This is a genomic window from Bacteroidales bacterium, from assembly GCA_016709865.1.
Lineage (GTDB): Bacteria > Bacteroidota > Bacteroidia > Bacteroidales > VadinHA17 > LD21.
Window position 1 is genome coordinate 1,038,089 of record JADJLX010000005.1, and the last position, 230,686, is coordinate 1,268,774.

A 230,686-nucleotide genomic window follows, 5' to 3' on the forward strand; every position below is an offset into this window, starting at 1 on the left:
ATTAAAAGTAAAACCTGGCTGAATAAGTTCAGCCTGAGCAGCTGAGTAAATCTTAAGAAAATCATGAGGGAAACTGGAAGCAAATAATGTATTCGAACTGTTACTGTTTCCCTCATAACTATATAATGCAGTTGCAAAAATATTATGAAGTCCAAATTCTCTGTTATATGAGAAAATATTTTCAAGAACTGTATTATTATATAGAGAGCGATCTGTATCTGCACTTCCGAGAGCACCTAAACCAGAAGCAGTATTTCTACCCCTGTAGGTATTACTATCGGTAAAACGTAATCTTATTCCTGAATTGATCCTGTAACTCAACCCTTTAATAAAAGGAAAATCGATAAGAACAAAATTATTAGTAAGAATCTGATAGGACTTATCGATATTATCATATAATAATCCCTGCAAAGGATTGGAGACTGTTAAATCTTCAGGCCATGGATACACTGTTAAATCACCATTTTCATCATATGGAGTACTTAATGGATTTGTCCATAGGAGACCTGACATACTCGGACCCGACCCACTTCTGTCATCAAAGGAAAACTGAGTCCTGGTACCAATAGTCAACCAGTCTTTTATCTTTGTATCAACATTAACTCTGCTTGTAATACGCTTATAATCATCATTCACAGCTATCCCCTTTACATCCAGCAAACTACCTGCGATGTAGAATTTTGTATTCTGAAATCCACCTGAAGCAGAAAGATTATGTTGTTGACTTGCCCCCTTACGTAATCCAAGATCTAACCAGTTTACACCTTTCCCTGCATCAAAAACGGCCTGCTCTGACAATGATATCTGGCCCGGAAAACGTGCCTGCTTAAAATTATAGAATTCTTCCCCTGTCATTATTTCCGGCAATTCAGAAAACTTCTGAACAGAATAATAACCATCATATGTAAGTGTAGTTTTTCCGACTGTTCCACTTTTAGTAGTTATTAATATTACTCCATTTGAACCTCTTGATCCATAAATAGCGGCTGCCGATGCATCTTTTAAAATTTCAATCGACTGAACATCATTAGTGCTTATATCTCTAATCTGACCTCCATATGGAATACCATCAACAATAATTAGGGGACTATTGTCAGCAAGAATTGAGTTTCTACCCCTGATCATAATAACTTCACTTGGAGCAGCACCGGCAGATGACTGCTGGATCATGATTCCCGGAACTGATCCCTGAATTGCCTGAGCAATATTTATATTAGGTACATTTTCAAGTCTACCTTTTGGCAGAGAAGTTACTGTACCAGTAATATCGCTCTTCTTCTGTGTACCATATCCAACAACTACAACTTCTTCAAGGGTTGTAACATCGAGCTCCAGGCTGATATCTATTTTTGATCTTCCCGATACCAGCACTTCCTGAGATGAATAACCAATAAATGAGAATAGTAATGTAGCATCGGGTGCAGGCGCACTAATAGAGTAATTACCATTTATATCCGAATTTACTCCTATAGTTGTCCCTTTAAGAACGATACTGACACCTATAAGGCCCTCGCCTGTAGATGCATCAGTAACTTTACCTGTTATTATCTGCTGAGGGACCTCTTCCTTCAACATAATAACAATCAGGTTATTGTCCATTAATTTGTAATCAAACTCAGTTGATTTAAAAAGCTCATCAAGAACCTTATCAATATTTGCGTCTTCAACTTGAATATCAACAAGATTATCGATCGACTTCAGATCATCGTTATAGAAAAATCGATAATTAGTCTCCTTTTCAAGAATTCCCAGGATCTCTTTTACAGATTTACCCTTTTCTTTCAGGGAAATCTGCCCAAATCCAGTTGCTGAAAGATTCAGTGTGAATATCAGCATAAGAATAATTGTCAGTTTCATAAATAAGAGGATTTTGTACATTCTCCGATGTGGAGAACAAGAAAACAATAAATTTTTCATAATTTTGAAAGGTTAGGTTTTGGTTAACATGATTGACCATTGTTCGCGCATTTCGGCCATGATTGTTATCAACTCTGACTTAATTTCGGGAAAGACAGCTGCAAACTGTTTTTCCCTTTTTTTTAAAATATCTGCATAGGCTAATGATTTTTTAATTTAGTATTTGAAATTCTTAATTACCATTATCTAAGATGCTTGGAGTAATCATTCAATTGTTCTGTATCTGAACTCATATAAACAGTTTTGCCTTTCAGCGAATACTCAATTGGAGCAGTAAGTTTTATCACATTTAGCACTTGTTCGAGAGTCTCATCCATAAGGACTCCGGTAAATCGATACTTCTTTATCTTTTCATCACTAAAAACAATAGAAACATCATATTTCCTCTGAAGTTCAATACACAGATTATCAAGACTTTCACCTCTGATAACCAGTCTTCCTTTTGTCCAGGCAACTACCTGACTTACATCAACTTTAGGTGATATTAATATATTTTCATATAGAGTCCTTACAGGCTTGGCATCCAGCGAATCCAGATTTCTAATCTTTTCAAGATTAAAGCTTTCAGTTTCCTTAATATATATTGCTTTTTGGTTTGGTATAAGATCTATAAACTGGCTCTTGTCATCCACATTTAATAGCTGTGAGATTTCTACTTTTCCTTCGATAAGAGTTGTTTCAATTATGCTCTCATCATCATATGCCTTTATATTAAACTCGGTGCCAACAGCTTTTACATTAATATCACCCGCATTCACATTCAAAGGGATATCCAGGTTTTTAGCAACCTTAAATAATGCCTCCCCTACCAGAACAAGGTCTCTGTTGGTAACATTAAAATTACTGCTGTATCTAATCGAACTTCCGGCATTCAGAATTACTTTAGTACTGTCAGGAAGAAGAATCTCAGAATTAGAGCCATAAGGAGCTTTTATTTCAGAAAAGCTGATTACACTAACTATATCAGTAGATTTATTAACCTGAGTTCGGGAGTATAGACTGCCGAGAAAAAAAGCAGCGGCAGATATAGCTGCAATAGTAAGTGTATTTATAATTTTCCGCCTGAGTTTAATTTCCTTTCCTGAACTCAAACTCTTTTCCCGGGGACGATTTTTCTGTTCTATCTCGTTCAGTATACTATTATAAATACGATCAAAATCCTGACTGTTCCCGGAATCTGAATAGTCTTCATTGAATTCAGTCAGTTGTTTGTAAAGGATTTCCTTTATTAATCTTTCATTATCTGGTGATTGTATTAAATCATAGAACTGAAGCTTTTCTTCTGCTGTTGAATTCCCATCGAGAATCTTCTTTAAAAGACTATCAAGATCAGTATTAGTTTTCACAGTTTAAAAAATTACTATTTCAACTAATACATTTCAAAGGAGCTAAATACTCACAGAAATTATAAATATTTTTAAATTAATTTTATGTTATCATCTCAACACGCAGATTATAAAGAACTTACACTATGCACTTATTTCCGGTTTAAGATGTTCTCTCAATATTTTAGTTGCTCTGTATAACTGGTTTTCAACAGTCCGTACAGACAGATCTAATTTTTGAGCAATTTCTTCATTTGATAATCCATCAAAACGACTGAAATTCATGATTTTCTGTTGCTGGGCAGGAAGACTTGAAATTATTCTATCAATTTTTTTTTCAAGTTCTGTTGAATATATCTGCTCATAAGTCTGGTTTGCAGTTTTTTCCGGCTGCAGCAATTCATGATTTACATATCTGAGATGAACTGCCCTTTTTTTAAAAATATTATAAATATGGTTAATTGTAGCTTTATAGAGAAAACTTTTCACAGATAGTCTCTCATCAAGGTTTCTGCGATTCTCCCAAAGGCTAACAAAAACTATCTGAACTGTTTCCTCTGCATCAACAGAATCATCAAGGTACTTTAATGAAAAAAGATAAAGTTTGTTCTTATACTTGTTATACAACTTCTCAAAAGCCTCAAGACTTCCATTCCTTAACCTGAATGTCAGGATGCTGTCAACAATTGTATCAGTGCTCAAAATAGTCAGAATTAGTAGTGAAACTTAGGTATAAAAAAGCTGACAAAAAAATTCAATTTCGCAATTAACATTATTTAACTTCTGATATTATAAAGACAACTACTTTTGCTTTCTTAAAACTAACAACAAACATAATTATGCCGCATTTTAATGATAAATATGATAAAAAAGTGAATTACAGGCTGTTTCATATTACCCTAATTCTTATAGTTATTATTCTTTTTCATAACCAATATGAAATATCTGCACAGATCTCAAATCTGTCTGACAAAACCATCGAAATTGACTCCGTGGTAATCAGGGCAAAAAAGGAAACAAGGAATCTGATGAAAAGACCTTATACCGAGCCCAATTCAATATTCCCGTCGATAAGTAAATTAACTTTTGCTGAGATAAAAAGGCAGGGAGCAACCAACCTTGTTGAGGCTATGAATTACATCCCGGGCGGACTCATTGAAACGCGGGGAAGGCAGGTGAAACAGTTCTTTTCGGTAAGAGGACAGAAATATCCTTATCCCGATTATGCCATCGATGGTGTATGGCAAAAGGAATTTGAGGAACTGCCATATTTCTTCTCTACCTCCGATATAGAGGAAATAGAGGTAGTAAGATCAAGTGCGGCTCTTTTAACAGGATTATCGGGAATGGCCGGACTTATAAATGTTAAGACAAGGGAATACAATAAGATGGAGACAAACATAGAAATGGAATATGGCTCCTACAATTCATTGCATACTCACTTGTCAAATGGCAGCAAAATCGGAAATCTCTCTTACTCAGCAGGAATAGGCTATGATAAAAGTGATGGTCCCACTGGTTCTCATTCAAAAGAAAATATGGCTGATCTGTTTACCCAGGTTAAGTGGCAGCCTTCTGAAAAACTTTCAGTTAAAGCAAACCTTTTCTATCTGAACGGAAAAAGAGAACTGCGAATCGCTGAATTACCTGCTGATAAAAGGTACCGTGATATGATCCAGAATTTCAACCCGGTGCAGGCTGTCCTTACGAACTTAAAAACTGTTTATTCACCAAATGAAAAGCTCTCTTCTGAACTTCAGATATTCTATTCTTACCGCAATCCGACCTTCAACGATGAGGTCAAACTTACATCTTCCAATGAGAAGGATTCGGAATATGGTTTTAACTTCATCCAGTCAGTTGCTGTTACTAATTTTAATATTATCCGCTTTGGCGCTCTTTACAATCACTGGATTGCTCCAAACGGCAAGAGATTCTATACAGGCAAACGCTGTGATACTGAGACATTTTCAGCAGTTCTTGTAGATGAACAACGGATTGGCCGGGTAACTCTTGATGCAGGAGTACGTCTCACCAGAACCTATATGAATGACTACGGGGCATTCAATATTGAAGGAGATGGTGCAGCATTTAAGAATGTAACTTCCATTCAGGACCAGTGGGAACCTGCGATAATTCAGGGTAGTCTTGGCGCGTCTTACCGCATTAACAATCTGCTTTCTGCATATTTCAACTCTGCTGCCGGACAGGTAAAACCGCGACAGGGCTCCCTTACAACCGAACTGAATGTCCCATTGAATGAGCTCAGGTATAAATTTGATCTGGGAATTGTGAGAACAATCGGAATAAATGGCAAGGTTTCCGCCACTGCCTTCGGAGTAGTTCAGAATGATGCAATTGCCTTAAGCGGAGACACTTATCTTGATGCAGCAACTAATATCAGAAGGGAATTGTATGTAAACCGCGACCAGGAACAATATGGAATTGAGTTGGAAATATTGTCACCTGAAGTTTACAGAATGTTTGAACCATTTCTGAACTTAACAATCATGAAATCAGCTTTGATAGAGTCAGGAACCAGGGTGACAAACAAGGAGAATCCGGTATTGATTTCAAGCGGAGGCATATATTTCAAAAAGAAAAATATCGATATCAATCTTCTGGGAAAGTATATTTCGAAATTTGAGAATGACAGGTTTGCTGCACCTGCAGACGGCCCTCAGCCTCTCGGTGATTTCTTCACTGCTGATATAAACGGAGGATATACATTTAAAGGCAAGATACCTGTAAGAGTGTATCTTAAGGTTAAGAATATATCCGACAAAAGATATTCAACAGTAATTGGATATCCCGATTTTGGCAGGATGATTTACGGGGGGATTCAGATAAAATTTGGATAAATCAGGTACGGGGTACGAGGTGTGAGGTGTGCGTCGTGCGTCGTGCGTCGTGAGTCGTGAGTCGTGAGTCGTGAGTCGTTAGTCGTTAGTCCTGTGCCCGTTTTGCGTTTAGCTTCTTATTAACATTATATGTAAGCCAGGCACACCCTGAACCAATAATGGCCCCTGCGAGTACATCAGAGGGATAGTGAACACCCAGATGCATTCTTGAATTTCCTACTGTACCAGCCCATGCATAGGAAGGTGCAATTACGTACCATTTAGGATAGGTCAGGCTCAATGATGTGGCAGTAGCAAATGCACTGGAAGTATGACCTGAAGGGAAAGACGGGCTGCCTGCCCCTGATTTTTTAGTGATATCAGGATATGTTACAAAAGGTCTGTCACGTCCAATTGAGTATTTTAAAGCAGTCGTAACTACCTCATTAACAGCAATTGCTGCTGCTATGGTACATGTATTTTTTAATAATTGTTTATCATCATTAATAAGGCCTAATGTTCCCATTGCAACAGGTGCGGCTATAACAATATATGCATTTGAATTTGAAGCAAAACGGAAAAACCTGTCAGACGGCAAAGACTCGGATGAATTGACTGAACGTAATAATCTGATATCAGCACTCTGGGAGAAGAGTCTGGCTTCAAATAAAATTAATATAATGATGAATACAGTTTTATTGATTCGCATCAATTATAAGTCATTATTCTTCCCGTTCAGCAAATGTGAATTTACTTTCTCATAAATCTGTTTAAACCAATAGGTATAATTATCAGGGTTGGCAAGAATATCTTTATGCAGATCAGCATAGGTAATCTTTTTCCAGGCGTCTACCTCAGTTGTATTAATCACGGGATCGTTGTCGGAGATACCGATAAAGACATGATCCAACTCGTATTCAGTAAGTTCATTATCAAGCTTTTCCTTATAAATAAAACTAAACAGCCTTTTTAATTTGCATGTGATTCCCATCTCCTCAACAAGTCTGGCTGTGGCTGATTCCATATCTGATTCTCCGGGGGCTGGATGGGTACAACAGGTGTTGGTCCATAATCCTTTTGAATGATACTTATCCATTGCTCTTTTCTGGAGTATCCATTCTTCCTTTGAATTGATAATAAACACCGATACTGCTCTGTGTAAAAGCGCTTTCCTGTGAACCTCCATCTTCTCCATAAAACCTGAAGGCTCATCATTTTCGTTTACCAGTATTACCAGATTCTCTCTCATAAATTCTTATTTCAAAAGTTTCTCAATGTCTTTAGTAAGTTTCTCAGGCACTGTGGTCGGTGAAAACCTTTTAACCGGAATTCCATTTTTGTCGATTAGAAACTTTGCAAAGTTCCATTTTATTTTTTTACCGAAAGTCCCTGGTAACTTGTCTTTCAGATATTTATAAATAGGGTGTGCTCCTTCGCCGTTAACATCAATTTTTGAGAACATCTGAAACGATACTCCATAGTTTATAAGACACCCTTCCGAAATCTCCTTTTCTGTACCCGGCTCCTGATTTCCAAACTGGTTACAGGGGAAACCAAGTATCACCAGTCCCTGGTCCTTATATTTCTGGTTGAGGTTCTCAAGTCCCTCATATTGAGGAGTCAGTCCGCATTTACTCGCAGTGTTTACCACCAGAACCACCTTTCCTCTGTACGATTCCATACTTATGTCTTTTCCCTGAAGCGACCTGGCGGTAAACTGATAAAAGTTATTTTCCATTATTAAAATGCCTTCCCTATTTTAGTTTGCTCTTGATCTCTGCAAGCATAAAAACAATATCAAGATCATCATTGTTCATTATCTTGGTCGAAATCGCTCTAATTGCTCCGTATCGCTTAGCTGTTTTGAAGTCATCTTTGACGGTTTGAGGAAGATTACTCTGATTAAGTACAGGTTCAGCCTTGTCGCCAAAGTAGAATGTTATCCTGAACGAATCGGCATGAATGGCACCCCAAAATAGGGTTTTCTTTTTCTGAACCATCTTAAAGAGCCACTGATTTCCATCTTTATAGTAATTCCAGCTTCCTGATGATTCTTTATATCTGACTGAGATCTCCGACAGAAGCTTTTTCCAAAGCGGCATCTTCTCTTTAAGAACAGAGGAAAGAACATTATCATCAACTTCAACGGATTTATCAGATAAAACCAATTTTTCGATTTCTTCCATATCAGATAAATTTAAAGCCCTCAAAGTTACAGAATAATGTGATTCTGTGAATCAAATAACAACCTGGCTTTATCCCAAAACACAGATAATCATATAAAATTTATACTTTTATGTTAAGATAAACGGAACCAATGGGCGATAAAAAAATAATTAAAGATCTGTGCAGCAGATATCCTCAGCTTAATTCAGTTTCATCAGCAATTGAGGAAGCAGCTGAGTCATTAATAAAGTGCTATTCATCAGAGGGGAAATTACTTGTATGCGGAAATGGAGGAAGCAGTTCCGATTCTGATCATCTTGTCGGAGAACTTATGAAAAGCTTCGAATTAAAGAGGGCAATAAAAAGCAATATTGCTGAGAATCTTATCCAAGTATCACCAGAGAGAGGAGAGTTTCTCGCACAGAAACTTGAAGGAGGACTTCCGGCAATCTCACTTTCTTCTCAAACTGCGCTGACAACTGCGGTCTCGAACGACATTGATGCCAGCCTGATATTTGCTCAGCAGATAATTGGTTATGGTACTGCCGGAGACATCCTTATAGCAATAAGCACATCGGGTAATTCACAAAATGTTATTGATGCATGCATCACTGCAAGAGCTCTGAATATGAAAGTGATTGGTCTTACCGGAATTGCAGGAGGTAAAATGAAACAATATTGCGATATCCTGATTAATGTACCGGAAAAACGAACAGCATATATACAGGAGCTCCATCTACCTGTAATACACACACTTTGTAATATAATTGAGAATCATTTTTACAATAACCATATTAAATAAAGGATGAAGTCTGAAACTCTATCTGAGATCCTCAAAAAGATTAAATCAGTCAAAATCGCAGTTGTCGGAGATTTTTGTCTCGATGCTTACTGGTTTGTTGATGAGTCAAAAAGTGAAATTTCGATTGAGACTGGTCAGGCTACGCGACCTGTCAGCATCCAGAAATATTCTCCCGGAGGAGCAGGTAATGTGACAAATAATCTTGCGGCTCTCGGTATAAAAGATATCCGTGCCTTTGGTGTTATAGGGAAAGATCCGTTTGGTCCTGAGATGGTTAAGGTTATGAAAAATGCCGGTATCAATACCAATAATCTGCTGATTCAGGATGAGAATTGGGCAACTCATGTTTACATCAAACCGTATGTTGGAGATAAGGAACAGAGCCGTATTGACTTCGGAAACCATAACGTGCTTTCAGAAGATACTGCAGACAGACTGATTACCAGACTTGAAAAAGCTGTTAAGGAAGTAGATATTATTATTATCAATCAACAGGTACTTTCCGGAATTCATACTCCATATTTCAGGAAGAAGCTGGTTGAAGCAGTCAGCCATTTTCCCGACAGAATATTTATTGCCGACAGCAGAAATTATAACGATTTATATACGGGTACATATCGCAAAATGAATGATACCGAAGCTCTTCTGCAATGCGGAGTTAAGAAAGGACCTGACGAAACCATCCCATATTCTGAGACCCTGAATGCGGCTAAAACACTTTTCGACAGATATGAAAAACCTCTCTTTATTACAAGAGGAAGCAGAGGATCGCTTGTGGTTAATGAAAAAGGGATAACTCAGATTCCCGGACTGATGATAATCTCAAAAGTTGACACCGTAGGTGCCGGAGACAGCTTTCTTGCAGGTGCTGCTGCAACCCTGGCCGCTGATTACAAAATGGATACAGCTGCTGAAATAGGATCATATGTTGCAGGGGTAACTGTGCAGAAACTGTTTCAGACCGGAACTGCTACACCTGATGAAGTTATGGCAATCGGTAATGACCCTGATTATATATATGAACCTGAACTGGCAGAGGACATAAGGCAGGCGAATTTATTGAAAGACTCTGAATTTGAGATCATTAACTCCTGGCCAAAAAACCTTAATATCAGGCATGTAATTTTTGACCACGACGGAACTATCTCAACACTGAGGGAAGGTTGGGAGAAGATCATGGCACCAATGATGATCAAAGCTATCCTTGGTAATCAATTCCTTAATGCAGAAAAATCACTTTATACCAAAGTTGAATCAAGAGTAACTGAACTTATTGACAAAACAACAGGCATTCAGACACTTATGCAAATGAAACTCCTGACAGATGTGATAAGGGAGTTCGGATGCGTGCCTGAGGATCAGATACTTAATGAATATGGCTATAAAGAGATTTATAATAAAGAGATCCTCCAACTTGTAAAAGAACGTGAAGGTAAACTGATGCGATCAGAGCTTTTGGTAGAAGATTTCACAATGAAAAATATAGTCCCATTTCTTACAAGGCTTCACGCTGCCGGCATAAAACTATATCTCGCCAGCGGTACAGATGCAGAAGATGTAAGAGAAGAAGCTGCAGCTCTTGGTTATGCACATCTGTTTGAAGACAGGATCTTCGGGGCTGTTGGTGACCTGAACAAGGAAGCAAAGAAAATAGTCCTCGAAAATATACTGGACCTTATAGGAGAATCAGCCAGGGGCGAAATTGCCACGTTTGGTGACGGACCGGTGGAGATCAGAGAGACACGCAAAAGAGGCGGAATTACGATTGGTGTTGCAAGTGACGAAAAGAAACGTTTTGGACTCAATGCTGTGAAACGCACCAGGCTTATTAAAGCAGGTGCTGATATTATCATTCCTGATTTTACTCAATCAGAGAAATTGCTTAAGCTGCTTAATATCATATAAATGACATATTCAAAACTCAACAGGGATCTGCTTCATTTCAGGAAACTTACTGAACGTAAAAACAGGATCAGTATCGAAAATGACCATATTCCGGTCACTCAGAAACCCTTAAACCTTTCCGGTTCTGATAAAAACCTTATTAAAAAGAGTATTGAAAGGATCAAAGCTGCAAGAGCAAATAATAAACCCGTGATGCTCACATTCGGGGCCCATACTATCAAAAATGGAATGGCTCCGGTACTGAACGCCCTGATTAAGGAAGGATGGGTAACCCATCTGGCAACCAATGGCGCCGGAATAATACACGACTGGGAGTTTGCATATCATGGCAAATCAAGCGAGGATGTACGGGAGAATATTGAAAAGGGAGAATTTGGAATATGGTATGAAACAGGATTCTATATAAATCTCGCACTTATTACCGGAGCCTTCCAGGGATTAGGTTACGGGGAATCAGTGGGGAAGATGATTTCGCAGGAAGGTTTGCTGATTCCGGATGTGGAAAGCCTTAAAAAAGAGGCGATAGAAAATATTGACAAAGATCCCGATAAATCTGCAGCAGTCATTGATCTGACAGGCGTAATTCAAAAATTTAACCTGAAGCCCGGCTTCATGATGATCCCTCATCCATTCAAAAAATATTCTGTCCAGGCATGTGCCTATGAAGAAAAAGTACCATTCACAGGACATCCGATGTTCGGACAGGATATAATTTATACTCATCCCATGAATAACGGTGCTGCAATAGGAAGAACTGCATCTGCAGACTTCCTCTGCTTTGCCGAAAGCGTCAGCAGAATTGACGGTGGAGTTTATCTTTCACTTGGTTCAGCTGTTATGTCACCTATGATATTTGAGAAGTCTCTTTCGATGGCTCAGAACATTGAAATTCAGCATAAAAGACATATTGATCACCATTTTATTCTTGTTGTGGATTTAGCAGAATCAAACTGGGACTGGCATAAAAACGGGGAACCGCCAGTCGATAACCCTGCCTATTATCTCAGATACTGTAAAACATTTCATCGCATGGGCGGCGAGATGCATTACCTCACGGCAGATAACAGGGATTTTCTACTTGAGCTTTACCAGGGACTTACTTCAGCCAGATTATAACCAGAAGGGTAATGACAGAGAATACCAGAAGATGTAATCTCCAGTCTTTTAATCCTTCGAAACGGGCAATCCTGGCAGAATAATCTATCGTTGTCTTTTCAAGCTTTTCCGCAGATGTCTTTTCCGTAAATGCTGAAACTGCAAAAAGGACAATAGTTATAAAGATCTCTGCCCATAATCCTCTGTACCCAAAATTGAGTGTAAGCTTATGATGCAGAAAAGGGAATATTGCTTTCCCGGCTTCAGGTCCGATTAACTGATCTACAACGAATATCGTCGCTATTATGACCCCAACAATAACAGAGACTGTTGCGGCTTTAAGGGTTACCTTTTTACTTATTATTCCAAACAGAATTGCAGGAAAGATTGGTATAACAAGGTAAGCAGAGATGGTTTGCAGGTATTTATACAGTCCTTCTTCGTTCTTATAAACCATATAAGCAGCTCCTATGCCCAGTATCGTAATAGCAATGATTGCAATACGGCCAAACTGCACCTGTTTCTTTTCAGGAAAGTCCGGACGGAACTCAACAATAAAATCGCGTACAACAAGAGTTGAGACTGAGTTCAGTACTCCTATCAATGAAGTTATAAGTGCAGCAAGCAATGAAGCCATAATCAACCCTTTCAATCCTGCAGGAAGAAGTCTGTCGAGCAGCAATACAAAGGTTTGTTTTGTTGCATCACCCTGTAATTCACCAGGATACAAAGCGAAAGCTATTACTCCGGGAAGCGCAAATATAAACACAGGCAATAACTTCAGAAGGACTGCAAACATGCTTCCCCACCTGGCATTCTTAAGATCAGGAGCAGCAAGAACACGCTGGACATTTACCTGATCCATGCCCCAGTAGAACACCCCTGCATAAAAAGCTGTCGCGAGAATCCCCCAAAAAGGATATGCAGGATCATCATAAGGCTTAGCTACCGACATCATCTGAGGCACTTTATCCATTAGTCCGCTGAATCCTCCGACTTTATCAAGTCCGATAAACAGCATAATAGTAGCACCACCAATCATAATGATGGTCTGGATAGCATCAGTATAGGCTACTGCTGTAAAGCCGCCTATTATCGTGAAAACTGCAACTATTAGTCCTATATAAAGTATTGTTGTCATGATGTTCCATCCAAGAATGCTGTTCAGCACCAGTGCCCCTGCGAAAAGGGTGAAAGCCAGTTTTGTCATAATACTGATTACCAGCATCAGTCCTGAAAAGAATGTGCGCGCCCTTCTGTTATATCTGATCTCAAGAAATTCCGGAATCGTGAAGATCTTGTTTTTCATGTAATATGGAAAAAGAATGGCACAGGCGATACCGAGTGTTATTGGAGTAGTGAGTTCAACAAATCCTGCAGAAAGACCATAACGGTATGAATCGCCTGATAAGCCTACGAGGTGCTCAGCTCCGATATTAGTAGCAAAAAGAGAAGCCCCGATTATCGGCCACTTTATCGATCTGCCTCCCAGGAAAAAACTTGAACTGTCCCTGCCGGCTTTCTTGCGCCATGCCATATACATACCATAGGAAAGGCTGCCGATCATTACTACAGACAGCACGAACCAGTCAAGAAATGTAAGGGATAAGTTCATTAGTGTTTATGATTTAACTTTAACTCACTCCAAACTCTAGTTCACTCTAAACTCTTTATCAATAGTTCCAATCTCCGGATACTCTGCACCATTGCCCTGACAGTATGATAATTGATTTTCCATGAGTGCCCCATATGTGTCCAGATTGGTTCACCCCGGCGCGTCAGTAACGGGAACCATTCCCCTACTCCTTTGTTTACAAATTTGTCCATCACAAAACGATGAACGTTTTTATATGCCTCCCAGTAGTTATCATTTTTAGTGATTATACATGCATCAAGAAGACCGATAAGTACCTCTGCCTGCTGCCAGAATTCTTTTTCACGGTCGTATACTCCGCCTGAATGCGGACCCTCAACATATACTCCGCCGAATTCAGTATCTATGCCATTATCAACAGTATGATCATAGATTATCTTAAACGTTTCATTGTATTCTTTATAATCTTTTTTCAGTACATCGAGTGCATGAAGCAGAAGCCAGGCAAATTCGGCATTATGACCATAGCAGGTGTTATCTGTCTCATTTGTTTTATGACCCTCTGCTGAAAACCTGTCCCATCCCCAGATTATGTCGAATTTGATCTGTGGTGCTATGGACCAGTCCTTAAAGAACTGAGGTATACCAGTCTTGTAGACCGGATGAATGATGCGATATAAAAGTATATCAATAACTTCCAGCAGCTTACGGCGATGAACATCGAGTCCGGTGCACTCGTACAGAGCTGTGAATGCTTCCATCAGGTGCATATGCACATCTAGTGTCTTCCTGTCTCCTCCCTGACTTCCGGGTCCACGCAGAGTCCAGTCGCGCTGGAACATCTCCCAGTAACCACCGTACATTGAATCAACACAGTATTTCTGTAATAGGTCAAATACCTTCCCGGCATATTCGATTCCTCGTTTATCGCCGGTTGCCAGAGTATACTCACTAAGGCAGTAGATTGCAAAACTCTGGCCATAAATTATCTTCTGATCAATCTTAACATTTCCTTTTCTGTCCATCATCCAGAAGAAACCGCCATAAGTATTATCCCACATTTTATTGATCATGAAATCAACCCCATGCCTGGCAAGTTCTGCGAGTTTACCACCGCCGTACCCGGCTCTGTGTGCGGAGGAGAGAGTGTAAATACAGCGTGTCTGGGCAATAAGTGACTTCTCATCCTCACCCGAATCGTTCCCTTTGATATCGAAGTGAGTAATAAATCCTCCATTAACCTCATCCTTCATCCTGGCAGTCCAGAAGGGTAATAATTCAGTTGTAAGATGATTAAATGCCTCGTCTCTGTACTTAATCAGTTCTTCCTTTTTCATTGCAAAAAAGATTAGTGTTAGTAAATTAACAGTAATAAGGAAATTACTTAATAAAATACTCTGCAAGCTGCTTGCCTGTAACATCCTTAACTACAGCGCGAATCTCTTTCTCATCAGCTGCAACTTCAACAAAAGAATTATTCGAATTGACAAGGAGAGGATAATTAAAACCTGATTTCCCGCTCTCATAAAATGTATTACGATGTGTATGGGCAGATATCATCAGATTTACCCCTGCAGACTGAAGTAAAGGACCAAAATTATCTGAGAGATATTTCATTCCGTTATTCTGTTTTTCCTCCTTTACAATTGGCATATGAATAATTACAATCCTCTTTTTAGCATTCCTGAATGCATCACTCTTAACTTCCATTTTAAGCCATTCGAGCTCTTCCGCTCTGTATGAATCATAATCGGCCAGACCAAAATAGTTCTTGTTGTTATCGGGTTTGTCTTCTCCGCAGTCAAGTACAGTAAAATGTACAGGTCCTCGGTCGAATCCATAATAAAACTTACCATTCTTATAATCAAAATAATTTTTGACCTCCCTGGCTTTATAGCCACGGGTTTCATGATTCCCTCTTACATAATAAAATGGTTTCTCTGATGCAAAATAAGTAACAGCTGAATCGAGGAATCCCGAGAAGAGCTCGTCTGTTGATTGCAGGAAATCAACCATATCGCCGTTAAAAAAACAGAGATCTTTTTCGGCCACACTTCCCTTTCTGAAGTAAGAAGACATTTTCGCTGAATTATTGTGAACATCATTCACAACCAGAAAATTCACTTTATCAGATCTTAAAGCAGGAGTGGTGAATGACACCGCCTTTCTTACGAGAGTATCGCCGTAATATACTTTATAAGCCTGATATTTCATTATCTGAACCGAATGAACGCTGTATTTATAAATAGTACCCGGATCGAGACCATCAACTCTCACCTTATGCAATGTGCCTCCTCCATCAACGATACCGTCGTGGCTGTTTCGCACAAACCTTATTTTTCCATCAGGGCCAGTAATATTTACACCCGGCACTGCTTGTTTATTTGTAGTCCAGAGAATTGTAACCCCGGTGGCATCGAGATTCTGAAGCCACGGACCATGAGTAACCGTAAGATTTTCATTATCAATAACCTGGGATAATAATGCATTTTGCAGAACGAATGCTAATAGTATCAGAAAGCTGACTTTTTTCATAAGGGATTATTTTGAAACGACTGATCCTGAGAAACCGCTTTGGAATTTTCTTCCATAAGTGAAGTCACACTGGCAAACCTCCATGTTTTGAGCAGTATCTTTCCAAACACAAGTAACTGGGAAACAAGGAAAAGTAAAAGTGTTTGTCCGCCGGTAAGTGGCTGCCATCCGGATATCAGAAAGAATACTGAAAGAATATATAATACCTGGACGGACAGAATCATAAGCATCATTGGGAGAGATGACCAGAACCGCTTGAATGTCTCACTGAATCCGAAACCCAGTGCACTGAAACATGCAGATTTATCATTTGATGCCTGCCAGGCCCTTGCATAATCAATTACCAGAAGTAAAACGCCCATCACGGTAATAGTCAGCAGAACTGCTGCTGATACAATAATTAAGGTAACTTTAGTTGAAATGTTATTACCTGATGCGACAATAATCAGAGGTAATGCGATTGTTATACCTGTAACGAAATTTATTATTACCCTCACAATCAAAGTAATAATCAGATAAGATCCGAAGTGTCTGGCAGAACTTCTGAAAAACTCCTGAAAGGTGCGGCGTTCGACTCCACTTCTTACAGAATTGAATAATCCTCCGGCAAAAAATATATTGACCAGAAATCCGATAATCAGCAACAGAAAGAGACCGGCAGAAAAGAATGAAAGAACTACTTTTAATGAAGAACCGAGTTCCGACAAAACAGCCGGGTCAAATCCATCCATTAACTTTTCTGTTATCATACTTTTACCAAGAGCTGACTTCAGGGCACCCCTGAGAGGAATGGCTAAAACCGAAACCAATATCAGAGAGAATAACCAGGTTATAAGTACACCCTTCCACGATTTTACAGAAACAATAATTCCGTTATATAGCGATCTGAAAATTTTCATATGATACTATTTATAATGAGCTGATGCTGATCAGGAACTGTATAAAAGTCATTAGTTTACTTGTAATTCTCCTCACAGGCACCCGGTCTGGTGCATCTGTCATTGAATTATTAATAAAATTGACATCCATGGCAATCTTGTATTCAGGATCAATTTTTACCCATTCGATTGAAGTTGTTCCTGTATAGGTAAAATCTTTATATCTGGCTTTTCCATCCCATTTTTCAATCACTTCAGTGCTGTCGCTAAAATGAACCAGGACCTCAACCGGCAACATAATTTCACCGATTCTTTCGATCATTACCACAGACTGATATAAAGAATCTCTGACTGAGGATACATTTTTAAGGGTATCATTACCATATGTCCTTCCCGATAGTTTCATAATTCTGTTGCTGGAAAATCCTGAAACCTTGTAGTCACAAATGCCCGTTCCATACATAGTCTGGTCAAAAAACCAGTTCATATCTGTGCCGAATTTATCACCATGGCGTTTTGTAACAACCTCATTGACAACGCTAATAAAATCTTTTCCTGATGGGTGTTTGAATGCCCACTTTCTGTAATACTCCCTGAAAATCTCATCAATGGTCTCCTCTCCAACTATTCCCATTAAGGTGTGCATCCATGTAGCAGCCTTGTTATACGACATAAAACCATATGTTCCATGGGGATAGTTCCATGAAAATTCATTATTACTTATTACCTGCCTGGCTCCAGAGGCAACATAGGGTGTCCTTGACATTGAAGCATCAGAAAACTTAAGATATGGCAGATCAACCATCCCGGTGTTCTTACCATAATAATGATCCATAATCCTTGTTTCCCAGAAAGTATTGATTCCCTCATCTAACCATGGCTCCTCAAACTCATTGCTTGCAAGTATACCCATGAAATAGCCGTGCCCGAATTCGTGAATTGTTACCATCTCAGGCATATGGACTGAGGCAGGCATAATGAAAGATGAAGTTGATGTAAATAAAGTTGTGTATTCCATTCCGCCGGCACCGGAACCTTTTGTTGGCGGATCAACAAATGTCAGGTGGGGATATGGAAAAGGTCCTATTCTCTCTTCCATGTATTCCAGGGCATTCTTAACAGCCTTAAACTGGCGGTCAGCCTGATTCACCCTGAATTTTGGAAGAAGCAGCGTTATCTTAATGTGTTTCCATTCATCAGTGAAAACAGCATAACCCGGCCAGGCTGTCCATGCAAAATCAACAAGATCTTCAGCACGGAAAACAAGGGTCTTCAGGTCTGCATCTGCATCCGATTCTTTCATCAGCATACCGCCTGCTCCTACAACATATTCCTTTGGAAGTGTTATTGTCACATCATAAACACTATGATTGGAATAGAATTCTGAGTGTGCATGGAACTGGTGACAATTCCAGCCTCCCTTAACAGCAAATCTCATTCCTGCAGGCTCGTAGACACCAAACTTCGGAAACCACTGGGCTACAAAAAAATAGTCGTCCTTTGCACCGGTTCGGATTATGTTTGATGGCAGCTTCGATTTGAAGCTGATATTCAGGAATACTGTATCTCCGGGTTTTGCCGGTTGCGGGAGGTTTATTTTAAGTACTGTTTTATCATCAGGGTTGCCATCGTCGGGTGATATGAACTCCATAGCTGAATTAAGGTCTCTCCCGCTTTTATCAGATATTGTAATTATATCGATCCAGCCATAGTCCGACTCACTGGTTGCCGGAAACCTGCTACCACCTTTAAAAAAGGTAGAGCTGCTGCTGCTGAATGCATTAAGGTACATATGCATCTGTACGTCAGGAACAATATCAGTCGATTTGTTGACCCAGTATGTAACCATATCACCATTGACAATCTTTCCGGTTACATCAAGCTTTGCATCAATCTTATAATATGTCTGGCGTGAACTAAGCGGTTCCTTAAAAATAACCTGGGATCTTGCCGAAGAAGACACATATATCATGAAGGCAATCAGGAAAAGCACTTTTTTCATATAACTTCAGTGTAAGAAAAAAAATTAACCGCAGAGGGCCGCTGAGCTAATAACTGAGAACCGCAGAGGAAAATACAATGGTATAAATCTCTGCGGCTCTCCGATCATTTCTATAATTAAACCATTGATAATGGAAACTCTGTGTAACTCTGCGGTAAAAAAAAGTTATTTGGCAGGTGCTGGATTTTTAGTAAGAGTAAGAGGCACTTCACCTTCTGAATAAACGGCTTTTCCTACCAGCTTTGCATCTGCATCACCTTTTAATGACACCTTAATATCCTGACCTTCAAGAAATATTGAGAATGAAACAGTATCGTTTTCAACTTTAACATTCTTTCCGCTGAACTTATACTCACTGCCTGCAAATGACATTGTAGCAGTATGTTTATTTTCTGCCAGGCCAATAACAATTGTACCTGAAGTATATCCTTCAGGTGCATAAGGAGCATCAAATTTCCATGTGCCGACGGGATCTATTTTTTTTGTAGTCTGACCCGATGATACTGTTATTACTGCAAATAAAAACATTAATAAAATGGTAGCCTTTTTCATATAAAACGATTTAAGTTGTTAATAAACAATTTTAAGTTTTTAAATATACCCAAAAATTGTTTTCAATCAAATTTATTAACAACCGCCTGCTGCTTTCTTCTTCTTTGGTGCAGATTTTACTACCGGTTTTGCGGATGCAGTATTCTGATCCTGAGCAGACTGAACAACGCCTCCCCCTCCGAGAGCCTGTCCGGCACTTTTGCGAAAATCATATTTCGCAAACTCCTCATCTGAACTGGTGGATGCCGGTTTTTGCGGATTCATAATTGCATCGAACCAGTAATTAAGGCCGCCCTCAAGTACGAAGTTATTATTATAACCAAGCTGTCTGGTAATCATCCATGCTTCATTGGCAGTTAAAGTACCGTTTGAATAGAAGATATTCATTTTTACATCCTGATCAAGAATATCAGTATACTGGTCAGAAAGAAGGTCGGTTACAGGAATATTAATAGCCCCCGGCAGACTGTATTTCTCATACTCATCCTGACTTCTGACATCGATCAGTCTCAGTGAAGGATCTTTTTTAACTATCATATCTGCTACAGCATCTGGTGTAACATACTGTGTACGTGTATTCACTTCACTAAGAAGCTCTTCTGCAGTAAGTTTATATGGTTTTGTCGTGTTCTGAGGTACAGCTGCAATAATCAGACCCATCGGAATAACAAATAATGCAAGTAATGTACGTGGTTTCATGTATATAAATTTTAAGTTTTGTATTCTTATTGAGAATTTCGGATTTCGGATTTCGGATTTCGGATTTCGGATTTCGGAAAAACTTAATCTTAATTCCGCAATCCACAATCCGCAATCCGCAATTATTCTAGTACTCGGCTCTAGGGAATTTCTTTTCAGCCCATTCTGCAACCCAGAACATCCCCAGAGCAACAATTATTAAAAGGAATGCGAATACTCCGTCGGTGAGGCCAAGTGTCTCGCTGACTTTCGGTGAACCGAGGAATTTTGCCATATACATTCCGTCCCACAAGTCATATCCGATTCCGAAAATAAATACACCGATAAATAGTCCTCCGATAAATACGAGAGCGTCTATTTTGCCTATAGATGCTCCGCAGAAACTTGTTCCGGGGCAGTAACCTCCAATTATGAATCCTGCACCCATAATCATCCCACCCACAATTGCAGATGTAAGATATGTTGGGTTAACATAAACCAGATCCATATCTATCCATCCGAAGAGGCTGAAAAAGAGTAATCCAAGCATTGCAGTTATTGCAGCCGTAAAGAAAACCTTCAGTACAACTGTGTCATAACCGTAGAATACGCCTGCAAGTTTCCTGCTTGAGGAAAACCCGCTCTGTTCAAGAATAAATCCAAATCCGATTCCGATAATAAAAGCCAGGAAAAGATTGGTATTCTCTGATATTAATTCGTTGATTGCTAATGGTCCCATTATTTTATGTTGTTTAATTGTCTATAATAAATATATTGCTGGGTGCTGGGTGCTGGGGGGTTTTGCCCCGTGCTCTGCGCCCCTTGCCCTACGCCTTTTCATATCCAATTCTTCCTGAAGAAATATGCAAAAGCGTAAGCTGTTCCGAAGATTGCCATCATTGTAACAAATCCTCCGAGTGATAGTACTGCCATTCCGCTTAATGCAGATCCGCTTGTACAGCCTCTTCCAAGCTGAGAGCCAAATCCGAATAACACTCCGCCTCCAAGGGCAAGAAGAAGTCTTTTTCGGGAGGTGATTCCGGGAGAATGCTCAACCTTCAGTTTCAGTCTGCCGGCAAAGGCTCCGGAAAGAAATCCGCCTACAAGAACACCCATCATCTCAAAAACAAGCCATGTTTTCATAGGGTTTCCGGCATGAGACTCTCTGAATTCCTGAAGGAAACCAGATTTTTCTGCAGATGACGGAGAAACTGTTACCATTGCAGTTACAACAGTGCTTTTTATAGCGCCGCTGGCCCCCAGTCCGCGACCGGCAACAAAATTCGCTGCCAGAAGTACAATTCCGAGTAATACACCTCCCAGATATGGGTTGATATAACTTCTCACCTTACGTTCTTTCGATTTTGCCATAATATTTGCTTATTTCATTATTTTTTGCTGTAGAGACGCGATGCATCGCGTCTCTACTCCTATGTTATTATTGTTAGTACAGCCACCTGCTCACCTGTCCTGCATAGACTATAATAAATCGCAACATCAGACTTCCAAAGATCACCAGCACTGCAGGTATCACAACCGGGATATGAAATTTTCCAAGTTCCATTATCTCAAGCAATGCCGGGATAAGCATTCCAAGAATAACTACAAAGATCCAGAATGACATTGTGTACTGACCTCCCAGGAAAAGCTGTGCAGCCTCGATCTGTACCTGTGTGCTTGCCAGAAATCCCATGAACATATGAATAATAAGGAACAACTCTATTCCTATCAACACAAGGTCAATCCTGGCAAATTGTTTTCGTTCCTTGCTGTCTTTCGATAACACAAGTGTGGCTGCAGCACCAGCTGATAGTCCTGATGCCAGGAAAAGTGGTCCCAGAATTGAAGTATTCCACAATGGTCTTGCGTTAAATGCTGACAGCAGGATACCCGTATATATACCAAGTATAATAGCATAAATGAGCATCACCCATGCGAGAGCTTTTTTATATTTATTGAAAAATGCCTCAAGGTCATAAAGCCATTTGTATTTCCAGTCCCAGTTTGGGAAAATATCTTTAATATGCAGTGCGCACCATACAAACGATACCGGTGTAATTACCATTAGTGTCCATGCGCCCCATGACATTGGTGACTGCAATTTGATATTCGTATAAAGCTGCCAGAAAAACAGTTTATGGCGGAGATCAATAAATAGAGCCAGTAAACCAATAACGAGAAGAAATGGTGCAATAAAAGGAGTTATGCGTACAGCAGTTTTGTAATCGTTTTCCCTTCCCCGAATGAAATAGAGAGCAGCAATTGCCAGTATACCGGCTGCCATTCCTCCAAGGAAAAGATAAAGTGAGATCTGCCAGTGCCATATATGCAGATGAGGATCAATCATTTGATTCATCCTGCCGCTGACAATTAATTCTTCTTCCATAATATGCTGAATATTAATATTCTAAATCAGAAAATACAATTGAGGATCAGTTCCTGCTTCAGGAATAAGTGTCTTTGATTTTCTCTTCTTAAGTACTACAGATACCTCACTGTTGGGATCGTGAAGATCGCCGAAATAGAGGCATTTTGTAGGACAAACAGCAACACATGCCGGGGACAGACCATTTTTTATCCTGTGAATACAGAAAGTGCACTTATCAACATAACCATCAGGATGTGGATAACGTGCATCGTAGGGACAGGAAGCCATGCAGGCACCGCAGCCGATACATTCGTTGTGAGTTACTAATACAATTCCGCCATCAACAATATGACTGGCCCCGGTTGGGCAACATCTTACACATGGTGCGTTAACACACTGATTACATCTTTCAGACCTCAATTCCATTTCAAGCTGAGGATAGGTTCCGTTAGTTACCTCCACAATCCAGTCGCGGCAGAAACCTATAGGTACATTATTCTCTGTCTGACAAGCTACAACACAGTCGCTGCATCCAACGCATTTACGGGTATCTACTGCCATTGCATATCTCATGAGACTACCTCCTGTTCTGTTTTTTCAGTTACAAATGTTACAAAATTGGATCTCATTCCTGTTCCTCCCATAAGCGGATCTACAAGTACTTTTGTTATCATTTGGGTATCACTTACTCCTCGCCCAAAGCATCTTTGCATCTGTTTCTGGGCATGACCAAACCCATGAACTATATATACAGAATCCCAGCGGATCCGTTCGGTAACCCTTACTTTTACCTGAAAATCAGACATTACATTGTCCTGATTTTTTAACCATATATACTGATCTGTCTTTAAACCCCACTCTTTAGCGACTTTGGGATTAATCCAGACACTGTTTTCATCCATCAGGTCGGTAAGATTCGGGTTATTGGCTGTGCGGCTGAATGTATGCATAGGGGCACGTCCGTAAATAAGACGATAGTATCCATCAGCAGGTTCATCATGTGCAACATATCTGGGAAGCGGATCAAACCCGGCTCCTTCAAAATAGGCGGAGTACAATTCAATTTTGCCTGAATCGGTAAAAAATTCAACATCTTCATTTTCAGCAAAATAAAGATCATCTGCCTCTCTCTCGAATATCTTAACTCCGATTTTTTGCATCTCATCTAGTGAAGTCCCGGCTTTCTTCAACTGCCAGTCAAGAAGATCTTCCTGCTTTTCGAAAGGAAAATAACTAACAAGTCCGAGTTTTTTGGAAAGCTCCCTGGCAATCCAGTAATCTGATCTGGTGTCATTTAAAGGTTCTGTTGCGGGCATCCTGAGTGCCAGTGATGGTTTTCTGTGCGGCCCGGCCCTGAGTGCATCATATCTTTCAAGATAAGTACATTCAGGAAGAACCACATCGGCCCAGCCTGTTATCTCCATTGGCATTGTATCAATAGCAACTATGAGATCAAGGTTTTGGATTGCTTTCAGAGTGTTTGCCGTATTGGGTATAGTTGAGATAAGGTTTGTGCCGTTCACTATCCATCCTTTGATCTGATATTCAGGCTTGTTCTCGGGAATTGAAGCATCTATCAATGCGTTGGAAACAGGTAAACTTGCTATAGGATACTTTCCGGGAAATGCATCAAGCCATGTTTTGGCAGGTGCTTTAAACGCAGGAATCGGGTAAGAAGCAAGCTCAAATTTTGCCGGTCTGTAGAAACCACCCCTTCTGCCCCATGAGCCAAGCAAAGCATTAAGAATAGCAACTGCCCTTATTCTCTGGGTATCATCGCCATACCAGGTAACATGTCTTCCCGGATGAACGATCACAGCAGGCGATGCATCAGCCATTTCTTTGGCTGCCTTTCTTATCAATTCAGGATTTATTGTTGTTATGCCATAGGCCCATTCAGGCGTAAAATCTTTTACATGCTCCTTTAACTTATCAAATCCGGAACAATACTTCTCTACATATTTCTTATCGTAGAAATCATTATAGATAATCTCATGTATCCAGGAGAGAAGCAAAGCCATATCAGTTGATGGCTTTATTGGCAGCCAGAATTTAGATTTTGCTGCCGCTGTTGAAAACCGGGGATCAACTGTAATTATTGTTGCACCTTTATCAATAGCATCAGACATTTCCTGCACCTGTCCGTTATGCATATTCTCCCCTATGTGAGAACCAATGAGTACCAGACATTTAGTATCGCGGATATCAGTAATCTCAGGTGAATACACCTCTTCGCCAAAAGTAGCTGTAAATGCTTCATCCCTCGGTCCGCGGCACTGAGCATAAGATGGTTCAGCTATGTTTGCCGATCCGAATGCTTTTAATAAAGTACTTAAATAAGCCGAGCCCGATCCATGAGTAAAAAGAGCCATACTCTCCGGTCCGTATTTTGCTGAGACTTCCTTCATCTTAACCGATACCAGTTCAAGTGCTTCGTCCCATGATGCTTCGCGGAAAACCTGTTTTCCCCTCTCCTCAACTCTTATAAGAGGAGTCTTGAGACGGGATTCATCATAATACATCCCAACGCCGCCGGTACCTCTCGGACAAAAACGGCCATTGCAGTTCGGGTCTTCATCATTGCCAATTATTTTCCAGATCTTCCCCTCAGATGTTTTATAAACCCAACCTGCACACTTCCAGAAACATACTTCACAATAAGTAGGAGTACGTTTAAGATCTACCACAAGCTTCTTCACTTCTTCAGGAGAAGAGAGCGATTTGATAACTTTGTATGCTGCAGTTCCGGCTACAAGAACACCGGCACCCATGGCTGTAATTCTGATAAAATCTCTTCTGCTTGTCATTGATTAAGTATAATAACGTCACAAACTTATGAAAAAAAGAGCGACCTTCTATTCATATATTTAGATAAATAAATGTGTTGATATTTTAAGCCGGCAAAAACCTACTGTTAATTAATTAACAGTCTGATAAATATAGTTAATTTAGAATCTGTTTAAATTATATTACCAGCAATTTGAAGCCCAGTAAGTTTACCAATTTCTGACCCGGACAATATATTTTATGGGCAATTGGCCAGACTTTTGAAAGGCAGCGATCCTGTTCCTCCTTAATAATGACAGCAAGTTCATCCAGTTCTGGAGGATTTGCAGTGTATTCATATCTGTAATCCAGTTCTTTTAAGAGCTGAGTAAGATCATTGTATTTTCCGAGGTACCGGGCCAGACTTTCAAGGCTCTTTTCAAGACTCTTGACAGAAGGCACATTAAGTGGTCTGAAAAACCAGAGCTGATAGAGAAAATCCTTAGAACTCTTCCTCAGTTCGTGAATTTTAGATGGCTTATGATAATTACGACAGATAAGGTAGTCATTCACAACACGGTTATATGTTACCTCCAGTTCCTTCAGAAGCAGCTGTGCGTTGAGATTGGTAATAGGTTCAAACCGGAAATGATATCCTGTTTTTTTCAGAATTTCAAGAATAGTGTCAATTTTGATTTTTTCTTCATTTGTCACAAAGACAGCTTCCTCGGGCTTCTTAAGGAGAGTATTTATTTTTTCATTACCCCTTAGTTTTATGAATATATCCGGGTGTTTCTTTTTAAGCTCTTTAAGGGTCTTTCGGACTACTGCTGTATTTCTCCATGAACTCATGATCCTTCCTACTTCACGTAATGCCATCATCTCTCTGTCGGCAAATTCGCGATCTATCTGAGGCATCGTTACCCTCAATGCTGCTCTGGCTTTCTTCATCAGTACCCTTACATCATGAACAGCCTCTTCATCGGGATATTCCGATGACTTTAATATTGTCTCCGCTTCATTAATGTACCCTGTCAATGCAGGTTTAATATCTTTCAGCTTAATAAAATCAGATTCCATGATTCAATTATCACTATAACAATTAATTACTAAAGGTATTAAAATTACTAAAATTGTAACAATTAATTATTTTAAACATAACATTTAAAAAGCTAATTTTGCTGATATCGGAACTTAAAGCTTTAAAAATGGGTAAAATAACAAGGGGTCAGAGAATAGGTATACTAACAGCCGGCGGCGATTGTCCGGGAATAAACGCTGCAATACGCGGTGTTGGAAAAACAGCCATAGTGAAATACGGGATGAAGCTGGTTGGAATCAGCGACGGCTTTTCAGGTATGATTCATAAAGAATACCGCGATCTTACGGAGCACGATCTTTCAGGCATACTGACAGTTGGCGGAACAATACTGGGGACTTCAAGAGAGAAACCATTCAAGAGCAGCGGCAAAGGCAAGAATGAGATAAGCAAGCCTGTATTAATAAAGGAACATTACGAGCAGATGGGTCTCGACTGCCTGGTCTGTATCGGAGGCAACGGAACAATAAAGACGGCTAACCTCTTGTCGCAGGAAGGTTTAAACGTCATCGGAATTCCAAAAACAATTGATAATGATGTCTGGGGAACCGATCTTACCTTCGGATTCGATTCAGCTGTAAATATAGCTACAGAAGCAATAGACCGCCTTCACTCTACCGCTAACTCCCATAAGAGAATTATGATTATTGAGGTAATGGGACACAATGCCGGATGGATAGCTCTCTATTCAGGTATTGCAGGGGGCGGCGACGTAATACTTATTCCTGAAATAGAATATAAGGAAGAGAAGATTGCTGAGTATCTGCTCCATCGTGTTGAAGAGAATAAACCCTATTCAATCGTCGTCGTGGCAGAAGGTATAAAAAGCGCAATTAAAGATAGCTGTTCATCTGCGCAATCGCTGAGCAAAAGAATAAATGCTATTACAGGACTGGAAACCAGGGAGACAGTACTTGGTTATATTCAGAGAGGCGGAACACCCTCGCCAATGGACAGAGTGCTTGCAACAAGGTATGGCACGGCGGCTGCTGACCTGATTGCCGAACGTGATTTTGGAAAGATGGTAGCACTAAAAAATAACAGGATCGAATCAGTTCCTCTCTCTGAGGTATCCGGAAAATTAAAACTTGTTGCTCCAAACGATCCTATGGTAATCCAGGCTCAGAATATGGGAACAAGTTTCGGTATATGATTGTTTATCTGATATGAAGAAGTTGATTTTTGTACGGCACGGAAGAGCAGAAGATCCCTCTTCAGATTTTTCTGACTTTCAAAGATCGCTGACCCCAAAAGGAAAAAGCATTGCTAAACTGATGGCGAAGAAGCTCTCGGAAGAAGAAGATAATCCGGGAATTCTGGTAACAAGTACTGCTTTCAGAGCACTTGAAACAGCAATTATCTTCGGCGAAGTGCTGGGAATTAAACCTGAGAAGATAGTTCCTGATACAAACATCTATTATAAAATGAGTTTCAATTATCTTATGGATCTTCTTTCCAGGACAGAAAACGAGACTGATACTATTATCCTGTTTGGGCACAATCCCTCATTTTCAGAATTACCTGACAGTCTCAGCAAAGAAGGTTGCGATTTTATGCCAAAATGCGGTATCGCCGGAATCTCATTCAACATTAAAAATTGGTCAGAAATAAAGCTGGGTACCGGTAAACTGGAATATTTTCTTAAACCTGAAAAAGTATTATGAACAAAACATACATCCCCAAGGAGTTAAGCTGGCTTGCATTTAATGAACGTGTATTGCAGGAGGCTGAGAATAAAGATATTCCGCTTATAGAACGGTTTAAATTCATGGGTATTTATTCGAATAACCTCGATGAATACTTCAGGGTCAGAGTAGCCACGCTCAGGAGAATTTCAATGTTCGGCCCAAAATCAAAAAATATTTTAGGATATAATCCGAAGGCAACCCTGAAGAAAATACATGAAACAGTCCTTGCACAGAATACTAAATTTGAGAAGAACTATACAAAACTTCTGAAAGAACTTGAAAGTCATAAGATCTTTATTATCAATGAAAAACAGTTAAATCAGGAACAATCTGAATTTGTACAGAAATATTTTATAAAAGAAGTAAGAACACGGCTCATGCCTTATCTTATAGAGAAAGACTCTGCGCTGCCTAACCTTACTGATGATGCCATTTATCTGGCAGTTTACCTTGTAAAAAAGGAGACTCAGAAGAAAAGATATGCACTTCTAGAAATTCCTACTGACATACTTCCCCGTTTTATTGTACTTCCTGATAAGAGTGAAGAAAAATACATAATATTTCTCGACGATATAATCAGGTTTGGTCTTAAGGACATTTTCTTCATTTTTGATTTTGATGAGATCTCTGCATATACTATAAAACTCACAAAGGATGCTGAGCTTGAAATAACAGACGATATTTCTGAGAGCTATATTGATAAAATTTCCCGGAGTCTTGAACAACGCAAAAAAGGATCACCTGTTCGTTTCATTTACGACAGATGCCTCCCGCCCGATCTGCTCAAAATAATCACCCATAAACTGAATTTCGGTCCCGATGATGTTGTGATCCCCAGCAACAGGTATCACAACTTCAAGGACTTTATGAAATTCCCGAAACTGGGACATAAGAAGTTTTATTACGAGAACCTTATTCCTATACCGCACCGCGATCTGCAGCATGGAAAAAGTATTCTTTCTGCTGTAAAGAAGAAGGACATTATGCTCTTTTTCCCGTATCATCCTTTTGATCAGTTTATTGACCTTCTTAGAGAAGCATCTATCGACCCTAATGTTACCTCAATTCAGATTACTCTTTACCGACTTGCACGCAACTCAAGTGTAATAAATGCATTGCTTAATGCCGTAAGGAACGGTAAGAAGGTTACAACAGTTGTTGAACTTCAGGCCAGGTTCGATGAGGAGGCCAATATTCTCTGGGGAAACAAGCTTCTGGCAGAGGGTGTGAAAGTAATTTATGGGGTACCCGGACTAAAAGTACACTCAAAGTTATGTCTCATAACCAGGGTTAAGAATGATGTTACCGAGCGCTATGCAGCTGTGGGTACCGGAAACTTCAATGAGGATACTGCAAGGGTTTATACCGATCATCTTCTACTGACTGTGAATAAGAAAATCACAAATGAAGTTTATAAGGCCTTTAATTTCTTCAGTGTCAACTACAAAAAAGATAATTTCTACCATCTTGTGCTCTCTCCCTTTTTCCTGAGAAACAAAATAATTTCTCTTATTGAGAATGAGATTAAGAATGCAAAGGAAGGGAAGAAAGCATACATATACCTCAAGCTGAACAACTTAACTGACACAGAAATCATAACTTATCTGTATGAGGCAAGTAATGCCGGTGTAAAAATAAGACTGATTATCAGGGGGATGCTGTCGCTGGTACCAGGCATCAAGAAAACAAGTGAGAACATAAAAGCTATTGGTATAGTTGACAGGTTCCTGGAACACTCCCGATTTCTCATTTTTGCAAATGGAGGGGTAGAACAGATTTACATCTCTTCTGCTGACCTGATGCCAAGAAACCTTGACCACAGGATTGAAGTCACATGCCCGGTTTTCGATAAGAATATAAGGGCTGAAATCAGGGAGATCTTTAACATTCAGTGGAGTGATAATGTAAAAGCCAGGATCTTCAACGAAACTCAGTCAAACGAATTTGTAAAGTCCGGGAAGGAAAAGATTCAGTCGCAATTAGAGGTCTATAATTACATTAAAAGAACTAACGAGAAAACACCGGAAAAGTAGAAGGCAAAATGTCGTGCTTTGTCAGCCATAGCTTCAGCGAAGGCTGACGGTCTTGCACTCGTAAGGCCCTGAAGTCTGACTATAATTAAAATAAAGACATATGAATTATATTGTATTGATAACAGGGACAGTTTTTATTATTTTATTTTCATGGTTCTTGTCAATTAAATATAAGAGGTACCATGGGATTGCGCGTTTTTTTGCCTTTGAAAGCGTTTTTATCCTTTTTATGCTTAACTACGGAGTATGGTTTGTAAACCCACTGTCGTTAAATCAGATAATCTCATGGATTTTGCTGACAATTTCTTTATATGCTGTTACAACAGGGTACCTTTTGCTCAAAAGAAAAGGAAAGCCTACAATTAATTTTGAAAATACTTCCCTGCTCGTTACATCAGGTATTTACGGGTTCATAAGGCACCCGTTATATCTGTCGGTATTTCTGCTGGGTACCGGTGTAATGATAAAAAATCCTGAACCTGTTCAACTAATCCTGGGAGCAGTCAACCTCGTTGCAGTATATATAACTGCTAAGATTGAGGAAAATGAAATGATTGCAAAATTTGGCGACGAATACCGGCAGTATATGAAAGACACAAAGATGTTTATTCCCTATATTATATGAATGACTCATCTTTTGATGTGGCATAACGGCGTTAAGGCGTAACGCCATTTTTTCAACTTCCGTTAAACAAACTCACTTTTTGATTGTTTTACATCCATAATTAAACTACATGATTATGGACAGAAGAGATGTAATTCAAAGAGTTCTATTAGGTGGTGCAGCATTAATAGTAATCCCGTCGGCGTTTACAAGTTGCGAGAAAAAAACTGAACCGGATCCCGAGCCAACACCTGGTCCCGGACCTTCAGGCAGTAAAATAACAATAGACCTGTCGCTGGCAGATTATTCTGTTTTAAATACTGCTGGGGGATCTAAAATAGTTCAGACATTGCTTATTGTTAATACAGGTACAACTTATGTAGCATTATCGAGTGTCTGCACACATGAAGGTTGTACAGTTGGTTATGTTTCAACGGCAGGAAATATACAATGCCCATGTCATGGTTCAATGTTTACAACAACAGGAAGTGTTTCAGCCGGACCTGCAACAACGCCACTCACTTCTTATCCTGTAAATAAATCCGGAAATATTCTTACAATACAATTATAAATCAAAAAGGGTTGTTTCATAAGTGAAATGAAACAACCCTTTTAAATAAGCATTTATATTTTATTTAACTGACAACCAGGCCGTTACCTTTTCTGAAGATGGTTTGTCCTTAGAATAGAGAACATCAACCAGTTTCCCGTTTTCATCGATAAGGTACTTCTGGAAATTCCATTTTACTTCCGAATCCATAACCCCGTTCTTCTCTTTTGATGTAAGCCACTTATAGAGAGGGTGCATGTCATCTCCCTTTACTGAGATCTTTTCCATCATCGGAAAAGTAACACCGTAATTTTCGGTGCAGAATTTACGTATATCTGAAGCCGTACCCGGCTCCTGATTCATAAAATTATTTGCCGGAAATCCGATAATAACCATATCGCTGCCATACTTTTCATACATCTCCTCGAGGTCTTTATACTGAGGTGTATAACCGCATTTTGAGGCAGTATTTACAACCATTACCTTCTTTCCTTTAAGAGTACTGAAGTCAAAATCGGCACCCTCAAGGGTTTTAACTTTAAAATCATAGAAACCAGACGATTGCGAGAACCCTGCCATCGTAAAGACGGATAATAAAAATAGTAAGCTTAGTTTATTTGTTTTCATAATGATTAATTTACTTTTACAAAATTAAACAATCAATGTAAGTATATGTTCAGAAAATTCTGGAAAACACTCAAGATATTTATAATAATTGCTGTTATCATAATCATATTTCCACGTTCGATACTTCCGCATAAATCGGTTGAGGAACAACAGGATAATATGGAATTTTACGTGTCTGAAAATGAAAAGGAAGGCAGATTAATTGAATTTAAAGATGATAACGAAGCTCTCAGACTGAAACTGGCTCAGCTAGAGATCATTAACAGGAGCAGAAAAAAATTCAATGCTCAGTCAGTAAAGTTGGATATTCTTGCGTCGAGGGTAGCTAACAAGATGTGCAGGGAAGCTGCTGAGAATGAATTTGTCGGTCACTGGAACATGGCTGGTGAAAAGCCATATCACAGGTATGCTTTTGCTGGAGGGCATGACCATGTTTCTGAAAACGCATTTGGCGAATGGTCTTCAGCTTATTACGAAATTACCTCTGAAAAAATCGGGGAACTGATGAGAACTGGTCATGGTTCATTTATGTCGGAAAGAGCACCAAATGACGGACATAAGAAGACAGTAATAGCGAAAGAACATAATTTTGTTGGCATCGGTTACCACCTTTCAGGGAAACAGTTCAGGTACTATGAAGAATTCATTGACAGGTATTTTGAATTTGAAAATATCCCTGAGGCAGCAGAAAGGAATGCATCCACTGATATCACAGTAAAAACTGATGGCAAGAGTTTTCTGTACTTTCTTGTTATTTACCGCGACAAGTTTCCACAGAAGCTTACGCCATCGCAGATTAATAGAAAAGGAAGCTATTCTGACTTTAGTGAAGAAGAATATCAGACGATTACAGCATGGGAACTTTCACAATACAGAAGCGGAAACACTTATAAAATACCATTGAAATTTTCAAAAGAAGGGCTCTATTATATTCAGATCTTTTCTGACAAGAAGGAATTAACTAAGCCTGCTTCTATAACTACAAGGGGGAAGACACCCTACAGTGGCATAGTAATAAGAGTAAATTAAGAGGAACTGCTTGGGATAACCGTTAATTTCCAGGATTAATTAACTACAGGGAGTGTAAAACGGAAATTGCTTCCTTTTCCGTTCTCATTTTCTGTTCTGATTCTTCCACCATGTTTTTCTACAAATTCCTTATAGATAAGTAATCCCAGTTCGGTTTTTTTTTCTTTTGCTGTTCCCGCAGAAATAATAACCTGGGCAATATCAAACAATTTAGAAATATTTTCCTTTGTCATGCCAACTCCATTATCTGAAACTGAAATAGTTATACCAGAGTTATCAGATTCAGCAGTGATTTGTACCGAACCACCTGTATTTGTAAACTTTACAGCATTACCAACAAGGTTTCGCAGTACAGTTTTAAGCATATATCCATCTGCGTAAACAATTATCCTTTCATCTACATAAGAATTAACTGTTATATTTTTTGCATCGGAGAAAGGTTTAATATTTACAAGAACATCCCTGCACAATTCTCCGAGATTCTGCTTTTTAGGGTTAAAAGGGATTGCTCCCTGCAGAGCTTTCTCCCATGTAAGGAGGTCGTCGAGCAAGTTATAAGTATTTTTTGCAGAGGTATTAATTGTATTTACATAACTCTCAATCTGATCTTTATTAAGATTCTGCAGGTTTTCCTTTAACTCTTCGGAAAAACCAATGAGATTGTTAAAAGGACTCCTTAAATCATGTGCAAGTATAGATATAAAACGGTCTTTGTCTGCATTGAGCTGGATCAGCTTCCTCTCACTTTCCAGAGCTTTAAGCCTCTCTATATTGTAGTTATCATAAACAAATCTTATTATAAAGTAGATCAGAATTGAAGAGTAAATCAAGGTTATCAGATGGTCAATCCACCTTTCAGTTTCTGAAGGAAAATTTGTAATAAGATCAGGTCTGTAGAACTGAATAAGAAATATCGAAATATTTGAAACTAAAAAAAGTAATATAACATAAATCTTCTCCCTTTCTCTTACAATCAGCAAACCAAGTATCAAAATTACCAATGCAGGCATCACATTGGAACCATTAATACCTCCATTGAAGATCCAGATTGTTGAGATTCCGATTATTGAGATACAAATTACAGGGAAATTGACGGGTTTGTATATTTTTCTGAACCTTATAAAGTAATAGAGGACAAGTACGATCAGGGATAGGAAAATAGGTACAAGAACAGCAATTGCTGACGTTGAAAGCAAAGAGTTTATTAAGGAACCGATAAGGCTGATAAGTATTCCTATAATACTTGCAGATAATACCAGCCTGTGCTCCAGGGGGAAATCTTCCTCCTCGGCAAAAATGTAACTGATTAATCCTTTAGCTTTTTTCCTTATCATTTCGATAACGCCTCATTAACTGATGTCATGTCAATCACGACCGGAAAAGACATATTTTCAGGCGATGTAATATCGATTGTTCCTGTCTGCTTTGTATTAACTGTCTGTTTAACAAAATATCCTTTCTCCGGCGAAAAATACACAATGCTGGAACCTGTAAACGGACCTTTTGTTGTAATATCCATTCCCTGTGTCTGAGTTATCATCAATCTGTCTCCTGATATTACAGAACTGATCCTGACACACCTCACTCCATTGATCTCTTCAAAGTCCTCAAATTTATTATCTGATCTGAAAGCCATTAACATAGAATTGTTCGGAGATTTGGTTTTGATTGTATCAGTTTGTGACCACGTATATCCGGGGCTTACAGAACCAGACGGTAAATCCGGGAAAAAATCAATGAATGACTGGGCAGCATTTGTTGATCCGCTCCCATCAATATTTATTAATACTTTGTCTGCTTCGGAGAGGTCTGTTTCCTTACCTTCCTGTGTAATTGACATGACGAATACTTTACCCATAGCATCTCTTAATACACCTCCTGCTGAACCCTGGGGAGAGTCAACTTTCTGATACATAGAGTCGATAGACACTTCAAGATTCATCATTTTTTCAACTAAACCTTTTGATTTTATGCTGCAACCCAGAGCTGCAGATACATTTACTTCCATAACCTGCCCCATGGCATCCAGAGTCTGCACTATCTTAGTTGTGGAAAGATATTTAACAGGTTTATCGGCTGGATAGTTATATGCCATTTTTACATTGCCTGATTGGGAAAATGCAACAGAATAAAACACAAGAGCAATAAATATAGATAAGACAATTGATTTCCTGAAAGAAGTAAAGTTTCTCATTAGCTGATTTTTTATGTTTAACAAAACATAAAGTTAATAAACAATTGAAATAAATCAATAAAGTAAAAACCCGGCGTTAACAAGATGAACTCATCTTTAAGCTTTCAACGCACATTAAAAACAAAACCCGGCACTTTCGTACCAGGCTTTTTCTTTTGTCGGGGTGGCAGGATTCGAACCTGCGACCCTCTGGTCCCAAACCATAAACGACACCTTTTTAGATTTTCTTATTTTAATTATTTATTCATTAAATGTACTGATATTCAGGTATATTGTTAATAACTATCTTTTTATTTGTTTTCCTTTGATTTTATTTAATTTGTATATTTGCAGATAGTTGTTTGCAAATACTTTGAGCATATTATTTGCAAGCCGAAAACAAAATTTAATAACTGAGACATGGAAAAATATTCACTTGACGGCGCAATTTTGTCAGTTTTTTTTGATACACGAAGAGCCAAAAATGTAGCAGAAAACGAAGAAGTAACGGAAAGGGATTTGCGTTACCCGGTGAAATACCGTATATTCTCTACTGCCGATCAGACATATTATTTTCATCCTTCAGGTATTGACTTAACAATTGATGACTGGAAGAGAATACCAACTGCCAGAAAAAAAGAACTTATTGAAACCAGAGAACTCATTCAGGCGGGTTTTGATAAGATTAAGCTCCATATAAAAGAATTGGCAAAGGGGGAAGGTTTTTCTATTGCAGGGTTAGAAAAGCGACTGAGCCGGGGACGAAAAGACAGCATCCTTACAGCCTTTTATAGTAAGATTGACGAGCTGACCAAAACAAAACAGATAGGGACGGCCTCGACTTACCAGTGTGCCATAAATAGTATAATGAAGTTCACTAATAAGGACCTGAAATTTTCTGATATTACAATTGACTGGTTAAAAAGATATGAAGCATATCTAAGAACTGAAAGAACTGAGATTACGGCTGAAGGGGAAAGTAAAACTATTAAAGCAAAAAGTATTACAACGGTTAAATTCTACATGGGTTGTATCCGGTCAATAATGAGCGAAGGGAAAGAAGATAAAATTATTTTAGAATCTCAATATCCTTTCGGAAAAGGAAAGTATGAAATAAAATCAGGGGACGGCCGGAAAATGGCCTTAACACTTGCACAGATTAAGGCAGTATTAGATTATGAATTAACAACTGACATTGAAAAACGGTCCCGAGATTTGTGGTTTTTTTCATACCTCTGTAATGGGATTAACATAAATGATTTATGCAGACTGAAGTACAAAGATATTGCCGGGGGTGAAATTCACTTTTACAGACAAAAGACAATAAGAACGACTAAAAATCAAAAAGCGATTGCAGCAACTTTAGTTCCTCAAATGATTGAGATTATAAAGAAATGGGGGTCAAAAGATAAGAAGCCTGATAGTTATATATTTCCCTTCCTTTCTTCTGGGCTTGACCCTAAAACCGAAAAAATGATTATTCAGAATTGTACCAGACTGATTAATAAAAAAATGGCAGCAATAAGCAAGGCCCTGAATTATGATAATATTTCAACTTACACGGCCCGGCACTCATACGCAACTGTATTAAAACGAAGCGGGGCTAATATTGCCTTTATTTCTGAATCTTTGGGCCATTCTGACCTCCGAACAACTGAGAACTACCTTGCATCATTCGAACAAGAGGAAAGGGCTAAAAACGCCTCTAAATTGACCGATTTCTAAAATTAAGGCCATGAATAAAGAGATTGACGACACAATTAAAAAGATAGCATTATCAATAATTCAATTTGATGCTGCCATTAAAGCCGGTGACCCTAAAGGAATAAGTGAATTCCTTAAAGTCATTCCTTCTTATGCAAGTTATTTTAAACTAAGGGTCCCCGATAAATATGAAGAAAAAATACATTTTTTGAATTTCCAAAAGGAGGTATTTAGCTTATTTACGGCCTTATTCGTTGAGGGTAGTATTTATAAAGTTGCGGAAACCTTATTCATAAAAAACGGGGATATTAAAATGCAGGGGGATATTCCTTCTATTAAGACTACCCCATTAACCCGAGAAATTGATAAAATCGGCAGGGATTTAAATATTTTAGTTTGTAAATATGATGGACCGATTACGGATATGAAAAATATCAGATGGGAAAGGAATCCATTGTACAAGCTTTCAGATGAAGAAATTCAAGAAAGAATGTCTAAAAAATCGGACGGGTCCAGAATTTTTAATGAATTTGTTTCTAAATATAAGGGTCTATATGATAAGAAAGCTGAGCCAGATATAAAGGAGAGGCTTTCTCTGCAAGAAAGTGCTTTAATTTCTGCTTATGAGGGTAAGGTAATTTTGAGAGAGGAAGGAAAAATCAATCAATTTTATAATTATTATTCCAAAAGGAGAAACAGAATAGCAATTGAGACTACCAGAAAGAAAACATACAATAAGATTGATAGAATTGAAAAAATAATTCCTCATCTATCAAAGTCAGCGCAACAAACTGCCATTGACGAAGTTAACACACTAAAATCAGCACTCGAAAAAGAGACCTTCTAAAAATAGTTACCAGTTGTAACCGGTTACAGGCTACCCCGACAAAGTAGCTTCACAGCTTAAACTTAAAATGCTGTGAAATGTCAAATCCATTCGATGTACTTGAAGCAAGACTATCTAACATAGAAAATCTATTGTTAGACATTAAACACCCTGCAAAAAGCCCCGAAGCCGTCCCGGACCGGATTACCCTTATTGAGGCTTGCGAACTTACAAATCAATCCAAAAGTCAGGTCTATAAATTAACCATGCTGAATGAGATTCCATTTCAAAAGTATGGGAAAAGACTTGTTTTTAGTCGTAAAAGTCTTTTGGCATGGATGGAAAAACGTACCATTTCCGCACCTGAAGCCGGGGACGTGATGACAGACAGGCTTGCAAAGTCTGCAAAAAAGCACCTTAAAAAGTGAGATTTTTAGCCTGTTTATGGTTCATTGACAGAGGGCTTCACAATCTGTTTAGTGTACTTATAAAGCTGTATATTAATATGTTATACATATTTAAATGAATATTAGAAAATTGTGTTTACAAAATGTTTGCAAGTTGATCTGAGTTGTTTGCAAATAAAAAATGTTAACAGTAAGGATATGAAGCAAATAACATTTTTAAGTCAAAAATCAGATGTTTGAGCTACCCGAAATAAAGAAGAAAAAAAGGCCTAAAGCACCCTATCGGAAGCCGGAAGCGGTTAAGGAACTTGAACGCATGGCCGATGCTGAAGCAATCCGATTGCATCCGACTTGCCCACATTTAGCACCCCGGACTTTCAGAGATGACAGCTCAAACTCCCTTACTCAGTGTATTGTGAAATATATCACATTGAAGGGAGGTTTTGCGTCCCGTATCAATTCAACTGGAATCTATGACCGTAAACTACATAGATACCGTCTAGGAACGCAAAAGAGAGGCCTTGCAGACGTTATGGCAACTTTCAGAGGGTTATCCCTTCACATTGAAGTAAAGGCCGGGAAAGACCGTCAATCAGAGGCACAAAAGAAAATTGAATCTGAAGTTATCAGGTCGGGAGGTTACTACTATTTAGCCCGGAATTTTACTGAGGCAAAGCAATGGATTGATAATTTATGATATTAACGACCAGCGACAAATGAGATACAAACAAATATTACCTGAGAAACTAGAGCCTAAGATTCAGGAAATTGAAAAGCACCCTCCCAAAATATCAGGATTCAGAATGTCATATTTAAAGCAAATAATATACTGGGTTTGCACCAAAAAAGAAGATAACGGATTTTCTTACCTTAATATGAAATATTTAAGAACGCAGATTCCACAGGCCGAACAATACATAAAATTTTTATTAAGTGAGGGATTGATTGAACGTACAAAGGGATATTTACCCGGAGAAAGGTCGTACGGTTACCGGATTGCCTCTGAATATGAAAGTAGGTATATTATTAAGACGGTCACAGATCAGAAACTAATTAGAAAGGTTAACGAGGCCCCCCGGAATTTTGCACGTGGTTTTAAGGTTCAAAATAAATACATAAAAGATTTTACCCTAGACCCTCAGGCGGTAACATTTGCCGAAAATACATACTCAGGGGAGTCGTATAATACTGCCATTGTTTCTATAAACATGGTAAATAATAATGAAAAATACTCTTCGATTGATGATGCCGGGGGGCGGTTCTATTCCAATTTAACAAATATGCCTTCCGGACTCAGACAGTTTGTAAGGGTAAAAAACAGATACCTAAGGGCAAACGTCGATATTAAAAACAGTCAGCCATATTTTACTATAATGATTTTGACTAATCCGGGGGGGCTTGTGAGGTTTGCAAAAAGTAAAGAATTTGCTATGATTCTAAAAAGCCTGAAAATACCTGATAATGATGATATTAAGTTATACATAAATTTAGTAACCAAAGGCCAGTTTTATGAGTACTTAATGCCATATTTTGAGGCAAAGGGGTTACCATGTAGCAGGGCTGATGTAAAAAAAGCAGTTATGATAATTCTCTTTGACCAGAACAGGAAACGAATTTCCAGAGCAAAGCGGATATTTATGAAACTGTTCCCGACGGTTCATAAAATATTTTCTATTGTCAGGGGTTCCGGTAAGGGTGAAAGGTTTCCGATTCTTTTACAGGCCATTGAGGCGCATGTAGTATTAAAGATAATTCTCCCGACTCTCAATAAGAAGCACCCGGATATAATTGCCTTTACTGTACATGATTCCTTACTCGTAACGGATAGCCCTGATATTGTGGAGACGCTAATGATTGAAGAGCTGGAAAAATTTACCGGATATAAGCCGATTCTTAAAATTGATTTTTTTTCGACCGACCACAAATTTAGTACAGATTTTAGTGATATAGAGAGGCATGAAGAGGTAAGAAGAAGAAGAGAAGAAGAGAAGAAGAAGAGAGTAGTGTACTATTATGATTCTAAAACCTCTGTAATTAATTGATTATTAATTTATTGACATGTTAATAATATGGAAAAATGGTCAAATTCTGGCCAAAAACACAACAAATCAGGCTTTCAGTTTCGTCGCTGGGGCTGTCAGTTTGGTTTGTTACTCTGGGGTTCGGCCTTGCATAGCCGGCCCCGGAGTTTTATTTAAAACTAATGTCATGGAAAACACGACATCAATTAAAGAATTATTCGACTTTTTTTATCTGAGCGAAAAGCAATTAACGGCCGGGCAAGTGCAATCTATTGATAGTGTGCAGAAGCAATTCAGACGAGATAAAACTTTGTCTGAAAAGCAGCTTGCAGCATTAAGAGAGATAGTAAAATATTTACCGGCTCAGGATACAAGGTTTTCCGGGGCTGAAATTATGTAGGCATCTGGTATGATGACAGAGGGCTGATATTGCTTTTGTAAAGTATTATATAATTGATATAAAGACATTAACAACTAATTAACTAACATTGTTAATAAGGCATTTGCAATATATTTGCAAACATTATTAATATTTACCTAACTTTACAACAAAAATATTATGGTAAAACAGATTAAAGAACGAGAGAAAAGACTAAAGATTCCGGGATTATTTTTTGACGGGGAAAACTGGGAGCCGGCTTCAAAGTATCCGGGGTTCATGGCTTACACTGATCGCTGTCTGGCTGATGTTTTAGGAACCTCAGCGATGCGAGTTTCTATGTGGAGAAATGCCGGAACTATTCCATACAAAAAAATGGGGTCATTTGCGGTTTACGACGTGAATTTGGTTATTCAGGCATTAAAAGCAGCCGGATATTCGCAGGATATAAACAAAAAAGCAAAATTATGAAAACGAAAACAGAATATTACAGACCGTCGCACACTAAGGAACCGGAGCCGTATTTTGTGAACGAAGTAACATACAAGCTATGGAATGAAATACATCAAAGCTCATTGTGTTGGTTACAAGCCATTGCGAGTGATTACAGGGGGCTTTCCTTTGGCAATATCACAGCGGCGGAACTTAGTGACTGCTTAGCCCGTAACCTTACAGCGATAAAAAGTCGGTTTAATCGCAGAATAGATGACAATATTGCAAAAATCGGAATAGATAACGATTACATTATCAATAACTTAAGAGCTGGAACCAGCGACCCTCTAGTTTTATTTGAAGAAAAGCTGATTAAAAATCTGGAAATGATCGACTTTGACAGGAAAAGTTTTCAGAGTTTAGGAAGCTATAATATTTCCGTTTCAAATTATACGATTAAGGACGGTAATATAACTTTCACAGAGGAGAATAAAAAGCGCATCAGGGAGATTTATTGTACGACTTACATTAATAGCGATGCACAGCGGCACTTTCTAAAATTAGCAGAAACGACTCTGGGGAACCTACACACGCTAAAAGCAATACTGCAAAAAAACGGGGTCGAGAATCTTTTTGGTTATGGCAACCTTTTCGAAGTTACCGCCACAATACCAGAGACAATATATTTTAATAAAGAACTTTTAAAACGTATCACTAAAATTTAAGATTATGTCAGATACAGATGTTACTCAGGAAATGATTGACAGTTTCATTAATGAGAAATTCCCGGAACAAACAGAGGAAGAAGATTTTTCAAATCCGATGACCGCGGCAAATCAGGTAAACAGGATAAAGGAAAATTACATGCGTACGCACCCCGGAATTGACACAAAGTTTAAGCGGTTACTAGCCGGAAAAGGTTTTCAATAATGGAAGAGATTGAAGAAGTACAAGAAATAGAAAAGCCCGTCAGTGCTGATGAGCTGAGCCAGTATCTAGCCGATAAGTTTGATATTCCGGGACGTATTGAGCGGAAACAAACTATCCCGGAAATGTTCGCAGAGATAAAAAAACGGTAATTATGGAAGACTCGCCAGACTTCAGAAAGAATCTAATCAGACAAAATCATTGTGTTGAGCTGATCTTAGAGGACATTCCCGGCGGTTGCATCATTCAGAGGGATGAGCTAAAAAATGGCGCTTCAGGTTTCATGCCGGAAGGTATTTTAATCAAAATTGATAGCCTTAACAAGGGTCACTTAGTTAAGACCGCAAAGATATGGTCTGACGTTTCAACTTCAGCAACGGGGGTCATGGTTTATAAAAACCATCAATTTAAAGCAGGTGATGCAATTACCAATACCGCACTCACGACAATAAGCAGAACTATTAAAGGCATTGATACTACAGCGGTCAGTTACGATCTCTTTGATATTGGTTCGGGTTTCGGTGCAAGTGGCGGAATGGGGTCAATACTGATTCAGGCGACAGCTTCGGGCGTTTCGGGTCTGGATGCAAGCTATAAGTATTCACCTGACGCAGTAGGTATTTCAGAACTCCCGGTCAATCTGGCGTTTCAAAATACTGGTTTTGGGCTGTTGGTACGTGGCCGGGTAAAAGAAAGCTTAATGCCTTACCCGGTTGACACAACTATTAAGGCCTTACTTCCTTTGATTCGGTTTGTATGATTTGTAAATAACAGAAAATAAGCAGGGAAATGGCAAAGTTTAAAGCAGGGGAAAGCGGTAATCCAGCCGGGCGGAAACCGGGCGCAATAAATAAAGTTGCAAAGCCGGTTAAGGCTCAATTAAGCAGCTTTCTTAATGAAAAACTAACAGAATTACCCGCATTATGGGACAAACTAACTGCAAGGGACAGGGTTGCGCTATTAAAAGACTTATTCCCTTATTTCCTTCCAAAACTGCAAAACATTGAGGCCCATCTAGAGTATGACAGACTTACAGATGAAGGATTAAAGCAAATTGCAACGGATATTTTAAACTCTTTACAAGATGATACAACTAACTAAGGCGACAAAAATCAGGCTCTTAAAATGCATTAAAACAGGCGTTTTTGAGGCGGAGCAATTCCCGGAGTTACAAATAGAACTCGCAAAGGTTTCTATTGAATTGATTGATAAAAGCGAAGACGTTAACCGGAAACTGTCTTCAGAGGGGAAGTTTTTAGATAAAGAGGGTTTGCATGTTTAGGAGAAATCCGGGAGTTTTAGTTTCAGGGAATTAGTAACTTTGTTAAAACTACCAGACATGAAAAGACTAATCCCGGTTCTGTTGTGCTTCTTATTGCTTTTCTCATGTAAAAAAGAGGAGGTAACGACCTATCAAGTTTTTAACAACTTAGAAGGACTTTCAGACTTCTGGATAAAGTACTTAAGTGAAAATGATCCCGAAATAGTGCCTTATCTTGACGGCACTCTTTACGAGGTCATAGTTTATTGTTACACAGGATCAGATATTGTAAGAACTGATAATATTGGTACTATTTCACGAAAAGGTGGTAAGTCAGGTATCTTAGAAGTCGAGTCAAATTACGAAAAAGTTAAAGTATCTTTTTTATTTTTTCCACCGGAATTGCCCGTCAAATTGGCTCCTGCTCTATGGAGATTTCATCTTGTTACAACCACAATTTTGGAAAAGGGTAAAAATAATATCATAACCGTTGGAAGCGGTATATTAATTACAAATTCTGCAATTAAGTAATAGAATCACTTTGCTTATCATCTGAATTGTCTGGAACTTAATCACAACTTCATATTTTACAAACATGTTGGATTGAATGAATAATGTATCATTGTTTTCAGAGAAACAGTGTAGGATGGATGATATTCATCAAAATTAACTATTCATTAACAAAAAACTTGCAAAAATATTTGGTTACTATTAAATTAGTGCCATATATTTGCAGAAGCGTCTGGAACGGGTCGCATAGCGTCTCACAGAGAGGATTTATTCTTCATCACCAGTCGCTTTTTTTATTTTATATGATTCTATAATGTATTTCTGTTACGTTGACGAATCTGGAACTTCTGATTTAACTGACAATTCCACCCATTTTGTTTTGGTTGGCATATCAATTCCTGTCTGGGAATGGAAAAAATGCGAAGGCGATATTATAAGTATTAAAGCCAAACATGATTTAGCAAACAAAGAAATTCATACAGCATGGATTCTAAGGGAATATAGAGAACAATTATTAATTCCCGGATTTAAAAGAATGTCAAACACAAGGCGAAGAAGTGAGGTTGAAACAGTAAGGAAAGCAAACCTACATGCATTGCGAACCAATCCCAAAAAGGCAAAGAGCTTAAGTCAGACTAAAAAGAATTATTTACATACTCAGGACTATATCCATTTAACCTTAGAGGAAAGACAGGCATTTATTAAAGAAATTGCTGTCACTATTGGTACGTGGAATTTCGCAAGATTATTTGCAGAATGTATTGATAAGATCAAATGGGATGAGAATAGGGCAAAACAAACTATCGACGAACAATCCTTTGAACAAATAGTCTCAAGATTTGAGAAGTATTTAAAGAATTTATCAAAAGACCGTACCGCAAATGCAAATACTATTTATGGATTAATTATTCATGATAATAGTCAATCAGTTGAGAAGAAATATACTGAGTTAATGAAACATTTTCAGGCAAATGGTACATTATGGGGAAGTGTTACAAAAATCATTGAGACTCCATTATTTGTTAGTTCTGAGCTAACAAGTATGATACAAATAGCCGATGTGTGTGCCTATTCAATAAGAAGGTACCTTGAAAAAGATGAGACTGATCTTTTTAATGAAATCTACAAAAGAGCTGATAGAAAAGATGGAGTTAAGGTAGGTATAAGGCATTACCCACCTTCAAGATGTAAATGCAAAATTTGCACTGACCATAAACGGTGATAATCATCTAAATCTTTCATTTCCCAAAAATTAATAATTATCAACACTATTGATTCAGAGTAGCGTATAGAAAAGACCTGTATGCAAATCGTATGCAAATGGGTAAAAAAAGAAGGAGCCAGACATTGTCTAACTCCTTGATTTTCACTCGTCGGGGTGGCAGGATTCGAACCTGCGACCCTCTGGTCCCAAACCAGATGCGCTAACCGGGCTGCGCTACACCCCGTTTTTGCCACCGTAGCTTTAGCAAAGGTGGGTTTTTAAGAGTCGCAAAAGTATGATTTGTTTTTCAATTTTCATAAATTATTAGATGTTATTTAAATTTAAAAAAATATTTAATTTCATGTTATTGACATATAGCGCTTTACAAATCATAGCTGAATTTACTTATGTCAGCCCTACGGGCTTTGAAGAGCTATTACCAAATTCCGGGCTACCGATATATCAGCCCTCCGGGCTTTAAAAAGAATTGGGAACCAATTACAAAGCCCGTAGGGCTGACATGTCGGTAGAAACGGATTGCCGAATGAAGATGAAGCCCATAGGGCTGACATATCGGTAGAAACGGATTGACGAATGAAGATAAATCCTGAGGGATTTTATTTTTTCAATCCAAAAACATATGATAAGCCCAGGGTTAATGATGTTTCTCTGAAATTCTGCGATGAAGCTAAATCAGATCCAACTCTGAAATCAAAACCTATAACACCTGATTTTGCCTGTGCGTCAAGTCTAAGGCAGGCAATTTGTCCAACACCGATTTGAAATCCATCTCCTGTGCTGCTGTTACTTGTTGTAATTAGTGGAAATTTGACGAAAGGACCATACATAATTTTAAAATTGTGTTTCTTACCTACAGCAAATTTCGGAAGAATACAAATCTGCATAATAAAAGATGAAAACCTATCATTATAACTATAAACTCCTGATTGATACCTCCTGACTACAGTTAGATTAGCCTCATGAGTGATATAAATAAAATTAATCTGAGGCTCAATTGAAAAATTGTCTTCACTTTTAAAATCAAGAAAAAATCCACTGCTAAATCCTGCGCTGAGTCTGTTTCCTTCCAAATCGTAATGCGAAGAACCCATCGGTGGTCCACTGGGATCTTTAATTGAATTAAGGTATGACAAATTTAATCCACCACGTATTCCTAATGATGCCTTTGTTCTTGATCTTGTACTGTCAGATACTTCTTTACAGAACATAGATCCTGAAACCGCAAAAATGAAGAATAATATAAAGGGACTACTTTTTAACAATTTACTAATATGGTATTATGTCACTGATAGCCGTATATTGAATTTTCATTTAAATATTATCAGCAGGATGCATAAAATTATACTATCAACAATTTGTAAATCAAATTTATACATTTTTAATATCAGAATCAACTTTTTTGGTTTTCCTTTTAAATCTAAATATTCTCAGGCAATCAGAACAGATCATGTCAATACATCTGCAATATATTAGAAGATCTATTACCAGACATAGATGGAGCCCGAAGGGCTGAGATATCGATAGAAGATATACTGCCAAACAAAGAAGAGACCTGTGGATTTGAAATATCGGTGGTCAATTGATCGAAGTAATGACAAAAGCCCATAGGGCTGAAATATCGGTAGAAGATATATTGTCAGACATAGAAGAAGCCCGTAGGGCTGACATATCGGTTATACAAATTGACAGATGCAGATGAAGCCAAAAGGAGCTTATCGTTAATACCAATTATAGAAATCGATGTAATTATTTTATATCTTTAATATATCTAAAAGTTAAACTATGGCAAATACTTACACCCAAATTACAATACAAGTTGTTTTCGCAGTGAAACATCGTGAATGCATTCTAAAAAAGCAGCATCGCAATGAGATTTATAAATACATAACTGGGATTCTTACTAATAAAAATCATAAACTTCTTGCAATAAATGGGGTGTCTGATCACATTCATATTCTATTTGGACTGAATCCATCTGTAGCTTTGTCAGACATTGTCAGGGATGTTAAAAACAACTCATCAAAATTTATTAATGAGAAAAAATGGATAAATGGACACTTTGAATGGCAATCTGGTTATGGTGGATTTTCATATTCTAGATCTCAGCGGCCAGATGTTATCTCATATATTGAAAATCAGGAGATACATCATAAAAAACACACATTCAGAACAGAGTATTTAGATATACTTAACACATTTGAAATTGATTTTGAAGAACAATATGTATTTGATTTTTTTGAAGTTACGGATGATGATCAATAGTTGAATATGTCAGCCCTACGGGCTTCAAAGATCAATTTCCAAATTCCGGGCTACCGAGATATCAGCCCTCTGGGCTTTAAAAAAAACTGGTAACCAATCACAAAGCCCGTAGGGCTGGAATATCGGTAGAAACAATTTGAGGAATGAAGATAAAGCCCGTAGGGCTGAAATATAGGTAGAAACGGTGTGACGAATGGAAATGAAGCCCGTAGGGCTTACATATCGGTAGAAAATTGATCGAAGCAATGACAAAAGCCCGTTGGGCTGACATATCGGTAGAAACGGATTGACGAATGAAGATGAAGCCCGTAGGGCTGACATACAGATATAGATGGATTGCCATAAATAAATACCTTTGACCCTGATTGGATTTAATCTTATATGGCATTGAATTTTTGCAGTCTGAGCAGCGGAAGCAGCGGAAACTGTTATTACATCGGTAACGATTTCCATGGTATATTAATCGATGCGGGGATATCAGCAACTTCTATTCGTAAGTTCCTGAGGAATATGAATATTCCTATGGACTCAATTATGGGTATTCTTGTAACTCACAATCACATAGACCATATTAAGGGACTGGAAGTACTAACCAGAAAGAATCACATCCCTGCTTTTACTACTCGCAAAATCTGGGATAGCATTCTGTCGCCGCATAAAAAGATATCGATCGACTGTATCCGTGAAATTCCGATGCAGGAACCATTCAATCTTGCAAATTTTTATATCGAAGCTTTTCCTGTTAACCATGATGCCCCTGAAACTATCGGATTCCAAATAAGTGCCGGAGGTAAGAAAATTACTATCGCTACTGACCTTGGACATATCTGTCAGACGTCTGCACCTTATATAAAAGATGCAAACCTGCTCGTTATTGAGTCAAATTATGACGAGCAGATGCTTGAAAATGGAAGATATCCATATTTTCTTAAAGAAAGGATACGCTCAAATAACGGACATTTAGGCAATCTCCAGACTTCATCTTTCCTGGCGGACATTTTTAATGACTCTATAAATCACATCTGCCTAGCTCATTTGAGCAAAAATAATAACACGCCGGAGAAAGCACTTGATACTCTGCATAAAACTTTTTCTCAAAGAGATATTGTAATTAAAAGTCATCAGCAGATCTCAATTCTGAACCGTAATGTTCCGAATGAAATGATCAGTCTGGATGAAGAAATGATCTGATAGAAATAATCAGGCAAGCAAAAGATCTAACCCTGCTTTTTTAAATTCGTCAACATAAGTCTTATCAAGTTCACTGTCAGTAACAACATGATGTATATCAACGTGATAACAGATATTTGTCAATTCTGTTTTTCCGAATTTGCTTGAATCTGATATTATTGTGGTGTTTGTTGATTTTTTAATAATATAACTCGAAATCTCAGCCCTGAACAGATCCCTCAAAGTAAATCCTGCTATAGAAGTATATCCGTCAATTCCAATGAACGCCTTGTCAAAGTTGATCTGATCAAGGCAAACTTTTGTGATCTTCCCGACCATACTCTCACTCTCCTGCTGATACAAGCCTCCTAGCAATATGACATTTGCAGGTTCATTTTTCCTGAATTGCCTGGCAATGAATACATTCGTTGTTATCAGGGTCACGTTTTTCTTCTTAACAAGTTCCCTGGCCAGCAGGACATTTGTCGACCCTGATTCTATTAAAACAGTCTCACCATCATTAACGAGTTCAGCAGCCTTACGGGCAATCCTAAGTTTCTTTTCATAGTTGAATCCAAGCCGGTTAGTCAGGTCCTCAGCATCTTCAAGGACTGCTCCGCCATGAACCCTTCGCAACAACCCTTCTGCCTCAAGAAAGTTAAGATCCTGCCTTATGGTAACTGATGATACATTAAGCTTTGAAGCCAGTTCATTAACCGTTGTAAGATCATTGCGGCTAAGCAGTTTCAGAATTCTATTTTGCCTTTCGTTCAGCATAATTCAAGGGCTAGTGAGGCTGCTCCTATAACTCCGGCATCCGGACCAATATCAGATACCTTTATTTCAATCGGATCGAAAATCATATCTCCTGCCAGATCATAAAAGGTCTTCCTGATCTGATCAAGATAAAAATCGCCCCAGCTAAGGAGTCCTCCTCCAAGGACAATAAGTGGCGGATTCAAAGCCTGAAAGATATTGTAAAGTCCAATCCCGAGGTATCTGCCGCTATCGAGTATTATTGCCTTCGACACCGGATCATCAATATCCAATCCGAGCTTAAGAAGTTTTCCATCAACCTTTTTATAGTCAAAACCCGGAGACAGCTGAAGAGTTGTAACCATCCCATTATCAAGCTTCTGCTTATAAAGATATGGCAGCGCCATTCCGCATGCTACTGCCATAAGGCAGCCATTATTGCCACAGGTACATTTCAGTTCACTGTCGGGCTCTATGATTGTATGACCAAATTCGCCAGCAGTGCCTGTTACTCCACGGTATAACTGTTTGTTTATTATTATTCCGGCACCTATACCGGTGCTGATTGTGAGGAAAACCATATCATTGAATCCTTTCCCGGCTCCGAACTTGTATTCCCCGTATGCCTGTGCATTTGCATCATTATCAAGGATTACCGGTACTTTAAATCCGGCTTGAACAGCATCGCGCAGAGGATAATTCTTGTATCCCTTAAGGTTTGAAGTAGTAATAATCACACCATCCCTGAAACGGATATGTCCGGCACAACCGATTCCAATCCCAAGCAGGTCAGACTCGTCCAACTTGCTTTTATTGAGTATAGTTTTGATAGTCTCCTTGATCTGATCTACCATCCCGCCTTCTGTCTTATCAACATGACCGCAATCGATACATTTATCTATTATCTCCCCTTCTGTAGTTACAAGTGCAACAGAGAGTTTGGTACCGCCAATATCAACGCCACAAAGGATTTTTTTCATAATAAGAGAGTTATAAAGATTGTTCTGTACGGGCTATAATATCGTCCTGTGTATCAGGAGACAATGTAGTAAAAAAAGCACAATAACCTGCTACCCTTACTATCAGGTCGCGGTAGTTTTCTGGATCTTTTTTGGCTGCAAGCAGAGTCTCTCTTGAAACAATATTGTACTGCACATGCCATCCTTTCAGATCTGCGAAAAACGTACGGAGCATCGATTTCAGCTTATTCTTATCTGAATCAGTGCTCAATGATGCCGGTGAAAGTTTCTGATTAAGCAGCACCCCTCCCATTATTTTTGATGTTGGCAGTTTAGATACTGATTTGAAAACAGCAGTTGGTCCAAGCATATCAGTTCCTGATGAGGGTGAGCTTCCCTCGGCAACAGGAGTATATGCTTTACGTCCGTCGGGAGTAGCCGGAACAACTGATCCGTTTGGTACATTAGCAGAAATACTGCTGGTTCCGGCGTAATACCTGCATCCTACAGGCCCTCTGTTGAAACGGGTGGTATGGTACTGATCCAGTTCATTAATGAAGTCGAGATAGGCGTCTTTAAGAAGCAGGTCAACATAATCATCGTCGTTGCCGTACTTGGGTGCATAATTCAGCAGCAAATATCGGATCTTCTCCCCTTCTTTTCCTTCAAAATCAGATTCAATCGAGTCAATAAGCTGCTGCTGAGTGATCTTCTTTTCTTCGAAAACAAGCTTCTTAATGGCTGCAAGCGAGTTGCCAAGATTAGCTATGCCTACCTGAAGACCTGATACAAAATCGTACTTCGAGCCGCCCTCTTTTATAGTTTTTCCCCTGCTTATACAGCTGTCAACAAAAGCTGAACAAAGAATATCCGGAACATGCTCCTCTATTGCTGTATCAATTGCTGCATCAATTTCTATTGTCTTGGCAGCATAGAATTTTATCTGTTTTCTCCAGGCATTCTGCACCTCTTCAAATGACTTAAAATCAACGAAATTTCCGGTTCCCTTCTGGAATGTTTTGCCGGAATATTTATCGAGTCCGTCATACATCGATGCAAGAAAAACCCTCATCATATTAAGGAAGCTCATCCCTGTGCAGCGATAACCCCATTTACCCGGGACAGCTATCTCAATGCAGCCTATTGCAGAATAATTATATGCATCATCTTTTTCAACTCCAAGCTTAATCAGTTCCGGTATCACAATTTCGTCGTTATTGAAAGCAGGCATTCCAAAACCCTTTCCGATGATATTAATGCACTCACTCAGAAATGAATCATTTATATTCTTATGAAATCTTACAGAAAGATTTGGCTGTGTAAGTTTCATTTTGCCAACCGAGCTCAGAATCAGAAAACTAAGCTCATTAACGGCATCCTTCCCGTCGGTTGTTTGTCCGCCGATAGTTACATTCTGATAAAGAGGTCCGCCTGCAGAGAAACGGGTATGCGACCACGGACGTATTTTATTGATAGTAAGAAGCTTGATCCATGTGTTTTCGAGCAATTCTGATACAAATTCATCTGAGATTTTACCTGAAAGAGAATCCTTTTTATAGAAGGGATACAGATACTGGTCGAGGCGTCCAAGTGATACGGAGTGACCGTTGCTCTCGATCTGCAGAACAAGTTGAACGAACCAAACAAGCTGCAGAGCCTGCCAGAAATTCTGAGGAGGCTGTGCTGAGATTGTTTTGCAGTTAGCTGCTATTGTCAAGAGCTCTTCCATTCTTGCATGGTTCTTTTCTGACTTACTCAGTTCAATTGCAAGTTTATGAAATCTGAGAATAAACGATTGAAAAGCTTTTATGCTGATTGTTAATGCATTATAGAAATGGTCTTTTCTTTCACCATCCGGTTCAAGTAGATTTACCTGATTGTGAAAATGTTCAATTTCATCAAGATATCCATTTAAACCTGATGAAAGAATTTTGTAAAAATCGACAGCTATATGCGCATCACCTGAAGTGAGATTACCCGTAGCCTTTATGATTGAAGCATCGTGAATATCTCGCAATTCCTGCGACATAAGTGCACGGCCTTTATCGTAGAGCACCTTACCCTTCCACCAGGCTGCTATTTCAACAAGCTCTTTTTTGTGTTCTTCTGTGATAAAAAACGCGTCTCCCGGACGTTTATCAAGTCCATCCATCTCTTCAGGCAGCCAGTCGACAGCATATTCAGGAAAAATGGGAGCAGCTCTGTGCTGCGATGACTGGTTGCCGACTATCAATTCGCCTTCATCGATGAAGATTGTCATTCCACTTAAAGTCTTCTCAAGTGCTATTGCCCTCCGGATTATTACAGGTTTGTCTGCGTTCTCCTCATAAGCTTCGGTATAAAACCGGGCTCTTTCGGTGCACACGGAAGGTTTAATCCTGAGAACTTTTTCCCTTAAAGCTGAAATTCGTTCAGATAACTCAACAGGTTTTGTGCCTTGTAACATTTTACCCTCCGATCTTTGTTACCAATCCAAATGAATTTGCATACATCTCATATTCTTTAAGAGACGTTGCATGCAACGTCTCTATACCTTTTGCATAATAATATTCCAGACCGAGCATATTATATTTTTCCTTGCCTAGATTATGAAAAGGAAGAAAATGAATCTCTTTAACTGACTTTAACGAGACAGCAAAATCAATTATCGATCTCATTTCCTGCTCCGTAAGATTGAACTCAGGAATAACAGGAACTCTGATAATAATATTTTTATGCAAGGCTGACAGCTTTTTCAGATTGGTCAGAACAAGATCTGCATCGCCTCCGGTAAATTTCCTGAATTTGTCAGGATCGGTATGTTTAAGATCAACAAGGAAAGTGTCTGTTAACGGGATACACCTCTCCAAATTTTCCCAGTTTACATGAAGACATGATTCGATGGCAACATTAATTCTCTTCTTCTTAAGTTCGTGTAACAACTGATCAAGTTCTGATCCCTGGGATAACGGTTCCCCTCCTGAAAGAGTTACGCCACCCCCGCTCTGTTCATAAAATGGAAGATCCTTCTCTATTTCAATCATCAGCTCATTTACACTTATCTCCTCTCCTGAAACAATCAAAGCCTTCGAAGCACAAACATTGCAGAACTTTTCAGGATTTTGAACTGAAGAATAGTCAATAATTAGTCCATCCTCACCGGAAGTGATTGCAGGATCACCCTGCTTCAGACAGTCACCGAAATTCTTACATAACTTTCGGTTATACATGAGGCTGGCTGAGAAAGACTGACTTTCCGGATTGCAGCACCATTTGCATGCAAGAGGACAGCCTTTGTAGAAGATCATTGTACGGATACCCTGTCCGTCGTGGGTCGAAAACCGCTGAATATTGAAGATCATGTACCAAAGATACAAATCTTCATATTAAATACAAAATAATTTCATATAAAAGCATATTATACTTCATATGAAACATAATTAAGAATTAACCACAAAGACACAAAGGTTTTTCACAAAGGGCACAAAGTGATTGATATAAAAGAAATGATCTTTGTGCTCTCTAAAGATACTTTGTGTGCTCTGTGGTTAATGGATTTCAGCTATGTTTATGCAGATCATGCCGATGCCAGTGAATCCCTGTTCGCATAGATCTTGGATACTGCATTTACGATATCATCCATATCAGCCTGGCTGCCGAGCAGCATGCTCTGGGTTATGGTAACAGCCTGATCGCAAAGCTGGTCATTGCCCGGAAGAATATTCTCCTCGCGCCACTGTTTCAGTCGCGATTCAGAGAAAAGCCTCTTATATCCCCGCGAGTTAAATGCCTCCTCCATCAGACCATCCCTGTTCTGTTTTCCATAGCCACTGCTGCAGGGGATGCCTTCTGCATTTAAGGCCCTTATGAATCTCTCTTTAGGAACATTATTAAATTCTTCCTTAATATATCTGAAAGGATACAGATGATAGACAGCCCTTGTGGCTCCCTCTGCAAGTTTGTAAGGAATTATACCGGGGATCTCTTTCAGTTTCTTATCGAGGTAAAGAGCATTAGCCAGACGGATATCATTATCTTTTTCAATACGTTTCATCTGTGACAGAAGAATCAGAGCCTGCGACTGCTGCATCCTGTAGTTTTGTCCGCGGTAGGGATAACCCGGACCAGGTTTCATTGTTCCGGTTGGACGGCCGCAATTATGATAGGCATGGCAGCGATCTATGAGTTCATCGCTGTTACCAAGAATGGCACCACCCTCACCTGCTGCCAGATGCTTTGAATTCTGGAAGCTGAAACAGCCAAGGTCACCCAGAGTGCCAGTACGTTTCCCGCGATATTCAGCCAACCAGGCCTGGCAGGCATCCTCAACAACTTTGAGGTTTCTCGCCCTGGCAACCTTATTTACACCGTCCATATCAACAGGCAGTCCGTAAATATGAACTGGTAATATTGCAACCGTGCGGTCTGTTATCCGTTCCTCTATCTTCTTCGGATTTATGAGGAATGTCTCGTGGTCAGAATCCACAAACACAGGCAGTGCCTTGTGGGCAAATATTGCATTATAGGTAGCTATAAACGTATATGGTGAAACCAAAACCTCATCGCCGGCATCAACACCGACCACATCGAGAGCAGTAATAAGGGCAGTTGTACCGCTTGCAGTTGCAAGGCAGCGTTTTGCCCCCATCAGTTCGGCATATTTCTTTTCAAACTCAGCAACAAATTCTCCATTACCACGCCACCATCTGCCTGAGCGGAACATCTCAATAATGCCCTGTTCGGCCGACATATCCCATTCGGGCCATTTCGGCCATGCACCACGATGGACCTTCTCTCCACCGTTAATTGCCAGCTTCGCCTGCTGCTGGCTGGGACCAATACTAAACGCTTTGAACGGATTGAGAATCATTGATCCAACAAAACCTGCTGATGTGGTTCTGATGATCTGGCGGCGTGAGATTTTGGGGGTTGGCATATGACGAGGAATATTGTTAATAAATCAAATATCATGAATCCTGATAATAAATGCACGATTATGAAGATACATTTTTATCGCCTTTCCAATTATCGGGATTATAGGAAATATAATCATGTATACGGCGGAATTCATCAGGTCCGGATACAATATGATCGTGAAAACGGGGTTGCCATGCGAATTGATATTTGCATTCGTGTGCAGATTTTGTAACCGCCGATTTATATGATCGCATGACCGATGATAATGAACCGTGTTTTGGGGATATTTCGGCCATGGATTCATTTTTGCCGGGTGGAATGGGAAATATTGGATTTTGATCAAACCGGGTTATTTCCAACAACCCATGAATATGATTTGGCATTACCACAAAATTGATCAATTCAATAAACGGGAAATGATCTGGTATTTCAAACCAATGATTGGATGCAATTCGCCCGATTTCGGATAAAATCATTTTGCCATTTTCAACATTTCCGAAATAACAGATCCGTTTATGGGTACAAATTGTAACAAAATATATCACCTTATTCCTGCAATTCCATTTTGGTATTCAATGATGAATGTATTGGGTATAAATAATTAAAATGCCCGTATAGCCCGTACGTGATAATTGCTAGACTTAGCTGAGCCGAATTGATATCCTCCATTGAAATTCTGACCCCAAGCGGTATTATTGGTATACTCAGTGGAACTCCAGTAAGAATAATCGAGAACCATTCCAATTACTGATTGATTTGTAAAAAGAATGTTTAACTCATCCTTGCTCGGCAAGTACCAGTCTGTATAACCATTTATAGTCACACCTCTGCACAACCTTGCTGCGATACCAGCTGTTGAACATCCAGCCATTATGTCAATGGTATTCTGCAATCCTGTACCTAGTGTTAATCCATCCGCACCAGATATTAAGGTCCCATAACAACCCCAAATTGTTCCAGAACTTTGATCACTTTGTGCAACAATTATACCATGCTTTTGTCCAGATATATACCCTGGATCGCCAGATTGTAAAATATATCCAACAATTCCACCCTGATAAGTATCACCAATGACAAGATCAGTAGTAAAACTTACATCAGTACCATATGAAGTCCCAACAGAATTTGTAGCATATGCACGAACATGATATGTAGTGCCAGGACTTAAGCTAGTTATATTACTGGAAAATAAACCTATTCCGACTCCATTGCTGGTTTTTGGATCTAAAATTGTAGGATTAACAGCTGTGCTCCAGCACACTCCTCTACTTGTAACTCCTGCTCCGCCATCACTTGTTATATTGCCCCCACTCGACGAAGTTGTTGAAGTGATTAAGGTTATAGTGGTTGTGGTTATAGTTGGATAATTTAAAGTACTAAATGATATAACATCACCGTATGATGTTCCCACAGAATTAGTGGCATAAGCACGAACGTAATATATGGTCCCTAAACTAAGCCCAGATATGCTACTTGAAAAATTGCCTGATCCTGTTCCATCAGATGTTTTATTATCTGCAATAGTTGGATTATTTAAAGTACTCCAACAAACTCCTCGATTGATTATTGAAGCTCCTCCATCATTCGAAATATTACCTCCACTTGAGGCTGATGACGTAGTTATAGAAGTAATCGATGTAGTAGTTACAGTAGGAAACCCTAATGTAACAAACATCATATCATCTCCATATGTGGTTCCTCCCGTGCTGACAGCTTTTACCCTGAAATGGTAAGTTGTCCCAAATAATAATCCAGTCAATCCTGCACTTACATTTGTAGAAATAATACCTGTTACAGGATTTGGAGTGGCAGTTGCAGTGGATCCATATGCTATTGTTGTACCATACTCAAATGTTACTATTGTGGATAGATTATTAGCATTTACAATGGCATTCAGATCTGCTGAGTTAGATGTAACAGATGTTGCCACCCCTGATACTGCATTAGGGGCTAGTGTTGTTGAAAAGCTCAACTCATTTCCATAACCAGTTCCTATTGAATTTGTTGCATATGCTCTTACATAATATGTTTGCCCAAGTGTTAATCCGGTAATCGTGCTGGCATATGTCCCTGCTACAGCTCCATCACTTGTATGATTTCCTGTTGCAACGGGACCAGAAGCTGTACCCCAACATACACCACTGGCAGTTACAGTGGCTCCGCCATTACTAGTAATATTACCACCACTTGTCGCAGTTGTTGATGTTATGTTGCTAATTGATATAGTTGTTAATATTGGAACTGCTGAAGGTGTTACTGAATTTGATGCAGCACTTGCAGGGCTAGTCCCATTTATATTTGTGGCAGTTACCGTGAAGGTATATGCAGTTCCGTTTGTAAGACCTGTTACATTTACAGGACTTACAACACCTGTTCCGAATAGACCTCCTGGATTTGCGGTAGCTTTGTACATAGTGATGGCTGAACCTCCATCACTTACAGGAGGTGTAAATGCTACCGAAGCATAAGAATCTCCGGCAGTGGCAGTTCCAATAGTTGGTGCACCGGGGATTAATGTTGGGGTAACGGAATTTGAAGGTGCGCTTGCTGCACCTGTACCATTTGCATTTGTGGCCGTAACGGTGAAGGTATAGGCTATATTTGCTAGTCCTGTCACATCTATAGGACTAGATCCTCCTGTACCTGTTATGCCACCAGGATTTGAAGTTACAGTATAACCGGTTATAAATGTTCCACCATCATCAGGTGCCGTAAATGAAATAGTAGCTTTGGCATTTCCTGAAGTTGCTGTACCGATTACGGGAGCTCCCGGAACAGTTGAAGGTGTAACTGAATTCGAGGCGGTGCTTGAGGGCCCTGTCCCAATACCATTTGTTGCCGTAACAGTAAAAGTGTAGGCAGTCCCATTTGTTAGTCCTGAAACTGTTATCGGGCTTGCCGTTCCGGTACCTGTTAAACCACCTGGATTGGAAGTAGCTGTATAACCAGTTATGGCAGATCCGCCATCGCTGGCAGGCGCAGTAAAAGCTACAGTTGCCTCTGCATTGCCTTTTGTTGCCAAACCAATTGTTGGCGCACCAGGTGCTGTTAGTGCTACCGAGTTTGTTGTAAATGTCAACTCATTCCCATAAGCAGTCCCCTTGCCATTAATAGCATATGATCTGACATAATAGGTAGTATTTGGCGCCAAACCAGTTAAAGAACTTGTAAATGTCCCTAAACCTGATCCATCGTTTGTCATCGTTGCGGTACCTGTTACGGGATTCGGGGATGTGCTCCAACAGATTCCTTTTGCCAGAATTGTACTCCCTCCATCTGAAGTGATTACTCCACCGCTGGATGCTGTTGTAGTTGTTACTGCACTGATTGCAGATGTGGTTAATGATGCGATATCAGCTGGCGTTACAAAACCCACCTGTGCTCCGTACGCAGTTCCAACACCATTAGTAGCAAATGCTCTTGCATAATAATTTGTATTGGGTGTCAGACCAGTAAGTGACATTGTAAATGTACCGATGCCTCCCGACTCAGATTTAATAATATCTCCTATTGTCGGACTTCCTATCAGATTATAACATACTCCACGGGTGGTAGTTGTTGAACCATTATCATCCAGTACTTCTCCTCCTACTTGTGCAGATGTGGCTGTTACTGTGCCAACAGCAGATGTGGTTACTTTTGGAATATCTGAGGCTGTTAAAAAACTTACCTGGTTACCATAGGTGGTTCCTGTAGAATTCGTAGCGTATGCCCTCACATAATATGTTTTACCCGGAGAAAGATTTGTAAGCTGACTGTTGAATATCCCTGTTCCAAAGTCATTGGTTGTATATGAATCTGCCAGAGTTGGATTCTGATTACGGCTCCAGCATACACCTCTTGCAGTAATTGAAGATCCGCCATCGCTTGTAATATTACCGCCACCAGTTGCTGTTGTCTGAGCTATTGAAGTTATTGCTGATGTGGTTATTACTGCAGATGATGGTGAAAGAGTTGTGAAGCTGTATTCATTCCCATATCCGGTACCTACACTATTAACAGCATAAGCCCTGACATAATATTTTGTATTTGGGGTAAGTCCGGCAATGGTACTTGCAAATGGTCCGGTACCATTACCGTCAGTTGTATGAAGCAACTCCGCAGAAGGAGAGCCGGTAGTATTCCAGCATACCCCACGAGCTGTAACTGTTGCTCCGCCGTCGCTTGTTACCTCGCCACCACTTGTGGCTGTAATGGAGGTTATATTGCCGGGAGAAACTGTTGTAACAGAAGGAAGCTGAACAGGTGGTGTATTAGTGGTAAAACTTACTTCATTTCCATAAGCAGTTCCAACGAGATTTGTCGCATAAGCACGCACATAATATTTTGTAGTTGGTGAAAGTCCTGTAATTGTACTACCAAAAGTTCCTGTTCCCGAGCCGTTTGTCGTTTTTGTATTCGAAATAGTCGGACCTGTAGCTGTGCTCCAGCATACGCCCTTTTCCAAAACGGGAGACCCTCCGTCACTTATAACATTTCCCCCACCAAGAGCACCATTAAAACTAATGCCTGCTATTATATCAGTAGTAACACTCGGAATAGATGCTGCAGTTGTTGTAAATGAAAGCTCATTGCCATAAGTCGTGCCTGCACTATTGGTTGCATAAGCCCTGACAAAGTATGTTGAGCCTGCAGTTAATCCTGAAAGTGTACTGGTAAATATCCCTGTACCTGCTGCATCTGTAGTTTTATTATTGGCTATTGTCGGAGCAGTGAAACTACCCCAACAGACTCCACGAGCTGTTACAGGGGCACCGCCATCGCTGGTTATATTTCCGCCACTAACAGCTCCGGTTAATGTTATTGAGGTAATTGCTGTAGTTGTAAGTGTTGGTGCTGATGCTGATGCAGTTGTAAAACTCTTCTCTTTTCCGAACACAGTTTCCTGACCGTCCGTCATATAAGCTTTAAAAAAATATTTGGTTCCTGCTTCAAGACCAGTAACCTGACTTGTAAAACCGGTGATACTGTTTGGTGCACCAAGAGAAGTATGATCAGTAGACGGGTTAGCTGATTTACCATAATAATGTCCATGCTGGGTTGCCCCTCCCCCGAGGTCAATTATCTGTCCGGGCAGATCAGCTGAATTTGTCAATACATTTGTTGCTTCATCAGTAGCTACCAGCATTGTTTTCTCCAGCTCTTTACATGTAGTGATCAGAATCAGGCTCAGGAATAAGCCCGACCAAAAGAATAATCGCGGGTAATTATTTTTCATGACAACCGGCATTTATGTTTTTGGTATAAACCAATATTACCTTAAAAAGAAAGTATAATAAATTGCAATTCAAGATAAAAAATTTTTATGATTGAGACAATAAAAGATTATCAAATTAATAAATGATTGCACAATCAGGTAAGTTTATAACTGAACTACATTTTGCTAAATATAGATTTCTTTTATCAGGTCTAATCTGATATGCACCTGACACTGAAACCAATCTTCTTGTTATTATTGTTTTTAACAGCAAATACTTGATTGTATTCCATATACAGATCCCAGGCTGTATTTGAATCATAACTATCTCTTGCCCAAAAAAGACCAAATTGAGTTTGAACCTGAAAAGTTCCATCAATTTGTCGAAAACCTGCAGGTAATGCAGTGAAACCAAATGAGTTTGTTCCTGTATTTCCTGCGGCCCAGTGTGTGGTACCTGCTTCTTTTAATTTTTCTCCGGCAATTGAGAGACCACCAACATAGGTAGTTAAAACCGTCCAGTCAGCATCAGTTGGTACGTGCCAGCCAAATGGACACAATTTCCCGGTATTAACTGTGAACCAATTATATAATCGTCCATAAGTATCCGAATTAGCTGGCACATTATTATAGTCACAATAAGCAGCAGTAGTCAAAGCTGACCAAACTGCATTGGAAGTTTCATTTGGAATGCTTGTATTATCGTTATATTTTGTGGTCTTAAGGTTTTCACGAAACCATAATTGTGTTCCTATTCTAATAACATTATAGATGTTACCACTAGCATCACTTGCAGTTGAAGGATCTGCTGCAATAAATGAAACTTCATTCCCATATACTGTGCCAACACTATTCGTAGCGTATGCCCTTACATAGTAGGTAACACCAAGAGATAGTCCGGTTATATTACTGCTAAATATTCCAGTACCAGTACCATTCGTGGTTTTACTACCTGCAATTGTCGGACCAGAGGTAATTCCCCAGCATACTCCACGGGCTGTAATGTCTGCTCCTCCATCTGCCAAAACATTCCCGCCGCTTGTTGCTGTTGTAGCTGTTACTGCCGAGACAGCTGTGGTTGTAACTACAGGGGCAACAGGTGCTGCAGGGAAAGCACGAATTGCGCGCACTTTTAATGTAATGTACTTATAACTATTTGGAAGAAGTCCAGTATTAAAGTCCTGGTAAATTGAAAAGCTTGAATTACTTTCGGTTGATGTCCAGTAGCTGTCAGTAAATCCACCAAGTGTTGTTCTGTTTGAGTAAATTTTGTTTAATTCATTCTCGCTAGGCAGATACCAGTCGGAATAGCCACCCAATACCAGGTCATTACAAATTCTGGCTGCAATACCGGCTGTTGGACATCCGGCAACTATATCAGTGGTGTTCTGATTTCCTGTTCCTATAAATATTCCATCAGCACCTGAGATTGAAGAACCAGAACATCCCCATTCTGCTGCAGGACTCTGGTCAGTTGGAGCAACAATCAACCCACGGGTTTGCCCAGCGACCCATCCGGGGTCGGTAGATTGGAGTATGTAAGCTAATATTCCACCCTGATAAGACTCGCCGATTGCAAGAGCAGATGTGAAACTTATCTCGTTTCCGTAACCCGTACCAGCACTGTTTGTAGCGTAAGCCCTCACATAATAGGTCTGTCCCAAAGTTAGTCCTGTTATAGAACTCACAAAAGTTCCTGTGGTGGCTCCATCTGTTGTATGACTGCCCGTGGCAACAGGCGTTGCAGTTGTGCTCCAGCATACACCACTGGCTGTTATTGCTGCACCTCCATCGCTTGTTATACTTCCTCCGCTCGCAGCAGAAGTTGATGTGATTGCTGTAATGGCAGTTGTTGAAAGTGATGGTTTGGTTGCATTGACTAATAGGGAAGCAGAAATTGTACCTGATGTATAATTGGCAGTTGCAGCCTGAGTTGCATTGATTGTAGTGGTTCCAGTTCCTGTTATTGTAACTGTACTTCCACTTATTGTTGCAACTGATGGATTACTACTTTCATATGAAAAGGTACCGCTGCTGTTGCTGGTTGGTGGTGTTAATGTAAACGATGGGTCACCAAAGTTCTTAATAATATCAGGAAAGTTAGTAATTGTTGGGGCCGGCAATAATGTAGTGAATGTCAAATCGGTACCATAGATATCAGTTCCGCATGCACTTGCCAGAACTACGAAATGGTATAATGTACCTGGTGTTAAATTAATTATGTCGACACTAACAGGCACATTGGTTGTACCATCCACAGAATATGGATTACTATTTATTGTACTGCCATAACTGGTAGATGTACCGTATTTGAAAAGAGGAATAGTGGATAAATTATTTGCATTAATTGTTCCATTTATCGTAGCTGTTGTTGTTCCAATATTAGTTGCCGCTACTGTGGTGACAGTTGGAACAATACAAAGTGTTTTAAATTGTACTTCGTTTCCATAACCAGTTCCAGCACTGTTAGTTGCATATGCTCTGACATAGTATACAGTATTGTAGGTCAATACTGTTATTGAGCTTGTGAAAGTTCCCGTTGCAGTACCATCTGTAGTATGGTTTCCAGTTGCAACCGGATTTGGTGTTGTACTCCAGCATACTCCACTGGCTGTAATAGTTGCTCCTCCGTTACTTGTTATGTTCCCTCCGCTGGAAGCAGAAGTTGAAGTAATACCTGTTACCGCAGTAGTAGTTAATGTTGGAACTACTATCGTAAGTGCATTTGTTGTGAAAGTTACCTCATTTCCATAAGCAGTACCAATAGCATTTGTAGCAAATGCCCTTATATAATATGTTGTATTGGGAGTAAGTCCGGTAAGTGATAATGAAAATACACCAATAGCCGCTGACTCGGATTTTACATTATCTGAAATAGTTGGACTGCCAATTGTGTTGTAACAGATCCCCCTTGTGGTAACCGTTGAGCCATTATTATCAAGAACTTCACCTCCTGCCTCAGCTGTTGTAGTTGTAACAGTACCTATTGCAGAAGTTGTGACTTTTGGTATATCGGAAGCTGTAAGGAAGCTTACCTGATTACCATATGTTGTGCCGGTTACATTTGTAGCATAAGCCCGAACAAAATATGTTTTACCCGGAGATAGATTTGTCAACTGACTGTTGAATATTCCTGTTCCTGTTCCATTATCTGTAAAGGAGTCAGCGAGAGTTGGGTTCTGATTCAGGCTCCAGCAAATACCCCGAACCGTGATTGCAGATCCTCCGTCGCTGGTAATATTACCGCCTCCGCTGGCTGTTGTCTGGGCAATTGATGTAATAGCAGTAGTGGTAATTACAGCAGAGGAAGCTGACAGTGTGGTAAAATTATATTCATTTCCATATGCCGTACCAACAGCATTTACAGCGTATGCCCTTACATAATATTTTGTGTTTGGAGCAAGACCTGTCATTGTACTGGCGAAAGTTCCTGTGCCGCTGCCATCAACAGTTTGATTTTCACCAAGAGTTGCACCACCTGTCCCATTCCAGCATACTCCCCGTTGTGTAATTGCTGATCCTCCATCGCTTGAAATAACTCCACCTGTTGTAGCTGATATTGAAGTAATATTAGCCGGGGAGACTGTTGTTAATGTGGGAAGTTGTACAGGCGCCTCACTTGTTGTAAAACTGACTTCACTACCATATGCGGTACCGATTAAATTTGTCGCGTAGGCCCTCACATAATATTTGGTAGTTGGAGATAGTCCCGAAATTTCACTTGCAAAACTTCCAGTACCTGATCCGTCTGTTGTTTTGGAATTTGATATTGTCGGACCTGTTGCAGTGCTCCAGCAAACACCTCTTGCCAATACAGGGGAGCCTCCGTCACTTATAATTTCTCCGCCTCCATTTGCGCTGTTATAATGAATATTGGCTATTACATATGTTGTTATAGTCGGGATAGACGCAGCTGTTGTTGTAAAAGTAAGTTCATTACCATATGTGGTACCCGCACTGTTAGTTGCATATGCCCTCACAAAATATGTTGAGCCTGCTGTTAATCCTGATAGAGTACTTGTAAATGTCCCTGTACCTGTTCCATCAACTGTTTTGTTGTTACTTGTTGTTGGACCGGTAAAACTATTCCAGCAGACTCCCTTTGCTGTTATGGGAGCACCCCCATCACTGGTTATATTACCTCCGCTTATAGCTCCGGTTAGTGTTATTGACGTTATTGCTGTAGTCGTAAGAGTTGGCGCTGAAGCATCCAATGTAGTAAATGTCTTTTCTTTACCATAAACAGTTTCCTGACCATCGGTAAGATATGCCTTAAAATAATATTTTGTTCCGGCTTCAAGGTTTGTAACCTGACTCGTAAAACCTGTCAGGCTGTTTGGTGTACCCAGGGCTGTATGATCAGCAGTGGTATTACTGGCTTTACCATAGTAATGCCCATATTGAGTGGCTCCTTCACCCAGATCAATAATCTGGCCGGGAAGATCTGCAGAATTAGTCAGGATATTTGTTGCTTCGTCAGTTGCGACAAGCATTGTTTTTTCAATCTTTTTGCAGGTGTCTGAGAGGATGAGGCATAGAAAAAGACCTGCCAAAAATAGAAATCGCAAGGATCTATTTTTCATGACAATAGCAATTAAAATTTCTATAACTGAAGGAACTTCTGTTCTACTTTAGTATAAAAATAAAATCACCTCCCTGGTCACCTACATCTTTAATCTCCCCAAATTGAGGAACCACATTACTGTTGTTTATTACAGCAATTCTCAAGCTGCTGAACAGTTGTTCTGACGAAAGATACTTCTCCTGATTATTATCAAGCCTGTCTATCATATATTTCAGAAAGGCGCTCTGATCAGGAACCTCTGTAAGTGTTCCGCTTGTCATTGCTTTACGGCTTGGCAGTTCATAAAGTTTGTTTACAGCAAGTGAGGCATCAGCAAATGCAGCACGTGTCTTTAAGATTGAACCGCCAAAACATGCATCACTTACGAGGAGCGTATGTCGTGAATGGATCTCGCGAAGATAATCGCGGAATGTACTGTTACGGAACCAGGCAAGCTTACTTTCCTTTCTGGCATCAGAAGGAAGCCAGAAACCAATTTCGGAATTGGCATCCCACACACCATGGCCGGCATAAAATATCAGAAAACTATCACTTGGTTTAACTGTTTTTGCGAAATAGTCAAGGGCTTCAACCATTTGTGCCATTGTTGCATTCTTCAGAAATTTCACATTTTCCTGATCAAATGTATATCTGCTGGTGATTGAATTGTAAAAAAGCTCAGCATCCTTAATCGGTTTATCAAGCTCATTAATAAGGGGATCCTGATAATTGCTGATACCCACAATCAGTGCATAATACTTGCCGGCACCCAATGGATTATCTTTAGCATTTGCAGATCTGAAATTAACAGGTGTCGTCTCAACAGCAGCCTGTTGAACGGGCTGCACAACAACAGGTTTTGGCTTATTGTTAATGAGAACGGATGCCTTTCCACTGCTACCTACCTGAGCACAGATAAATAATACCTGCGACAGAAAAAGAATTAAAACCAATACTGACTTTTTCATTTGATTAATTATCAGAAGTTAACTTTCAACGATAATAACGTGGCTCCCTGAATCGGGCCTCTTGACTGATCTAACGAAAGATTAACATGCTTCAGGGGCTGGTACTTATTAGGTATTGCCGCTACCCAAAAAAGATTTGCAGCCCAGATTGCCGCACCGCTCACAATCAGAACACCTGAAAGATTCTTCTGAGATTGAGCCTGATCAAGCAGATCCCTCCTTTTTGTCGGATCCTCTTCTGTTCTGTACAAATCATATGATTTTACATAACTTTGATTCACAACTAATCCACCGGCTAATGCGCCATAGGCTGCAACTCCTGCCAGCCAATATGGTTTACCTTTACTTATTTTTGACTGTCCGAGTCCGGGAACAACTGTCGACAAAAGCATCATCGAACCCTTATTAAAAGACTTAATATATTTCTCAGCCTTGACTTCAACGAGCACCTCTTCGTCAAGAAAAATTGAATCTTTATCTGGGATCCAGGTAATCTTTTTATCCTTCCCCGATTTTGTTTTACCAATATCTCCCGAAAGAGCCTTAACCCGAAGTGGCTGACCATTTTTTTTCTCCATCTCGACCCATACATAAAACTCATCAGATGCACTTTTATTGACGAAATCATAAGTGATCTGCAATTGCTTTCCGTCAAATTCAAGCTTTAATGGAGTAATCTGAAAACCCTGCGAAAATGAATAAATACTTAAGGCTAAAAATAGAAGAATCAGAGATTTTTTCTTCGTTTCCATAGACATATCTAGTTAACTAACAGGATAATACCCTATTATAATATCAAATATATGCAAAAAACCGAGAAAAAGACTAAACAATTGCTAAATATTAAAATTGAGATATCTTATTTAAAATGATTATAAAGAATAAATCCATTAACCGCAAATTCGGGTTGCTATTGGGACGCTAAGTGTTTAGATTTGAACCCTGCTCACTCCATAAGATCCCTCGCTGACGCATCGGGATGACAGACTAATCTGGGTATGAGGGGGGGGGGAAAGAAGTGGCGATTCGTTAAAGATTCCATCATGAGGCATTTACAATACGAATCGCCACTTCTTTCCCCCTCTATGCCCCCCTAATGTCCTGTCATCCCGAGCGTTTCGGCCATCGACGATTCAGCGAAGATGGCCAGCGAGGGATCCCCGGAAGTTAGCAGGATTCTTTTTCTAATAGATGCTGTTTCGCCGCACCATAAGATTCTCATCTGATATATAATCGTCATATTCTATCTGCTTGTCAATCATACCTTTTGGTCCGATCTCGATAACGCGGTTACAAACAGTCTGAATAAACTCATGGTCGTGGGACGACATCAGGATATTGCCTTTGAATTTTATCAGAGTATTATTGAATGCCTGAATTGATTCAAGGTCTAGATGGTTGGTAGGACTATCGAGAAGCATAACATTGGCATTGCGTATCATCATTCGGGCAATCATGCATCTGACTCTCTCTCCGCCAGACAGAACATTTACTTTTTTATAGATCTCTTCACCTGAGAAGAGCATTTTGCCCAGAAATCCCCTGAGGTAAAGTTCGCTGGTATCTTCCGAGTACTGAGCCAGCCAGTCGACCAATGTGATGTCCTTCTCAAAGAATTTTTCATTCTCAAGAGGCAGATAGGCCTTAACTATTGTCTGTCCCCATTCAAATGTTCCATGATCAGCTTTTTCATGACCCTTAAGTATTTCAAATAGAACAGTCATCGCCCTGGTATCTCTCGACAGAAAGGCAATCTTATCATTCTTGTTTACTGTAAAATTCAGATCTTTGAACAACAGCTTACCTTCAACACTCTTACTCAATCCTTTAACAGAAAGCACATTGTTGCCCGGTTCCCTTCCGGGAGTGAATATTATTCCGGGGTATTTCCGTGTTGAGGGCTGGATTTCTTCAATATTAAGCTTCTCAATCATCTTCTTCCTGCTTGTTGTCTGCTTCGATTTCTTGACATTCGCCCTGAAACGGGCAATAAACTCAAGAAGTTCCTTTTTCTTCTCCTCTGCTTTTTTGTTTTGGGTAAGCTGTTGTCTCAGTGCAAGCTGACTCGATTCATACCAGAATGTATAGTTGCCTGAGAACTGTTGTACTTTACTGAAATCTATATCGATAATGTGTGTACAGATTGAATCGAGGAAGTGACGGTCGTGAGATACTACCAGTACTGTATTTTCGAATTCCGAAAGGTAATTCTCAAGCCAGTTTACAGTTTCAAGATCGAGGTCATTTGTAGGTTCGTCAAGCAGAAGGTTATCAGGTTTGCCAAAAAGGGCCTGTGCAAGAAGCACCTTAACCTTCTCTTTTCCTGTAAGTTCCTTTAATAGTTTGTAATGTTGTTCTTCTTTAATACCAAGTCCGCTAAGCAGAGTGGCGGCATTGCTCTCAGCATTCCAGCCATCAAGTTCATTGAATTTTTCCTCAAGCTCAGATGCCCTTAAGCCATCCTTATCGGAGAAATCGGATTTTGCATAAAGAAGGTCTTTCTCTTTCATGATGCTCCACAACTGGGTATGTCCCATCATAACAGTATCAAGAACTACGCATTCATCAAATTCAAAATGGTCCTGTTTAAGAACTGATAACCTTTCTCCATGACCAAATGAGACATTTCCTGTTCTGGTTTCCACTCCTCCGTAGAGCATCTTAAGAAATGTGGATTTACCGGCACCATTGGCACCGATTATACCGTAACAGTTGCCCGGGGTGAATACAAGATTTACATCCTGAAACAAAATACGTTTGCCGAATTGAATACTGAGATTTGAAGCTGTGATCATTAATGCTGATTAAAATAAAGAAAGGCTGCAAAAGTAATTAAATATCAGCAGGAATAAGCCTGTTTCTCTGCTATTTCAGTGTTATTTTTATAACACCATTAGCTCCTTTAGATCCGTACATTGTTGCACCCACATCATCAACAAACTCTATGCTCTTTACATAAGTTGGATTAACATATGAAATATCAGAAGTGATCTTTTCATCAACAACATAGAGTACCTGAGGGTTTGCATCCATAGAGCGGATTTTTTTATTATAAACTGAATTGCCCTTTACGGAAACATCGTAAAGCTCGCTGCTAATAAGTTCATAGATAGTATTGTACTTTGAATAATCCTTTGCATTTCGCTGCATATAAGCATCGATTGACTTCCGGAGAACATCCTCAGTGATATGCCCGTTATTTACAGCTTCATTAAAGTTGGCAATATTGTCTTTATATGACAAGTCGGTAACAATTGTGCGTTCTTTTCCAACTCTCACCTTTCTGGTCTCAAATCCTGAGGCAGAAAACAACAATTCGTCCTTCTCCGCACATTTAAGGCTGAATCGTCCGAGAGAATCAGAGTACGTAACCTCGCCTGATTTAACAGCTGCAACTTTTACTTTATTAAGAGGGATCTGCTTAAAACAACTCACAATACCTGAAACTGTATTATTATCCTGTGATGCAGCTTCAAATGATGAAAACAGGATGACAAATACAAATCCAATCAAAGCAGGTTTTGATTTCATTTTGTGCCAATTAGATAGTAAAGGTAGGAAATAAAATCCATTAACCACAAAGGTCACAAAGGATATACACAAAGTACACAAAGGGCTGGTTATACCATTGACCCCTGCATATCCGCGAGGTGTCTAAAACCTCAATTAGTATATTCAACCTTATACTTGTTAAGTCCAACGATTTCTTCAAATGATCTGACAAAATTCATCAGGAAGAATGAGTACTGCTCTTTCTCAAAACAGGCAGCAGTTTCATCGGGAGATGCCGGAATATCTTCAAATCTTTTTTCATTATCAGATTTACTGATTTCTGACCTTGTAAAATCTATTCGTAACCCATCAACACGGTTATAGAAGTGCCAGCCTCTTTTTCTGTGAGTCTTCAGGATTTCTCCGCCAAAAACATCATGGACCAGATGCGAGATCAGGCTATCCTGATCAATTGCAGGAATTTTCAGAGTCCTGCTCTTCCTTAGTGCTTCACGCACAATTATTAAATCAAACATTGATTTATATATTAAAAACAATCGGATTTGATCACTTTTGATAAACGATAAGGATAAGACTGTTTTATCAATCCAGCTTGTCTTAAATACCAAATTTACACTATTTTAAGGGACAAAGCAAATATAATTGGTTAATGATACACCAATAAGATTCCCGGCCTTAAACACAATAATGTCAGGATTTTACGCCCTTAATCTTAAAATCGGATGTCTGATGAAATGTAATTGAAGGGAAATTTTCTTTTGCCAGCTTTAGCATCCATTCACTCTCTGCAAAGAACACAGGATTATTCTCTTTATCATAAGCAATAGCTCCCGATTTTCTCTTTATAAAAGCTTCAAGTTCTGTTTTGTTGTCTGTTGTCATCCAGCAGGCCTTAACATAGGGCAGATGAGAAAAATTGCACTTTACTCCGTACTCATGCTCAAGCCTGAACTTAATTACCTCATACTGAAGTTCTCCCACTGTTCCAATGATCTTCCTGTTGCCGGGCTGCTGTAAAAACAACTGTGCAACTCCTTCATCTGTCATCTGCCATACTCCTTTGTCGAGCTGCTTGGTTTTCATAGGATCGAGGTTCACAACTTCTCTTAATATCTCAGGCGAAAAGCTTGGAACTCCTTTAAAGTGAAGCATTTCTCCTTCAGTAAGTGTATCTCCTATCTTGAAATTACCGCTGTCGTATAATCCAACAACGTCTCCCGGAAAGGCCTCATCTACAATGCTTTTTGCATTAGCCATGAAGCTGGTAGGTGAGGAAAACCTCATCTTCTTTTCCGACCTTGTATGGAAATAGAATTTATTTCTTTCAAATCTGCCTGAGCATATCCTTAAAAATGCAATCCTGTCGCGGTGGTTGGGATCAAGATTTGCATGAATTTTAAAAACAAAACCTGTAAGCTGATCTTCATCCGGTTCCACTACACGCTCGGTTGTATGAATGGGGCCGGGACATGGAGCAATCTCCAGAAATGTTTCCAGCAGTTCAAGTACACCGAAATTATTGAGGGCACTTCCAAAGAAAAGTGGAGCAAGATAGCCTTCCCTGTAAAGTGACATGTTGAATGTCTCAAACATCGAATTCACAAGTTCAAGCTCTTCCCGCAGCTTTGTAATATTATCTTCCCCGACAAAACTTATAAGCTTGGGATCTTTGATATCATTGGTACTTATGAGGCTTTCCGAAACACTAGTCTTGTCAGGAGCAAAGATCTGCACCTCTTCCTTGAAGAGATTATAAACACCTTTAAACTGCTTGCCATGACCAATAGGCCAGGTGTACGGACAAACCGCAATTTTGAGCTCCTTTTCAAGCTCATCAACAATATCATAAGGGTGAATTCCTTCCCTGTCCATCTTGTTGATGAAGATCATTACAGGAGTATGACGCATACGGCATACTTCCATAAGCTTGCGTGTCTGCTCCTCAACACCTTTTACGGAATCCACGACAAGTATGACACTGTCAACTGCTGAAAGTGTTCTGTATGTGTCTTCTGCAAAATCCTTATGCCCGGGTGTATCGAGAATGTTAACACGTACATTATTGAAATCGAAGGCCATAACTGAGGTTGAAACTGAAATACCTCTCTGCTTCTCGATCTCCATAAAATCCGATGTGGTCGATTTCCTGATTTTATTACTCCTAACAGCTCCGGCAGTCTGAATAGCGCCGCCAAAGAGAAGCAATTTCTCTGTAAGTGTGGTCTTGCCGGCATCAGGGTGACTGATGATGGCAAAGGTCCTTCGTTTCTTTATTTCGCTCTTTAAATCCATTTTTTAACAGTGGCACAAAAGTAGTAAAAATCCATTAACCACAAAGTGTGTGCGCCCCCCATCCCCCCTAAAGGGGGGCTAACTCATACACATATATCTGATTTAAATTATGTTACGGAATTTATCCCCCTTTAGGGGGAAGTAACACCTCAGCGGGACAGGGGGCGCTAATGCTCTGCGTCCCGATGGCTATCGGGACTCTGCGGTAAAACTCATAATATACAAAACCAGAATTATCCAAATAAGTACATATATTTAACAACTAGATAAAAAGATTAAAACAGATATGAAAATAGTTTTAAAACAATTGCTCGTTGTACTTCTGTTACTGAGTCTAATCACAACAACTGGCTTTAGTCAGAAGAAAAACTCATCTCCTCCTTTCATTGTAATACAGGTTACTGATCCGCAGTTTGGAATGTATGAGGCCGACAAGGGATTCAGCAAAGAAACAGAACTTTATGAAAGAGCGGTTGATGCAATTAATAAGCTTAACCCTGATTTTGTAGTACTGACCGGCGACCTTGTCAACAAAAAAGATGATCGTGCCCAGGTTACTGAATTCAAAAGGATTACTGCAAGAATTAAGAAAGAGATACCTGTTTATTATTCCCCCGGAAACCACGACATCGGTCAACCGACAACCCAAAAAGATATCGATTCATTTATTTCAGACTATGGTCACGACAGGTTCTCATTTAAGCATAAAAAGAGTCTGATCATGGGAGTGAATTCCTGCCTCATCAAATCGAATACCCCGGTTCTGGAAGAATCTCAGTTCGAATGGCTAAAAAAAGAGCTTAATAAAGGGAAAAAGGCAAAAAACGTAATCCTCTTTACGCACTATCCTTTCTTTATTAACTCTTTTGATGAAGCAGATCAATACTTCAATATTACTGTTGAAACACGTAAAAGATATCTGGAGCTTTTTAAGGAATATGGTGTCGATGCAGTATTCGCCGGACATCTTCACAATAACGGATCGGGCAAATACGGTGATATGCAGATGATTACAACAAGTGCTGTCGGTAAGCCACTTGGGAAAGCAGATTCTGGAATAAGAGTTATTAAGGTATATCCCGATAGGGTAGAAAGTGTATATTATACACTTAATGAGATCCCTTTTCAATAAGTTTATGGACTTTCAGGTATTCACTGATTGCCGCAGAACCATACCATTCATAGTATTCAACATCAAAGATCTTCTGACTTATTGTAGGATCGGCTTTAAGAAGTTCTTTTGCTTCATCAATTGTTTTTACATTCAGAATAAAAATGCCACGGTAGGTCTTTTCGTTTTCTTCAATCGGACCTGCAATAACAAGTTTTCCCGATTCTGCCATTGCATTAATGTTCGCAAAATGTCCCTTGAAAAGATTGTCTCGTTCTGCTCCGGCTGCTAATTTGTTTGAACCTGTTTTCAGAATTGCCAGTATATATGATTTCATCCCTCTTTCGTCAGCGCCAAGCCTCTTTGCCAGAACTGAATCATAAACCTGGGTATTTGTCTGTGCAAACAGAGATGTTCCGGGAAGAATTAAACAGAATATTACTAAAAGTCTTTTTATCATTTTTTTGTGGATTTATTATTTACATACCGACTCTCATAAGTTGCAATCCATTCCTGAACAGAAATCTTTGAAGACAGCTCCCCTATTAGCTTATATGGAATCTGATCTGGTTTCTTAAATCTTATACAGCCTTTCCCCATATCAAGCTTTGTTTTTGAATGTTTAGGATATTCTTCAGTGAACCACTTTAAAAGCTTTTCATCACCATATATACCCATGTGATAGAGGGCAATAAAATTTTTTTGTGAAGCCACTGCCATAAATGGTAAAGGTACTTTCGGAGTCACATGATACCCTTTGGGATAAATGGAAAAAGGAACAATAAAACCGATCATTCCATAGCTCATCTCCTCCACAAATCCTTTCGGAAGATTGGCTTTTATTACTTTCCTGAGTTCATTTACAGTTTTCCTTCTCTCCTCCGGGATCTGATTCACATAATCATCCGGCGATTTGGCAAAGATCTGCATATCAGTAGATTTTAAGTATTACGAATAAACACTTAAATAGTCTGGTTTGTTCAGGTCTGCTATACGCTATACGCTATACGCTATACGCTCTGTGTTTTTTAACCACGGAGACACAGATTACACGGAGATTACACGGAGTAATTAATCCCTTAGTCACGTATTCCCGAAGGCGGCGCATCCTCCAAAGCTGCACCCCAGGTGTAATTCGGTTTCGGGCCCATCTCCAGAACCAACTCTCCTCCGTCCTTAATATCATCCCAGCTGAACCAGGGTTTATTCCATTCTTTGCCATTGAGCTTTGCACTTTGAATATACTTGTTCTCCCTGCTGCTCTTCTTCGCAATAACTTTGAACTTATTATTATTCTGCAGGTCAACAACCACTTCAGTAAATACCGGACTTCCAATATTAAATGCAGGAATCCCGGGTGTTACAGGATAAAATCCCATACTTGAGAATACCACAAATCCTGAAAGACCACCGCCATCCTCATCGCCCGGTATACCAAAAGGTGTATTAGGGAACCAGGTATCAAGCAGCATCCTGATACGTTTCTGTGTTTTCCACGGGGCACCGGAATAGTTGTATAAATATGGTATATGAAGACTTGGTTCATTACCCATAACAAACTGGCCAACCTGACCTGTAGCATCAGGGAATTGTCCAAGGTATGCGTACTTGCTCATTCCAAGACCTTCCATGAATAACTGATCAAGCTTTGCAGTAAATTTTTCTCTTCCGCCGAGCAGACTTATCAGGCCGGAAACATCATGCTGTACATCCCAAAGATAGGTCCAGCCGTTGTTCTCATCATAATAGTCGCGGTTTCCCATTCCCCCTGAATGCTTTACATTGAAACCTTCCACCCAGTTACCATCAGCAGTACGTGGTTCAAAAAATCCTGTTTCCTTATTGAAGAGATTCTTAAAGTTCTGAGATCTTTTCATGAAGTACTCATAATCACCTTGTTTATTAAGCGACCTGGCAAGTTGTGCCAGGCACCAGTCATCATAGCTATGAGCCAGAGTTATTGCGACTGCCTGTCTTTTTTCAAAAGAATGCACTGCAGCAACTGTTTCAGTTTCACCAATGCTGAGTGCCGGATAATACCCTTTTTCAAGATAAAATGTATCAAGTGAGCACATCGGACCATTTCTCCATGGAAGCATAGTTGCTTCCATCGCATTCTTTTTCAGGCCTTCATAAGCTTTTTCTATGTCAAAATTTCTGATCCCCTTAAACCATGCATCAGCAATAATTGCAGCGGAATGGTGACCATTCATACATGGATTATCTCCGTAAAGAATCGGAAATGAAGGCATCCAACCTCCCTGTTCATACATCCGGACATAAGATTGAATTTTCACTCCTTCCAGTTCAGGATTGATCATTGCATGCAGGGGATGTGCAGCCCTGTAAGTATCCCACATCCAGTCGTCGTTATAAAACACAGTATCATTATCATTATGTACCGCATCGTCGAAACCGCTGTAGTAGCGGCCATCCTCAGAGATATTTGTCATTCTCTCATAAGTGCGGTATAATGCTGTATAAAAGACAGTTTTCTGATCTTCAGTCCCGCCTTCTACTTCTATTTTGCCAAGTGCTTCATTCCATGCTTTCTTACCATTTGACTTTAGCGCCTCAAAATTCCATTCAGGAATCTCATTTTCAAGATTTTTCTTTGCCTGCTCTGCATCAACAAATGACACACCCATCTTAACTCCAACCTTCTCTTTCTCCTTAACATCGAATGTCAGAGCAACAGACGGACGTGATCCCTGACCACTGCTGCGGCTTGTATCAGCCGAAAAACTCTTGTCTGTTTTTAAATAAAAGTAAACCCTGATTTTATTACTGTAGATCTCAAATCCTTCCACAGTGTTATTGTCTGTCACTTTAAATGAACCGGTAGTTGTTACACCCAGCATCAGATTTTTCTTATCTTTTTTGTTCCATGCAATCTGGTAAAATGAAGACTTCTCCGCAACAGTGAACTCGAGGTTTACATCCGGATCTTCGAGCCATACTGAATAATAATACGGTGTACAGACCTCATAATCATGATCATAATAACTCTGCCATGAGCGCCTGTCGTTTGAAACATCTCCTGATGTCGGCATTAACAGCCCTGCAGTTCCATTTCTGTGTCCGCATAAAATAAAAGGAAATCCGGAGATCTTCTCAGCCTGGTACCCTCCCGGCAAACGATGAATACGCATCATGCTGTTAGGCAGATTCACAAGCGGTACAGTTGTCTCAAGCAACTGGCTGATACCTCCGATGTTTGGATTAACATAATCAACAGGATCTGAGCCTTTTTCAGAGCATGATACCAGGATTGGAAAGCAAATAACAATCAGAAAGAATAGTTTACTTTTCATATAACTTTAATATAGATTACCAACATGGTAAATTTACATTTTTACCTCAACCAAATTCTACCCAAATCTAATTTTATTGAATGAAAGATTAATTTAACTTTGATTGATTGAAAAGAAAGAATATGATTTACTTTAGGTCGTTACTATTCCCCGTTGTCTGCATATTATTGTCAGGATGTGGGCCCTCTGCAGATCAGAATAAACTCTGGAATACTGTTTCAAATTCAGATTCTTTAAAACAGATTGATGAAAGGATAAGGCTTGATTTTTCATTAAGTGAAGAGAAAGCTATTGAGGCAATTAAAGAAAGAACAGGCAAGTACTCAGATGTTGACAAATCATTCTGGGAAGAAAACGGCTGGCTTGAATGGAAGCTTATTGACGGCAAAAAGATGTATTTCAACAGGGCTGTTTCCAATCTGTTTCTGATTAAAAAATTCTATGAGGAAAAAGATAAGAGACTTCTGGAAATTGCAGCAGATCCGGAAATGGTCCTGCGGAAAAAGCACACTGAAGAAATTCTAAAGGCATCTGAAAATAACAACGATCCGGTTATACCAGTTCAGCTTAAGATAACATATACAATTACTGTACTTCCCGACGCTGTACCAGAGGGTGAAACTATACGCTGCTGGATGCCTTTTCCCAAAGAGGGACATCAGCGCCAGAAAAACCCTGTACTGTTAAATACTTCACAGAAGGATTATGTTATCGCACCAGATTCTGCAATTCACCGGACGCTGTATATGGAAAACAAAGCTTCTAAGGGAAAACCTACCATATTTGTAGCAACATTTACATATCTCTCTTCTGGTCAGTATTTTAATCTGGATAAGGAAAAAATACTTCCTTATGATAAGTCAACAGAAATCTATAAAAAGTACACTTCGGAACAGCTTCCTCACATATGTTTTACCGACAATATTAAGAGGCTAGCAGATACAATATCTTCACCTGATGATCTTCCTTCTGAAACAGTTAGAAAGATCTACTTATGGTTCAAGGAAAATATTCCATGGACTGGCGCTCTTGAATATTCCATCATGCCGAATATTCCCGAGTATGTATATCTAAACAGAAGAGGAGATTGCGGTATGCAGACATTTCTGTTCATGTCTATGCTCAGATACAAAGGTATTCCGGTGAGGTGGCAGAGCGGATGGAAGGTACCCCCTGGTGATAAGAACCTGCACGACTGGTGCGAGGTGTATTATGAGGGCGTTGGCTGGGTACCTGCCGATGTCTCTTATGACCTTCAGGCATCTGATGTCAAAGAAATTAAGGAATTCTTTGTTTCCGGAATAGATTCCTACAGGATGATTGTAAATGATGGCATTTCAGGCCTTCTTTACCCTGCCAAGAAGTTCATGCGCAGCGAACCATTTGATTTTCAGAGAGGAGAAGTTGAATGGAACGGCGGAAATCTCTATTTCGATAAGTGGGATTATAATATGAAGATTGAGTATGAAAAATAAAGGCTCAAAGGCGTAAGGGCGTAATGGCGCAAAGGCAAAATGTCATGAATAAGAATATATAATAGGCCCCCTCTGATGCATAGTCGTAAAAATAAGGTATTGGGATGAATGAGAAACTGTTTAGAAAAATTTCCCCTCCTTTTGAAGGAGGGGTGGACGGGAGTGCTGATTATCTGATATTTACGAAGTTAGATTTCCCGGCCGGGGTGGTTGATTTTAAGGGAATATCTCAAAATACTAAAAGATGAAAACAAGGATAAATAATCAACCACCCCGGCCGCAAATTAGCTTTACAAAAACAAATCATAATTTTACTGCGGCCACCCCTCCTTCAAAAGGTGGGGAAACTTATCTGTCATATATTCAACACTTTATGAAACAATTTATTTTTTTCCTTCTGTTCCCTGTTGCTGCTTCAGCACAACTGCCAATAAAATACGTTGACCCCCTCATTGGCACTGGTCCCGCACGCACGGTTAGTGCTATGAAACACAGCGAATCTGCATCAGAAGACAAGGGTCAGAATTTCCCTGCTGTGGGCAGACCGTCTGGTATGACACAATGGACACCCGAGACCAGGACAACTGAAGATAAATGCGTTTCCCCGTATTACTATAACGACAAGTATATCACCGGTTTCCGCGGCAGTCACTGGATGAGCGGAAGCTGTACCCAGGATTATGGCAGCATCACACTCATGCCTTTTACAACAGCAAAACCCGACACTCTGAGCCGTAACCCCGTTTCAAAATTCAACCATAAAAATGAGATCTCCACTCCTGCTTATTACAGCCTGCTTCTTGATAATTCCGGCACACTTGCAGAACTGACCGGATCGGTACGTTCAGGAATGATACGATTCACCTTCAATGGTAAAGCTCCCGGGTATGTTCTTATAAGAATGAACAGCGATGAGAAAGTTGGAAAAGTCTGGTTCGATGAGGAGAACAATGAGATAAGAGGATATAATCCCGTGCACAGAATATACCAGGGTAAAGGAGAGTCGGCAGGATTCAGTGGATATTTTGTTATCAGATTTGATAAACCTTTTCAATCAATTTCACAGCTTCAGACCAACCAGCAGTTAGTAGTTGGTTTTAAATCTGAGAAGGTAATTAATGTCCGTATAGGTACATCATTTACCAGCATTGAAGCTGCAGCAAACAATCTTGACAAAGAGATCCCGGGCTGGGACTTTGAAACACTCCGTAAGAAAACAGAAGATGTATGGAATCAAACTCTTGGGAAAGTCCAGGTAAAGGGAGGAAGCGAGGAGGACTTGATCAAATTCTATACTGCATTGTACCATTGCTATCAGCTTCCCCGTATAGCCAGCGATATTGATGGCAGCTACCAGGGCTTTGCTCAGGATACGCTAATACATAAGGCAGTAGGATTTGATTATTACGACGATTTCTCGATGTGGGATACCTACAGGGCATTGCACCCGCTTATGACAATCCTCGAGCCTCAGAGGACTCTCGATATGGTTAAGTCTCTTGTATTTAAAGCCAGTCAGGGCGGATGGATGCCAATCTTCCCTGCATGGTCTAACTACACTGCAGCTATGATAGGCGACCATGTAAGTACAACAATTGCAGATGCATATATGAAGGGCATTAAGGATTTTGATACTGAGACTGCCTGGAATTATATGCGCCGGAATGCGTTTGAAACACCACCTGTTGCCGACTATAAGGATGGCAAAGGCCGCAGGGCACTGCAGAGCTATTTGAAATACGGATATATACCTCTCGAAGACAGTGTGTGGGATGCATTCCACCGCAGAGAACAGGTCTCGCGGACACTTGAGTATGCTTTCGACGACTATGCCCTTTCAAGATTCGCTGAAGCTCTGGGCAAAACAGAGGATCTGAGTACTCTGAAAAAGCGCTCGGAAAACTGGAGGAATGTTTTTGACAGTCAGACAGGATTTGTCAGAGGCCGCTATGCCGACGGAAAATGGATAGAGCCATTTGACCCGTATAAAAAAGCAAGCTTCATTTGTGAAGGAACCCCGTTTCAGTATACATGGTATGTTCCGCATGATATTCCCGGACTCATTCAGGCAATGGGTGGTAATGAAAATTTCATCTCAAAGCTTAATGAGTTCTTCGATAAAGGTCACTACTGGCATGGTAATGAGACAGATCACCAGGCAGCTTACATCTTTGCAATGGCGGGCAAGCCTGAGAAAACACAGGAATGGGTAAGTAAAATCATTGCTGAAGAATATGGAACCGGTCCGGGCGGATTAAGCGGCAATGAAGATGCCGGACAAATGTCGGCATGGCTGGTATTCTCAATGATGGGTTTATATCCTGTGTGCCCTGTTTCAAATCAGTATATTATCACAACTCCATCCTTTGACGAGGTTAAGATTCTTCTACCGGGCAATAAGATCTTCCTGATTAGTTCAGTTAAGAAAGAGGCTAACAGCAAATATATCAGGGTCATAACAAAAGATGGCGGCAGGTTTAATAACTGGTTTATCACTCATGAAGAGATTGTAAAAGGAAGCAGATTCACTTTTCAATTGGATTCAAGACCCCCTGTCAGATAAATCAATGTTCCTCCTTTTATGAGCCCCTAAATCCCCTAAAGGGGACTTTCAGAACCCCCTTTAGGGGGCAGGGGGCAACACAATAAAGAGAGAAACTAACCAAGGATCAGGCTCCCAACCTGAAATACTGTGAAGGACAGCAGCCAGGCAATAGATGTTGTATAGACTACTACAAATGCAGCCCATTTCCAGCTGCCTGACTCGCGTTTTATTGCTGCTACAACACTTACACATGGGAAATATGTCAGGATGAAAAGCATAAAAGAAAAGGCAATAAGTGGAGTGAAAAGAATTTTTCCATCAGGACTTTTCTGAGTCTGTATTTTTTCCACAAGTGATGTTTTGCCTGAATCATTATCAACCTGAAAAATGACTCCCAGGGTACTTACAACAACCTCTTTAGCTGCTAAACCTGAAAGAATACTCACACTTAGCCGCCAGTCAAATCCAAGGGGCTTCATAACCGGCTCAATTGAGCGTCCGATAATTCCCATAAATGACTGGCTCTGCTTCTCACCTTTTTGTTCGAGCAGTAGTTCATTAACAGATTCTGATTTCTGCTGAACTGATAATTCGCTCTTTTCTATCCTTGAAATTTCATCTGAAAAATCTTTTGAGTGCTGAATGTTCCTGGGAAAATTACTTAATATCCAGACTATTACAGAAGCGATCAATATAACTCCGCCAATCTTTTTAAAGTATAAACCGGTTCTGAATAATACATGTTTCAGTATACTTCTGACAGTTGGCACCCTGTATGGAGGAAGCTCCATTACAAAGGGGATCTCTGCTGATTTAAAGAAGACTCTCTTTAATAACAGAGCAGAAAGAATTGCGAAAATCATCCCGAGAACATACAGAAGGAATAACACTGTACCCTGATTTTTTGCAAAGAAAGCACTGATAAACAGGATATAAACCGGCAACCTGGCACTGCACGACATGAATGGTGTAATCAGCATTGTAATCATCCTGTCGCGCTTGCTCTCGATTATCCTTGTTGCCATTATAGCAGGAACATTACATCCGAATCCCATAAAAAGCGGAATGAATGACTTGCCATGCAGGCCGATCTTATGCATAATCTTATCCATTATGAAGACTGCCCTGGCCATATAACCGGTATCTTCCATGAATGAAATAAATAGAAACAGAATAATAATATTAGGAAGGAAGACCACTATACCACCTACGCCTCCTACAATACCTTCGACAAGAAAATCTCTTACTATTCCGGGATTAAGAATACCGGTTATGAATTCTGAGAGCAAACCGGTCCCAACCTCAAGCCAGTATTTGGGATAGCCTCCAAGTTTAAATGTAGCATAGAAGGTAAGCCACATAAAAAAGACAAAAATTGGAATACCTAAATACCTGTTTGTCAAATAATTATCAATAACCTTGGTCTTTCTTAACCTCTCAACTTTATTTAATTTAAGAGTCTCTTTCAAAGCCCCTGAAATAAACCCGTATCTAAGGTCGGTGATGACAGTCTCTACAGGGTCTGAAAAAAGCTTTTCGAGTTTAAGGTATTCCTTTCTGGCTGTCTGGATTATCTCCATGGAGTTTGTGCAGCGTGTTATGCTGTTGGAGAACTCCTTATCGTTTTCAAGTAATTCAATTGCAAGGTATCGGGCTGAGACAATATTTGTGAATACACGGTTCTCTTCGATCTTTATTTTTGACTGAATTGCGCAGATTGAATTCTCTATTTCTGTTCCATAGTTAATATGGATATGCCTTACAATTGGTTCCCTGTTCTCATAGACCTCAATTATTTTGTTAAAGAGATCCTTTATGCCTTTACCTTTTGAACTGACTGTTGGTATAATCGGGACCCCGAATAATTTTCCAAGCGAAACATAATCAAGCACATCGCCCTTCTTCTCCAGTTCATCGTACATATTAAGGGCGATTACCACCTGAATGCCCATGTCGATCAGCTGTGTTGTCAGATAGAGGTTTCGTTCGAGGTTGGAAGCATCTACAATATTTACAACTATATCAGGCTTATTATCAAAGATATAATTACGCAGATAGATCTCTTCAGGAGAATAGCTTTTAAGTGAATAAGTACCTGGCAAGTCTACAATAGAGAATGTATAACCTGATTGTTTATAACGTGCCTCCTTCGAGTCTACAGTAACACCGGCATAATTGCCAACCTTCTCCTTAGAGCCGGAAGCATAATTGAAAAGAGTTGTTTTGCCAGAATTTGGATTACCGACAAGAGCAATCTGTATATGCTTGCTTTTTTCGAGCCAGCCTGTGTTCTCGTCGTCGCTGAAAAGAACACCCCGGGATGCATTCAGATCTTTCGAATTGTTTCCCCTGTCGACCTCAATGAGTTGAGCCTCGCTGTTTCTCAGCGAGATATGATAACCCATTATCATATATTCAATCGGGTCGCGAAGTGGTGCTTTCTTTATAACGGAAACCTTCTTGCCAACGACAAATCCCATTTCTGATAATCGCTGTCTGAATTGTCCCCGCCCCTTGATCTTCAGAATAATCCCCTCTTCTCCCTCAGCAAGATCGTATAGTGTAGTCATCTGATATTCTCAATACTTAAACATAACCCCGGAAAACAGTTATTGTTCAATTCATTGGTACTTGGTACTGGGTACTGGGTACTAGGTACTGGGTTCTGAGCACCCAGCACCTAGCAACTAGCACCCAGCACCCAGCAACATTTTCAGTCAACTTTCACCTTAACCACAATCTTCTTAATCATCGTATTCTCACCGATTTTTAAACCCGGTCTGTGAATATCCGATGGAAAGAAAATAAAGAAGTTTTCCTGGGTAGCCTTGAAATGCTTACTCTCTTTAACTGTCATGAATTCAACCTCTTTAGCCGGATCATAAGGCACAGTAATTGAGTCCAATGCTGAATAGGGGGCGACGCTCATCTGCTCAACACCGATTATAACATACTGAATATCAATATATTTCTTATGAGCTTCAAATTTTGCATCTTCCTCATTCTTACTCAGATACTCACTTACAGGAGCAAAAACATTGTCCCCGTCAATTTCATATCTTTTTATCTCAAGCTTTGAGAGGTCGTTAGATTTAAGGAAGGTAAATGCCTTATCCCATCTCTCCCTGTTTTTGAAATAGGAAACAGCAAATTCTTTTCTGTTTATTGAACCGTCAGGAGTAATGTTCCATCCGTTTCGCCATTCACCTTTTTCGAACCATTTATCAATTTTTTCACTGCTCCAGGTAGCAGGATCTGTTGAACTTTTACAACCGAAAATTCCAAGAAAGCCAGTTATTACCATGATTTTTATAAATATGTTTTTCATAATGAAACGGTTAATTTCAGTATTAGAATTATGAATTTCAAAACTAGACAATAATTATTTCTAATCAAATAGAAAATAATTTAAGATTAGTCTGGCAAATCAGGTGTCATTTGCTGCGCTGTCATTTGCTTCGCGTCATTTGCGCTCCGCGCGTCATTTGGCTTTGCCGTCATTCGGTTGTCATTAATTGTCATTAATTGTTCTACTATCGAGTGACTATCGAATGACTATTGAAGGACAATTGAATGACTATTGAAGGACAATTGAATGACAATTGAATGACTATTGAATGACTATCGAATGACCATTATAAATAATTCTTCACCATAGCAATCAAGACATCTTTTTTGACAGGTTTTGAAATATAATCGTCGAAGCCTGAGGCGAGGATTTTATCCCTGTCTGATTCTAATACAAATGCTGTTTGTGCGATAACCGGCAACAAAGGGTTTCTTCTTTTAAGAATAGACGTTGCCTCATATCCATCCATGAGAGGCATCTTTATATCCATTATAACCAGATCGATACTATTATTTGACTTACATATTTCAACCGCCTCACTTCCATTAACTGCGTGAATAATTTTCAGGTTTAAATGAGAAAGCAGTTCGACTATCAACCTGAAATTATTTTCTTCATCTTCGGCCACCAACACAGTCTTGTTAGCTATACTATGCGGGATAATCCTCTTGTTGTTTTCAGCTTCATCTCTAACATATCCTTCTGCCCCTTTGCAGGGTATTGTAAAAAAGAAAGTTGATCCGTTCCCGGGTTCAGAAGAAAGCCAGATACTACCTCCAAGCAGCTCAATATAAGCCTTTGATATTGAAAGTCCCAGTCCGGTACCCTCATATTGACGGGATATAGTACTCTCTACCTGATAGAATCGCTCGAATATCTTAGAGAATTGATCTCCGCTAATTCCGATCCCTGAGTCTTGAACAAAAAATTCCAAATTATTTAAGTTGACTTTATAACCCATTACAATCCTGCCGCTATTAGTAAACTTTACAGCGTTACTAAGCAAGCTGGATAATACCTGCGTTAGTTTAGCTCCATCAGTTAAAACATTTGCCTCGCTATCGTTTAAACCGTGGGAAACCAGGAATTCCAGATTCTTTTGTTCTGTACCGGGAAGGAACTGATTGTAAAGATTTCTTATAACAGAATTCAGGTTGACTATTTTAGTATTTAGCTTAAGGATCCCCGCTTCAATATTTGAAATTTCAATAATGTCAGTTACTATCGAAAGAAGGTGATTACTGCTCTTTGTAATAATATCGATGTATGATGTCTGAGAATCCTTATCCAGATCAGGTTCATTAAGCATCGATGTGAATCCTATTATGGCATTCATAGGGGTCCTTATCTCATGAGAAATGTTATGAAGAAACGCTGTCTTCAGCCTGTCGCTCTCTTCAGCTTTCTCTTTAGACTTAATTAGTTCATATTCAGCTTTTTTACGATCTGAAATATCTCTGCATACTATAATTAACGATAAAGGATTTCCTTCTTTATCCAGCAAAGGTGACGATGAGATTTCACCCCAGAACAGTGAATCATCAAACCGTCTTAATTTATATTCACGGGTTTCAGGTGCGATATTTCCCTTCATAATTTCCAAAACACGTTCCATTATAGCATTCTTAGAATCCGGTGCAAGCCATCTGAGAATAGATGTATTTGTTACATTTTCACCCGCAGGAATCCCGAAGATTTCATAGGCTTTCTTCGAACCATATGCAACATTTCCTTCAAGGTTGGTTATAATTATTCCGTCAGGTGAGATATCCACCAGCGTCCTGTAATAAGCCTCAGACTCGATTATTTTCTGTTCCATGATCTTTCGCTCGGTAATATCTATGAAGATTTCGAGCATCGCTTTTTTACCCCGGAATAAAATACCTGTATGACTTATATTGAAGATTTTATTACCCAGCACACCTTTTGATTCATAATTTTCTGTCTTGCCTATCTTAATTCCCTTAAATAACGGGCAATCAGTACACTGTCTCTTATCGTCGCGGTAAAGTTCCCAGCATTTATTTCCAATTGCTTTATTGCCAAACAATTGATGAAAGTTAGCGCTCTGAAACAAAACAGTTCCGTTCTCATCAACTATATCCATTCCAAACGGGATAGTGGTGAGTAATGAATTATTAAATTCATAACTCTCCTTTAGTGCCTTCTCAGATATATTTCTTGCCGTAACATCCTGAACCGTAGATATCATTAAGTTCTGTTCATAAAGCGGGATATTGATTGCTGTAACATATTTCAGTTCTCCGTTTCGTGTTGTAATTTCGATATCCTCCCACCTCATTTTTAATGGATCGCTGGAAGTTATATCTTTAATAGTTCTCTCGCGCATTTTCTCTCTTTGTACAGAATCTACATATACAATGTCGAAAAATTCACCTACAGATTTTAAACTACCCCTCGGAACTCCATAAATCTCCTCAAACCTGCTTCCTACGTAAACTATTGAACCATCATCTATTTTGTTAACTGCAAATCCTATTGGTGAATTCTCCAGAATTTTTTCAATGAATTCCTGTTTTTTCACTATTTCCAGTTCAGCATTCTTTCTGTCAGTAATATCCCTAAAAACACCAAATGTACCTGTAAGCAGGTTATTTTTTGAAAATTGGGGGGTTGCAGTAATAAGCAATGTTCTCTGCTCTCCGTTAGGACGGATAATATCAATCTCGTATGTGGATTTTTTATCTTTGGTTCTTTTCCGTGTCTCCCGCTTAATTACAGGTATGTATTCAGGTTTCACAAAATCCAGCAGATTGCGGTTAAGCAGGCCTCCCTTTTCCACACCCAGCATCTCCTCAGCAGCCGGATTGGCGAAAACAAACTTTTCCTCAAGATCAACAATTCCAACTCCTTCTCCCTGGTTTTCAATAAGAAGCCTGTACTTTTCCTCACTCGTTTTAAGTTTCTGCTCAGATCTTCTGCTTTGGATGGTTGTGGCGGCTAACCGTGCAAATGCAATCAAAACTTCTTTTCTGGGTGCAACGGTACCTTTTTTAAAACCGAGCATAGTAGTCCCAAAAAATTCTCCTCCAATCACGTTAGCAATCGCATAGAAACGATCGATACCTGTAACTTTTTTTATTACTTTATCCGTAATATCTGACACCTGTCCAAATGAAAGTTCTTTTAAAGAATCTGCTACAGCAAAGTATTCCCGCAGGATAAAATCAATTTTTTCCTCCGGTACAGGAATCAGAGACTCAAAATACTTCAGTCCTAAAGAATTTGATACCTTATTAATCACTTCCTGATTAGTCTCTATGTGTCTGATCTGAATAGCCTTCTTCTCGGGTAAATAGTCAAGTGAAACGACAATAAAAGCTTCAGAAAACTCTTTAATCTTTTTAGCAAGGAACTCATTGATATTATCTGTCAGCGAAAGCTGAGTGAGTTCGAAAGCAAGTGTATTGAGAAAACTAAGTTCCCTGTTCTTGGCTTCAAGTTCCTGTTCAGCTAACTTACGATTAGTAATATCGTGACCGATCCCGACTAATCCCTCACATTTACCATTTGCGTTAAACAATGGATATTGCGTAGTAGTCAGATACCTGATTTCACCGTTACTGTTAACGAACTCTTCAATTTTATCAATCTTTGGTATACCAGTCTTAACAACACTCATGCTGTCAGAATAGAAACGGTTACCAGTCTCCCCCGGATAGATTTCCAAATCTGTTTTACCAATAAGATCCTCTTCTGACTTACATCCGGTAATTTCCACGTCGGCCCTGTTAGCAATTATTTTCCTGCATTCACTGTCAAAAACATAAATGGTATCAGGAATATTATCAATAAGAGTTCTTAACAAATTGCGTTCAGACTGTAGATTTTCTTCTGTTTTTTTACGCACAGCCATCTCTTCTTTCAGGTCTTCCATGAGGTTCATAATAGCCTGCCTGTTCCTGGTTATCTTATCCAAAGAAAGAATCAGTTTGTTCTCTGCTTTTTTCCTGTCGGCAAGCTCAATTTCAAGGGCTGCAGTACGGTCAAGAACCATGTCTTCAAGCCGTTGCTTCTCTTCACTTTTTAAATCCTCAGATTCCCTGATCCTTAATATTAACTTGATCTGTGCCTTAAGTTCTGATCCATCTACCGGACTACGCAGGAATGCCTGGACTCCTGCCTCAAGTGCGTATGCTCTGCTCTTCTTATCAGAATTGTCTGATATTAACATTATTATAGGGATATGCCTCAGGCTTTCATTTGACTTAAGTCTTGAACAGACCTCAAATCCATTCAATCCAGGCATAGAGATGTCGAGCAGGATAACATCAGGGTATTCCTTTTGGCAAATCTCCAATCCCTGCAAGCTAGAATTGGCCGACAAATACAATGCATCAGGAAAAGCCTCATACAACAAATTCCTGAGTTCACTAAGATTATCCATACTATCATCAATAGCAAGGATTTTTACATGTCGTTTTTCCATAAATCAATAATTCGGTTATAGGAAAATGGGCAAATCTATAATATCTCTATCAAGCGCCTGTTACCATTTGCCTTATTCTACAATTTTATACTTCTCTTTCTGACCCATTTTTTTAAGCAATGAATTCACTTCCTGCTTTAATTCAATCATTTTAAGTTCTCTTCCTACTGTAAGATCATTGAACTGTTCAAGCTCCTCTATTTTTTGTTTTAAAGCAGTCTCTGATTTTTTCTGTTCGGTAATATCTATAGTGAAACCGGCAAGATATGTGGGCATTCCATGTACCTTAATCGGGAACTTTAATGTCTCATAAATTCTTCCATTCAGCTCTTCCACCACACTTACAGGCACATTATTTTTCAATACGGTGAGGTCATCATGAATCATCGTTTTTGCTAGCTCTTCAGGAAATATTTCGAACATACTTCTTCCAATCACCTCATTTACCGGGCGTCCGATCATTTTTTCATAATTGGAACTGAGTCTGATGGGACGGGCTTCATGGTCCTTAAAGAAAAAAAACACCGGACAATAATCCATGAAAGCTGTAAAAATCTGCTCGCTCCTTCTCAGTTCACTCTCAATTTTTAATTTTTCCTTTACTATCTCTCTTTTTTTCAAGGCCTGATTCAAAGCTGAAGCAAGGCGGGACAGGTTTTGCTTGATAACATAATCATCGGCACCAGCTTTCATTAATTCAACAGCTATCTCCTCATTGATAGAGCCGGTAACAAGGATAAATGGTACTTCAGGGGCCATTTCATTCTTCAGTAAAAGAGCAGTCATACCATCGAATTGTGGCAATGAATAATCAGATATTATCAAATCAGGTTCAAATGACTTAAGTGCTGAAATGTATTCTTCTTTATTCTCAACAAGCTTCTTACTGAAATTTACCTTGCTCCTTGATAGTTCTGTCCAGATCATCTCGGCATCTGCAAGTACGTCTTCAAGAAACAGAATTTTGATTGAATCTTTCATATAAATACCATTTATACATTAATAAATTCTATGTCATTCGGCTTCGCCGTCATTCGATTGTCATTTGATGGTCATTTATTGTCTTTCAATTGAATGATATCTTATTTAAGCGGCTGATTAACAAGCAACCAGTATAAACCCAGGCTGCTCATGGCACTGACAAACTTGTCGAAGTCAACAGGTTTTACAACATAACTGTTTACCCCCAGCTCATAAGCTTCCTTCATATCTGGTTCTTCACGTGATGATGTCACTACGACAATCGGGATATGCGATATTCGCTTATCGGATTTTACAAGTCGCAATACTTCAAGTCCGCTAACTTTTGGAAGTTTTAGATCGAGCAGAACAACCTTGGGAGGATTCTGAAAATTTCTGCTTTCAAACTTCCCTCTGCAGAAGAAGAAGTCTAGAGCCTCCTCCCCATCCTCTGCAACATAAACATTATTGGCAAGATTGTTTTTCTTCAATGCCCTAAGAGTAAGTTCAGCATCACGGGGATCATCCTCAACGATTAAAATTTCGATAGCATTCATATCTGTCATTTTTCTATAATTATTTGTTAACCACTTAATTTGCTTCTCTCAATTTACAGTCATTTGCCCTTCGGGCGTCATCCACTAATCTGTCTCAGGTTATCAAACATTTGAATGACTACTTAATGACTGTTATATATTCTTTATAGCCGGCAACGAGAAAAAGAAAGTGGCTCCTTTACCAACTTCTCCTTCAGCCCAGACTTTTCCACCATGACGGTGAATTATCCGCTGAACAATTGCCAGGCCAACTCCGTTACCCTCGAATTCTTTGGTACTATGAAGACGCTGAAATACCCCAAACAGTTTATTTGAGTATTTCATGTCAAAACCCACACCATTATCCCTCACATAGTAAGCCTGGCTATCCTTTGACTGCTCCCATCCAAAATAAATTGAAGGCTTATCATTTTTAGAACTGTACTTTATTGCATTCGATAACAAGTTGGTAATGACCTGCTTTATGGCTGTGGAATCACCATAAGCTGAAGGTAGTTTATCCACTTTAATGTTGATCCGAAGCAAGTCTTCAGGACTAACAACTTCACTTAAAACAGCTTTAACCATTTTCGTCATATCAATTTTTGAGGAATTGATCTCCGACCTTCCTACCCTAGAAAATGAAAGCAGGTCATCGATGAGCTGTCCCATGTGAACTGCACTATTTTCAATTATTTCACAGATTCTTTTTCCTTCATCATCAAGAGTATCCTTATAATCTTCCTTGAGTATCCTCGTATAGCTATGGACTGCCCTTAGCGGAGCTCTTAAATCATGTGAGACAGAATAACTGAATGCTTCCAGCTCTTTATTTGCTGAATTAAGCTGCGAGGTCCGCTGATAAACTTTTTTTTCGAGATTCTCGTTTAGCGCTATTATCTCCTGTTCCGCAATTCTCCTTGCAGTTATATCGTTTATAATTGCAAACAAAAGTTTTTTACCTTCATCATTATAAATCTGCAAAAATACCTCAACAGGGTAATCGGTACCATTCTTCCTTCTGTGACTTGTTTCGAATACCAAGACTTGCTTCTCAAAAGAGAGTAATGGCTTCAGCATTTCCCTGAATGTTTCTTCAGAAATAAATGGTTTAATATCGATGGGGGTCATAACCCTCATCTCGTCAATTGAGTATCCAATATTTAAAAGAGCTCCCCGGTTTACATATTCGAATATTAATGTCTCAGAGTCGAAAATATATATTTCATTCGAACTTTTATCTATTATATCAAGGAGCCGGAATCGCTCGCGTTCAAGCTGAATACGCTCGGTTATATCGCTTATCGTTGTTATAAAAAACTGGGGATTACCGGAATTATCTCTCTGTAGATATGTTGTTATATCTGTAAAGATGATCTTACCACTCTTATGAAGGTAGCGTTTATCCCATCTTGCCCATTCTGCCTTACCTGAAATGAGAGTTTCGACAATCTCTTCAGTTCTGGGTATATCATCAGGGTAACTAATCTCTTTCCAATTCTTAGACCTTAATTCATCTTCAGTATAACCAAGAATTTTGCAAAATGATTTATTAACATTTATCGTACCGTCTATACCTGTCATTGATTTGCCAACGGGGGAGTGTTCAAAAAGATTTCTGAATTTTTCCTCACTCTCCCTTAGGGCCAGTTCCGCCCTTTTTCTCTCTGTAATGTTCCGTGCAAAAGCTGTAGCTCCTACTATTTCATTGTTTTCATTTCTTATCGGATTATAAAACGACTCAAAGTAGCTCCGTTCTGATTCCCCATATTCCTGAACAGTAATAAGTGATTCACCATTCATGGCACGGCTATAGTTTTCTATTGCATTTTTTTTATCATCCTCCCCTACCATGCATTCGAGAAGATTCATCCCTGTTTCCACATCAGTTCCATAGGCAGATTTCATTACTGCTTTATGATTGTTATTAAATGACAGATAATTAAAATCCTTATCTATTGCAAGGATTATCATGTCTACAGGACTTTCAAGAGTGGCCTTAAGTATTAGCTGTGTTTCCTTAAGATTATCCTCTGTATTTTTACGTGCAGTAATATCATCAATCATAGCAAGAAAATACAGGAACTTTTTTTCAGGGTCTCTTATAGCACTAATGTTGACGGATCCCCATACTGTCTTACCGTTTTTAGTTAAATATCTCTTTTCAGTCTGATAAAATGGAATATTTCCTTCATATAGGTTTTTTACCGATTCAATATCCCTTGAAATATAATCGGGGTGGGTAAAATCCCTGAAAGTCATAGAGGAGAGTTCTTTATCGGTAAAACCTGTAAAACGGCAGAACGCTTCATTAACATCAATGAAACTAAAATTTTTATCTACTAACGCCATACTTATCTTGCCATCTTCGAAAACTCTCCGGAACTTTTCCTCACTTTCACGCAGAGCCAGTTCAGATTCCCTGAGATAAGCTTCTGCCAGTTTTCTTTTTTCAATTTCATCAGTCAGATCCTCAATCAGGTTAATTGAAGCACTTCTCGACTCTTCCAGATCCCTGAGATTGGTTTCAACCTCCCTTAACTTACTGATTGAAACCTCCTCAAATAAGTCTCTGTCCTTCTCAAGTTTTTGTTCAAATTCCAAGCGTTCAATTATTATTGCAAGCATCTGAACCGAATTATTTATCAGAACACGATGTACATCATTATCAGTCTGGAGTAAGGTTGTACCAATAACTCCAAAGGATGACTTTCCAGTCCTGATTTCAAAGAATTCTGACCCTTCTGGACTATCTGCCGAATAATTGAACTTTACAGGCTTAAATATCTCATCCATACCCTCAACAAAAAGCAGAATTATCTTCTCTTTGTCATGTAGCTGCGACAGATTAAATGTTAAAAGAAACAGATCAGATGCCAGATTCATTTTCATGATTATTGTCGTTTGCTTAACGCTATATATTGTTATTTGCTTCTCAACAAATGCGCCTTATTCACTATCTTTGCTGATGATCTCCTTTGGTGCTTTATATCTCTCAGGCATATTAAGTTTTATGCAGAGTTCATTTATTTCCTTCTTAAGCTCTATCATTCTGATTTCCCTGCCTACCATTATCTTATTGAATTTTTCAAGTTCATGAATCTTTTCCTTAAGCAGATTCTCGGTATTTATCCTCTCTGTAATATCCTGTCCCTGTGCAATTGCAGCTATAGGAGTCACCCTGTCTTTATCATAGATTGTTGCTGAATTCCAGATAACTGTCCGCACTGTGCCATCAACATTCTTTATAGGGATTTCAACAATCTCCCATCTTGAGCCCAGCGTTGTGTTTCTGATATTTACCATCGATTCATCCTTTGTTTCAGCAGGGAAAAGAATATCTATTTTCTTATTAATAACATCAGATGCTACTAATCCGGTCAGGCTCTCAAATGCATGGTTAAAACGTGTAATAGTAAGGTTTGTATCCCATACAATTATTGGTGCGTTAGCATAATTTATGAGGTTTTCAAGGTATTCGCTTGTCTCACGCAGTTCTTCCTCGATTATTTTTCTGTGGGTCATATCCCTTGCCAGTACTGCCACTCCGATTACTTCAGATTTATCATTTAATATGGGATTATGGGAAACCTCAAAGTATAATTTCGACAGACGATCTTCTCCTGAAAAAGCTTCCTCTGTGATCTGCTGCCCTTTCAGCGCCAGATCAATATTCTTTTTTGCCTTTTTTCTGTCATCCGGATTCGACATACAATCTAGCAGATTCTTACCAACCTCAATGTCAATATTATATATATGTTTCATTACAGCAGCATGAGTCTTGTTAAAGCTTGTATAGCAGTAATTTACATCCACTGAAAAAATAGGACTCGGAGAACTGTCATTCAGTCCTTTTAATGTAAAGAATTGCTGTCGTAACTTTTCCTCGGCATTTTTATAGTCTGTAATATCATGAAAGACAACTATCCCGGCTTTTACTTTGCCTGAATCGTTAAATATTGGAGCCGCATTAGCCAGGACAACTCTATCGTCATTAAAACCGCGTGAAATAATAAACTCTCTGCTATTTGCTTCACCATACAAAACAGCCCTTGCAAGAGGCACTTCTTCCGGCTTATATGGTGTACCATCATGATGTTTGATCTGCCAGCTTGAAACATATCTATTAATATCAATATCCTCCACAATCTCATCCTCTTCCTTTGCAGGAATCATAAGTCCTGCCTTATTTACATACCTGAGCTTACCATCAGGAGCATCTGCAATTGCAATACCTGACGGACTGCAATCCATGGCTGCCTGAAGCAAAGCCTGCGACTCCCTTAATAATCCGGAGCTTTCTTCCATGCTGAAAAGAAGCTTTTTATTGAACATAAGTGCCAGGCTGTAAGTGAGAAGAATAAAAAGCATCTGATAAAAAATAAGAACTAAAGATTCGAAACCATTTGTCTCAAAATAATCGTTCCCGGGATGCTCTGCCGTAAAAAAATTAATGATCCTGCCGGTATTGATCACACAATAAAACAAGAAAATAAATCCGATGCTTGACGTAAGCCTGCGCATCTCCCCTTTCAGTCTGAATGCTACAAGCCAGCAAACCTGTAATCCAACAATAAGAAATGCAGTTGCAAGGTTAAGATTACGCACAGGCAGATCGGGTTTCACAATACTGAACCAGAAATGAATAAAAATAAATACTGCCAGCAACATCCAGTTGAGAATATGTCTTCTTCTTATCCCAGCAAAATACTCAAGGCCAATCAGACCAAGAATATTGCCTGCAATAACAAGTGAATTTGATAAAACCATCGACATCCAGTCAGGTACTACACCCCTCATTGCAATAAGTGCAAGGGCTACAGTCTGAAATGTGAAATTGACAACCCAGTATATTGTTCCGAAGAAATGTTTTCTGTTCTGTATCCAGAGCATCACCATGACTATTGTAATAATCATGTCTGTTATCAGGAAACTGAAAATCAGAGTACGCATATCGGGTGAAATCATAAATGCACAGATTAATTTGTTTTGACGAAAGTTACTCTTGAAAATGCAAACCGGGTGTAGGATATGTTCTGATTATTCTGTAAGGGAATTACCTACAAAATGGGTCATTTGGCCTGTGGCCGTCTTTTACTTCGTGTCATTCGATTATCATTGATTGTCAAACCATTGAATGACTACTGAATGACTATTATATGACTATTTTTCTTCCGACAGTCCCTCCTTTATTGCATAACGGATAATATCGGAGGTGGTTTTAAGTTTTAGTTTTGAGAGGATTCTCTCCCTGTAAGTACTTATTGTTTTAGGGCTTAAGGACAACAGATTGGCAATATTACTCATTGTTTTGCCTGTTGCGAGAAGCGAGAGAACCTCCAGTTCCCTAACTGAAAGTTTTTCATGCAAAGGAGAATCTGAATCCTCAATCAGATTAGAAGTTATTTTTTCCGCCAGTGATGCAGAAATATATCTGCCTCCCTGCGAAGCTTTTATTACCGCTGAAATGAGTTCATCAGGTGCACTGGCCTTTGTCAGATAGCCTGCTGCTCCCATTTTCAAAGCACGAAGGGCATATTGTTCTTCAGGATAGATACTAAGTATTACAACTTTAAGTGCTGGTTTGAGTTTTTTAATATCAACAAGCAAATCCAGCCCGCTTCGTCCGGGTAAAGAAATATCAAGGAGAACCACATCAAAATCAGATAAATTCAGCTTCTCCAGAAGCTCCTTCCCGCTTCCTGCCTCCTCAATCTTTCCGAATCTCTCTTCCTTGTCATCTTCCAGGAGCTGTCGGATTCCTCGTCTGACGACAGGGTGATCATCGGTTATTAGAATTCTTATCATTTAAAATTGAATTAATAATTTGGATCAGTTTTAGCTTTTAAACATAATGGAATTCTAACCTGAATAATTGTTCCCTCCCCGGGTTTGCCTGAAATTATAAACTCTCCACCGACAAGTAATATCCGCTCTCTCATCCCTGCCAATCCAAAAGATTTTGGATTTTCTATTTTTTCAGCTTCAATTCCCTTACCATTATCTTCAACAGTAACTTCCAGAATTTCACCGCGTATGGTTAAAATGACATGAACCTTTGTTGCCTTGGAATGCCGGACCACATTCGTTAAAGCCTCCTGTACAACTCTGAAGATTATCAATGCTGACTGACTGTCAATCTCTATTTCTTTAGGCACAAATGAAGTTTTACATAAAATTCCTGATGTCCTGATGAACTCCTTTATCTGCCATTCAAGAGCAGGAATCAATCCCAGATCGTCGAGAATACTGGGACGTAATCCATACGAGATTTTCTGAATACTATCTATAGCTTCGTTCATGAGTAAGGTCATCTGCCGCAATTTATTCTCAACTGTGCGTGATTGAACACCAATTCTGGCTTTCAGCCATGCCAAATCCATATTAAGGGCTGTAAGTTTCTGTCCCAGATCATCATGCAGATTTAAAGCGATTTGTGATCTTTCGTTTTCAAGAACTTCATTCATATGCTGATTAAGTTTCTCAAGAGAGTCTTTTGACTTCCGAAGTTCTGCTTCAGCTATCTTATGACTGGTGATGTCAAAATGTTCTGCCTGCAAATAAAGTAATTTACCGGAAGCATCCTTTACTTGCTTTGCCGAGACTAATGCCCAGAATTTTTCTCCGTTTTTTTTGTTCAGCTCAAATTCAGTAGGTGGCATATACCCGTTTTTTTCAAGAAGGCTGAGAACTTTTTCTCTGTCGGCAGGATCAGAGTATAGCATCTTTATGTTCGTTGAGACATCCTTAAGCAATGATTGAATATCAGGATACCCATAAAGATCTGCATAAGCTTGATTTATTCTGAAAAAGCCTGATCCCGGCTTTGCCTGTGATATACCCATCATTGAGTTTTCAAACAAACTGCGGTATTCATCAACTGATAGTTTAAGTTTTTCCAAAGTTGTCTTCAAATCTGTTGCATCTCTCAGAATTGTAATCGTCCGGTCTCTTCCTTCTGAATCTTTAAAAACTGAAGAAGTAAAATCAACCGGGAAGATTGTTCCATCCTTTCTCCTATACCTTAATTCCCCTGAAATTTTTCCGGTCTTTTCTCTCTCCAAAAGCAATAAAGGTATCCTTTCATCACTTGGATCAAGTATACCGTCACGGCCAGCTTTAACGAATTCTTCAACACTATAACCAAACATTTTGCAGGCAGCAGGATTTGCTGATTGTATTCCACCATCAGTTGAAGTGATAAGAATAGCATCAATGCTGTTCTCAAAGATAGCTTTGTAAATATTCTCTGAATTATTTCGGTGCACCCCTCCCTGCTTACTTTCAGTCATTTTCAGAATATTATCAACATGTACTCCTGATTTCAACAATATACGAAATCCCTGAAATAAGATGATATTAATGTTGCATATTATTAATAGAAAACAATCCAATGACTATTGAATGACTTTAAGATGTTCTGCAAACATCCGGAGAAGATAATTGTTATACTTTTGTAAATCGCATTTAAAAACACAGTTAATGACTAAATCAAAAAGTGCAATGATGCCCGTAACAGGCTTATCGTGCAGCAATTGCGCTCTTACAATAGAAACAAACCTTCGAAAGGTAAACGGAATTGAAGTCGCATCAGTAGATTTTGCCGGGGAGAAACTCAATGTTGTTTTTGATACTGAGGTTCTCAGTGAAAAAGATATTATTGATTCTGTCAGGAAGATAGGTTATGGTGTTGCCGTAGGAAACCTTGAACTGCCGGTTACCGGTATGCAGGATAATACAGATGCCCTCTCCCTTGAGAAAATAGTCGGAAAACAAGACGGCGTGGTCTCATGTAAGGTAAGTTATGGTTCGGAGCTCATTCTGATTCAGTATATCCCGGGAATGATAACCGTTGCGCAAATTGCCGCAACAATACAGAAAGCAGGGTTTGGAATCATTCAGGCTGCTGAAAATGAAGAGCTTGAAGATATTGAGGCAAAGGTGCGTACATCAGAATTGAAAAGGCAGTTGCAACTTTTAATAGTCGGACTGATCTTTACTATTCCACTGATAGTATTCAGTATGTCGCATGACTTTGCGGATATAAGTTTCAAATACGATCATCTTGCCATGCTTGTCGCAGCAACTGTTGTCCAGTTTATTGTGGGCTGGCAGTTCTATAAGGGAGCATACAAAAGCCTCAGAATGGGCGGGGCCAATATGGATGTTCTCATTATGCTTGGCTCATCTGTAGCATACTTTTCGAGTCTGCTTGTTGTAACTGGTATCATTAGTAGTCCACATGTATATTTCGAAACAAGCGCTTCCATTATAACTCTCATAAGATTAGGCAAATATCTCGAGACCAGGGCTAAAGGAAAAACTTCCGAAGCATTAAAAGCGCTTATGGGTTTAAGTGCAAGAAAAGCAACTGTTTTAAGAGACGGAAACGAGGTTGAGCTCGGTATTGAACAGGTCATTGTCGGGGATACGATAGTTGTCCGTCCGGGTGAAAAAATTCCGGTTGATGGTATCATTTCAGAAGGCAGGTCAGCATTCGATGAGTCAATGATTACAGGTGAATCAATGCCTGTTATAAAAGGGCCGGGTGACGAGGTAATCGGGGCAACAATAAACAGGGAGGGCTTAATAAAATTTGAGGCCACAAAGATTGGCAAAAACACCACCCTCTCTCAGATAATCAATCTGGTACAGAATGCTCAGGCCAGTAAAGCACCTATCCAAAAGCTCACCGATGAGATTAGCAGATATTTTGTTCCAATAATTATAGGAATAGCAATCGTTACCTTCACCGGATGGATATTTCTGGCCGGTCAGAGCTGGACAATAGCCATGATGAATGCAATTGCTGTACTTGTTATAGCTTGCCCGTGTGCTATCGGTCTTGCTACTCCAACTGCCATAATGGTTGGATCATCAAAAGGAGCTGAAAATGGTATTCTCTTCAAAAACAGTGAAATACTTGAACGTGCCGGGAAAGTAAATGTTGTTGTTCTTGATAAAACAGGAACAATAACAAAGGGAGAACCGGAGGTTACCGACATTATTTCTCTCACACAGATTAATAAGGATGAGTTGTTATCTCTTGCTGCCAGTGCTGAAAAAGGCTCAGAACATCCTTTAGGCAGGGCTATTGTCAAAGCTGCTGAAGCGAAAGGACTGACACTTACAGATACAGATCAGTTCAAGGCAGTTGGCGGATTTGGAATCAGAGCCTTAACAGGAAACCAGTCGATAATAATAGGCAATCTGCGTATGATGCAAAATGAGGGCATCAATACTGAAGCAATTCAGGATGAAATCTTAAAATTACAGAGAGAAGGCAAAACAGTAATGATCATTTCCACGGCTGCAGCAAATACTACTGACAAGTTTATCCCCGCGGGGATATTGGCAATGGCCGACACTGTAAAGCCCGGTGCGAGGGAAGCGATAGCAGGATTGAAGCATATGGGAATGGAGATCCTGATGATCACAGGTGATAATCAGGCAACTGCTGATGCTATTGCAAAACAGGTAGGCATTGAACGTGTAATAGCTGAAGTACTTCCGGGCGGCAAGGCTGATGCGGTGAAAAAAATACAAGGAACAGAAACTTCAGGCAAATCTCCCCGTCTGCAGGTAGCAATGGTTGGCGATGGAATAAACGATGCTCCGGCGCTTGCCCAGGCTGATGTAGGGATCGCTATTGGTACCGGGACCGACATTGCAATAGCCGCTGCAGGTATTACACTCATCAGCGGAGATCTTTCAGGTATTGCAAAAGCTATATCATTATCAAGAGGGACTTCCCGGACAATAGTCCAGAACCTGATATGGGCATTCTTTTATAATGTCGCCCTGATACCAGTTGCCGCTTTCGGCTTACTTATTCCGATGTTTGCTGCAGGTGCAATGGCTTTCAGTTCAATTTTTGTTGTGACAAACAGCCTCCGGCTCAGGGCTTATAAAGTAGGTTAATTTCATCAATATCTTTTTATTGTTTTTCTGTGCATTTAAGTATAAATTTACGGATGCTGAAAACAAATAAAAGAAGATACCATGAAAAAACTATGCCTACTATTCAGTGTATTATTTACACTTATTATCCTGAGTACCAGCGACTCATTTTCCCAGGATTGGCCTCAGTGGCGCGGAATAAACCGTGACAGTAAAGTTATAGGATTCAAGGCTCCTTCTACCTGGCCGGCCACACTGAAACAGGAATGGAAAGTAACTGTGGGAACTGGTGATGCAACCCCGATACTTGTTGGAAAAAACATATACCTCAACACCCGGCAGGGCACTGATGAGGTGGTTATGTGTCTCGATGCCGCCACAGGTAAAGAGAACTGGAGATATCAGTATCCATCAATGGCCGTTACAGGTGCTGCAGGCTCACACCCCGGACCCAGAAGCACTCCTGCGTATGCCGATGGCAAAATTGTAACCTTTTGGTGCAGCAGCCATTCTTAATTGTCTTGATGCCAAAACAGGAAAACTTTTATGGAAAAGAGAAAATCCGACAAACGCAGTTCCACAGTTCTTTACAGGAATGTCGCCACTAATCGTTGACAACATTTGTATTGCCCATGTAGGAACAAAAGATAACGGGGAAGTTCTGGCTCTCGATCTGAAAACAGGTGCCGAAAAGTGGAAAATGTCAGGAGACGGACCGGCATATGCCTCTCCTTCAATTATGGTAGTGGATGGTAAAAAACATATTATTGTACAGACAGAAAAGAACCTTATGGCTCTAAGCCTGTCAGACGGAAAATCACTCTGGCTATATGCCACACCGGTACAGCAAAGATTTTACAACTGTGTCAGTCCGTATATCGATGGCCAGACAATTTATCTGACCGGTCAGGGAAACGGTATGAGAGCTCTGAAAGTTGAAAAGGCAGGAAATGAGTATGTTACAAAAGAAGTTTGGAGTAATCCTGAAGTTGGCGCAAAGTGGAACACACCTGTACTTGTAAATGGTTTCCTGTATGGTTTTACTGATCAGAAAAGAATTTATTGTCTGAATGCTTCAACCGGAGCAACTGCATGGATAGATAATGCGGTAAACAACGATTTTTCTACAATTGTCGATTGCGGAAATCTTATTATCGGTCTCACCAGTACAGACAACCTGATAGTTCTGAAGCCGGAATCTGCAGCATATACTGAAGTTGTTAAATATAAAGTATCTGAAACTCCGATTTATGCTTTCCCTGTAGTTGCAGGAAATACGATTTACATTAAGGATGCTGAAACTCTGACGTTATACACTCTCTAAGGCTCGGCGAAGTCTCCTGACTTCGCCGGATACATAATGTAGTCTTCAGACTACAAATTACTTGAAATAACAACTTTGATTGCTCGGCGAAGTCTCCTGACTTCGCCGAATATTTAATGTAGTCTTCAGACTACAAATTACTTGAAGCGAAGTCTGGAGACTTCGCTTAGCACTAGGAAAGAGACTTAATCTTCCTCCCTACGCTTTACGCTTTACGCTCTACGCTTGTCTTTATCCTTTTGTCTTTTATCTTCACCATTCCTTCTCCATCAGCAATATGTTTCTCAACTCGTTGGGAGAAATATTCTCTCTGATTTCGCCTTCTTCAACAACCGAGATATAACCAGTCTCTTCTGATATGACAATTATAAGAGCATCTGAATGTTCTGACATGCCTATTGCGGCTCTGTGCCGCATACCAAAGCGGGGATCGACGTCAACACGTTCAGTTGTTGGTAAAGGACACCGTGCAGCCAGTATTTTATGCCCTTCAATCAGAACGGCACCATCGTGCAGCGGGGTATTTTTAAAGAATATAGTCTCCAGTAGGTCTGCCCTTATCTGGGCCCTGATTATTTCACCGCCGTCGGAATAGAGGTCAAGACTGCTTTTCCTTCCGATCACGATCAGTGCACCTGTATTTTTTGATGCCATTTTTTCGCAAGCCCTTACAATTTCTTCTGCTTCTTTCGGACTACCATTGTCATTTCCTACTGCTGAGAAAAACCGGCTGACAGAAAACCTGCTGCCTGTAATATATCTGTTCCCGAGAACCAGAAGGAATCTTCTTACCTCCTGTTGAAATACAATTATAAGTGCAAGTACACCAACACCTATCACTTGTCCCAGGAGCGCACTTATCAGCTCCATATTCAGTGCCTTAACGATAATCCAGAATAAGTAAATGAAGAATATCGCAATAAATATTGTGAAAGCAGCAGTGCCTCTTATTATCCTGTAAATCTGAAAAAAGATTAAAGCAACCAGAAAAATATCTATAATATCAAGTACTGTAATATGAAAAGGCATAATTAGGGTTATTATAAAATTATATCATATAGAAACACGCTGGAAGACCGGAGACCGGAGACCGACTCTGCATTTACTTCAGTCTTCGGTCTTCGGACTTCTTCTAACAAGTTTCACCACCTGAACTGCTTCCTTAACATCATGAACTCTCAGTATATCAGCACCATTGGCTACAGCTAATGCATTGAGTGCTGTGGTACCATTCAATGCCTCTTCAGCTGAAATACCGAGTGTTTTCCAGATCATCGATTTACGCGAAACACCAACCATTACGGGTAGTCCTGCCACAGAAAATTCATTAAGCCGTCGCAGCATCTCAAAATTATGATCTGCTGTCTTGCCAAATCCAAATCCGGGATCAATGATAATATCCTTTACACCAAGTATCCTGAGTTTGTAGATCCTGTCGCCAAACCATCTGAGTATATCTGCCACCACATCATCGTATACAGGATTATCCTGCATAGTACGAGGATTACCCTGCATATGCATTATAACATAGGGAACATTGAGTTTTGCAACGATACCAAACATCTCTAAATCGGCTTCACCGCCTGAAATATCGTTTATAATGTGAGCTCCATTATCTTCCACAGCTCTGCAGGCTATACCCGATCGGAATGTATCAACCGAGATTATTGCTCCGGGAAATTCAGAGGATACCAGTTTCACTGCTTTCAGCACCCTCTTGCTCTCCTCCTCCTCAGTAACAATAGCCGCACCCGGCCGGGAAGAATAACCTCCAATATCAATAATATCTGCACCTTCTTCAAGCATTTCAGAAGCTTTCTTTAAAATCGCAGAGTCGGAATTATATCGGCTTCCCTTATAGAAAGAGTCAGGAGTTATATTCAGAATCCCCATCACTTTTGGAGTGTCAAGGTCAATCAGTTTTCCTCCGGAATTTATATATCGTGGTTTGTCCTGCAAAGTATTTAATTATTATCAGACGAATTTAGTGATTTTTATTAATTCATGCTGCTCCCCTTTTATCTTTGCCCTGCTGTTATTACATTTGTGATTCAGGAAAAAGTTGAAAGATGAAGCTTTTTGTTATAGAGGGAGTTGATGGTGCAGGGAAATCAACACAGATTAAAATGTTGCATAACTTTTTTGCAGAGAAAGGCTACAAATGCGAATATTTGCACTTTCCAAGAACAGACGACCCCTATTTCGGTGAGCTGATTGCAAGGTTTCTGAGAGGTGAATTTGGTACTCTTAATGAAGTAGATCCATATCTGGTGGCAATGCTTTATGCCGGCGACAGAAAAGATGCCTCAGAGATTATCCGAAACTGGCTTAAGGAAGGAAAAATAGTACTGCTCGACAGGTATACATATTCAAACATAGCATACCAGTGCGCAAAGATCAATGATGTTAAAGCTCAGGTGAAGCTAATGAAATGGATCCTTTCGCTGGAATTCAGCCACTTTGCCATTCCAAAACCAGATCTTAATATTTTTCTTGATGTTCCGTTCGAATTCACTGAGAGAAAACTGCTTAATGCAAGAACTGGTGATGACAGGAGTTACCTGAACGGCACACGCGACATTCATGAGGAGAGTCTGATATTTCAGAAAAACGTGAGGGATATTTATTTCAGGGTTGCACAGGATGACGACAGACTTGCATTAGTAGATTGCGGCACAAAAGACGGAAAGATGCTCTCTCCGCCCGAGATCTTCAATCTTATTGTTAAAATATTGAAATACAGAAACTTTGTCTAGGATGAGGATATTAAAAATAGTTGCCAGGATTATTGTTGGACTCACATTCATCTTCTCGGGTTTTGTTAAAGCAGTTGACCCGTTTGGATCAGCTTATAAATTCCATGATTATTTTCAGGCCTTTGACCTCGGATTCCTAAAATCACTAAGCCTGCCGCTGGCAATCCTGCTATGCACCGCCGAATTCATCGCAGGTTTTGCGGTGCTGTCAGGAATAAGACAGAAAACCGGTATCTGGGTTGTGATTTTGCTTATGGCTATTTTCACTCCGCTTACTTTCATTCTTGCACTAACAAACCCTGTCTCCGACTGTGGCTGTTTCGGCGATGCAATACATCTTACCAACTGGCAGACTTTCTGGAAAAATATTGTTATTGTTTCGTTTGCCATCGTCTTATTCGCCAACAGGAAACTGATGAAAAGTCTCTTTAAATCATCAGCTGAATGGGCAATCATCTCAGCAATTATTTTACTTTTTACCTTGTTTTCTTTCTATAACCTAAGATATCTTCCTGTTATCGACTTTTTACCATATAAAACCGGAGTAAAAATAGCCGATAAGATGATAATGCCTGAAGGAGTGGCGGCAGATGAGTATCATACAACTTTCATATATGAGAAGGACGGCATACAAAAAGAATTTGAGCTCAGCAATTATCCCGCAAACGACACAACATGGCACTTCATTGATCAGAAATCTGTACTGGTGAAAAAAGGATATCAGCCCCCCATTCATGATTTTGTAATTTCTTCGGCAACCGGTGATGACCTGACCCAGAAAATATTATCAGAAAAGGGATACTCAGTATTGATGGTAACAAAAAAACTGGCAGAAGCAGGAGAAGATCATTTGTCAGATGGATTTGAGTTCGGAAGATTCTGTATTGTAAACGGAATAGGATTTTACATACTTACTTCTTCAGGCTCTGATGAGGTAAAAAGCTATGAGAACGGATTACAATTCTGTTCAGCTGACGAGACAACTCTGAAGACAATGGTCAGATCTAATCCGGGCTATTTGCTGCTTAGAGATGGTACAATAATAGGTAAATGGTCATGGGCTAATCTCCCCTCGAACGAATGGTTTGAAAAATTAACAAGTGAAAGTAAATAATTTGATAACTTTAGGCACTCTAGGCACTCTAGGCACTTATATTTAACTTTATATATTATTTAAAATTTGACTTATATGAGAAAGAAGATTGTTGCAGGGAACTGGAAAATGAACATGAACCTTGCTGAAGGGTTGAAATTTGCAGGTACTATTGACAAGCATTTTAAAGAGAATCCTGCCGGTAAGGCACAGGTAATTTTATGCACACCATTTATTCATCTTGCAGGGGTGGCTGAAATTCTTAAGCATGGAAAGGTAGCTCTGGGAGCACAGAATTGTGCCGCAGAAGCATCAGGTGCCTATACCGGAGAAGTTTCAGCATATATGGTTAAGAGTACCGGTGCAGAATATGTTATTATCGGACATTCTGAAAGAAGATCATATTACCACGAGGATGATAAGCTGCTGAATAAGAAGACACTGCTGGCTATCAACGCCGGTTTGAAAGTAATATTCTGCTGCGGTGAGGTATTAAGCGAAAGGGAGTCGGAAAAACATTTTCTCATTGTTAGGAGACAACTTGAAGAGGGCCTTTTCACCCTTACAGAAGAACAGATGGATATGATAGTTATTGCTTACGAACCCGTCTGGGCTATTGGTACAGGACTAACAGCAACACCCGACCAGGCACAGGAGATGCACAAATATATTCGCGATCTCGTTAAAGAAAAATACAGCAACGAATGTGCAAAAAAAGTTCCGATACTGTATGGAGGAAGCTGCAAGCCATCAAATGCTGCTGAGATCTTTTCAAATCCTGATGTTGACGGTGGCCTTATCGGAGGCGCAGCACTCAAGAAGGAGGATTTTGCAGGTATAGTGGATGCATTGAAATATGCCCAAGTGGGGGGGGGGGGGAGGGGCGAAAACTGGGGAAAGATAAAAATTAATCTAATGATATCTGTATGTCAGGAAAGCAAATAGTACTGTCTATTTTACTTTTACTGGGCACCCCCTTCATCTTACTATCCCAGACCAGATCAGCATTTTCAGGCGATCCTGAAAAATTCAGGACTGAACTGACATCTTTTATGGGGCCTAACCTCAATCCCGAACAGCTTGCTAATCTGAACTCCTTCTTCACCAGATGGGATAGTGCTGCTTTCAGTAAGGAGAACATGGTTAAGATAATTGATATCTCCAGCCAGCTCTCCTCACGAAATATGAGAGCTGTTCCGCATTTCAACGATTTCATAACTACTCTTAATAATTTCGTTGAATTCAAAAGAGAGGACTCCTTCCTCGTAAACTGGCTGAAAGGATTAAGTGAAATTGCATTCAGCCCGAGGTATACCAATGATGTCATTGCAAGGTATTTTAAAAATACTGTTTCAATGATAAAAGGGAATGTTCTCTACGAATCAGGAAGTGTCAGATGGAAAGTCAAAAACAATACACTTAAGTTTCTGCACGATACTGTATTTTATATCGCGATAACAGACGCCACTCTAACCTGCTATTCTCAAAAGGACAGCACCGAAATATACAATGCCACAGGCGCATACTACCCTGAATTACAAATTTTTAAAGGAACCAAAGGGATTATAACATGGGAGAAGGCAGGGTATACAAGGGATGAAGTGTTTGCCAGTCTTACTGATTATACCATTAACACAACCAAAAACAGTTTCATAATCGATTCTGTAAAACTCTCGCACAAAACCTATTTTAAGGAACCGGTCTCAGGTTCACTTACCGATCAGGCGGTAAGCTTCAGCAATAAAGAGAGAGCCAATTACCCCAAGTTTGTTACATATATCAAATCTTTCCAGCTTAAAAATATTTATGAGGGGGTAAACTACGAGGGCGGACTCACTTTTGAAGGTGCAAACGTTAAAGGTACCGGCGAAAACTATCTTCCTGCAAGGATAACCTTATACAGAAACGATACTCTTTATCTGAAAATTTCATCAAAAGAATTTCTCTTCTCAAAGATAGGTTTAAACAGCCAGGAGACTTCGCTTTCCCTTTACCTTGACAAAGACTCTATCTACCATTCGAACCTTGGATTTTCATATTTTGCAGCAACCAGGCAGGTGAACCTGTTCCGTACCAACAATCCGATTTCGAGAAGCCCGTATTTTAATTCATTCCACAAGATCGATATGTATTTTGAATATATGTCGTGGAATATGAATGAATCTAAAATACTGCTCTCAAGGGCCAGAGGAGCATCACTCGGACAGGCTCAGTTTGAATCATCATCATTTTTTAATTCTGACTATTTCATTCGTCTTATGGGTCTCGACGACTACCATCCGCTCGACAGGCTGATGAAGTTTGCTGAGTGGTATTACCAGGAAACATTCCCGGTTGCTGAATTTGCCAAGTGGCTAAACAGGCCGCAGGAGTCAGTTACAGGTCTGTGCATAGATATGGCTAACAAAGGATTTGTATTCTATGACCGCACAAATAATGAGATTACTATAAAGCAGAAAACAAAGGACTTTCTTGCATCTTATTCAAAAAGAAAGGATTATGATATTCTTAATATCGAGAGTGAAACAAAAGCTCCAATGGATAATGCCTCACTTGATCTTAAGAATTTCAGGCTGACAATCAATGGAGTTAAAAACGTATTCCTCAGCGATTCCCAGAGAGTAGCTATTTTCCCTTACAATCAGCAACTGGTTCTGGGACGAAACCGGAACATACAGTTCGATGGTGTAGTTGCTGCCGGACTTTTTACAGTTTTCGGACATAATTTTACTTTCAGCTACGACACTTTCAAGATCCGTCTCCAAAAGATTGATTCAATAAGGATTGCCGTTGAAACTGAACAGAAAGACATGTATGGTAATCCGGTAATTAAAGATGTCGATAACCTGATACAACTCGGTACCGCAGAGTTGTACATTGATAATCCGGATAATAAATCAGGACTAAAGAGCCTCAAACAATATCCTATTATTAATGCTATAACCTATTCATATATCTTTTACGATAAGATCCCCGGACTGGAAGGTGTCTATCCGCAAAAAGATTTCTACTTCAAGGTTGATCCCTTTACATACGAAAATATCGATCATTACTCCAACGAGGACATGAACCTGTCGGGCGAGTTTGTAGGCGGGAATATTATAAAACCTATGAAGCAGTTCCTTACAATTCAGGCAAACAACTCGCTGGGATTTAATATGGTTATACCCGAAACCGGTATTGATGTCTATGGCGACAGGGGCATTCTGTACAATGAGCTTAGTATGAGCAACAAGGGGCTCATCGGAAGCGGAAAGTTAAAGCACCTTACCTCAATTACAATGGCTGAAGAATACAGGTTCTTTCCTGATTCGATGCTGACACAGGCTACTACTTTTGATATTCTCAAAGATGGTTCCGGTGTCTTTCCGGAACTGAACAGTAAGGATGTTTCTATTAAATGGATGACCAAAAAGGATGAATGGCTGGCGACAAATGCAACCGGCAAAAACTTTAATATGTTCGAGAACGGAACCACTCTTGATGGTACCCTTAATCTGACACCTGAAAAACTAAAAGGCTCAGGGGTAATAAACATGCCAAGTTCGATGGTCACTTCAAAGCTTTTCAGCTTTGCCTCTAACGCAATCAAAGCAGATACTGCTGATTATAATCTGAAATCACCAACAACCAGCGGTTATTCATTCATAGCGGAAAATGCTAATACAGATATAAACTTTGATCTGAAAATGACCAGATTCAGATTGAATACAGATTCATCAGTGGTGAAATTCCCTGAACTTCAATATATATGCACGATGACCGATTTTGCATATAACATGGATACACGGATACTTGATATGGAGCAGAAAGGGAAATCCAATACACCTCTGTTAACTCCAGAAAATCTACTCAAAGTTGATTTCAATAATCACGACAAACCAACCTTTTTTGCAACAAACAATCTGGCTGACACTGTCTCATTTGCCTCCTGGAAGGGAAGCTATCATCTTGATCAGGAATATATTGAGGCAGAAAACATAAACTACATACATATTGCCGACGCACTTATTCAGCCTGAAAAAGGTAAGGTTACAATAAACAGGCGTGCAAAGATCTCACAGATGCAGAATGCGATTATTGCCGTAAACAACAAGCATATATTACACGACGGTAAGATTGACATCGAATCTACAAAACGTTACACTGGTAGTGCAATTTACGATTACGTTGATGAAAACAAAGAGATCCAGCAGATAAACTTTCCTGAGCTTGCAGTAGATACAATGGTAACTACAGCACGAGGATACATACCGGCAAACCAGAAATTTATGCTCAATCCTGCCTTCTCCTTTACAGGCGATGTCAGACTTTATGCGAAAGACGACCTGCTGACTTTCACAGGTGCCACAGGTATAGTACATAACTGCAGCACAATTAAGAGCTTCAATATAAAATTCAAGTCGAAGATTGATCCTCTGAATGTTATGATCCCGGTAAGTGAAAAACCAAGGGATATAAATGATGAGCTGGTCTTCTCTGGCTCATATATCAATACCGATTCAATTCATATCTATCCTGCTTTCTTATCTGCCCAGAAATCATGGCAGGATGTAGCGCTGGTGAATTCCGGCGGATGGCTCTATTATGAAAAAGCAAAGGGAAGATATCTTATCACTTCCCTGGAGAAACTGGCAGATCAGACACTGCCGGGAAATATGCTGGCATTCGACAAAAATTTCTGTATAATGTCGGGTGAAGGGACTATTAATTTCGGCGGCAAGTTTGATCTTGTTAAGCTCGGAAGTGCCGGAAAGGTTATTCATACCATCGACTCAGGAAAAGTAGACATTGAATCAATACTTGCACTCGACTTCTATTTTTCACCTGAGGCACTAAAGGTAATGGCCGATGAGATAAGGATGATGCCAACATTAAAGCCTGTTAACTTAAACACCGACCTCAATAATAAAGGGATGAAAGATCTTCTCGGAGTTGCAGCTGCCACTCAGCTGAAAGAGGAGATGGACCTTTTTGGTACTTCAAGGAATTTACCTAAAGAGTATGTTTATGAGTTGTTGCTGAATGAAGTAAATCTCTTCTGGAATGAACCAACATCATCTTTCAGATCAAGGGGAAAAATCGGAATCGGGTTCGCCGGACCTCAACCGATAAATGTATACGTCGATGGTTATATTGAGATCCAGAGAAGGCGATCGGGAGATATGATTGATATCTACCTCAAGGCAGATGAATCGACCTGGTACTACTTCTCGTACTTCAGAGGTGTAATGATGGCTCAGGCAGGAAACAATAACTTCAACACTATAATAACCAGCACAAAACTCAACGACAGAAAGCACCCTGAATCTTCTGTGAGAGTGCCATATACATATATGATTGCTGTTGAAGACAGACTTGCCCGGTTCCTGCGGAGAATGGCCAGCAATAACGTTGAAGAAGAATCTGTTATCAGATAACAGCCTTTCCTCTCTCTCCCATCTCTATCAGTTCAAGATCGTGAATCTTTGCATCATCGATCTGAAATCTGATTGCAGTCATGAATTTATGAAAACCGTTATATCCCGCTGCACCCGGATTGATATAGAGAAATCCGCCCTTTGGATCGTGCATAACCTTTGCGATATGAGAGTGTCCGCAGATAAAAATATCCGGAGGATCTGCATAAACTGAACTTCTTACCCGTGGATCATAGTGGCCGGGAGTGCCTCCAATATGAGTTATCCACACTTTTACTCCTTCAACTTTAAACTTCAGGTTCTCTTTATAAACTTTTCTGACAACTGCATCATCTATATTGCCAAATACAGCCCTCAATGGTTTGAACTCAGCCAACCTGTCGGCCGTCTCAATATTTCCAATATCACCTGCATGCCAGATCTCATCGCATTCCTTAAAATGTTCAAAGAGACTGGGGTGTATCCACCCATGAGTATCAGAGAGCAGGCCAATTTTCATTAATTTGCTGTTTTACTTAAATATTCGTTTTACCACCATTTTCGCCCCCCTTGCCCCCCTAAAGGGGGGATAATTTCCTGAAAAAGATAGGGATAAGCCTATTTATCAGCATATTAGCCCCCCTTTAGGGGGGTTGGGGGGCTAACTTTAAAGAAACACTAAGAATTCATAAAGTAATGTAAGGTATTTCAAATTTCCTACTTTTGTATAAACTGATTGTTATGCAGATATTCTATGCTCCTGATATTTCAGGAGACAAATACACCCTTGATGAAAATGAATCAAAGCATATCATAAGGGTTTTAAGAATGAAAAAGGGAACTACTGTAAAGTTGATTGATGGAAAAGGCAATCTCTATGAAGGAGTTATTGATAATCCCAATCAAAAGCATTGCACAATAGCAATAACAGGAATTACCAGGGATTTCGAAAAACGGAATTACAAACTTCATATAGCTATTTCCCCGCTGAAAAACCCTGAAAGGTTTGAATGGTTCATTGAAAAAAGTGTTGAGATTGGAGTTGATGAGATAACCCCTGTAATCTGCAGAAATACTGAGAAACAGAGCATTAAGAAAGAACGGATAAATAATATTATCATCTCAGCAATGAAACAGTCGCTTAAAGCTACAAGTACAATATTGAACGAACCTGTTACATTCAATGAATTCCTTACCGCAAAAGCTGATGGCAAATTTTTGATTGCTCATTGTAATGAATCATTCACAAGACTCAAGATAACTGATGTATGCTCAAAGAATGATAATGCAATTATTCTTATTGGTCCTGAAGGCGATTTCAGTGAAGAAGAAATAATTAAAGCTTCAGATAAAGGATTTTCAAATATTCATCTTGGCCCGAGCCGTCTGAGAACAGAAACGGCAGGTGTTGCCGCCTGCCATTCCATATACTTTATAAATCAGTAATTCTAGAATTTATCTGTCCTGATTTCAAGTACCTCACCGAGTCTTTTCAGCGGTAACCTGTAAAGTTCCGAATACTTGCATTCTGAACATATTACTACTGTATACCTGTTGCTTTCAATATCAAATAATTTTGAAAGAATGTTTTTCGAAACCCACATAGTACTTGTTGTAAAACTCTTTGATCCACATTTCGGACAAACATATTTAACTGGTTTTATCATCTTCTTCAACTTTAGTGTTCTCTGACTTAATTTTTAATCTTCCTGCTTTTTTCAGCGCCTGATCAAGTATATATTCGATCTGACCATTTGTGCTGCGAAACTCATCGGCAGCCCATTTCTCCAGAGCCTTAAGTTTCTCCGGATCAATTCTTAATACAAATGGTTTTTTCTCACTCATAATCAGTTATGCAAAGTGCCTGTATTTACTATTGGAGTAGCATCTTTGTCTCCGCACAGTACCACCATAAGATTACTCACCATTGCAGCCTTTTTCTCCTCATCAAGATTAACAATATTCTTTGTTGAAAGTTGCTCAAGAGCCATCTCAACCATCGATACAGCACCTTCAACAATTTTAAATCTGGCAGCTACAACGGCAGTGGCCTGCTGCCTGCGAAGCATTGCGTTTGCAATTTCCTCAGCATATGCAATATAGTTGATCCTGGCTTCGATAACCTCAATACCGCAGATCTGAAGTCGTTCCCTGATCTCTTTTTCAAGTTCATTATTTACTTCTTCTCCTCCGCTCCTGAGAGCAATAACTGCATCATGGTCCTCAAAGTTATCGTAAGGATAAAGACCTGCTAGTTTTCTCAGGGCAGCGTCGCTCTGAACAAGCACAAAATGCTGAAAATCATCAACATCAAAAACAGCTTTGAATGTATCTGATACTCTCCATACAAGCACTAATCCAATCTTAATGGGGTTCCCGATTTTATCGTTCACCTTAATTGGCTCACCGTTAAAGTTACGGGCTCTGAGAGACAGATGTCTCGTGATAAAAAAAGGATTCACCCAGAAAAATCCATTTTCCCTTATAGTGCCCTTATAGGCACCAAAAAGAACCATAACACATGAACTGTTCGGATTAACAACCTTAAATCCCAAAATAGTAAAAACAAAAAGGATTGAGAGTGCAATACCAAGCCAGATTAAATTGAAAATAAATCCGGCAATAGCTCCGCCGAGAAACAATATTGCTGTCAGCAAAGCCAGATAACCTGAAATCGGTTTGATTGTAAATTCTTGTTTCATTTTTATATGATATTATTTTAATATCACAAAGATATTATTTTAATTTGGAATAAAACAAAAAAAACACAGGATTTTTTCCTGTGTTCTCTAAAAAAGTTTAAACTTTCTTCCTGATTTTCTGAATCAGGGACTTTGTCAAACGTTTTCCCGGAACCGATTTTATCTCTCCGAGAAGGGCAATCACATCATGAAACTCAGCACTTAAACCAAAAGCATCTTCAATAAGATCAATATCTTCCGTTCTGATGTCGTGACATGAAAGAAAAGGAGTAGAATTTAATCCCATAGGCTTCATGTTTTCTATTTATGTGAAAACGTGCCCTGATTACATAATATTGCAATTAGGATTAGATTATTTTCCCAACATTTTGCCCCCCTGCCCCCCTGAAGGGGGGTAAGTTGCTGCAAATATCTGTGATTCTTATCTCTATGTAAGTTTAGCCCCCCTTTAGGGGGGATGGGGGGCGTCTGCTTAATTCACTGTCAGACTAATCTTCTTCTCCTCCATCAGCTTTCTCATGTTGATGAGAGCATATCTCATCCTTCCGAGTGCTGTATTGATGCTTACATCAGTGATATCAGCAATTTCTTTAAAACTTAATCCTGCATAATGCCTCAGAATGACAACTTCGCGCTGATCATCGGGAAGCTGGGTTATCATTTTTCTGACATCAAGATGAATCTGCCGTTTTATCATATCATCCTCAACATTGTCCTCCGCGAACCTTTTCGAATTAAAAAGGTCCGATTCATAATTATCGTTTGAGATGGTATTCATCTGTTTAATCCTTCTGAAATGATCGATGATTAGATTATGCGCTATCCGCATAACCCATGAGAGGAATTTTCCGTTATCGGAGTATTTTCCTGCTTTTACAGACTGAATTACCTTAAGGAAGGTATCCTGGAAGATATCTTCAGCAAGAGCCTGATCGCGTATATAAAGACTTATATAAGCGAAAACTTTGTTCTTATGTCGGTGGATTAGCTGTTCAAAACATGACTGCTCACCTTTTATGAATCTGAGTATCAGATCATAATCGGAAATCGTTTTATTCATAACTCTCTCTTTAAATTAACTAGAGTAGAGATATTTCTATAGGCAGTCCTCCTTTGTTTTGAATTGATTCGTAATACAAAGAAAAGAATTTTTTTAATTTGAAAGTATTACTTTTGGGTTTTAACTGAACTTTAACACAAATCTAAAGGATTTAAGATGCAGGGGAGTATTGAAATAAAGGGGGCCAGGGTACATAATCTTAAAAATGTAAGTCTCAATATACCAAGAAATAAGCTTGTAGTAATTACAGGAGTGTCGGGTTCAGGTAAATCATCTCTTGCGTTTGATACAATCTATGCGGAAGGGCAAAGAAGATATGTAGAGAGCTTGTCAGCATATGCCCGTCAGTTCCTTGGAAGAATGAACAAGCCGGAAGTTGACTTCATAAACGGGATCCCTCCCGCTATAGCTATAGAACAGAAAGTAAATTCACGAAATCCCAGGTCAACAGTTGGAACCTCCACAGAGATTTATGACTACATGCGCCTGCTTTTTGCCAGGATCGGCCGCACATATTCTCCTGTCTCAGGGAAAGAGGTAAAAAAACACAGTGCTGACGATATCGTTGATTACCTGGCAGCACTCCCTGTAGGAACAAAGGTAATTATTACTTCATCTGGGGAAATACCGGCCAATATTGAAGCCTCAGAATACTTTTCTTTCCTGGCTAAACAGGGATTTAACAGGATCGAATCAGGAGGTGAACTAATAAAAACAGATGAAATTAAATCATTCAGGAATTACAAACCCGGCAGTCAGATAAACATTGTTGTCGACCGCCTGGTTATTAGTCACGAAGCAGATAATTTCAGCAGGGCAGCTGAATCGGCCCAGACTGCTTTTCAAACAGGAAAGGGGTATTGCCAGGTTGTCATTCTTGATGATAATGGAGTAAGAAGAGAAAGTTTTTCCAATATTTTTGAAGAAGACGGAATCCTTTTTGAAGAACCCTCTGAGTTTCTGTTCAGCTTTAATAATCCGATTGGTGCATGCCCTGTATGTGAAGGATATAGTAAGATCATAGGCATAGATGAGAATCTTGTTATTCCTAATCAGAACCTCTCGGTTTATGAAGATGCAATTGTATGCTGGAAAGGTGAAACAATGAAGAAATGGAAAGAGAGGCTGATTGCAAATGCTGAACAATTCGACTTTCCCATTCATAAACCGTATTATCAGCTCACCGATGAACAGAGAACTCTCTTATGGAAGGGGAACAAATATTTTTATGGTCTTAACCGTTTCTTTGAACATCTTGAAGAGAAAAAATTTAAGATTCAGTACAGGGTCCTTCTTAGCCGCTATCGCGGCAAAACAACCTGTCCGGAATGCAAAGGATCCAGACTTAAAAAAGAGGCAGGGTATGTCAAGGTAGCCGGGAAGACTATTCAGGATCTGGTTTCTGTTCCTGTCGGGAAACTGTACGATATAATTACAACACTTGAATTTGATGAGACAGATGCAAAAGTTGCAGACCGGCTTATCAAAGAGATCTCAGTAAGACTCAGGTTCCTTATCGATGTGGGACTCCCCTATCTAACACTCGACAGACTTTCAGCAACATTATCCGGAGGCGAGTCTCAGCGAATTAATCTTTCAACATCGCTGGGAAGCAACCTTGTGGGATCGATGTACATTCTCGATGAGCCAAGCATAGGACTCCATCCCCGCGATACTAACCTGCTTATTAAGGTACTCAAACAGCTGCGCGACTTTGGCAATTCGGTTATTGTTGTGGAACACGAAGAAGAGATAATCAGGGCTGCCGACCAGATTATTGATCTTGGACCGGAAGCAGGCAGGCTAGGCGGAGAGATAGTTTATCAGGGCGGACTAAATCTGACTACATCAAACAAATCTCTGACAGCAGGTTACCTCAGCGGAAGACTTACCGTACCTGTTCCAAAAGGGAGGAGGAAATGGAACAGTTACGTTGAGATAAAAGGAGCTCGCGAGAATAACCTGAAGAATATTGATGTTAAATTTCCCCTTCATACAATAACTGCAGTAACAGGTGTAAGCGGTTCAGGTAAATCGAGTCTGATCTCAGACATATTATATAAGGTACTCTCCTCGAAAATAAATGGAACAAATTTAAAACCTGGTCAGTTCAGTGATATTTCAGGCGATGTTGCCGGACTCACAGGTATTGAACTGGTAGATCAGAATCCCATTGGAAGATCGAGCAGGTCAAATCCGGTAACCTACCTGAAAGCTTATGATGAAATAAGAAAACTCTATTCCGAGCAACAGGCATCGGTGCAGAATAATTTTAAGGCATCACACTTCTCATTCAATATTGAAGGAGGAAGGTGTGAAGAGTGTCAGGGTGAAGGTATCATTAGAGTAGAGATGCAGTTTATGGCCGATGTTGAACTGACATGCGAAAACTGTAAAGGAATGAGATTCAGAAAAGACATCCTGGAGGTAAGGTACCATGGAAAGAATATTTATGATATGCTTGAGATGACAATTGACGATGCAATTGATTTTTTCAACTCACACCCCGGAAAAAGCGAAAAAAGAATCACCGATAAGCTCAAACCTCTTTCGGACGTAGGTTTGGGATATATAAAGATGGGACAATCGTCAAGCACTCTTTCAGGCGGCGAAAGTCAGAGGGTGAAGCTAGCCTACTTTCTAAGCCAGGAAAAGGGCAGCGGTCATATACTCTTTATCTTCGACGAACCAACAACAGGATTGCACTTTCATGATATAAACAAACTCCTGAAATCAATAAATGCACTGGTTGATCATGGTCATTCAGTGATACTTATTGAACATAATCAGGAGGTAATCAAGTGTTCAGACTGGGTAATTGACCTTGGACCAGAGGGTGGTGAAAAAGGTGGCTATCTTGTCTTTGAAGGGAAACCGGAAGATCTGGCTAAATGTAAGGAATCCTATACGGGTCGTTATCTGGCACCTAAATTGTGATTCATCGTATAAAACACGTAGAGACGCGATGCATCGCGTCTCTACAATATTAACAGCATTAAAACATTTTTTTGCAAAATGTTTTTTTATTTTTTGATTTTGAATCCGAACATAATTGCCACGCAACCGCTGGCAGGTGTGTCGCCGGGCTGATTGAAAGAAGAAACCTTTACAACCAGTTTAAGCTGCTGGCTTGACTGAAGCTTAAAATCCCATGTTTTTACGTATTTCCCATCCTTTTTGTTTGTGTAAAGTACATTCTTGTTGGCATCCAGTACTTTAAACTCTACATCAGGAAGCTTATCCTCACCAACAATAGCAACCCTGTATTCCATGTCGGAGTAGAATGTTTTATACAATTCTGCCTCCTCACCTTCAACTAATATAGCAGCATGGTAATTACCATCGTGGGTATATGAACCAAGTTCTGGAAGACAAACCTTCTTGGCGAATGCTTTACATTGTGCATTGGCACTAACAGCATTGCCTAATAATAACAATGCCAGTATCGGGAGTATTTTAAATATTCTCATAGCAGTAGTTATTTTACAAATGTACCTCTGATTTCAGCAACAGTAGCGGCGAGTTCTTTGAAAACTTCAGGAGTCATATCGGTTTTAACCTCCGACTTGAGCACTGTGGTGTTGGAAGCCTGGTCAAACTCAGGTCTTACCGGTGAAGTTGAAATTGAAATCTTGTCAAAAACAGTTTTCAGTTTTGTTACCTGAACCATCAGCTCGTCAACAGCAGGGTTACCCTTGCTGCTCTCAAGAAGATTCAGAAGGATGCCGATTGACAATTTCTGGTCGATAATTCTGCCAACAAGTTTGTTACCGTTAAAATCGTTCATATCTACGAGTTGGGTTGAGATATATAACCCTTCAAACCAACCACCTACAAGAACCATAGCTGCAACAGCAGGTTGTCCGTTATCTTCCAGGTATGAATTTGAGTTCATAAATGTTTCGCTGACAATCTCCATTATAACCTCGCTGTTGTTGATGTTCTCCTCAAGACGATCAATAGTTGACTGCTCGATAGCTTTAAGGATACCAAGTCCGTCGGCCATTTTTTTAGCAGCATTCATATAATCAATAATCAGCTGGGTCTGCTCATACATACTTGCAAAACTCAGATCGCAGGTATATATTCCGAGATTAAGAGCCATGCTTTTATTAGTAACATAAGAATTTACATTGTTTACATTATTAAGAAGAGCATGGTCGAACCTGGCTCCGGCTGATTTAATAAGCATTGCTGATTCGAGTGGAGAAGGCAGGGCATTAAATATCTTTTCTGCCTGCTTAATGTCCTCATATACAGCTGCATTGTCTTTAGGAACATCAACCGATACTTCGTCCTTCTCTGCTTTTGGACCACCTTTACAGCCTATAAGCAAACTGGCAAAAAGAAAAACTACCATTATGATCCCTGAACTAAATCCATATTTTTTATTCATGATTTAAATATTTAAGTGTCTAACCTAATTCCCGACTAAATTACTATAATATTTTTATTTTTCAAAAACAGCTTCAAGTAATTGACTCTATTTATACCTTTGGATCAAATTTTCCATTATGATCAAATCCGAAAAAAAGCTCAAAGATCTTTCAGCATTACTCAATAAAGATAACAATATTCTGATTAACGAAGCTATCGGATTATTAAGAGATGAATTACCTTTCGAGGGTGCTATCGGTGCAATCATCTCCTATTACGACCGATGCGATGATTTCGCAGTCCGGAAAACGATTGAGGGTTTCATGAACGACATAAAAGATCAGTCGGCTTGCACCGAAGTTATAACTGAAATCAGGAAACCATGGAAAGATGAGACGATAAGCATGCTGGTTTCATCCTGCTGGCAATCAGGACTGGACTACTCGGAATTTTCAACAGATTTCGCAGGTGTGTTTGTAAGAGGCGACTATATTACTGCTATTGAATGCCTTACAGTCATAGAAGAGTCTGCTTCTGAGTTAACAACAGTTGTAAAAGATGAAATAAAAAAAATAGTCACAGAAAGTTCTTCTGCCTTTTCGCATGAAAAGAAATCACTTACCGACGAACTGATGGTAATACTTGACAGATAATTAATCTACTGAAGAAAAATATTTCATAAACTGCGTCCTTTCAAAAACAGTAGGCTTTTCGTAGTTTACCCAGTTTAGTTTACCTCTGAATTCATCTGTGTTCTTAAAATTGTTTTTCGTCATCCAGTCACTTAATTCCAGATTCAGCTGCTTAAGATATCCGATCCCTTTCTGATATAATACAGAGCACACCTGAACTGTATCAGCTCCCGCCAGAAGGTATCTGACAACATCATCACCGCTATGCACACCTGTCGATGCCGAGATATTAATCTTAATATCCTGGGCACTCGTCATGGCGATCCACCTCAGCACATCCCTTCTTTCTTCACTCTTGCTGAAAATAGAAGCAGGTACTATCTCAAGTTTCTTAACATCAATATCAGGTTCATAAAACCGGTTAAACATTACAACTCCTTCAACACCTCTCATATAGAACTGATCAACCATATACAGAATATTCGAGAACCTTGAACCGATCTTCAATACAAGCGGGATTTTAACTTTGTTTTTAAGCTTCTCGATTAGTTCAAAATATACTTTTTCTGAATCTGCGGATGATATTTTTCTGTTGACCGGCATGAAAAACATGTTAATCTCAAGGGCATCAGCACCCGATTCTGCGATAATTCCGGCAAAATCGATCCACCCCTCCGATGAAAAACAGTTGATACTTGGGATAACGGGAATGGTTAGCTTCTTCTTTGCATTTTTAACAAGTGCCAGATATTCATCAACAGAATGTGATTTAGTATAATACGTAATATAATCATCAGCTTCAGGGTAACCGGTTGACGATGGCAGACTGTTTACATGATACATGATCTGCTCCTCAAAAAGCGACTTGAGTACCACTGCACCTGCACCATTTTCCTCTGCTTCAAGCAGTCCCTCAACTGTTGAAGTAAGCCTGCTGCTGCTAAGAATAACCGGACTTTTTAATCTAAGTCCCAGATAATTTGTTGTAAGCTTTTCCATTTATTAAAAGTTTATTTTTTTATTCTTTCTCCAAAAATGAGACTGCCAATTCTTACCATTGTGCTTCCCTCTCCGATAGCCGCTTCAAAATCGCCCGACATTCCCATTGAGATCTCCTTAAAATGAGGCGATGATGAAAAGTATTTCTCCTTAAGTGTTTTAAAGCAACCTGCAAGAAAACCAAATTCTTTACGCACCTTATCCATGTCAGAGGTGAAAGTAGCCATGCCCATTACACCGCAGATATTTACATTTTTTAGTGTTGTAAAACCATTCATATCTCCAATATCGGTAAGTTCCTTCAAACTGAATCCGAATTTCGTTTCTTCATCAGCAATATATATCTGAAGAAGACAGTCAACAATTCTGTTAATCTTCTGGGCTTCCGAATTAATTGCAGTCAGCAGCCTGAGGGAATCAACCGACTGTACCATAGCTACATAAGGGATAATATATTTCACCTTATTCCTCTGCAGATGTCCGATCAGGTGCCATTCAATATCTGCAGGCAACAGATCCTTTTTGTTAAGTATTTCCTGAACCCGGTTCTCCCCAAAACATCTTTGTCCAGCGCTGTAAGCCTCAAGAATATCAGAAACTGGTTTTGTTTTTGATACAGCAATCAACTTAACAGATTTAGGAATCTGTGACTTGAAAAAAATAATATTTGATCCAATTTCAGCCATCTTTTTCTGCCCACTACCCCCTAAAGGGGGTTTAAAATCCAATAGTGATATGTAAAATTCTTAATGTGAATAACTTAGCCCCCCTTTAGGGGGGTTGGGGGGCAATAAATCAGTCAAGGAGGTGTATAACCAAACCACTTCTTAACTTAGGTTCAAACCAGGTTGTTTTCGGAGGCATGATATTACCCGAATCAGCTATTTTAATGAGCTGATCCATCGATACAGGATAAAGTGCGAAGGCAACCTTCATCTCACCACTATCAACCCTCTTCTTAAGCTCTCCGAGACCTCTTATACCCCCAATAAAGTCAATACGTTTCGATCTCCTCAGATCCTGAATGTCAAGAATTGGACTGAGAATCTGATTTGTCAGAATAGTAACATCCAGAACACCTATAGGATCGTTGTCATTATATGTTCCTTCCTTAGCTGTCAGACTATACCATTTCCCTTGGAGATACATTGAAAAATTATGCAATTTATTGGGTTTGTAGGTTTTAACTCCTTTCTCTTTGATTATAAATCCCTTTTCAAGTCTCTTAAGAAGATCATCTGCCGACAATCCGTTAAGATCCTTAATGGTTCTGTTATAATCAATTATCCTCAACTGATTATCAGGAAAATGCACCGCAAGGAAAAAATTATACTCCTCTTTTCCATTGTGTTTCGGATTCTGCTCTCTCTTCTCTTTGCCTACCAGTGCTGCAGCTGCAGTACGATGATGTCCGTCAGCAACATATGTATAAGGGACTTTTTTTGCGAAAAGCTTCTCAATCTCTTTATTGGTTTCCGGGTTCTTAACCACCCAGAAATGATGTCCAAAGCCGTCTTCAGCAACAAAATCATATTCAGGTTTATCTTCTGTAACGATCCTGGCCACAATATCATCTAGCTCTTTAACAGCAGGATAGGTAAAAAATACAGGTTCTATATTTGCATTATTCACCCGAACATGCACCATTCTGTCCTGCTCTTTATCAGGTCGTGTAAGTTCATGTTTCTTAATAACACCATTCAGATAATCATCAACTGAGGCACAACCAACAATTCCGTACTGTGTCCTTCCTTTCATCGTCTGGGCATAAATATAGAAATGCAGTTTACTATCCTGTACCAGCCACCCTTTTTTCTGCCATTTTGAAAAATTCTCAACCGATTTTTTATACACTTCATCTGAATGAGTATCAGTATCTGCCGGAAGATCTATTTCAGATCGTGTGATATGAAGCAACGAACATTCTTTTCCTTCAGCCATCTTAATGGCTTCTTCGGTATTCATTACATCATATGGCAGACAGGCCAGATCTTTAGCAATTTCATGAGGAGGTCTTAACCCCCTGAAAGGTTTAACTATCGCCATCTTTAAATTAGAATATGTATTACTTGTTCAGTTTATATTTATCAATGCCTTTTCTGAAGTAGTTAATAACCTGTCGTGCCGCAGCCACACCGGCATTGATATTGGCTTCTTCGGTCTGGGCACCCATTTTTTTTGCGGTAAAAATATATCTTCCCTTATACTTTTCTTCAAATACTGCTTTGCAATCGGGCTCAATATCTGAAAGATAGCAAAAGTCCGACCGCTCCTCAAAGACTTTAAGCAATCCGTCTTCATCTATAACTTCTTTCCTGGCAGTATTTACAAGTACAGCATTCTGAGGCATCCTTTTCAAAAGATCATAACCAATCAGTTTACTTGTCCTGTCATTATACGGCATATGTATTGACATATACTGGCATTTTGAATAGAGCTCTTCGATAGTAATAATTTGTTTTGCCCCATTGTTTTTCATCACCCTTTCGCTTACGAAAGGATCGTAAGTGTAAGTATCCATACCAAACCCTCTGGCAATATCGGCAACATATTTTCCAACGTTACCGAAGCCATGCAATCCAAGAGTTTTCATTCTGAGTTCACTCCCCGACACCTTCCCGCTAAAGCCTCCCCTGATCTGATAGAGCAGTAATTCGAAGACCAGTTCTGCTACTGCATTTGAATTCTGACCCGGAGTATTCATTGCAATAACATTATGTTCGGTACATGCTTTTACATCAAGGTTATCATAACCTGCACCTGCCCTTACAACAATCTTTAATTTTTTTGCTGCATCAAGCACTTCAGCAGTGACCAGATCACTTCTGACTATCAGGGCATCTACATCAGATACGACTGATAGCAGTTCTGACTTATCTTTATAATTCTCAAGTAACTCAAGCTGATAACCAGCGGCTTCCGTAACTTCCCGGATCTGTCGGATAGCAATAGGGGCAAATGGTTTTTCAGTTGCAACAAGGATTTTCATAATTCTTTATATTTTGGTCAATTCTTTGATTCAAATTCTTTCATTGCACTAACAAGAGCTTCAACACTCTCTTTTGGCAAAGCATTGTAGGTGGAAGCCCGGAAACCTCCGGTTGAACGGTGTCCCTCAATACCTAGCAGACCCTTACTCTTTGCAAAATCGGCAAATGGTTTCTCGAGCTCCTTGTAATTATCTGACATTACAAAACAAATATTCATGAGCGATCTGTCTTCCGGATCTACAATTGTGGGTCTGAATAGTTTATTTCTTTCAATCTCATTATAAAGAATGTTTGCCTTTTCAATATTCATTTTCTGGATAGCCTTTACGCCGCCAAGGTTCTTTAACCAAACAAGTGTCTGCTGAGCTGCAAAAACAGCAAACACCGGAGGAGTATTGAACATAGACTCTCCTTTTATGTGCACCCTGTAATCGAGCATTGACGGAAGGGGACGGGTTACTTTCCCTAGAATATCTTCCTTAACAATAACAAACGCCACACCGGCTGGTGCCAGATTCTTCTGCGCCCCTCCGTAAATGAGAGCATATTTTGAAATATCTACCGGACGGCTGAAGATATCTGATGACATGTCTGCCACAAGCGGAACCTTCGAATCCAGATCCTTCTTTATCTCAGTACCATAGATTGTGTTATTAGTAGTAATATGAAAATAATCTGAATCGGCCGGTACTGTATAGTTCTTTGGTATATAATTGAATATTTTCTCTTTTGATGATGCCACTTCAGCAACTTCACCAAACAGTTTAGCCTCTTTCAGAGCTTTTCCTGCCCATTCACCGGTATTCAGGTAAGACGCTTTTTTCTCGAGCAGGTTCATTGGAACCATTGCAAACTGCATGCTTGCGCCGCCACCGAGAAACAATACCTGGTAACCTGCCGGGATATCAAGCAATTCTTTGAAGAGAGCAATAGTGTCGTTCATGCATGCTACAAATTCCTTGCTTCGATGAGATATCTCAAGAACCGATAGTCCAGACCCTGCAAAGTCTTTTATTCCTTCAATAGTCTTGTCAATAGTGTACTGTGGAAGAATTGAAGGACCTGCATAAAAGTTGTGTTTTTTCATACTGAAATTTTTATCGTGAATTAATAATTGACTTTTTTAATTATACCATTACAAATCTATAAAAGGCTGCACTGTTAATAAAATAACAGAACAGATACAAAATTACGAAACATTATCTATAAGGATGCCATTTTTTATTACCGGTATCTTCCTGGTAAAATCAGCTGTAATACAGAACTGTAAACAATCATCAAGACCTTTATCCCGCAGTCTTGTTCTCTGTGCAGCTTTTTCGATGTAACCCGGAAGGTCATTCTTTGCCATTTGCCAGAGATCCATGGCTGCCAGGGTTGAGTCACAGATAGTCGTGAACAGACCACATTTCATGAGTCTCTCAGCTATTGCACCTGCACAAACAGTATCTTCAAGATTAAACCTGTTCTTCCATCCGGCACAAAATAGTACTACATCTCTGTCCTGAGCCACCAACCATTCTGACAGTGCACTGAGATTAAGAAAAGATCCAATGACAGTACGAAAAGCGGAGGAAGCGATATTTATAATGCCGGTTCCATTTGTTGTGCTGTAAACAATCGTTTTGCCCCCGACTTTATCACTTGTGAAATTAAAGGGAGAGTTTCCGAAGTCAGCAAAATCCAGAACGAAACCATCGCGTTCAGCTGCAACAAGATAACCACGCGACTTATACTCCCTTGCCTCAGAAACTTCAGCAACAGGTATTATCTCCCGGGCACCGTTCTCAAAAGCAGTGCATATGGCTGAGGAAGCCCGCAAAATGTCAATAATAACCACTATTGAATCATTATGGGTATCCTTTTCATACAATGCCGGCGAGAAACAGGTCTCAAGATTTCTTTTGCCATAAAAGGTTAAGTTTCTTAGTGTTTCTTAGAGCCTTGGAGTCTTGGTGGCATTTTTAGCCACAAAGGCACGAAGACACCAAGTAACACAAAGAGTTTAGTAAAGCAACCAAAGACAGTCATTAAATTCTAACTCGCTTTATAAATGGGTAAATCTACAATCTGAGCTTTGAGATCTTTATTTCTGATGCGGATGAATATTTCCGTTCCGGTTTTCCAGTATCCTTTATTAAGGTAAGCCATTCCGATACCCTGCTTCATCATTGGTGACATTGTTCCGGAAGTTACCTCCCCTATTATCTCACCTGAGACGTTTACAACTTCGTAATGTTGTCTTGGAATTCCGCGGTCGATCATCACAAATCCTTTCAGCCTTTTGCTCACACCCTCTTCCTTCTGATTGAAAAGCAGTGCTTTGTCAATGAAGTTCTTTTCATTTGTGAACTTTGTTATCCATCCCAAACCTGCTTCAATAGGAGAAGTCTCATCATTAATATCATTACCATACAGGCAGAAACCCATTTCGAGACGAAGTGTATCCCTGGCTCCCAAACCAATTGGTCTGATGCCAAACTCTTTTCCGGCTTCAAAAACGGCCTTCCAAAGTTTCGGGCCATCTTCATTCTTAACATAAATCTCACATCCGCCTGCTCCGGTGTAGCCTGTGGTAGAAAAGATTACATCTTTGATACCTGCAAATTCGATAACTTTGAAAGTGTAATACTCCATATCCTCAACAGAAGATGTCGTAAGTTTCTGCATTGCTTTAAGCGCAAGCGGTCCCTGAACAGCGAGCTGGGCAAGTTCATCTGAAGCATTTATAAGCTCCTTCCCTGCTGAAATGTTAAATTTCGGAGCATTTTTAACGCACCAGTTCCAGTCTTTTTCAATATTTGCGGCATTTACAACAAGAAGATACTTCTCCTTATTATACCTGTATACAAGAAGATCATCAACAATGCCACCTTTTCCGTTGGGGAAGCATGAGTACTGGATCTTGCCGTCGAAAAGAGCTGACACATCATTGGAAGTTATATGCTGAAGATAATCAAGAGCCGAAGGACCTGTCACCCAGAATTCTCCCATATGTGAAACATCGAAGACACCAATTTTTTCCCTTACAGTTATATGCTCTTCATTTATACCGAAGTATTCAACGGGCATGTTATATCCGGCAAAAGGCACCATTTTGGCACCTGCTTCCTGATGAAATTTAGTAAATGCTGTGTTTTTCATTAATATCTTTTTAAATAATACAAAATTCAAGGGCACTCAGAAATAGATTTTCCACAAAGCAAACAAATAGTTTCCTAATAAAATCTGATGATTATCAGAATTCGAGAATTTTGAATTCAACCCTTCTGTTTTTTGCTCGTCCCTGGGGTGTGGCATTTTCTGTAACAGGCTGGAGAGATCCGAATCCTTTGTATTCCATTCTCGTTCTGTCGATACCTTTCTGAACAAGATACTCAACCACTGCCTTAGCCCTGTCTTCAGACAGCTTAAAATTAATCGGCTCACTGCCAGTTTTATCTGTGTGCCCGGATATTTCAATCTTCATTTCAGCGTTTTCTTTCATTATATTCAAAAGTCTGTCAAGTTCAGCATATGAACCTGCAGTCAGAATTGACTTGCCTGTCTCAAAAAGGATATTATTCAATACTACTTTTTTCCCTACCTTGACCTTTATGAGGTCTATATTAAGATTGTATGTATCCTTCATCCAGTTTGCCGGAACATCAATCCTTTTCATATCTGAAAGAAATCCTGAAGCACGCAGCTCCAGCTTGTATGATTTCTTTTCAGGAAGCTTAATCCTGTAACTTCCGTCAATATCAGAACTCGCACTTGTCACGAGTACAGAATCAGTCTTCATGTCGACAATATCCATTTTAGCCATTACCGGTTCCCCGCTCTCAGAGTCAGAAATCTTCCCCACAAGATAGAGGCCGGTTTCCTTAACCGGCTCAGGCTGAACAACGGGAACTACAGGTGGCGGCGGCGCAACCTCTTTTACAACTACAACAGTATCTCTTATTACAATAGTATCTTTTACCGGAGGAGGTGGCGGAGGGGGTGGTGGTAAAACTACTGCAACCGGTTCCGGAGGAAGTAATTTACCGGAGTAAATGTCGAGGCCTCCGATACCTCCGCTGCGGTTTGAAACAAAATAGAAGGTACTGTCTTCTGCAGGTGCAGGGTAAAAAAACAATTCATCCCAGGGTGTATTAACCGGATAACCGAAATTTTTGACACTATCCCACTCACCCACAGGATCTTTTACGCAATAAAAAATATCAAATCCGCCAATTGAGTTATGTCCCTTTGAACTAAAGAAAAGGGTATCACCGGTTCTTGAGAACCTTACTGATTCTTCGTCATAAATTGTATTAATTTTTGGACCAGCGTTCTGTGGTTTGGACCATTTCCTTTCCGACATTCTCTTAATGAAATAGATATCCTTTCCACCGGCATTATCTTTCCTGCTGTCAGTAACAAAGTATATTTCATTTCCTGACGGACTAAACGAAAATGATGTCTCAGATCCATTGCTGTTTATCGGATAAGGAAGTGCCACAGGAGCCCGCCATTCGCCTTTCCTGTTTGTTGTCACCATTTTAATGTCGCCACCATTCTCGTACCCTGCATAAATAAAGAGCCGGGTTCTGAGAGGATCTATATACAACGGGGTTTCACAATATTTTGTTACCAGGTTTTTACCGGCAGGAAGTGCCTGACTCCATGTCCCGTTAATTATATTGGACACAAAAATATTCTCATCAAATTTGGTATCATCGTATCTTTTTCCCGACCTGGGGATCTGACGTCTCGATCCAAAATAAATAATATTTCCGTCTGCAGTAAAAATCTCAGAATAATCGTCAGCATTTGAGTTAATATTGGCTCCGGCATTCTCAATTTTAACCCTCAGGGTGTCCTGTGTAATACTTATTGCATTATTGGATTGCTCTGCAATTATTTTTGCCAGGGCAACATCCCTCTTGTCTTTCTTACCGGCTGAACCAACAAAAGCATTCAGTTTTTCAATAGCATCTGTGTACCTCCCGGCGTAATGCAGAGCCCTTCCGGCATAAAACAAAATATCATCGGTTACATCCGGTTTTACTTCAAGTGCTTTCAATAAAAAACCTGCAGCTTCTTCCTTATTGTCTGAAAGAAGCGCCGATACACCTGTTTTATAGTTTAACTCAGGATTTGAATTATTATAGACCAAAGCTTTAATATATTCATCATAGGCAAAAGAGTACCATACACCTCCAATCTGAAAATAATCATCCCCGTCTTTTACATGCTTCCATGCTTCCTTATAGCCTTGTTTGTCAGCTTTGAATTCTCTCTTTTTGATCGAGACATCCGTTTGTGCATCTAAAACCAGTGTATTAAATATTAAGAAGATAAGCAGGTATTTCAAAACATTTCGCATATTCTCCGGATTTTATCACTATAAAAGTAGCACTATTTCGGTTATTAAAAACAGATGTATAATATTTTAGGTAGGGTATCTAATTCCCTTCTTTGGAAAATATTTTATTAAAATTACTATATTTGTTTCATATTCTTTGCGATCTGTATTGTACTTAATCTAATCCCCCGTAGGTTATGAATTACAAGTTCATAAACACTGACTATCTTAATTCTGTATCAGGCGGCGATCGTGACATTTCCGGCGAAATCATAAATATGTTCAGGGATCAGGCTATAGAGATCCATGAGGAAATGATACTTAATTTATCCAAAAAGAATTATCCATACCTGGGTCAGCTCGCTCACAAAGCTAAGTCGTCTGTAGCTATAATGGGAATGAACGACCTTGCTGCAATGCTAAAAACATTTGAACTTCAGGCAAAAGACGGAAGTGAATCAGATTTGTACGAATCTTATATTGAGAGGTTCAAATCGGATACAGATGCAGCAGTGATTGAACTGGATGATTATTTAAATAAACTGTAAAACAGAAATTGAATGATCAGTATTGAAAAAAAGGATAAGATTGATGTTATATCCTTCTCTGTCAATAGAATAAATGCACTCATAACTGATGAAATCAGAGATGGCATAACAAAAGTCTTTGATAATTCAAATTCAAAAGTAATTATAGATCTTAAAGGTGTTGAGTACATCGACAGTTCGGGCTTTGGTTGTTTCCTGTCGGTAATGAAAACCGCCAGAAATAATTACGGAGTCCTGAAGTTTGCCAATCCCGAACCAAATGTGACAGAGCTTTTCCATACGCTTCATCTTCATACTGTTTTCCAGATCTACGATGACATGGATACCTGTATAAGATCATTCAAATAAGTATCATGGCGTATTCCGGTTGGTAAATTCAAGCTGGTCATTCTTTACTCCGATTATTACATTACCATCCTTTAGAACAGTACCCCCTATTATCTTTTTTGATAGTTCATTTACAATTGCCTTCTGTATTAACCTCTTAACCGGTCTGGCTCCTGATTGCGGATCGTATCCCTGCTTTGCCAGCCAGTCAATGGCATCGTCAGTTACGACGATTTTCACTTTATATTCTTCAAGCGTCCGCCCTATCGAGGAGAGCTGAAGTTTAACAATCTGCCTTATCTGGTCATATGTCAAGGGTTTGAACATAACTATTTCATCAACTCTGTTAAGAAACTCAGGACGGAGGGATCTTCTTAGCAACAGAAAGATTTCCTGTCGAAGCTCCTCTGCTTCTTTTTCATTCAATTCATTGTTTAAGCTATCCATTCTTTCTCTGATGATGTCTGATCCCAGATTAGAGGTCATAATAACTATGACATTTCTGAAGTTAACAGTCCGCCCCTTGTTATCAGTAAGCCTTCCTTCATCAAGAACCTGAAGCAGGAGATTAAATATGTCGGGATGGGCTTTTTCAATTTCGTCAAGAAGAACAACAGAATATGGTTTATGTCTTACAGCCTCAGTGAGCTGTCCTCCTTCATCATAACCAATATATCCCGGAGGTGCGCCTATAAGCCTTGAAACAGAGTGTCTCTCCTGATATTCCGACATATCAATCCGGGTCATAAGGTTCTCATCATTAAAAAGAAAACCGGCAAGTGCTCTTGCAAGTTCAGTTTTTCCAACACCTGTAGTTCCAATAAAAATAAATGACCCAACAGGCCGTTTCTGGTCCTGCAAACCGGCACGTGATCTTCTTACGGCATCAGCAACAGCCTCAATTGCTTCATCCTGACCAACTACCCTCTTATGTAACTCATCTTCAAGCCTAAGTAACTTTTCCTTTTCACTCTCAAGCATTCTGGTTACCGGAATCCCAGTCCACTTTGATACAATAGCAGCAATATCTTCAGATCTTACCTCTTCCTGGATTAAAGATCCTTTTTTTCTTTTTTTCTCTATTTCATGCTTCAGTGAGTTAATTTCCTTTTCGACTTCAACTATTTTACCATACCGTAACTCAGCAACCCGTCCATAATCACCAGTTCTTTCTGCTTGCTCTGCTTCAAATCGCATTGATTCCACAGCCTCTTTTTTCGACTGAACCTTATCAATCATCTCTTTCTCTGCTTTCCAGTCGGCTTTAAGACTATCTCTTCTGGATTGCATATCAGCAAGTTCCCGTGAAATCTTATCAAATTTAATAGTATCACCATCTCTTCTGAGAGCTTCTTTTTCAATTTCAAGACGGGTAATAGTCCTCTCAGCCTCATCAATCTCTTCGGGGACCGAGTTCATTTCAAGTTTCAGTCTGGAAGCTGCTTCATCAATAAGGTCTATAGCTTTATCCGGAAGGAAACGATCAGTTATATATCTTGTTGACAGATCTACAGCAGAAATAAGTGCCTCATCCCTGATAATGACCTTATGATGGGTTTCATATTTCTCCCGTATACCTCTGAGTATAGATATGGAATCTGCTCTGTCTGGTTCATCAACCATTACAACCTGAAATCTCCGTTCAAGAGCTTTGTCTTTTTCAAAATATTTCTGATATTCATTCAGAGTAGTTGCTCCGATTGCTCTAAGCTCCCCTCTGGCAAGAGCAGGTTTTAGGATATTAGCTGCGTCCATTGCTCCATCGGATTTACCCGCACCTACGAGAGTGTGAATCTCATCAATAAACAATACAATCTCTCCGTTTGATCCTATGACCTCATTTACAACTGCTTTTAACCGTTCTTCAAATTCACCTTTATATTTTGCACCAGCTATCAGGGCACCCATGTCGAGCGAGTAAATAACCTTTGATTTTATATCTTCAGGTACATCCATCCTGATTATCCTATGTGCCAGTCCTTCCGCAATAGCTGTCTTTCCTACTCCAGGTTCACCAATAAGCAGCGGATTGTTTTTGGTACGTCTTGTCAGAATCTGTAAAATTCTTCGAATCTCATCATCCCTTCCTATAACGGGATCAAGCTTGCCAGACCTGGCTCTCTCATTCAGATTAATAGCATACCTGTTAAGTGAGTCGAAAGTATCATCAGAGGTCTGTGATTCCACTTTAGCACCTTTTCTTAATTCAGTTATGGCAGCCATCAGCATTTTTTGTGTTACTCCCCGATCCTGAAGAATATGGGATACCCTGTCTCCGGTATCAAGTATGCCCATTATAAGATGTTCTGCTGAAACGAATTTATCTTTCATCTTAGCTGCATGATCCGATGCTTTTCTTAAAGCCTCAGAAAATGCTGCAGATACATATGGCTCGGCTCCTGATACTTTTGGGAAAGTCAATATAAGTTTATCTGTCTCCTTTTGAATTACTGATGGATCAACACCTGATTTTCCAAAAAGAAAATCAGTAATACTTTCCGCTTCATTCATGATTCCTTTAAGAAGATGAGCGCATTCAATTGTCTGCTGACCATTTGCCCCTGCAATATTAAATGCCTGCTGAACAGACTCCTGTGCCTTTAAAGTAAAATTATCAAGATTCATTTGAATATGTTTTACAACACATATGCAATTTTTTTGCCATTGCCATTATCTGCATTAAAATTGCCTTTTTGACATCTATAAAACTACATAAAGTGTCAAACTGACAAGTTAGCTTTAGTCAAATGGTTATACTATATTTGAATCTGTGATTTAAGGTGTCAGTAAATCAGTCAAAATAGTACACGTAAATTGAACAATTATGAGTAAGGTAGTCTGGAAACCGGGAACAATGATCTATCCCCTTCCTGCTGTTATGGTGAGCTGTGGATCTGTATCTGAAGAGTACAATATTATAACTGTCTCATGGACAGGCACTATCTGCACTGATCCTGCAATGTGTTATATTTCAGTCAGGCCTGAAAGACACTCATATGAAATAATAAAAAAAAATCGTGAATTTGTAATTAACCTTACCACAAAAGAGCTGGCATTTGCAACCGACTGGTGCGGTGTGAAATCAGGCAGTAAATTCAATAAATTTAAAGAGATGGGCTTAACCCCGGTACCGGCTTCAAAAATAAAGGCACCTTTAATAAAGGAATCACCTGTGAATATTGAGTGCATTGTAAAAGAGATTAAAGAATTAGGCTCGCATCACATGTTTATCTCTGAAGTAGTTGCAGTAAATGCTGAAGAAAAGTATATTGACAGTAAAAGTGGCCTGTTTAAACTAAATGAAGCTACTCCGTTATGCTATTCACACGGCAAGTATTATGAAACTGGTCCACTGGTAGGTAAATTCGGATTTTCTGTTGAGAAGAAAACAAAAGGCAAAGGTTAATAATAAGGTAAAAACTATATCATTGATTTTTTGTACCAAATAACTAATTTCATATCTTCATTGCCGGAATTTAAAGTGACTAACTATGAGTGAGAAGATCCTAGAAACCCTGATGCAGTTGTTTGCGATAATTGCAAAACCTCAGAGCAACGACAGTGAAAGAAGAGGTGTTGTAGAAGCTTTTCTAAAACGAATGCTTAACCAGGAACTGGTAAAGGAATACCTGTCTACTTATGATAAGGAGTTCGAAGAGGCACGTAAAAAACTTGAAAAAAGCAGCGCTGAAAGACGTGAAGGAGCTATTGCAATCAGAATCAGGAAGCTTTGCAAAGAGATAAATGAACAGGGCCAGCTCGACCAGGAACAGAGGATTGTGGTGGTTATTCAGGTTCTTGAATTCTGCAAATCAGGCGGACAGGAGGTTAGTCAGCTTGAACTTGGTTTTATAAGTACACTTGCTGAGGGACTAAATATTACTAACGAAGAATACGAGTATATTGAAAAATTTGTGCTGAACCAGTTTACATCAATTCCAGACACATCCAACCTTCTTATAATAAATGGGATAAAAGATTTTGATCCCAAAGGCGCAAAACATGTTTTCAAAGATTTGCTTAAGGGACATATCTGGATCCTTTTCGTTTCATCAGTAAATAAATACTTTGTAAGGTTTACAGCTTCCGGTGAACTTTCAATGAACGGGCAGTTACTACAGGAAGATAAGGTTTATCCTTTAAGTCAGGGTTCTTCAATAAAAGGCTATAAGATCTCCCCGATATATTACTGGGACGTAACAATGCAGTTCCTGAAAGAGGAATTTAAAGCATCCCGTGTTGTATATGAGGTAAGTAATCTCGAATACAGATTTAAAAATGGAAAGGTCGGTATCCACCATATGAGTTTCATGGAGGAGTCGGGCAGAATGGTTGGGATAATGGGAGCCAGCGGTGCGGGAAAATCAACTCTTCTGGGGGTTCTGAATGGTACAAACGATCCATATGATGGTGAAGTATTAATAAACGGTGTAAGTATACATAAGGACAAAGACAAAATCAAGGGACTTATTGGTTATGTGTCTCAGGATGACCTGCTTATTGAAGAACTAACTGTCTTCGAGAATCTTTACTATAATGCGAAACTCTGCTTCGACAATCTTACAGAAGAAGAAATTGTTGCCCGGGTTGACAGTGTTTTAAAAAATCTCGGCCTCTACGAAATCAGAAATATTCAGGTTGGAAGTCCGCTTAACAAAAAAATAAGCGGCGGACAAAGGAAAAGACTAAATATCTCACTTGAGCTGATCAGGGAACCGGCAATAATGTTCCTCGATGAACCAACTTCAGGGCTCTCCTCAAGAGACTCTGAGAATATTCTTGACCTCCTGAAAGAACTTGCGAGGAAGGGTAAACTTCTGTTTATAGTAATACATCAGCCCTCTTCAGAGATCTTTAAGATGTTCGACAAACTGATAATCCTCGACACAGGAGGATACCTTATATATAATGGTAATCCTGTTGACTCTATCGAGTATTTCAAAAGAAAAATTGAACAGGCCAACTATAACGAAAGTGAATGTTATGTCTGCGGTAATGTTAACCCTGAACAGATCTTCAATATTGTAGAGACAAGGGTATTTACTGAGAGCGGACAGCCGACAGACACCAGAAGGATCTCACCGGCTGACTGGAGCACTCACTATAAGGCTGAACAAAAGAAAGAGATGCTTGAACGGGGAACAAGTATTCCGGAGATCAACTTTAAAACTCCCAATAAGCTGAAGCAGTTTATTGTATTTGTCAAACGCGACCTGCTTTCTAAAGTTGCGGATACTCAATATCTCCTTATAACACTTCTTGAAGCCCCTATCCTTGCATTTTTCCTTGCCATACTAATCAGGTATTTTGATGAGAGTGCAAAAGATGCGCATTATACTCTTTACGATAACAGTAACCTGCCTGTATATATTTTCATGTCGGTAATTGTTGCAATCTTCATGGGATTGACTGTGAGTGCAGAAGAGATTATTAAGGACAGGAAAATCCTGAAGAGAGAGGCATTTCTGAATCTGAGCTGGAACAGTTATCTTATGTCCAAAGTATTTGTGCAGTTTGCTATTTCAGCTATTCAGGCACTGACTTTTGTGATTGTAGGAAACAGCATTACCGGAATCAGAGGAATGTGGTTTGAATACTGGCTTGTGCTATTCTCCTGCTGGGCCGGCGCAAATATGCTTGGACTGGTTATCTCAGACAGCTTTAAAGCAGTGGTAACTATTTATATATTAATTCCGTTCCTTGTTATACCGCAGATTATTCTGAGCGGAGTAATGGTAAAATTCGAAAAACTAAATCCAAGCATTCCTCTTACTAATCCCGTAGGTATTCCTTTTTATGGCGAATTTATTACTGCAAGATGGGGATATGAAGCGCTGGCAGTAAATCAATTCATAAACAACAGATACGAGAGTCAGTTCTATGTATATGATAAGGCGATGAGTAAAGCCAAATTCAAGAAGGACTATTGGAATGTTGAGGTAAAAGGGAAACTCGATAATATTCAGAATGATCTGAATAAGGGCACCAGAAGCGCCGACTTCAACGAAAAGCTAAGTGTGGTTTATAATGAATTTCAGAAAGAAAAACTCTTAACACCTGATATCCCTTTTGAAGGGATTGAATCGTTGAAACCCGACAAGATTACGAAGGAACTAGTAGCTGATGCGCTGTTGTATGTTGAAAAATTAAGAAAATACTACATCGCTTACTCTAATAATGCAAAAGACAGGAAAGATGCACTTGTTACCAGGTTGCAGGCAGAGGATAATGAAGGGTTTCTTAAAACAAGGGACAGGTATGCCAATGAATCCCTCGAAGAATTTGTGACTAACAAAAATGAGACTGTAAGGTTTGTTGAGTTCAACGGAGAAATTATCCAGAAGCTTGAACCTATATTCATGGAACCAAAACACTCTTTTATTAAAGCTCACTTCTATTCTCCCACAAAACAGGTGTTTGGATGGAAAGTCGATACTTATGTTGTCAATGTCGTTGTTCTGTGGTTTATGACAACATTGCTTTATCTGGCTCTCTATTTCAGACTTCTCAAGAAACTGCTTGACTCAGGCGAAGTTATGATGGGCAAGAAGCACAAAGGATCAGATTGATGACAAGTATATATAAAACAAGAGGCTGCCTCAGAAGAGACAGCCTCTTTAGTTTTTGGAACAACCGATCTGATTAATAATACTTAAAGGTATTATTCTACAATCTCAATCATCTTGAACGGGACGCGGATGATAGATTCGTAATCCTCACCGGCTTCGAGCATATCCTCATCGTCCTCCTCGTAGTACCAGTTAACTTCAACTTCATTCTTGGCCTTGTGTATTGCCTCAAGCTTCTTAAAAACATCGAGTATACACTTGGATGAACTTGTGTTGAAATATTCGAGACGAATATTAACAACTGTTTTTGTCAGAGGTGCTTCTTTATAGCTGTCAAGCCAATCAACCAAAGGCTTGTAGAATTCCACTGAGTTTTCAGGAATTGAACGTCCTTTAATTTCAAATACACCTTCTGAAGAATCAAATTTTACTGTTGGAGTTTTCGGGGTTCCCTCGATGATGATCGGTTCCATATTTGTCAGATTTAAAAGTTGTTTTATATTTCTTCGTTTACTAAAATATCAAGGTAAAAAAATGAATAATTACTGTCATATTGTTTAAAAGCATATTCAAGCTTATTACCGGTTTTTCTTGCTATATCAACCAGTCCCAGTCCACCACCTCCTTTTGCAGATATTCTCTGGTGATTTAGGATAAATTTATATAATTCTTTTATCTCCTCATGACTCGACCTGTTGATTCTTTTTATCTTTTCCTCAAGCTTTTCCATATTTTCGGCCTGAACAAAATTACCGGTAATAATCCGATAGCCGCCTGTTACTTTTTTAACAACAAGCAGTCCGTATTTTTCAGCAGTCTGATCTTCAAAATCAGATGGCACACTATCAACATGGTGGTAGAGATTCTGAAGGCTTTCCACCAGAACATTATAAACTTTTTTCCTCAGTTTAGGCTGTTCATCCACCTGCACCATCTTATCCTCGACCGTATCAAGAACATGGTTAATGACATCCGAATCTACATTACCCTTATAGATAAGGATAGTATCTCCCTCCGGCTTTTCTGAAATGTAATTCTCTATATCAAAGCTCATGTAAGCTTCCTTTTAGATATGGTCAAGTAATTCCAATAACAAATATAATAAAAATATGAAGTTACCAAATTATAACACACCCACTTTCGGGATTTTTAATTTATGTCATACATTTTGATAAACATAACAAAATTTTATGATCAACGGCTCAATTACTGTGACATCAGGATTTCACCGACTTCTTTGTCCCCTGGTACATTTCGTATTTCAGAAGGGTACATTCAAGTGCGCCATTAAACAAAGTGTGTTTTTCAGCAGGTTTCAATCCAACTTTTTTTAACGATTCCCTGTTCGAAGTAATAAGCCACGCTGTATTACCCTGAAAGCTGTGCTTGAGTGTTGTACCAATCATCCCATAAAGACTATCAAGTTCATCAGGATTAAGCCTTTGTCCATAAGGTGGATTGAGAAATACATATCCCTGACTATCAGCGCTTTTAACATCCTTAAAATCAGCCAATTCAAGGGAAACCAATTCTCTCAGACCGGCTTTCATAAGATTATTGCCAGTCTGTAATATAGCATGTTCTGAGATATCGCTTGCATAAATTTTTACCGGAGAAGATCTGATTTCATTCTCGCAATCTTTTTTCAGCTTATCGAACAATTCTTCATCATAATCTTTCCATTTCTGAAATCCAAAATACTTTCTGAATCTGCCTGGTGCTATATTGCAGGCAAGTAATCCTGCTTCAATCGGAATCGTTCCTGAACCGCACATTGGATCAGTAAGCGATGAAGATGCATTCCAACCCGATATGAGTAATATTCCGGCAGCCAAAACTTCGTTCAGAGGAGCAACAGCCTGTTCAACTCTGTATCCGCGTTTAAAAAGCGGAACAACAGATGAATCTATAGATACTGTTACCTGATCGTTGCTGATATGAAGATTAATCAGAATAACCGGATCATTGGTATCTACAGATGGTCTCCTGCCCGACTTGTTTCTGAAATAATCAGCAACCGAATCTTTGAGAAGAAGCCCCGCATATCCTGAATGGTCGAAATGTAGCGAATTGACAACAGGGACAACTGAAAATGTATCATCGGGTCCCATATATGAGTCCCAGTCAAGTTTCAGACTATTTTTATAAAGATCATCCTTTGACCTAATTCTGAAATCGCCAACCGGCATCAATACTGAAAGTGCAGTTCTTGCGCAATAGTTAACCCTGTATAACAATTCTTTCGATCCGCTGAAAGTTACGGCACGGTTTACAGCCTTAACATCAACAGCCCCAAGCGCCAGCAGTTCGGAAGCTAGCACTGGTTCAAGGCCATAAAGAGTTTTTGCAACAAGTTTCATAATTGAAGATTACCCTTTGTTACTGAGATCCCAGAATGGCATTATAAGCTTTCTTATCAGAAATAACCTTAAGAGCTTTTTCAATCAATTTATCGTTTTGATTTATTATCTGGAAATATTCGTTTGTCTGCCAGAGATTAGTGGCCACAAGTGCTTTCATAACGAGTTTCATTTCAGTCTCAGATTTCCTGAATTCCTCCTCATTGTATTTAATTCCCTCCGCTTCTCCTTTCTCTATCATTGCTTTCATTTCTTCGGGTGAAAACTCAAATTTCAACCTGAAATCCGCGAAAGTCTTATATCTGGCAGCAAGATCCTTTCTGTTCTTATCACAGTAGTCGAGGGTAAAGGTATTTATTACATTTCTTCCAAATAACCTGTTAAAGTAGGGTGTATTATATGAGGTATCAACCGATACGAATACGTCAGGCATAATTCCTCCTCCGCCGTAGACAACTCTCTTATTTACAAGTGTTATATATTTCAGGGAATCGGGAAAATGAATGCTGTCAGCTGAAATAAGCTCTCCGTCGGTATATCGCTTGTAAAAATTCTCCATGTATTTTTCATAACCATCCTTATAGGAGCTTTGAATCGATCGTCCGGTGGGTGTGTAATAACGTGCAATTGTCAGCCTGATCATTGAACCGTCGGTTAAGTAAAAACCATTCTGAACCAATCCTTTACCAAAAGTACGCCGGCCCATAATCACTCCTCTGTCCCAATCCTGAAGAGCGCCTGCTAAAATCTCACTTGCAGAAGCCGAACCTTCGTCGGTAAGTACAACCACTCTTGATAATGCGAGTGAGCCCGAACCTGCTGACTTATAATCCTGTCGTGGTGTTTTTCTTCCTTTAAGATAAACAAGAAGCTTCTGATCTGAAAAGAATTTTTCGGCAAGAGCAGTAGCAGCAAGCATATATCCGCCACCGTTTCCTCTTAAGTCGAGCACCAGATGTTGCAGATTGCTTTTTTTCAGTGTTGTAATCGCGTCTGAAAACTCTTTTTCTGTTGTAGCTGCAAACTTATTAAGTTTAATATATCCTGTTTCCTTATCAAGCATATAAGCCGCATCAAGACTATAAATTGGAATTTTGTCGCGGATTATGGTGAAGTCAAGCGGATCTTTGTTTCCCTTTCTGAATACAGTAATATTTACCTTTGTTCCTTTAGGCCCCATGAGTCTGCTTCTGACTCCTGCTGTCGTGATTTTTATACCGGTTACCTTTTCATCATTGATAGTGAGGATCCTGTCGCCAGCCTTAACTCCAACCTTCTCGGAGGGTCCGCCGGCAATGGGCTCAATAATAATAATTGAGTCACGCAGTAGATTAAACTGCACTCCGATTCCATCAAAATTGCCATTAAGAGGCTCATTCATATCTTTCACATCTTTAGCAGAGATATAAGTAGAATGCGGATCAAGGTTCCGGAGGATCTCGATGATAGCTTTTTCAGCCAGCATATCCATATTGGCTGAATCAACATAGTAAGCATCTATCAGACCAAATGTCCTTCCGATCTTGAAGGTACCTTCATTCAAAACCTGTGAAGAAGCTGATATTGTGAACAGGAACAGGATTACTGCCACTATTGTCCTGCTTAATAAGATTCTTTTCATATAAGATTTGTATAAAATTGCGTTGTATTCTGTTAAACAATTATAAACACTGAAAGTTATTTCAAGTTTCAGATTCCAGATTTAATTTTGAATTTTGAATTTTGAACCTTGAATTTTGAACTCTGAATTTTGAACTCTGAACCTTGAACATTGTCATTCCCACTCTATTGTCGATGGCGGCTTAGAGCTGATATCATAAACCACTCTGTTTATTCCCTTTACCTTGTTTATTATTTCATTTGAGATAAGTCCAAGGAATTCATACGGCAGATGCGACCAGTCGGCAGTCATACCATCGGTTGAAGTTACTGCCCTGAGAACAACTGCATTTTCATAAGTCCGTTCATCACCCATTACTCCGACTGACTGAACCGGAAGAAGTATTACTCCTGCCTGCCAAACAGAATCGTAAAGCCCGTGTTTTTTCAACCCTTCAATGAAAATATCATCAGCATTTTTAAGTATCTCCAGTTTTTCCCTGGTCATTTTACCAAGAATACGGATTGCCAGACCTGGTCCTGGGAAAGGGTGTCGCTTAAGAATATTATCAGGAACCTCAAGTGCCTTGCCAACCCTCCTGACCTCATCTTTAAATAAAAGCCTTAATGGCTCAACTACTTTAAGGTGCATCTTTTCAGGCAGACCACCTACATTATGATGAGATTTTATTGTTGCTGATGGTCCGTTAACAGAAACAGATTCAATAACATCGGGATAGATTGTGCCTTGCGCAAGCCACTTAACATCTTTTACTTTGTGTGCCTCTTCATCAAATACTTCAATAAAAACCCTGCCGATAATCTTACGTTTTGTCTCAGGGTCACTTACTCCTTCAAGCTGGTTGAGAAATCTGTCTTCAGCATCAACACCTATAACATTAAGTCCCATGCCAAGGTAAGAATCAAGTACTTTGCTAAACTCATTTTTTCTGAGTAATCCGTTATCAACAAAAATGCAGGTCAGGTTTTTTCCTATAGCCTTATGCAACAGAGATGCAGCAACAGTTGAGTCAACTCCCCCTGAAAGACCAAGTATAACTTTATCATTTCCAAGCTGGCTTTTCAGACCGGCAATTGTTGATCCGGCAAATGAGTCAGGTGTCCAGTTCTGCGAACATCCGCAAATACCAAGTACAAAGTTCTTCAGCATTTGAGTGCCCTCAGTAGTATGATATACTTCAGGGTGAAATTGTATTCCCCAGGTATTCTCACCTTTAATATGATAAGCACCTGCTTTCACATCTGCTGTAGAACCAGTAATTTCATAGCCATCGGGAATTGAGGCAATTGTATCAGCATGAGACATCCAGACCTGTGTACCGGGTTTAATGTTTGTGAAGAGAGGATCGCTGTTGTTTACAGAAATCAGGTTTGCTCTGCCGTATTCCCTTGAATTGGACGGTAATACTTCTCCGCCAAAATTATGTACCAGATATTGTGCCCCGTAACAGACTCCCAGCAAAGGAATTCTCCCCTTAATCATTGTCAGATCAGGTGAAGGTGCATTTTTATCACGGACAGATGATGGGCTTCCAGACAGTATAACACCTTTTACATCCTTATCAGGTAAAGGGAAATGGTTAAAAGGATGAATTTCACAATAAACATTTATCTCTCGTATTCTTCTGGCAATCAGCTGTGTGTACTGAGAGCCGAAATCAAGTATAAGAATTTTTTCCTGCAAGACTTGTAGATTTTAATAAGATGGTCACAAAGATATATATTCTTTTCTTAAGGTCCAGCAATTTTGCCCACCTCATAACTCTTTCCGTCTATGGCAGCATAAGTATCCGGGAATATTTCCCTGGACTCTTCCACAAGGAATGAAATTGTCTTGTAGCGCGATGAGAAATGGCCAATAATCAGAGTTCCGGCACCGGCATTAAGTGCAGTTTTTGCTGCATCCAGAGTTGTCGAATGGCCTGTTATCTCTGCCAGCTTGTTTAAGCTTTTATCAAAAGTAGCTTCATGATAAAGAAGAGATACTCCTTTAATAAATGAGGCCAGTCTTTTAAAATAGCTTGTATCGCTGCAATATGCATAAGATAGCGGTTCAGGTGGCGGTAATGTAAGTTCGGAATTCGGGATTACCGATCCGTCAGGCTTTATGAAATCCTCTCCTTTCTTAATTGCGGGTATCCTGACAGAGGGTATCTGATATTCATCAATCTTTTCTTTTATAATGTTCCTGTCTGATAATTTCTCCCGAAAAAGAAACCCAAATGCAGGAACCCTGTGCTGCAGAGGGAAAGCTGTTACAGTCAGATATTTATCATCCAGAATTAAAAAAGGATCTTTCCCTTTAAGCGGTATAAAGTCGATTTCAAAACTGAGGTTGATATCAAAGTCGCTGAGATGTGACCTCAGCATGATCTGATAGTTTTCAGGGGCATAAAGATGAATCGGGGTCTTTCTTCCCATAAGGCTGAAAGATGATAAAAGGCCGTATAGTCCGAAGATATGGTCGCCATGCAGATGGCTTATAAATATATGGTTAATCTTTCCGAATCTGATCTTGTTTTTTCTGAGCTGCATCTGGGTTCCTTCACCGCAGTCTATTAAAAATAAGCGCTCATGTGCGTTGAGCACATGAGCGCTGGGATATCTTTCTGATGTCGGCAATGCAGAACTACTACCAAGTATGGTTAGCTTCATCGCACTCTGCAAAGCGATCTGTTTTAAGATATCATTTTCTGAGCATCATCAACCGTTCCTGTAATCGTGAGAACGGTATCGAGCTGAGAAATAGTGATAAGACGTTCTACTGCTTCATTAAGTCCGCAGAGAACGAATGTACCACCAGCATTTTTGCAAAGTCTGTTGGCTACCAGTATGGCACTTAGTCCCGATGAGTCGCAGTACTGACATTTTTCAAGATCAAGGATGATATTCTTCTCTCCCTTGCCTGAAACAAGCACAAGCTCCGACTTAAGTGCAGGAGCAATGTGCGTATCAAGTTTTTCCGACTGTATCTGAATTACAGTGCTGTTATTCCGGCTTTCAATATTGAAATCCATAGTTGTAGTTTTTGATAGCCTAAATTTAAGAAATATTTCTATTTCTTGGAAGCTTTATTCTCTTTTTCTTCCATTTCATCTTTTAAAGCCTGAAGCTGAGAGATATCACCAAGTGTTGTTTTCTCTGAAGCTGACTTCTGCTTTCTCGGAGCTTTCTTAGGTGAAGATGACTCTGACTTGGCTACTGGAGCCTCGGCAGCTTTCTTCTCATCTTCAAAAACTCTGCTGTGTGAAACGATGATTTTCTTGGCTGACTTATTAAATTCAATCACTTTGAACATTAATTTCTCATCAACCTTAGCCATCATTCCGTCCTCTTTCACAAGATGTTTTGGAGTAACAAAACCTTCAACACCATAAGGAAGAGCTATAACAGCACCTTTGTCGAATACTTCAACGACGGTACCTTCATGTACTGAATCCATGGTAAAGAGATTTTCGAATACATCCCATGGGTTCTCCTCGAGTTGTTTGTGACCAAGGCTGAGACGTCTGTTTTCTTTATCAATTTCAAGAACAACAACTTCGATCTCGGCATCAATAGCTGTAAATTCAGCAGGATGTTTGATTTTCTTTGTCCATGAAAGATCAGATATATGAATTAAACCATCAACACCTTCTTCTATTTCTACAAACACACCGAAGTTGGTAAAGTTCCTGACTTTTGCAGTATGTTTTGAACCAACTGTATATTTGTCATCGATATTCTGCCATGGATCAGCTTTAAGCTGTTTGATACCCAGTGACATTTTTCTTTCGTTACGGTCGAGTGTAAGTATAACTGCTTCAATCTCATCACCAACTTTCAGGAATTCCTGAGCACTGCGCAGATGCTGTGACCATGACATTTCAGAAACGTGAATAAGACCTTCAACACCAGGTGCTATTTCAACAAAAGCACCATAGTCAGCCATAACAACAACCTTACCTTTAACTTTATCGCCGATATTCATGTTCGGATCAACTGAATCCCATGGATGAGAAGTAAGCTGTTTCAGACCAAGAGCGATTCTCTTCTTGTCATCATCGAAATCGAGGATAACAACATTGAGTTTCTGGTCGAGCTGAACAATCTCTTCAGGATGATTAACCCGGCCCCATGAAAGGTCAGTAATGTGAATAAGACCGTCAACACCACCAAGATCGATAAATACACCATATGATGTGATATTTTTAACAGTTCCTTCAAGAACCTGTCCTTTTTCGAGTTTTGCAATAATCTCTTTCTTCTGCTGTTCAAGTTCAGCTTCGATAAGAGCTTTGTGAGAAACAACAACGTTTTTGAATTCCTGATTGATCTTTACAACCTTGAACTCCATTGTTTTTCCAACAAATACATCATAGTCGCGGATTGGTTTAACATCTATCTGCGAACCCGGAAGGAATGCTTCGATGCCAAAAACATCTACTATCATACCACCTTTTGTACGACACTTGATGTAACCTGTAATGATCTCGTCTTTTTCGAGTGATGCATTAACCCTGTCCCATGAGTTGATAGCGCGTGCCTTCTTATGAGATAGCAGTAACTGACCTTTTTTGTCTTCCTGGCTCTCTACATAAACTTCTACTTTATCACCAACTTTCAGATTAGGGTTATAACGGAATTCGTTCAAACTTACAACACCTTCCGATTTGTATCCGATATTGATAACAACTTCGCGTGATGTCATCTGAATAACGGTACCTATTACTACCTCATCAACGGCAACAGTTGAGAGCGTCTCATCATAAAGTGATTCTAACTGCTTGTACTTGGGAGATGTACGTTTTTCTTCACTTTCAAAAGCATCCCAGTCAAATTCCTCAGCAGTTGCCGGAGATTTGTGTTCTGCTTTTATTGTAATTTCTTTTTCGTCAGTTTCCGGTGCTGGATGAGATTTTTTAGGTCTCTTTTCCTTCTTTTCTGTTTCCAGACCGTAATCTTCAACTTTTGCAGGTTGAGCTGCCTCTGCAACAGCTTCTTCAATTGCTGTTACTTCAGCTACTTCTTCCAGAATTTCCTTTGTTTCTTTAGCTTTTGCCTTTTTTACCTGTTTTACAGGTGCTTCACTTTTTTCAACAACCTCCTTTTTGGTTGCTTTTTTCTTGTTTTCAGTCATAATTTTGATTTAAAAGAACTAGTAATTAATAAGTTAGACATTATCTTGTATAAAAAATTGGTTGCAAAGATATGGTTTTCTTTTAAATTGACATAATATATTGTAGAATTTCACCGACTTAACAATGCGGCATTAAGCCGGAAGCCGCATGCCTTTTTTCATTTTCATATTTAACTTGTTATATTATCTTTGCACAAGTGATGTTGTTTAAGTAAAAAAATACCTGATATATGAGGATTATTGTTGTAGGTACAGGCTATGTTGGATTAGTTACCGGAGCCTGTTTCGCGGAGAGTGGAGTAAATGTAACATGCGTTGACAATAATCTCGAAAAGATAAGGCTATTACAGGATGGTGCTGTTCCAATATACGAACCCGGACTTGAGAGCATAATCAGAAGAAATGTTGAAAAGAAGCGACTTAACTTCACAACTGAACTAAAAGAGGGACTTGACGGAGCCGAGGTTATTTTTGTTGCAGTAGGCACTCCTCCCGGAGAAGACGGATCTGCTGACCTGAAACACGTTCTCGAAGTTGCACGCGAGATTGGAAGTGTAATTACAAATCACATTGTGGTGGTAACTAAGAGTACTGTCCCTGTAGGTACATCAGAAAAAATAAGAAAAGCAATTAAGGGGGAACTCGAAAGAAGGAAAGCAGATATCCCTTTCGATATGGCATCAAATCCCGAATTTCTTAAAGAAGGAGCTGCTGTTGAAGATTTTCTTAAACCCGAGAGAATTGTAATCGGGATAGATAATGATAAGACAGCAGAAATAATGAAGCGTCTGTACATGCCATTTGTCCTGAACAATCACCCGATTTTATTCATGGATATAGCTTCCGCAGAAATAACCAAATATGCTGCCAATGCTATGCTGGCTACGCGTATCAGCTTCATAAACGAAATTGCAAATCTATGTGATATTCTCGGTGCTGATATTAACCATGTGAGGAAAGGTATCGGAAGTGATTCAAGAATCGGAAGCAAATTTATTTATCCTGGTTCCGGTTATGGTGGATCATGCTTCCCAAAAGATGTTAAAGCTATAATTAAGACTGCTCATGATAATGGCTATGAACTGAATGTCATTAAAGCAGTTGAGAAGGCTAACGAATATCAGAAGAACATCATCTTCAGAAAGATGAATGGTTATTTCAAAAATGATCTTAAGAATAAAGTGATTGGCATTTGGGGTATAGCGTTTAAGCCAAAAACAGACGATATAAGGGAGGCTTCATCACTTGTACTCATCGAACAGCTTCTCGAAGCCGGTGCAAGAATCAAGACATATGATCCGGCTGCGATGAATGAAGCAAAGAAACTGCTGGGAAATAAAGTTGAGTTCTGTTCAGATCCTTACGAAGCTGTTGAAGGCGCTGATGCTATGGCGCTTATGACTGAATGGTCTGAGTTTCATCTGCCGGAATTTGCAAGGATGGCTGATTTAATGAAGAACAAGGTGATATTTGATGGAAGAAACATATATGATCCTGCCGAATTAAAAAGGCTTGGGTTTATGTATTACGGAATTGGGAGACGTTGATTAATTGGTAGAGACGCGATGCATCGCGTCTTGTAAACCATATAATAAATGATGGAGACACGATGCATCGCGTCTCTACATAAAATTAAAATTTTTATGAAAGGAATTATTCTTGCAGGAGGCTCGGGAACGCGACTTCATCCGATTACGAGCGCTATTTCAAAACAGATGCTGCCGGTATATGATAAGCCAATGATATATTATCCATTATCTGTGCTTATGCTTGCCGGGATCAGGGAAATACTTATTATCTCAACTCCCCGCGATCTTCCGGGATTCAGGAGTTTATTGGGTGACGGAAAATCTCTGGGTCTGAATTTCAGTTACAAAGAACAACCTTCACCGGATGGACTGGCACAGGCATTTATCCTTGGTGAAGAATTTATCGGGAACGACACAGTATGTATGATACTTGGGGATAATATTTTTTATGGTCATGGCTTTGGCGATGCACTCCTGAAAACAGCAGAACTGAAAAAAGGTGCTTGTGTATTTGGATACTATGTAACAGATCCTGAGAGATATGGAGTTGTTGAGTTTGATAATACAAGAAAGGTTATAAGCATTGAAGAAAAACCATTGAAACCAAAGTCAAACTATGCTGTTACCGGACTGTATTTTTATGATAATACTGTTGTAAAAAAGGCAAAAGCGCTCAAACCATCACCACGCGGAGAACTCGAAATAACAGATTTGAACAGGGTTTTCCTGGAAGAAGGTACACTTGAAATAAAACTGATGGGCAGAGGAATGGCATGGCTCGATACCGGTACTTATGAAAGTTTATTACAAGCTGCTAATTTTATTGCCACACTCGAACAGAGACAAGGTCTGAAAGCATCATGCATTGAAGAAATTGCTTACAAAAGAGGATTTATCAATAAGAATCAGCTGCTTGAAATTGCTGAACCTATCAAAAAAAGTCAATATGGTCAATATCTCATAAGGATAGCAAATGAGGATATAAATGTATTTGAAGGGCTTAAATAATACTGGCGATATGAAGATTATAGAAACAGGATTTAATGGCCTGGTAATACTAAAACCAACAATTTATAAAGATAGCAGAGGATATTTTTTTGAAAGTTTTAATCAGGTAGTCCTTAAAAATGCAGGAATTGAATTCAATCCGGTTCAGGACAATGAATCAAAATCTTCAAAAGGAGTCATACGAGGTTTACACTATCAGTTAATGCCTTCTGCACAAACTAAACTGATCAGAGTCGTCGAGGGTAAAATATTTGATGTAGCTCTTGATATTCGTAAAGAGTCTCTCACTTTCGGAAAATGGTTTGGTATTGAACTTGATTCCGAAACAAAAGATCAGTTCCTGATTCCAAAAGGTTTTGCTCATGGATTTTCCGTATTAAGCGATGTAGCTGTTATACAATACAAATGTGACAATGTCTACAATCCGCAGCTAGAAAGAGGAATATCCCTTAATGATCCGGAACTTGATATTAACTGGAAACTAGGTTCAGCCACTCCTGTAATTAGTGATAAAGACCTTAAACATCCATCTTTCAGGGATGCTGAATATAATTTTTAAAATTAAGTTAGAATGGCAGTAATATTGGTTGCTGGTGCAAATGGTCAACTTGGTAATGAACTTAAAGTTGTATCAAAAAGCTATTACGGGTATGATTTTATTTTTACCGATATTGACACTTTGGATTTATCAAGTGCCTCTAAGACATATGAGTTTATAAAAGACTCAAAACCAGACTGGATAATAAATTGTGCTGCGTACAACCTGGTTGACAAAGCTGAAAGTGAGCCTGATGCTGCTGTCATTGTAAATAGCACATCTGTTAAGAATATTACAGATTCTATAAAGGAAACTGAATGCCGTTTCATTCATATTTCAACTGACTATGTCTACGATGGATTATCTAATGTTCCTTATAATGAAGAATCAGTTCCAAATCCTTTATCAGCCTATGGTAAATCAAAACTTGCAGGTGAAAAATATGCACTGCTGCACCCCGGCTCAATGGTTATAAGAACTTCATGGCTATATTCATCATTTGGCAATAATTTTGTTAAAACAATTCTCCGCCATGGGAGAGAAAAGGAATCGCTCAGAGTTGTTTTTGATCAGACTGGCACTCCTACTTATGCAGCCGACCTCGCTACTGCTATTATGAATATAGTGTCAGGAGTAATAAGAAATCAGTTTGCCCTGAAAGCGGGTATCTATAACTACTCCAATGAAGGAGTATGCTCATGGTATGACTTTGCTGTTGAGATAATTAAAGAAGCCGGTTTAAACTGCAATATCCAGCCAATACTTACAAAAGATTACGTGCTTCCGGCACCAAGGCCTGTTTTCTCCGTTATGGATAAAAGCAAAATTAAAGAAAACTACGGACTCACTATACCTTACTGGAGAGATAGTCTGACCAGATGCATGAAACTACTGAAAGAATAAACATAATAATCTTTTACATTATGCAATCAACCGATCAAATAAGGGAAAAAGCCGGAACCTGGCTAAGCGAAGAATTCAATCAGGAGACCCGTAATGAGGTTCGTAACATGCTTGATAACGATGAAAAGAGATTAATTGACGCCTTTTATCAGGATCTGGAATTCGGAACCGGTGGACTAAGAGGTATAATGGGTGCCGGAACCAACAGGATGAATATCTACACCCTGGGGATGGCTACACAGGGATTAGCCAATTATATTATTAAACAAAAAGGGAATTCAGGAATAAAAGTTGCCATAGCTCACGATTGCCGCAATAACAGCCGATACTTCGCTGAAACCACAGCAAATATCTTTTCAGCAAATGGTTTTGAGGTATTTCTTTTCAGTTCCCTACGACCTACACCAGAACTTTCCTATGCGATCAGGAAATACAAATGCCATAGCGGTGTTGTTATAACTGCATCACATAATCCTCCGGAATATAATGGTTATAAAGCTTATTGGGACGATGGAGGACAGGTTGTGGCTCCACACGATGAGGGCATTATAGATGAAGTCAGAAAGATTACTTCTATTAGCCAGATTAAGTTCGACGGAAAGAAAGAGAAAATCAAAATACTCGGAAAAGAGACCGACGACCTATTCCTGGCTGAAGTGCAGAAGATGAGCCTCAATCCTGACATTATAAAGAAATTCAGTAATATCGGAATTGTCTATACCCCGATTCACGGAACCGGAATAACGCTTGTTCCCCAGGCACTGAAGAACTTTGGTTTTACTAATATTATCAGTGTACCTGAACAGGACATTGTTGATGGTAATTTTCCAACAGTAAAATCTCCCAATCCAGAAGAACCTGATGCTTTAAAACTTGCAATTAAAAAGGCAGTGGAAACAGGTGCTGAACTTGTAATGGCCACAGACCCTGATGCTGACAGACTTGGACTGGCAGTAAAAAATAAGAACGGAGAATTTATTCTCCTTAACGGGAACCAGACTTGTGTTCTTCTTGTCTGGTATATTCTGTCTCAATATAAAGAAAGAAACAAATACAAGGGTAACGAATACATTATCAAAACAATAGTAACCTCCAACCTTCTGGAAAAAATTGCTGAAGGTTATAAAGTAGAATTCTATAATGTGTTAACCGGATTTAAATTTTTCGCTGAACTCATACGGAAGAATGAAGGAAAAAAACTTTACATAGGAGGAGGGGAAGAAAGCTATGGCTTCCTTCCTGGCGAATATGTAAGGGATAAGGATGCCGTTGCTTCATGTGCCCTCGCTGCTGAAGCTGCAGCCTGGTCAAAGAGCAGGGGTTTGTCACTTTATGAACTGCTGATTGATATCTATGTTAAATATGGTTTATACAAGGAGAAACTAATTAACATTGTCAGAAAAGGGAAAGAGGGTGCAGATGAGATTAAGGCAATGATGACAGGCTACAGGAATAATCCTCCTAAAGCGATCAATAACAGCAGAGTATTAATGATCAACGATTATGAAATGCAGATCTCTCATGATTTCATTAAAGGGACAAAGTCACATATTGATCTTGTTAAATCTGATGTTCTTCAGTTCTTCCTCGAAGACGGATCCAAAATATCAGTAAGACCATCCGGCACTGAACCAAAAATCAAATTCTATTTTAGTGTAAATACTACACTTAAATCAGCAGATAAATTCGAAGAAACAGAAAAATTCCTCGATGAAAGAATTGATGGCATTATAAAAGATATGGGATTAATTTAATGTATCGTAGGGACGCAAAATTTTGCGTCCCTACAACATATTTTTTCCCCAATTGGTTGGGTTTGTTATGATGTAATTCCTGATGCGTTCTAATTCTGAATTGTTTCTTATGATGTGATCGTGATACCTGGATTGCCAGTAAAATTTCATTTTATTTATTCTGGCAAATTTTGTTATTCCAATTTTAAAACCTCGAACTATTGATGCCAGATTTTGCGATTGTGGTCCAAATTTATTTTGTTGTTGTTGTTGTTGTAGGGAAGCAAAATTTTGCGTCCCTACTGAAACAACATTAATATTTTGTTTATTTATAAATAAAATCCCGTGAACATGATCTGGCATAACAATAAATTCATCCAATCTAACAAAAGGGAAATGCATTGGAATGTCTAACCAGCATTTGTGAACATATTGACCAATTTCAGAAAATTCTATTCTATCCGGGTTCAAAATTTCACCAAAATAATGTTTTTTGTCTTTGGTGCAAATAGTAATAAAATATGCACCATCTGCAGAATAATCCCATGTGGATAAACGAGCCGATTCGTTACGGTATTTATTTTGATATTTTCCCATTCGGATAGTACACTCCAAATAGTTAATTAGGGGTAATTTCTACTCGCCGATTATCTTAACCAACACTCTTTTTTTACGTTTTCCATCAAATTCACCATAGAAAATCTGCTCCCATGGTCCAAAATCGAGATGCCCGTTTGTAACAGCAACAACAACTTCCCTTCCCATAAGAGTGCGTTTGATGTGTGCGTCAGCATTATCCTCAAATCCATTATGCTGATACTGCGAATATGGTTTTTCAGGTGCCAGCTTCTCAAGCCAAACTTCAAAATCGTGGTGGAGGCCTGATTCATCATCATTTATGAATACACTGGCACTTATATGCATCGCATTGACAAGCACTAAGCCTTCCTTAATATCACTCTCGGTGAGACATCTTTCAACCTGACCGGTAATATTTATAAAAGCTCTTCGTGTTGAGGTTTCGAACCACAACTCCTTTCTGAACGATTTCATATCTGAAGGTATAATTAGTTATCCTGAAAATCTGCTTTCTTTCTTCTGATCATATTTATAAGGTTGTGAACTAATAGTGTCACGCACACCCCACTTATGAAACCGATTATTAAGGTCAATATAATCAGCATTGTAGCCGGAACTGAATAAAAAAGCAGCACTGTTATTATCAGGCATATCAGTACAGCCAGAAACGACATAATGATTATCAGATTTTTGTTTTTCATCTTTTAATGGTTATCAGGTAAAATTACGACAGGCGAAGAATAATGCCAAAATTATTTCACTTAAACCATTCATCTGAGAAATTAACCAGATATACCTTATCGGTGGAACGTGTAAGGGCAGTATAAAACCAACGGAGATAATCAATTGTAATCTCATTCCTGTTAAACATACCCTGATCAATGAAAACCCTTTCCCATTGCCCTCCCTGTGCTTTATGGCAGGTTACAGCATATGCAAACTTGATCTGAAGAGCATTGAAATAAGGATCTTTCTTTACTGCATCATATTGCTTGCTTCTTGACTTAATATGCAAATAATCAGAAAGAACATTTTGAAAGAGTTCCTTGTTTTTTTCCGAAGGGAGGGCAGGTGTATCAAGATGCAGAACATCCAGCATCACTTTCGATTCAATCTCGAGATCATAGTCTGAAAATTTCAGAACCATATCAGCAAAATGAAAACCATATCTCTCCTCATACTTCCTTATCTTCCTCACTTCAGCAATATCACCGTTGGCAATAAATCCCGCTCCCTCCTCATCTTCTTCAAGAAGAAAATAATTATTCTTTACCACCATAACCATATCACCAGAGCTTATCTCCTCTTCCCTGAAAAAAATGCGGTTGCGAATACCCTGATTATAACGGTTTGCCTGCTTATTAGAGTTAACAACTATTATTGTCTCTTCCAGACCGCATGTGCCATAGGCTGTTGAGATCTCATCTATAAGTTCTTCACCTGATATTCTGATTGTGTCCTTGTAATTAATACAATCGAGAGTTGGATGTACCAGATCACTTTCTGCAACCTGAAGCCGCACCCTTGTGGCATTCATCAGTACACCGGATGTCTCACTCTGTCTTACAACCTGCTTAAGTTCACATGACAACAGGCCAAAACCATAGCTGCCAAGAGCAGACTGATCGAGTGCCGGACTTACTACAGAACCTACCGGTGGAAGCTGTGCTGTATCTCCAACAAGGATAAGTTTACAGTCTGTGCCGGAATAAACATATTCAATAAGATCATCGAGTACTCTGCCACTGCCGAATAAAGATGAATCTCCTGAACTGTTCGAGACCATCGATGCTTCATCAACAATAAAGAAAGTGTCCTTATGAAGGTTCCTGTCAAGAGAAAAAGTACCTAACCCATCTTTCGATGATTTCTGTCTGTAGATCTTTTTGTGGATTGTGAAAGCCTGTTTTCCGGAGTATGATGAGAGGACCTTTGCAGCCCTGCCTGTCGGGGCCAGTAATACCGACCGCATTCTTAATATATCCAGAGTTTTAACTACTGAACTTATAACACTTGTTTTGCCGGTTCCGGCATAACCAGTCATAAGAAAAATAACATCATTGTTATTATCACAAATATATCCGGCAATTTTTTTTAATGCTGCAGACTGGTCATCTGTAGGAATATTGCCCAGATTTTTACAAAGGCTGGTATATATTATCGTATCACGCATCTTTTCAGTCACAAACCAAACAGAGTTCACGCAAAGTACGCAAAGGTTTAAAATATACCAATAAGATTCTTCGTGATGTTTCTGAAACTTTGCGACCTTTACAGTTACCTTTTTTAATTATATTTGTATTAAGAATCTGGTTTATGCCCTTCCTCGAACTCTTTGATGAGACACTTGATATAAACTCGACTGAAAACTACGAGCTTGCTCTTCAGATTAGTCCTGATGACTTGTCTTTCTGCCTGCTCGATACTATCAGAAATAAGTTTGTTCTTATCAGGTCTCATAAACCTGAGGATAATAAGTACTTTAATGCGGATGCATTAAAGGATCTTATAAATAATGATGATTTTCTCACAAAAAAATTTAAAAAAGTAAGCATTGTACTTCCTTCAGCAAAATTCACAATTGTCCCGGCACCACTTTTTGATCCCGGTAAAAAGGAGGAGTATTTCACTTTTAATCATCAGAAAGGCGGGGACGATTTAATTTTTGTCAACAAACTCACTGATCCTGATGCGTTTATTGTTTTTGCTGTAAACAGACAGTTGTACGAAATGGTAAATACATATTACAGGGGTATTAATCCGGTTCATCATCTCAAGCCGCTCTTCAATCAGGTTTCCCACATAAGAAAAAATGAACATGATAATTATATACATGTACATATTGAACGTGATTATTTCAATCTGATAATATATAACAATCATACTTTAAAATATTGCAACACATATAATTACAGAAATATCTCCGACATTCTTTATTATGTGCTTAATGTTTTCAAAAAACTGGATATCAGGCAGGAGGAAACAATTTTCTTTAGCGGAAATACAGAGAAATATGACGATATTTCTTCAAATTTTTCGATGTATATAAGAAATATAAAATTTGCCGAACCTGTTGGCAATTTTACTTTCAGTTATGTATTTAACGATACTGATCTCCATAAGTTTCTTAATCTGTTTACAATAGTCAATTGCGAATAATAGGCGGAACACACAGAGGCAGGAGGATTGAACCTCCTTCAAATTTCAAAGCGAGGCCTACAACTGACTTTGCTCGGGAGGGACTTTTTAATATCCTTAACAACCGTATTGACTTTGAATCATCATATGTACTTGATCTTTTTTCGGGTACGGGAAGTATAAGCTATGAATTTGCATCGAGAGGGGCTGCCCAGGTACACCTGATCGATAAAGATCCGAAACATATTGCCGGAATAAAACGTATAATAAAAGATATCGGCTTTGAAAACATAAGGACAATACATATAGATGTTAAGGCATATCTTAAAACCTGCTCAATAAAATATGACGTCGTCTTTGCGGATCCGCCTTATGATCTGTCGTGGTTAAAGGAACTCCCTGATCTTGTTACCAAATCGGGTGTTATAAAAGAAGATGGCTTTTTTATTCTGGAGCATCCGAGAGCTCTGAGTTTCAGTAACCATGAATTTTTTTTTGAGCACAGGAATTACGGAGGAGTTAATTTTAGTTTTTTCAAACCATTAAAGTCCTCATAATCTTTTCATTACAATAACTTACAACAATACTAATACAGAATAAAAACTTTAAATATTTTCATAAAATATTTTGTGGAGTTAAAAATTAGCTTAATTTTGCAACTCGTTTTACAATTGGTGCGGTAGTTCAGTTGGTTAGAATAACGGCCTGTCACGCCGTGGGTCGCGGGTTCGAGTCCCGTCCGCACCGCAAACGAAAACAAAAAGCCTCGCATTTGCGGGGCTTTAGTATTTTATATAAGCAGCCTCAACAGCTATCTCGTAAACTGCCATCCTGTACTATAAACTGTCCCCAGTGCATTTACTGCCTTAATCCTGTAGTAGTAGGTTGTACCGGGTATCAGTCCTGTAATCCTTGCATCAACATTCGTAACAAGATATCCTAATAGAGGGCTTTGAGTTGCCGGGATTGAATTTTCATAATTTGTGGTTGTCCCGTACTCGAAGGTAACAACAGTACTTAATGAGTTTGGATTAACCTTGCCGTTTAATGTTGCCCCTGAACTATTTATATTCGTAACCCACTGATTCCATGCTACAGGTAAAGCTGGTTTCAACGCCATATACGCAAGGAGATATTTTTCAAATTCCGGAATGGCTGCTTCAACACCCAGTTCCTGGTAGCGATTCACAAGGTTTTTTCGAATATTTAGAGGGTTAATCTCCAGCATCTGGTTTCTCAGATTTGTTTTAATATTCTCGTCATTTAAAACACCATCTTCCCTGATATCATTTGAAATATTTGTAAGCAATGCTGAAAGATCAGGGGGATATCTTTTTCCCTGCAGAATCATAGATATTGCAATTAAGACCGCATTATTCTGACTAGACTGAGATATATTAAGATTTTCAGAAGGATCAGAACCTTCTTCTTTTAAGCCAAACATTGCCATTATCTCAGCCTGTGCAGAATCTTTAGCCTCGGAAAACTTCTTACCCTGACTTACCAGATATTTTACCCGTTCCTTCTCAAGATGTGTAAGGATATTAATATTTACAGTCGTTTTATCTCTGATATCTGAAATTGCACTAAGATCAAGGGATGCAACAGGAATACCTCCTGCCACCTCATCATAATAGGTCCCGTTTGCAAAGAACTCAACATATTCCGAGGATAGATTTACATTATTGATCTCAAAAAAACCTGAGTTGTCACTTACCTGTGTCCTGAATACCTTTCCTGTCTGCTCCATGAAAGAATTCAGTTCATACATTTCAACAGAAGTACCCACCAAATAAGGACCTTTCTGAACATTACCGGAAATTTTTTCTTTCTTAATAACAGTATCCCTATTACATGAATTTAAAAACAAGAGTGATATAAGCATCAGTAGGATAATTCCATACAAATTTTTGATTTTCATAACTCAATCTTGAATTAAACAATAACCAATACCGTAAAGTTATAAAATTACCTGTCAACGGGATACAGGAAAACTTAAAGTTCCCAAAATAAAAAATGCCGCCGGGGCAGCATTTTTTATTCAGTGGGCTATTTACACTCTGGACAGGTAAGCGACTCTTTTACTGTGGTTCCTGCATCAAATACTTTTCCGCATTTATCACATTTGATCTGATTCTTCGCATCAGCAATCATCCTGGTGATGATAGCCGAATTAAACTCCTGAGCCTGTAAATCTCTTTTAAGTGCATAAGTGTCTCTGCGCTTGTTGGCAGCAACAAAATCTTCCTCTTTAAGAACCGGAATAATTATTTCATCTTTCATCCGGCAAAGATACAATAAAAACCGGCATTTTTCTAAATTACTTAATTACTTGTATATCAACATATTATATTATCCGGATATTAACTCTGAAGTTTATGGCCGCATTTGAAACACTAAACCATAATCATCTACCGTCCAGAATACATATTTCATTTCCACTTCTACAGAGTGGGTTCCCACCCCTTTTCGTATTCTCTTGTCCAGAATTTCATAGCTTCAGAATCGGCAATGATATGACCGTTTGCAGGATCAATGTTTATAGTATGCCCAACCCGCTGTGCTATGTTTCCAAGCTGCATCCACAGCGTACTTTTGTGGCCGTTTAGTGCGTCAGCAAATGGTTTTCTGTTATTTCTTATATTCTCAAGAAAATCAACAACATGTAAAGCATCGAGGGCTTCACCCGGACTGGTAGTATTGAGTCCTTCTGTAGTGACAACTTCTGATTTTACCTCTTTGACAAGTTTGTTTTTGTTGTCGTAGATCATATAACTGTTATCGCCTGTATGAAGTGATCCGTTTTCGCCATGAAAAATCACACCCCTTCCACGATTATCGACGTTGCTTCCATTACAGCTTCTTCCCTCCCATAATACTGTAATTCCGGGAGCTTCATAAGTTATAACCTGTGTATCAGGAGTCTCCCAGTCATCTTTAAAATGGTATCTTCCACCTACAGAATTTACTTTTGTGGGATAATCGAGTCCAAGTCCCCACCTGATAACATCGATATCATGGGTTCCATTGTTCAGGGCTTCTCCCGTACCCCAGTTCCAGAACCAGTGCCAGTTATAATGAATAACATTATCCTTATAAGGACGGCGTGGAGCAGGTCCCTGCCAGAGATCATAATCAAGATTGGCAGGTACAGGAACAACCTTACCAACACCAATTGGCCCCCTGGTATTTGCATACCATGCTTTTGCCATATAAACTTTACCGATTACGCCACCATTAAGTTCTGCCAGACCCTGAGTAAGAACCGGCCAGGAACGACGCTGTGTTCCTATCTGAACTATCTTTTTATATTTTCCGGCAGCCTCTACAAGCAGTTCTCCTTCCCGTGGATTATGACTAAGTGGTTTCTCAACGTAAACATGCTTACCTGCTTTAAGACTCAATATGGCCGCCGGCGCATGCCAGTGGTCAGGAGCCGCTATATAAACAGCATCTAAAGCCTTGTCATCAAGGGCTTTTCTAAAATCCCGAACTCCCTTTGGTTCTTTTCCGGTAATATCCCTGACATACTTTACTGTCTTGGCAGTTGCGAGGTCATCAACATCACAGATATATGTAACCTCAACGCCAGTCTGTTTTGCAAATGTACCTGCCATCGCATTACCACGGCTGTTGCATCCGATAACTGCAACACGGATAACCTCACCTGACCCCGGAATGCTCTTATAACTAAGGGCCCCTGAAGAAAACAGATTGCCGCCAACTGATAACCCTACTGTACCAGCAGCCGCTTTTCTTATAAATTCACGCCTTGAATTAGTCATATCTCTAATATTTATTATTTTTCTCTTTAAACTGTGCTCTGTATGCTGAGCGAAGCCGAAGCATGCCTTGTGCTATTCGCTCTACGCTCTACGCTCATGCTACTTACAGGCCATCACACCCTTAAAATATCCGATCGATTCTGCTATTCCTGCCAGCGGGTCATTCATATCCTTCTCAAATTCCAGGCTGCAGCTGCCTGAATATTTTATTTTTCTCAGGGTAGCGATAACTTTCGGAATATCAATAATACCTCTTCCGATTTCAACTGTTTTACCCTCTTTCGCAGCTTTGTCAACATCCTTGATATGAACATCATAAATTCTGGCTTTATACTTCAAAATGTCAACTGAAGGATCCTGTCCGTCGCGTGTTGTGTGCCCGATGTCAATACAAATACCGATGCGGGAATCAAGATCTTTAATATGATCCCAGATGTCGGTTGCATTTGGGAAAAGAGGATTATCAGGACCATGATTATGTATAGCAAGTTTAAAGTCGTAACTTTTAATCTTCTCCTCAACATAGGGAAGAAGTTCGTAATTCGGAGCACCAACTATCATTTTAACACCAGCCATTTTTGCATACTCAAAAGCCTGATCGACAGACTCCTTTGTTTTCATGTAGATAACTCCCACAGTATAAACATTTATCCCGGCACTCCTGAACTTGTCCAGAATAGATGAAATCTGTTCCTGAGTACTGTTCATTGGCATGTGGAAATCTTTAAGCGACAGGTTTGTAACACCCACCCTTTTCATAATCTCTATTGTTTTTTCCACATCGAATCTGAGGAAGGTATATCCTGCCATTCCGACAGTAAAGGTATTTTTTGTCTTGTCGGTCGATACCGGCAATGCAGGATAAGCATATAATGTTGATGCTCCGGCGGCAAGCACTCCTGTTCCGGCTAACTTCAAGAATTGACGACGTGATTTCATATTTCTGTGTTTTAGGTTTTTCAACACAATTAAAATAATACTATTTTTCTTTTCTTATAATCATATTGTTATCGATAAGCCGGCTGTTATAGGTCTGAATTATTGATTTCAGTTTTTCTTCCATTTTCATCTGCAAATCAGGTTCTCCACCCAAAACATTTTTCTCCAGGAAAAGGTCGGTCTTGTAATTAAACAATCCAATTGACTTATTATCAATCATTTCAAGTATATGGTCAGCCATATAAAGATGATATGTACTTCCATTTGTGTTAAAGGCAAAAGATTCTCCTGAATTATCGAGGAGATTATTCCCGAATGCTATATAATCTTCATCATAATTAAGATAGTGAAGAACTGTTGGCATAATATCTATCTGCTGGGCAATCCTGTTTTGAATTCCCTTCAGGTCGCTGGCAGGCTTATAAAAAATAATCGGAATGCAATATGCCCCGAAATTATTCTGAAACTCCTTATGTATAGATTCATTGGTATGATCAGCAGTAATGACAAAGAGGGTATTTTTAAACCATGGCATTTCAGATAACTCAGAGAACATTTCTCTCAGAGCAAAATCAGTATAACCTACAACTTCCACAATAGGGGCCGGACCTTTTTTAAATTTTCCTTCATATTTTTCAGGGACTTTAAACGGATGGTGTGAGGAAACAGAAAAAATAGATGCAAGGAACGGTTGTCTGAAGCTGTTAAGTTTCGAAGCAAAAAAATGGAAGAATGGTTCATCCCATACTCCCCACATGCCATCAAAATCTGATTTATCAGGATACTGATCAAGACCAAAATAGTCATCGAATCCTGCCGTTTTGGCAAATGAATCGAAACCCATAGACCCATTTGGCGCACCATGAAAGAAGGCTGTGTAATATCCCTTCCTTTTAAGCAGCTCAGGCAATCCGTTTATCTGATTATTTGCATAATGTGATATTGTATAAGGAGTCTCAAGTGATGGAACAGAAGCCAGTATTGATGGCATGGCGTCAATTGATTTCTTGCCGTTTGCCACCGACACATCAAAGGTAAGGCTCACACTAATCAGAGAATCAATAAACGGGGTATAACCTTCATATTTGCCGTCCTCAAGCCCGGGATTTAAAGCCCCAATATATTCCCTTGCGAAGCTTTCAAGAATGATAACCACAACATTTTCACCGGAAAAAGGCTTTGTAACTGAAGGAACAACATGTGGATTATAAAGACTAAGAAGTTTCTCATTATCAAAGAACTCATACCTTTCCAATGGCTTCTTGCCGAATGTGCGGAATATACTGAAAGGAGTGTTAAGTACTATTGCAACGTCGCGTGGAGATTCCACATAACGTGTAGCATTACTTATGGTTATAGGTCTTGTTGAATGCTTATATCCGCCCCGTGCAGCACCAATTACAAGTGCAATAACAAGAGGAATCATAAGGACGTTCACCGAGTAATAAATGATCTTGTTTTTAGGGACAGGCTTTATTGGTTTAACTTTATTATAAAGGTATACCATAAGAAACCACAGAAAAATTGTGAAAAGAGTCGCCGGCCAGTAGTCTGTAAGAAACTTGAAAAAGAGTTTCACCATATTAGACTCATTTTCAAATGTTTTAAATACATCAGCTGTCGCTCTTTTGTCAACAAAACGGTAATATACAAAGTCCATACCGTTCATAGCTATGGCGATACCATTTGTAATGAAGAAGATATATTTTACAACTGACTGGTATAATTTATCATAACGAAAATCAAAAGGAACTATCAAAAGCAGGATAAAAAGTATATTGATATAAACTACAGCTGAAAGGTCGAAGACCACACCTCCTCTGAGAATTGTAATAAACTGACTGAAAGTTACGCCCGGGAACATTTTGTAGTTAAACAGGTAAAAACCGATCCTGCACAATGAGAAGAGCAGCATGATCAGTAAAAACCAATAGGCCAGTACCACAAAAATATTTCTGGAAGAAATCCAGGTTTTAATCTTATTATCAGACATATCTAACTACTCCCCCTCTAAAATGATTTACTGTTATTTTATTCACAACTAAAAGCCAGGTTTTGAATTGAAAAATAATTCATAAACCTGGCTTTAAAAGATTAATAATAATATTATTCTTTTGGAAGATCTTTCATCATCTCCTTGAAATCTGAATTATTGAATTCTTTCATAAAATCATTTGCTTTCTTCTTGGCTCCAAGTCCAACCAGCATGAATATAACAAACAAAGCAACCAGAATATACATCAATATTTTGGTTGTACCAGGATTTGACTTAAGTGCTTCAATTAGACCATTGTATAAAAGCCACAAGGAAAAAAGATTAATAGCAAGTCCTACGGCAACACCAAGATAAATATTCAATCCGCCTGCAAATCCGAATAGTGCACTTATTGGCATAATAACCATAACAGCTGCAGTTACCCTGACGTTAGCTTCAAAATCGGTACTCCCTTTGCAAATTGCTGAAATTACAAGCAAAATAACTCCTCCGATAAACAAACCGATAATTGCTCCGATAATAGACCAAATAAAGGCCATAATGCCTATTGCACCACCAAATAGAGAACTGGTTGATGCCCCAATATGCAGAACACTCCACAGAAAGGTGAAGAGCCCGGCTACTGCGCCATAAATCACGGCTTTAATCAATGGTTCTGCAATTCCACCGGTTGTAGCCATAGTGGAGAAGTAAGACTTAGGATTTACAAGGACTTCTTTTGAATCCTTGATAAATACGTTAAAATCAAAGGTTCCGTTGCTCATAGTTTAATTGTTTAAAAGGGTTACTAATTAACTACAGAATACTTATAATAAAGATCCAAGTTAAAAATTATTTCTTCAATCAAAAACTAAACATGATGAATTTTAGCTTTCGGATTATTCCAGGTATGTATATCCATACAATCCGGAACGGTAATTTGAGAGAAATTCCTTACCCTCCTCGAGAGTTATTATTCCGGCTTTAACTGAAGATGTAACCCACGATTCCACGGTTCGTACCATTTTCTTGGAGTTGTATTGCACATAATCAAGAACCTCAGCAACTGTCTCACCATCAATTATCTGATCAATTTTATAACCTTCACTATCGACTGATACATGCACTGCGTTGGTGTCACCGAACAGGTTATGCAAATCGCCAAGTATTTCCTGATAAGCACCTACAAGGAATACTCCGAGGTAGTATCTCTCCTTTCCCCTTAAGGAGTGAACAGGAAGGTGATGAGATGAATTACGTGTTGAAATGAAATTATCTATCTTACCATCTGAATCGCATGTCATATCCTGTATTGTAGCAGTGCGGACCGGTTCCTCATTAAGACGGTGGATGGGCATTATCGGGAAAATCTGATCAATAGCCCAGGCATCAGGTAAAGACTGGAAGAGTGAGAAATTACAGAAATATTTATCAGAGAGTATCCTGGAAATCTGCCGTAACTCCTCCGGAACATGCTTTGTGGTATTTGCCATCACATATACTTTTCTTGCAATCGACCAGAACAGCCTTTCGATCTGTGCACGGGTCTTCAGATCAATCAGTCCGAAACTAAACCTGTCGAGAGCCTCCTCCCTTATCTGCTGAGCATCATGCCAGGTTTCCAGCATCCTCGACTGATTAAAATTATCCCATAAAATAAATAACTCTTTAACAAGCTCATGATCCTGATCTGTTATCAGATCCTCAGGATCCCAGGAAGGAAGTGTGGTTGTCTCAAGTACTTCAAAAATAAGAACTGAGTGATGCGCGGTAAGTGATCTCCCCGATTCGGTTATTACATTCGGATGGGGGATATTATTTTTATTACTGGCATCGACAAACGTACTTATTGAGTCATTTACGTACTCCTGAATGGTATAGTTTACACTGCTTTCACTGTTAGAAGAACCGGTTCCGTCATAATCAACACCAAGTCCGCCACCGATATCAACAAATTCAACTTTAAAGCCAAGTTTGTATAGCTGTACATAAAACTGGGAGGCTTCCCGCAAAGCGATTTTGATACGACGGATCTTTGTAACCTGACTGCCAATGTGAAAATGGATAAGCTTAACACAATCAGTCATCTTATTCCTCTCAAGGTAATCGATAGCTTCAAGTAATTCGCTCGAAGTAAGTCCGAATTTACTGATATCTCCACCTGAATCCTCCCACTTCCCGCTTCCCACACTTGCCAGTTTTATTCTGATACCAAGGTTAGGCTTTACTTTTAAACGTTTTGAGATTGCAGTTATAAGCTTAAGCTCATTAAGTTTTTCAACAACAAGGAAGATCCTTTTACCCATCTTCTGTGCAAGCAGGGCTAACTCAATATAGTCCTCATCTTTATAACCATTGCAGATTATAAGTGACTCAGGATCAGTATTAATGGCGATAACTGCATGAAGTTCAGGCTTTGATCCTGCTTCAAGTCCGATATTGAATTTTTTACCATGACTGACAATCTCCTCAACAACAGGACGCATCTGATTCACCTTAATCGGATAGATAATAAAGTTCTGGGCTTTGTATCCGTACTCCTCAGATGCCGACTTGAAACAATTTGAAATACTAAGAATCCTGTCGTCAAGAATGTCAGGAAACCTCACAAGCACAGGCGTTGATACATCCGAAAGCATAAGTTCATCCAACAGGTCCTTCAGGTCAACTGCCACACCATTCTTTTGAGGTGTTACAGTAACATTACCTTTCTGGTTAATTGAAAAGTAATCTACCCCCCAACCATTGATGTTATAAAGTTCAGCTGAATCTTCAACGCGCCATTTTCTCATGATCAATAATTTTGACTTGGTTAATCAGGCCGCAAAGGTCTGAAAATTTTGGCTTTTTTACAAGGGTATTGTTTGCAAATCTGTGTTATCCAAAATTTTATAAACAGGATATGGATTATAGCCTGAACCCCATTGCGGAGCAAGGTACTTGTCGAGGTAGTTCCAGACCACCAGTCCGTCATTCGACTGGGGTTCCAGAAGATATGAGGCAACATTCGCGAGAGGCTGCGCTGTTCTCACAACAATACTGCCGGCTGGAAATTCTATTTCTTCAATACCGGGGTTTCCTTTTATTGTATTTGTGTAATGTCCCTGATTAAGACGCGGAGAGCCCCTCAGTTCGGTTATCTCAAATCGCTCTGCCCTGATTTTCATACCAGATTTCAGCTTTTCCAGCTTAATTCCATGAACCTTAAGTAATTCAATCACTTGCGGATCCATAACAGTTATTATATAGGCAAACGGGAACTTAACACTTCTTGTAGGCTGAAAATCAATAAAATACGGGACAGTTACATCCTTCTGCCTGTCACTCTTCTTATAGCTTCTTCTGCCATTGGCATCAGTAACAAGATCAGCTTCATAAGTCCTTATTGTTACTTTCGAGGATGCCGGCCTTACTTTATATTCTACTGCGAAAGAATCGACTGCTGACGGATTCATTCCACGGGCAATTGTCCTGCTATCCGCATCCCTGAGCATACTTTTGATCTCCGAATTATTAGCCGATGTATAATCAATTAGTGACTTTATAAGGTAATAGCATCCAATTACTCTCGACTTATAATCGGCATATACATAGTTTTCATTAAGGATCCCGAGCCTGTTACGTATTCCAAAATAGTTACTCATATACCTCGGTTCCGAAGCATCAAGAATCCATCCTTTATCAGGATCGCCCATATCGATAAACTCGCCATAAAAACAGTTCTCAACCTTATATGTTTTATTAAGTGTTTCCGACATCACTGGCATCATCTTACTGCTCATATAATCGCGCAATGATTTGTCCCCGTTTGGATTAACCATCCAGGTAAAGGTAACAGGCTCAACATGATAAGAGCCGTTAGTTGTATGACAATCCATAAATACAGATGGGTCCCACCGGTTAAATACATTTGTGATTACACCTCTGACTTCGGCCGATTCAGCTTTCATTGCATCGCGGTTAAGATCGAGCATCTGTCCGTTATATCTAACCCCGACACCATTCAACGGTCCATTCTGGTGAGTTCTGTTATTTGGAGTGATCTTCTCATTACCATCGGGATTAAAATTCGGGCAGATCAGTATAACAACATTTTTAAATACGGAAGCGTTTTTGTCTTTCAGAATGTCCCTTGCAAACATCAGAGAAGCTTCTTTACCCTCTACTTCACCCGCATGGATATTTGCCTGGACATAAACAACAATTCTTTTATCATTTTTGAGATCAGAGGGAGATGCAGGTAAAGGGTTTGCAATAATCAGCAGTGGAATCTCCCTGCCTTCCACTGAAGTTGCAATATTCTCGACTCTTATATAAGGTGAGGACTTTTTCAACTGATCAATAAAAGTCATTACATCTGCATAGGCAGCAGTAGATTTATAATCTGAGCTTTCAGCAACTGTAAGTATATCATTTTGAGAAAATGATATACTACAGGAATATACCAAAGCAACAATCAGGAGAAGACCTTTTTTCATAATCCAGACGGAATTTATTTTGAGTCGTTAAATGTAGATATATTTTTATTTCGAAGTATTATGACAGAATCGATTAAACTCCTATGATTTTATTTTCCCGGTGATTAAGCAGAAATGCGCTGATACTGATAAAACACCGCTAGCGCGGATTTGTAATCCGTGCTTAATTTGTTGGCACCGATTTCATCCCGTTAACTATCGGGACGGCTCCAGCAGATCTGTGTACCTCTGCCCGATCTGCGGGAAATTTTTGCGGCCAACAAAACTGCTAATTATCAGTTTAGTATAAAATTATTGAGATTATCTCAAATAATTTACTTACATTGCGCCACTAATTTTAAAAACAGAATAAAATGAACAAAGGAACAGTGAAATTTTTTAATGTATCAAAAGGATTCGGATTCATTAAAGACGCAGATTCAGATAACGAGTATTTTGTACACGTATCAGGTCTGAAAGATCAGATTAAAGAAAATGATGAAGTTACATTCGAACTTCAGGAAGGTAAAAAAGGAATTAATGCAGTAGATGTAAGACTAGCTTAGTTTATTATCTATACAAAGATTTATTAATCAATCCCGGTCGGCTGACCGGGATTTTTTATTTTATACAACAGGTTATAATCTTTTCTTCTCTTCTTTTTTGGCTTTTTTCGCAGCACGCTTTTCTTTAAGGCTTTTGGTAGCTTCCTTCTTAACCTTAGTCTGTTCTTTTGCTTTTTCGTGTGACATGGCAGTAAAATTTTAAGTTAATAAAATGTATCCAAATATAGAAAAAATTATAATAATGAAGCTGACTCTTTATCAACATACCAGGTTAGCAGACCCTCAGCCGGGGCAATATGAGATGCAGGAAAGGGCAGTGCTTCAGCTCTGTTGTTAATTATTTTTTCAACTATATCAGCTTTCTTCTTTCCTGTTACAAGAAACACCACTCTTGACGCATTATTTATAATCCTGCCCGTAATCGTAATACGCTTCTGATTACTAACAGGATGCGTTGCAACATCGCATATTTTTTCAGAGCTGAGCAAATCCAGATTCCCCGGAAAAATAGATGCAGTGTGGCCGTCATCACCCAGACCCAGAATGACAAGGTCAAACAATGGCAGAGCGCTGCGTCGCTGAGTAATTGACAGTATCTCATCCGAGTACCTTACCGCTTCAATTGCAGGATCCTCTTCACCCTTTATCCTGTGAATATTGGAAGCAGGTATTTCAATTTTATCAATTAATTTCCGTTTTGTCATGCCAAAATTGCTCTCAGGACTATCAGGAGCGACACATCTCTCATCTCCCCAGAAAAGATGCACATTCTTCCAGGAAACTGCTCTGGCATATTGCTCCCCAAGCAATGAGAATAACAACTCAGGAGTTGATCCGCCCGACAGTGCTATTGTAAATTTCTTACCACTATCAGCTGACTCTCTGATCAGCCTGATCATCTCCTCAGCAAATTTCTCTGCAAGATCAAACGGAGTCGGAAATATCTTAAGTTCCATATACACTGAAATAATTTATATGGCGTTAAGCCTTTCACAGTTCACAATACAACTCATCATCCGCCAGATTCTTACATGGATATCTCCATGTTAGCCCATCGCCCTCAATCAGGTCATTTGCATTACGCGGTCCCCATGTACCAGCAGGATAACCGAACACCTTAATATCAGGATTGTTTGCCCAGGCCCGTTGTATAGGTTCAAGAAATTTCCATGCAGTTTCCACTTCATCGTCACGTGAAAATAGAGTTGAGTCGCCTAACATAACATCGTGCAATAAACGCTCATATGCAGATGGTACTCTGATATTTGCAAGATCCTTATAATGGAAATCCATATTTACATTTTTGATATTAAATCCTGCGCCGGGCTCTTTCATATCAAATTTCAGTAGCATACCCTCATCGGGCTGAATACGAATAATAAGCTGATTAGCGGGAAGTTTACCGGCTTCACGCTGAAAAAGGTGATGAGGTGTCTGTTTGAAATGCACAACAACCTCTGTTACCCTTGTTGGCAGTCGTTTACCGGTGCGAATGTAAAATGGAACGCCGCCCCATCGCCAGTTATTAATAAAAAACTTTATAGCAACATATGTTTCAGTGCGTGAATCGACTGATACTCCCTTTTCATACCGGTAACCGGCAACACACTCACCCCTGATAAGCGATCCTGTATACTGGCCTCTAATGACATGTTGAGGAACATCCTCTTCCTTAATAGGCTGCAACGACTGAAAGACTTTAAGAACTTCATTCCGTATTGCATCGGGATCGAGCGAAGAAGGCGGCTCCATTGCGGTTAGTCCAACCATCTGAAGCAGGTGATTCTGAACCATATCCCTAAGAGCGCCGGATGAATCATAATATCCGCCTCTGTCCTCAACTCCAATACTTTCGGCAGAAGTAATCTCCACACGGTGAATATAATTTCTGTTCCACAGAGGCTCAAACATCCCGTTTGCAAATCTTGTAACAAGAAGATTCTGAACCGTTTCCTTACCAAGGTAATGATCTATTCTGAAAATTTGCTCCTCAGAAATCAGTTCATGCAACGTTTTATTAAGCTTTCTTCCTGATTGCAGATCATAACCGAAAGGTTTTTCAATTATCAGCCTTCTGATGCCGTTCTCCTGATTCATCAGTCCAGCCTTAGCCAGGTTGACAGCAATAACCTCATACATACTCGGGGGTGTAGCAAGGTAGAAGATATAGTTTCCCCCGATACTGCAACTCTTACAGATATTCTGCAGAACCAAATTCAGTTCAGTATACCCCGGTTCTTCCGAGCTATCCATAGAATGGTAGTGAAGATCTTTAACAAAAGAAGAGATTAAATCAGAATCCGTAACTTTTTCCTCGGAAAATGAGACGATTGCCTCACTCATCTTTGATCTGAAATCTTCAGTCGTCAGCTTTGTGCGGCCAACACCAACAATTGAATATTTTTCAGGCATCAGGTTCTGAGACCTTAAAGAAAAAATAGCAGGAATCAGTTTCCGGGAAGTCAGATCCCCTGACGCTCCGAAAATAACTATGACTAGGTTCTTTGGATGTTCCATTTTTTGATACTACTGATCTTGTTAGCTCTGATTATTGTTAACAGGTGAATTTACATTTACAAAGTAACAAAAAAAACTCACCTGAGTTCAGTTAATCCGGCTATTATAAAATTGCTACAAATCATAGTGTTAATTAATATGTTTATAACTTTATTAAACAAGAATAACATTTTTATTAATATTTTTATCACAATCTGCGACAATCTGAAAGAAATATAACTATATTTGTCGAAAATTATTAAGATTGATGAATAGATTTGTATCGATATTATCATTACGACTCATTAAAAGGTTATTAGTAATAGACTGAGAATGGTGTTTTGTATCGGATTAGGGATAACCGTTCTCTCAGAAAAAGAGGACGGTTTTTTTTGTAAATTAACAGGTGATTATTTAAGGTATCAATTATGAAAAAAGAACGGCCACAGCAGCAGGGATTGTATCGGCAGGAGTTTGAACATGGTAGTTGCGGAATTGGATTCGTAGCGCATCTTAAAGGCAAAAAATCTCATTCTATCATAAGGCAGGGTCTCGAGATTCTGACAAACATGACTCACAGGGGGGCTGAAGGGGCAGATAGTAAAACAGGCGACGGAGCCGGTGTATTGATACAGGTACCCCGCGATTTTTATCTCATTCAGGGTTATTCACTTCCGCCTGAGGGGCAGTTCGGCACAGGACTGGTATTTTTACCACAGGATAGTTCTGACGCTACCAAATGCCGTGATATACTTCTGAGAATAATAAAGGAAGAGGGTGTAGACCTGATAGGATTCCGTGACGTTCCAAGAAACAATACAGTGATCGGTGAAATTGCACGTGCTGCAGAGCCTGAAATTGTTCAGATTCTGCTTGGTGCTGATATTCAGCAGGAGGATCTTGAACGCAAGCTTTACATAATAAGAAAGCTCACCGAAAACGCAATCCGGAATTCAGATATTAAGCAGAAGAGCTTTTTCTATATCCCAAGTCTCTCAACCAAGGTACTTATATATAAAGGCATGCTCATGTCGAATCAGCTTGGAGAGTATTTTCTCGATCTGAGAGACGAACGTGTACAAAGCGCAATTGCCCTGGTTCACTCAAGGTTCAGCACTAATACATTCCCGAGCTGGGACCTTGCACAGCCCTTCAGAATGCTTGGACATAACGGAGAGATAAACACAATAAAAGGAAACCGGTTCTGGATGGAGGCACGGGAATCAATTCTGAAATCCGATAAACTTGGCGATCTTGCCAGATTGTACCCTATAATTGAACCCGACAAGAGTGATTCTGCTTCTCTTGACAATGTGCTTGAGTTTCTGATTATGAGCGGCAAGTCTCTTCCATACGCCATGTCGGTACTCATTCCTGAATCAATTAATGAAAAGAATCCTATATCCCCCGAGCTTAAGGCTTTTTACCAGTACCACTCAACATTTCTGGAGCCGTGGGACGGACCTGCATCACTAATATTTTCCGACGGAAGATATATCGGAGGAATGCTCGACAGAAACGGGCTGCGTCCATCAAGATATGTAATTACAACAAATGATCTGATTGTACTTGGCTCAGAAGCAGGTGTTCAGACGTTTCCACCGGAAGAAGTGAGAGAAAAAGGCAGACTTAAGGCAGGCAAAATGCTGCTTGTAGATACCCAGGCAGGCAAAATCTACTATGATAAGGAGTTAAAAGCCCAGCTGGCAGCAGAATATCCTTACGGAGAATGGATTCAGCAGAACATGGTGAAGCTTGAGAAAATTCAGGCAGGACATGTTGAGACACCTGAGATGGGTGATCAGTATAATAAATACCTGACATCATTCAATTATTCTCTGGAAGATACTGATAAGATTATCAAGGAGATGGCTGCTACAGGAAAAGAACCCATCGGATCTATGGGTAATGACGTTCCTGTTGCTGTTCTTTCGAGGAAGCCATACCGGCTTTTCAATTATTTTAAACAGCTGTTTGCCCAGGTTACTAATCCGCCTATTGATCCGATCAGGGAGGAATTTGTTATGACTCTTACCGGTTACCTGGGATCGCTGCAGCAAAACCTGCTTGAGACCTCACCCGATCATGTTAAAATGGTAAGGTTCAGAAACCCTGTAATTTCAAATACTTATTTCCAGATTGTAAAGAACTTAAGATACAAAGGATTCTCAGCCGCAAATCTTAATCTGCATTTTGATGCCTTCAAAGGGGCAGAAGGACTGCAAAATGCTGTTGAAAAATTATGTATTGATGCGGAACAGGCTGTTGATGACGGAAAGAACTATATCATCCTGTCCGACAGAGGCATAACAGAAGCTTTGGCTCCAATACCGTCACTTATGGCTGTCTCTGCAGTTCATCATCACCTCATAAAAAAGAGGAAGAGGATGCAGATAGACATTGTTGTTGAATCAGCAGAACCGCGTGAGGTTATGCACTTCGCACTCTTGTTCGGATATGGAGCCAGTATCATAAATCCATACATGAGCTTCGCTGTTATAGATAAGCTTGTAAAGGAAAAAGCCATTCAGCTCGATTACCAGCGTGCAGAAGAGAACTATGTAAATTCGATAAATAAAGGCATTCTCAAGATAATGTCGAAGATGGGGATCAGCACTCTCAGAAGTTACAGGTCATCGCAGATCTTTGAAGCTATCGGAATCCATCATGATGTTATTAATAAATACTTTGAAGGAACTATTTCAAGATTAGAAGGAATAGGCATGCATGAGATTGCCGAAGAGGTTCTTATACCACACAGAAAAGCATTTATTGAGGAACAACAGCCTGATATTCTAACGGAAGGTGTCTACTCCTACCGGAAGAATGGAGAACATCACGCCTGGAATCCGGAAACGATTTCTCTGCTCCAGTGGAGTACAAGGGAAGCTGATTATGGAAAATTCAAAGAGTACAGCAAAAGAGTTGATGCTGATACAGCCAGCCCGGGTTTTATCAGAGGCTTGCTGCGGATGAAAACCAGTCCTATTCCGATCGATGAAGTTGAACCAGTGGAAGATATAATGAAAAGGTTTGTTACTGGAGCAATGTCGTACGGATCAATAAGCCGTGAGGCTCATGAGACTCTCGCAATTGCAATGAACAGGATTGGCGGAAGAAGTAATACCGGTGAAGGAGGTGAAGATCCTGAAAGGTTCTTACCGCTTGAAAACGGGGATAGTGTAAGAAGCGCTATTAAGCAGGTGGCCAGCGGAAGATTTGGTGTAACTACCGACTACCTTGTAAACGCAGATGAAATACAAATCAAGATTGCCCAGGGAGCAAAACCTGGTGAAGGAGGTCAGCTGCCCGGACATAAGGTGGATAAAATAATTGCAAAAACAAGATATTCAATACCCGGGATTACTTTGATTTCTCCTCCTCCCCACCATGATATCTATTCAATTGAAGACCTTTCGCAACTTATCTTCGATTTAAAGAATGTGAATCCCAGTGCCAAAATAAGTGTAAAACTTGTTTCGGAAAGCGGTGTCGGTACAATAGCTGCCGGTGTAACAAAGGCAGGAGCAGATCTGATAACAATTAGCGGATATGAAGGCGGGACAGGTGCAAGTCCTTCATCTTCAATAAAACACGCCGGATTGCCACTCGAACTCGGTCTGTCAGAAACACAGCAGACTCTGGTTATGAATAACCTGAGGAGAAAAGTTATCCTGCAGGCCGATGGTCAGTTAAAGAGCGGTAGAGATATTGTAATTTCTGCCCTCCTGGGTGCAGAGGAATTTGGATTCGCTACTTCAGCTCTGGTTGTCATGGGCTGTGTTATGATGAGAAAGTGTCACCTTAACACTTGTCCGGTTGGAGTTGCCACACAGAATGCAGAGCTGAGAAAGAGATTCAGGGGAAAAGCCGATAACCTGGTTACTTTCTTCAGATTTCTTGCAGAAGAGGTCAGAGAAAATCTTGCAGAACTGGGATACAGAAAGCTTGATGAAATCGTCGGAAGATTCGACCTGCTTGAAAGAAATCCGGAGGTTAACCACTGGAAAATTAAGAACCTCGATCTGAACAGTGTTCTGCATCTTCCAAGTGAATCGGTTGTTAATGCAATGCACTGCTGCGATGTTCAGGATCATAAACTTGACCATATACTCGACATAGGACTAATTGAGGAGGCTGAAAAAGCAATCTCAAATAAAGAACCGGTTGTGATTAACAGGTCTATTCATAATACTGACCGTACAATAGGAACTATGCTTTCCGGCAAAGTAGCGATGCTATATGGATCAGAAGGGTTACCTGACGGCACAATAAAATGCAGATTCAAAGGCTCTGCAGGTCAGAGCTTTGGAGCCTTCCTGTCTCCCGGAATTGAACTTTATCTGGAAGGTGATTCAAACGATTACCTTGGAAAAGGCCTCTCAGGAGGAAGAATCATCGTTGTACCACCGGCAGGATCAACCTTTGAACCTGACAAGAACATAATAATTGGTAATACTGTGCTCTACGGAGCTACCAGAGGTGAAGCATACATTTCAGGTGTGGCAGGTGAAAGGTTTGGGGTAAGAAACAGCGGTGCACTGGCAGTTGTTGAAGGAGTCGGGAACCATTGCTGTGAATACATGACAGGCGGAAGAGTTGTAGTACTGGGTGCAACCGGCAGCAACTTCGCAGCCGGGATGAGCGGTGGTATTGCATATGTCTTTAATGAAAACGGAGACTTTGATTATTACTGTAACATGGGAATGGTGGAACTGTCTCTTGTTGAAGACTATTCAGAAGTTAACGAGCTGACAGAGATCATAAAACGCCACTACAATTATACCCAAAGCAAAAAGGCAAAGATGATCCTTGATGACCCCTGGAAATATATGCAAATGTTCATTAAGGTTATACCATACGACTATAAGAAAGTTCTACAGGAACAGAAGCTTGAAGAGATCAGGAAGAAGATAGCCGATGTGGAGCTGGATCTGGAGATTAGTGCAGGATGATGCTTCGGCTTCGCTCAGCACAAAGGGCACGGGGCACGGGGCGCTGGGCACGGGGCTCGGAGCACAGGGCTCGGGGGTGAGCAACGAGGAACGAGAAACAAGGAACAAGAAACGAGAAACGATTTATAACGGAATAATATGGCTGATGCTAGCGGATTTTTAAAGATAAAAAGAAAGGAAGCAGGAAACAGACCGCTTAATGAAAGGGTCTGCGACCATAGTGAGGTTGAACAGGTGCTTAACAGCGAGGACAGGATGCTGCAGGCTTCAAGGTGCATGGATTGTGGTATTCCATTCTGCCACTGGGGCTGCCCTGTTGATAATCTGATCCCCGAGTGGAACGATCTTTTATATAAAGGCGACTGGAAAGGAGCTGCTGCCAGGCTTACTGCGACAAATAACTTTCCGGAGTTCACAGGCAGGATTTGTCCCGCACCATGCGAACATGCCTGTGTCCTTAATATCAATCAGGAACCTGTAACAATTCGCGAAAACGAAGTCGCAATCGTTGAAAGAGCATTTTCGGAAGGTTACATAAAACCTCTGCCTCCAAAAGTCCGTTCAGGAAAAAGTGTCGCTGTAATCGGGAGCGGTCCTGCCGGAATGGCTGCAGCTGATCTTCTCAACAAGACCGGACATACAGTAACTCTTTTCGAGAAGGATGAAAAAGCAGGTGGGTTACTAAGATATGGTATTCCCGATTTCAAGCTCAGCAAAGCAGTAATCGACAGACGACTTAATCTGATGATGAAGGAGGGACTAATTATTAAAACCGGTGTAACTATTGGTAAAGACATTTCAGGAGGAGAGCTGGTGGAACAGTTCGATGCTATCTGTATTACAATCGGGGCATCTCATCCGAGGGATCTGAATGTCCCCGGAAGAGAACATTCAGGAGTATATTTTGCAATGGATTTCCTTACTCTTCAGAACCGGGTAAACGCAGGACAAATAAGTTCTTCTGATAATCAGATTAATGCTGAAGGGAAAAAAGTACTAGTAATCGGAGGAGGTGATACAGGCTCAGATTGTGTTGGTACGGCAATAAGGCAAAAAGCAGTGAGTGTTACGCAGATTGAAATTATGCCCAAACCACCGGTTACAAGAAAAGAGGATAATCCATGGCCGTACTGGGGTAAGATACTGAAGACTTCAACTTCCCATGAAGAGGGATGTGAAAGACTATGGAATATGTCAACCCTGAGGTTTGTTGGTGATGGTAAAATTACAAAAGGTGCTGAAGTTGAGGAGGTAGCATGGGAATCTTCGAACGGTAAAACTTCTTTTAGTCCGGTACCGGGAACCAGAAGGATTATCGAAACAGATCTCGTACTTCTCGCTTTGGGTTTTGTACACCCGAAACTTGATGGACTACTTTCTGAGATGGAACTTGAACTTGATAACCGGAAAAATATCAAAATTGACGGGAAATTTTCTACCAGCAAACCCAAAGTGTTTGCAGCAGGTGACTCTGTAACCGGAGCAAGTCTGGTTGTAAATGCAATAGCTTCTGGAAGAAAAGTTGCAAAAGAGATTGATAAGTTTCTGATGACCTCCTAGAAATATTTGTTTCCCGCAGATTCCGCAGATGGACGCTGAAGGATTGATTAAATCAGCGAGAATCTTCGAGATCTGCGGGAAATACTTTATTGAGAATTACACTAAAGACAGTCCCTTCAGTTTCATTACTGATAAAACTGACTTTACCATGAAGATAATTCTCCGTTAGCAGTTTTATACTATATGTTCCAATCCCTCTTCCCTGGCCTTTAGTACTGAAAGATCGCTGAAACAACTGCATCTGTATATCCTCCGGTATTACTGCATCGTTTTTTACCCAGAAACGGACTCTTGTTGACTGACTTTCAACTCCCATACTGACTGTTCCCTCCTTTTGAGTAGCTTCCAAAGCATTTTTCAGAAGATTTATCAGTATTCTTTGGAACAATAATCTATCAGTAGCGAAATAAAAATTTGTGCAATCACTGCCGATTTTAATATTTTTATTCTTCCCGACCTCATGAGATTTTATCCTTCCGATCGCTGATTCAATACACTCCATAGAACTCACCGGCTCAATATTCACTTTTAGATCCCCGTTCTCCGCTGCCCTTATCTGTCTGTGCAACATTATTTCCTCAAGCATCTCGCGGCTTGCCTCTTCAGAAAGATTAATCAGTTCACTAGCCTCTTCCGGATTTGTTCCCTCTTTCAGAAGTGAAAGAAGCCCGTTCAGCCCTCCTGCACTGTTCAGCAAATCGTGAAAAAAGATTCTTTCAAGAGCGAACCTTCTTTTTTCATCACTGATATCCTGAAAAATCATTGCATAATATGTCTGACCAGACAATTGAATCGGGGTTGAGCTGATATTAAGATCAAGACTTTTCATTTTACCGTTAACCGTTGTGGTAATTCGTGTCTCCTTTGATGATTTGGTTCCAGTTTTCTGACTTTCCAGTATAACATTAACTGCACCACAGTATGCACAGGAAACTGAAGTTCCGCATCCTGCAGCTTCATCAGTGGAATGAATGCATGATACGACTTCACCTGGTCTTTTACCCAAAACACTTTCAATTGAGTCGAAGCCAAGCAGAGATAAAAATTCAGTATTAGCGAATACTATCTGACGGTTTTGGTCTATCACTGCGCCAATTCCTGTTAAAGACCCAAATATTTCATTAAAAAATTTCTGAGAATAGATCGCTTCAAATTGCCTTTGGATGTCTTCTTTGGAGGTCCTGGCCGCAGGGGCATAGAATGTCTTCTCTTCCATTATTTCCTTATTAAAAACCCAAATTTAAGATGAGCAAAGATAATATTCAAATTAAAAACCTTACTAAAAATTCATTTTACAGATGAAAACATATCATTTGCAGATGCTACTACCAGTCAGGTATATTGGTTTTGATTATTGACCTGCAAGATAATACATTTGTGATGAAAAAATATTTGGCTAATTTTAGGTCAGATTGAGGCACTCCCTTAAATGGACAAAAAGCGGATTCTATACATACATTTTTTCATATGGCTGTTTGCAATTTTTGCAAATCTTCCCTATTCGCATCTGAGTCAGAACATGGAACCGAAAATGATTGTATCCAATACAATCGGTTTTCTGTATCTGATGCTTGTTTTCTATTTATTCTATCTTTTTCTGGCTCCGCTGTTTCTGAATAAACGAAAACTGGTCGAATTCTTCGGATTCTCATTTCTGATAGTATTGATAATGCCCTTCTTCGGATACACTCTGCTTTTTTTATCAAGGGCATTGTTTGAGGGCACTTTTAATGATTTTTACAAAGGATATTCATTCCAATCTCATATGAGTGGCTACTACCCTGTTCTGACAGCTGCAGTATTTGGTTCATTCTTCAGTGTGATAATTAACTGGTTTACAACAATGAATCAAAAAGCAGAACTAGATAAACAGAAACTGGCAGTAGAACTTGACCTGCTGAAAAGCAAACTAAACCCTCATTTCCTGTTCAATACACTCAACAACATTGACTCTCTTATCCACCAAAATACAGAAGAGGCTTCAGCTGCACTCATCAGACTTTCTGAGATGATGCGATACCTTACTTATGAAACATCATCAGAGGTGGTAACACTGAACAGGGAGGTTGATTATATCCGAAACTTCATTGAGCTCTTCAGAATACGTATTAAAACACCTGAGGATGTACGGTTTGAAGAAAATGGCGATATGAATATAAAAATTGCACCCGCACTCTTTGTTCCACTTATCGAAAATGCTTTCAAATTTGCCAGCTTCAGAACAAAAAAACCTTGTGTAGATATTCACCTGACATCAGAAAAAGGGCTGGTTAATTTTAATATTTCGAATTATTTCGATATAAATTCGAATAAATCTGAATCTGCTGATTCAGGATACGGACTCATAAATCTGAGAAAAAGACTCAGCTTAATCTATCCCGGGAAACACTCACTTCTTATAGACCAGGTTGACTCCCGATACAATGTAAAACTAATTATCGACACAAATGCAGATTAACTGTATTGCAATAGATGACGAACCGCTTGCACTGTCAAAGCTGGAGGGATTCATAAATAAGGTTTCCGGACTTAAACTCCAGCGGACATTCGACAATGCAATTGATGCTATCGGCTGGCTGAAGGAGAATAGCACCGATTTGATCTTCCTCGATATTCAGATGGAACAACTCACTGGCATACAATTTATTGAGACTACAGGGACGACAGCAAGAATAGTTATTACCTCAGCGTATGATCAGTATGCGATAAAAGGATTCGAGCTTAATGTGACTGACTATCTGCTCAAACCTTATTCTTTTCAGCGTTTCCTGATGTCAGTAAATAAGGTAATGGGTTACTATTCACATAAAACGGAAATTAAAAACAGCCTCCCGGAAGATGACGGCTATATTTTTGTTAAAACAGAATACCGGCTTGAAAGAGTAGACCTGGATGAAATATTATACATTGAAGGAATGAAAGATTACCTCAGAATAGTATGCCCGGATAAAAAAATCATGACACTTCAGAGCTTTGCAAAACTTGAAGGAAGTCTTCCGGCAAAAAGATTCTGTCGCGTCCACAAGTCTTTTATTGTCGCAATAGATAAAATAAAATCGGTAGAGAGAGGTGTAATAATAATTGCTGACCAGCGGATACCGGTCAGCAATACATATAAAGATAAATTCTTTTCGAAAATAAGAACCTGAGTACTATTCTATTCTCAAAGCCCTTGATGGATTATAATTTGCAGCTTTAATTGTCTGATAGCTAATCGATAACCACCCAATTATCAGGACAATTAATGTTGCGCCAAGATAAATAAACGCGCTAACACTTATCTTGCTGGCAAATCCCTCGAGCCAGTATTTCGATCCGAAATATGCAATAGGATAAGCAATTACAGATGAAATCAGGATAAGGTATATCACTTCCTTTGACAAGAGGCCTAATACCACATTTATTGAAGCTCCGTATGTTTTTCTGATCCCAATCTCCCTGGTCCGCTTGTTTGTAATAAATGTTACCAGGCCAAGCAATCCGATACAGGCTATAAAGATTGCCAGTACAGAAAATATGATAAAGATCTTGCCTGTCTTCATCTCCGACCTGTAAAGATTATTCCATGAATCAGTGAAAAAATCATACTGGAATGGCTGCATCTGTGTAAATGTCAGCCACTTGCTCTCAATTTCCCTTATAGTTTCATTTATGTTATTCCCGGTAAGTCTTACAGTAGCGTATTGATCGCCGCCACCCATCCGCAAAACGGTAAAAATTACCGGATCTATTGATTTATGCATCGATGTGATATTAAAATCCTTCATTACACCAATTATCTTCAGTTTCTGAAACTGACCGGGACCAGCAGGCTGAAGAACATATTTTCCAACCGGATCTGTTAATCCCAAAGATTTAACTGCTGCTTCATTTATCATTACCGAAAGTGAATCAGTACTGAATTCCCTTGAGAAAAATCTTCCTGCAACAAGCTTAACACCTAAGGCTTCGGGAAAGTCAAAACTCACCTGGGTTTGCTGCAACAGATAAGTTTTCTTTTCAGCATCCTCATCATTAAAAAAGGCATTATTGTTAAAATTGGTTCCCGGGACAGCTCTTGAAAATCCAACTTTTTCAACACCTGGAATTTGCAAAATCTGGTCACGGAATGATGGCATCTGCCTGAAGAAGGCATCCGGTCGTCTTATTACAATAAGATTCTCTTTCTCAAATCCCAGGTCTTTATTAGTCATGTAATTCAATTGCCTGTATACTATTATGGAGCCAATAATAATTACTATTGAGACTGTAAACTGGAAGACAACCAGGATACCTCTCAGCCTCTTTGACATCGAACCAGGGTTTAAAGTTCCCTTTAATACCTCAACAGGATTAAATGATGCCAGAACAAAGGCAGGATAGAAACCGGCTGAGACCCCTACAAAAAGGATCAGAAGAAGTATTGATAAAAACCCAAGATAACTATCAAAAAGTCCGACTGACAATTCCCTTCCAATAAGCTGGTTGAAAGCCGGTGTAAAAGCAATAACCAGCAAAATAGCCAATATTGTCGCCAGGGCTGCGATCAGCAGAGATTCACCCAGGAACTGTGAAATCAGGCCTGGTTTATTAGCACCTGATACTTTCCTCACACCCACTTCTTTTGCCCTTCCGGCGGACCTTGCAGTTGCCAGATTAACATAGTTTATTATAGCTATAATCAGAATTAACAAAGCAATAACAGCAAATATATATACAGTACTAAGCGAACCATTCGGCTCAAGATTATACTGGGTTGCACCCTTAAGATGAAGATCCTTTAAAGGTTCAAGTACATAACTGAATTCATTGCCTGCCTTTCTGAAATCTTCAATTGAATACCCGATAAACTGCTGAATCTGAGGACCGACATATTTGATAACCATCTCCCTGAATTTTTCCTGCAGGGCATCTTTATCTGTGCCATCCTTTACTACAATATAGGTATAGAAATTATGGTTCAGCCAGAATGTATTGTTACCCTGTCCGGGATATGTGCTCATTGAACCAAGCATATCAAATTGTATATGAGAATTGTCCGGCACATTCTGAACGACTCCGGTAACAGTATATAGAATTGTATCTGCCTCAACAATAATTTTTTGTCCCATAGGATCCTGATCCCCAAAGTACTTTTTTGCGTACTCCTCAGTAAGTACCATCGATTTTGGTCTCACCAGGGCTGTTTTAGGATCACCTGATATCAGCTTAAAATCCAGAACATCGAAAAAAGTCGAATCAGCAAACAACACTCCATCCTCGTTGAATTTATTTTCCCCGAAACGGATCAGCCATGCTCCCATTTGTGTCACCCGGGTAGCTTTCAGTACTTCAGGGTAATCATTTAGCATTGCCTGTGCCATCGGGGCTGCTGTCACAGCCTGGTCGAGTATTCCTCCTGCCATGCGGCCGACAACTTTAATACTATAGATGTTTTCATAGTTTTTATGAAACCTGTCATAGCTCAGTTCATGAATGACATAAAGAGTTATAAACATGAAACTTGTTAGTCCGATTGCCAGACCACCTACATTTAATAGTACATATCCGCTCTGCTTTCGCATATTGCGGAACACATTGATAAAAAAGTTTTTCAGCATATCAGGTACGGTTAGTTTCTTTTTTCTATATCATATTAAAGACATAAAAAAAACTACCGTGTTGCATCCGGTAGTTTTTAATTCTTATAATTCTTCTCTGTGTTACTCTGTGGCTTCTCTGTGTAACTCTGTGTAAGTTCTTATTTTTTTACACAGAGAGCTTTTTTTATTCTTTATCAGCAAGAACCCGCATATCTTTTACGGTACTGATTAATCTGATAAGCTCAGATCTGTAGCCGTCTTCATCCTCACCCCTTGCCGATCTGGCCAGTTTTGCAGCCCCCTCAAGAGTAGAGTTTCCTTTGAATTCCGAATTTCTGAGAATCATGCCGAATTCTGATACTGCAGCAGCAAAACGAATGTTATCAGAAGCATCTTCCAGGTCGGAGATATAACCTTTGACCAATTTATCAAGCAGCATGCTTGTTTTTCCATCAGGCTTTTTATACCGGAGCTTGATTGTCAGGTATTCAGATGAGTAATCCTTTTCATCCTGTTTTTTCGATGCAGAAACCTGATATTTCAGCGGATCAACAGAAGGGATTCTTTCATCTGATCCTGCCGGAACTAGTTCATAAAGAGCAGTTACATTATGTCCCGAGCCCATTTCACCTGCATCCTTGGTATCATCATTGAAATCCTCATCGTTCAGCAGCCTGTTTTCGTAACCAATAAGCCTGTATGACTGCACCTTAGCAGGATTAAACTCTATCTGGAACTTGACATCCTTAGCTATTGTGAACAATGTGCCGCCGAATTCCCGGACCAATACTTTTCTTGCTTCCTGAAGGTTATCAATATATGAGTAGTTACCATTGCCTTTATCGGCAATTATCTCCATCTTATCATCCTTTACGTTTCCCATTCCGAATCCGAGCACTGTTATAAATACACCCAGTTCACGTTTCTCCTCGACAAGTCTCTCCATCCCGCCATTACTTGATTCACCAACATTGAAATCGCCATCAGTGGCAAGAATAATCCTGTTGTTTCCGCCTTTTACAAAGTTTTTCTCAGCCTCTCTGTAAGCAAGCTTCAATCCGGCACCACCCGCAGTCGATCCGCCTGCTTCAAGATTATCTATGGCTGCCATTATTGCTTCCTTCCTGTTACCAGGAGTCGATTCAAGTACAAGTCCCGCAGCACCTGCATAGACCACAATCGCAACCTTGTCTTCCGGTCTTAGCTCATTTACAAGTAATCCAAAAGCTGATTTAAGCAATGGAAGTTTATTTGGATCGCTCATTGAGCCAGAAACATCAATCAGGAATACAAGATTGGAAGGAGGAAGTGATGATTTATCAATGCTCTTACCCCTTAGTCCGACATGAAGCAACTGATGATTTGTATTCCATGGACAGATTGCAAGTTCTGTATAAACTGAAAACGGATGTTCACCTTTTGGCTCAGGGTAATCATATTTGAAATAATTTATCATCTCCTCTATCCTTACAGCATCTGCGGGTGGAAGCTGACCACCATTAATGAACCTCCTGATGTTCGAATATGATGCATTATCAACATCAATCGAAAATGTTGATAAAGGATTGTTCTTCACATTTTTAAAACCATTTTCATTAACTGAAGCATAACCTTCTGTATTAAAGTTATTGTTGTAACGCTGGAATGATCCTTTTGATTCATAAGCCCTCATAGAAGGCGCCGATGCATAAGGTGACCTGGTAGCTATATCTTTTCTGGCACCATAGCCTGTAACAACAAGTTCATCCATTAGCGTTATTTCCTCATTCATCTTAATATTGATCACACTTTTGTTTCCGATTATTTCCTCAACTGTTGTGCAACCAGCAAATGAAAATATGAGTGCTTTTGCCTGAGGATCAACTACTATACTATAATATCCTTTCTGATCTGTAATGGAAATCAAAGATTTGGCAGAACTTCCCTTGACTTTTACTGTCACCCCGGCGAGAGGTTGTCCCTGATTATCGGTAACTATACCGTTAATAGTTCTGAATTCTGTAAAAGCAATCATAATTGCCCCGAGAATTACTACTGCGAAGATTGATAAACTGTTTTTCATAATATCGGTTTTTAGTTAAACTTTTCTCATATGATGCAGGGTTTTTCCAAATTCCATAAAACCTCAGATTTATTTTCGCAATTGAAGTATCTTTAACATTGAATTTTATTATGAAGAATTATTACACAGAGAACCACAGAGAAGACACAGAGTACCACAGAGGAGACCTCAGTATAACTCTGTGATACCTCCGTGTAGCTCTGTGTTTAAAAGAATCCTCAAATTCAGTCGATTTAAGATCTGATGGCAATATTTAAAACAGGAAATATAAAGCAGCCAAAACCTGATGAGGTTCTACTTACTGAATTTACATCAACAGGTAATCCCGAGGTTCTTGGTGAGCTCTATACCCGATATATGCATCTGGTATATGGAGTATGTCTGAAATATCTGAAAGACAGGGAAGAATCGATGGATGCTGTGATGCAGATCTTTGAAAAATTAATTACAGATATCCCGAAACAAAAAATTGAAAACTTCAGCGGCTGGCTTCATATTGTAACCAGAAACTATTGCCTCATGCAGCTGAGGTCAAAGAAATCTAAAGATGAAAAACATAATGAATGGCTAAATGATACAACAGTTTTTATGGAATACAGCAATTCCGTGCATCCTATTGATAACGAAGAACAGGATCTGGAGAAAGCACTTGCTGATTGCATTGAACGATTGAAAGAGGAACAGAAAGAGTGTATTAAGCTATTTTACTATGAAAACAGGTGCTACCAGGAGATCTCAGCTGATCTCAATATTGATGAGAAGAAGGTGAAGAGTCACCTTCAGAATGCAAAAAGAAATCTTAAAATCTGTCTTGAAGAAAAACATGTCAGACAAGAATAAAAATACCGGTAAGGGTCTTTCAGATTTTCTCCGTTACAGGAAAGGGGAAATGACCGGGGAAGAGAGAAACTCATTTGAAAGGGAGCTTCAGAAAGATCCATTTGCCAATGAGGCATCTGAAGGATTTGAATCATTATCGCCTGATGATATTTTGATTGATCTTAAGAAAATTGAGAACCGTATTCCCAAAGCAAAAACCCGAGTAAAAGGATTTGTCATTTATCGGATAGCTGCTTCTGTTGCAGTGCTTATGGTAATTTCAACAATATTTATTTTGGTTCAGAGAAACAAAGCTGATGTACAGCTTGCAAAATATGAGAAGGCATCCGAACCTTTTGAAATATCGAAAGAAGAACCTGTTATACAAAATATAGCCGAAAAAATTAAAACCGGACCGGCTATAACTATCGAACGGAAGAATGAAGCAATTGCTGCTACTGGTGGAGCCGCTGCAGAGAAAAAACAGGAAGACATTATAACAAGAGATTTAATTGCGGAGAAAAAAGAGGTTATTGATTCTATTGCTGATATAGTAGTTAAACCCGCTGAGATCTACCTTGCTGAAGAAAAAATGGCAGCTCCTGCTGCAATAGTAAAGACAAGATCTACCGCTATTTCAGAGAGGCAGGTGAGGTTCGATACATCATTAGCTGAATTGGAAGAAGTAGTAGTTGTTGGTTATGGAGCAAACAGCAAGAAAGACACAGAGACCGGTTATGCTGCACCTCAACCTGTCACAGGGAAAGCTGCCTTTGATAAATATATAGAAGAGAACATACACAGACCCGATTCAATAACTGAAGGCCAGAGAGTAGTTGTTGTTATTAATTTCACAGTACTTTCTGATGGAAGGCTTGACAGTATTAAAATAATCAGAAGTCCGGGAAAAGCCTTTTCTGACGAAGCAATAAGACTCATTAAATCAGGACCTCAATGGAAGCCTGCTGAGGAGAATGGCAAAGCTGTTGATGATGAAGTGAGAGTCAGGATAGTATTCAAGTAGGTTCTGTTTCCACGAAAACTTTAATCAGACTTTCAAAAGAGTATGTATAACTATTTCTTTATCTAAGACGCTGTACAGAAGAATGAGAGGACCTGCGTTCATGACAAAAACTGACTCTTCAGATGTTCTTATCCCTGCCGCTGGATTCTTTCTTATCTCCTTCAGATTCTTGGAAATCGTTTTAAAAGTCATGACAGAATCCTCCTTTTTTTTACCTCTTCTGATGTCTGATTCGAACATGGTAAAGAGTCTCTTAACTGCAATATTTGACCAGATTACCTTTCTTTTAGCCATGTCTTAACTTCCTTTTTAAGGGTTTTGTGATCAACAAATAATCCGTCTTCAATTTCCTTCTTTGAAGCTGAGATTTCGTCTAATTGTTCAGCTGTAAGCTGCAGAATTGTATCATCTGCAAAACTCTTTTTTGATTCCATTTATTCAATTATTATCTGATATTTACCTAATAATCCTGCAATTCCAACTGAAGAGAACTTTGCATTTTTAATTCTGTTTTCCTCGGGGTCAAACGAATAATTAATTGCAGTCCTGAAATCTGCCTTTTCCAGAATTGATTGGTGAAAAAGAGTTCTTGTCAGGTCACAATTATTAAATGAGGATGAAGTCAGATCAGCTTCCGAGAAGTCTGCTTCCCTCACCGAACACTCTTCAAATCTGGTATTCTTAATCTTCTTCTTCTGAAAATTTGAGTAATCAAGTACGCATTTTTCAAAACTGAATGAAAGGAAAAAGTCTTTGCAGGCATTAAATCCTGTACCCAACAGTTTACACCCTGTGAAAGTCACATCTCTCAGTCCGGCATTATTAAAAATAACATTACTGAAATCACAACTTTCGAATCTGCAATCAGTAAAATTACTACTCTGTCAGATCACTTCCTTTGAAATTACAGCCCACAAAAATACAGCCGTCAAATTCCTCCCCTGATAAATCCCTGCCGGAATAATCAACTTTTTCAAATTTCTCGTCTATATGTATCTCTCCATTCATAATCAATCCATTCCACTCTACCTTACTCTTCTCCCCTTCATCCGTTGAGCCCTTGCGCCGTTACGCCGTTGCGCCTTTACTTCACATACTGATCTATCACATTCTCAATCGACCTGCTGCACACTCTGCAGAATACAAGATGCCGGGTGTACATTATACAATCAACCTGAGGACGATACAAACCTTTTGCGAGGTAACCAGCTCCTTCAAACGCGCCAACCTTATCTCTGTACTGCTCTTTGGCAAAATATTCATTCTCCTGGTTCATCTGACGGGTAAAAAGGTCCTCCATAACACTCTCAGGTACCATGGCAGCCCTGAGGCTATCCCGCTCCTTCTGAATAGCATAACCGGCTTTATCAAATTCCTCCTTATTCCAGGGTGTAGGCAGAGGAGTACCTGCCTCAATAAGGTCTTTCCATTTTAAATTATTTTTATCAAACAGTGCAGTGATGTTTGTTTCCCATGGTTCAACCTTAACTTCAGGAATTTCATAGGAGACTGATGAAGTGTAATATTCATCGGCCAGTCCTGCCATATGATGTCCCATCTCATGTATCATAATATACTCCGCAAACTTATTATCAGCTGAGACAGTTGTGTAAAGATTGTAGATCCCTCCGCCGCCATAAGTTCTCTCATTCACCATTATAACCATCAGATCATAGGGAACTGCTGAAGCAACATCCCGTATTGTCCTGTTATCATACGAAAGAGCATACCTTTCTGAATCGAAACTGCTGTAATGAACAGTCAGAGGTGTCCTCTTAAACACCCCGTGATGTGGTTTATTTACTCCGCTTGCTTCAGCAGGGGTCTCTATTGCCCTTACATTGAAATCACTTTTTCTTGATTTAAATGGCTCTGCATTCAACAGATAGCCGGAAAGTCTTGCAGCATCCTTCCTGAATTTTTCCATCTCTTCTTTCGAATAGCCGTCACCAAGGATTACAATGTCAACTTTATTCTCAGCCTTACCACTTTCCAGGATAACATCAACTTTCCTTGTATTAACAAGATCAGAAGGATTTACCTCTCTTAAGGCGGGATTTGGATTAATATCGGTACTCCAAATTGTCACGAAATTATTTGAAGCATCCCTCTTCTTCATCAGAACAGTAACCGGTTTTACCGGCCATGGAAATCTGGCCGATTCATGAAATGTGCCCCATTTTTCTGAGGCTTCCGGGATGGTCTGCCACTCTCCGAATACACTTGCAAATCCATGTGAGTAAAGAAGAATATTTGACTCTTTATCAAGGACTTCCAGGAAATAAAGTCCGAGCTTCAGGTCATCTATCAGTACCTTTTTGCTCCCGCTCCAGATACCATCCGAGACTATTCTGTCGGTTGCAAAATGCTCCTCTGTAGCTGTACCTGAATGAAAATAATCGAGACGCATAGTCTTATCAAGGAAATAGCTGGTGAATTCAACGTTCCCTTTATTAACTGCCTGAATACCAATAGTATCTTCTGAAGGCAGTACGATTTGCTTACTTTCTTTCTGTTTGCATGAAACCATGAGAAAGAGAAAGACAGGGAATAGTAAATACTTTTTCATAATCAATCAGATGAATTGTTTCAATAAAGGTATTTAAATTTAATAATCGAAAAACTGTCTGGTAATAGTTTTTGTGAATGCTTATAATCAACCATAAAAGGAATGTTTGTGTTCCACCTATCAGGAGACTAAGAGTAACTAAACTTGCTTCTGCTTTGAGATTGATTCAATAGGATTACCAGAGGTTTTAAAAAGACCTGCCATCATCACAAATACTGATATTAATACCGTCTGAATAACAAGGGAATTATTTACTCCCGGAATGGAGAGTTCAGGTAGAATTGAAATAAACAGCAGGATAGTGATTAAACCTCTTGGAGCAATAAACTGGAGTGGATATACCGGCAGTCCAGTAACTTTAATTGTAACATATCGTATTAAGAGAATTAAAGCGACTATACCTGCAGCCCATGGTAGGGTATTGGTATCGATAATTTCCCGGGGCTCTATAAGAAATCCAAAGAGAATGAAGAATAGTGACCTCACGAGAAATGTTGCCTCGATGGTTATCTCTTTAAACTTGATAACCTCCTTATCGAGTTTCTCCGGTCTTAATTTATCTATCCAGGGGTATCGCTTAAAGGACTCAAAATTACCAAGAAACAATCCAAATACCATAATAAATACAAGTCCTGGTAAGTGAAAATACTTAGTGATTGAATAGATGAGAATAGTTGAAAGTATTATCGGGGTATATGTGATATGATTCCTTATCCTGCTTAACAAAAAAGCGAGAACGAGAACTGATACAAACGAAATAAGAACAATTATCGCTATCTGAAAGATGAAAAATCCAAATGTTTTAAAGTCAAAGATTTCATTTAGAACAATAAAATTGAATATCAGGACTCCGAGGATATCTGAAAAACTGCTCTCATAAATTACAAATTCTCTGTCGTGCAATAGCAGGTTCCTTACGCTTGGTATTGCAATTGCACTGCTTATGACACAAAATGGCAAAGAATTGACCAGACCTGTTCTGAAAGGAACTGCATAATAAGTATGAAATATAAAAGCCAAAACTGAAGACATCACCAGTATGGGGATGAGAGCTACTAAAAATGTTTTTCTGATAACACCAGCTTTAGACCTGTTCAACTCCAGTTCCAGAGACCCTTCAAGTACTATAAGTATTAATCCGATAGTGCCCAGAATTGGCAATACAGGATTTAGGTCGGGCATTCTTAACGGCAAATAGCTTGTTCCTGCTTTTACCAGCATACCTAATATTAACAGTAGGATTACCGATGGAATCTTTGTAAAAGCCGAACTCAAATCAAAGAAATATGCAAGCAGCAATAATGAACAAATGGTAATTATTATGGCATTTTGCATTTATAAAATTTTATTTTAAAATTCCTAAAGTGTAAAGATAGGAATTCTATCTTCGCTAAAAAATAACAGACTTTTAATATTCCAGTTATAAATAAAGATCAATTCTTATTCTCCATAACCTAATATATACCCGGCCTTTTTTACCAATGCATGTCCGGATAATTGATTACCTTAAAAATTCTGTCGTTTGTAACATAGTTCTCAGGTACAGGTCCTGAATGAAATATGTATCTTTGAGTGCTCTGCCTGCCGGCAGACAGGTTTGTGGTAAAATTTTTTCTCATGAAATTCAAATATATATTACTTATATCATTGGTCTTATCTGGTTGTAAAAACTCCACTTCAGCAGATAAGCCTGCGCTGACTGATCCTGAAAATTGGGCCATGACCGGCTTTGAAAAAGCTGACACGATTAATCCAATTCTCAATCCCTCGTCTTTGCAGCTCTTTAATTGTCCTGTCAGTAAAAAAGAGGTAAAATGGGAAGAGAGAAATGTTCTTAATCCTTCAGCCATTGTGAAAGATGACAAGGTTTACCTCATTTACCGGGCACAGGATAATGAGATGACATCAAGGATCGGATTAGCCATAAGCGACGATGGTTTGCATTTTACCAAACAGGCTGAACCTGTTTTTTACCCTGCTTCTGACAGCATGTACCAGTATGAATGGAAAGGCGGTGTTGAGGATCCACGGGTAATTGAGAGTCCTGACGGCACCTATATCATGACATATACCTCCTATGATGGAAAAACTGCAAGGCTCTGTCTGGCAAGCTCAACAGACCTTAAAAACTGGACAAAACATGGTTTGGTTTTAGGGTACGGAAAATACAGGGATACCTGGTCAAAGTCTGGTGCAATTGTTGGGGAACTTAAAGGAAACAAAATTATCGCAGCGAAAATAAAGGGAAAATACTGGATGTATTTTGGTGATACTGATCTGTTCATAGCTACATCTGATGATCTCATCCATTGGGAAGTAGCTGAAAATGCAGAAAGCAAAAAGATGATTTCAGTATTACATCCCCGCATGGGTTATTTCGACAGCCGGCTGGTTGAACCCGGACCATTTGCTTTATTAACAGAGAATGGAATTCTTCTGATCTACAACGGAAGTAATGCAGCGAACTTTAACGATCCTTCCTTACCTGAATTCACTTATGCAGCCGGTCAGGCACTGTTTGACAAAGAAAATCCATACAAGCTCAAGGACAGAATGGAGAGTCATTTTATCCATCCTGACAAACCTTACGAGAAAACCGGAGAAGTAAATGAGGTCTGTTTTGTGGAAGGACTTGTCTATTATAAAGAAAAGTGGATGCTTTATTATGGAACAGCCGATTCAAAGATTGCAGTAGCAGTAAAAAAGGATTAATAACATGTATCTGAATTACAAGCACTTCCTTATACTTATCTCATTCCTTTTAGTTAACATGAAAGTTGCCGGTCAACCGACCGATACATCATCATTTGGTATTGATAGCAGGCTAAGTTTCTACTCATTTGAAAAAAACGGGGAGTTTCTGGTTCAGATTCCTGCTACTCTGGCTCAAAGTAATCTAGCTGTAGAAATTAACTCCGGCGGTACCACTCTGATTTCCTGGAAAGGAAAAGCATCCGGGACCATCCTCAGACTACCTTTCCCAATCACCTTTGCTCCTTCTGTTTATCAGATATTTGCTAAGATATCAGTTGCATGGAAACCAGGGTTTTTATATGTGGCTAGAACGGAATTAAAAGTTCTTCCATATAAATCGAATGAGGTAAAAACCGACAGGCTGACAGGCGGACTTATTGTGAACAGAAGGCAATTCTTTCCATTCGGATTTTATACTTATTCACCTGTCAGCCCGACTCTTCCTGAAGAAGAAATTGTTAAAGGTTTTAATGTAATTTCCCCTTACCAGAAGATACTGCCTGAAACGCTATCTGAGAGAAAAGCATATATGGACCGCTGTGCACAGATTGGAATGAAGGTTCATTATAACCTGCTCTCTGTATCAGGAGGTGGCGGAGTCGGATCTAAAATTGACAGCATCTCCGAAGAGGAGAAAAGAGCCAGACTGTTAAAAGAAATTGAATTGTTCCGGGATCATCCTGCATTACTCGCCTGGTATATTTCTGATGAACCAAATGGCAATAGAATACCTCCTGAGACAATTGAAGAAATTTACAATACAGTCAAAAAAGCCGATCCATGGCATCCGGTTTCAGTAGTGATTACAGCTCCGTTCATGCAGGCCCGGAGATACACAAAAGGCCTTGATATCTTAATGGCAGACCCCTACCCTCTGCCTGAACTACAGGCATCTTTCGTTGGTGATATTACAGGGCAATTGAAAGAACTTGTCAGTGGCAAAAAACCTCTATGGATCGTTCCTCAGGCCTTCGGCGGGGGTGAGATCTGGAAACGCGAACCAACTATACAGGAGATAAGATCGATGACCTGGCAGGCTATAATTAACGGAGCAGGCGGAATACAGTATTTTGTCCGCCAGGGACTTAATTATTTTCCAAAATCAGCAGCAGTATGGGGTGAATGCGGCAGGATAGCAGTGGAAGTTGCAGAGCTGACTCCATGGCTGCTTTCAGATGAGGAGACTATGCCGGCAGAAAGCTACTCTCAAAATGTATTAGTCTCTTCTAAAACACATGATGGACAGCTAGTTGTAATGGCAGTAAACAGGAAAAGTGAACCTATAAATGCGTCCCTGAGAATAAAAGGATTATCCAACACCAGGGCAAGGGTATTGTTTGAGAACAGATTCGTTCCGGTTATCGGTGGAGTGATTACTGATGAACTGGCTTCATTCGGATCGCAGGTGTACCTTATTGATCTGAAACCAGAAAAACAAACATTTGTTTCAGAAAAGAAAAACCTGTTATTGGATCCGGGATTTGAAGATCTTTCATCTCCGGGTGTCCCTTCTGCCTGTTATGCCCGTCCTGGTGGCGACAGGGGAGCAACATTTTTTACTGACTCAAGAGAGCATTTTGAGGGCAACCATTCGGTGCGATTAGTCACTCCTCAGGAAGGAAAAAGTGCGGCACTCAGGTTTTTCCCGTTTCAGGTTAAAGCCGGAGCTTCATATACAATTTCATTATGGGCAAAATCTGATCCGGAGCAGAGATTCTCAAAACAGGAAAATACTGGTCCACAGTACGTTGAAGTTTTACTCGGGGAATTCAGCCGTGCCAGATTTGTACCTGATAGTTCGTGGAAACGATTTGTAACATTTGTTACAATTCCAACAGATACCCTCGCTACATTTAAAACAAACCTTATACTTAAAATGCCGGGGCAAGGCGTTGCCTGGTTTGATGAAATAAAAGTCTTTGAAGAATTAAATAAAAAATGAAGAACTTACACAGAGAGACACTGAGAAAACACAGAGAGCCACAGAGTTAAAAAGAATAATGCTCCGTGTAACTCTGTGTAAGACTGAGCTTAGCGAAGTCCCGATAGCTATCGGGATCTGTGTAACTCTGTGTAACAAAAAAATAGTACTATGAATAAACTGGCATTTTTGATTCTTTTAGCTACAACAGTCTTGTTTTCAGGATGTTCAAAAGAGAAAGAAAACATCAACTACAAAGGGAACCCGGCTCCGTTAAAACAGAATGCTTACATAAAGCTTCCTCTCGGAGTTGTTAAACCTGCTGGCTGGCTTAAATCTCAGCTTGAGGCTCAGGCATCAGGACTAACAGGAAATGTCGATGATTTCTGGCCCGATCTTGTCAACTCTTCCTGGCGCGGAGGAGAAGGAGAAGCCTGGGAAAGAGGCCCTTACTTCCTCGACGGAATGGTCCCCCTGGCCTACCTGCTTGAAGATAAAGCACTTATTGAAAAATCAAATAAGTGGATCCAAAGCATAATCTCAAGTAGCAGAGATACCGGCTGGTATGGTCCGGCTAAAAACAAAGACAGATGGCCGCTGGCTGTTGCCAATAAAGTACTCATGCAGTATTATGAAGCAACAGGTGATACAAATGCACTGAATGTCCTAGAAAAGTACTTTCGGTACCTTCATAGTTCTCCCCCCGACTGGCCCGATAAAGACTGGAGAGGTGTGAGAGCAATGGAAAACGCTGTCACTGGCTATTGGCTTTATCGTCAGACAGGCGAGCCCTGGATACTTGAGACTATTGAATCTTTTAAGAAGAACAGTTCAGACTGGACAACATATTATGAAAAATTCCCGTGGGACTCAGCTGCATCGGCTGATAAGAAAATACCTCTTAACTGGGGACCGGAAGGATTGACTGCGCATGTTGTAAACAATGCAATGGCGATAAAGTATCCCGGCTTGTGGTACCAGCAATCGATGGACCAGAGATATAAAAATGCAGTATACTCAGGAATTAAAAAATATGATCTGAACCATGGCCAGGCGGGCGGCAGATTCTCCGGAGACGAACATCTTTCAGGAAAGAGCCCGGCTCAGGGCACTGAATTATGCTCAGTAGTTGAATATATGTTTTCCCTCGAGGAACTTTATGCCATATTTGGCGACAACAAGCTGGCTGACAGACTTGAGCTACTCACTTACAACGCTTTACCAGCTACAACAACCCCCGATATGTGGGCGCATCAGTACGACCAGCAATCGAATCAGGTTCTCGTATCAGGAGTAAAAAGAGACTGGAGCACAAACGGAGATTACTCAAACATTTATGGCCTGATGCCGAATTTTGCATGCTGTCTGGCAAATATGCACCAGGGCTGGCCAAAGTTTGTGGAAAGCATGTGGATGGCAACTAATGACAACGGGCTTGCTCTTGTTGCATATGGACCATCTGTGGTCAAAGCACTCGTCGGGAAAGGTGCAGAGGTAACAATTACCGAAGAGACCGATTATCCGTTCAGCGGATCAGTAATCCTTAAAATCGAAACGGCTAAACCTGTTAAGTTTCCATTGGAATTCAGAGTCCCCGGTTGGGCTGATTCATTAACAATTACTTATAAAGGTAAAACTGTTGTTGCTAAGGGAAGTTCAAACTACAGGCTATCAGAGAAATGGAAAAGCGGAGACAGAATAGTAATTGAAATACCTATGGAAATGCGTGTTGAAAAGAGATATAATAATTCAGCGTCGCTTCTCCGTGGCCCGCTCTATTTTGCTTTGAGAATTGAGAAGGAATATAAGAGTATAAAAATCAATTATGACAATTTCTCATACAAAGGAAGTGTGGATTGGGAAATCACTCCGAAAAGTGCCTGGAATTATGGATTATTGATTGATTATAAGAACATTAACAGAGGATTAAAACTGACTGAAAACAAGCCGGGTAAATACCCGTTTGCCGATAAAGGAGATATGGTATGGTCGGCTGATTCAGCAAAATACATTCAGGTTGAAGATGATGCTCCGCTTGTTCTGACCGCCAGAGGAATAAGAATTCCAGAGTGGACTTTAAAGAACAATTCAGCTGATGTTCCTCCGTTAAGTCCGGTTAAACCCGTTGGTGATCCGGAGGTTATTACCCTTGTTCCATACGGATGCACAAGATTGAGAATAACAGAGTTTCCTGTAATGGATATCTTTATGATGGAGGATGTTATGAGACCTTCTTCAAAATAGGAACTGACACAGAGTTACACAGAGGTATCACAGAGCTACACAGAGAAGACTGTAATAATATGATTTGGTTTTCTCTGTGGCTCTCTGTGGCTTCTCAGTGGTACTCTGTGTAACAAAAAAACTAAAAATAAATTCTAAGTTTTCAAATCTGACTTGTCTTTTCCCTTAGCCATTCCTTTTCTTCTTTTGAAAGATAAGGGCTTAGTTTTTCATAAACTTCAGAATGATAAGAATTCAGCCATTCAAGTTCTCTTTTATCGAGCAAAGAGAAGTCTATCAGATTCTTATCGATATAACATAACGAAACAGTTTCAAATCGCAGGAACTTACCAAATTCAGTCTCTTCATCTTCATTACAAAGTATCAGGTTCTCGATACGGATACCATATTCACCCTCCCTGTATATGGCGGGTTCATCTGATGTAAGCATCCCTGCTTCAATAATTGTTTTCTGATCGGTTGCAGCCGGACTAATGCTCTGCGGCCCTTCATGAACATTGAGACAGAACCCGACTCCATGTCCGGTTCCATGACCAAAATTCAGGCCCTGTTCCCATAAAGACTTACGTGCAAGAATATCGAGCTGGGATCCTTTTGTACCAGCCGGAAACTTTGCCATAGCCAGGCTTATTGTACCCTTCAGGACAAGTGTAAAATCTCTTTTTTGTCTTTCGGTCGGCCTGCCAAATACTATTGTCCTGGTAATATCTGTTGTACCATCCAGATATTGTCCCCCGGAATCAACAAGGAGAATTCCATCAGAACCAATAACTGAATCAGTCTCTGATGTTGCAGAGTAATGAGGCAATGCCCCATGTTCCTTATATGCAACTATTGATGAAAATGACGCCCCCAGATAGTTCTCCTGTTCCGATCTGAAATGAGTAAGTTTCTCCGAAAGAGAAAGTTCCGACATTGGTACAGAGTCGAGATTATGTTCTATCCAGAAGAAAAACCTGGTCAGGGCTACACCATCTTTTAACATTGCCCTGCCAATGCTTTCAATTTCCCCTTTATTCTTAACAGCCTTCATCCTCGAAGGAATACTTATGTCTTCCCTGACTTTCATCCCCCTGGGAACTGCATTGAAAAGCTCAGCTGATGTTGTTGAAGGAGTCAGCAGAATTGAACATTCCGCATTTAATGTTGAGAGCATGCCTGCTATCTCCTCATAAGGAAGAATAATAATCCCCAGCGAATCAAATTCTCTTGCCAGTTTAAAAGGTATTTTATTCTCGTCGACAAACAATAGGATCTGTGTGTTGTCAATAATTGCAAAAGACAATAATAAAGGACTGTATTTTAAATCATTGCCCCTGATATTCAGCAGCCACATTATGTCATCTGCAGATGTTAACAGATGATAATCCAGCTTTAATCGGTTCATTTCAGCATGCACCTCATCAATCTTTACAGATCGTTCTTTTCCGCATAATGAAACAGGATGATCAAATGCGGGAGAACCTGATACTGCAGGACGGTCGGTCCAAATATCTGAAATAAGATCACATTCTGTCTCTATTATTATGTTCTTTTCTTTTGCTAATCCCTCCAGTTTTCTCAGCCTGCCAATTGAAAATGTGCGTCCGTTCAGACCTGCCTTCTCTCCTGAAACAAGATTATCAACCAGCCATTCAAGAGAATCTTTCTTTTCAGCAGGTATGATCTTCATCAGTTCAAATCCCGATCCTGTTAGTTGCTTTTCGGCCTGAACAAAATATCTCGAATCGGTCCACAATCCAGCAAATGATTGAGTAACAACAACGGTTGAAGCTGATCCGGTAAATCCGGTTAACCATCTGTTCATACACCAGAAATCCGGAATATATTCGCCAAGATGAGGATCTGAATTAGGAATAATATACGCATCAATGTTATTCTCCTTCATTGAATTGCGCAAAGCGGCAAGTTTCTGTGCTGAATCGGGCATGACCGAAATTTAATTTATTGGATTTAAGAACAATATAAGGTTTTTAATGTTTACCTTGCACACATTAATTTAAAATCATATTATGAGCAACGGAACAGTTAAATTCTATAATGAGTCGAAAGGATACGGATTCATTAAAGACGCAAATTCTTCAAAAGAGTATTTTGTACATTCTTCAGGTTTAAAAGACAGCATCAACGACAATGATGAAGTGACTTTTGATCTTCAGGAAGGCAAAAAAGGATTAAATGCAGTAAATGTTAAACTAGCTTAGTTTATCAATTCAAATACATTTAAAATTTTGGTCCCGGCACGCGTGCCGGGATTTTTTTGTTATCTGAATCAAAGGCTCTTCACCTCATTAACAAGGTTTTGCAGTGTTCCTTTTGCATCACCAAACAGCATCCTTGTTTTATCATTAAAGAACAACATGTTTTCAATTGCTGCATACCCTTTGCCCATACCACGCTTCATGACAATTATATTTTTTGCATCACGGGCTTTGATTATAGGCATTCCGTAGATAGGACTTGAAGGATCATCCTCTGCAGCAGGATTTACAACATCATTGGCACCAATGACAACGAGTACATCGGTATTAGGCAGATCTGGGTTTATTTCATCACTCTCAATGAGCTGTTCATAAGGCACATCTGCCTCAGCGAGTAAGACATTCATATGACCGGGCATACGTCCGGCTACCGGATGAATTGCATATTTCACTTCCACACCCTTTTCTTCGAGAAGCTTATCGAGTTCGTGACAGATATGCTGGGCCTGAGCTACTGCAAGACCATACCCCGGGACAATCACAACTTTTCTTGAAAAGCTAAGAAGCACGGCAGCATCTGAAAGCGAGATCTCTTTAACAGATCCGACCTCAGTGTTATTTGCCTGTCCCCCTCCGCCAAACACCCCGACAATAACATTAAGCAGCGAGCGGTTCATAGCCTTGCACATCAGTATTGTCAGAATTGTACCTGCAGATCCTACAAGTATTCCACCGGTAAGCATAGCCTGGTTGTTGTAAAGGAAACCGCCCATGGCAGCAGCAACACCGGTAAATGAGTTCAGCAAAGAAATAACAACAGGCATATCAGCACCGCCAATAGGCATTACAAAAAGGACTCCGTAAATTACTGCAATTACAAACATTGTATAAATCAGAGGCATGAGTTCGGAAGCTGTCTGTACCTCGCGCGTCATTATATATACAACAAAACCTATTAAAACTGCAAGAATAGTAAGGTTCACATACTTCATCGCCTTTATCCGCATGTCGCCGATCCAGCCATCCAGTTTCCCGAAAGCTATCATACTTCCGGCCCATGATACAGTACCGATTACAAGTCCGAGAAGAATTGCAAGAACATGACCGTTTGCCATGCCTGTCCTGGCAACAAGTTCTGCACTGATATTCGGAAACTCCATCATCGAGATGAGGGCTGCTGCTGCACCGCCCATACCATTAAACAGAGATACAAGTTGTGGCATAGCGGTCATTTTCACACGTTTGGCAACTAACCAGCCTATAATAGTCCCAACAGCAATTGCAGCTATAATGAGACCAATATTCCCAATCGGCTTCCCGTCTTTCTGATGAAAAAGTATCGTAGCAATTATTGCAAGTACCATGCCAACAGCAGCAAGAATGTTTCCTTTACGGGCAGTAAGAGGATGGCTAAGCATTTTCAGTCCGAGTATAAACAGAACCGACGCAATGACATAAATAATCTCCAGAGTTGAGATGCCAAATGAGAATTGAGATATATCGTTCATTATATTGATCTTTATCATTTTACAGGAAAGACTATTTTTTCTTTTTAAACATTTCAAGCATTCTGTCGGTTACGACAAATCCTCCGACAACGTTCAGGGTTCCAAGAACAACTGCCAGAAACCCGAGAATCATCGATCCTGTAGTATCTGCATGACCCATTACAATAATAGCACCTATGATAACTACACCATGGATGGCATTGGCCCCCGACATTAACGGTGTATGAAGGATTGCGGGAACATGACTTATCACCTCAATGCCAAGAAATATTGAAAGGATAACTATGAAGATAGCCTCCCGGTGGACTAAGAAAAAACTCAGAATGTTTTCCATGATATACTATTTAAAATTCAAATTCACTTACCCTTTAAGAATTTCGGATTTCGGATTTTTGATTTCGGATTTTGTAGGATTAGGTTTTCGATCCGCAATCCGCAATCCGACATCCGCAATCAAACACCCAGCATTTGTCTGACTCTCTGACTTATATACTCCTTACCGTGTACTGCTGTGGTTCCGTTTATAATGTCATCCTGCATGTTGAGGACCAGTTTCCCATCTTTATCTACCATTATCTTCAGGAGGTTTATGATATTGCATCCAAACATTTTGCTGGCATCAGTCGGCATATCTGATGGATAATCAGATTTACCTATAATGTTTACCCCGTGAACTACAATATTTTTGCCATTCTCGGTGAGTTCGCAATTACCTCCTGTTGAAGCTGCAAGGTCTACTATTACTGACCCTGGTTTCATCGAAGCAACAGTCTCCTTAAGCAGAAGAATGGGTGCTTTTCTGCCGGGGATCTGGGCTGTTGCAATAACTACATCCGCGACAATAGCTCTTTGCTGAATCAATTCCTGCTGTTTTCTCTTAAACTCTTCCGACTGTTCAACAGCATATCCTCCTGCGGCTGCATCCTCCTTTGCTCCTTCAACCTCAATAAACTTACCTCCCAGACTTTTAACTTCCTCCTTCACGGCTGACCTTACATCAAAAACCTCGACTACTGCACCTAGCTTTCTTGCTACAGCAATAGCCTGTAAACCAGCCACTCCTGCCCCCAATATTAATACTTTTGCAGGTTTAATGGTACCGGCTGCAGACATGAACATCGGAAAGAATCGCGGAAGAAGTGATGCTGCATCAAGTACTGCCTTGTATCCCGATACAGTAGCCATCGATGATAATATATCCATCGACTGTGCCCTGGTAGTCCTTGGAACAAGATCGAGTGCGAGAACGGTTAATCCTTTGAGTCTTGCTTTCTCTAGCCACTCCCTGTTTTCAACCGGATTAAGCACTGAGCATAAAACCTGTCCTTCCCTGAATGAATTAATATCATCATTCAAAGGAGGATTAACACATAATAGCATATCTGCTTTAGAAATAACCTCTTTCCGTTCTGCCATAGCTGCACCTGAAGCCTTAAAATCCTTATCCGCAGAAAAAGCTTTTTCACCTGCACGAAGCTCAACAATCACTTCAATGCCCATCTTTTTCAACACAGCAACCTCTGCAGGCAGAATAGCTACCCTGTTTTCAGTTCCTGTTTCCTTTAGGATGCCTATTGTCATTAGTTTTGAGTTTAGAGTTAAGAGTGACTAAAGTTTATGTTATTAAAGTCTTCGAATATATTAAACAAAATCTTATTCTCTCTACTTTCCGAAGAAATTCCTCATCCAGAAGCTATTCTGCTCATTTCTCGAATGAAAAGCCTTGGCTCCGCCCCATCCATGACGCCCGCCCGGATACATCATAAACTCAAACTTTTTGCCTTCATCCTCGAGTCGTGAGATAAGATAAATGGAATTCTGCATATGTACATTATCATCCATATCACCATGGGTCATATATAATTTCCCTTTGTAGTTCTTAACAAATGTAAGTGTCGAACTCTCCCTGTAGCCTTCAGGATTATCCTGAGGAGTATCCATATATCTTTCTGTATAAACATTATCATACAAACGCCAGTCAGTAACTGATGATCCTGCAAACCCGTGTGTCCAGTAGTCAGCACCTTTTGTAAGAGCCAGACAGCTCATATATCCGCCGTATGAACTTCCTGTAATACCAATCTTGGCAGCATCAACAAAAGGTTTTTCCCTGAGCCACTTTACAGCATCTGCGTAATCAAGGATCTCCCATTTTCCCAGGTTACGATACATATAATCAAGTCCCTTTTTGCCAAACTGACCTGAGCCGCGATGATCAACAGTAAAAGTAATTATCCCATTCAGCGAATTCCACGATGGAACATTACCCGGCCATCTGTTTGCTACATTCTTTGAATCGGGACCACCGTAAATTGCAAATACTACAGGGTATTTTTTCGAAGGATCAAAATTAACAGGGTAGGTAATAATTGCAGGCATATTGAATAGTCCGTCAGATGTCATTATCTTAACTAATTCGGCTTTGGAATTCTTTGAAGCATCAAAGACCGGCTGTTCAAACCTGTAAATCTCCTTCAGCAGCTTTCCGCTTTTATTGTATGCAACAATTGATCCGGTACTTGAGATACTGTTCCATGTATCAATAAAATATGAGCCTTTGGGTGAGATACTTATGCTGTGAGTCCCGTCACCTTTTGTTATCTGAAGCAGATTTTTGCCATCAAGACCTACACGGAACGCATGATTATCAGTTGATTCGTTACCAGTAGCTGTGAAATAAACTACTTTAGCCGTTTCATCAACTCTCTCAATACTGTTTACTCTGAAGTCCAGATTCGTTAATTGTGCAATAAGTTGACCGTTCCAGCCATAATAATAAAGATTCTCCCAGTCGTTTTTATAACTTTTCAGAATGAATCCTGTACCATTTTCCATAACATAGGTTGTTTCATAGAATTCAACCCAGGTTTTCCGTGTTTCATTGTATATCTGAGAGAAATCACCTGTTTCGGGATCAGCCAGAATTATCTTCAGATCATTCTGATCGCGGTTAAGTACCTGAATAGCAAGCTTTTTACTGTCGGGCGTCCAGAATGGCCAGGCAATATATTGGTCTGTATTATAATCTGTCTTAACCCAAACAGTTTTAATCGTTGAAATATCCGCAATACCCATTTTTACTTTCGGATTGGGGTCACCGGGTTTTGGATATGGAGTAGCTTCAATAAGACCATGAATACCATCTGGTTCATCAAGCCTGTTAAGGGTAAAAACCGGAACAGGTGTATCATCAGTTCTCAGGTAAGCAATTTTCTTCCCGTCAGGTGACCACCAGAATGCAGCATAACGGCTGGCTCTTCCGAGGATCTCTTCCATATAAACCCAGGAGGCATATCCGTTATATATTTTATCTGTAGCATCCGAAGTGATCCTGATCTCTTTATTGGCATCAATATCAAAAACATAGAGATCCATTTTTTTGGTATAGGCTATCATTTTCCCATCGGGTGAAAACCGCGCATTAACTTCAGCTTCCTTATCGCTGGTTAGTCGGCGGAGCTCTTTGTCTCCCACAGCAAAAAAGAAAAGATCATTTTCTTTTGCAATAACTGCTCTTTTTGCATCCTGACTTACAGCATCAGTCATTGCAAGAGTTATACCCTGAGGAAGAGATTGTACAAGAAGCTCCCTGTCTGACTTAACTGCAGGGATAACTGTTCCTTTACCTGTCTTAATATCAACACTCTGAGTTACAAGGTTTTTATCCGAATCAAATGTCCTTATTATATAATGAGAGTCATCACTCCATCCCAAAACTGCCACCTGGCTTACACTTCGCTGGGGCATCTGAGCAATAACGAAGTGTGAGTTAATGGAAAATGATAAGATTATTATAATAACATTCTGTAATGTAAATGCTCTCTTCATAAGTAGTCAGTTAATAATGTGATTATTCGGTATAGGGTGGCAAAAATAAGAAATTTAAATTTATATTTATCCCCCTCAAACCAATTAGAAAAATATGAAAAGGATGCTTCTGGCTTTCCTGGTTTCAATGCTTATGATTCCGGGCTTAAAATCACAGACAATTAAATCTCCCGATGAATTCCTCGGATATGAACTCGGGACACAATTTACTTATCACCATAAGGCAGTCGAATACTTTAAATATATAGCTGAAATATCTCCGCTGGCTGAGTATCGTGAATATGGTTTAACCTATGAAGGAAGACCGCTTGGAGTATGTTTCATTTCTGCAGAAGAGAATCTTTCAAAACTTGAAGAATACAGAAAGAATAACCTGATAAAAACAGGCTTGATGAAGGGTGAGTTTACAGGGAAACAGATCCCATTTATCTGGATGAGCTATAATGTACATGGAAATGAAGCAGTTGGAATGGAAGCTGCGATGAAAACACTATACACTTTAGTTTCAGGAAACTATAACGGCGTTACAGATTACCTGAAAAGCAGCATAATCATTATTGATCCCTGCCAGAATCCTGATGGTCATGAACTCTACACTAACAGGTACAGGAATTCGATGAGTAAGACAATTAATCCCGATGTAAATGCCCTCGAGCACAATCAGGGATGGCCCGGGGCACGTTCTAATCATTATATGTTCGATCTTAACCGCGACTGGACCTGGCAGACACAGGCTGAAACGCAGCAGAGACTTGCCCTTTATCGTCAGTTCATGCCACAGGTTCACGCCGACTTTCATGAAATGGGTCCTGAATCAACTTTCTTCTTTGCACCCGGAGCCGATCCATGGCATGATGTAATAACACCATGGCAGAAAGAATTTCACAAGCTCATGGGCAGAGGTAATGCAAAACTTTTCGATGAAAAATTCAGACTCTATTTCACAAAAGAGAATTTCGATCTGTTCTATCCGAGTTATGGCGATACCTGGCCAATATTTAATGGCGCAATGGGATTCACTATTGAACAGGGAGGAGGAGGTGTTTCCGGTCTGGCTTACAAACAGGAATCAGGCGATACGCTTACCCTGACAGAAAGAATTGATGGACACTTCACATCATCAATGGCTACACTTAAAGTCTCATATGATAACAGGGAAAAACTTGTAACAGAATTTAATAAGTATTTTGAAGATAACACAAAAAACCCTACGTTCAAGTACAAATCTGTTATTATAAAAGGTACTAATGAGAAATCCAATATAACAAGTCTGTTACAGCTGTTCGACAAGAATCAGATCCAGTATAATTATGCCGGAAACAACGGTAAGAAATTCAAAGGTTTTGATTATTCTTCTAATAAAGAAGGTGAGGTAACGATTGAAAAGGGAGACATCCTTATTAGTGCATACCAGCCCGAATCACATTTTATGTCGGTATTGTTTGAGCCCGACAGCAGAACAACAGACTCTTTAAGCTATGACCTCACAGCCTGGGCACTTCCGTATATTTATAACCTGAAAGCTTTTGCTCTGACAGAAAAAATCGCAGCAGATACAGGAAAAGTCGGACAGAAAATTATAGTAAACGCTCCCGGAAAAGCAGAAACATACGCCTATGTTGCAAATTACCAGGGGTTTGATGAATTGAAATTTGTAGCAGCTCTTTATAACAAAAAGGTCAAACTAAGATACTCCCTCAAACCGTTCTCCCTTAATGGAAACAGCTTCAACCGTGGAAGTATTATTGTGACCAGAGGTGATAATAAGCAACTTGCCGGTGATTTTGATAAAATCATCACCGAAGCAGCTAATACCTGTCAGGTTAAACTGGTTCCTACAACAACCGGACTTGTTGACTCCGGCAAAGACTTTGGATCTGGTTACTCCCCTCTTATGAAACAAAAATCAGTGGCACTTCTCTGCGGAGAAGGAACTTCATCAAGCTCAGTCGGAGAGCTTTGGTACTTCTTTGAAAATGAACTTAACTACCCGTTGACACTAATAAATACTACAACAGCAGAAAGCGCAGACTTAAATGATTATGAGATACTTATTCTAACTTCAGGTTCTTATACAAAACTTAAAGACACAATATTAGACTTTGTCAAACACGGAGGAAGGGTTATAGCACTTGAAAACGCCATGTCTGTGTTTGCAGGTGAGAAAACAACTTCCCTTGCAAAAGCGATTGAAACAAGAACTGCAGAACAGAAAGCTGCTGAGAAGAAGGTGAAAAGTGACGATACTACTCTTCTTAAAAAATATGAGTATGAAGCTGAAAGAAGATATTCTCTTTCCGATCGCTCAGCAGGAAGTATCTATAAAGTAAAGATTGATGATACTCATCCGTACGCCTTCGGTCTGGGTAAAGAGTGGTTCATAATGAAACGTACTGCCGGTTATCCATACCTGACAACAGGTAGCAACATAGGATATATCCTTGAAAAAGAACCTGTTTCAGGCTTTGCCGGATTCAAGTATAAGGATAAAATAAAGAATACCCTTGTTATCGGCAGTGAGAATATCGGATCAGGTGAAGTTGTTTACATTACAGATAATCCTTACTTCAGGGGATTCTGGAAGAGCGGTAGAGTGCTTGTGGGCAATGTGGTTCTGAGGTGAAAGACGGGAGACGGGAGACCGAAGACCGGAGACCGAAGTAAAGAAAAGAGAAGGGGTGAGGGGAGAAAGGGTGAATGGGAGATTTACTCCGTGAAACTCCGTGCTCTCCGTGGTTAAAAAAAAAGTTAAGATGAAAAACCTACCTTATGTTTTGTGCAGTATTATAATGCTGTATTCTTGTAGTAATTATGATCTGAAAAGAGGCGAGAACAGCATTACTGTTGCCGATATGCAGAAGTATGTCAGCAAACTCGGATCGGATGAATTCATGGGCAGAAAACCATTCACTCCCGGTGAGAAAATTACAATAAACTACCTTGCAGATCAGCTGAAAGAAATAGGTTTTGAGCCAGCTTTCAACGGATCATATTTTCAGCCTGTACCAATGGTGGAGATCAGCTCCGCGGTCGAGGGTAAGGTAAATTTCCAGTCAGGGATTAAAGCAATCTCTCTGAATGCACCTGACGATATTGCTGTAACCTCTCCACAGCAATCTGAAAATATATCAATAAGTAAATCCGAAATGGTCTTTGCAGGTTTCGGCATAGTTGCTCCTGAGTACAACCGCAACGATTACAACGGATTGGATGTAAAAGGCAGGACTGTTGTTATAATGATAAATGATCCTGGGTTATATACCGGTGACACTACTTATTTTAAGGGAAGAGAGATGACTTATTATGGCCGCTGGACATATAAATTTGAAGAAGCTGCCAGACAGGGCGCTCGGGGAGTTCTCATTATTCATGAAGACGAAGGTTCAGGTTATAAATACACAATTCAGAGAAAGAGCTCCATTTCACCGAGGTTGTACATGCAGAGAGCCGACAGTAATAAAACTCTCTGCGAATTCACAGGCTGGCTGTCAGCAGAATCGGCAGACTCCCTATTCAATCTAATCGGTTATAGCGTGAAGGAGCTTAGAGAACAAGCCTGTAAAAAGGACTTCAGGGGATTTGAAATGAATTCTGAGATCTCATTTACAATTCAAAATAAAATCAGATACAACACATCAACAAATGTGGCAGGGGTACTGAAGGGTACAGCAAGGGGAGATGAATGCATAGTATATACTGCTCACTGGGATCATTTCGGAATTGGGGAAAAAGAGAACGGAGACTCTATTTATAACGGGGCAGTGGATAATGGCACATCAATGGCATGGGCTCTTGAAATCGGTCAGGCATTCTCCGGTTTGAAAAATCCCCCTGAACGATCAGTTGTTATTCTGTTTCCAACTGCCGAGGAGCAGGGATTGCTGGGCTCTTCTTACTATACCGAAAATCCTGCTTTTCCGATGGCAAAGACAGTGGCCTGTTTTAATAACGATCTGATGCTGCCATTAGGCCGGATGAAAGACGTTATGATAACAGGCTTCGGTCAGTCTTACCTTGATGAAATGATAAGTGAAGGCGCTGCCCGACAGGATCGGTATGTAACAGGTGATCCCAACTCCCATACTGGTATGTATTTCAGGTCCGATCATTTTCCTTTTGCTAAAAAAGGTGTGCCATCGGCTTTTGCCAGGGGGAATGTTGAGAGTCGTGAGCACGGAAAAGAGTGGACTGCAAAAATGGAAAAAGATTATATCGATAATAAATATCATCGTCCTGCTGACAATTATGAACCTGACAACTGGGATCTGAATGGAATTGCGGAAGATGCAAGACTGGTCTTCTTTGCAGGTTACAGGCTTGCCAACTCAGATTATTTTCCTGAATGGAAACCTGGTTCTGAGTTCAGAAAGCTGAGGTGACTCTTTTCCTAAATTATTTCCTAAAAACTTTGGATTCTATCGGAATTTCCATAAATTTGATTAATGCTAAACCGATCAAAAAAGGATTTCCATTTACCTAAAACACAATAGAAATCTGACACTTATGAAGGTTCTGATTACAGGAGGAGATGGAATGCTTGGGAGTAATCTGGTAAGGATTCTCATCGGGCAGAATTATGTTGTGAGCGTATTCATTCATCCTTCTTCAAAATCCACCACCCTCGACGGTCTGAATATCACGAAATACTACGGCTGTATCCTTCAGAAAGATACTATCGACAAGGCTGTACCTGGTCATGATATTATCATACATGCTGCAGCTGCAACTGATGTGTGGCCTGCACGCTCCGAAAAAGTCAGGAGAATCAACATTGAGGGCACTGAAAACATAATCGCATCAGCCCTGGAAAATAAGATTAAAAGGTTTATTTATATTGGTTCCGGAAGTTCGGTAAATGTCCAGTGTGGCTCCACCGACAGCAAGTATGAATTCCCCGGCGCAAAATATGGACTGGATTATATCGATTCTAAATTTATTGCCCTTAACCTGGTTATGGATGCAGTGAAGCAGAAAGGCTTGCCTGCCCTGGCTATTTTACCCACCTTCATGATCGGTCCGTTTGATTCATTACCAGGCTCAGGAAGGATGATCCAGACACTGGCCTCAGGGAAACTTAAGTTTTATACAAAAGGAGGCCGCAATTTTGTTTATACCAGAGATGTGGCAAATGCTGTCGCCAACAGCCTGCATATGGGGAAGATAGGCAAGTGCTATATTGCCGGCAATGAGAATTTATCATATAAGGTTTTCTTCTCAAAAGTTGCGCGGATCGTCGGACAGAAAGAGCCAAAGATTAGAGTCTCAGGATGGCTTGTCAAAACTTTTGGATATCTGGGTGATATTTCGGGAATAATTCTGAAAAAACCGCCACTCCTCACCTATCCTATGGCCAGAATATCGGTTGAAGATAATTTTGTTTCCTGCGAAGATGCAGTTAAGGAACTCAATATGCCTCAAACCAGAATAGAAGAGGCCATTAGTGATTGTTATAACTGGTTTATCCAGAATGGATACCTGAATAATCAAAAAAAACATGCTGAATCTGTTCAAAATTGATTTGTCGTGGCAGCAGGACGACATCTATGCATTCTTGCCCATAGTTTTAGCTCTGGTCTTTTTCTCAATTTATTGGTTCATATCCAAATCAGAGAGTTTTAAGAAATGGTTCTATTTAAAAAATGAACCTGATCAGGCATCTGTAAATCATATCACTTTCAACAGAGTCACCGGATTCGTTTCCATGGGTGTTTTCCCATTGGTAATTTGCCTTATCTTTCTTCCGGGATATTCACTGGACTCCTTCGGTCTGACCTGGAATTCTGAAACGGCTCTCACTTCACTCCTGTGGACTATCGGACTCTCTGCCGTTGTTATTCCAGTTGCATATATGAGTGCACAAAAACCTGAAAATCTGGTTAACTATCCTCAGATAAGGGCAAGGAAATGGACCAATAAAACTGTAATTATAAATGCCGCAGGCTGGGCCCTGTATCTCTTTGGATATGAGCTTCTCTTCCGCGGTGTTCTGCTGTTTCCGGTCGCAGGGCATCTTGGAATCTGGCCGGCTATTGCCATCAATATAGCATTATACGCTGCAACACATATACCTAAAGGGATGTCGGAAACCATTGGGGCAGCTCCGCTTGGTCTCATACTTTGCATATTAACTCTCTCCACCGGGACTATCTGGATTGCATTTTTTGTGCATCTGGCAATGGCCCTTACAAATAGTTTCACGGCATTGAAATTTCATCCCGACATGCAATATATCCGTTCCGGAAAATGAAATCGCAAAAGTTTCATGGAAAGGTAGCCGTTATTACCGGTTCCAGCAGAGGGATCGGCAAAGCAATAGCAATGGAACTTGCTTTAAATGGAGCAAGTATTGTTTTGAATGGAAGAGATAAAGTACGTCTTCAGGAAACGGAAGCTGAAATCAGAAAGATCAGCGAAAAGGTTATAAGTATCTGTTGTGATGTTTCAGCAGCCGAAAGTGGAAAATCCCTTATAAATGAATCAATAAAGGCATTCGGAAGAATTGATATTCTTATTAATAATATCGGGGTCTCTATGCGCGGGAATCTTGCGGACCTCAACCCTGAAGTCTTTAAAACAATATTTGAGAGCAATGTCCTCAGTGCTGTGAATCCTACAATTCCGGCAATAAAATACCTGCGTCAGACAAAAGGGAGCCTGATCTTCATTTCAAGTCTTGCAGGCATCAGGGGACTTCCGTTCCTGTCAGCCTACAGCTCATCAAAAATGGCCCTGAGGGCAATAGCTGAGTCGATAAGAATTGAAGAGAAACAGAATGATCTGCATGTTGGACTTATATATGTTGGCTATACCGAAAATGATCCCGGAAAAGAAACTATTGCAGCCGACGGGTCAAAGATTCTCCTTAATCCGAGAAAGGGAAAAGGAGTCCAGACAAAAGAATCTGTTGCCAAAGCAGTCCTTAAGAATATTTCAAAAAGAAATTTTATTTCTGTTCTAACTCCTATCGGAAAACTTAACGCCTTCATGCAGCCCAGGTTTCCAATGCTCGTCGAAAATATCATTTCAAGAAATCTTAAGAAATTCGAAGAGGAGGGCAAATAACCCGAAACTTCTCTGTGTAACTCTGTGTCCGCCTGAGCTTGCGAAGGCCTCTGTGTAACTCTGTGTCAGTTCTTAAATATTTTTTCACTTTTTTGTGCCTCTTATCACATTATTTAGAACAATTTTAAACTTCTGTTATTTTATTAACATTGTTATTTTATTAACAATAATCTTCTTATCTTTGTATCGTTAATTTGATAGCAGATCTCATAGGGAGTTACTTCAAAACATTAACAGAGACGATTTCGTTAGAATAAAATGACAGTCACAGAAATAACAGGAATAATAAACGGGAAGGTGATTTGCTGCGGAGATAAGTCATCTCCATCATTAGAATATGCTTTTGCTTCAGACCTGATGAGCGATGTACTTACTGTTGAGAAGGATAACCTGATTCTGATAACCGGACTGGCAAACCTTCAGACTATAAGAACAGCTGAAATGTCTGATATTTCTTGTGTAATCTTCGCCAGAGATAAGAAAATTGGTAACGATATTATCTCTCTGGCAAAAGAAAACAATATAATGCTGATAGAGAGTCCGCACTCTGTCTTTCACATAGCAGGTGAACTTTATAAAGCCGGAATTAAACCAATCTATTAATCATGCAATTCAGGCATAAAATAGCAGGAGGTGATTTTGGAAAAGCGGGGAATGCAGCAAGTTCCGTAAAGAAGATCCTTCGTCAGCTTAACATCGACCACTCAATCTCAAAGCGCATTGTAATAGCACTTTACGAGGGAGAGGTAAATGTAGTAGCTCATGCTTATTCAGGTATAATTGATGCGGATATTGACGACACTAAAATAAAAATAACAATTACTGATAAGGGTCCGGGTATAGCCGATATTGAACAAGCAATGCAGGAGGGCTACTCTACTGCAACACCACAGGTGAGGGAGATGGGATTTGGAGCAGGAATGGGCTTGTCTAATATGAAAAAAAACAGCGATTCAATGAAAATCTCAAGCATCCCCGGCGACGGAACGACAGTTGAACTTATAACATTCTTAAAATCCGATGCAAGGTAAAAATCAAAATATGGATTTTCATCATGCCCTCTTTGTGGATAATGATCTGTGTATCGGATGTACGCATTGCATGACAATTTGCCCTACTCAGGCTATCAGGGTCAGAAACGGCAAAGCTATAATCCTTGCTAACCGCTGCGTCGATTGCGGAGAATGCTACAAAGCTTGTCCGGTTTCTGCAATTGGAGTTGAGCAGGATGATCTTGAAATGATCTTCAAATATCCTGTAAGGGTTATCCTCATCCCAAGTGTACTCATTGGCCAGTTTCCAAGGAAAATAATGACATCCGGGATTTACAATGCTCTGAAAGATATTGGATTCACACATATTTACGAGGTTGAGAATACTGTGGATATGGTACTTGAAGCAGGCAAACAATATATGCACGAGCATAAGATACGGCCCCTCATCTCATCATACTGTCCTGCGATTGTACGACTTATCCAGGTGAAATATCCTTCACTGGTTGGCAATATAATGAAGGTCAATCCTCCAATAGATATGTCAGCCATGTATTATCGGGAAAAGCTTAAAAGCAGCGGAATACCGCAGGATGAGATCGGCCTCTTCTACGCTACTCCCTGTGCTGCAAAAATAGCAGCAGTAAAAAGCCCGGTCGGTGAAGTGGAATCTGCAGTAACCGGTGTAATAAACATTAACTTCCTTTATAACAGAATACTAAACTACCTCCAGCGAAAATATACCGAAACAGAACCTCCTCAGACAGATGATCTGCTGAGTTCCAAGGGTATTCTGTGGAGCCTTACCCGCGGAGAACTTGTACACTCAAATGGCAGGGCACTGGCAATTGACGGTATCAAAAATGTGAACGAGTTTCTCGAGAATATTGAAAATGAAAAGTTTGACAATATAGATTTCCTTGAACTGAGAGCCTGTGATGAAAGCTGCGCCGGTGGCATACTGATCAGTGGAAACAGATTTCTCACAGTTGAACGGCTGAAAAACCGTGCAGCAGAATATAAGGCCAGGGAAAATGATAAAACCCGCAAACCTCTTGATGGATTTCTGAATCTCAATGAGCATGGATTTCTGGGGAACATTGAGCCCCGACCAATGGGGAAACTTGATGAAGATCTGTCTGCCGCCCTGAAGAAGATGGAGCGTAAACGCAGGCTGATGTGCTATTTACCGGGATTTGACTGTGCCGGATGCGGAGCACCTGATTGCCAGACGCTTGCTGAAGATATAGTACAGGGAGATGCTCAGGTCTCACACTGCATCTTTTTACAGCAGCAGATGACTAGCCAGAACCTGCTAAGCCAGGAACAGGCCGTAAGAATAACAGGCAATATCTGGGGAAAAGAAAGACTCGAAAAAAACTGTAATAAACTTGGAGCTGAAGATGAAAATAACTGATATCATACAGCATCTTGACCTGAAGGTCCTTTCCGGACAAAATGGTCTGTCAAACGAGATTAAAGGCGGCTACGTATCCGATCTTCTTAGCGATGTGATGGGTAATGCTAAAGAGGGTGAGATCTGGATAACACTGCAGACACATCAGAATATAATAGCTGTTGCATCATTGAAAGACATCGCTGCAATAATTATTGTAAAAGGAGCAGATCCTGAAAAAGACACAATTGAAAAAAGCAATACTGAAAATATCCCCTTACTGGGAACAGAACTGGATACATTTACTATTGCCGGACGTTTATTTGAATTACTGAAAAAGGAATGATACTTCTCAAAGCAGATCTTCATATTCATACCGTTCTCTCTCCCTGCGGAGATCTGGATATGAGTCCTGTAAGAATAGTAGAAGAAGCTGAGAAGAAGGGCCTTGATATTATCGGCATCACCGATCATAACACAACACGTCACTGCAGGCTCATATCAGAACTGGCAAACGACAAAGGGATTTTTGTTATGCAGGGTGCTGAAGTGACAACAAAAGAGGAAGTACACTTCCTCGCGTTCTTTGAAAATAATGACACACTCAACAAATTTCAGGAATTTCTTGACGAAAACCTGCCTGAGATAATGAACGATCCTTCGAAGTTCGGTTACCAGGTTGAAGTAGACAGGGATGAAATGATTATTTATGAAGAAAAGAAACTTCTTCTGAATGCTATCAAAAAAAGCATAAGTGAATTGGAAATATTTGTCCATTCATTGAAAGGACTTTTCATCCCGGCACATATCGACAGAAAGAAGAACAGCATTTACAGTCAGCTTGGATTTATCCCCTCTGATTTCAATGCAGATGCCCTGGAGATCTCAAGAGCAAACTCACCTGAGGTTTTTAAATCATTACATCCGGAGGTGAAAGGTTTTAGTGTGGTTCGCAACTCTGATGCTCACCGCCTCGAAGATATCGGTGCGGCAAGTACAATGTTACAGGTTGAAAAACCATCGTTCTCAGAGGTATTTATGGCAATTAAAGGGTTAAAAGGAAGAAAGTTAATAACAGAATGAAAGCTCTGGCGCTTAACATACTCGATATCATACAGAACTCTATCAGGGCGAAAGCCACAGAGATCTCTGTCAAAATTGCAGAATCGGAGTCATCAGATCTTTACAGAATCACAGTATCTGACAACGGGGAAGGAATACCATCTGAAATTATTGACAATGTTACTGATCCTTTTGTGACAACAAGAACGAGAAGGAGAATGGGACTCGGGCTGCCGCTGCTAAAATATCATGCAGAAATGACCGACGGAAATCTTGAAATAGAATCGGAACAGGGTAACGGAACGAGAATAACAGCAACTTTTTCAAATCGTCATATCGACCGTCAGCCTCTTGGTGATATTGTTGGTGTTCTAATCATCTCAATTGCAGCTAATCCGGGAATCGAATTCCGGTACAATCACAGCACTGACAGGGGTGAATACTGTTTTTCATCGGCAGAGACAAAGGAGTATCTTGGGATTACATCATTATGCGAGAGGGAATTACTTGAAGATCTATCGGATATGATAGGTGAAAACCTGAAAAATATAGAGGTGTCAGGATTTAAACTTAAAGAAAAGGTATAACTGTAAATATGCAGTTAAAAGAAATAAAATGAATAAATTTAAGGAAGCAAATAATACAGAACGATTACTTATATCAAAAACAAACTAAACAAATAAAAGCATGTCAAAAATCACGTCACTCGCGGATCTCAAAAAGAAACGCGAAGAATTAAAGAGCGGGTTGGACATCCGGGTTAAAGCCATTGATCCTGAATCTGTTGTACAGGTTAAGGTTGCAATGGCAACATGCGGTATTGCATCAGGTGCAAAAACCGTTATGGAGTTTTTCCTGGAACAGCTCGAAAGAAGAAATATTCCTGCAGTTGTAACTCAGACAGGCTGTATGGGTTATTGCTATGCAGAACCAACAATTGAGGTAAAGCTTCCGGGAGAAGAGCCCGTAGTATTTGGATTTGTTGACCTGAAAAGGGCCGATCAGATCATAGAAAAATATATTAAAACAGGGGAGCTTGTCGACGGTATCATCCCTGTCAATTACCAGAGTATAGACTTTAAAGAATAAGGAGGAAATATTATGTCAAAATACAGTATGCATCTCCTGGTTTGTGGTGGCACAGGTTGCCATGCCTCGGAAAGTGATGCTATTGTCTGCAATTTAAGAGATGAACTGGAAGCTAAAGGCCTTGTTGATTCTGTACAGGTCATACTTACCGGTTGCTTCGGTTTCTGCGAGAAAGGACCAATTGTGAAGGTAATGCCCGACAATACTTTCTACGTACAGGTGAAACCTGAAGATGCTCAGGAGATTGTGGATGAACATGTTATAAAGGGAAGAAAAGTTACCAGACTTCTATATAAAGACCCTGTAAGCAAGGAATCTATTTCTGATTCAAAGCACATGGGTTTCTTCAAAAAACAACTAAGGATTGTACTCCGCAACTGCGGTTTCATTAATCCTGAGAATATCGACGAGTACATTGCCCGTGACGGATACCAGGCTCTTGGTAAGGTTCTTAGCGAAATGAGCCCTGAAGAGGTGATTAAAGTTATTAAGGATTCAGGCCAGAGAGGGCGCGGTGGAGGCGGTTTCTCAACAGGACTGAAATGGGAACTGGCCCGTAAAAGTGTATCTGACGAGAAATATGTTGTTTGTAATGCCGATGAGGGAGACCCCGGAGCATTCATGGACAGATCAGTTCTTGAAGGTGATCCTCACTCAGTACTTGAGGCAATGGCTATTTGCGGATACAGTATCGGTGCATCAAGCGGACTGATTTATATCCGTGCAGAATACCCGCTGGCAATTGAAAGACTGAAGATTGCGATTAACCAGGCAAGAGAATACGGACTGTTAGGCAATAGCATTTTCGGTACCGGTTTTAATTTCGATATTACTCTGCGCTATGGTGCAGGTGCTTTCGTTTGCGGTGAGGAAACTGCTCTGATACATTCTATGGAAGGTCTGAGGGGCGAACCTACAGTTAAACCTCCTTTCCCTGCAGAATCAGGTTATCGCAACAAACCAACGAACGTAAATAACGTTGAGACATTTGCTGCAATCCCTGCCATCATACTGAAAGGATCGAAATGGTTCAGCAGTATCGGAACTGAGAAATCAAAAGGCACAAAGGTATTTGCACTTGCCGGTAAGATAAATAACGTCGGACTTATAGAGGTACCAATGGGTACAACCCTCCGTGAAGTAATATTCGAAATTGGCGGAGGAATAAGGGGCGGTAAGAAATTCAAAGGTGTTCAGACCGGCGGACCGTCAGGTGGCTGCCTCACAGAAAAACACCTCGACACTCCTATTGATTTCGACAACCTTATAGCTGCCGGCTCAATGATGGGTTCAGGCGCTATGATCGTTCTTGATGAGGACGACTGCATGGTATCAATGGCAAAATTCTTTCTTGAATTTACTGTTGAGGAGTCCTGCGGTAAATGTGCACCCTGCAGAATAGGAAACAAGAGATTACACGAACTGCTTGGTCAGATAACCGAAGGAAAAGGAACTCTTGAAGATCTTGACAGGCTTAAGAACATGAGTCTTGTAATTAAAGATACTTCACTCTGCGGTCTGGGACAGACATCTCCAAATCCTGTTCTTTCGATGCTCGAAAATTTCAGGGAAGAGTATGTTGCCCATGTTACCAGCAAGAAATGCCCTGCAGGTCAGTGCAAGAGTCTTATGGAATATGTTATTAATGCCGAAAATTGCGTCGGATGTACTGCATGCGCAAGGGTTTGTCCTGTGAATGCTATAACAGGTGAGAGAAAAGAGGCTCATCTTATCAATGCTGCAACCTGTATTAAGTGCGGTGCATGTATGGAGAAATGTAAGTTTGATGCAATATTTATCAGATAATCAAAGAAATAATGGAAACAATAAAGCTTACTATTGATAATAAAGAGATTGAAGTACCAGGGGGTACTACAATATATAAAGCGGCAAGGGAGCTGGGGATTGATATTCCTACCCTCTGTTATATGGAGCTGCATGACATGGGTATTGAAAATAAACCAGCTGGCTGCAGGATCTGTGTGGCAGAAGTACAGGGAAGAAGAAACCTTGCTCCTACCTGTTCAACAAAATGTGAACCGGGGATGGTTGTAAAAACACATACAACGAGGGTATTAAATGCACGCAGAACAGTGATGGAATTCATTTTATCAGACCATCCGAAAGATTGTCTTGTCTGCTCCAAGTCGGGCAGTTGCGAACTGCAGGATATGGCCCACAGGCTGGGTATTAGAGATATTCCGGGTCAGGAATACGCTGCAACCTCAACATACAGAAAGGATACATCTCCATCAATTATAAGGAATCTCGACAAATGTATTATGTGCCGTCGTTGCGAAATGATGTGTAATGAAGTGCAGACTGTCGGAGCTCTTTCAGCTGTGAACAGAGGCTTTATGGCAACTGTGGCACCAGCCTTCGAGCAAAACCTTGAGTATTCGACCTGTACCTACTGTGGCCAGTGCGTATCAGTTTGTCCTACAGGGGCACTTACCGAGGTTAATCATGTTCCCCAGGTTCTGAGAGCACTAAATGATCCGACAAAAACTGTTGTTGTTCAGACTGCACCTGCAGTACGTGTTGCCCTCGGTGAAGAGTTCGGAATGGCTCCGGGTACAATTGTTACAGGAAAGATGACTGCAGCTCTGAGGGCTCTTGGATTTGACTATGTGTTTGATACTGATTTTGCTGCTGACCTTACTATACTTGAAGAAGGTACAGAACTTCTTGACAGATTATCGCGCCATCTGAAAGGCGACACAACTGCAAGAATTCCGATTCTTACATCATGCTGCCCGGGATGGGTTAATTTCTTTGAACATTATTTCCCTGATCTTAAAGATGTTCCGTCAACCGCAAAATCACCACAGCAAATGTTTGGTGCTATAGCAAAATCATACTTTGCTGAAAAAATCGGTATCGACAGGAAAGATATGGTTGTTGTTTCAATAATGCCTTGTCTCGCTAAAAAGTATGAGTGCCAGAGAGATGAGTTCTCTGTTGATGGCAATCCTGATGTTGATTATTCAATCTCAACTAGGGAACTAGCTAATTTCATAAAGCAGGCGAACATTGATATTAAAAACCTTCATGACGAGGAATTTGATAATCCGCTTGGAGAATCAACCGGTGCAGCTGTTATTTTCGGAACAACCGGTGGTGTAATAGAAGCCGCCTGTCGTACTGCTTATGAAGTTTATACCGGGAAAAAACTGGAGAGAATTGATTTCACAGAACTGAGAGGAATGGAGGGTGTCCGTTCAGCAACAATTGACTTTAACGGATTACCTGTTAATATTGGTATTGCTCACGGACTTGGAAACGCACGAAAACTGCTCGACGATGTAAGATCAGGCAAATCGCTCTTCCATGCAATTGAGGTAATGGCATGTCCGGGTGGATGCATTGGCGGCGGTGGACAACCATTGCACCATGGTAACTCAGATATCATAAAAGCAAGAGCAAAAGCAATCTATGCTGAAGATAGAAATAAGCCAATCCGGAAATCGCACGAGAACCCATTCATTGTTAAATTATATGATGAGTTTCTTGGTAAACCCGGAAGCGAAAAAGCTCACCATCTTCTTCATACTCATTATTTTGATAAAAAGAAAAAGATCATAGTTAAAAAATAGTATTTAAATATTGATCAACAAAAATTCACGATTATGTCCAGTATAAAAATAGAATTAAGAAAAGAAGATGTGGACTTTATAAAAAGTGTGTGCGCATCTTTTAATAACGACGAACAGGAGCTTATTAATGTTCTGCACTCCTGCCAGGAACATTTCGGATATCTCCCGGCTGAGGTTCAGGAGGTAGTATCTGAAGGACTGAATGTACCGGTTGCCAAAATATATGGTGTGGTAACATTCTACTCATTCTTTACGATGACCCCGAAAGGGAAACACCCGATTAGTATATGCATGGGAACAGCCTGTTATGTTAGAGGTGCTGAGAAAGTTCTTGATGAATTCAAGAAAGAGCTTGGGATCAATGTCGGAGAGTCGACAAAGGACAATAAGTTCAGTCTTTCAAGCCTCAGATGTGTAGGAGCATGCGGACTGGCGCCTGTTGTACTTGTCGGCGACAAAACCTACGGCAGGGTTGCTCCGGATGATGTTAAGAACATTCTGAAAGAGTACGATCAATTGTAAAGAATTTCGGATTTCGGATTTTCGATTTCGGATTTCTAAATCCGCAATCCGCATTCCGCAATCCGCAATCAGAAAAATAGTTTTAGTTTTGGTTTATAGGTAATTAAGAAGCCGGGAGTATTGGTTTGCTCCCGGCTTTTTTATTAAAACCGTTTCCTGATCTGGAAATAGATCCTGTCGTACCGGTCCTGCTTTTCGAATGTACCTTCATAACTTATTGAAAGCGACATCTTATCAAACATCTGCCACGAAATATTTGCTTCAGCTATACTCTGAGGTATACTCAATAAGTTCTCCGGAAGCCTGTAATCCACAAACCGGTATCCGAGACCTGTCTGGACCTTGCTTTTGAAAAAATCGCGGCTCAGATTCAGACTGTAAATCTTTCCGTTTAAATATGCAGACTCCAGCAGAGTTGCTGAAATAGTTGCTGTAATATCTACTACCGGAATCTGGTTATAGGAAAGATAACTATAGATATTCCGGGAAGTGTGCGGATCTGATTTAAGCAGGCGATAACCTGCCTGTACTCCGAATGATAAATCTGTTGTTATCCGGTAACTTCCCTGCAACCTGAAGCCCTGTCTTAGTTCATTTTCAAGTATCCGGTCAACAAACGTTTTGTATGTCTCATAATAAATAACATTCTTCCTTGCATCATATGATCCGGAAAATGACAGTTTGCCTGAAGGTCTGTAGCTTAGCGAGATATAAAGTCCGGTAAGACTAAGATTATTATTAGTCTTATTAGCATTCAGCGAATCAGAGTTAAGCTGATACAGATCAGCCTCCAGTGTGCTGAATAAGTAAATATTCTTTACCAGAGTGTTTGAATGCTGTAAATACAGAAACCTTCTGTCGGTCTTCGAATTATTCATCTGTTGCATAAAGGCAAGCGAGGTCTCGGTATAACCTGATTCTGATTTAGTATTGAAGGCTGTGAATGCTCCAAACTGAAAAAGACTGGCGTCGAATCCATAAGTTGTAAAATCAGGTCTGGAGCCGGCAACCGCACCAAATGAGAATTTGTTCATATTCTTCTCAAACTGGATACCATCCATTGCACCAATGCTAGTCATTCGCGGATTAATCCTGCGACCGAGACTGATCTGGGTGCTTTTATTAATGTTATACCTGGCAGAGAGGCTATAGACTTTTAAAGAATTAAAAACATTATCCTTAACATCCTGCCATTCGCCGGCTTTATGTTTGAAAGAGAGATATGTTTCAAATGAAAACTTTGAGTCTGCAATATTAGCCGCATCAAGTGAAAATGTATAACGGAATCGCTGGGAATTGCCTGAAGGTGTGTTTGACAAATCAGAATATGAGTTCACCGATACGCTTCCCCTGATCTTTTGTTTGAAATCGCTCTCTTTTTTTACAATTTCTGTTGTATCATCATTGACAATAACCGTTGTTATTTTATTAACAACAGATTCATTAACAGCCTCTTCTATTTTAGGATTGGAAGGAATTACTCTGGCAATAACAAGATCCGCAACTGCAAAACCAGTAGATGAAAGAGGTGCACACACACACGATGTTGTAGATAAATTCCTCACAATAAGTGCGGGAATTAACCGTCCTTCTCTCTGTGAGAAAAGAGTATCCCCGGCAACAATTCCTTCAGTTGATTTAAACTTAACATAAATGTTCTGGGTACTGACAAATGAGACCTGACCAGACATGGAGATCTTGACTGTCTGCCCTGAAAGGATGATACAGAAAAATGACACAAGAAATCCTGCAAATAGCTTTTTCATAGTTACTTAGTCTGCATTTCCTTTTGGATGACACTTAAAGCAGGCAGCACTGTCATAGGAGTAACCTCCCTCACCCCTGTGTTTCCTGTCCATGTCAGTCTTGTTATGCTCATGACAGCTAAGGCATGTAAACTGTGCATAATTAGATGCATTGGCATGGCAATCTGTGCATGAGTTCCATTCTCCTCTGTGCTTTCCGGAATATATCGGGAACGATTTTGTATCATGTTGTGCATAAGATGCAGGTTTCCAGTCGGGATTCGTAGTATGACACTGAGTACATGTAACAGAGAATCCGAGTGTCTGGTGTTTTGGATTTGTCGTGCTATTATAATCAACAGCATGGCAGGCATAGCAATCGGTCGGGGTGGAAGTATAATTTCCTCCCTTGTGACAGTCTGCACAGGCAGGTCCTGAATGTCCGAGTGTGAGAGGGAAACGTGAATGATCAAAACTGGCCGGTTTCCAGCCGGGGCTGAGAGTGTGGCAGTTTTCGCAGGTTACCGGGAAATTGGAAGCTTTATGATCAGGATTAACTGATGCATTGTAGTCGGGCAGGTGACATGTATTGCAGACCGGGCTTGCATCGGCATAGCGGCCTGTTGTGTGACAATCATCACATTTAGGCGCAGCATGTCCCTGAACAAGTGCGAAAAAATTGTGATTAAATCCTGCTCCTGCCCACTGAAATGAGTTAACAGGGTGACAGGTTGAACAATCTTCAGAGAAACCTGCTTCAGCATGTTTCGGGCTTGTTGTAGCCTGATAATCTGTACGATGACAATCTATGCAATTTACTCCGATAACATCAAACCGTGCCAGACTCTCTGATTTGTGGCAATCATAACAATCGGCAGTTCTGTGGGCACCCAACAAAGGGAACCTGCTCCTCTGGTGTATATCAGTAATATTATTTACCAGCCACGAAGAAGGTGTATGGCAACGGGAACAATCCTCACCAACTGTTGACTGATGAACATCTGTATGACATTTGTTGCACTCAGTCTCTGCCTCAGCAAACACAAGACTCTTATGGCATAACCTGCAATCAACCTCTTTATGCTGACCTATAAGAGGAAGTTTTGTTTTACTATGATCAAAAGAATAGATCGCCTTGTCAAGCTGCCACCCTTTGGAGCTATGACAGGTGCTGCAACTGACCTTAAAGGCACTCCCGTGCGGAGACTCAGTCTTTTGCTTCGGAAGCAAAAACATAAAAAGCAATATTACAAGTGGCAGGATTCGCATTTGAATTCTTTTAGTTTATACTTCACATAGATCTTTGAACCCTCTTGCTGAGGTTTATGACATTTTGCACATGCCACATTTACATGTTTTCCATCGAGCTTAAATGCCGTATTATCATGATTGAATAACGGCGCCTTCCAGTTCGCAGTGGTATGACAGGCATTACAATCGGTTATTCCATTTTTTTCAAATTGATTAAAATGGTTATCAGTGTGGCATGCTGAGCAATCTTTAGGTAATCCGGCAAATCGCTGATTTATAGCACCATTAACATCCTTCTTATAATGACAGCTTCTGCAATCCTTACCTGCATGAGCACCAGTTAGTTTAAAATCAGTTTTTGAATGATCAAAACTCACTGATGTCCAGCGATTTGTGTTATGACAGGATATACAACTGGCCTCTGGATAATACTTTGCTGATATATATGTCTTATGAATATCTGTATGACAATCCCTGCAGTTTAACCCTATTTCCCTGAAGCTCCATTTCTCCTGCTTTTTATGGCACTCATAACATGGAATTGCAGCATGAGATCCCTCAAGAGGGAAGCGGTTCAGATTATGGTTTTCTACAGAATAATTGAACAGTGTGAATCCTTTAACAGTATGACATTCAGAACAATCAGGTGCCACACCGTTCTTAACAAATTGCTTATTGTGATAATCTGAATGACAATCGGTACAGCGGTCATGCTTTAGAGGATCTGTGAATTTTGTTTTGTGGCAATCATTACATTTCACGATAAGGTGCTTTTCCTCAAGCTTAAAGGCAGTTTTGTTATGGTCGAAGTTATTCATACCGCTCACTGCCTTAAAAGATTCCTCACTATGGCATTGTCTGCAGTTTTGCCCAAACTGATTTGAATGAGGATCTTTATGACAACTTGTACAGTTGCTGTACTGAATACCGCGGAACTGCTGGAATTTTTTCCCTTCGACCGTTTCTACTTTATGGCATTTGGCACAAACGACACTTTTATGCTTTCCTGCAAGCTTAAATTTTGCGTTGTCGTGATTAAATTTTGAAGCTGGAACAAAGGAGTCTTCCTTATGACAATTCAGACATGAGGAGGAAAGTGTTCTGAGATGATAATCTGCATGACAGGTCAGACATTCCGTTTTAAGTCCCAGAAATGTGCTTTTCTTTTCCTTAAGTTTCTGATCTGTAATATACTTTGGATTGTGACACACTTTACATTCCTGCTTTGCATGAGGAATTGAAAGAGAATATCCGGTATTATTATGGTCAAATTTAGTTGTATCGAAACGGATGATCTGAAAGTTCTTTCCATTATGTTCACTATGACATTCAAAGCATTGTTTTCCTTTTACGTCAGTTGATGAATGGTAACCTTTGTTAATATCTGTCCTGCTTTTTATTTCAACATGACAAACCAGACACTTTTCATTTGATACCTTATTTCCCAGAACATGGCACTGGGTACAGTTTGACATTCCTTCCAGATTCGAATGTGCATTTGAAAGCGCACCCGGAGACAACTGTCCTTCTGCTCTGAAAAATGAGATCAGACTAAGAAATAGTACTAGTATAACTTTTATTGCATTCCTGTTCATCTGGTATCTCTTTTCATTTTGCACTTTGCACTTTGCTCTATGCTCTTTGCCCTTTGCTCCTTGCTCCTTGCCCCGTGCTTCAATGTTTCATAACCGTTTCACCAAATTTCTTAGTGATCTTTATACCTGCTTTCTCAAGAAATTGAGTTGGTAATTCACCTCCGGCAAAGATGTAAACCAGATCGTTCTGCAATTCAATAGCCTCTCCGTTATCATTAACTGAAAGTCTAATTGTCTCATCTTCAATTGACAATAGATTCGACTTTAGTTTTAACTCAAGCTTTCCCTCGGCTACTGCTTTATTAAGTGCAATATTATTCAGTGGCTTAATTCTGCTGAATACTTCATTCCGGTATGAAAGAATCACATGGTTTTGGTCTGCCAGAAGCAAAGCTGATTCAATTGCAGAATCTCCGCCTCCAACAACTATAATATGTTTTCCCGAAATCTCCTCAGGCTCGAGCAAACGATAGGCAACTTTTTCCTTCATTTCTCCCGGAACGTTTAGTTTTCGGGGTGTCCCTCGTCTGCCGATTGCCAGCAATACTCTTGCTGAGGTAAATTGTTCATCCTTAATAGTAGTCACTTTAAAAATTCCGCTTTCTGACAGAATTGATTCAACCTTTGAGTTTTCCGAAACAATGATGCCATTTTTATTAAGCACTGTGTGCCACAAATCGAGCAGTTCAGACTTGCTTGTCTCAAACAGTTTGATTTTACCATACAAAGGCAAGTCCATTGGTGAAGTCATAATTATCTTTTTGCGAGGGAAAGTAAAAACAGTTCCTCCCAGGGTATCCTGCTCGAGCAGTAAATATTTTAGTCCATGCTTCTTTGCTGTGAGAGTTCCTGAAATTCCTGCCGGACCTGCGCCAATAATTATAAGGTCGTAATCCGCATTATGGTTTTTATTGAAAGTCTTGATGATGTTTTCAACTGCCTGTCTTCCCTGCTCAACCGCGTTCTTTATAAGGCCCATTCCACCCAGCTCGCCTGCAATGAAAATCCCCGGGACATTAGTCTCGAAATTCTGGCTGACATGCGGAAGCTCCACTCCCCTTTTCTCTGTTCCTATTCTCAGAGTAATGGCTTCGGTGGGACAGGCATGAAAACATGCCCCGTGACCAATACACCTCGAGGCGTTAATTATTGTTGCCTTGCCGTTCCTGATGCCGAGAATATCTTTTTCAGGACAGGCAGCAATACAGGCACCGGTCTGAATACAACTGTTTACGTCTACATAAGGATGAAGAGAAACAGGTTCATGAAGACCCTCCTCTTTTGCAATTTTTATCTTTTCATCAACAAGCCTGGATTCTTTGGTTTTCTTGCGCAGGTAAATAACAATAACAACAACACACAGAATGATTGCCGCACCATATATTAATATACTTTCAACAGTTTGTTCCATGATTCAAAAGATCCATCTGTATCCGAAAAGTATTGTTACACCTACATGTATTACCATAATGATCAGCATTACAAGTGCAAAGGGCAAATGAGCCACATGCCAGTATTTGAACAGGTTCTGCATTGTATCAAGCCGTTCTATCCTTCGGTTTAAACGAATATCATCACGTACCAGGGCCATCACCTTATTATATTCACTATCAGGCAGTTTGTTTTTCCTCAGAACAGTTCTTACTGAATTTAGTGATCTTCTGTCGTCGAGGTACTTTGATATATAACGAACAAAAGGATTTTTCCGGTACAATTCAACTTTCTTTTTATTGAATCAACAAGTATGTTGTAGCTTTCTTCATCGAGATTGTAGTTACTTCTTACAATTCCGGCAACATCACTTTTCATTCCTTTAACCTCATTTAAACTGAGTTCCCTTCCTTCGATAGACCGGGGGATCTGAATATAAATGAAACGACCGATTATACCACTGAAAAAAACCGCAACCATGCTCCAGAAACTGACTGCAACCAATCCGCCGAATTTATATGAAGTATGAAACAAAATAAGTATCGGTCCCAGAGTGCACAAAAATATATGAAACTCGAGCCAGTGTTTCAATAATCCCATTCTTGAGAGAAACCGGTATCTCTTCCTTGCCATGTACGATAACATACCTATTATCATAAAAAGTGATCCTGCAATTCCTAAACCATGACCAATTGTTCCACTTGGTTTAAGGGCACTATGATCCTTATGAAAAACACGTTCTTCGAGACTGATATTATAATAAGATAATCCTCTGTAAATAAGCCATATTGTGACGATAAATACAATTGAAACAAGTGTTATTATGAATATTCTGTGAGAAATTTTTGACATACTTATAGAAGTTTCATTTAGTCAGCAGCTAATCAGGTACAGGCAGAAAGTAAAATTAATGATTTTTATACTTAAACGGCAGTTTTATTAAAATAGTATACCGTAAATAACAGTATTTAGAATCGTTATATTTCAAAGATATCCTGATTCATAAGTTTGCACAAATCAAGGACTAATTTTAATGGCTTCATTAAATAAATAATTAATAATTGTTATAACATGTTATAACAATTATTATCTTTGTATAAAGATATTTAATATGGAAACGACAATAGTAAAAATAGGTAATTCCAGAGGGCTTATAATTCCAAAGAAGCTTTTAAGCACATTTGGTGAGGCAAATCAAGTTGAAATTCAAGAGAAAGATGGAGGGTTAGTAATAACACCATTAGTCGAAAATAAAGTTCGAAGTAATTGGGAACAGATATTTGCTGATGCAATTGCCAAAGGTTTTACACCAGAGAATGATATAATTGATATTGAAAACGATTTTGACAAAAAGGACTGGACATGGTAAAAAGGTTTGAAGTTTGGAATATTGAACTTAACCCAACTCAGGGTTCAGAAATCAATAAAATGCGTCCATGTCTGGTAGTTTCGCCAAATGAAGCAAATAAATTTCTTAATACTGTCGTAATTGTACCAATGACCAGCACGCTTAAACCGTATCCTACAAGGATTAATTGTCATTTTAAAGGCAAGAATGGACAGCTCGTTGTTGATCAAATAAGATGTGTGGACAAGACAAGATTGATTCAAAAATTGGGTGTTATGGATACCAAAACTTGTAAAGAAATCAGTATGCTCATAATAGAAACTTTTAAATATTGACAGTTTTATTCCTCTAGACAATCCTAATAGCCCCCCCTAGATATAACAGCATAAAATTTTAAGATTAATAAGTATACCTGAATTCCCAACGCACAAGCAAGAGTTTGGATTGCTCCAAACACCCGCTATTTTGACTTAACACTAGTACAATTACAACAGAAATAAATATTAAATCAATGTTTTTGAAAAATATTTTTCAAATTATTTGGATAATTAAAAATACAAGTCTACATTTGTAGAGTTATATAGTTAAACGTAGACTGCAATGTATCTAACAACCGCTGAAGAACAAATTATGAAATTGCTCTGGAGACTTGAAAGAGCTTTCATTCGTGACCTTTTGAATGAATTTCCAGACCCTAAACCTGCATCAACAACGGTTTTAACATTATTGAAGCGGATGATCGACAAAGGATTTGTGAGTTACAAGCTGTTCGGAAATTCGAGAGAATATTACCCTTTGATCAAAAAGTCAGATTACTTTTCAGATCACATTAATGGATTGATCAAAGACTTCTTCAACAATTCAACTGCTCAATTCGCTTCATTCTTCGCAAATGAAACAAATATGAATCAGGATGAACTTAAAGAACTTAGAGATCTAGTTGATAAGAAAATTACATCAAAAAAGACAAAAAAATGACAGTGTACATTATTAAATCTAGTATAAGCCTTCTCTTAATGTTTGGGCTTTATTGGTTCTTGTTAAGAAAGGAGAAGCTTTTTGTATTCAACAGGTTTTTTCTTATTATATCAATTGTAATTTCTTTGATTATCCCTTTCGTCGCAATTCCGGTTAATATTCAGAGTAACGATGTTCAGAATAACATTGTTACAGTCTTAAATAGTAACATTTCTGTAAATAGTATTGATCGTAACGTTTTTCCTAATATTACAAATAGTGCTTATGTTGAGGATGATACAACAGAGGAAAAAATATCTTCCAGTATTACTCTTTTTAACATCTTGTCCATTCTATACTTTTCCGTTGTAATCCTATTGCTATTTCGTTTTTTCAAAAACATTATCTTCATCACCCACAAACTATCATTATCTGAAAAAAGAATATATTCAGGATACAAAATCGCTCTTCTTGATCATCAGGTTAATCCATTTTGTTTCTTCAATACAATCTTCATCAACAAACTTGACTATTTGGACAATAAGATTGCGAAAGAATTATTGGATCATGAAATTGAACATTTAAGGCAATCTCATTCTTTGGATATAATTTTTATTGAAATAATCCAAATAATTTATTGGTTCAATCCAATTCTCATTTTGTATAACAGAGCGCTTAGAGTTAATCATGAATATCTGGCTGATAATGGAGTAGTACAATATTCATCCGACATAAATAGTTATGCTGAAAACCTCATTAGTTTTATTGGTTATAAAAGAAACTTTCCCTTAACGAGCGGCTTTAATCAATCATTAACCCGGAAACGATTGATAATGTTAACAAAGGCGAATCCAAATAAAATCATTAATAGCTTTAGAATTTTTATAACAATAAATTTGGCGGTTTTATCATTTCTTTTCCTTAGCTGTATCCCATCAAAATCACAAGGTCTACAAAAGGTCATGGATAGTTCCGGATTAACCAACTTCCAATCTCCAACCGTTAAGGATATAGATGGCAATGTATACAAAACAGTTAAAATCGGCATGCAGATTTGGATGGCTGAAAACTTAAAAACCACAAAATACAATGATGGGTCTGATATACCTTTGGTTATAGATGAGAATAAATGGCAAGAATTCACTCCTGCTTACTGTTGGTATAATAATAATGAAACTGCAAATAAGGATAATTATGGGGCGCTATATAATTGGTATGCGGTTAATACAAATATGCTATGCCCAACTGGCTGGCATATACCAACTAGAGAAGAATTGTTGAATCAACTATTTATTTATCTTTCGAATAATGGATATGGGAAGAAGAACTCAAATGTGGTAGCTAAATCTTTAGCATCCACTAATGGCTGGAATCCTGATTCAATAGATGGCAATGTAGGGTTTGATCAAACCAGAAACAATAGCAGTGGCTTCAATGGACTTCCAGTTGGATACCGATATATAAATGGTGAGTTTGACGTAATTGGTCGTGCAGGACAATGGTGGAGTTCATCAGGTTACAATACATATATGGCCACAGGATTAGTTATTTATGCCAATAATAGTAGTGCTTTTCCATCCACAAACAGCAAGCGTGATGGATTATCTGTTCGTTGTCTTAAGGATTACACAGAAGATGATATTCAAAAATTAAACAAACAAAGAGATAGTATACTTAAATCTTCTACTGCCGCAGATTTCTCTGGAGTTTGGCATCTTAAACAAGATCAAATTTATGAGGAAGTTATACCATCAATACTTACTATTACGCAACAATCCAATAGTATTACATTAACAGGCACATTTGATTTTCTGGAAAAAAAGCCTATCGATGAGACAGTAACGTATTCTCTTGATGGGAAGGAGACAATTACCAAATCTGGAAATACTACACGAAAAGTGACAGCAGAATGGGGACAAAATAAACAATACATAATTATTACAACTGTTAAATTAACCCTAAAAGATGGCTCTATTGAAGAAACCAAATGTGTTGATACGTACAGCATTAATAATGTTTCTAATAATTCAATGATGATCTATTTTGCTGATAATACTAACCCTCAATGGATAACTTACGAGAGAAAATAACCAATTTGTTAATTATTACTTGATACTATTTATCCAGACAGTTTCGTTATACCGTGACAATTTTAAAATTAGAACTAACCATAACACGGATGGTTGAGGTAATAAGCTTACTGCCCATACCAGCGGCCGTTATAGTGCATTTGCGATTTCCTGCCTGACCCCAAAATTGACACATCCAAACGCACTATAACTCCAAATCCTTTTTATATTTAAATTTGTATACCGTGACAAATCCTGCATCAAAGACAGTTCCTCAAGACAGACAATATTGAGTTATGATTTTTCCGTCCTTATCTGGATATTTTTATCACATCGTGACAAATCTTCTATAGCGAGACAATTCCTTCACATCTATGTGGGCTTGAAATAATCTGGAATAATATTTATCTTGATAGCCATATGAAACACAGCATATTTATTATCGTCTTCCTGATTATATTATCTGATTTAGACGCACAAAGAGAAAAAGTCAAAACATTCTATGATAATGGGACATTGCAATCAAAAGGGTCCGTCTTTTCCTATTCCAGTTTTGATTGGCGCATCCCTAAGAAATATGCATATTTCAAAGGATTGAAAAAGAGGGATGGAGAGTGGAAATACTGGTATCAGAATGGACAATTGGAAAGGATCGAAAACTACAAAGCTACCCTAAACTTAAAAAAACTGGATGATCTTAGAAATAAATGGGAAGACCTACCTCACGGGAAATGGATCTACTATACAGAACAAGGAAATAAGTATCGAGATGATTTCTTTAAAGACGGGATCCTTTACAATTCCACTAAGGAGATTTACAACAATAATCAACAAGTTGGTGAAATAACAGTCTTAAAAGGTATTTGGGATACGATTTGGATTAAACCGCTCTCAAGTGGACCTAATTTAATCTTGAATCCGGACTTTGAGCTATTCTACTACAAACCTATACCAATAATTTCTAATGGAAAATCAAAGCTCGAAGATTGGATTCCCTTTTGGGTGACTCCTGGACTATTCACACCTGATTATTTAAGCTACAACAGGTTCATCAATGTTTTAAACTACAACTACCTTCTTGATTTCCCTCTTCCTGATAAATTCAACTATGCTGGACTAGCTCTATATAAAAAATCAGAACCTTACTCAGAGTACATCCAAGGTCAGATTATTAAACCATTATCCAAAGGACAAAAATACTGTTTAAAGGTGTCTATTGCCCTGGCTTCCTACTCGGGATTTTCGGTGGATCATCTTGCGATCCATCTTTCAACCAAACCGATTAAAATACATACCGGAACTGAATCATCATTTAAACCTCAGGTAATCCTATCAACATCAAAAGTTAATAATAAACAGTTCATTACAATATGTGACTTTTTTATCGCAGGAGGAGGAGAACAATTTATTACTATTGGGAGATTTGCTCCGGCAGAGAGTTTAGAGATCATTTCAAGGAAAGATATGCCTAAGACTAATTTTGGTATAGACCTCTCTGCATACTATTTAATTGACAAGGTTGAACTAAATGAGATACAGGATAAAACGGAATGCTCATGTAATAACACAACAGTTCCAATTGATACAATAAAACAAGTAGAAAAGCCTTATTCATTGCTCATAGAAAATGATTTAACTCAACTCAAAACAGGTAATTCTATTATTCTAAAAAATGTCAATTTTCAGTTTGACAGTTATGAGTTACTTCAAAGTGCTGACAGTGTACTTTTTATCGTTAAGAAATTTCTAACTGACAATCCAAACTTAAAACTTCTCATTTCCGGACATACAGATGATATTGGAAACGACGAATACAATTTAGAATTATCAATCAATAGAGCAAAAGCAGTATATAATTGGCTAATTAAAAATGGGATTGACTCATCTAGACTAAACTTCACCGGTTTTGGTAAAAAATCTCCTTTATATATGGACTTTGACGAAAGGACTAGGGCCATTAACAGGAGAGTAGAGGTAAAAGTCCTGGAAAACTTTTGATCACCCTGACCTTCCGGACAGATCCTCAATATTCCCAATGTCTATCAATGTAATTTATAGCCACTTATTATACTTTTTGTACCGTGAGCAATCCTACGACCGTCCAATCCTGAAATCCTGACCAATCCTGCTACCGTGACAATTTCATCGCTGGTGGACAGTTTTAATTAATAAACGCACTATAACACGGACGGTTGGGGTAATAAACTTTTCTTACTACCGCAACCACCGAGCCGTTACAAATTAATATTAAATGCTAAGTGTAGTCTGGAGACTACGCCTAGCGGAGAACTACGCCTGGCGTAAGTCACCTCTATCTTCGTTTCTCCCCTTCACCCTTTCTCCCTTTCTCCTTCCTGTTGCCTGGCGCCTGGTACCTGTCACCAGTTTTATACCAGAAAAAATACTCCTTCTGCCTCTTCTTATCATCACTGCTTCGTGCAACATATACTTTCTTCCCGGTGAACGGATCAAACCCTGTATAATACATAAGTGTCGAAAGAGTCATGGGAGTCGGTGTAAAATCCTGAACCTGTTCAGGTTTAATACCCAGACTTTTAACCTCGGCAACAAGTTCTTTCATATCAGCATCGGTACATCCGGGGTGAGAGGAAATGAAATAAGGTATAATTTCATATTTCAGACCATTTTTCTCTCTGATATTATCGAATCGTTTTTTCAGTTTCCTGAATAGCTCAAAAGGAGCTTTCCGCATATGCGACAGAACATGGGGAGATGTGTGTTCAGGAGCCACCTTAAGCCGTCCGGAGACATGTTTCGAAACAAGCTCTTCAAGATATTCTCCTTCATCCTTTCCTGCACTCTTATTCCATTCGGGGAATAAAAGATCATAACGGACTCCGCTGCCAATAAATGATTTCTTTATCCCGGGTATTCTGTCAACTTTCCTGTAAAGATCAGTAAGCTGCTTATGGTTGGCATTCAGATTTTTACATACATTTGGCCATATACATGATGGACGCGCACAGACCTGGCAAAGCTTCATATCCTTGCCTTTCATCCGGTACATATTAGCTGACGGACCTCCCAGATCAGACAAATTTCCCTTGAAATCAGGCAATTTTGAAATCTTGGTCACCTCATTTAGTATTGACTTTTCAGATCTGCTGATTATCTGTTTACCCTGATGTGCCGCGATTGCACAAAAGCTGCATCCTCCGAAACATCCGCGATGAATGTTAACAGAGAATTTTATCATCTCATATGCCGGTATATCGCCCTTCTTGTTGTATCGGGGATGAGGAAGGTACATGTATGGCAGATCAAAAGTACTATCAGCCTCAGCCTCTGTCATTGGAGGGAAAGGCGGATTAATTATTACCTTAAAATCACCTGAAGGTTCATTTAGTCTGGCAGATTCAATTTTATTAGATTCTTTCTCGAATTTCAGAAAATTGTCTGAGAACAGATTCTTGTCTTTCAGACATTTTTCAAAGGAATTTAGTGTTATGTCCTTCCATTGTTTCTGAACAGGAAGCTCCTCCTTACGGTTTACAAGTATTCCTGTCTGGGCAATAGTCTTAAGTGACGAAAAAGGAATCCCCTTCGACAGCAATTT

191 protein-coding genes, 2 tRNA genes and 3 pseudogenes (2 of these 196 cut by a window edge) are annotated in these 230,686 nt (G+C 39.6%); 84 read left to right on the forward strand and 112 right to left on the reverse strand.

What is annotated here, in order from left to right:
• The 3 genes from IPJ16_12875 to IPJ16_12885 all read right to left on the reverse strand — a co-directional run.
• On the reverse strand, nt 1–1,917 hold the 5' portion of the coding sequence (locus tag IPJ16_12875) for a TonB-dependent receptor (GenBank protein MBK7628065.1). The gene continues 1,320 nt to the left of window position 1, outside the view; the window shows 1,917 of its 3,237 coding nt (coding positions 1–1,917); the start codon lies at nt 1,915–1,917; its stop codon lies beyond the left edge, outside the window.
• 182 nt (nt 1,918–2,099) lie between these two features.
• Nucleotides 2,100–3,263, reverse strand: coding sequence for a FecR family protein (locus IPJ16_12880; protein MBK7628066.1), 1,164 nt, complete (start codon nt 3,261–3,263; stop codon nt 2,100–2,102).
• Nucleotides 3,264–3,386: 123 nt separating this feature from the next.
• Complete coding sequence (locus tag IPJ16_12885; GenBank protein MBK7628067.1) at nt 3,387–3,944, reverse strand: RNA polymerase sigma-70 factor; 558 nt, start codon at nt 3,942–3,944, stop codon at nt 3,387–3,389.
• Nucleotides 3,945–4,081: 137 nt separating this feature from the next.
• Here IPJ16_12885 and IPJ16_12890 point away from each other — a divergent pair, with 137 nt between their 5' ends.
• Nucleotides 4,082–6,103 carry a TonB-dependent receptor plug domain-containing protein gene (locus IPJ16_12890; GenBank protein MBK7628068.1) on the forward strand — a complete coding sequence of 674 codons (2,022 nt, stop codon included), beginning with the start codon at nt 4,082–4,084 and terminating at the stop codon, nt 6,101–6,103.
• A gap of 106 nt (nt 6,104–6,209) precedes the next feature.
• Here the strand turns inward: IPJ16_12890 and IPJ16_12895 are convergent.
• The 4 genes and pseudogenes from IPJ16_12895 to IPJ16_12910 form a co-directional block, all read right to left on the reverse strand.
• Nucleotides 6,210–6,791, reverse strand: a pseudogene (locus IPJ16_12895) (phosphatase PAP2 family protein).
• 3 nt (nt 6,792–6,794) lie between these two features.
• Nucleotides 6,795–7,331: an isopentenyl-diphosphate Delta-isomerase gene (idi, locus tag IPJ16_12900; protein MBK7628069.1), complete on the reverse strand. Its 537-nt coding sequence runs from the start codon at nt 7,329–7,331 to the stop codon at nt 6,795–6,797.
• Nucleotides 7,332–7,337: 6 nt separating this feature from the next.
• Entirely contained in the window at nt 7,338–7,820 is a 483-nt protein-coding gene (locus tag IPJ16_12905; protein ID MBK7628070.1) for a glutathione peroxidase, read from the reverse strand.
• A 16-nt stretch (nt 7,821–7,836) separates the two neighbouring features.
• Nucleotides 7,837–8,268 carry a DUF3788 family protein gene (locus IPJ16_12910; protein ID MBK7628071.1) on the reverse strand — a complete coding sequence of 144 codons (432 nt, stop codon included), beginning with the start codon at nt 8,266–8,268 and terminating at the stop codon, nt 7,837–7,839.
• Between the two features lie 131 nt (nt 8,269–8,399).
• Between IPJ16_12910 and IPJ16_12915 the strand changes: the two genes are divergently transcribed.
• The 3 genes from IPJ16_12915 to IPJ16_12925 are packed head-to-tail and all read left to right on the forward strand — an operon-like array spanning nt 8,400 to nt 12,071.
• Entirely contained in the window at nt 8,400–9,050 is a 651-nt protein-coding gene (locus tag IPJ16_12915) for an SIS domain-containing protein (GenBank protein MBK7628072.1), read from the forward strand.
• A 3-nt stretch (nt 9,051–9,053) separates the two neighbouring features.
• Nucleotides 9,054–10,955 (forward strand): carbohydrate kinase, encoded by a 1,902-nt coding sequence (locus IPJ16_12920; protein ID MBK7628073.1) that lies wholly within the window; start codon nt 9,054–9,056, stop codon nt 10,953–10,955.
• The gene (locus tag IPJ16_12925; GenBank protein MBK7628074.1) at nt 10,956–12,071 is read left to right on the forward strand and encodes a hypothetical protein; all 1,116 of its coding nucleotides are present in this window, start codon (nt 10,956–10,958) and stop codon (nt 12,069–12,071) included.
• Here IPJ16_12925 and IPJ16_12930 read toward each other — a convergent pair.
• The 13 genes from IPJ16_12930 to IPJ16_12990 form a co-directional block, all read right to left on the reverse strand.
• Entirely contained in the window at nt 12,052–13,665 is a 1,614-nt protein-coding gene (locus tag IPJ16_12930; GenBank protein MBK7628075.1) for a sodium/solute symporter, read from the reverse strand. The genes IPJ16_12925 and IPJ16_12930 overlap by 20 nt on opposite strands.
• 41 nt (nt 13,666–13,706) lie before the next feature.
• Entirely contained in the window at nt 13,707–14,981 is a 1,275-nt protein-coding gene (locus tag IPJ16_12935) for an AGE family epimerase/isomerase (GenBank protein ID MBK7628076.1), read from the reverse strand.
• Nucleotides 14,982–15,024: 43 nt separating this feature from the next.
• Entirely contained in the window at nt 15,025–16,179 is a 1,155-nt protein-coding gene (locus IPJ16_12940; GenBank protein MBK7628077.1) for a metallophosphoesterase family protein, read from the reverse strand.
• Entirely contained in the window at nt 16,176–17,078 is a 903-nt protein-coding gene (locus IPJ16_12945; protein MBK7628078.1) for a hypothetical protein, read from the reverse strand. Before IPJ16_12945 ends, IPJ16_12940 begins: the two co-directional genes overlap by 4 nt.
• Nucleotides 17,079–17,088: 10 nt before the next feature.
• The gene (locus tag IPJ16_12950; protein MBK7628079.1) at nt 17,089–19,059 is read right to left on the reverse strand and encodes a M1 family metallopeptidase; all 1,971 of its coding nucleotides are present in this window, start codon (nt 19,057–19,059) and stop codon (nt 17,089–17,091) included.
• A 165-nt stretch (nt 19,060–19,224) separates the two neighbouring features.
• Nucleotides 19,225–19,611 (reverse strand): hypothetical protein, encoded by a 387-nt coding sequence (locus IPJ16_12955; GenBank protein ID MBK7628080.1) that lies wholly within the window; start codon nt 19,609–19,611, stop codon nt 19,225–19,227.
• A 75-nt stretch (nt 19,612–19,686) separates the two neighbouring features.
• Nucleotides 19,687–20,310 (reverse strand): rhodanese-like domain-containing protein, encoded by a 624-nt coding sequence (locus tag IPJ16_12960; protein MBK7628081.1) that lies wholly within the window; start codon nt 20,308–20,310, stop codon nt 19,687–19,689.
• Between the two features lie 127 nt (nt 20,311–20,437).
• A complete protein-coding gene (locus tag IPJ16_12965) occupies nt 20,438–21,028 on the reverse strand; it encodes a YeeE/YedE family protein (GenBank protein ID MBK7628082.1) in 591 nt (196 codons plus the stop codon).
• Between the two features lie 98 nt (nt 21,029–21,126).
• Nucleotides 21,127–21,660: a YeeE/YedE family protein gene (locus tag IPJ16_12970; protein ID MBK7628083.1), complete on the reverse strand. Its 534-nt coding sequence runs from the start codon at nt 21,658–21,660 to the stop codon at nt 21,127–21,129.
• A 73-nt stretch (nt 21,661–21,733) separates the two neighbouring features.
• Complete coding sequence (gene nrfD, locus IPJ16_12975; protein MBK7628084.1) at nt 21,734–22,675, reverse strand: polysulfide reductase NrfD; 942 nt, start codon at nt 22,673–22,675, stop codon at nt 21,734–21,736.
• A gap of 21 nt (nt 22,676–22,696) precedes the next feature.
• Nucleotides 22,697–23,230: a 4Fe-4S dicluster domain-containing protein gene (locus IPJ16_12980; protein MBK7628085.1), complete on the reverse strand. Its 534-nt coding sequence runs from the start codon at nt 23,228–23,230 to the stop codon at nt 22,697–22,699.
• On the reverse strand, nt 23,227–25,464 hold the full coding sequence (locus tag IPJ16_12985; protein ID MBK7628086.1) for a molybdopterin-dependent oxidoreductase: 2,238 nt from the start codon (nt 25,462–25,464) through the stop codon (nt 23,227–23,229). The genes IPJ16_12980 and IPJ16_12985 overlap by 4 nt, the downstream gene beginning before the upstream one ends.
• Nucleotides 25,465–25,621: 157 nt before the next feature.
• The gene (locus IPJ16_12990) at nt 25,622–26,503 is read right to left on the reverse strand and encodes a CHAD domain-containing protein (GenBank protein ID MBK7628087.1); all 882 of its coding nucleotides are present in this window, start codon (nt 26,501–26,503) and stop codon (nt 25,622–25,624) included.
• A 128-nt stretch (nt 26,504–26,631) separates the two neighbouring features.
• Here IPJ16_12990 and IPJ16_12995 point away from each other — a divergent pair, with 128 nt between their 5' ends.
• The 5 genes from IPJ16_12995 to IPJ16_13015 all read left to right on the forward strand — a co-directional run bounded on the left by IPJ16_12995 (nt 26,632) and on the right by IPJ16_13015 (nt 31,418).
• Entirely contained in the window at nt 26,632–27,675 is a 1,044-nt protein-coding gene (locus tag IPJ16_12995) for a 6-phosphofructokinase (protein ID MBK7628088.1), read from the forward strand.
• Nucleotides 27,676–27,688: 13 nt separating this feature from the next.
• Nucleotides 27,689–28,186 carry a histidine phosphatase family protein gene (locus IPJ16_13000; protein MBK7628089.1) on the forward strand — a complete coding sequence of 166 codons (498 nt, stop codon included), beginning with the start codon at nt 27,689–27,691 and terminating at the stop codon, nt 28,184–28,186.
• Complete coding sequence (gene ppk1 / locus IPJ16_13005; GenBank protein MBK7628090.1) at nt 28,183–30,243, forward strand: polyphosphate kinase 1; 2,061 nt, start codon at nt 28,183–28,185, stop codon at nt 30,241–30,243. The genes IPJ16_13000 and ppk1 overlap by 4 nt, the downstream gene beginning before the upstream one ends.
• A 100-nt stretch (nt 30,244–30,343) precedes the next feature.
• Nucleotides 30,344–30,868: an isoprenylcysteine carboxylmethyltransferase family protein gene (locus IPJ16_13010; protein ID MBK7628091.1), complete on the forward strand. Its 525-nt coding sequence runs from the start codon at nt 30,344–30,346 to the stop codon at nt 30,866–30,868.
• A 115-nt stretch (nt 30,869–30,983) separates the two neighbouring features.
• The gene (locus IPJ16_13015; protein MBK7628092.1) at nt 30,984–31,418 is read left to right on the forward strand and encodes a Rieske (2Fe-2S) protein; all 435 of its coding nucleotides are present in this window, start codon (nt 30,984–30,986) and stop codon (nt 31,416–31,418) included.
• 60 nt (nt 31,419–31,478) lie between these two features.
• On the opposite strand, the gene IPJ16_13020 is transcribed toward IPJ16_13015, so the two are convergent.
• Entirely contained in the window at nt 31,479–32,024 is a 546-nt protein-coding gene (locus IPJ16_13020) for a glutathione peroxidase (GenBank protein ID MBK7628093.1), read from the reverse strand.
• A 45-nt stretch (nt 32,025–32,069) separates the two neighbouring features.
• Between IPJ16_13020 and IPJ16_13025 the strand changes: the two genes are divergently transcribed.
• Nucleotides 32,070–33,053, forward strand: coding sequence for a hypothetical protein (locus tag IPJ16_13025; protein MBK7628094.1), 984 nt, complete (start codon nt 32,070–32,072; stop codon nt 33,051–33,053).
• A 35-nt stretch (nt 33,054–33,088) separates the two neighbouring features.
• On the opposite strand, the gene IPJ16_13030 is transcribed toward IPJ16_13025, so the two are convergent.
• The gene (locus tag IPJ16_13030) at nt 33,089–34,387 is read right to left on the reverse strand and encodes a HAMP domain-containing histidine kinase (protein ID MBK7628095.1); all 1,299 of its coding nucleotides are present in this window, start codon (nt 34,385–34,387) and stop codon (nt 33,089–33,091) included.
• Nucleotides 34,384–35,247: a hypothetical protein gene (locus tag IPJ16_13035; GenBank protein ID MBK7628096.1), complete on the reverse strand. Its 864-nt coding sequence runs from the start codon at nt 35,245–35,247 to the stop codon at nt 34,384–34,386. The genes IPJ16_13030 and IPJ16_13035 overlap by 4 nt, the downstream gene beginning before the upstream one ends.
• A 399-nt stretch (nt 35,248–35,646) precedes the next feature.
• Between IPJ16_13035 and IPJ16_13040 the strand changes: the two genes are divergently transcribed.
• The 15 genes from IPJ16_13040 to IPJ16_13110 all read left to right on the forward strand — a co-directional run bounded on the left by IPJ16_13040 (nt 35,647) and on the right by IPJ16_13110 (nt 44,915).
• On the forward strand, nt 35,647–36,951 hold the full coding sequence (locus IPJ16_13040; GenBank protein ID MBK7628097.1) for a site-specific integrase: 1,305 nt from the start codon (nt 35,647–35,649) through the stop codon (nt 36,949–36,951).
• A gap of 10 nt (nt 36,952–36,961) precedes the next feature.
• The gene (locus tag IPJ16_13045; protein MBK7628098.1) at nt 36,962–37,777 is read left to right on the forward strand and encodes a hypothetical protein; all 816 of its coding nucleotides are present in this window, start codon (nt 36,962–36,964) and stop codon (nt 37,775–37,777) included.
• Nucleotides 37,778–37,854: 77 nt separating this feature from the next.
• Nucleotides 37,855–38,184, forward strand: a complete 330-nt coding sequence (locus IPJ16_13050) for a helix-turn-helix domain-containing protein (GenBank protein ID MBK7628099.1) — start codon at nt 37,855–37,857, stop codon at nt 38,182–38,184.
• Between the two features lie 211 nt (nt 38,185–38,395).
• The gene (locus tag IPJ16_13055) at nt 38,396–38,860 is read left to right on the forward strand and encodes a hypothetical protein (GenBank protein MBK7628100.1); all 465 of its coding nucleotides are present in this window, start codon (nt 38,396–38,398) and stop codon (nt 38,858–38,860) included.
• A 19-nt stretch (nt 38,861–38,879) separates the two neighbouring features.
• A complete protein-coding gene (locus IPJ16_13060) occupies nt 38,880–40,205 on the forward strand; it encodes a hypothetical protein (GenBank protein ID MBK7628101.1) in 1,326 nt (441 codons plus the stop codon).
• Between the two features lie 16 nt (nt 40,206–40,221).
• A complete protein-coding gene (locus IPJ16_13065; GenBank protein MBK7628102.1) occupies nt 40,222–40,584 on the forward strand; it encodes a hypothetical protein in 363 nt (120 codons plus the stop codon).
• A gap of 159 nt (nt 40,585–40,743) precedes the next feature.
• Nucleotides 40,744–41,034: a hypothetical protein gene (locus IPJ16_13070; GenBank protein ID MBK7628103.1), complete on the forward strand. Its 291-nt coding sequence runs from the start codon at nt 40,744–40,746 to the stop codon at nt 41,032–41,034.
• Nucleotides 41,031–41,720 (forward strand): hypothetical protein, encoded by a 690-nt coding sequence (locus tag IPJ16_13075; protein MBK7628104.1) that lies wholly within the window; start codon nt 41,031–41,033, stop codon nt 41,718–41,720. The genes IPJ16_13070 and IPJ16_13075 overlap by 4 nt, the downstream gene beginning before the upstream one ends.
• A gap of 4 nt (nt 41,721–41,724) precedes the next feature.
• On the forward strand, nt 41,725–41,925 hold the full coding sequence (locus tag IPJ16_13080; GenBank protein ID MBK7628105.1) for a hypothetical protein: 201 nt from the start codon (nt 41,725–41,727) through the stop codon (nt 41,923–41,925).
• On the forward strand, nt 41,925–42,074 hold the full coding sequence (locus tag IPJ16_13085; protein MBK7628106.1) for a hypothetical protein: 150 nt from the start codon (nt 41,925–41,927) through the stop codon (nt 42,072–42,074). Before IPJ16_13080 ends, IPJ16_13085 begins: the two co-directional genes overlap by 1 nt.
• A 2-nt stretch (nt 42,075–42,076) precedes the next feature.
• The gene (locus tag IPJ16_13090) at nt 42,077–42,682 is read left to right on the forward strand and encodes a hypothetical protein (protein ID MBK7628107.1); all 606 of its coding nucleotides are present in this window, start codon (nt 42,077–42,079) and stop codon (nt 42,680–42,682) included.
• A 29-nt stretch (nt 42,683–42,711) separates the two neighbouring features.
• Nucleotides 42,712–43,023 carry a hypothetical protein gene (locus IPJ16_13095; protein MBK7628108.1) on the forward strand — a complete coding sequence of 104 codons (312 nt, stop codon included), beginning with the start codon at nt 42,712–42,714 and terminating at the stop codon, nt 43,021–43,023.
• Nucleotides 43,007–43,204 carry a hypothetical protein gene (locus tag IPJ16_13100; protein MBK7628109.1) on the forward strand — a complete coding sequence of 66 codons (198 nt, stop codon included), beginning with the start codon at nt 43,007–43,009 and terminating at the stop codon, nt 43,202–43,204. The genes IPJ16_13095 and IPJ16_13100 overlap by 17 nt, the downstream gene beginning before the upstream one ends.
• 57 nt (nt 43,205–43,261) lie before the next feature.
• The gene (locus IPJ16_13105; GenBank protein MBK7628110.1) at nt 43,262–43,714 is read left to right on the forward strand and encodes a hypothetical protein; all 453 of its coding nucleotides are present in this window, start codon (nt 43,262–43,264) and stop codon (nt 43,712–43,714) included.
• A gap of 292 nt (nt 43,715–44,006) precedes the next feature.
• The gene (locus tag IPJ16_13110) at nt 44,007–44,915 is read left to right on the forward strand and encodes a DUF3800 domain-containing protein (protein MBK7628111.1); all 909 of its coding nucleotides are present in this window, start codon (nt 44,007–44,009) and stop codon (nt 44,913–44,915) included.
• Between the two features lie 151 nt (nt 44,916–45,066).
• Here the strand turns inward: IPJ16_13110 and IPJ16_13115 are convergent.
• Nucleotides 45,067–45,141: transfer RNA gene (locus tag IPJ16_13115), tRNA-Pro, on the reverse strand.
• 373 nt (nt 45,142–45,514) lie between these two features.
• Nucleotides 45,515–46,126 (reverse strand): outer membrane beta-barrel protein, encoded by a 612-nt coding sequence (locus tag IPJ16_13120; GenBank protein ID MBK7628112.1) that lies wholly within the window; start codon nt 46,124–46,126, stop codon nt 45,515–45,517.
• A gap of 574 nt (nt 46,127–46,700) precedes the next feature.
• Here IPJ16_13120 and tnpA point away from each other — a divergent pair.
• Both tnpA and IPJ16_13130 read left to right on the forward strand, forming a co-directional pair.
• Complete coding sequence (gene tnpA / locus IPJ16_13125; GenBank protein ID MBK7628113.1) at nt 46,701–47,180, forward strand: IS200/IS605 family transposase; 480 nt, start codon at nt 46,701–46,703, stop codon at nt 47,178–47,180.
• A 381-nt stretch (nt 47,181–47,561) separates the two neighbouring features.
• Nucleotides 47,562–48,371 carry an MBL fold metallo-hydrolase gene (locus IPJ16_13130; GenBank protein ID MBK7628114.1) on the forward strand — a complete coding sequence of 270 codons (810 nt, stop codon included), beginning with the start codon at nt 47,562–47,564 and terminating at the stop codon, nt 48,369–48,371.
• A gap of 9 nt (nt 48,372–48,380) precedes the next feature.
• On the opposite strand, the gene IPJ16_13135 is transcribed toward IPJ16_13130, so the two are convergent.
• The 14 genes from IPJ16_13135 to IPJ16_13200 all read right to left on the reverse strand — a co-directional run bounded on the left by IPJ16_13135 (nt 48,381) and on the right by IPJ16_13200 (nt 71,495).
• Nucleotides 48,381–49,127 carry a DeoR/GlpR transcriptional regulator gene (locus IPJ16_13135; protein MBK7628115.1) on the reverse strand — a complete coding sequence of 249 codons (747 nt, stop codon included), beginning with the start codon at nt 49,125–49,127 and terminating at the stop codon, nt 48,381–48,383.
• Entirely contained in the window at nt 49,121–50,086 is a 966-nt protein-coding gene (locus IPJ16_13140) for an ROK family protein (protein ID MBK7628116.1), read from the reverse strand. Before IPJ16_13140 ends, IPJ16_13135 begins: the two co-directional genes overlap by 7 nt.
• Before the next feature lie 10 nt (nt 50,087–50,096).
• Nucleotides 50,097–52,511 (reverse strand): glycyl radical protein, encoded by a 2,415-nt coding sequence (locus IPJ16_13145; protein ID MBK7628117.1) that lies wholly within the window; start codon nt 52,509–52,511, stop codon nt 50,097–50,099.
• Between the two features lies 1 nt (nt 52,512).
• A complete protein-coding gene (locus IPJ16_13150; GenBank protein MBK7628118.1) occupies nt 52,513–53,406 on the reverse strand; it encodes a glycyl-radical enzyme activating protein in 894 nt (297 codons plus the stop codon).
• A 215-nt stretch (nt 53,407–53,621) separates the two neighbouring features.
• Entirely contained in the window at nt 53,622–54,980 is a 1,359-nt protein-coding gene (locus tag IPJ16_13155; protein MBK7628119.1) for a DegT/DnrJ/EryC1/StrS family aminotransferase, read from the reverse strand.
• Nucleotides 54,981–55,038: 58 nt separating this feature from the next.
• Nucleotides 55,039–55,533: a transposase gene (locus tag IPJ16_13160; protein ID MBK7628120.1), complete on the reverse strand. Its 495-nt coding sequence runs from the start codon at nt 55,531–55,533 to the stop codon at nt 55,039–55,041.
• A 29-nt stretch (nt 55,534–55,562) separates the two neighbouring features.
• Complete coding sequence (locus tag IPJ16_13165) at nt 55,563–60,179, reverse strand: fibronectin type III domain-containing protein (protein MBK7628121.1); 4,617 nt, start codon at nt 60,177–60,179, stop codon at nt 55,563–55,565.
• A gap of 191 nt (nt 60,180–60,370) precedes the next feature.
• Nucleotides 60,371–64,741 carry a hypothetical protein gene (locus IPJ16_13170; protein MBK7628122.1) on the reverse strand — a complete coding sequence of 1,457 codons (4,371 nt, stop codon included), beginning with the start codon at nt 64,739–64,741 and terminating at the stop codon, nt 60,371–60,373.
• A gap of 43 nt (nt 64,742–64,784) precedes the next feature.
• Nucleotides 64,785–65,690, reverse strand: a complete 906-nt coding sequence (locus IPJ16_13175; protein MBK7628123.1) for a caspase family protein — start codon at nt 65,688–65,690, stop codon at nt 64,785–64,787.
• Between the two features lie 11 nt (nt 65,691–65,701).
• Entirely contained in the window at nt 65,702–66,442 is a 741-nt protein-coding gene (locus IPJ16_13180; protein ID MBK7628124.1) for a hypothetical protein, read from the reverse strand.
• Nucleotides 66,443–66,874: 432 nt separating this feature from the next.
• The gene (locus IPJ16_13185; GenBank protein MBK7628125.1) at nt 66,875–68,485 is read right to left on the reverse strand and encodes an ATP-binding cassette domain-containing protein; all 1,611 of its coding nucleotides are present in this window, start codon (nt 68,483–68,485) and stop codon (nt 66,875–66,877) included.
• Between the two features lie 70 nt (nt 68,486–68,555).
• Complete coding sequence (locus tag IPJ16_13190; GenBank protein ID MBK7628126.1) at nt 68,556–69,221, reverse strand: hypothetical protein; 666 nt, start codon at nt 69,219–69,221, stop codon at nt 68,556–68,558.
• 131 nt (nt 69,222–69,352) lie between these two features.
• Nucleotides 69,353–69,718, reverse strand: a complete 366-nt coding sequence (locus tag IPJ16_13195; protein ID MBK7628127.1) for a hypothetical protein — start codon at nt 69,716–69,718, stop codon at nt 69,353–69,355.
• A gap of 175 nt (nt 69,719–69,893) precedes the next feature.
• Complete coding sequence (locus tag IPJ16_13200) at nt 69,894–71,495, reverse strand: peptide chain release factor 3 (protein MBK7628128.1); 1,602 nt, start codon at nt 71,493–71,495, stop codon at nt 69,894–69,896.
• 286 nt (nt 71,496–71,781) lie between these two features.
• Here IPJ16_13200 and IPJ16_13205 point away from each other — a divergent pair, with 286 nt between their 5' ends.
• A complete protein-coding gene (locus IPJ16_13205) occupies nt 71,782–72,627 on the forward strand; it encodes a metallophosphoesterase (GenBank protein ID MBK7628129.1) in 846 nt (281 codons plus the stop codon).
• Here IPJ16_13205 and IPJ16_13210 read toward each other — a convergent pair.
• The 3 genes from IPJ16_13210 to IPJ16_13220 form a co-directional block, all read right to left on the reverse strand.
• Nucleotides 72,605–73,066 carry a hypothetical protein gene (locus tag IPJ16_13210; GenBank protein ID MBK7628130.1) on the reverse strand — a complete coding sequence of 154 codons (462 nt, stop codon included), beginning with the start codon at nt 73,064–73,066 and terminating at the stop codon, nt 72,605–72,607. The two genes, IPJ16_13205 and IPJ16_13210, sit on opposite strands and share 23 nt — an antisense overlap.
• Nucleotides 73,063–73,536 carry a DUF1801 domain-containing protein gene (locus IPJ16_13215; GenBank protein ID MBK7628131.1) on the reverse strand — a complete coding sequence of 158 codons (474 nt, stop codon included), beginning with the start codon at nt 73,534–73,536 and terminating at the stop codon, nt 73,063–73,065. Before IPJ16_13215 ends, IPJ16_13210 begins: the two co-directional genes overlap by 4 nt.
• Before the next feature lie 149 nt (nt 73,537–73,685).
• The gene (locus tag IPJ16_13220) at nt 73,686–75,920 is read right to left on the reverse strand and encodes a GH92 family glycosyl hydrolase (GenBank protein ID MBK7628132.1); all 2,235 of its coding nucleotides are present in this window, start codon (nt 75,918–75,920) and stop codon (nt 73,686–73,688) included.
• 122 nt (nt 75,921–76,042) lie between these two features.
• Here IPJ16_13220 and IPJ16_13225 point away from each other — a divergent pair, with 122 nt between their 5' ends.
• The 3 genes from IPJ16_13225 to IPJ16_13235 all read left to right on the forward strand — a co-directional run bounded on the left by IPJ16_13225 (nt 76,043) and on the right by IPJ16_13235 (nt 79,958).
• The gene (locus IPJ16_13225) at nt 76,043–77,395 is read left to right on the forward strand and encodes a transglutaminase domain-containing protein (protein ID MBK7628133.1); all 1,353 of its coding nucleotides are present in this window, start codon (nt 76,043–76,045) and stop codon (nt 77,393–77,395) included.
• 104 nt (nt 77,396–77,499) lie between these two features.
• Complete coding sequence (locus tag IPJ16_13230) at nt 77,500–77,643, forward strand: hypothetical protein (protein MBK7628134.1); 144 nt, start codon at nt 77,500–77,502, stop codon at nt 77,641–77,643.
• 125 nt (nt 77,644–77,768) lie between these two features.
• The gene (locus IPJ16_13235; GenBank protein ID MBK7628135.1) at nt 77,769–79,958 is read left to right on the forward strand and encodes a GH92 family glycosyl hydrolase; all 2,190 of its coding nucleotides are present in this window, start codon (nt 77,769–77,771) and stop codon (nt 79,956–79,958) included.
• Nucleotides 79,959–80,053: 95 nt separating this feature from the next.
• Here the strand turns inward: IPJ16_13235 and feoB are convergent, their stop codons facing one another.
• The 9 genes from feoB to IPJ16_13280 all read right to left on the reverse strand — a co-directional run bounded on the left by feoB (nt 80,054) and on the right by IPJ16_13280 (nt 96,527).
• On the reverse strand, nt 80,054–82,510 hold the full coding sequence (gene feoB / locus IPJ16_13240) for a ferrous iron transport protein B (GenBank protein MBK7628136.1): 2,457 nt from the start codon (nt 82,508–82,510) through the stop codon (nt 80,054–80,056).
• A gap of 143 nt (nt 82,511–82,653) precedes the next feature.
• A complete protein-coding gene (locus IPJ16_13245) occupies nt 82,654–83,268 on the reverse strand; it encodes a YhcH/YjgK/YiaL family protein (protein MBK7628137.1) in 615 nt (204 codons plus the stop codon).
• A 307-nt stretch (nt 83,269–83,575) separates the two neighbouring features.
• Nucleotides 83,576–87,739, reverse strand: coding sequence for a PAS domain S-box protein (locus IPJ16_13250; protein ID MBK7628138.1), 4,164 nt, complete (start codon nt 87,737–87,739; stop codon nt 83,576–83,578).
• Between the two features lie 72 nt (nt 87,740–87,811).
• Nucleotides 87,812–88,720, reverse strand: a complete 909-nt coding sequence (locus tag IPJ16_13255; protein ID MBK7628139.1) for a response regulator — start codon at nt 88,718–88,720, stop codon at nt 87,812–87,814.
• Nucleotides 88,721–88,821: 101 nt separating this feature from the next.
• Nucleotides 88,822–89,265 carry a response regulator gene (locus IPJ16_13260; protein MBK7628140.1) on the reverse strand — a complete coding sequence of 148 codons (444 nt, stop codon included), beginning with the start codon at nt 89,263–89,265 and terminating at the stop codon, nt 88,822–88,824.
• Between the two features lie 123 nt (nt 89,266–89,388).
• Nucleotides 89,389–92,127 carry a PAS domain S-box protein gene (locus IPJ16_13265; GenBank protein ID MBK7628141.1) on the reverse strand — a complete coding sequence of 913 codons (2,739 nt, stop codon included), beginning with the start codon at nt 92,125–92,127 and terminating at the stop codon, nt 89,389–89,391.
• 57 nt (nt 92,128–92,184) lie between these two features.
• Nucleotides 92,185–94,203 (reverse strand): PAS domain S-box protein, encoded by a 2,019-nt coding sequence (locus IPJ16_13270; GenBank protein MBK7628142.1) that lies wholly within the window; start codon nt 94,201–94,203, stop codon nt 92,185–92,187.
• Nucleotides 94,204–94,398: 195 nt separating this feature from the next.
• Nucleotides 94,399–95,043, reverse strand: a complete 645-nt coding sequence (locus IPJ16_13275) for a response regulator transcription factor (protein MBK7628143.1) — start codon at nt 95,041–95,043, stop codon at nt 94,399–94,401.
• 11 nt (nt 95,044–95,054) lie between these two features.
• The gene (locus IPJ16_13280) at nt 95,055–96,527 is read right to left on the reverse strand and encodes a PAS domain S-box protein (protein MBK7628144.1); all 1,473 of its coding nucleotides are present in this window, start codon (nt 96,525–96,527) and stop codon (nt 95,055–95,057) included.
• 190 nt (nt 96,528–96,717) lie between these two features.
• Here IPJ16_13280 and IPJ16_13285 point away from each other — a divergent pair, with 190 nt between their 5' ends.
• The 3 genes from IPJ16_13285 to IPJ16_13295 all read left to right on the forward strand — a co-directional run bounded on the left by IPJ16_13285 (nt 96,718) and on the right by IPJ16_13295 (nt 100,459).
• Nucleotides 96,718–99,156, forward strand: coding sequence for a copper-translocating P-type ATPase (locus IPJ16_13285; protein MBK7628145.1), 2,439 nt, complete (start codon nt 96,718–96,720; stop codon nt 99,154–99,156).
• Nucleotides 99,157–99,237: 81 nt separating this feature from the next.
• Nucleotides 99,238–99,651 carry a hypothetical protein gene (locus IPJ16_13290; GenBank protein ID MBK7628146.1) on the forward strand — a complete coding sequence of 138 codons (414 nt, stop codon included), beginning with the start codon at nt 99,238–99,240 and terminating at the stop codon, nt 99,649–99,651.
• On the forward strand, nt 99,644–100,459 hold the full coding sequence (locus IPJ16_13295) for a PQQ-like beta-propeller repeat protein (GenBank protein ID MBK7628147.1): 816 nt from the start codon (nt 99,644–99,646) through the stop codon (nt 100,457–100,459). Before IPJ16_13290 ends, IPJ16_13295 begins: the two co-directional genes overlap by 8 nt.
• Nucleotides 100,460–100,711: 252 nt before the next feature.
• Here the strand turns inward: IPJ16_13295 and IPJ16_13300 are convergent, their stop codons facing one another.
• Nucleotides 100,712–101,488: a TIGR00159 family protein gene (locus tag IPJ16_13300; protein ID MBK7628148.1), complete on the reverse strand. Its 777-nt coding sequence runs from the start codon at nt 101,486–101,488 to the stop codon at nt 100,712–100,714.
• Between the two features lie 78 nt (nt 101,489–101,566).
• Nucleotides 101,567–102,418 (reverse strand): dihydropteroate synthase, encoded by an 852-nt coding sequence (gene folP, locus IPJ16_13305; protein MBK7628149.1) that lies wholly within the window; start codon nt 102,416–102,418, stop codon nt 101,567–101,569.
• A gap of 110 nt (nt 102,419–102,528) precedes the next feature.
• Here folP and tmk point away from each other — a divergent pair, with 110 nt between their 5' ends.
• The 4 genes from tmk (at nt 102,529) to IPJ16_13325 (ending at nt 109,728) form a co-directional block, all read left to right on the forward strand.
• Nucleotides 102,529–103,215, forward strand: coding sequence for a dTMP kinase (gene tmk, locus IPJ16_13310; GenBank protein MBK7628150.1), 687 nt, complete (start codon nt 102,529–102,531; stop codon nt 103,213–103,215).
• Between the two features lies 1 nt (nt 103,216).
• A complete protein-coding gene (locus IPJ16_13315; protein ID MBK7628151.1) occupies nt 103,217–104,329 on the forward strand; it encodes a DoxX family protein in 1,113 nt (370 codons plus the stop codon).
• Nucleotides 104,330–104,404: 75 nt separating this feature from the next.
• Nucleotides 104,405–105,253 (forward strand): triose-phosphate isomerase, encoded by an 849-nt coding sequence (locus IPJ16_13320; protein ID MBK7628152.1) that lies wholly within the window; start codon nt 104,405–104,407, stop codon nt 105,251–105,253.
• Nucleotides 105,235–109,728: a hypothetical protein gene (locus tag IPJ16_13325; protein MBK7628153.1), complete on the forward strand. Its 4,494-nt coding sequence runs from the start codon at nt 105,235–105,237 to the stop codon at nt 109,726–109,728. The genes IPJ16_13320 and IPJ16_13325 overlap by 19 nt, the downstream gene beginning before the upstream one ends.
• Here IPJ16_13325 and IPJ16_13330 read toward each other — a convergent pair.
• Nucleotides 109,721–110,227 (reverse strand): metallophosphoesterase family protein, encoded by a 507-nt coding sequence (locus tag IPJ16_13330; GenBank protein MBK7628154.1) that lies wholly within the window; start codon nt 110,225–110,227, stop codon nt 109,721–109,723. The two genes, IPJ16_13325 and IPJ16_13330, sit on opposite strands and share 8 nt — an antisense overlap.
• A 221-nt stretch (nt 110,228–110,448) precedes the next feature.
• On the opposite strand from IPJ16_13330, the gene IPJ16_13335 reads away from it, so the two are divergent.
• Nucleotides 110,449–111,153, forward strand: a complete 705-nt coding sequence (locus IPJ16_13335) for a 16S rRNA (uracil(1498)-N(3))-methyltransferase (protein MBK7628155.1) — start codon at nt 110,449–110,451, stop codon at nt 111,151–111,153.
• 2 nt (nt 111,154–111,155) lie between these two features.
• On the opposite strand, the gene IPJ16_13340 is transcribed toward IPJ16_13335, so the two are convergent.
• The 5 genes from IPJ16_13340 to IPJ16_13360 all read right to left on the reverse strand — a co-directional run bounded on the left by IPJ16_13340 (nt 111,156) and on the right by IPJ16_13360 (nt 113,469).
• Nucleotides 111,156–111,374 (reverse strand): hypothetical protein, encoded by a 219-nt coding sequence (locus tag IPJ16_13340; GenBank protein MBK7628156.1) that lies wholly within the window; start codon nt 111,372–111,374, stop codon nt 111,156–111,158.
• Nucleotides 111,358–111,552 (reverse strand): Arc family DNA-binding protein, encoded by a 195-nt coding sequence (locus IPJ16_13345; protein MBK7628157.1) that lies wholly within the window; start codon nt 111,550–111,552, stop codon nt 111,358–111,360. Before IPJ16_13345 ends, IPJ16_13340 begins: the two co-directional genes overlap by 17 nt.
• Nucleotides 111,553–111,554: 2 nt before the next feature.
• A complete protein-coding gene (locus IPJ16_13350) occupies nt 111,555–112,409 on the reverse strand; it encodes an SPFH domain-containing protein (GenBank protein MBK7628158.1) in 855 nt (284 codons plus the stop codon).
• A 97-nt stretch (nt 112,410–112,506) separates the two neighbouring features.
• Nucleotides 112,507–112,695 carry a hypothetical protein gene (locus tag IPJ16_13355; GenBank protein MBK7628159.1) on the reverse strand — a complete coding sequence of 63 codons (189 nt, stop codon included), beginning with the start codon at nt 112,693–112,695 and terminating at the stop codon, nt 112,507–112,509.
• Nucleotides 112,696–112,881: 186 nt separating this feature from the next.
• On the reverse strand, nt 112,882–113,469 hold the full coding sequence (locus tag IPJ16_13360; protein ID MBK7628160.1) for a sigma-70 family RNA polymerase sigma factor: 588 nt from the start codon (nt 113,467–113,469) through the stop codon (nt 112,882–112,884).
• Nucleotides 113,470–113,625: 156 nt separating this feature from the next.
• On the opposite strand from IPJ16_13360, the gene uvrA reads away from it, so the two are divergent.
• On the forward strand, nt 113,626–116,406 hold the full coding sequence (gene uvrA, locus IPJ16_13365) for an excinuclease ABC subunit UvrA (protein ID MBK7628161.1): 2,781 nt from the start codon (nt 113,626–113,628) through the stop codon (nt 116,404–116,406).
• 86 nt (nt 116,407–116,492) lie between these two features.
• Here the strand turns inward: uvrA and IPJ16_13370 are convergent, their stop codons facing one another.
• Nucleotides 116,493–116,939: a hypothetical protein gene (locus IPJ16_13370; protein ID MBK7628162.1), complete on the reverse strand. Its 447-nt coding sequence runs from the start codon at nt 116,937–116,939 to the stop codon at nt 116,493–116,495.
• 8 nt (nt 116,940–116,947) lie between these two features.
• On the reverse strand, nt 116,948–117,865 hold the full coding sequence (locus IPJ16_13375) for a hypothetical protein (GenBank protein MBK7628163.1): 918 nt from the start codon (nt 117,863–117,865) through the stop codon (nt 116,948–116,950).
• Nucleotides 117,866–117,983: 118 nt separating this feature from the next.
• Between IPJ16_13375 and IPJ16_13380 the strand changes: the two genes are divergently transcribed.
• Nucleotides 117,984–118,499, forward strand: coding sequence for a hypothetical protein (locus IPJ16_13380; protein ID MBK7628164.1), 516 nt, complete (start codon nt 117,984–117,986; stop codon nt 118,497–118,499).
• Here the strand turns inward: IPJ16_13380 and IPJ16_13385 are convergent, their stop codons facing one another.
• The 8 genes from IPJ16_13385 to IPJ16_13420 all read right to left on the reverse strand — a co-directional run bounded on the left by IPJ16_13385 (nt 118,500) and on the right by IPJ16_13420 (nt 127,820).
• Entirely contained in the window at nt 118,500–119,477 is a 978-nt protein-coding gene (locus IPJ16_13385; GenBank protein ID MBK7628165.1) for a dihydroorotate dehydrogenase-like protein, read from the reverse strand.
• A gap of 11 nt (nt 119,478–119,488) precedes the next feature.
• Nucleotides 119,489–120,163, reverse strand: a complete 675-nt coding sequence (locus IPJ16_13390) for a YggS family pyridoxal phosphate-dependent enzyme (GenBank protein ID MBK7628166.1) — start codon at nt 120,161–120,163, stop codon at nt 119,489–119,491.
• 109 nt (nt 120,164–120,272) lie between these two features.
• Nucleotides 120,273–121,523, reverse strand: coding sequence for a DUF1015 domain-containing protein (locus IPJ16_13395; protein MBK7628167.1), 1,251 nt, complete (start codon nt 121,521–121,523; stop codon nt 120,273–120,275).
• Between the two features lie 19 nt (nt 121,524–121,542).
• Entirely contained in the window at nt 121,543–122,466 is a 924-nt protein-coding gene (locus IPJ16_13400) for a 3-phosphoglycerate dehydrogenase (GenBank protein MBK7628168.1), read from the reverse strand.
• Between the two features lie 17 nt (nt 122,467–122,483).
• Nucleotides 122,484–123,554: a 3-phosphoserine/phosphohydroxythreonine transaminase gene (serC, locus tag IPJ16_13405; protein MBK7628169.1), complete on the reverse strand. Its 1,071-nt coding sequence runs from the start codon at nt 123,552–123,554 to the stop codon at nt 122,484–122,486.
• Between the two features lie 102 nt (nt 123,555–123,656).
• Entirely contained in the window at nt 123,657–124,340 is a 684-nt protein-coding gene (locus IPJ16_13410; GenBank protein ID MBK7628170.1) for a 2-phosphosulfolactate phosphatase, read from the reverse strand.
• A 164-nt stretch (nt 124,341–124,504) separates the two neighbouring features.
• The gene (gcvT, locus tag IPJ16_13415) at nt 124,505–125,611 is read right to left on the reverse strand and encodes a glycine cleavage system aminomethyltransferase GcvT (GenBank protein MBK7628171.1); all 1,107 of its coding nucleotides are present in this window, start codon (nt 125,609–125,611) and stop codon (nt 124,505–124,507) included.
• Nucleotides 125,612–125,705: 94 nt separating this feature from the next.
• Nucleotides 125,706–127,820 (reverse strand): OmpA family protein, encoded by a 2,115-nt coding sequence (locus tag IPJ16_13420; GenBank protein MBK7628172.1) that lies wholly within the window; start codon nt 127,818–127,820, stop codon nt 125,706–125,708.
• 176 nt (nt 127,821–127,996) lie between these two features.
• On the opposite strand from IPJ16_13420, the gene IPJ16_13425 reads away from it, so the two are divergent.
• Nucleotides 127,997–128,347 (forward strand): Hpt domain-containing protein, encoded by a 351-nt coding sequence (locus IPJ16_13425; GenBank protein ID MBK7628173.1) that lies wholly within the window; start codon nt 127,997–127,999, stop codon nt 128,345–128,347.
• A gap of 12 nt (nt 128,348–128,359) precedes the next feature.
• Nucleotides 128,360–128,695, forward strand: coding sequence for an STAS domain-containing protein (locus IPJ16_13430; GenBank protein ID MBK7628174.1), 336 nt, complete (start codon nt 128,360–128,362; stop codon nt 128,693–128,695).
• Between the two features lie 3 nt (nt 128,696–128,698).
• On the opposite strand, the gene clpB is transcribed toward IPJ16_13430, so the two are convergent.
• A complete protein-coding gene (gene clpB / locus IPJ16_13435; GenBank protein MBK7628175.1) occupies nt 128,699–131,299 on the reverse strand; it encodes an ATP-dependent chaperone ClpB in 2,601 nt (866 codons plus the stop codon).
• 199 nt (nt 131,300–131,498) lie between these two features.
• Between clpB and IPJ16_13440 the strand changes: the two genes are divergently transcribed.
• Nucleotides 131,499–132,080: a flavin reductase family protein gene (locus tag IPJ16_13440; protein ID MBK7628176.1), complete on the forward strand. Its 582-nt coding sequence runs from the start codon at nt 131,499–131,501 to the stop codon at nt 132,078–132,080.
• An 85-nt stretch (nt 132,081–132,165) separates the two neighbouring features.
• Nucleotides 132,166–135,243: an ATP-binding cassette domain-containing protein gene (locus IPJ16_13445; protein MBK7628177.1), complete on the forward strand. Its 3,078-nt coding sequence runs from the start codon at nt 132,166–132,168 to the stop codon at nt 135,241–135,243.
• 92 nt (nt 135,244–135,335) lie between these two features.
• Here the strand turns inward: IPJ16_13445 and IPJ16_13450 are convergent, their stop codons facing one another.
• From IPJ16_13450 to rpsA, 8 genes are all read right to left on the reverse strand, one after another.
• Complete coding sequence (locus IPJ16_13450; GenBank protein ID MBK7628178.1) at nt 135,336–135,716, reverse strand: DUF1987 domain-containing protein; 381 nt, start codon at nt 135,714–135,716, stop codon at nt 135,336–135,338.
• Between the two features lie 23 nt (nt 135,717–135,739).
• Nucleotides 135,740–136,297 (reverse strand): hypothetical protein, encoded by a 558-nt coding sequence (locus tag IPJ16_13455; protein MBK7628179.1) that lies wholly within the window; start codon nt 136,295–136,297, stop codon nt 135,740–135,742.
• Nucleotides 136,298–136,460: 163 nt separating this feature from the next.
• Nucleotides 136,461–137,603, reverse strand: coding sequence for a class I SAM-dependent RNA methyltransferase (locus tag IPJ16_13460; protein MBK7628180.1), 1,143 nt, complete (start codon nt 137,601–137,603; stop codon nt 136,461–136,463).
• A 19-nt stretch (nt 137,604–137,622) separates the two neighbouring features.
• The gene (locus IPJ16_13465; protein MBK7628181.1) at nt 137,623–139,224 is read right to left on the reverse strand and encodes a S41 family peptidase; all 1,602 of its coding nucleotides are present in this window, start codon (nt 139,222–139,224) and stop codon (nt 137,623–137,625) included.
• Between the two features lie 153 nt (nt 139,225–139,377).
• The gene (guaA, locus tag IPJ16_13470) at nt 139,378–140,907 is read right to left on the reverse strand and encodes a glutamine-hydrolyzing GMP synthase (protein MBK7628182.1); all 1,530 of its coding nucleotides are present in this window, start codon (nt 140,905–140,907) and stop codon (nt 139,378–139,380) included.
• A 47-nt stretch (nt 140,908–140,954) separates the two neighbouring features.
• Nucleotides 140,955–141,878: a ribonuclease Z gene (locus IPJ16_13475; GenBank protein MBK7628183.1), complete on the reverse strand. Its 924-nt coding sequence runs from the start codon at nt 141,876–141,878 to the stop codon at nt 140,955–140,957.
• 23 nt (nt 141,879–141,901) lie between these two features.
• A complete protein-coding gene (locus IPJ16_13480) occupies nt 141,902–142,240 on the reverse strand; it encodes an STAS domain-containing protein (protein MBK7628184.1) in 339 nt (112 codons plus the stop codon).
• 38 nt (nt 142,241–142,278) lie between these two features.
• On the reverse strand, nt 142,279–144,081 hold the full coding sequence (rpsA, locus tag IPJ16_13485; protein ID MBK7628185.1) for a 30S ribosomal protein S1: 1,803 nt from the start codon (nt 144,079–144,081) through the stop codon (nt 142,279–142,281).
• Nucleotides 144,082–144,572: 491 nt separating this feature from the next.
• On the opposite strand from rpsA, the gene IPJ16_13490 reads away from it, so the two are divergent.
• From IPJ16_13490 to IPJ16_13510, 5 genes are all read left to right on the forward strand, one after another.
• Nucleotides 144,573–145,889, forward strand: a complete 1,317-nt coding sequence (locus IPJ16_13490; protein ID MBK7628186.1) for a UDP-glucose/GDP-mannose dehydrogenase family protein — start codon at nt 144,573–144,575, stop codon at nt 145,887–145,889.
• Between the two features lie 96 nt (nt 145,890–145,985).
• Nucleotides 145,986–146,879, forward strand: coding sequence for a glucose-1-phosphate thymidylyltransferase RfbA (gene rfbA, locus IPJ16_13495; GenBank protein MBK7628187.1), 894 nt, complete (start codon nt 145,986–145,988; stop codon nt 146,877–146,879).
• Between the two features lie 10 nt (nt 146,880–146,889).
• Nucleotides 146,890–147,438 carry a dTDP-4-dehydrorhamnose 3,5-epimerase gene (rfbC, locus tag IPJ16_13500; GenBank protein MBK7628188.1) on the forward strand — a complete coding sequence of 183 codons (549 nt, stop codon included), beginning with the start codon at nt 146,890–146,892 and terminating at the stop codon, nt 147,436–147,438.
• A 12-nt stretch (nt 147,439–147,450) separates the two neighbouring features.
• The gene (gene rfbD / locus IPJ16_13505; protein MBK7628189.1) at nt 147,451–148,320 is read left to right on the forward strand and encodes a dTDP-4-dehydrorhamnose reductase; all 870 of its coding nucleotides are present in this window, start codon (nt 147,451–147,453) and stop codon (nt 148,318–148,320) included.
• A 20-nt stretch (nt 148,321–148,340) separates the two neighbouring features.
• Nucleotides 148,341–150,074, forward strand: coding sequence for a phospho-sugar mutase (locus tag IPJ16_13510; GenBank protein ID MBK7628190.1), 1,734 nt, complete (start codon nt 148,341–148,343; stop codon nt 150,072–150,074).
• 30 nt (nt 150,075–150,104) lie between these two features.
• On the opposite strand, the gene IPJ16_13515 is transcribed toward IPJ16_13510, so the two are convergent.
• Genes IPJ16_13515 through IPJ16_13530 form a run of 4 tightly spaced genes read right to left on the reverse strand, consistent with a single transcriptional unit; the run spans nt 150,105 to nt 152,805 of the window.
• Nucleotides 150,105–150,650 (reverse strand): hypothetical protein, encoded by a 546-nt coding sequence (locus IPJ16_13515; protein MBK7628191.1) that lies wholly within the window; start codon nt 150,648–150,650, stop codon nt 150,105–150,107.
• 39 nt (nt 150,651–150,689) lie between these two features.
• Nucleotides 150,690–151,106 carry a YjbQ family protein gene (locus tag IPJ16_13520; GenBank protein ID MBK7628192.1) on the reverse strand — a complete coding sequence of 139 codons (417 nt, stop codon included), beginning with the start codon at nt 151,104–151,106 and terminating at the stop codon, nt 150,690–150,692.
• 14 nt (nt 151,107–151,120) lie between these two features.
• Nucleotides 151,121–151,333, reverse strand: coding sequence for a hypothetical protein (locus IPJ16_13525; protein ID MBK7628193.1), 213 nt, complete (start codon nt 151,331–151,333; stop codon nt 151,121–151,123).
• Nucleotides 151,334–151,389: 56 nt separating this feature from the next.
• Complete coding sequence (locus IPJ16_13530; protein ID MBK7628194.1) at nt 151,390–152,805, reverse strand: AAA family ATPase; 1,416 nt, start codon at nt 152,803–152,805, stop codon at nt 151,390–151,392.
• Between the two features lie 143 nt (nt 152,806–152,948).
• Between IPJ16_13530 and IPJ16_13535 the strand changes: the two genes are divergently transcribed.
• From IPJ16_13535 to IPJ16_13545, 3 genes are all read left to right on the forward strand, one after another.
• Nucleotides 152,949–153,791 carry a DUF3822 family protein gene (locus IPJ16_13535; protein MBK7628195.1) on the forward strand — a complete coding sequence of 281 codons (843 nt, stop codon included), beginning with the start codon at nt 152,949–152,951 and terminating at the stop codon, nt 153,789–153,791.
• Nucleotides 153,782–154,327, forward strand: coding sequence for an RsmD family RNA methyltransferase (locus IPJ16_13540; GenBank protein ID MBK7628196.1), 546 nt, complete (start codon nt 153,782–153,784; stop codon nt 154,325–154,327). Before IPJ16_13535 ends, IPJ16_13540 begins: the two co-directional genes overlap by 10 nt.
• A 116-nt stretch (nt 154,328–154,443) precedes the next feature.
• Nucleotides 154,444–154,517 (forward strand) — tRNA-Asp (locus IPJ16_13545).
• A 64-nt stretch (nt 154,518–154,581) separates the two neighbouring features.
• Here the strand turns inward: IPJ16_13545 and IPJ16_13550 are convergent.
• From IPJ16_13550 to IPJ16_13585, 8 genes are all read right to left on the reverse strand, one after another.
• Complete coding sequence (locus IPJ16_13550; protein ID MBK7628197.1) at nt 154,582–155,691, reverse strand: fibronectin type III domain-containing protein; 1,110 nt, start codon at nt 155,689–155,691, stop codon at nt 154,582–154,584.
• A gap of 128 nt (nt 155,692–155,819) precedes the next feature.
• Nucleotides 155,820–156,053 carry a hypothetical protein gene (locus IPJ16_13555; GenBank protein MBK7628198.1) on the reverse strand — a complete coding sequence of 78 codons (234 nt, stop codon included), beginning with the start codon at nt 156,051–156,053 and terminating at the stop codon, nt 155,820–155,822.
• Nucleotides 156,054–156,214: 161 nt separating this feature from the next.
• Nucleotides 156,215–157,555: a Gfo/Idh/MocA family oxidoreductase gene (locus IPJ16_13560; GenBank protein ID MBK7628199.1), complete on the reverse strand. Its 1,341-nt coding sequence runs from the start codon at nt 157,553–157,555 to the stop codon at nt 156,215–156,217.
• 99 nt (nt 157,556–157,654) lie between these two features.
• A complete protein-coding gene (locus IPJ16_13565) occupies nt 157,655–158,494 on the reverse strand; it encodes a TIM barrel protein (GenBank protein MBK7628200.1) in 840 nt (279 codons plus the stop codon).
• Nucleotides 158,495–158,534: 40 nt separating this feature from the next.
• Complete coding sequence (locus IPJ16_13570; protein ID MBK7628201.1) at nt 158,535–160,487, reverse strand: LTA synthase family protein; 1,953 nt, start codon at nt 160,485–160,487, stop codon at nt 158,535–158,537.
• Nucleotides 160,488–160,600: 113 nt separating this feature from the next.
• Nucleotides 160,601–161,254 carry a YIP1 family protein gene (locus tag IPJ16_13575; protein ID MBK7628202.1) on the reverse strand — a complete coding sequence of 218 codons (654 nt, stop codon included), beginning with the start codon at nt 161,252–161,254 and terminating at the stop codon, nt 160,601–160,603.
• Between the two features lie 114 nt (nt 161,255–161,368).
• On the reverse strand, nt 161,369–163,261 hold the full coding sequence (gene speA, locus IPJ16_13580) for a biosynthetic arginine decarboxylase (protein MBK7628203.1): 1,893 nt from the start codon (nt 163,259–163,261) through the stop codon (nt 161,369–161,371).
• Nucleotides 163,262–163,318: 57 nt separating this feature from the next.
• On the reverse strand, nt 163,319–164,947 hold the full coding sequence (locus tag IPJ16_13585; protein ID MBK7628204.1) for a M14 family metallopeptidase: 1,629 nt from the start codon (nt 164,945–164,947) through the stop codon (nt 163,319–163,321).
• 353 nt (nt 164,948–165,300) lie between these two features.
• On the opposite strand from IPJ16_13585, the gene IPJ16_13590 reads away from it, so the two are divergent.
• Entirely contained in the window at nt 165,301–165,492 is a 192-nt protein-coding gene (locus IPJ16_13590) for a cold shock domain-containing protein (protein ID MBK7628205.1), read from the forward strand.
• Between the two features lie 233 nt (nt 165,493–165,725).
• On the opposite strand, the gene pgl is transcribed toward IPJ16_13590, so the two are convergent.
• Entirely contained in the window at nt 165,726–166,448 is a 723-nt protein-coding gene (gene pgl, locus IPJ16_13595; GenBank protein ID MBK7628206.1) for a 6-phosphogluconolactonase, read from the reverse strand.
• Between the two features lie 34 nt (nt 166,449–166,482).
• The gene (gene zwf / locus IPJ16_13600) at nt 166,483–168,009 is read right to left on the reverse strand and encodes a glucose-6-phosphate dehydrogenase (GenBank protein MBK7628207.1); all 1,527 of its coding nucleotides are present in this window, start codon (nt 168,007–168,009) and stop codon (nt 166,483–166,485) included.
• A 407-nt stretch (nt 168,010–168,416) separates the two neighbouring features.
• Between zwf and gltB the strand changes: the two genes are divergently transcribed.
• A complete protein-coding gene (gene gltB, locus IPJ16_13605; GenBank protein ID MBK7628208.1) occupies nt 168,417–172,943 on the forward strand; it encodes a glutamate synthase large subunit in 4,527 nt (1,508 codons plus the stop codon).
• Between the two features lie 138 nt (nt 172,944–173,081).
• On the forward strand, nt 173,082–174,503 hold the full coding sequence (locus IPJ16_13610; GenBank protein MBK7628209.1) for a glutamate synthase subunit beta: 1,422 nt from the start codon (nt 173,082–173,084) through the stop codon (nt 174,501–174,503).
• Nucleotides 174,504–174,555: 52 nt separating this feature from the next.
• On the opposite strand, the gene IPJ16_13615 is transcribed toward IPJ16_13610, so the two are convergent.
• Nucleotides 174,556–175,719: a GHKL domain-containing protein gene (locus tag IPJ16_13615; protein MBK7628210.1), complete on the reverse strand. Its 1,164-nt coding sequence runs from the start codon at nt 175,717–175,719 to the stop codon at nt 174,556–174,558.
• A gap of 303 nt (nt 175,720–176,022) precedes the next feature.
• On the opposite strand from IPJ16_13615, the gene IPJ16_13620 reads away from it, so the two are divergent.
• Together IPJ16_13620 and IPJ16_13625 are read left to right on the forward strand one after the other, a co-directional pair.
• Nucleotides 176,023–176,961 (forward strand): histidine kinase, encoded by a 939-nt coding sequence (locus tag IPJ16_13620; protein ID MBK7628211.1) that lies wholly within the window; start codon nt 176,023–176,025, stop codon nt 176,959–176,961.
• Nucleotides 176,951–177,652, forward strand: coding sequence for a response regulator transcription factor (locus tag IPJ16_13625; GenBank protein ID MBK7628212.1), 702 nt, complete (start codon nt 176,951–176,953; stop codon nt 177,650–177,652). The genes IPJ16_13620 and IPJ16_13625 overlap by 11 nt, the downstream gene beginning before the upstream one ends.
• A gap of 3 nt (nt 177,653–177,655) precedes the next feature.
• On the opposite strand, the gene IPJ16_13630 is transcribed toward IPJ16_13625, so the two are convergent.
• Complete coding sequence (locus IPJ16_13630) at nt 177,656–180,082, reverse strand: ABC transporter permease (GenBank protein MBK7628213.1); 2,427 nt, start codon at nt 180,080–180,082, stop codon at nt 177,656–177,658.
• 166 nt (nt 180,083–180,248) lie between these two features.
• Nucleotides 180,249–182,126 carry a von Willebrand factor type A domain-containing protein gene (locus IPJ16_13635; protein ID MBK7628214.1) on the reverse strand — a complete coding sequence of 626 codons (1,878 nt, stop codon included), beginning with the start codon at nt 182,124–182,126 and terminating at the stop codon, nt 180,249–180,251.
• 243 nt (nt 182,127–182,369) lie between these two features.
• On the opposite strand from IPJ16_13635, the gene IPJ16_13640 reads away from it, so the two are divergent.
• Both IPJ16_13640 and IPJ16_13645 read left to right on the forward strand, forming a co-directional pair.
• Nucleotides 182,370–182,966 carry a sigma-70 family RNA polymerase sigma factor gene (locus IPJ16_13640; protein ID MBK7628215.1) on the forward strand — a complete coding sequence of 199 codons (597 nt, stop codon included), beginning with the start codon at nt 182,370–182,372 and terminating at the stop codon, nt 182,964–182,966.
• Nucleotides 182,950–183,969 carry a TonB family protein gene (locus IPJ16_13645; GenBank protein ID MBK7628216.1) on the forward strand — a complete coding sequence of 340 codons (1,020 nt, stop codon included), beginning with the start codon at nt 182,950–182,952 and terminating at the stop codon, nt 183,967–183,969. The genes IPJ16_13640 and IPJ16_13645 overlap by 17 nt, the downstream gene beginning before the upstream one ends.
• 24 nt (nt 183,970–183,993) lie before the next feature.
• Here the strand turns inward: IPJ16_13645 and IPJ16_13650 are convergent, their stop codons facing one another.
• From IPJ16_13650 to IPJ16_13675, 6 genes and pseudogenes are all read right to left on the reverse strand, one after another.
• Nucleotides 183,994–184,263, reverse strand: a complete 270-nt coding sequence (locus tag IPJ16_13650; protein ID MBK7628217.1) for a hypothetical protein — start codon at nt 184,261–184,263, stop codon at nt 183,994–183,996.
• Entirely contained in the window at nt 184,245–184,403 is a 159-nt protein-coding gene (locus IPJ16_13655) for a hypothetical protein (protein MBK7628218.1), read from the reverse strand. Before IPJ16_13655 ends, IPJ16_13650 begins: the two co-directional genes overlap by 19 nt.
• Nucleotides 184,404–184,977, reverse strand: a pseudogene (locus tag IPJ16_13660) (pentapeptide repeat-containing protein).
• Nucleotides 184,978–185,053: 76 nt separating this feature from the next.
• The gene (locus tag IPJ16_13665) at nt 185,054–186,499 is read right to left on the reverse strand and encodes a peptidase M64 (protein ID MBK7628219.1); all 1,446 of its coding nucleotides are present in this window, start codon (nt 186,497–186,499) and stop codon (nt 185,054–185,056) included.
• Nucleotides 186,500–186,676: 177 nt separating this feature from the next.
• Nucleotides 186,677–187,873 (reverse strand): sodium:proton antiporter, encoded by a 1,197-nt coding sequence (locus tag IPJ16_13670; protein ID MBK7628220.1) that lies wholly within the window; start codon nt 187,871–187,873, stop codon nt 186,677–186,679.
• A 140-nt stretch (nt 187,874–188,013) separates the two neighbouring features.
• A complete protein-coding gene (locus tag IPJ16_13675; GenBank protein ID MBK7628221.1) occupies nt 188,014–188,157 on the reverse strand; it encodes a hypothetical protein in 144 nt (47 codons plus the stop codon).
• Here IPJ16_13675 and IPJ16_13680 point away from each other — a divergent pair.
• The 3 genes from IPJ16_13680 to IPJ16_13690 all read left to right on the forward strand — a co-directional run bounded on the left by IPJ16_13680 (nt 188,156) and on the right by IPJ16_13690 (nt 193,457).
• Nucleotides 188,156–189,250, forward strand: coding sequence for a glycosidase (locus IPJ16_13680; GenBank protein MBK7628222.1), 1,095 nt, complete (start codon nt 188,156–188,158; stop codon nt 189,248–189,250). The two genes, IPJ16_13675 and IPJ16_13680, sit on opposite strands and share 2 nt — an antisense overlap.
• Nucleotides 189,251–189,254: 4 nt before the next feature.
• Complete coding sequence (locus IPJ16_13685; protein MBK7628223.1) at nt 189,255–191,234, forward strand: hypothetical protein; 1,980 nt, start codon at nt 189,255–189,257, stop codon at nt 191,232–191,234.
• A gap of 150 nt (nt 191,235–191,384) precedes the next feature.
• Nucleotides 191,385–193,457 carry a glycoside hydrolase family 127 protein gene (locus IPJ16_13690; GenBank protein ID MBK7628224.1) on the forward strand — a complete coding sequence of 691 codons (2,073 nt, stop codon included), beginning with the start codon at nt 191,385–191,387 and terminating at the stop codon, nt 193,455–193,457.
• 142 nt (nt 193,458–193,599) lie between these two features.
• Here the strand turns inward: IPJ16_13690 and IPJ16_13695 are convergent, their stop codons facing one another.
• A complete protein-coding gene (locus IPJ16_13695; protein ID MBK7628225.1) occupies nt 193,600–195,387 on the reverse strand; it encodes an aminopeptidase P family protein in 1,788 nt (595 codons plus the stop codon).
• Between the two features lie 82 nt (nt 195,388–195,469).
• Here IPJ16_13695 and IPJ16_13700 point away from each other — a divergent pair, with 82 nt between their 5' ends.
• A complete protein-coding gene (locus IPJ16_13700; GenBank protein ID MBK7628226.1) occupies nt 195,470–195,661 on the forward strand; it encodes a cold shock domain-containing protein in 192 nt (63 codons plus the stop codon).
• Nucleotides 195,662–195,729: 68 nt separating this feature from the next.
• On the opposite strand, the gene IPJ16_13705 is transcribed toward IPJ16_13700, so the two are convergent.
• From IPJ16_13705 to IPJ16_13720, 4 genes are all read right to left on the reverse strand, one after another.
• Entirely contained in the window at nt 195,730–197,166 is a 1,437-nt protein-coding gene (locus IPJ16_13705; protein MBK7628227.1) for an NAD(P)(+) transhydrogenase (Re/Si-specific) subunit beta, read from the reverse strand.
• 31 nt (nt 197,167–197,197) lie between these two features.
• Nucleotides 197,198–197,500, reverse strand: coding sequence for an NAD(P) transhydrogenase subunit alpha (locus IPJ16_13710; GenBank protein ID MBK7628228.1), 303 nt, complete (start codon nt 197,498–197,500; stop codon nt 197,198–197,200).
• Between the two features lie 119 nt (nt 197,501–197,619).
• Complete coding sequence (locus IPJ16_13715) at nt 197,620–198,747, reverse strand: Re/Si-specific NAD(P)(+) transhydrogenase subunit alpha (protein MBK7628229.1); 1,128 nt, start codon at nt 198,745–198,747, stop codon at nt 197,620–197,622.
• Nucleotides 198,748–198,828: 81 nt separating this feature from the next.
• Entirely contained in the window at nt 198,829–200,994 is a 2,166-nt protein-coding gene (locus tag IPJ16_13720) for a DPP IV N-terminal domain-containing protein (GenBank protein MBK7628230.1), read from the reverse strand.
• A 94-nt stretch (nt 200,995–201,088) separates the two neighbouring features.
• Between IPJ16_13720 and IPJ16_13725 the strand changes: the two genes are divergently transcribed.
• From IPJ16_13725 to nuoE, 15 genes are all read left to right on the forward strand, one after another.
• Entirely contained in the window at nt 201,089–203,617 is a 2,529-nt protein-coding gene (locus IPJ16_13725) for a zinc carboxypeptidase (protein ID MBK7628231.1), read from the forward strand.
• Between the two features lie 130 nt (nt 203,618–203,747).
• Complete coding sequence (locus IPJ16_13730) at nt 203,748–205,373, forward strand: M28 family peptidase (protein MBK7628232.1); 1,626 nt, start codon at nt 203,748–203,750, stop codon at nt 205,371–205,373.
• 124 nt (nt 205,374–205,497) lie between these two features.
• Nucleotides 205,498–206,511: an NAD-dependent epimerase/dehydratase family protein gene (locus IPJ16_13735; GenBank protein MBK7628233.1), complete on the forward strand. Its 1,014-nt coding sequence runs from the start codon at nt 205,498–205,500 to the stop codon at nt 206,509–206,511.
• Nucleotides 206,489–207,241: a CPBP family intramembrane metalloprotease gene (locus IPJ16_13740; protein MBK7628234.1), complete on the forward strand. Its 753-nt coding sequence runs from the start codon at nt 206,489–206,491 to the stop codon at nt 207,239–207,241. Before IPJ16_13735 ends, IPJ16_13740 begins: the two co-directional genes overlap by 23 nt.
• Nucleotides 207,238–208,056 carry an SDR family NAD(P)-dependent oxidoreductase gene (locus tag IPJ16_13745; protein ID MBK7628235.1) on the forward strand — a complete coding sequence of 273 codons (819 nt, stop codon included), beginning with the start codon at nt 207,238–207,240 and terminating at the stop codon, nt 208,054–208,056. The genes IPJ16_13740 and IPJ16_13745 overlap by 4 nt, the downstream gene beginning before the upstream one ends.
• Before the next feature lie 258 nt (nt 208,057–208,314).
• Nucleotides 208,315–208,659, forward strand: coding sequence for a hypothetical protein (locus IPJ16_13750; protein MBK7628236.1), 345 nt, complete (start codon nt 208,315–208,317; stop codon nt 208,657–208,659).
• A 2-nt stretch (nt 208,660–208,661) separates the two neighbouring features.
• On the forward strand, nt 208,662–209,087 hold the full coding sequence (locus IPJ16_13755) for an anti-sigma regulatory factor (GenBank protein MBK7628237.1): 426 nt from the start codon (nt 208,662–208,664) through the stop codon (nt 209,085–209,087).
• A 10-nt stretch (nt 209,088–209,097) separates the two neighbouring features.
• The gene (locus IPJ16_13760) at nt 209,098–210,465 is read left to right on the forward strand and encodes a 4Fe-4S binding protein (protein ID MBK7628238.1); all 1,368 of its coding nucleotides are present in this window, start codon (nt 209,098–209,100) and stop codon (nt 210,463–210,465) included.
• Nucleotides 210,452–210,790 (forward strand): serine kinase, encoded by a 339-nt coding sequence (locus tag IPJ16_13765; protein ID MBK7628239.1) that lies wholly within the window; start codon nt 210,452–210,454, stop codon nt 210,788–210,790. The genes IPJ16_13760 and IPJ16_13765 overlap by 14 nt, the downstream gene beginning before the upstream one ends.
• Nucleotides 210,790–211,527, forward strand: a complete 738-nt coding sequence (locus IPJ16_13770) for a PHP domain-containing protein (GenBank protein MBK7628240.1) — start codon at nt 210,790–210,792, stop codon at nt 211,525–211,527. Before IPJ16_13765 ends, IPJ16_13770 begins: the two co-directional genes overlap by 1 nt.
• Nucleotides 211,524–212,093, forward strand: coding sequence for an ATP-binding protein (locus tag IPJ16_13775; protein ID MBK7628241.1), 570 nt, complete (start codon nt 211,524–211,526; stop codon nt 212,091–212,093). Before IPJ16_13770 ends, IPJ16_13775 begins: the two co-directional genes overlap by 4 nt.
• A 100-nt stretch (nt 212,094–212,193) precedes the next feature.
• Nucleotides 212,194–212,595 (forward strand): (2Fe-2S) ferredoxin domain-containing protein, encoded by a 402-nt coding sequence (locus IPJ16_13780; GenBank protein ID MBK7628242.1) that lies wholly within the window; start codon nt 212,194–212,196, stop codon nt 212,593–212,595.
• 12 nt (nt 212,596–212,607) lie between these two features.
• A complete protein-coding gene (locus IPJ16_13785) occupies nt 212,608–214,401 on the forward strand; it encodes a 4Fe-4S binding protein (protein MBK7628243.1) in 1,794 nt (597 codons plus the stop codon).
• An 11-nt stretch (nt 214,402–214,412) separates the two neighbouring features.
• Complete coding sequence (locus IPJ16_13790) at nt 214,413–216,191, forward strand: iron hydrogenase small subunit (GenBank protein ID MBK7628244.1); 1,779 nt, start codon at nt 214,413–214,415, stop codon at nt 216,189–216,191.
• A 33-nt stretch (nt 216,192–216,224) separates the two neighbouring features.
• The gene (gene nuoE, locus IPJ16_13795) at nt 216,225–216,713 is read left to right on the forward strand and encodes an NADH-quinone oxidoreductase subunit NuoE (protein MBK7628245.1); all 489 of its coding nucleotides are present in this window, start codon (nt 216,225–216,227) and stop codon (nt 216,711–216,713) included.
• 143 nt (nt 216,714–216,856) lie between these two features.
• Here nuoE and IPJ16_13800 read toward each other — a convergent pair whose 3' ends face one another.
• The 5 genes and pseudogenes from IPJ16_13800 to IPJ16_13820 form a co-directional block, all read right to left on the reverse strand.
• A complete protein-coding gene (locus tag IPJ16_13800) occupies nt 216,857–218,479 on the reverse strand; it encodes a hypothetical protein (GenBank protein ID MBK7628246.1) in 1,623 nt (540 codons plus the stop codon).
• A gap of 6 nt (nt 218,480–218,485) precedes the next feature.
• On the reverse strand, nt 218,486–219,694 hold the full coding sequence (locus tag IPJ16_13805; GenBank protein ID MBK7628247.1) for a hypothetical protein: 1,209 nt from the start codon (nt 219,692–219,694) through the stop codon (nt 218,486–218,488).
• A gap of 11 nt (nt 219,695–219,705) precedes the next feature.
• A complete protein-coding gene (locus IPJ16_13810; GenBank protein ID MBK7628248.1) occupies nt 219,706–221,304 on the reverse strand; it encodes a cytochrome C in 1,599 nt (532 codons plus the stop codon).
• A 79-nt stretch (nt 221,305–221,383) separates the two neighbouring features.
• On the reverse strand, nt 221,384–222,715 hold the full coding sequence (locus IPJ16_13815) for an NAD(P)-binding domain-containing protein (GenBank protein ID MBK7628249.1): 1,332 nt from the start codon (nt 222,713–222,715) through the stop codon (nt 221,384–221,386).
• 3 nt (nt 222,716–222,718) lie between these two features.
• Nucleotides 222,719–223,587 (reverse strand): annotated as a pseudogene (locus tag IPJ16_13820) (hypothetical protein).
• A gap of 259 nt (nt 223,588–223,846) precedes the next feature.
• On the opposite strand from IPJ16_13820, the gene IPJ16_13825 reads away from it, so the two are divergent.
• From IPJ16_13825 to IPJ16_13845, 5 genes are all read left to right on the forward strand, one after another.
• The gene (locus IPJ16_13825; GenBank protein ID MBK7628250.1) at nt 223,847–224,104 is read left to right on the forward strand and encodes a hypothetical protein; all 258 of its coding nucleotides are present in this window, start codon (nt 223,847–223,849) and stop codon (nt 224,102–224,104) included.
• On the forward strand, nt 224,098–224,418 hold the full coding sequence (locus IPJ16_13830) for a type II toxin-antitoxin system PemK/MazF family toxin (GenBank protein MBK7628251.1): 321 nt from the start codon (nt 224,098–224,100) through the stop codon (nt 224,416–224,418). The genes IPJ16_13825 and IPJ16_13830 overlap by 7 nt, the downstream gene beginning before the upstream one ends.
• Nucleotides 224,419–224,683: 265 nt before the next feature.
• Complete coding sequence (locus IPJ16_13835) at nt 224,684–225,061, forward strand: BlaI/MecI/CopY family transcriptional regulator (GenBank protein MBK7628252.1); 378 nt, start codon at nt 224,684–224,686, stop codon at nt 225,059–225,061.
• Nucleotides 225,058–227,130, forward strand: a complete 2,073-nt coding sequence (locus IPJ16_13840; GenBank protein ID MBK7628253.1) for a hypothetical protein — start codon at nt 225,058–225,060, stop codon at nt 227,128–227,130. Before IPJ16_13835 ends, IPJ16_13840 begins: the two co-directional genes overlap by 4 nt.
• A 399-nt stretch (nt 227,131–227,529) precedes the next feature.
• Complete coding sequence (locus tag IPJ16_13845) at nt 227,530–229,107, forward strand: OmpA family protein (GenBank protein MBK7628254.1); 1,578 nt, start codon at nt 227,530–227,532, stop codon at nt 229,105–229,107.
• 313 nt (nt 229,108–229,420) lie between these two features.
• On the opposite strand, the gene IPJ16_13850 is transcribed toward IPJ16_13845, so the two are convergent.
• Nucleotides 229,421–230,686, reverse strand: the 3' portion of a protein-coding gene (locus IPJ16_13850) for a YgiQ family radical SAM protein (GenBank protein ID MBK7628255.1). Its footprint extends 561 nt past the window's final position; 1,266 of the gene's 1,827 nt are visible here — the last part of the coding sequence; the start codon falls outside the window, past its right edge; the stop codon is at nt 229,421–229,423.

Excerpts from the sequence above, each read along its gene's own strand:
- IPJ16_12940 (MBK7628077.1), bottom strand. The coding sequence starts at position 16,179 with ATGAAAAAAGTCAGCTTTCTGATACTATTAGCATTCGTTCTGCAAAAT.
- IPJ16_13655 (MBK7628218.1), bottom strand. The coding sequence starts at position 184,403 with ATGGAATCAAAAAAGAGTTTTGCAGATGATACAATTCTGCAGCTTACA.
- pgl (MBK7628206.1), bottom strand. The coding sequence starts at position 166,448 with ATGGAACTTAAGATATTTCCGACTCCGTTTGATCTTGCAGAGAAATTT.
- IPJ16_13120 (MBK7628112.1), bottom strand. The coding sequence starts at position 46,126 with ATGTTCTGTAAAGAAGTATCTGACAGTACAAGATCAAGAACAAAGGCA.
- IPJ16_13725 (MBK7628231.1), top strand. The coding sequence starts at position 201,089 with ATGAAAAGGATGCTTCTGGCTTTCCTGGTTTCAATGCTTATGATTCCG.
- IPJ16_13100 (MBK7628109.1), top strand. The coding sequence starts at position 43,007 with ATGATACAACTAACTAAGGCGACAAAAATCAGGCTCTTAAAATGCATT.
- IPJ16_13690 (MBK7628224.1), top strand. The coding sequence starts at position 191,385 with ATGAATAAACTGGCATTTTTGATTCTTTTAGCTACAACAGTCTTGTTT.
- IPJ16_13145 (MBK7628117.1), bottom strand. The coding sequence starts at position 52,511 with ATGTTACAAGGCACAAAACCTGTTGAGTTATCTGAACGAATTTCAGCT.
- IPJ16_13750 (MBK7628236.1), top strand. The coding sequence starts at position 208,315 with ATGACAGTCACAGAAATAACAGGAATAATAAACGGGAAGGTGATTTGC.
- IPJ16_12905 (MBK7628070.1), bottom strand. The coding sequence starts at position 7,820 with ATGGAAAATAACTTTTATCAGTTTACCGCCAGGTCGCTTCAGGGAAAA.
- IPJ16_13185 (MBK7628125.1), bottom strand. The coding sequence starts at position 68,485 with ATGATCACAGCTTCAAATCTCAGTATTCAATTCGGCAAACGTATTTTG.
- IPJ16_13480 (MBK7628184.1), bottom strand. The coding sequence starts at position 142,240 with ATGGATTTCAATATTGAAAGCCGGAATAACAGCACTGTAATTCAGATA.
- IPJ16_13490 (MBK7628186.1), top strand. The coding sequence starts at position 144,573 with ATGAGGATTATTGTTGTAGGTACAGGCTATGTTGGATTAGTTACCGGA.
- IPJ16_13380 (MBK7628164.1), top strand. The coding sequence starts at position 117,984 with ATGATCAAATCCGAAAAAAAGCTCAAAGATCTTTCAGCATTACTCAAT.
- nrfD (MBK7628084.1), bottom strand. The coding sequence starts at position 22,675 with ATGGAAGAAGAATTAATTGTCAGCGGCAGGATGAATCAAATGATTGAT.
- IPJ16_13430 (MBK7628174.1), top strand. The coding sequence starts at position 128,360 with ATGATCAGTATTGAAAAAAAGGATAAGATTGATGTTATATCCTTCTCT.
- IPJ16_13590 (MBK7628205.1), top strand. The coding sequence starts at position 165,301 with ATGAACAAAGGAACAGTGAAATTTTTTAATGTATCAAAAGGATTCGGA.
- IPJ16_13390 (MBK7628166.1), bottom strand. The coding sequence starts at position 120,163 with ATGGCTGAAATTGGATCAAATATTATTTTTTTCAAGTCACAGATTCCT.
- IPJ16_13780 (MBK7628242.1), top strand. The coding sequence starts at position 212,194 with ATGTCAAAAATCACGTCACTCGCGGATCTCAAAAAGAAACGCGAAGAA.
- IPJ16_13315 (MBK7628151.1), top strand. The coding sequence starts at position 103,217 with ATGAGGATATTAAAAATAGTTGCCAGGATTATTGTTGGACTCACATTC.
- ppk1 (MBK7628090.1), top strand. The coding sequence starts at position 28,183 with ATGAACAAAACATACATCCCCAAGGAGTTAAGCTGGCTTGCATTTAAT.
- IPJ16_13560 (MBK7628199.1), bottom strand. The coding sequence starts at position 157,555 with ATGACTAATTCAAGGCGTGAATTTATAAGAAAAGCGGCTGCTGGTACA.
- IPJ16_13025 (MBK7628094.1), top strand. The coding sequence starts at position 32,070 with ATGTTCAGAAAATTCTGGAAAACACTCAAGATATTTATAATAATTGCT.
- IPJ16_13550 (MBK7628197.1), bottom strand. The coding sequence starts at position 155,691 with ATGAAAATCAAAAATTTGTATGGAATTATCCTACTGATGCTTATATCA.
- IPJ16_13670 (MBK7628220.1), bottom strand. The coding sequence starts at position 187,873 with ATGCAAAATGCCATAATAATTACCATTTGTTCATTATTGCTGCTTGCA.
- serC (MBK7628169.1), bottom strand. The coding sequence starts at position 123,554 with ATGAAAAAACACAACTTTTATGCAGGTCCTTCAATTCTTCCACAGTAC.
- IPJ16_13010 (MBK7628091.1), top strand. The coding sequence starts at position 30,344 with ATGAATTATATTGTATTGATAACAGGGACAGTTTTTATTATTTTATTT.
- IPJ16_13320 (MBK7628152.1), top strand. The coding sequence starts at position 104,405 with ATGAGAAAGAAGATTGTTGCAGGGAACTGGAAAATGAACATGAACCTT.
- clpB (MBK7628175.1), bottom strand. The coding sequence starts at position 131,299 with ATGAATCTTGATAATTTTACTTTAAAGGCACAGGAGTCTGTTCAGCAG.
- IPJ16_12890 (MBK7628068.1), top strand. The coding sequence starts at position 4,082 with ATGCCGCATTTTAATGATAAATATGATAAAAAAGTGAATTACAGGCTG.
- IPJ16_13275 (MBK7628143.1), bottom strand. The coding sequence starts at position 95,043 with ATGATAAGAATTCTAATAACCGATGATCACCCTGTCGTCAGACGAGGA.
- IPJ16_13110 (MBK7628111.1), top strand. The coding sequence starts at position 44,007 with ATGTATTTCTGTTACGTTGACGAATCTGGAACTTCTGATTTAACTGAC.
- IPJ16_13525 (MBK7628193.1), bottom strand. The coding sequence starts at position 151,333 with ATGAAAAACAAAAATCTGATAATCATTATGTCGTTTCTGGCTGTACTG.
- IPJ16_13045 (MBK7628098.1), top strand. The coding sequence starts at position 36,962 with ATGAATAAAGAGATTGACGACACAATTAAAAAGATAGCATTATCAATA.
- IPJ16_13370 (MBK7628162.1), bottom strand. The coding sequence starts at position 116,939 with ATGAGAATATTTAAAATACTCCCGATACTGGCATTGTTATTATTAGGC.
- feoB (MBK7628136.1), bottom strand. The coding sequence starts at position 82,510 with ATGACTACACTATACGATCTTGCTGAGGGAGAAGAGGGGATTATTCTG.
- IPJ16_13465 (MBK7628181.1), bottom strand. The coding sequence starts at position 139,224 with ATGAAAAGAATCTTATTAAGCAGGACAATAGTGGCAGTAATCCTGTTC.
- IPJ16_13080 (MBK7628105.1), top strand. The coding sequence starts at position 41,725 with ATGTCAGATACAGATGTTACTCAGGAAATGATTGACAGTTTCATTAAT.
- IPJ16_13785 (MBK7628243.1), top strand. The coding sequence starts at position 212,608 with ATGTCAAAATACAGTATGCATCTCCTGGTTTGTGGTGGCACAGGTTGC.
- IPJ16_12950 (MBK7628079.1), bottom strand. The coding sequence starts at position 19,059 with ATGAAAAAAGTGCTTTTCCTGATTGCCTTCATGATATATGTGTCTTCT.
- IPJ16_13065 (MBK7628102.1), top strand. The coding sequence starts at position 40,222 with ATGTTAATAATATGGAAAAATGGTCAAATTCTGGCCAAAAACACAACA.
- IPJ16_13375 (MBK7628163.1), bottom strand. The coding sequence starts at position 117,865 with ATGAATAAAAAATATGGATTTAGTTCAGGGATCATAATGGTAGTTTTT.
- IPJ16_13695 (MBK7628225.1), bottom strand. The coding sequence starts at position 195,387 with ATGCCCGATTCAGCACAGAAACTTGCCGCTTTGCGCAATTCAATGAAG.
- IPJ16_13345 (MBK7628157.1), bottom strand. The coding sequence starts at position 111,552 with ATGAGTGAGAAAAAACCATTTGTATTAAGAATTGATCCGGAGAAACTT.
- IPJ16_13450 (MBK7628178.1), bottom strand. The coding sequence starts at position 135,716 with ATGGAACCGATCATCATCGAGGGAACCCCGAAAACTCCAACAGTAAAA.
- IPJ16_13775 (MBK7628241.1), top strand. The coding sequence starts at position 211,524 with ATGAAAGCTCTGGCGCTTAACATACTCGATATCATACAGAACTCTATC.
- IPJ16_13030 (MBK7628095.1), bottom strand. The coding sequence starts at position 34,387 with ATGATAAGGAAAAAAGCTAAAGGATTAATCAGTTACATTTTTGCCGAG.
- IPJ16_13150 (MBK7628118.1), bottom strand. The coding sequence starts at position 53,406 with ATGATCTTCAATATTCAGCGGTTTTCGACCCACGACGGACAGGGTATC.
- IPJ16_13835 (MBK7628252.1), top strand. The coding sequence starts at position 224,684 with ATGTATCTAACAACCGCTGAAGAACAAATTATGAAATTGCTCTGGAGA.
- IPJ16_13055 (MBK7628100.1), top strand. The coding sequence starts at position 38,396 with ATGTTTGAGCTACCCGAAATAAAGAAGAAAAAAAGGCCTAAAGCACCC.
- zwf (MBK7628207.1), bottom strand. The coding sequence starts at position 168,009 with ATGGAACATCCAAAGAACCTAGTCATAGTTATTTTCGGAGCGTCAGGG.
- IPJ16_13455 (MBK7628179.1), bottom strand. The coding sequence starts at position 136,297 with ATGAGCTTTGATATAGAGAATTACATTTCAGAAAAGCCGGAGGGAGAT.
- IPJ16_13105 (MBK7628110.1), top strand. The coding sequence starts at position 43,262 with ATGAAAAGACTAATCCCGGTTCTGTTGTGCTTCTTATTGCTTTTCTCA.
- IPJ16_13050 (MBK7628099.1), top strand. The coding sequence starts at position 37,855 with ATGTCAAATCCATTCGATGTACTTGAAGCAAGACTATCTAACATAGAA.
- IPJ16_13735 (MBK7628233.1), top strand. The coding sequence starts at position 205,498 with ATGAAGGTTCTGATTACAGGAGGAGATGGAATGCTTGGGAGTAATCTG.
- IPJ16_13825 (MBK7628250.1), top strand. The coding sequence starts at position 223,847 with ATGGAAACGACAATAGTAAAAATAGGTAATTCCAGAGGGCTTATAATT.
- IPJ16_13355 (MBK7628159.1), bottom strand. The coding sequence starts at position 112,695 with ATGGGATTAAATTCTACTCCTTTTCTTTCATGTCACGACATCAGAACG.
- IPJ16_13040 (MBK7628097.1), top strand. The coding sequence starts at position 35,647 with ATGGAAAAATATTCACTTGACGGCGCAATTTTGTCAGTTTTTTTTGAT.
- IPJ16_13640 (MBK7628215.1), top strand. The coding sequence starts at position 182,370 with ATGGCAATATTTAAAACAGGAAATATAAAGCAGCCAAAACCTGATGAG.
- IPJ16_13475 (MBK7628183.1), bottom strand. The coding sequence starts at position 141,878 with ATGAAGCTAACCATACTTGGTAGTAGTTCTGCATTGCCGACATCAGAA.
- IPJ16_13630 (MBK7628213.1), bottom strand. The coding sequence starts at position 180,082 with ATGCTGAAAAACTTTTTTATCAATGTGTTCCGCAATATGCGAAAGCAG.
- IPJ16_13705 (MBK7628227.1), bottom strand. The coding sequence starts at position 197,166 with ATGAACGATATATCTCAATTCTCATTTGGCATCTCAACTCTGGAGATT.
- IPJ16_13830 (MBK7628251.1), top strand. The coding sequence starts at position 224,098 with ATGGTAAAAAGGTTTGAAGTTTGGAATATTGAACTTAACCCAACTCAG.
- IPJ16_13710 (MBK7628228.1), bottom strand. The coding sequence starts at position 197,500 with ATGGAAAACATTCTGAGTTTTTTCTTAGTCCACCGGGAGGCTATCTTC.
- IPJ16_13130 (MBK7628114.1), top strand. The coding sequence starts at position 47,562 with ATGGCATTGAATTTTTGCAGTCTGAGCAGCGGAAGCAGCGGAAACTGT.
- IPJ16_13755 (MBK7628237.1), top strand. The coding sequence starts at position 208,662 with ATGCAATTCAGGCATAAAATAGCAGGAGGTGATTTTGGAAAAGCGGGG.
- IPJ16_13225 (MBK7628133.1), top strand. The coding sequence starts at position 76,043 with ATGATTTACTTTAGGTCGTTACTATTCCCCGTTGTCTGCATATTATTG.
- IPJ16_13075 (MBK7628104.1), top strand. The coding sequence starts at position 41,031 with ATGAAAACGAAAACAGAATATTACAGACCGTCGCACACTAAGGAACCG.
- rfbA (MBK7628187.1), top strand. The coding sequence starts at position 145,986 with ATGAAAGGAATTATTCTTGCAGGAGGCTCGGGAACGCGACTTCATCCG.
- IPJ16_12955 (MBK7628080.1), bottom strand. The coding sequence starts at position 19,611 with ATGAAAAAGGCTACCATTTTATTAATGTTTTTATTTGCAGTAATAACA.
- IPJ16_13805 (MBK7628247.1), bottom strand. The coding sequence starts at position 219,694 with ATGTTTTTGCTTCCGAAGCAAAAGACTGAGTCTCCGCACGGGAGTGCC.
- IPJ16_13170 (MBK7628122.1), bottom strand. The coding sequence starts at position 64,741 with ATGAAAAATAGATCCTTGCGATTTCTATTTTTGGCAGGTCTTTTTCTA.
- IPJ16_13645 (MBK7628216.1), top strand. The coding sequence starts at position 182,950 with ATGTCAGACAAGAATAAAAATACCGGTAAGGGTCTTTCAGATTTTCTC.
- IPJ16_13165 (MBK7628121.1), bottom strand. The coding sequence starts at position 60,179 with ATGAAAAATAATTACCCGCGATTATTCTTTTGGTCGGGCTTATTCCTG.
- IPJ16_13330 (MBK7628154.1), bottom strand. The coding sequence starts at position 110,227 with ATGAAAATTGGCCTGCTCTCTGATACTCATGGGTGGATACACCCCAGT.
- IPJ16_13035 (MBK7628096.1), bottom strand. The coding sequence starts at position 35,247 with ATGAGAAACTTTACTTCTTTCAGGAAATCAATTGTCTTATCTATATTT.
- gltB (MBK7628208.1), top strand. The coding sequence starts at position 168,417 with ATGAAAAAAGAACGGCCACAGCAGCAGGGATTGTATCGGCAGGAGTTT.
- IPJ16_13250 (MBK7628138.1), bottom strand. The coding sequence starts at position 87,739 with ATGGAAAAACGACATGTAAAAATCCTTGCTATTGATGATAGTATGGAT.
- nuoE (MBK7628245.1), top strand. The coding sequence starts at position 216,225 with ATGTCCAGTATAAAAATAGAATTAAGAAAAGAAGATGTGGACTTTATA.
- tmk (MBK7628150.1), top strand. The coding sequence starts at position 102,529 with ATGAAGCTTTTTGTTATAGAGGGAGTTGATGGTGCAGGGAAATCAACA.
- IPJ16_13515 (MBK7628191.1), bottom strand. The coding sequence starts at position 150,650 with ATGGGAAAATATCAAAATAAATACCGTAACGAATCGGCTCGTTTATCC.
- IPJ16_13680 (MBK7628222.1), top strand. The coding sequence starts at position 188,156 with ATGAAATTCAAATATATATTACTTATATCATTGGTCTTATCTGGTTGT.
- IPJ16_13095 (MBK7628108.1), top strand. The coding sequence starts at position 42,712 with ATGGCAAAGTTTAAAGCAGGGGAAAGCGGTAATCCAGCCGGGCGGAAA.
- IPJ16_13665 (MBK7628219.1), bottom strand. The coding sequence starts at position 186,499 with ATGGTTTCATGCAAACAGAAAGAAAGTAAGCAAATCGTACTGCCTTCA.
- rfbD (MBK7628189.1), top strand. The coding sequence starts at position 147,451 with ATGGCAGTAATATTGGTTGCTGGTGCAAATGGTCAACTTGGTAATGAA.
- IPJ16_13060 (MBK7628101.1), top strand. The coding sequence starts at position 38,880 with ATGAGATACAAACAAATATTACCTGAGAAACTAGAGCCTAAGATTCAG.
- IPJ16_13340 (MBK7628156.1), bottom strand. The coding sequence starts at position 111,374 with ATGATAAAACCAGTTAAATATGTTTGTCCGAAATGTGGATCAAAGAGT.
- IPJ16_13400 (MBK7628168.1), bottom strand. The coding sequence starts at position 122,466 with ATGAAAATCCTTGTTGCAACTGAAAAACCATTTGCCCCTATTGCTATC.
- IPJ16_13420 (MBK7628172.1), bottom strand. The coding sequence starts at position 127,820 with ATGCGAAATGTTTTGAAATACCTGCTTATCTTCTTAATATTTAATACA.
- IPJ16_13350 (MBK7628158.1), bottom strand. The coding sequence starts at position 112,409 with ATGAAACAAGAATTTACAATCAAACCGATTTCAGGTTATCTGGCTTTG.
- IPJ16_13205 (MBK7628129.1), top strand. The coding sequence starts at position 71,782 with ATGAAAATAGTTTTAAAACAATTGCTCGTTGTACTTCTGTTACTGAGT.
- IPJ16_12980 (MBK7628085.1), bottom strand. The coding sequence starts at position 23,230 with ATGAGATATGCAATGGCAGTAGATACCCGTAAATGCGTTGGATGCAGC.
- IPJ16_12970 (MBK7628083.1), bottom strand. The coding sequence starts at position 21,660 with ATGGCAAAATCGAAAGAACGTAAGGTGAGAAGTTATATCAACCCATAT.
- IPJ16_13635 (MBK7628214.1), bottom strand. The coding sequence starts at position 182,126 with ATGAAAAACAGTTTATCAATCTTCGCAGTAGTAATTCTCGGGGCAATT.
- IPJ16_13200 (MBK7628128.1), bottom strand. The coding sequence starts at position 71,495 with ATGGATTTAAAGAGCGAAATAAAGAAACGAAGGACCTTTGCCATCATC.
- IPJ16_13335 (MBK7628155.1), top strand. The coding sequence starts at position 110,449 with ATGCAGATATTCTATGCTCCTGATATTTCAGGAGACAAATACACCCTT.
- IPJ16_13510 (MBK7628190.1), top strand. The coding sequence starts at position 148,341 with ATGCAATCAACCGATCAAATAAGGGAAAAAGCCGGAACCTGGCTAAGC.
- IPJ16_12985 (MBK7628086.1), bottom strand. The coding sequence starts at position 25,464 with ATGACAAGCAGAAGAGATTTTATCAGAATTACAGCCATGGGTGCCGGT.
- IPJ16_13235 (MBK7628135.1), top strand. The coding sequence starts at position 77,769 with ATGAAACAATTTATTTTTTTCCTTCTGTTCCCTGTTGCTGCTTCAGCA.
- IPJ16_13440 (MBK7628176.1), top strand. The coding sequence starts at position 131,499 with ATGAGTAAGGTAGTCTGGAAACCGGGAACAATGATCTATCCCCTTCCT.
- IPJ16_13195 (MBK7628127.1), bottom strand. The coding sequence starts at position 69,718 with ATGTTTGATTTAATAATTGTGCGTGAAGCACTAAGGAAGAGCAGGACT.
- IPJ16_13210 (MBK7628130.1), bottom strand. The coding sequence starts at position 73,066 with ATGATAAAAAGACTTTTAGTAATATTCTGTTTAATTCTTCCCGGAACA.
- IPJ16_13760 (MBK7628238.1), top strand. The coding sequence starts at position 209,098 with ATGGATTTTCATCATGCCCTCTTTGTGGATAATGATCTGTGTATCGGA.
- IPJ16_13425 (MBK7628173.1), top strand. The coding sequence starts at position 127,997 with ATGAATTACAAGTTCATAAACACTGACTATCTTAATTCTGTATCAGGC.
- IPJ16_13625 (MBK7628212.1), top strand. The coding sequence starts at position 176,951 with ATGCAGATTAACTGTATTGCAATAGATGACGAACCGCTTGCACTGTCA.
- IPJ16_13720 (MBK7628230.1), bottom strand. The coding sequence starts at position 200,994 with ATGAAGAGAGCATTTACATTACAGAATGTTATTATAATAATCTTATCA.
- IPJ16_13245 (MBK7628137.1), bottom strand. The coding sequence starts at position 83,268 with ATGAAAAACATATTTATAAAAATCATGGTAATAACTGGCTTTCTTGGA.
- IPJ16_13015 (MBK7628092.1), top strand. The coding sequence starts at position 30,984 with ATGGACAGAAGAGATGTAATTCAAAGAGTTCTATTAGGTGGTGCAGCA.
- IPJ16_13255 (MBK7628139.1), bottom strand. The coding sequence starts at position 88,720 with ATGAAAGATTCAATCAAAATTCTGTTTCTTGAAGACGTACTTGCAGAT.
- IPJ16_13810 (MBK7628248.1), bottom strand. The coding sequence starts at position 221,304 with ATGAACAGGAATGCAATAAAAGTTATACTAGTACTATTTCTTAGTCTG.
- IPJ16_13000 (MBK7628089.1), top strand. The coding sequence starts at position 27,689 with ATGAAGAAGTTGATTTTTGTACGGCACGGAAGAGCAGAAGATCCCTCT.
- IPJ16_13565 (MBK7628200.1), bottom strand. The coding sequence starts at position 158,494 with ATGAAATCACGTCGTCAATTCTTGAAGTTAGCCGGAACAGGAGTGCTT.
- IPJ16_13215 (MBK7628131.1), bottom strand. The coding sequence starts at position 73,536 with ATGCAGATCTTTGCCAAATCGCCGGATGATTATGTGAATCAGATCCCG.
- IPJ16_13280 (MBK7628144.1), bottom strand. The coding sequence starts at position 96,527 with ATGACTGAAAGTAAGCAGGGAGGGGTGCACCGAAATAATTCAGAGAAT.
- IPJ16_13140 (MBK7628116.1), bottom strand. The coding sequence starts at position 50,086 with ATGAAAAAAATCCTTTGTGGCGTTGATATTGGCGGTACCAAACTCTCT.
- idi (MBK7628069.1), bottom strand. The coding sequence starts at position 7,331 with ATGAGAGAGAATCTGGTAATACTGGTAAACGAAAATGATGAGCCTTCA.
- IPJ16_13730 (MBK7628232.1), top strand. The coding sequence starts at position 203,748 with ATGAAAAACCTACCTTATGTTTTGTGCAGTATTATAATGCTGTATTCT.
- IPJ16_13570 (MBK7628201.1), bottom strand. The coding sequence starts at position 160,487 with ATGTCTGATAATAAGATTAAAACCTGGATTTCTTCCAGAAATATTTTT.
- IPJ16_13300 (MBK7628148.1), bottom strand. The coding sequence starts at position 101,488 with ATGCCTTTTCATATTACAGTACTTGATATTATAGATATTTTTCTGGTT.
- IPJ16_13020 (MBK7628093.1), bottom strand. The coding sequence starts at position 32,024 with ATGAAAACAAATAAACTAAGCTTACTATTTTTATTATCCGTCTTTACG.
- IPJ16_12920 (MBK7628073.1), top strand. The coding sequence starts at position 9,054 with ATGAAGTCTGAAACTCTATCTGAGATCCTCAAAAAGATTAAATCAGTC.
- IPJ16_13575 (MBK7628202.1), bottom strand. The coding sequence starts at position 161,254 with ATGAGCAACGGAACCTTTGATTTTAACGTATTTATCAAGGATTCAAAA.
- IPJ16_12990 (MBK7628087.1), bottom strand. The coding sequence starts at position 26,503 with ATGGAATCTGATTTTATTAAGCTGAAAGATATTAAACCTGCATTGACA.
- IPJ16_12915 (MBK7628072.1), top strand. The coding sequence starts at position 8,400 with ATGGGCGATAAAAAAATAATTAAAGATCTGTGCAGCAGATATCCTCAG.
- IPJ16_13745 (MBK7628235.1), top strand. The coding sequence starts at position 207,238 with ATGAAATCGCAAAAGTTTCATGGAAAGGTAGCCGTTATTACCGGTTCC.
- IPJ16_13180 (MBK7628124.1), bottom strand. The coding sequence starts at position 66,442 with ATGGAAACGAAGAAAAAATCTCTGATTCTTCTATTTTTAGCCTTAAGT.
- IPJ16_13190 (MBK7628126.1), bottom strand. The coding sequence starts at position 69,221 with ATGAAATCAAAACCTGCTTTGATTGGATTTGTATTTGTCATCCTGTTT.
- IPJ16_13290 (MBK7628146.1), top strand. The coding sequence starts at position 99,238 with ATGAAAAAACTATGCCTACTATTCAGTGTATTATTTACACTTATTATC.
- IPJ16_13840 (MBK7628253.1), top strand. The coding sequence starts at position 225,058 with ATGACAGTGTACATTATTAAATCTAGTATAAGCCTTCTCTTAATGTTT.
- IPJ16_13230 (MBK7628134.1), top strand. The coding sequence starts at position 77,500 with ATGAATGAGAAACTGTTTAGAAAAATTTCCCCTCCTTTTGAAGGAGGG.
- IPJ16_13265 (MBK7628141.1), bottom strand. The coding sequence starts at position 92,127 with ATGAAAATGAATCTGGCATCTGATCTGTTTCTTTTAACATTTAATCTG.
- IPJ16_13740 (MBK7628234.1), top strand. The coding sequence starts at position 206,489 with ATGCTGAATCTGTTCAAAATTGATTTGTCGTGGCAGCAGGACGACATC.
- IPJ16_13385 (MBK7628165.1), bottom strand. The coding sequence starts at position 119,477 with ATGGAAAAGCTTACAACAAATTATCTGGGACTTAGATTAAAAAGTCCG.
- IPJ16_13360 (MBK7628160.1), bottom strand. The coding sequence starts at position 113,469 with ATGAATAAAACGATTTCCGATTATGATCTGATACTCAGATTCATAAAA.
- IPJ16_13220 (MBK7628132.1), bottom strand. The coding sequence starts at position 75,920 with ATGAAAAGTAAACTATTCTTTCTGATTGTTATTTGCTTTCCAATCCTG.
- speA (MBK7628203.1), bottom strand. The coding sequence starts at position 163,261 with ATGAGAAAATGGCGCGTTGAAGATTCAGCTGAACTTTATAACATCAAT.
- IPJ16_12960 (MBK7628081.1), bottom strand. The coding sequence starts at position 20,310 with ATGAAACCACGTACATTACTTGCATTATTTGTTATTCCGATGGGTCTG.
- IPJ16_13530 (MBK7628194.1), bottom strand. The coding sequence starts at position 152,805 with ATGCGTGATACGATAATATATACCAGCCTTTGTAAAAATCTGGGCAAT.
- IPJ16_13715 (MBK7628229.1), bottom strand. The coding sequence starts at position 198,747 with ATGACAATAGGCATCCTAAAGGAAACAGGAACTGAAAACAGGGTAGCT.
- gcvT (MBK7628171.1), bottom strand. The coding sequence starts at position 125,611 with ATGAAAAACACAGCATTTACTAAATTTCATCAGGAAGCAGGTGCCAAA.
- IPJ16_13445 (MBK7628177.1), top strand. The coding sequence starts at position 132,166 with ATGAGTGAGAAGATCCTAGAAACCCTGATGCAGTTGTTTGCGATAATT.
- IPJ16_13260 (MBK7628140.1), bottom strand. The coding sequence starts at position 89,265 with ATGACAGATATGAATGCTATCGAAATTTTAATCGTTGAGGATGATCCC.
- uvrA (MBK7628161.1), top strand. The coding sequence starts at position 113,626 with ATGCAGGGGAGTATTGAAATAAAGGGGGCCAGGGTACATAATCTTAAA.
- IPJ16_13555 (MBK7628198.1), bottom strand. The coding sequence starts at position 156,053 with ATGAAAGATGAAATAATTATTCCGGTTCTTAAAGAGGAAGATTTTGTT.
- IPJ16_12995 (MBK7628088.1), top strand. The coding sequence starts at position 26,632 with ATGGGTAAAATAACAAGGGGTCAGAGAATAGGTATACTAACAGCCGGC.
- IPJ16_13620 (MBK7628211.1), top strand. The coding sequence starts at position 176,023 with ATGGAACCGAAAATGATTGTATCCAATACAATCGGTTTTCTGTATCTG.
- rfbC (MBK7628188.1), top strand. The coding sequence starts at position 146,890 with ATGAAGATTATAGAAACAGGATTTAATGGCCTGGTAATACTAAAACCA.
- IPJ16_13845 (MBK7628254.1), top strand. The coding sequence starts at position 227,530 with ATGAAACACAGCATATTTATTATCGTCTTCCTGATTATATTATCTGAT.
- IPJ16_13085 (MBK7628106.1), top strand. The coding sequence starts at position 41,925 with ATGGAAGAGATTGAAGAAGTACAAGAAATAGAAAAGCCCGTCAGTGCT.
- IPJ16_12965 (MBK7628082.1), bottom strand. The coding sequence starts at position 21,028 with ATGGGACCATTAGCAATCAACGAATTAATATCAGAGAATACCAATCTT.
- IPJ16_12945 (MBK7628078.1), bottom strand. The coding sequence starts at position 17,078 with ATGAAAATTTTCAGATCGCTATATAACGGAATTATTGTTTCTGTAAAA.
- IPJ16_13815 (MBK7628249.1), bottom strand. The coding sequence starts at position 222,715 with ATGGAACAAACTGTTGAAAGTATATTAATATATGGTGCGGCAATCATT.
- IPJ16_13460 (MBK7628180.1), bottom strand. The coding sequence starts at position 137,603 with ATGAAACTTGTTGCAAAAACTCTTTATGGCCTTGAACCAGTGCTAGCT.
- IPJ16_13650 (MBK7628217.1), bottom strand. The coding sequence starts at position 184,263 with ATGGCTAAAAGAAAGGTAATCTGGTCAAATATTGCAGTTAAGAGACTC.
- IPJ16_13395 (MBK7628167.1), bottom strand. The coding sequence starts at position 121,523 with ATGGCGATAGTTAAACCTTTCAGGGGGTTAAGACCTCCTCATGAAATT.
- tnpA (MBK7628113.1), top strand. The coding sequence starts at position 46,701 with ATGGCAAATACTTACACCCAAATTACAATACAAGTTGTTTTCGCAGTG.
- IPJ16_13765 (MBK7628239.1), top strand. The coding sequence starts at position 210,452 with ATGAAAATAACTGATATCATACAGCATCTTGACCTGAAGGTCCTTTCC.
- IPJ16_13135 (MBK7628115.1), bottom strand. The coding sequence starts at position 49,127 with ATGCTGAACGAAAGGCAAAATAGAATTCTGAAACTGCTTAGCCGCAAT.
- IPJ16_13325 (MBK7628153.1), top strand. The coding sequence starts at position 105,235 with ATGTCAGGAAAGCAAATAGTACTGTCTATTTTACTTTTACTGGGCACC.
- IPJ16_13070 (MBK7628103.1), top strand. The coding sequence starts at position 40,744 with ATGGTAAAACAGATTAAAGAACGAGAGAAAAGACTAAAGATTCCGGGA.
- IPJ16_13155 (MBK7628119.1), bottom strand. The coding sequence starts at position 54,980 with ATGCCAACCCCCAAAATCTCACGCCGCCAGATCATCAGAACCACATCA.
- IPJ16_13520 (MBK7628192.1), bottom strand. The coding sequence starts at position 151,106 with ATGAAATCGTTCAGAAAGGAGTTGTGGTTCGAAACCTCAACACGAAGA.
- IPJ16_13610 (MBK7628209.1), top strand. The coding sequence starts at position 173,082 with ATGGCTGATGCTAGCGGATTTTTAAAGATAAAAAGAAAGGAAGCAGGA.
- IPJ16_13790 (MBK7628244.1), top strand. The coding sequence starts at position 214,413 with ATGGAAACAATAAAGCTTACTATTGATAATAAAGAGATTGAAGTACCA.
- IPJ16_12935 (MBK7628076.1), bottom strand. The coding sequence starts at position 14,981 with ATGAAAAAGGAAGAACTGATTAAGTACAGAGACGAGGCATTTAATCAT.
- IPJ16_13175 (MBK7628123.1), bottom strand. The coding sequence starts at position 65,690 with ATGAAAAAGTCAGTATTGGTTTTAATTCTTTTTCTGTCGCAGGTATTA.
- IPJ16_13700 (MBK7628226.1), top strand. The coding sequence starts at position 195,470 with ATGAGCAACGGAACAGTTAAATTCTATAATGAGTCGAAAGGATACGGA.
- IPJ16_13270 (MBK7628142.1), bottom strand. The coding sequence starts at position 94,203 with ATGATTTCACCCGATATGCGTACTCTGATTTTCAGTTTCCTGATAACA.
- IPJ16_13675 (MBK7628221.1), bottom strand. The coding sequence starts at position 188,157 with ATGAGAAAAAATTTTACCACAAACCTGTCTGCCGGCAGGCAGAGCACT.
- IPJ16_12910 (MBK7628071.1), bottom strand. The coding sequence starts at position 8,268 with ATGGAAGAAATCGAAAAATTGGTTTTATCTGATAAATCCGTTGAAGTT.
- IPJ16_13685 (MBK7628223.1), top strand. The coding sequence starts at position 189,255 with ATGTATCTGAATTACAAGCACTTCCTTATACTTATCTCATTCCTTTTA.
- IPJ16_13585 (MBK7628204.1), bottom strand. The coding sequence starts at position 164,947 with ATGAAAAAAGGTCTTCTCCTGATTGTTGCTTTGGTATATTCCTGTAGT.
- IPJ16_12930 (MBK7628075.1), bottom strand. The coding sequence starts at position 13,665 with ATGAACTTATCCCTTACATTTCTTGACTGGTTCGTGCTGTCTGTAGTA.
- IPJ16_13615 (MBK7628210.1), bottom strand. The coding sequence starts at position 175,719 with ATGGAAGAGAAGACATTCTATGCCCCTGCGGCCAGGACCTCCAAAGAA.
- IPJ16_13285 (MBK7628145.1), top strand. The coding sequence starts at position 96,718 with ATGACTAAATCAAAAAGTGCAATGATGCCCGTAACAGGCTTATCGTGC.
- IPJ16_13090 (MBK7628107.1), top strand. The coding sequence starts at position 42,077 with ATGGAAGACTCGCCAGACTTCAGAAAGAATCTAATCAGACAAAATCAT.
- IPJ16_13535 (MBK7628195.1), top strand. The coding sequence starts at position 152,949 with ATGCCCTTCCTCGAACTCTTTGATGAGACACTTGATATAAACTCGACT.
- IPJ16_13800 (MBK7628246.1), bottom strand. The coding sequence starts at position 218,479 with ATGAAAAAGCTATTTGCAGGATTTCTTGTGTCATTTTTCTGTATCATC.
- IPJ16_12925 (MBK7628074.1), top strand. The coding sequence starts at position 10,956 with ATGACATATTCAAAACTCAACAGGGATCTGCTTCATTTCAGGAAACTT.